Here is a 226533-nt window from a genome sequence, read left to right as displayed (position 1 = left end):
GCACCACCGGATTCTCGATGCCATTGCCGATCGCGACGGCGAACTGGCCGAGTTGTTGATGCGCCGTCACATCGGTGCTTCCAAACGCAACATTGCCCGTCATTACCAGGACGGCGCCCCGCAGACAGCCACTCCACGAGGTGAGTCATGAGTTCCAACAACAAGAGCACTCCAGGCCAGCGCTTTCGCGATGCGGTCGCCAGCGAACGACCGTTGCAGGTGGTCGGCGCCATCAATGCCAACCATGCGCTGCTGGCCAAGCGCGCCGGGTTCAAGGCGATCTACCTGTCCGGCGGCGGGGTGGCGGCCGGCTCCCTCGGCGTACCGGACCTGGGCATCACCGGGCTGGACGACGTGCTGACCGACGTGCGCCGCATCACCGACGTCTGCGACCTGCCGTTGCTGGTGGACGTGGACACCGGTTTCGGTTCGTCGGCGTTCAACGTAGCGCGCACCGTCAAGTCGATGATCAAGTTCGGCGCGGCGGCGATTCATATCGAGGACCAGGTCGGCGCCAAGCGCTGCGGCCACCGGCCGAACAAGGAGATCGTTTCCCAGCAGGAAATGGTCGATCGCATCAAGGCCGCGGTGGATGCCCGCACCGACGACAGCTTCGTGATCATGGCCCGCACCGACGCCCTGGCGGTGGAGGGGCTGGAGTCGGCCCTGGATCGCGCCGCCGCCTGCATTGAAGCCGGCGCCGACATGGTGTTCCCGGAAGCCATCACTGAGCTGGAGATGTACAAGATCTTCGCCAACCGGGTGAAAGCGCCGATCCTGGCCAACATCACCGAGTTCGGCGCCACGCCGCTGTACACCACCGAGCAACTGAAATCCGTGGATGTTTCCCTGGTGCTGTACCCGCTGTCGGCGTTCCGCGCCATGAACAAGGCGGCGGAAAACGTCTATACCGCGATCCGTCGCGATGGCACCCAGCAGAACGTGATCGACACCATGCAGACCCGCATGGAACTGTACGACCGCATCGACTACCACACCTTCGAGCAGAAGCTCGATGCGCTGTTCGCCCAGAAGAAAAGCTGAACCCGAACGCGGTTTGACTACTGATGCAAAACCTGTAGCCGCTGCCGCAGGCTGCGATCGGCCGGCACGGCCGCGGCGCGCCTCTCGACGCAGGAGGACCTTCGGTCCTGTCGCAGCCTGCGGCAGCGGCTACATAAAGCAGTATTGGTTTTGACGATTTGCCGATTCCCTAACAAATTCAAGATTGGAGAGAGCAATGGCCGAAGCAAAAGTATTGAGTGGCGCTGGCCTGCGTGGCCAGGTGGCCGGACAGACTGCCTTGTCGACCGTGGGCCAGGCCGGTGCCGGGCTGACCTACCGGGGTTACGACGTACGCGAACTGGCGGCCGACGCGCAGTTCGAGGAAGTGGCCTACCTGCTGCTGTACGGCGAGCTGCCGACCCAGGCGCAACTGGACGCCTACACCCAGAAGCTGAGCAAGCTGCGCGACCTGCCGCAGGCGCTGAAAGAAGTGCTGGAACGCATCCCGGCCGACGCCCATCCGATGGATGTGATGCGCACCGGTTGTTCGTTCCTCGGCAATATCGAGCCGGAACAGGACTTCTCCCGGCAACGTGACGTCACCGACCGCCTGCTGGCCGCGTTCCCGGCGATCATGTGTTACTGGTACCGCTTCAGCCACGACGGCAAACGCATCGATTGCGTGACCGACGAGCCGTGCATCGGCAGCCACTTCCTGCACCTGCTGCACGGCAAGAAACCGAGCGAGCTGCACACCAAGGTGATGAACGTCTCGCTGATCCTCTACGCCGAGCACGAATTCAACGCCTCGACCTTCACTGCCCGAGTCTGTGCCTCGACCCTGTCGGACTTGTACTCCTGCGTCACCGCGGCCATCGGTTCGCTGCGCGGCCCGCTGCACGGCGGTGCCAACGAGGCGGCGATGGAGATGATCGAGCGCTTTGCTTCGCCGGAAGAGGCGATCAAGGGCACCCTCGGCATGCTCGAGCGCAAGGACAAGATCATGGGCTTCGGCCACGCGATCTACAAAGACAACGACCCGCGCAACGAGGTGATCAAGGGCTGGTCGAAAAAGCTCGCCATTGAGGTGGGCGACAAGGTGTTGTTCCCGGTTTCCGAAGCCATCGACAAGACCATGTGGGAGCAGAAGAAGCTGTTCCCCAACGCCGATTTCTACCATGCCTCGGCGTACCACTTCATGGGCATCCCGACCAAGCTGTTCACCCCGATCTTCGTCTGCTCGCGCCTGACCGGCTGGGCCGCCCATGTGTTCGAACAGCGCGCCAACAACCGCATCATCCGTCCAAGCGCCGAGTACGTCGGCGTTGAACAGCGCAAGTTCGTGCCAATCGAACGTCGCTGACCGGTGGCCCTGTCACTGGCTGAACCCAAAGCCCTGTAGGAGCGAAGCTTGCTCGCGAAGACGGAATGACATTCAACATCTATGTCGACCGTTACACCGCTATCGCGAGCAAGCTTCGCTCCTACAGAGGGCGGTTCAGTGCCGGTGCCAGCCCCACCTTTTGCAATCACCGTGACCGAGTCCTGACGATGAACACTGAATTTCGTAAACCGTTACCCGGTACCCGACTGGACTACTTCGACACCCGCGCGGCTGTCGAGGCGATCCAGCCCGGCGCCTACGACAGCCTGCCGTACACCTCGCGCGTGCTCGCGGAAAACCTGGTGCGGCGTTGCGATCCGGCGACCCTGAGCGCTTCCCTGAAGCAACTGATCGAGCGCAAGCGCGACCTCGACTTCCCGTGGTTTCCGGCCCGCGTGGTGTGCCACGACATTCTTGGCCAGACCGCCCTGGTGGACCTGGCCGGCCTGCGTGACGCCATCGCCGACCAGGGCGGCGACCCGGCCCAGGTCAACCCGGTGGTGCCGACCCAGTTGATCGTCGACCACTCGCTGGCGGTGGAGTGCGGCGGCTTCGACCCGGATGCGTTCGCCAAGAACCGCGCCGTGGAAGACCGGCGCAACGAAGACCGTTTCCACTTCATCAACTGGACCAAGAAGGCCTTCAAGAACGTCGACGTGATCCCGCCGGGCAACGGCATCATGCACCAGATCAACCTGGAGAAAATGTCCCCGGTGATCCAGGCGCGCGATGGCGTGGCCTTCCCCGATACCTGCGTTGGCACCGACAGCCACACCCCGCACGTGGATGCCCTGGGCGTGATCGCCATCGGCGTCGGCGGCCTGGAAGCCGAAAGCGTGATGCTCGGCCGGGCGTCCTGGATGCGCCTGCCGGAAATCGTCGGCGTCGAGCTGACCGGCAAGCTGCAACCGGGCATCACCGCCACCGATATGGTGCTGGCGCTGACCGAATTCCTGCGCAAGCAGAAGGTAGTGGGCGCCTACCTGGAGTTCTTCGGCGAGGGCGCCGCGGCGCTGACCCTGGGCGACCGCGCGACCATCTCCAACATGGCCCCGGAATACGGCGCCACCGCGGCGATGTTCTACATCGACCAGCAGACCATCGACTACCTCAAGCTCACTGGTCGTGAAGACGAGCAAGTACAACTGGTCGAGACCTATGCCAAACAGGCCGGCCTGTGGGCCGACAGCCTGAAGAACGCGCAGTACGAGCGCGGCTTGCAGTTCGACCTGTCCTCGGTGGTGCGCAACATGGCGGGCCCGAGCAACCCCCACGCCCGGGTGGCGACCAGCGACCTGGCGGCCAAGGGCATTGCCGGCCAGTGGGAAGAGGTGCCGGGACAAATGCCCGATGGCGCGGTGATCATCGCGGCCATCACCAGCTGCACCAACACCAGCAACCCGCGCAACGTGATCGCCGCCGGCCTGCTGGCGCGCAACGCCAACAAGCTCGGCCTGACCCGCAAACCCTGGGTCAAGTCGTCGCTGGCACCGGGTTCCAAGACAGTGGCCATGTACCTGGACGAAGCCGGCCTGACCCACGAGCTGGAGCAATTGGGCTTTGGCGTCGTGGCCTTCGCCTGCACCACCTGCAACGGCATGTCCGGCGCGCTGGACCCGGTGATCCAGAAAGAAATCATCGACCGCGACCTGTATGCCACCGCGGTGCTGTCGGGCAACCGCAACTTCGACGGGCGTATCCATCCCTATGCCAAGCAGGCGTTCCTCGCGTCGCCGCCGCTGGTGGTGGCCTATGCGATTGCCGGGACCATTCGCTTTGACATCGAGAAGGACGTGCTGGGCCTGGACGCCAATGGCAAGGAAATCCGCCTCAAGGACATCTGGCCGAGCGACGAAGAGATCGATGCGGTGGTCAAGGCATCGGTGAAACCCGAGCAGTTCCGCAAGGTGTACATCCCGATGTTCGCCATTCACGAAGACACCGGGCCCAAGGTCGAGCCGTTGTACGACTGGCGTGAGATGAGCACCTACATCCGCCGTCCGCCGTACTGGGAAGGCGCCCTGGCCGGGGCGCGCAGCCTGACCGGCATGCGCCCGCTGGCGGTGCTGCCGGACAACATCACCACCGATCACCTGTCGCCGTCCAACGCCATCATGCTCGACAGCGCGGCCGGCGAGTACCTGGCGAAAATGGGCCTGCCGGAAGAGGACTTCAACTCTTACGCGACCCACCGGGGCGACCACCTGACCGCGCAACGCGCGACCTTCGCCAACCCGAAACTGTTCAACGAAATGGTCCAGGAAGGCGGCAAGGTCAAGCAGGGTTCGCTGGCGCGGATCGAGCCGGAAGGCCAGGTCACCCGGATGTGGGAAGCCATCGAGACCTATATGCAGCGCAAGCAGCCGCTGATCATCATCGCCGGCGCCGACTACGGCCAAGGCTCGTCCCGTGACTGGGCGGCCAAGGGCGTGCGCCTGGCCGGGGTGGAAGCCATCGCCGCCGAAGGCTTCGAGCGCATCCACCGTACCAACCTGGTGGGCATGGGCGTGCTGCCGCTGGAGTTCAAGCCGGGCACCGACCGCAAGACCCTGGGCATCGACGGCACCGAAACCTTCGATGTGGTGGGCGAGCGCAAGCCGCGCGCCACGCTGACCCTGGTGATCCAGCGCAAGAACGGCGAACGGGTCGAGGTGCCGGTGACCTGCCGGCTCGACACCGCCGAAGAGGTGTCGATCTACGAAGCGGGCGGCGTGTTGCAGCGCTTTGCCCAGGACTTCCTCGAATCGGCTGTCGCCAGTTAAGTGACGTACCGGGGGCGGGCCGCAAGGCGCCGCCCTCGGTCTTTATCAGGACCGAAATCCATGGCTTTCGTAGCGCAAATCAAGATTCCCGCCACCTATATGCGGGGCGGCACCAGCAAGGGTGTGTTCTTCAGCCTGCAGGACCTGCCCGAGGCGGCGCAGCTGCCGGGCGCGGCCCGCGATGCGTTGCTGTTGCGGGTGATCGGCAGCCCCGACCCGTACGACAAGCAGATCGACGGCATGGGCGGCGCCACGTCCAGCACCAGCAAGACGGTGATCCTGTCAAAAAGCATCAAGCCCGGCCACGACGTGGATTACCTGTTCGGCCAGGTGTCCATCGACAAACCTTTCGTCGACTGGAGCGGCAACTGCGGCAACCTGTCGGCGGCGGTCGGTTCCTTCGCCATCAGCAGCGGCCTGGTGGATGCCGAGCGCATTCCGCAGAACGGCGTGGCCGTGGTGCGCATCTGGCAGGCCAATATCGGCAAGACCATCATCGCCCATGTGCCGATCACCAACGGCGCGGTCCAGGAAACCGGCGATTTCGAGCTGGACGGGGTGACTTTTCCGGCGGCCGAAGTGCAGCTGGAGTTCCTTGACCCGGCGGCCGAGGAAGAGGGCGCCGGCGGTTCGATGTTCCCCACCGGCAACCTGGTGGATGATCTGGAGGTGCCGGGTGTCGGGACTTTCCAGGCCACCATGATCAATGCCGGGATCCCGACGATTTTCATCAACGCCCGCGACATCGGCTACAGCGGTACCGAGCTGCAGGGCGATATCAACGGCGACCCCAAGGCGTTGGCGATGTTCGAGACCATTCGCGCCCACGGCGCGCTGCGCATGGGGCTGATCCAGAATCTGGATGAAGCGGCCAAGCGTCAGCACACGCCCAAGGTCGCCTTTGTCGCGCCGCCCGCGGACTACCAGGCTTCCAGCGGCAAGGCGGTGCAGGCTGCCGATATCGATCTGCTGGTGCGCGCGCTGTCCATGGGCAAGCTGCACCACGCGATGATGGGCACCGCCGCGGTGGCCATTGGCACGGCGGCGGCGATCCCCGGGACCCTGGTCAACCTGGCGGCCGGCGGCGGAGAGCGCAGCGCGGTGCGTTTCGGCCACCCGTCGGGGACCCTGCGCGTCGGCGCCGAAGTTGTGCAGGACAACGGCGAATGGAGCGTGACCAAGGCCATCATGAGTCGTAGCGCGCGGGTCTTGATGGAAGGCTGGGTACGTGTGCCCGGCGACGCGTTCTAAATCATAAACGGCCCCTGTAGGAGCGAGCTTGCTCGCGATAGCGATACCACGGTCGACATCGATGCCGACAGTCCATCCGTCATCGCGAGCAAGCTCGCTCCTACAATGGGGTGAATAAAAAAATAACCCGATCAGCCTGACCTTGAGGATGCAACCCAACCCTTGATGGAGTGAACTGCCCATGAGCGCCAACGTTGATCTGAACGAACGCCCCGATTACGACCAGGTCTTGCAGGACATCGCCGACTACGTTCTGAACTATCGGATCGAGTCCCGCGAGGCTCTGGATACCGCCCGCAACTGCTTGATGGACACCCTCGGCTGTGGCTTGCTGGCCCTGCGCTTTCCGGAGTGCACCAAGCACCTGGGGCCGATAGTGGAGGGCACGCTCGTGCCGTTTGGCGCGCGGGTGCCGGGTACCCGCTTGCGCCTGGACCCGGTCAAGGCGGCCTGGGATATCGGCTGCATTGTCCGTTGGCTGGATTACAACGACACCTGGCTCGCCGCCGAGTGGGGCCATCCTTCCGACAACCTCGGTGGCATCCTCGCCGTGGCCGATCACCTGTCGCAAAAACGCGTGGCCAATGGCGAGGCGCCGCTGACCATGCGCGCGGTGCTCGAGGCCATGATCATGGCCCATGAGATCCAGGGGGTGATTGCCCTGGAAAACTCCTTCAACCGGGTCGGCCTCGACCATGTCTTGCTGGTGAAAGTCGCCTCGACCGCGGTCACCGCCAAGTTGATGGGGGCCAACCGCGAGCAGTTGCTGGCGGCGCTGTCCCATGCCTTTGTCGATGGCCAGGCGCTGCGTACCTATCGCCATGCGCCGAACGCCGGTTCGCGCAAATCCTGGGCGGCGGGCGATGCCACCAGCCGTGGCGTGCGCCTGGCGGATATCGCCCTGCGTGGCGAGATGGGTATCCCGGGAGTGCTGAGTGCGCCGCAGTGGGGCTTCTACGACGTGCTGTTCAGCCACACCAACAAGGACCTGGCGCTCAAGCCCGAAGACCAGCGCCGTTTCAGCCTGTCGCAGCAGTACGGCAGCTATGTGATGGAAAACGTGCTGTTCAAGATCAGCTTCCCGGCCGAGTTCCATGCGCAGACCGCCTGCGAGGCGGCGGTGACCCTGCACCCGCTGGTGCGCAATCGCCTGCACGAGATTGACAGGATCGTCATCACCACCCACGAATCGGCGATCCGCATCATTTCCAAGGTGGGCCCACTGGCCAACGCCGCCGACCGCGACCACTGCATCCAGTACATGACCGCCGTGCCGCTGGCGTTCGGCAACCTGGTGGCCGAGCACTATGAAGACAGCTTCCATGCCGCCCATCCGATCATCGATCAGTTGCGCGAGAAGATGCAGGTCGTCGAGGAGCCGCGCTACACCCGCGAGTACCTGGAGGCCGACAAGCGCTCCATCGCCAATGCGCTACAGGTGTTTTTCAAGGATGGCTCGAGCACCGAGCAGGTGGTGGTGGAATACCCGATTGGCCATCGCCGGCGTCGCGCCGAAGGCATTGCGCTGCTGGAAGACAAGTTCAAGGCCAACCTGGCCACCCGCTTCACGGCCCAGCGTTCAGCGCAGATCTTTGCCCTGTGCAAGGACCAGGCGCAGCTGGAAGCCACGGCGGTGCACCGGTTCGTGGATCTGTTGGTGATTTGAGAGCAGGGCGGACCGTTGGTCCGATCGCGAGCAAGCTCGCTCCTACAAGATCTTGTAAACCATGCAGGAGCAGCCGGTCGACGTTCGATTGCTCGCGATAGCCTTCTATTGGTCAGATAACGCTACTTGAAGCGCCGCTCGACGCCTTTTTCCACGAGGATCTTCGCCGAGATCTCTTCCACCGAGAAATGGGTGGAATTGATGTGCGGAATGTTCTCGCGGCGGAACAGGTTTTCCACCTCGCGCACTTCGAACTCGCACTGGGCGTAGCTCGAGTAGCGGCTGTTGGGCTTGCGCTCGTTGCGGATGGCGGTAAGCCGGTCGGGGTCGATGGTCAGGCCGAACAGCTTGTGCTGGTGGGCGCGCAGGGCCGTCGGCAGCTGCAGGCGTTCCATGTCGTCTTCGGTCAGCGGGTAGTTGGCGGCGCGGATCCCGAACTGCATGGCCATATACAGGCAGGTCGGGGTCTTGCCGCAGCGCGACACGCCGACCAGGATCAGGTCAGCCTTGTCGTAGTAGTGGGTGCGGGCGCCGTCGTCGTTGTCGAGGGCGAAGTTCACCGCCTCGATCCGCTCCATATAGTTGGAGTTGCCGCCAATGGAGTGGGACTTGCCGACCGAGTACGACGAGTGCTCGCTCAACTCCAGCTCCAGGGGGGCGAGGAAGGTCGAGAAGATGTCGATCATGAAACCATTGGACGTCGCGAGGATCTCACGGATGTCCTGATTGACGATGGTGTCGAAGATAATCGGGCGAAACCCGTCCTTTTCGGCGGCGATGTTGATTTGTTGTACCATGGCCCGCGCTTTATCTACGCTGTCGATATACGGCCGCGTGATTTTGCTGAAGGTAATGTTTTCGAACTGCGCCAGGAGGCTCTGGCCGAGGGTTTCAGCGGTGATGCCGGTACCGTCGGAGATAAAGAAAGCAGATCGTTTCATTTGCACCTTGGGCCTTAAGCTAGTGACGAATCTTGGATATGATAGGCGCGATTTGCCGGCCTCCAATGGCCCGCATTCTCACTTATTTTCCAGGTCCAGGCCATACAGCTGGCAAGCGCTCCCCCGAGCAGCCGGCTTCTGAGCTTTTCCAACACAGTTAGTGGAGAGATCACCTTGGTAGAGTACGTAGTTTCCCTCGATAAGCTCGGCGTCCATGATGTAGAGCATGTGGGGGGCAAGAACGCATCCCTGGGCGAGATGATCAGTAACCTTGCAGGCGCCGGTGTATCCGTCCCTGGAGGCTTTGCCACGACGGCCCAGGCCTATCGTGATTTTCTCGAATTGAGCGGTCTTAACGACCAGATCCACGCCGCGCTCGACGCCCTGGACGTCGATGACGTGAATGCTCTGGCCAAGACCGGCGCTCAGATCCGTCAATGGATCATGGAAGCCGAGTTCCCCGAGCAACTGAATAGCGAAATCCGCACCGCGTTCGCCAAGCTGTCCGCGGGCAACCCTGACATGGCCGTGGCCGTGCGCTCCTCGGCCACCGCCGAAGACCTGCCGGACGCTTCCTTCGCCGGCCAGCAGGAAACCTTCCTCAATATCCGTGGCGTCGAGAACGTCATTCGCGCCGCCAAGGAAGTCTTCGCTTCCCTGTTCAACGACCGCGCCATTTCCTACCGCGTGCACCAGGGCTTCGACCATAAGCTGGTCGCCCTGTCTGCCGGCGTGCAGCGCATGGTGCGTTCGGAAACCGGTACCGCCGGCGTGATGTTCACCCTCGACACCGAGTCGGGCTTCCGTGATGTGGTATTCATCACCGGTGCCTACGGCCTGGGTGAAACCGTCGTTCAAGGTGCGGTGAACCCGGACGAGTTCTACGTCCACAAAAGCACCCTGCAAGCCGGTCGCCCGGCCATCCTGCGCCGCAACCTGGGCAGCAAGGCGATCAAGATGATCTACGGCGACGAAGCCAAGGCCGGTCGCTCGGTCAAGACCGTCGACGTCGACAAGGCTGATCGCGCGCGTTTCTGCCTGACCGACGCCGAAGTCAGCGAGCTGGCCAAGCAGGCGATGATCATCGAGAAGCACTACAAGTGCCCGATGGACATCGAATGGGCCAAAGACGGCGACGACGGCAAGCTGTACATCGTCCAGGCCCGTCCGGAAACCGTGAAGAGCCGCACCCAGGCCAACGTCATGGAACGTTACCTGTTGAAGGAGACCGGCACCGTGCTGGTGGAAGGTCGCGCCATCGGCCAGCGCATCGGCGCCGGCAAGGTGCGGATCATCAAGGACGTGTCGGAGATGGACAAGGTCCAGGCCGGCGACGTGCTGGTATCCGACATGACCGACCCGGACTGGGAGCCGGTGATGAAGCGCGCCAGCGCCATCGTCACCAACCGTGGCGGCCGTACCTGCCACGCCGCGATCATTGCGCGCGAGCTGGGGATTCCGGCCGTTGTCGGTTGCGGCAATGCCACCGAACTGTTGAAAGACGGCCAGGGCGTGACCGTGTCCTGTGCTGAAGGCGACACCGGTTTCATCTTCGAAGGCGAGCTGGGCTTCGACGTGAAGAAAAACTCCGTCGACGCCATGCCGGAGCTGCCGTTCAAGATCATGATGAACGTCGGCAACCCGGACCGCGCCTTCGACTTCGCCCAGCTGCCGAACGCCGGTGTTGGCCTGGCTCGCCTGGAGTTCATCATCAACCGTATGATCGGCGTGCACCCCAAGGCGCTGCTGAACTACGCCGGCCTGCCCCATGAAATCAAGGACAGCGTCGACAAGCGCATCGCCGGTTACAACGAGCCGGTCGGTTTCTACGTCGACAAGCTGGTTGAAGGCATCAGCACCCTGGCTGCGGCCTTCTGGCCGAAAAAAGTCATCGTGCGCCTGTCGGACTTCAAGTCCAACGAATACGCCAACCTGATCGGCGGCAAGCTCTACGAGCCGGAAGAAGAAAACCCGATGCTGGGTTTCCGCGGCGCTTCGCGTTACATCAGCGAATCCTTCCGTGACTGCTTCGAGCTCGAATGCCGCGCCCTCAAGCGCGTGCGCAACGACATGGGCCTGACCAACGTCGAGATCATGGTGCCGTTCGTCCGTACCTTGGGTGAAGCCAGCCAAGTGGTGGATCTGCTGGCCGAAAACGGTCTCAAGCGCGGTGAAAACGGCCTGCGCGTGATCATGATGTGCGAGCTGCCTTCCAACGCGATCCTGGCCGAAGAGTTCCTCGAGTTCTTCGATGGTTTCTCCATCGGCTCCAACGACCTGACCCAGCTGACCCTGGGCCTGGACCGCGATTCGGGCATCATCGCGCACCTGTTCGACGAGCGTAATCCGGCGGTCAAGAAACTGCTGGCCAACGCCATCGCCGCTTGCAACAAGGCCGGCAAATACATTGGTATTTGCGGCCAGGGCCCGTCCGACCATCCGGACCTGGCCAAGTGGTTGATGGAACAGGGCATCGAAAGCGTCTCGCTGAACCCGGATTCCGTACTGGAAACCTGGTTCTTCCTGGCCGAGGGGCAGGGTGCGGTCTAAGCGGAATGAAGCCCTGGCCAGCCTTCGGGTTGGCCGGGGCTTTGAGATTCAAGTAGGGCGGGCTCCATCTGGAAGCCGCCCTTTTTTGTGCAAGAGCATTATGCAAAGCAGCAGCAACCTGTTTCCCGTCGCCTTGATCAGTGCCGAACGTCGAGGCGACCTGAGTGAAGACGTCTACCGCCTGAAGCCCGGCAATAGCCCGGACGCCACGGTCGAGCTGGCCGTCACCCGCCTGGGGATGGCGGACGAGCCCGAATCCCGCGGTGTCCCGGTGATCCTGCTGCACGGCAGCTTCTCCAATCGGCGTTTCTGGTATTCGCCCAAGGGCATCGGCCTGGGCGCGTATCTGGCGCGCATGGGCTTCGATGTATGGATCCCCGAGATGCGCGGTCACGGCCTGTCGCGACGCAATGCCGACTATCGCAAGAATCGCGTCGCCGACTATGCGCAGTACGATCTGCCTGCCATCGGCGCCTTCGTGCGGGAACAAAGCGGCCAGGTTCCGCACTGGATCGGTCATTCCCTGGGCGGCATTACCCTGGCGGCGGCCCTGGGCGGCCAGTACCTGGGAGAGCCGGCAGTGGCGTCGGCGGCGCTGTTCGGCTGTCAGGTCAGCCGCACCTATTGGCCATTGAAAATCCCGGCGGTGGAGTGGGGCGGTCGTTTCATTCTCAAGCGTTTTGCCCAGTTGTCCGGCTCGCGACTCAAGCGCGGTCCCGAGGACGAGCCCATTGGCCTGGCCCTGGAAGGCATGCGCTGGTACGGGCTATTCGGGCGTTTCGGCGATGGGCAGAAGGACTGGTGGGCCGGCTTGTCCGATGTTTCGCTGCCGGTATTGGCGGTGAGCGCGGCCGGGGATCATCAGGATCCGACCTGGGCTTGTCGCAAGCTGTTTGACCAGTTGAGTTCCGAGCATAAGCAGTTTGTCTGCCTGGGGCGCGAACAAGGGTTCAGCGGCAATTTCGGCCATGTGGAGATGCTGGTGAGCAAAGCCGCCCAGGCCGAAGTCTGGCCTTTGGTCGCGCGTTGGTTGAAGGATCAGCAGAGCCCGTTGTTGGCGTCGGGCACTGAACTGGCTGCCGCCAGTTGAGTTCAGAAGGCTCTGACAAGAGCATTTCGTTCCGATGCGCTTGCGGCTAAGATATGACGCGTTGAGCGGTTCTGGTCACATTCGGTCTCCGGTCAAGCATCTTGTTCGTGCCGCCGAGCCTGCTGAAATTGGCGTATGGTGAGGGCTAGCTGAAATGTTAAACATTCTCCGTCTGCCCTCGTATCACTCAGCATGAACCCTGCGAATTCCGACACCGCGACGTGTTCTTTCCATTACAGGAGTTTCTCGATGAATCATTACCTCACTCCCGACCTGTGCGACGCCTACCCGGATCTGGTACAGGTGGTTGAACCGATGTTCAGCAATTTCGGTGGCCGCGACTCCTTTGGCGGCGAAATAGTGACCATCAAATGCTTCGAAGACAACTCGCTGGTCAAGGAACAGGTCGAGCTCAAGGGCCACGGCAAGGTGCTGGTGGTCGACGGTGGCGGCTCCCTGCGCCGTGCGCTGCTGGGCGATATGCTGGCCGAGAAGGCGGCGAAGAACGGTTGGGAAGGGCTGGTGATCTACGGTTGCATCCGTGATGTCGATGTCATCGCGCAAACCGACCTGGGCGTTCAGGCGCTGGCCAGTCACCCGATGAAAACCGACAAGCGCGGCATTGGCGATCTCAACGTGGTGGTGACTTTTGCCGGGGTGACGTTCCGTCCGGGCGAATATGTCTATGCCGACAACAATGGCGTGATCGTTTCGCCAAGCCCGCTGAAAATGCCCGAATAAGCAGTCGACCAAGCAAGGGATGAGGATGTTCGAGGAAGACAACGCGCAATGGGGGCTGGTACATGCCCTGGTGCTGGACGGTAAAGGTGGTGCGCGTGCGATTGCCCGAACTGAACTGGACGACTTGCAGCTGCAAGCCCATGAGAGCCTCTGGCTGCATTGGGATCGCAGCCATCCGCAAACCCAGACCTGGCTGCGTAAATCCAGCGGTCTGAGCGAGTTCAGCTGTGACCTCCTACTCGAAGAAAACACCCGGCCGCGTCTGTTGGCGCTGCCGGACTCCGAGTTCTTGCTGTTTTTACGCGGCATCAACCTCAACCCCGGCGCCGAGCCGGAGGACATGGTTTCGGTACGCATCTTCGGTTCGGCCCAGCGAGTGATCTCCCTGCGCCTGCGGCCATTGCGCGCGACGGATGAGCTGCTGGTGCAACTGGGTGAAGGCAAGGGACCGAAAACCGCTTCCGAACTCATCCTTTATATGGCTGAGTACCTGACCCATAAAGTGCAGGATCTGGTCAGCGACCTGTCGGAAGTGGTCGATGCCGAGGAAGAAAAACTGGATGCCGACGAACGGTATACCCCCGAGCACAGCAACATTCTGCAGATTCGTCGACGGGCTGCCGGACTCAAGCGTTTCCTCGCTCCGCAGCGGGATATTTTCGGTCAGCTCAGCCGTATCAGGCTGCCTTGGTTTGCCGATGACGATGGCGATTACTGGAACGAATTGAACAACAGCCTGACCCGCTACCTGGAAGAGCTCGAATTGACCCGAGAGCGCGTGGGGCTTGTGCTGGAGGCCGAAGACCGGCGCCTGAGCGTGCGCATGAACCGCATCATGTTTCGCTTCGGGATCATCACCGGGATCTTTCTGCCGATGAGTTTTCTGGCCGGCTTGCTGGGGATCAACGTGGGAGGCATTCCGCTTTCCAACAGCCCCTACGGGTTTCTGGTGGCCTGCCTGTTGATGGCGCTGGTCGCGCTGGGACAGTGGTGGTTATTCCGACGTTTGCGCTGGGTCTGATCATGAACTATGTGACCCAAGGAATTTTGATCGCGTCTTTCACTGACATATCGAGAGGTGCGTATGCACGATCCGTTTGAACAGTCGTTGCGTGACATGCTCAAGGCCACACCGTCCACCCGGGACGACGATGCGTGCCTGGGCCGCGTACTGAAAACCGCCAACCGGCAGGTGGGAGCGGGCGATCTGTTCAGCCTGCTCGGCCGCTGGTTGCCGGCGCTGATGATTGCTCTGAATAACGGATCGGCCCATATCTCGCCGGTTTCCCGTCGTAAACCTACTGCTCGCACTGCTGATAAGGCTGATTGAATATGGAACTTGATCTCTGGACTCAGAGCCTCGTCACTGCGATGACTGCGTTGTGGACCAAGGTAGCGAACTTCATTCCCAATCTGTTTGGCGCGCTGGTCGTGCTGCTGCTGGGTTTTGTGGTTGCCAAACTGCTTGATACCTTGCTTTCCAAATTGCTCGCCAAACTGGGCCTGGACCGTTTGATGGGCGGTACCGGTTTGACCAAACTGCTGTCCCGCGCGGGCTTGCAGGTACCGATTTCTACCTTGATCGGTAAAATCGTGTATTGGTTCGTATTACTGATTTTTCTGGTTTCTGCTGCAGAATCCCTTGGCTTGGAGCGGGTTTCGGCTACGCTCGACATGCTGGCGTTGTATTTACCGAAGGTGTTCGGGGCCGCGCTGGTGCTGTTGGTGGGGGTATTGCTGGCGCAATTGGCCAATGGGCTGGTGCGCGGAGCGGCCGAAGGGGTCGGTCTGGATTACGCCAGTGGCCTGGGGCGAATCGCCCAGGGCCTGGTGATCATCATCAGTATTTCCGTTGCGATCAGTCAGTTGGAGGTCAAAACCGACCTGCTCAACCATGTGATCGTGATCGTTTTGATTACCGTTGGTCTGGCTGTTGCCTTGGCCATGGGGTTGGGAAGCCGGGATATTGCCGGTCAGATTCTTGCGGGAATCTATGTGCGTGAGTTGTATCAGGTTGGGCAACAAGTGCGAGTTGGCGAGGTCGAAGGGCAGATCGAGGAGATCGGCACGGTTAAGACTACACTGCTGACCGATGAGGGCGAGCTGGTCTCGCTCTCCAATCGGATCCTGCTGGAGCAGCATGTAAGTAGCCGCTAACCCGGCAAACCCTGCTAATGTATGCCGCCGCAAAATGCCCGTGTCTGGGCTGCGGTGGACATTGACCTGACTGTCGGCCCGACTCGTTTTGAATAAAGCCCAATCGCTATCCACGCGCTATGACCCCCGTGAGCTCTCTGACGAGGAGTTGGTTGCGCGCTCGCACACGGAGCTGTTTCACGTAACGCGTGCGTATGAAGAGTTGATGCGACGCTATCAGCGAACCCTCTTCAACGTTTGTGCACGTTATTTAGGGAACGATCGTGATGCTGACGATGTCTGTCAGGAGGTGATGTTGAAGGTGCTGTATGGCCTCAAGAACTTCGAGGGGAAATCGAAGTTCAAGACATGGCTCTATAGCATCACGTACAACGAATGCATCACGCAGTATCGGAAAGAACGGCGGAAACGCCGCTTGATGGATGCGTTAAGTCTTGATCCCCTCGAGGAAGCGTCTGAAGATAAGGCGCCGAAACCTGAGGAAAAGGGCGGACTTGACCGCTGGTTGGTGCATGTGAACCCGATCGATCGGGAGATTCTGGTGCTACGATTCGTCGCAGAACTGGAGTTCCAGGAGATTGCAGACATCATGCACATGGGGTTGAGTGCTACGAAAATGCGGTACAAGCGTGCGCTTGATAAATTGCGTGAGAAATTTGCAGGCATTGCTGAAACTTAGTTCGGCGCAAATATCTCTTACGTCTAGGTAAGTTCTGATAGACTTACCGCCGAGTTGTCCCCCGGTATGTGGGACTGCTTTACAATCACCAGATGGGGATTTAACGGATGAAACTGAAAAACACCTTGGGCATTGCCATTGGTTCTATTGTTGCCGTGACTTCGTTCGGCGTTCTGGCGCAAGGCCAAGGCGCGGTCGAGGGTGAACTGTTTTACAAAAAACAGTACAACGACAGCGTTAAGCACATCGAAGACGGCTTCAACCCAGGCGCTCGTATCGGCTACTTCCTGACCGATGACCTGTCGTTGGACCTGAACTACGACAAAACCAACCACACCCGTTCGAACGACGGCACTGGCAACCAGAAGATCAAAGGTGACACCGGCAGCCTGCTGGCTACCTACCACTTCGGTCAAGCTGGCGTGGACTCCCTGCGTCCATACGTTTCCGGTGGTTTCGGTCACCAGAGCCGTACCAACGTCCTGGCTGACGGCCACAGCGGTCGCGACCAGTCGACCCTGGCTATCATCGGTACCGGTGTTAAGTACTACTTCACCGACAACCTGTTCGCTCGTGCCGGCGTTGAAGCCGACTACGCAATGGACAACGGCAAGTGGGACTACTCCGCTCTGGTTGGTCTGGGTGTGAACTTCGGCGGCAACGCTGGCAAGGTTGCTCCAGCTCCTGCTCCAGTTCCAGAGCCAACTCCAGAACCAGAAGCTCCGGTTGCTGAAGTTGTTCGTGTTGAGCTGGACGTGAAGTTCGACTTCGACAAGTCGGTCGTTAAGCCTAACAGCTACGCTGACATCAAGAACCTCGCTGACTTCATGAAGCAGTACCCACAAACCACCACCGTTGTTGAAGGTCACACTGACTCCGTCGGTCCTGACGCTTACAACCAGAAACTGTCTGAGCGTCGTGCAAACGCCGTTAAGCAAGTTCTGACCAGCCAGTACGGTGTTGAGTCGAGCCGCGTTCAATCCGTTGGTTACGGTGAGTCCCGCCCAGTTGCTGACAACGCAACTGAAGCTGGCCGCGCTGTAAACCGTCGCGTAGAAGCGCAGGTTGAAGCACAAGCTCAACAAGCTCAGTAATCTGTAGCTTGCAGCTTTGAAAAACCCGGCCTAGGCCGGGTTTTTCTTTGTCCGCGATTTGATGAACGCGCCTGGAGTCAGGCCGAGAATGCCGCCGCCAGGGCCGCTTCGGAAAGGGCGGGCAGTTGTGCACCGCAAGCGGCCACTTCGCCGACGACCAGGATGGCCGGGCTTTTCAGCTGGAAGGCATGGGCATCGTCCTGCATGGCGTGCAGATCGCTCCGACACAGCCGTTGCTCGGGCAGGGACGCGTTTTCAATCATGGCCACCGGGGTATGCGGCGCCAGGCCGCCAGCGATCAGCTGTTCACGGATCTCACCCAGTTTGGCCACTCCCATATAGATCACCAACGTCGTACCGCTTTGTGCCAGGGCTTGCCAGTTCAGGCTGCTGTCGTCCTGGGTATGGGCCGTCAGCAGGGTGACGCCACGGGCGACACCGCGCAGGGTCAGCGGGATACCGCACTGGGTAGCTCCCGCCAGGCCGGCCGTGATGCCGTTCACCAGTTCCACCTCGACGCCACGTTCCTGCAGCCACTGCGCTTCTTCACCGCCACGGCCGAAGATGCACGGATCGCCGCCCTTGAGGCGTACCACGCACTTGCCATGCCGGGCGTAGCGCAGCATCAGCCGATGAATGAACGCCTGGGGTGTCGAACGACAGCCTCCGCGTTTACCCACGGCAATAACCCGTGCCCGGGGGCAGTGCTCCAGCACCGTCGGATTCACCAGATCGTCGATCAGCACCACATCCGCCTCGCCCAGGGCACGCACGGCCTTGAGGGTCAGCAGTTCAGGATCGCCAGGGCCCGCACCCACCAGCCAGACTTTTGCGCTCATGTTTGTTTCCTCACAGGGGGATTGCGACGGGCTGTGCCGAGCTGGCCAGCAGGCGTTTGATTTCGGGGACGCAGGAACCGCATTGAGTGCCGCAGCCCAGCTCCTGTTTCAGGCCATCGAGGTCCAGGCCGCGGGAGATCCCGGCACAGACTGCGCTCTGGCTGACGTTCTTGCAGTTGCACAAGGTCTTGCCGTTCGACGCAATCAACCCGGCCGCCCCTGGCGGTGCGCTCATCGGCGCCAGCAGCCAGCGGCGCAGTTGCTCATCGGCCTTGCCTTCCAGCCACAGGTTCTGCAGCCAGTGCCGGGCCAGGGTTTCACCGGCCAGGCGAATGGCGGTGATCCGCCCCTGTTCGATGCGTACCCGCTTGCCGATGGAGCGCCGAGGATCGTCATAGGCCAGCACCGGGCCTTCGTTGAGCCCCAACAACTGATCGATGTCCTTGAGCAGTTGCGGCGCCGGCGCTTCGGCGTTGGCCACCCGCAGCAGCAGGGCCGGGCGTTCGCGACCGGCCAGGCTCAGGCTGACGTAGGCGAAACTTTCACAGAGCGGGCGCAGGGCTTCGAAATGCCGCTGCACGTCGCCTTCGATCAGGGCGAACAATTGCCACGGCAGCTGGACCGGCTCCAGGCGTACACCGCTGTGCTTGAGTTCTGGTTGTTTGGACAGAGGATCGAACGCCGGCTGAGTCACGGCATTGACGCCGCCCTTGAGATACCGATCGCCCCAATGCATCGGCAGGAAAGCCTGGCCCGGGCGCACGCTGTCGTCATCCGCTATTGCGACTATCACGCTGCCGCGACGGCTTTTCAGCGATACCAGGTCACCCGCTTGCAGGTTCTGCCGGCGCAGTTCGTCCGGGTGCAGGCTCAGTACAGCTTCACTGACATGCCCGAACAGCTGGGCGGCGGTGCCGGTGCGGCTCATGCCGTGCCATTGATCCCGCAGGCGGCCGGTGATCAGGGTCAGGGGGAAGCGCGCATCCCGCTGTTCCTTGGCCGCGCGATACGGGTCGCTGACGAAGTGCGCCCGCCCGCTGGCGGTCGGGAAGCGGCCGTCGACGTACAGCCGCGGCGTCCCCTGTTCGGCGCCGGCGGGGAAGGGCCATTGCTGCGGGCCGATACGGTCGATCAGCGCGTGGCTGATGCCGGAAAGGTCCAGGTCGCGGCCGCGGGTCAGCTGTTTGTACTCATCGAACAGCTGGGCAGGCGTATCCAGGGCAAACAGGCTGGGCCGTTGCGGGCGCAGGCGCTGTTCCAGGCGCCGGGCGAAGTCCAGGGTGATGGCCCAATCCGGGCGTGCTTCGCCCGGCGCGGCCACGGCGCGGCGCACATGGGAGATGCGCCGTTCCGAGTTGGTCACGCTGCCTTCCTTCTCGCCCCAGCTGGCGGCGGGCAGTAGCAGGTCGGCAAAGGTCGCGGTCTCGGTGGTGCGAAAGGCTTCCTGCAGGACCACGAACGGGCAGGCCAGCAAGGCTTCTCGCACCGCGTTCTGGTCGGGCAGCGATTGCGCCGGGTTGGTGCAGGCGATCCACAGCGCCTTGATCTTGCCGCCGCGCAGCTGTTCGAACAGCTCGATCGCGCTCAGGCCGGGGTTGGCCGGCAATTGCTCGACGCCCCAGTAGGCCGCGACTTCAGCCCGGTGCTCCGGGTTGGCGGCGTCCCGGTGTCCCGGCAACAGGTTCGACAGGCTGCCGGTTTCCCGGCCGCCCATGGCATTCGGCTGGCCGGTGAGGGAGAAAGGGCCGGCCCCGGGGCGGCCGATTTGCCCGGTGGCCAGGTGCAGGTTGATCAGTGCGCTGTTTTTCGCGCTGCCGGAACTGGACTGGTTCAGCCCCATGCACCACAGCGACAGGAAGCTCGGCGAGGTGCCGACCCATTCGGCGCACTGGCGCAGTTGCTCGACGCTGATGCCGCACAGCTGCGCGACCATATGCGGGGTGTAGTCGTGGACCAGGTTCTTCAGCTCGGCCAGGCCTTCGGTATGCGCCTGGATGAAGTCGCGATCGATCCAGTCCTGCCACAGCAGCAGGTGCAGGATGCCGTGGAACAGTGCGACATCGGTGCCGGGCAGGATCGCCAGGTGCAGGTCGGCCAGGTCGCAGGTGTCGGTGCGCCGCGGGTCGATGACGATCACTTTCATCTGCGGCCGCAGGCGCTTGGCCTGCTCCAGGCGGCGGAACAGCACCGGATGGGCGTAGGCCATGTTGCTGCCGACGATCATCACGCAATCGCTCAGTTCGAGGTCTTCGTAGCTGCAGGGCGGGGCATCGGCGCCCAGGCTGCGTTTGTAGCCGACCACCGCCGAAGACATGCACAGCCGCGAATTGCTGTCGATGTTGTTGGTGCCCACCAGGGCCCGGGCCAGCTTGTTGAAGGCGTAGTAGTCCTCGGTAAGCAATTGCCCGGAGATATAGAAGGCCACGCTGTCCGGGCCGTGTTCGGCGATGGTTTCGGCAAACAGGTTGGCCGCATGTTCCAGTGCGGTGTCCCAGTCGGTGCGGCTGCGCGCCAGGGCCTTGCCCAGGCGCAATTCCGGATACAGGGCGCGGGCCGCGAGGTCGCCGGTCAGGTGCAGGGTGGAGCCTTTGCTGCACAGTTTGCCGTGGTTGGCCGGGTGGCTCGGGTCGCCACTGACGCCGAGGATGCGTTCGCCGTCGTGCTCGATCAGCACGCCACAGCCAACGCCGCAGTAACAGCAGGTCGAGGCGGTTGTCTGGCGGTTCATCAGCCGGCATCCCGCAGGGCCAGCAGCACGCGGCCGTTTTCCACCCGCGCCAGATGGTGATGGGCGCAGCCGATATCCGGCGCCTGTGCTTCGCCGGACTCCAGGTCGATCTGCCAGTTGTGCAACGGGCAGGCGACCGTCTTGCCGTAGATCAGCCCCTGGGACAGCGGCCCACCCTTGTGCGGGCAGCGGTCGTCGAGGGCGAAGACTTCGTCGTCGCTGGTGCGAAAGATCGCGATGTCGCCCCTGGGGCCGTTGACGATGCGCGAGCCCAGGGCGTTGATCTCGTCCAGGGCGCAGATATCCAGCCAGTTCATGGCAGCACCTCCAGTTGCTTGACGCGGATCGGTTCGAACTCTTTTTTCAACTGCGGCTGTTCCTGGCGCTCCTTCCACGGGTCCTGTTCGAAGGACAGGGAGAATTGCAGGCGCTCGTTGAGGGCCTTGCGCCGTTGCGGGTCTTCGATGATGGCCTGCTTGATGTACGCCATGCCGACCCGCTGCAGGTAGTGCACAGTGCGCTCCAGGTAGAAGGCTTCCTCGCGGTACAGCTGCAGGAAAGCGCCGTTGTATTCGCGCACTTCGTCGGCGGTTTTCAGCTTGACGAAGAACTCCGCGACCTCGGTCTTGATCCCGCCGTTACCACCGATATACATCTCCCAGCCCGAGTCGACGCCGATGATGCCGACGTCCTTGATCCCGGCCTCGGCGCAGTTGCGCGGGCAGCCGGAGACCGCCAGCTTGACCTTGTGCGGCGACCACATGTTGAACAGGTCATGCTCCAGTTCGATGCCCAGCTGGGTGGAGTTCTGCGTGCCGAAGCGGCAGAACTCGCTGCCGACGCAGGTTTTCACGGTGCGGATGGACTTGCCGTAGGCGTGGCCGGAGGGCATGTCCAGGTCTTTCCAGACCCCAGGCAAATCCTGTTTCTTGATACCCAAAAGGTCGATGCGCTGGCCGCCGGTGACCTTGACCATCGGCACCTGGTACTTGTCCGCCACGTCAGCGATGCGCCGCAGTTCGGAGGGGGTGGTGACGCCACCCCACATCCGCGGCACCACCGAATAGGTGCCGTCTTTCTGGATATTGGCGTGGGCCCGTTCGTTGATCAGGCGCGATTGCGGGTCGTCCCTGGCCTCGCCCGGCCAGGTGGCAATCAGGTAGTAGTTCAGCGCCGGGCGGCAGGAGGCACAGCCGTTGGGCGTGCGCCAGTTCAGGTAGCTCATGGTGCCGGCGATGGTCAGCAGGTGCTGTTCGCGGATCGCCTGGCGGATCTGCCCGTGGTTGAGGTCGCTGCAGCCGCAGATGGCTTTCTCGCTTTTTGGCTTGACGTCGGCCGCGCCGCCCACGGTGTTGATCAGGATCTGTTCCACCAGGCCGGCGCAGGAGCCGCAGGAGCTGGCGGCCTTGGTGTGTTTCTTGACCTCGTCGACGCTGAACAGGCCGTGCTCCTGGATCGCCTTGACGATGGTGCCCTTGCACACGCCGTTGCAGCCGCAGACTTCGGCGCTGTCGGCCATGCTCATGGCCTTGTCCTGGCCCTGGTGGCCGACATCGCCCAGGGCGTTCTCGCCGAACATCAGGTGGTCGCGGATCTCGCCGATGGCGTGGTTCTCGCGGATCTGCCGGAAGTACCAGCCGCCGTCGGCGGTATCGCCATACAGGCAGGCGCCGACCAGGATGTCGTCCTTGATCACCAGTTTTTTGTACACGCCGCCGATGGGGTCGGAGAGGGTGATGGTCTCGGTGCCTTCGCCGCCCATGAAGTCGCCGGCGGAGAACAGGTCGATGCCGGTGACTTTCAACTTGGTCGAGGTCACCGAGCCCTTGTAAGTGGCGAAGCCCAGTTGAGCGAGGTGGTTGGCGCAGACCTTGGCCTGTTCGAACAGCGGCGCCACCAGGCCGTAGGCGATGCCGCGATGGCTGGCGCATTCGCCGATGGCGTAGATGCGTGGGTCGTAGGTCTGCAGGGTGTCGTTGACCAGGATCCCGCGGCTGCACGGCAGCCCGGCTTTTTCCGCCAGCTCGGTATTGGGCCGGATGCCGGCGGCCATCACCACCAGGTCGGCGGGAATGATGTCGCCGTTCTTGAACTGCACCGAGCCGACCCGGCCATTGCCCGCGTCGTGCAGGGCCTGGGTCTGTTCGCTCAGGCGGAATTTCAGGCCGCGGCTTTCCAGGGCGCTTTGCAGCAGCTGGCCGCTGGTCTTGTCCAGCTGGCGCTCCAGCAGCCATTCGCCGATGTGCACCACGGTCACGTCCATGCCGCGCAGCATCAGGCCGTTGGCGGCTTCGAGGCCGAGCAGGCCGCCGCCGATGACCACTGCGTGCTTGTGGGTCTTGGCGGTGTCGATCATCGCCTGGGTGTCGGCGATATCGCGGTAGCCGATTACGCCCTGCAGGTCGTTGCCGGGAATCGGCAGGATGAACGGGGTCGAACCGGTGGCGATCAGCAGGCGGTCGTACTCGGCTTCGCTGCCGTCTTCGGCGATCACCCGGCGCTTGACCCGGTCGATCTGCACCACCTTGCGGTTGAGCAGCAGCTTGATGTGGTTGTCCAGGTACCAGCTCAGGTCGTTGAGCACGATCTCTTCGAAGGTCTGTTCGCCGGCCAGTACCGGGGAGAGCAGGATGCGGTTGTAGTTGGTGTGGGGCTCCGCGCCGAAGACCGTGATGTCGTACAGCTCATTGCTCAGCTTGAGCAGCTCTTCCAGGGTGCGTACCCCGGCCATGCCGTTGCCGATCATCACCAGCTTGAGTTTCTTCATTTCGCTCTCCGCGTAGACAGGCCGTCGGGCATGCCGGGCCTGGCTCGATAAACGTTGCGCAAACAAAAAAGGCGCCCCGCCAGTTGCCTGGCAGGACGCCTTTGTCCGGTCCCGTTCTCTCGGGAAAACCCATCCTTCGTCGTTGAAGGCCGGGTCGTATGTGCTGTTGGGAGAGTTAATGCAGCGGTTGTGCCAAGTTCCGCCAATGGCGGTTTCAGCGGGGCTGAAAGCCTGCCTCTGGGCAGCAGGGAGGATTTTCTGCACCGATTCAAAGCGTCTTGCCCGTTTCTGGCGCACGCTGCGCGATCCCTGTAGCCGCTGCCGCAGGCTGCGATCGACGGCGTAGCCGGCGTAAGGCGGCATCCCCTACCTGCGGGTAAAACCGCGTCGTCAGGTTCTGCGGCCCCTGCGGTGCCGGTCGCAGCCTGCGGCAGCGGCTACAGGAGAACACTGAGGTCAGTGATGCAGGAACAGGTACAGCAACAGCAGGTTGAGCAACAGCGAGACCAGCGCCAGGGTGCGCCAGACTTTCAAGGGCTCGCGTTCCAGCAGCGGTCTGGGGCGCACGCTGAGGCTGCGGCGCTCGCCCTGTTCCAGCAACAGCAACCACTCTTCGGCGGTTTCATAACGTTGGGCCGGATCGGCCTGTACCGCGCGTTCCAGGCTCTGTTCGAGCCAGTCCGGCAGGTCCGGGCGATAGCGGCTGGCGCTGACCGGGGTGGTGAAGCGCGGGCGCTGGAAGGCTTCGATTTCGCCGTAGGGAAAATGCCCGGTCAGCAAGTGGTAGAGGGTCACGCCTACCGCGTACAGGTCCTGCCGCGGTGTCGGCGCCACGCCGTTGAAAGCCTCTGGGGCGATATAGCTCGGGGTGCCGGGCAGCAGGTGCGCCTGGTCCTCGGACAGGCCGGGGCAATAGGCCAGGCCGAAATCCAGCAGGCGCAGTTCGCCGTCGTCCCCGAGCAGCAGGTTTTCCGGCTTGATGTCGCGGTGCAGGATCTGCCGGCGGTGCAGCAGACCCACGGCCCGTAGCAGGCGCTCGGCCAGGTCCTGCCACTGCGCCAGCGGCAAGGGACCATGTTGTTGCAGATGCTCGGCCAGGGTCTGCCCCGGGTATTCGCGCATCACGTAATACAGATGCTGGCGGCTGGTCGCGGCATGCACTTCGGGAAAGTGCCGGCCGGCCACCCGACGCAGGAACCACTCCTCTGACAGCAGCGATTGCCCGGCCTGATGATCGTCGTGCAGATGACCGGGCAGGGTTTTCAGTAGCCAGGGTTGTTGTTGCGCATCGAGCACGCGGTACAGCAGGGATTGCTGGCTCTGTCCGAGCACCTCGACGACCTGCCAGCCTTCGAAGTGCTGGCCCGGTTTGAGAGGCGGCGGCAGTGGCCATTGCTGCAAGTGAATCAGGGCGTCGCCGATGGAGCTTTCGCCCAGGGCTTCGACCCGCACCAGCAGGGCGCTGGCATTGTCCTGGCTGCCGGCCAGGTGCGCGGCGCTGACCAGGGTCTGCACCGCGCTGTCGAGGTCGGGCTGGTCGCGCAGGATCGCGGCGATGGCGGTGTCGCCCAGGGTCGCCCAGACGCCATCGCTGAGCATCAGGAAACTTTCGTTTTCCCGCAGCTCGCCGTCGAGGAAGTCCACCACCAGGTGCTGGTCCAGGCCCAGGGCACGCTTGAGCACATGCTGCATGCCGGGTTGGTCCCAGACATGATCGTCGCTGATGCGTTGCAACTGATCGGCATGCCAGCGATAGACCCGGCAATCGCCGACATGGGCCAGGGTAAAGCGCCGGCCGCGCAGCACCAGGGCGCTGACGGTGGTCAGCAGCGGCTGGCCGCCGCCGTTGGCCTGCAACCAGCGATTCTGCGCGAGCAGCAGGCGTTCCAGGGCCTGGGCCACGGCCCAGGTTTCCGGGGTGGCGTAGTAGTCCAGCGCCAGCGCCTGCAAGGTCGAGCGCGCGGCCAGGCCGCCATCGGCGCATTGGCTGACACCGTCGGCGATGGCGAACAGCAGCCCCTTGCTGGCGGCCAGGGTCGGCGCCGGGGTGACCAGGCGCAAGGCGTCCTGGTTCTCCGCGCGCGGACCGATGGCGCTGGCCTGGGCGTGGCTCAGTTGCAGGCTCATGGACAGCTCAGACCCGCGCCGCGGTGACAGCGGCGGAGCCCCAGGTGGTCCGCCAGCGGCGTTTCACCCCGTGCAGGCCGAACCAGGCCAGCACGCCCAGGCTGGCGAACAGCCACAGGGCCAGTTGATAGCTGCCGGTGCTTTGCTTGATCGCGCCCATGCCCGCGGCCAGGGCGAAACCGCCGATGCCGCCGGCCATGCCGATCAGCCCGGTCATCACCCCGATCTCGCGACGAAAGCGTTGCGGCACCAACTGGAAGACCGCGCCGTTACCCGCACCCAGGCCGAGCATGGTGCATACGAACAGGGCCAGGGCCGCGTAGGAGCTGGGCAGGTTGAAACCGACCGCGGCGATGCATACCGCCGCGACGCTGTACATCACCAGCAGGGTGCGAATGCCGCCGAAACGATCGGCCAGCGCGCCGCCCAGCGGGCGCATCAGGCTGCCGCCGAACACGCAGGCGGCGGTGTAGTAGCCGGCGGTGACCGGGCTCAGGCCGTACTGGTCGTTGAAGTAGCCGGGCAGGGCGCTGGCCAGGCCGATGAAGCCGCCGAAGGTCACGCTGTAGAAGAACATGAACCACCAGCTGTCGCGGTCGCCCAGGGCCTTGAAGTAGTCGGCCATGGATTTGGCCTTGGGCCGTTCCGGGGCGTTCCTGGCCAGCCAGGCGAACAGCACCAGGGTCAGGATCAGAGGGATCAGGGCGAAGCCGAACACGTTGCTCCAGCCGAAGGCACCGGCCAGCAACGGTGCGAACAGCGCCGCGAATACCGTACCGGAGTTGCCGGCCCCGGCGATGCCCATCGCCTTGCCCTGGTGCTGTGGTGGATACCATTGCGAGGCCAGCGGCAGGGCCACGGCGAACGAAGCGCCGGCCATGCCCAGGAACAGCCCCAGCAGCAGCGCCTGTTCATAGCTGTGGATGCCCAGCTTCCAGGCGCAGAACAGCGCGCCGATGACAATCACCTGGCCGATCAGCCCGGCGGTCTTGGGGGACAGGCGATCGGCCAGCAGGCCCATGGCGAACCGCAGCACGGCGCCGGCCAGGATCGGCGTGGCCACCATCAGCCCGCGCTGCTGGGTGGTCAGTTGCAGGTCGGCGGCGATCTGCACGGCCAGCGGGCCGAGCAGATACCAGACCATGAAGCTCAGGTCGAAGTAGAGGAAGGCCGCGAACAATGTCGGGGTGTGGCCGGATTTCCAGAAGCTTGAATTCATCGCGCACCTCAGCTGTTAAGAGTCTCGAAAGGAGTCATGAGCTTTTGCGTGGGGCGCCATTACGGCCGCTCCACCGGCCCCGGGCTGTGGGGCCAAAACGAAAAAACGCCGCAACCCGCATCGCCTGGGGCGAGAAGGGTGTGCGACGTCTTTGTCGTAGGTGGGGCAACCGCCGTTGGTTACCTGTGTCGATTACATAGCCAGATTTGTGCCAAGAGTTGCAGTCCTGGTGTCCCGGATCGCGGGCAAGCCTCGCTCCTACAGAAACTCACGGTCTTCTTCCGTAGGAGCGAGGCTTGCCCGCGATAGGCGGCCGCACCACAGCTGCGGGATTCAGCCCAGCAACTCGCTCATGGCGATGATCTGCTCGGCCACCTGGATCAGCTTCTGCTGGCGGCTCATGGCCTGGCGGCGCATCAGGGTGTAGGCCTGTTCTTCGTTGCAGTCTTTCATCTTCATCAACAGGCCCTTGGCCAGCTCGATGCGCTTGCGCTCGGCCAGTTGCTGGTCGCGGGCCTGCAGCTGCGCGCGCAAGGCCTGGTCGCTCTCGAAGCGGGCCATGGCCACGTCGAGAATGGGCTGCAGGCGCTGGGCCTGGATGCCTTCGACTATGTAGGCACTGACCCCGGACTTGATAGCGTGGCGCATCACGTCGGGGTCGTGCTCGTCGGTGAACATCACGATCGGCCGTGGCTGGTCGCGGCTGACCAGCACCACTTGCTCCATCACATCGCGGCTCGGTGATTCGGTATCGATCAGGATCACGTCCGGACGCACCGTTTCGACGCGCGTCGGCAGGTCGATGGTCAGGCCCGACTCGTCGATCACCTCGAAACCGGCTTCCATCAGGGCCGCCTTGAGCCGACCGACCTTCTTGGCGGTGTCGTTGATCAGCAGGATACGCAACATGGTCTCGGGCTCCTGTCAGCGGCTGGCGAGAAGAGGGGAGCTGTCGCTCATGGCGTGCAGCTGGAAGCTGCGGGCATAGGCGGCCGGGTCCGAACCGTCCCATAGCTTGCCGTCGATCAACTGGCTGCTGCGCATGTCCTGGCCCCAGGATGCGACGCCGACGGCGGTGGCGGCTTCACGATAGAGCTCGAGTTGCTGCACCTGGCGCGCGATGCCCAGGTAATCCGGATCTTCGCGCAGCAGGCCCCAGCGGCGGAACTGGGTCATGAACCACATGCCGTCGGACAGATACGGCAGGTTGACCGCGCCTTCATTATGAAAGCGTAGCGCGTGCGGGTCCTGCCAGCGGTGGCCGAGGCCGTCGGCATATTCGCCGAGCAGGCGCGGCTCGATGCAGTCCAGCGGCGCATCGAGGTACTCGCGGGCGCTCAGCAGTTGCGCGGTGCTCTGGCGGTTCTCGCGGCTCTGCTCGATGAAGCGGCTGGCCTCGAGGATCGCCGTGACCAGGGCCCGTGCGGTGTTTGGGTACTGCTCGACGAAGGCACGGGTGCAGCCGAGGACTTTTTCCGGGTGGTCGGGCCAGATCGCCTGGCTGGTGGCCAGGGTGAAGCCCAGGTTCTGGTTCACCGCGCTGGCGCTCCAGGGTTCGCCCACACAGAAACCGTCGATGCGCCCGGCCTGCAGGTGCGCGACCATTTGCGGCGGCGGCACCACCACGCTGTCGACGTCCTGCAACGGGTGGATGCCCTGGGCGGCCAGCCAGTAATACAGCCACATGGCGTGGGTGCCGGTGGGGAAGGTCTGGGCGAAGGTCGGCCTTGCCCGGCTTTGGTGCACGTGCCGGTGAAGCGCTTCAGGAGTGGTCACGTTCAGGGCTTGCAGCTCCCGCGAGAGGTTGATGCTCTGGCCGTTCTGGTTCAGGCCCATCAGCACCGCCATGTCGCTGGCGTTGACCCCGCCGATGCCCAGGTGCACGGCGTAGATCAGGCCATACAGGCTGTGGGCGGCATCCAGCTCGCCGCTCACCAGCTTGTCCCGCAGGTTGGCCCAGGACGCCTGGCGCTTGAGGTTCAGGGTCAGGCCGTAAGGTTGGGCGAAGCCCTGGGTGGCGGCGACCACCACCGAGGCGCAGTCGCTCAAGGCCATGAAACCGAGGTTGATCGCGGTCTTTTCCGGGGCATCGCTGCCGTTGACCCAGGCCAGCGGGCTGACGGGGAGTTCATTCATGGGGTGGCGTCCTCCATAAAAAAGCGGCCATAAAAAGCTTCCATAAAAAAACGTCGCACCCGCGCCAGGCAGAGCCGGCGGGGTAACGACGCCTTTGTCTTTCGACCCACGCCGCCATTGGCCTGGGTGCTGATGCAGGTTGTGGTGCAAGGCATATGCCATTCACCGCTGATTTCGCCGCGTGCCTCGCCTGCGGGGCCCATGCCCGGCTATAATCGCCGCCTCATTTCGCCGCCACCGAGTCAAGCCCGCCCATGTATACCCTGGCCCGCCAGCTGTTGTTCAAACTCTCCCCGGAAACCTCCCACGATCTGTCCCTGGACCTGATCGGCGCGGGCGGGCGTTTGGGCCTCAATGGCTTGCTGTGCAAGGCGCCGGCGCAGATGCCGGTGAAGGTCATGGGCCTGGACTTCCCGAACCCGGTCGGCCTCGCGGCCGGCCTGGACAAGAACGGCGCGGCCATCGACGGCTTCGCCCAATTGGGTTTCGGCTTCGTCGAAATTGGCACCATCACTCCGCGTCCGCAGCCGGGCAATCCCAAGCCGCGGATCTTCCGCCTGCCGGAAGCCGAGGCGATCATCAACCGCATGGGCTTCAACAACCTGGGCGTCGATCACCTGCTGGCCCGGGTGGCGGCGGCCAAGTACAAGGGCGTGCTGGGGATCAACATCGGCAAGAACTTCGACACCCCGGTTGAGCGTGCGGTGGATGATTACCTGATCTGCCTGGACAAGGTGTATGCCCACGCCAGCTACGTGACGGTCAACGTCAGTTCGCCCAACACCCCGGGCCTGCGCAGCCTGCAGTTCGGCGAGTCGCTCAAGCAGTTGCTTGGCGCTCTCAGCCAGCGTCAGCAAGAGCTGGCGGTGCAGCATGGCAAGCGGGTACCGCTGGCGATCAAGATCGCCCCGGACATGACCGACGAAGAAACCGCCGAAGTGGCGCAAGCGCTGATCGAGACCGGAATGGACGCGGTCATCGCCACCAACACCACCCTGAGCCGCGTTGGCGTCGAAGGCATGGAGCATGGCGACGAGGCGGGCGGCCTGTCCGGCGCGCCGGTGCGCGACAAGAGCACCCACACCGTGAAGGTGCTGGCGGGCGAGCTGGCCGGGCGTTTGCCGATCATTGCGGTGGGCGGTATCACCGAAGGCAAGCATGCGGCGGAAAAGATCGCTGCCGGCGCCAGCCTGGTGCAGTTGTATTCGGGCTTCATCTACAAGGGCCCGGCGCTGATTCGCGAGTCGGTGGACGCGATCGCGGCGTTGCGCTGAGGACAGCGGCTTTTTGCGCGGCCAATAAAAAGGGCTCCTGAAAGGAGCCCCTGGGCCGCAGCCCGCCGTCCGGATGGGACGTGCGTGGTTAAGTCGTTACGTATTCAGATTTTGGTGTCGGAATGTGTGCCCTGTTTTAGCCGACGGCGTGAAGTTCGTTGAGTCTGTGGATTCCCGCAGTGCCGGTCATACCGTCCCAGTTGTCGCCGCGTCCTTCGCGCCAGCCATTGATCCAGGCTTGGCGTACCGACGGTAGAGTAAATGGGCAAAGCTCACGGGACTTGCCATGAACGCCATACTGATATCCGCGCAAAAATGCTCTTTCCAACGGATCACGCTTAAGTCTTCTCATAGGGTGTTTCCCTCACTTGTTGACTGTCTTATGTCCCGTCGGCCTCGTTTGAGGCCGGGCAGAATGCTTCTGCCGTTGGTGCTCGCTGCCGGCGTCGCGAGCGTGGCGTTGGCGTCATTGCGGCGCCAACCTGAGTTGATTTCTAACCAATGCGTCACAACGAGGGAATGATCGTTTTGTCATAAGGACGTAACGATAATGATGTTGAGGCCATAAGAATGGCCTGCTTTACATCGGGTTGATCAGGCAAACCTCGCTCTGATCAGCCTCTTACTGGATGATGGGCTTAATGCTTTAGTGAGAATTCCATTCCGTTGCACTCAGGTATTATTCGATGAAAGGTCGAGTTATGACCTTTTGTTTCGCTGACTTTATTATCTGCCCCGGCATCTAAGCTCTTTTGACCCCAGTGGTCACCGCTAGCGGCGAGCTGAACAGCAGGGGCGGGACGGCACAGATTCGTGCCACGCGAGCGCTCTTCAAGAAAAGCGCTTGATTGAAAACCGGGCGGACGATGCGTTGTCCGTTCACTTATTGCTAAAGGCCCTGAACTCCCATGTCGGATCGCTACGAACTCTTCCTCACCTGTCCCAAAGGCCTTGAAGGCCTGCTCATCGAGGAAGCCGCCGGGCTTGGCCTTGAAGACGCGCGCGAACATACCTCGGCCGTGCGCGGCATGGCCGACATGGAGACCGCCTACCGCCTGTGCCTCTGGTCGCGCCTGGCCAACCGGGTACTGCTGGTGCTCAAGCGCTTCCCGATGAAGGACGCCGAAGACCTCTATCACGGCGTGCATGACGTCGACTGGCAGGACCACATGCTGGCGGACGGCACCCTGGCGGTGGAGTTCAGCGGCCACGGCTCGGGCATCGACAACACTCACTTCGGCGCCTTGAAGGTCAAGGACGCCATCGTCGACCGGCTGCGCACGCCGACCGGCGAGCGTCCCTCCATCGACAAGCTCAACCCGGACCTGCGCATTCACCTGCGCCTGGATCGCGGCGAAGCCATCCTCTCCCTCGACCTGTCCGGCCACAGCCTGCACCAGCGCGGCTATCGCCTGCAGCAGGGCGCGGCGCCGCTGAAGGAAAACCTCGCGGCGGCGATCCTGATCCGTTCCGGCTGGCCACGTATCGCGGCCAATGGCGGCGCCCTGGCCGACCCGATGTGCGGCGTGGGGACCTTCCTGGTGGAAGCAGCGATGATCGCCGCCGACATCGCCCCCAACCTCAAGCGCGAGCAATGGGGTTTCACCGCCTGGCTCGGTCACGTCCCGGCCCTGTGGCGCAAGCTGCATGAAGAAGCCCAGGCGCGGGCCCAGGCCGGCCTGGCCAAGCCGCCGCTGTGGATTCGCGGTTACGAAGCCGACCCGCGGCTGATCCAGCCAGGGCGCAACAACGTCGAGCGCGCCGGCCTCAGTGAGTGGATCAAGATCTACCAGGGCGAAGTGGCGACTTTCGAGCCGCGCCCGGACCAGAACCAGAAAGGCCTGGTGATCAGCAACCCGCCCTACGGCGAGCGCCTGGGTGACGAAGCCAGCCTGCTGTATCTCTACCAGAACCTCGGCGAGCGTCTGCGTCAGGCCTGCCTGGGCTGGGAAGCGGCGGTATTCACCGGCGCGCCGGACCTGGGCAAGCGCATGGGCATCCGCAGCCACAAGCAGTATTCGTTCTGGAACGGCGCCTTGCCGTGCAAGCTGCTGTTGATCAAGGTGCAGCCAGACCAGTTCGTCACTGGCGAGCGGCGTACCCCGGAGCAACGGCAGATCGAGCGTGAACAGGCCGAGGCCGACAAGGCGCCGCTGGTTCCGCAGGAGCGCCAGTACAACAAGAACGGCAACCCGATCAAACCGGCACCGGCGCCAGCCCCCGTGGTCGAGCAGGCGCGCCTGAGCGAAGGCGGGCAGATGTTCGCCAACCGCCTGCAGAAGAACCTCAAGTTGCTGGGCAAGTGGGCCAAGCGCGAAGGCGTCGAGTGCTATCGCGTCTACGATGCCGACATGCCGGAATATTCCCTGGCCATCGACCTGTACCACGACTGGGTGCACGTGCAGGAATACGCCGCGCCGAAATCCATCGACCCGGAAAAGGCCCAGGCCCGTCTGTTCGATGCCCTGGCGGCCATTCCGCAAGCGTTGAACGTCGACAAGAGCCGGGTGGTGATCAAGCGCCGCGAACGCCAGAGCGGCACCAAGCAGTACGAACGCCAGAGCGCCCAGGGCAAGTTCACCGAGGTCAGCGAAGGTGGCGTGAAGCTGCTGGTCAACCTCACCGACTATCTCGACACCGGGCTGTTCCTCGACCACCGGCCGATGCGCCTGCGGATCCAGAAAGAAGCCGCCGGCAAGCGATTCCTCAACCTGTTCTGCTACACCGCCACCGCCAGTGTGCACGCGGCCAAGGGCGGTGCGCGCAGCACCACCAGCGTCGACCTGTCGAAAACCTACCTGGACTGGGCGCGACGCAACCTGTCGCTCAACGGTTTCTCCGACAAGAACCGTCTGGAGCAGGGCGATGTCATGGCCTGGCTGGAGACCTGCCGCGATGAGTTCGACCTGATCTTCATCGACCCGCCGACCTTCTCCAACTCCAAGCGCATGGAAGGGGTGTTCGACGTGCAGCGTGACCACGTGCAACTGCTCGACCTGGCCATGGCCCGGTTGGCCAGCGGTGGCGTGCTGTATTTCTCCAACAACTTCCGCAAGTTCCAGCTCGAGGAAAACCTGGCGGCGCGTTATGCCGTCGAGGAGATCACCGCCAAGACCATCGACCCGGATTTCGCCCGTAACGGCAAGATCCACCGGGCCTGGAAAATCACCGCCCGCTGAGGTTGATTGGATCCACAGAGCCTTGATTTTCAAGGCTCTTTGCTCTAGCCAAATTAGTGGCGAATAGCTATAACTCAATGCAAGCCCATGTGACGCTCACGTTCGCTGGCGTTATGAGTTTTGCTTATGTCGTTGCACTCGGTACGCCCGAAAATCCTGGGCTTCATCAGCGAAGACGTGTCGGCCTGGCTGGTCGCGTTAGTGGTATTGTTGTTTGGCTGTGTATTGACCGGGCTGCTGGCCTGGTCGACCCTCAATCTGTATCAGCAGCAGTTGCGCCAACGCTTCCAGCTGCTGGCCAGCGAACGTTATAGCCGCATCGAAGAGCGCTTCGAAGATCAGGAGCAGCGCCTGGATGGTCTCAAGCGCTTCTTCATCAATTCCGGCGCGGTCTCGCGCCAGGATTTCGACGGCTACACCCAACCGCTCTTGCATCGCACCCAAGCCTACGCCTGGGCGCCGCGCGTCAGCGGTGCCGAGCGTGCGCTGTTCGAGCGCATGGCGCAGGAACAGGGGGCGCCGGATTATTTCATTGCCGACCTGAATGCCGAAGGCAAGCTGCAGCGAGCCGCCGAGCGCGATGAGTACATACCGGTGCTCTACAGTCAGACCCAAAGCCCGCTGGGCTCGCCCCTGGGGTTCGACCTGCTGGCCCAGCCAATGCGCCGCGACACTCTCGAGCGGGCGCGGCGGCGCGGCGGCGTGGCGGTTTCGCAGCCGGTGCGCTTGGTCGGAGTCGAGCCTTCCTACGCGCGCGGCATCATCCTCGCGACTCCCGTCAGCCTGCGTGCCGATGTGGCCATGTCGACCCCCGAGCCTTACGGTTATGTGATCGCGGTGATCAGCATGCGCCAGCTGGTGGTCGATGGTCTGCCCGAGCAGAGTCAGGACAACCTGTTCGTGCAGATCATCGACCTGTCGACCGCCGAGTCGTACGGCAAACTCTATGAATCGAGCAACGGCCCGGGGGACAGCCCACTGGCGGTGAGCCGGGTGCTGAGCCTGGCCGATCATGATTACCAGGTGAACATCCGCCCCAGCGCGGTGTTCCTCCAGGCCAACCATTCTTCGGTGTCCAGCCAGGTGGTCCTGGGCACGCTGCTGAGCCTGCTGCTCAGTGCCTTGCTGTATGTCCTGGTCAGCCAGCGGCAGCGCGCGCTGCGGTTGGTGGAGCAGCGCACCGGGGAGCTGCGGGCCAGGGAGCAGGAGTTGCGTGGCACCCACGGACAGCTGCGCAGCGTGCTCAATGCGGCGACCCAGGTGGCGATCATCGCCACCGACCTGCGGGGCGTGATCAGCACCTTCAATGCCGGCGCCGAACATATGCTCGGTTACAACAGCGCCGAGGTGGTGGGCCACTTGACCCTGGAAAGCCTGCACCTGCCCGCGGAGCTGAATGCGCGCGCGCAAGCCCTGAGCCAGCGTTACGGCCGGCAGATCCCGATGTGCCAGGCGATGCTGGTGGACGGTTCCGAAGAGCGGGGCGAGGCAACCCGCGAGTGGACCCTGATGCGCCGCGATGGCAGCCATCTGGTGGTGAATATGCTGGCCACCCCGGTCCTGGACGATCACGGTTTATGGGTCGGGCACCTGGCGATTTGTATCGACATCACCGAACGCAAGCGGGTCCACGAGGCGCTGGCGGCCCGCGATCGCCTGCTGAAGAAACTCAGCGCCCATGTACCGGGCGCCATCTATCAGTTCCAGGTAGATACCGAAGGCCATTCCAGCTTCAGCTACGTCAGTGACGGCATCCGCGATATCTACGAGATCGATCCACAGCAGTTGCAGCGCGATGCCAACCCGGTGTTCGAGCGTATTCATCCGGACGATGCGGCCCGGGTGCGCGGCTCGATCTGGACCTCGGCGAAAAAACTCAGCCCCTGGCGCGAGGAATATCGGGTGCAGTTGCCACAGCGCGGCCTGCGCTGGATACGCGGTGAAGCGACCCCGGAAAAGCTGGCAGGGGGCGGGGTGCTGTGGCATGGCTATCTGTCGGACATCTCCGACCTCAAGCGGGTTGAGGAAGAGTTGCGGGCCCTGTCGGTCACCGACTCGCTGACCGGTATCCACAACCGCCGCTATTTCCAGGAGCGCCTGCAGATGGAAATGGCGCGGGTCGAGCGCGGGGTGGGCAGCCTGGCGGTGATCATGCTGGATATCGACCACTTCAAGCGGATCAACGACCAGTACGGGCATGCCATCGGCGACATGGTGCTGCGCGGTGTCTGTGAGCGCATCGGCCTTCGTCTGCGGCGCACGGATGTGTTTTGCCGGCTGGGCGGCGAAGAGTTCATGGTGCTGTGCCCGGACACCGATGGCCAGCAAGCCTATGTCCTGGCCGAGGAGCTGTGGCGCGGGCTGCGCAGCTCGCCGATCGATGGCGTGGGCATTGTCACGGCCAGTTTCGGCATCGCCAGCTGGCGGGAGCACGAAGGGGCCGACGGGCTGTTGCTGCGGGCGGATTCCGGGGTCTATGCGGCCAAGCAGGCTGGGCGCGACCGGGTCGAGGCCGAGATGGGGTAGGCAGGGGCGCAGAAGTGGGGTGACGCGAGGTTGCCCTCGCGCCACCTGAATGACGGCTTACAGGGTCGAAGCGGTGTCTGCCAGTTTCGGCTGGCGGTACAGATCCAGCAGCACTTGATCGAGCACCGAGGACGCGCCCCAGGGCTTCGGATCGTTGAGAATCGCTACCACGGCCCAGGTGTTGCCGTTGCTGTCACGGCTGTAGCCGGCGATGGCGCGGACGGTGTTCAGGGTCCCGGTCTTCACGTGGGCTTCACCGGACATCGCGGTGCGCTTCAGGCGCTTGCGCATGGTGCCGTCCATGCCGGCGATCGGCATCGAACTGATGAACTCCGCCGAGTACGGGCTTCTCCAGGCCGCTTGCAGCATGGAGGCCATTTCGCGGGCGCTGACCCGTTCGGCACGGGACAGGCCCGAACCGTTCTCCATCACCAGGTGCGGCGCGGTGATGCCTTTCTTCGCCAGCCACTGACGCACCACCCGTTGCGCCGCCTTGGCATCGTCGCCATCGGCTTCGGTGCGGTATTGCGCGCCGAGGCTGAGGAACAGTTGCTGGGCCATGGTGTTGTTACTGTATTTGTTGATGTCGCGGATGATTTCCGCCAGGTCCGGCGAGAAGGCCCGGGCCAGCACTTTGGCGCTAGATGGCACGGCGGCCAGGCGGTCCTTGCCCTGGATGCTGCCGCCCAGTTCCTTCCAGATGGCGCGTACGGCGCCGGCGGTGTAGGTCGCGTGGTCGAGCAGCGACAGGTAGGTCTGCGAACTGCAACCGTCGCCCAACTGGCCGTTGACGGTCACGGTGACGCTGCCGTCCGCCTGGGGGACCGGGTTGTAGCGCACGTTGCCGGTGCACTGTTTGCCGCCGATGGCCTTGACCTGGTTGTCGATGCGAATGCTGGCAATCGGCGGCTCGACGGAAATCAGCACCTTGCCCGAATCGTTGCGCGCCACGAAGCGCAGGGCCTTGAGGTTAACCAGCAGGGCATCGGGCTTGACCAGGAACGGCTTGTTCTCGTCGTTACCGTCGTCGTTGAACTGCGGCAGCTGCGGCTGCACGAAGAAGTTGCGGTCCAGCACCAGGTCGCCGGTCACTTGCTGCACGCCGTTGGCCCGCAGGTCGCGCATCAGCAACCAGAGTTTTTCCATGTTCAGCTTGGGATCGCCGCCGCCCTTGAGGTACAGGTTGCCATTGAGGATGCCGCCGCTCAGGGTGCCGTCGGTGTAGAACTCGGTTTTCCACTGGTGGGTCGGGCCGAGCATTTCCAGGGCGGCGTAGGTGGTAACCAGTTTCATGGTCGAGGCCGGGTTGACCGACACATCGGCGTTGTAAACGGTGGCCGTGCCCGGGCCACTGAGCGGGATCATCACCAGCGACAGGGCGTTGTCTTGCAGTTTGCTGGCCTTGAGGGCCTGTTGAACCTTGGGCGAAAGGGTGGTGTTGACGGGGGCGGCGGAAACGGAAATGGCCAGGGGCAGAAGAAGACCGGCAAGAAAAAGTGGACGCAAAGATTTGATCATGTGAAGTAAAACCCTACAGCCGAGGGGAGAAAAGACGAGGGCATGACGATAAATTCCCTCAGTGGTCACGAAAGTGTCGGCATTATGCCCCAAGGTATAGCGGCTTGTGCCGTGCCGCGGCGGGCTAATGCGCTATTTTTTTCCCAATGGCAGGCCAAGGCCCTCATAGAGTCAGGCAATCGGTTGCTTAAACTGGTAAAGTGCCGCCCGTTATTACTTATGAGGATTGTTCCATGGCCACTAACCGTTCCCGCCGTCTGCGCAAAAAACTGTGCGTAGATGAATTTCAGGAGCTGGGTTTTGAGCTGAACCTGGATTTCAAAGAAGATCTGGCCGAAGAGGCTATTGACGCTTTCCTCGACGCGTTCCTGAAAGAAGCGATGGAAGCCAACGGCCTCGGCTATGTTGGTGGCGATGACTTCGGCCTGGTTTGCCTGAGCAAACGCGGTTCGGTCAGCGAAGAGCAACGTGCCAAGGTCGAAGCCTGGCTCAAGGCCCGCACCGAGCTGACCAGCGTTGAAGTCAGCCCGCTGCTGGACGTCTGGTACCCGGAAAACTCGATCAATCCGGTAGCCTGATGGGCTGAGTCGGTGGCCCGTCCGGGCCGCCGACTCACGGCTGTCGCGGTACAGCCTTCTCTATTTATTTCCCCCGCAGAACCTTTATATGCCTCGGGCCTGTTTCCCGGGATTTCGTGTGGGCGGCTACAGGCTTATTCGTTGTTCCAGTTCAGGATCGCGAGGGTCAGCACGCCGGCCACGATTCCCCAGAACGCCGAGCCGACGGAGAACAGGGTCAGGCCCGAGGCGGTCACCATAAAGGTGATTAGCGCCGCCTCGCGTTCCTTCACCTGGCTCATGGCGATGCTCAGGCCGTTGATGATCGAGCCGAACAGCGCCAGCGCGGCGATCGACAGCACCAGCTCCTTGGGCAGGGCCGCGAACAGCGCCGCCAGCGTGGCGCCGAAGACCCCGGCGATGCCGTAGAAAATCCCGCACCAGACCGCCGCGGTGTAGCGCTTGTTGCGGTCCTCGTGGGCATGGGGGCCGGTGCAGATCGCCGCGCTGATGGCCGCCAGGTTGATGCCGTGGGAGCCGAACGGCGCCAGCAGCAGGGAGGCGATGCCGGTGGTGGTGACCAGCGGCGATGCCGGGACGTTGTAGCCGTCGGCGCGTAGCACGGCGACCCCGGGCATGTTCTGCGAGGTCATGGCCACCACGAACAGCGGGATGCCGATGCTGATGGTCGCCGCCAGGGAGAAGTGCGGGGTGGTCCACACCGGCGTGGCGACTTCCAGGTGGAATTGGCTGAAGTCCAGCAGGCCCATCACCCCGGCCAATGCAGTGCCGATCAGCAGCGCGGCGAGCACCGCATAGCGTGGCGACAGGCGCTTGACCAGCAGGTAGCTGAAGAACATGCCCAGCACCAGGCCGGTGCGGTGCTGCACGGCGACGAAGATCTCGCTGCCGATCTTGAACAGGATGCCCGCCAGCAGTGCCGCGGCGAGGGAGGCCGGGATGCGCTTGACCAGGCGTTCGAAGCTGCCGGTCAGGCCGCAGATGGTCACCAGCACCGCGCAGGTGATATAGGCGCCGATGGCTTCGCCGTAGCTCACCCCGGACAGGCTGGTGATCAGCAGCGCGGCGCCGGGGGTCGACCAGGCGACGGTGATCGGAGTGCGGTAGCGCAGGGACAGGCCGATGCTGCAGATGGCCATGCCGATGGAGATGGCCCAGATCCACGAGGAAATCTGCCCGCTGGTCAGCCCGGCGGCCTGTCCGGCCTGGAACATCAGCACCAGGGAGCTGGTGTAGCCGGTCATCATGGCGATGAAGCCGGCGACTACGGCCGAGGGCGAAGTATCGGCCAGGGGGCGTAATGGCGCGAGGGAGGCGTCGGACATGGAGCACTGTTCCTTGTTCTGATGAAGATATCTGTCGCCCGAAAGCCCGGCGCAGGGGCCTTGGGTGACGAAAATAGGGGCCAAGCCTAAACGTAAAAGTAACCATTCATTGCAATACAGCCAGGGCGGCAAATGGCCGTACAGTCGTTGCGACAGCCCGTGGACCATACAGTTATTGCGAATAAACCCTATGGGTTGTGTACAATGTGCCATTGTTTTTACGCGATACTTGTCAGCGACCCACTGTGCCGTATTACAGTCACGGTCAATTCGCCGCAGTTCTCCCGACTCGAGTGCCCATGAACGAACAGTTGCAACCCCTCAAGAAACAACCGCGAGCAGGCAAGGCCGGTCGCAGCGGGACCCAGGACGATATTGTCTACGCGCATATCTTCGAGGCCATCCTCGAACAGCGCCTGGCGCCCGGCACCAAGTTGAGCGAAGAGGCGCTGGGGGAAATTTTCGGGGTCAGCCGTACCATCATTCGTCGTGCGCTGTCGCGCCTGGCCCATGAAGGCGTGGTGCTGCTGCGGCCCAATCGCGGCGCGGTCGTGGCCAGCCCGAGTGTCGAGGAAGCCCGCCAGGTGTTCATGGCGCGCCGGCTGGTGGAGCGGGCGATCACCGAGCTGGCGGTGCAGCACGCCACGGCCGAACAGCTTGCCGAGCTGCGGCAGATGGTCAACGACGAGCGCGACAGTTTTTCCCGCGGCGATCGCGGCGCCGGTATCCGCTTGTCGGGCGAGTTCCACCTCAAACTTGCCGAGGCGGCGAAGAATGCCCCGCTGATCAGCTTCCAGCGCAGCCTGGTGTCGCAGACCTCGCTGATCATCGCCCAGTACGAAAGCGGCAACCGTTCGCACTGTTCCTACGATGAGCACACCCAGTTGATCGACGCCATCGAGGCCCGCGACGCGGAGCTGGCGGTGACCCTGATGATGCATCACATGGATCACATCGACAGCAAGCTCAACCTCGACGAAGAAAGCGCCTCGGACGACCTGCATGCGGTGTTCTCGCACCTGCTGCAAACCAAGAAGCCGGGCCGCTCTCCCGCCAAGCTCTGAGACATTGCCGCGGGCCCTTCGCGGGCAAACCTCGCTCCTACGGATTGCGACGTTCGCGTAGGAGCGAGGCTTGCCCGCGATGACGGCCTGAAAGGCACAAAAAAATCCCCCGGAATCCAACGATCACGGGGGATTTTTTATGCCTGGAACAACTTAGCGCTGGTGCACCAGATTACCCGCGGCATAGGTCTGCGCCACGGTGCGGTCATCGCCCAGGGTCATCAGCACGAACAGCGTCTCGGCGATGCTCTTGGATTGTTTCAGGCGATAGCTCAGCAGTGGCGTGGCGTTGTAGTCGAGCACCAGGAAGTCGGCGTCGGTGCCTGGCTGCAGGGTGCCGATCCGCTCTTCCAGGCGCAGTGCGCGCGCGCCGCCGAGGGTGGCCAGGTACAGCGACTTGAACGGACTCAGGCGCGCGCCCTGCAACTGCATGACCTTGTAGGCTTCGTTCAGGGTCTGCAGCAGTGAGAAGCTGGTGCCGCCGCCGACGTCAGTGCCCAGGCCGACATTCAGCTTGTGCTTCTCGGCCATCGGCAGGTTGAACAGGCCGCTGCCAAGGAACAGGTTCGAGGTCGGGCAGAAGGCCACGGCCGAACCGGTCTGCGCCAGGCGCACGCATTCGTCGTCGCACAGGTGCACGCCGTGGGCGAACACCGAGCGCTCGCCCAGCAACTGGTAGTGGTCGTACACATCCAGGTAGCCCTTGCGCTCGGGGAACAGCTCCTTGACCCATTCGACTTCCTGCAGGTTCTCGCTGATATGGGTCTGCATGTACAGGTCGGGGTATTCACTGAGCAGTTGCCCGGCCAGGGTCAGTTGTTCCGGGGTGCTGGTCGGGGCGAAACGCGGCGTCACCGCGTAGTGCAGGCGGCCCTTGCCGTGCCAGCGCTCGATCAGCGCCTTGCTTTCCAGGTAGCTGGATTCGGCGGTGTCGGTCAGGTAGTCGGGGGCGTTGCGGTCCATCATCACCTTGCCGGCGATCATCCGCAGGTCGAGCTTCTCGGCCGCTTCGAAAAAGGCATTCACCGATTGCGGATGCACGCTGCCGAAGACCAGGGCGGTGGTGGTGCCGTTGCGCAGCAGTTCCTTGATGAAAATTCCCGCCACTTCTTCGGCATGGGCCTGGTCGGCGAACTGGCTTTCGCAAGGGAAGGTGTAGGTGTTGAGCCAGTCCAGCAACTGCTCGCCATAGGCACCGACCATGCCGGTCTGCGGCAGGTGGATATGGGTGTCGATAAAGCCTGGGGTGATCAGCGCATCCTTGTAGTGAGTGATCTCGATATCGGCGGGCAGGCTGGCGAGCAATTCGCTGGCGTGGCCGAGGGCGCTGATCTGGCCGTTGTCGACCACCAGCAGGCCATCCTCGAAATACTCGTAGGAGGCTTCGATGCCGACCTCGGCGGGGTCGGCGATGCTGTGCAGGATGGCGGCACGGTAGGCTTTGCGAGTCAGAGGCATGAGGCAGTCTCGGTTCGTGGCTTTTTAATGAGTGGCATGGCTGCGGCGCGAGGCCGGCAGCAGCTTGGCAATGGGTTCGGCGCGGGCACTGTGCTGGCCGAAATTGGCGTTATAGGTGGCGATGATTTCGCCGGCGATGGAGATGGCGATTTCCACAGGCAACTTGCCTTTGACTTCGCCGAGCCCCATTGGGCAGCGCATGCGTTGCAGCACGCCGCTGTCGAAGCCGCGCTCGCGCAGGCGGTGTTCGAACTTCACCCGTTTGGTCTTCGAGCCGATCAGGCCGAAGTAGGCGAAGTCGTTGCGCTTGAGGATCGCGGCGGTGAGCTCCAGGTCGAGCTGGTGATTGTGGGTCATGACGATGCAATAGCTGCCAGCAGGCAGGTCATCGATTTCATCGACGGGCTCTTCGCTGACGATCTTGCGCACGCCCTGGGGGATCTGCTCAGGGAATTCCTGTTCCCGCGAGTCGATCCAGCGCACCTTGCACGGCAGGCTGGCGAGCAGCGGCACCAGGGCGCGGCCGACATGGCCGGCGCCGAAGACCGCGATCTGCGCCTGGATCTGACCCATGGGTTCGAACAGCAACACCGTTACCCCACCGCAGCACTGGCCGAGGCTGGCGCCCAGGCTGAAGCGCTCCAGGTGGGTATCCTGCTTGCCGCTGGCGAGCATCTCGCGGGCGATTTGCATGGCCTTGTATTCCAGGTGGCCGCCGCCGATGGTGTCGAAGCTCTGGGTGGCGCTGATGACCATTTTCGAGCCGGCATTGCGTGGCGTCGAACCCAGCTCTTCGATGATGGTCACCAGCACGCAGGGTTCACCGCGGGTTTGCAGGTCGGCGAGGGCGCTGATCCAGTTGTACATGTTTCACCTCAACATCGCTGTTGTCTGTTCGGCCCTCATCGCGGGCAAGCCTCGCTCCTACCGATCTGCACGGGTCTGTAGGAGCGAGGCTTGCCCGCGATAGGCGCACCTCGTTCTAGAGCGGAGCCAGTTCAGACTCGGCCTCGACGGCCTTCGTCACCTTCAGCTGGCGCATCTGCTCGCAGCCCCACAACACCCGCTCCGGCGTGGCCGGTGCGTCGATCTTCGGCTGGTGCCGGTAATCGCCGAGGCTGGCCACGGCGTCCTTGATCGCGCACCAGGCGGCGATGCCGAGCATGAACGGCGGTTCGCCCACGGCCTTGGAATGGAACACCGTGTCTTCCGGGTTCTTGCGGTTTTCCACCAGCTTGACCCGCAGGTCCAGCGGCATGTCGGCCACTGCCGGAATCTTGTAGCTGGCCGGGCCGTTGGTCATCAGCTTGCCCTTGGCGTTCCACACCAGCTCTTCCATGGTCAGCCAGCCCATGCCCTGGATGAAGCCACCTTCCACCTGGCCGATGTCGATGGCCGGGTTCAGCGAGGCGCCGACGTCATGCAGGATGTCGGTGCGCAGCATCTTGTACTCGCCGGTCAGGGTGTCGACTATCACCTCGGCGCAGGCGGCGCCGTAGGCGTAGTAGTAGAACGGCCGGCCACGGGCCTGGGCACGGTCGTAGTAGATTTTCGGGGTCTTGTAGAAGCCGGTGCTGGACAGCGAGACCTGGGCGAAATAGGCCTGCTGGATCAGCTCCTCGAAACTCAGGATCTGGTCGCGGACCCGCACATGGCCGTTGTGGAATTCCACATCTTCCTCGCTGACTTTGTACTGCCGGGCGGCAAACTCCACCAGGCGTTTCTTGATGATTTCCGCTGCGTTCTGCGCCGCCTTGCCGTTCAGGTCGGCACCGCTGGAGGCGGCGGTCGGCGAGGTGTTGGGCACCTTGTCGGTGTTGGTCGCGGTGATCTGCACCCGGTCGATCTCCACCTGGAACACCTCGGCCACCACCTGCGCCACCTTGGTGTTCAGGCCTTGGCCCATTTCCGTGCCGCCGTGGTTGAGGTGGATGCTGCCGTCGGTATAGACGTGCACCAGTGCGCCGGCCTGGTTGAGGAAGCTGGCGGTGAAGGAAATACCGAATTTCACCGGGGTCAGCGCCAGACCTTTTTTCAGGATCGGGCTGCCGGCGTTGTAGCGGCGGATCGCTTCGCGGCGCTCGGCGTACTGGCTGCTGGCTTCCAGTTCTGCGGTCATTTCTTCGAGCATGTTGTGCTCGACGGTCTGGTAGTAGTGGGTGACGTTGCGTTCGGTCTTGCCGTAGTAGTTGGCTTTGCGTACTGCCAGCGGGTCGAGGGCGAGATGGCGGGCGATGGCGTCCATCACTTCCTCGATGGCGACCATGCCTTGCGGGCCGCCGAAACCACGGTAGGCGGTGTTCGACGCGGTGTTGGTCTTGCAGCGATGGCCGTTGATGGTGGCGTCGCCCAGGTAGTACGAGTTGTCGGCGTGGAACATCGCCCGGTCGACGATCGAGGCCGACAGGTCCGGCGAGCAACCGCAGTTGCCGGCCAGCTCCAGCTGGATGCCATGCAGGCGCCCGGTGCTGTCGAAGCCGACGTCGTACTCGATATAGAAGGGGTGGCGCTTGCCGGTCATCAGCATGTCTTCGACCCGCGGCAGGCGCATCTTGGTTGGCTGGCCGGTGAGGTGCGCGATCACCGCGCACAGGCATGCCGGGCTGGCGGCCTGGGTTTCCTTGCCGCCGAAACCACCGCCCATGCGGCGCATGTCGACCACGATCTTGTTCATCGACACGTCCAGCACCTCGGCCACCAGCTTCTGCACCTCGGTGGGGTTCTGGGTCGAGCAGTAGACGATCATGCCGCCGTCTTCGGTGGGCATCACCGAGGAAATCTGGGTCTCCAGGTAGAAGTGTTCCTGGCCGCCGATGTGCAGCGTGCCCTGCAGGCGATGCTCGGCGCTGGCCAAGGCTTTGGCCGAGTCGCCGCGCTGGTGGGTGTGGCTGTCGAGGACGAAGTGACGTTTGCGCAGGGCTTCGACCACGTCCAGGACTGGCTCCAGGTCCTCGTATTCGATGACCGCGGCCATGGCCGCCTGGCGCGCGGTCTCCAGGTCGCGGGCGGCCACGGCCAGCACCGGCTGGCCGACGAACTGCACGTCGTCGATGGCCAGCAGCGGGTCGCCGGGCAGCAGCGGGCCGATGTCTTTCAGTCCCGGAATGTCCTTGTGGGTGATGACGATACGCACGCCTTCGAAGGCGTAGCAGGGCGCGGTGTCGATGCTGAGGATCTTGGCGTGGGCACGGTCCGAGAGGCGCGCATACACATGCAGCTGGTTGGGGAATTCCAGCCGGTCATCGATATACACCGCTTCGCCGGATACATGCTTGGCGGCACTGTCGTGCTTGACGCTGCGCCCGACGCCGGTGGCCAGGTCCTGTTGAAACAGGGCGCTCAGTTCGGCTTGAGTCTTCTCGACTTTGTGATGATTAGACATAAGCGGTCACCCGGGTTTCGATGTGCGGTGTTTGCAGTTCGATAAAGTATTTGCGCAGCAGGTTCTGGGCGCTGAGCAGGCGGTATTCCTTGCTGGCGCGGAAGTCCGAAAGCGGGGTGAAGTCTTCGCCCAGGGCGGCGCAGGCACGTTCGACGGTGGTCTCGCTCCACGGTGCGCCGAGCAGCGCGGCCTCACAGTGCTTGGCGCGTTTCGGGGTGGCGGCCATGCCACCGAAGGCCACGCGGGCGTCGGCGATCACGCCGTTCTCGATACGCAGGTTGAAGGCCGCGCAGACCGCGGAAATATCGTCGTCCAGGCGCTTGGACACCTTGTAGGCGCGGAACAGCTGCTGGGCGCTGGCCCGCGGCACGATGATCTTCTCGATGAACTCGCTTTCCTGGCGCGCGGTGACGCGGTAGTCGATGAAATAGTCTTCCAGGGCCAGGGAGCGGCGGGTGTTGCCCTTGCACAGGACGATCTGCGCGCCCAGGGCGATCAGCAAGGGCGGTGAGTCGCCGATGGGCGAAGCGTTGCCGATGTTGCCGCCCAGGGTGCCCTGGTTGCGGATCTGCAACGAGGCGAAGCGTTGCAGCAGTTCGCCGAAGTCCGGGTATTCGGCCTTGAGGGCGTCGTAGCAATCGGAGAGGGCGGTGGCGGCGCCGATTTCCAGGCGGTCGTCGAAGCGCTCGACGCGTTTCATTTCGGCGACGTTGCCGACGTAGATCATCACCGGCAGCGGGCGGTGGAACTGCGTGACCTCCAGCGCAAGGTCGGTGCCGCCGGCCAGCAACCGAGCTTGCGGGTAGGCGTCATACAGGTCGGCCAGGTCGGATACGGTCAGCGGTACCAGGCAGCGTTTGTCGCCACTGTTCAGTTCGCCGGTGTCGCTGGGGGCGATGGCTTTCAGGCGGGCGATGGTCTCGGCTTCGCGGGCGTCGAACTGGTCCGGCTGTTTGCCGCAGCAGGCCTGCTCGGCGGCGGCGAGGATCGGGCGGTAGCCGGTGCAGCGGCACAGGTTGCCGGCCAAGGCTTCGTGGGCCTTGTGCGCGTCGGGTTGTTCGGAGTTCTTCTGCAGGGCGAACAGCGACATGACGAAGCCCGGCGTACAGAAGCCGCACTGCGAGCCGTGGCACTCGACCATGGCTTTCTGCACGCTGTGCAACTGGCCCTGGTGCTTGAGGTCTTCGACGCTGATCAGCTGTTTGCCGTGCAGCGACGAGACGAAGGTCAGGCACGAGTTGAGGCTGCGATAACGGATGTGCTCCGCTCCCGTGTCGTCGGTCTGCAATTCGCCGACCACCACGGTGCAGGCGCCACAGTCGCCACTGGCGCAGCCTTCCTTGGTGCCGGGCTTGCCCAGATGCTCGCGCAGATAATTGAGCACCGTCAGATTCGGGTCCAGGGTGTGCTCGCTACGGAGTTCCTGGTTGAGTAAAAACTGGATCACGGAAGGCCTCGCAGACTCATTATTGTTGTTAACCGACTGGGGCCGAATTTAGTCATGTCTGACTTTTCGGTCAATGATTTTCTGACTTAAGGGTCAGGAAATCATTTTTTGCCGATCAACATGCGCTTTCAAACAGTATTGACCCTCCCGGGCCGCAGTGCTTTTTGCTTATTCCGTGCCAAATTCAGGCCCTTGGGCACTCCGCCATGAGGTAGCAATTGCGCTACACTGCGCCGCTTGTACCGATCTGAGAGTTTGAAGGAAAACCATGACGTTCAAGGCGCCGGACAGCCTCGCCGAGCAAATCGCTCACCACCTCGCCGAACGCATCATTCGCGGCGAGCTCAAGCCTGGGGAGCGCATTCAGGAACAGAAGGTCACGCTGGCCCTCAACGTCAGCCGCGGCTCGGTCCGCGAGGCCCTGCTGATCCTCGAACGCCGTCACCTGATCGCCATCCTGCCGCGTCGTGGCGCCCATGTGACCGAACTCACCCCGCACAAGGTGCGGAGCCTGTGCACTCTGATGAGCGAGCTGTACATCCTGCTGGGCAACTCGGTGGCCAATGGCTGGGAACTGCAGGCCGACATGGCGCCGTTCCTGCAGATCCAGCAGCGATTGATCGCCGCCTACGAGCGCCAGGACATCCGCAGTTTCGTCGAAGACAGCTTCAATGTGATGCGCGCCGCCTACCCGTTCGCCGACAACCCGTACCTGCAGGAAACCGTCGAGAACCTGCAGCCGGCGATGAGCCGTGCCTATTTCCTGGCCCTGGAGCAGCGCAAGGCGGAAATGAGCGAATTCCTCGACCTGTTCGAGCAACTGCTGGCCGCCGTGCTGGCCCGTGACCTGCCGACGATCCGCCTGGTGCTGACGGCCTATGCCCGGCGCAGTTGCGACCTGGTAGTCGCCGCCTTGACGGTTGCCTGAGCGTGCGGCTCAAGTGCATCAAGCTGGCGGGGTTCAAGTCCTTCGTCGACCCGACCACGGTGAACTTCCCCAGTAACATGGCGGCGGTGGTCGGGCCCAATGGTTGCGGCAAGTCGAACATCATCGACGCCGTGCGCTGGGTCATGGGCGAGAGCTCGGCCAAGAACCTGCGCGGCGAGTCGATGACCGACGTCATCTTCAACGGCTCCACCAGCCGCAAGCCGGTGAGCCAGGCCAGCATCGAGCTGGTCTTCGACAACTCCGACGGCACCCTGGTCGGCGAGTACGCGGCCTACGCGGAGATCTCCATCCGCCGCAAGGTCACCCGCGACAGCCAGAACAGCTATTTCCTCAACGGCGCCAAGTGCCGTCGTCGCGACATTACCGACATTTTCCTCGGCACCGGCCTGGGGCCACGCAGCTACTCGATCATCGAGCAGGGCATGATCTCCAAGCTGATCGAAGCCAAGCCGGAAGACCTGCGCAACTTCATCGAAGAAGCCGCCGGGATTTCCAAGTACAAGGAGCGCCGCCGGGAAACCGAAAACCGCATCCGCCGTACCCACGAAAACCTGGCGCGCCTGACCGACCTGCGCGAAGAGCTGGAGCGCCAGCTCGAACGCCTGCACCGGCAGGCCCAGGCGGCCGAGAAGTACCAGGAATACAAAGCCGAGGAGCGTCAGCTCAAGGCTCAGTTGTCGGCACTGCGCTGGCAGGAGCTTAACGAGCAGGTCGGCCAGCGCGAATCGATCATCGGCAACCAGGAAGTCGGCTTTGAAGCCCTGGTGGCGGAGCAACGCAATGCCGACGCCGCCATCGAGCGCCTGCGCGACGGTCACCATGAGTTGTCCGAGCGCTTCAATCTGGTGCAGGGGCGCTTCTATTCGGTCGGCGGCGATATCGCCCGGGTCGAGCAGAGCATCCAGCACGGCCAGCAGCGTTTACGCCAGTTGCAGGACGACTTGCGCGAAGCCGAGCGTGCACGCCAGGAGACCGAATCCCACCTGGGCCACGACCGCACCTTGCTCGCCACCCTCGGTGAAGAGCTGGAAATGCTCGAGCCCGAGCAGGAAGTCACCAGCGCCGCTGCCGAAGAGGCTGCCGCGGCGCTGGAAGAAGCCGAAACCACCATGCACGGCTGGCAGGAGCAGTGGGACGGTTTCAACCTCAAATCCGCCGAGCCACGGCGTCAGGCTGAGGTGCAGCAGTCGCGTATCCAGCAGCTCGAAGGCAGTATGGAACGCCTGGGCGAGCGCCAGCGGCGCCTGGTGGAGGAGCGCGCGTTGCTCGCCGCCGACCCGGAAGACGCGGCGATCCTCGAACTCAATGAACAACTCGCGGCCAGCGAGGCGACCCTGGAAGATTTGCAGGCCAGCGAAGACGCTCAAGTCGAGCGCCTGGAGCAACTGCGCCAGGAGCTGCATCAGGCGACCCAGGCCCAGCAGCAGGCTCAGGGTGAATTGCAACGTCTCAATGGTCGTCTGGCCTCGCTGGAGGCTTTGCAGCAGGCGGCGCTCAATCCGGGGACCGGCGCGGCGCAATGGCTGCAGGAGCAACAGTTGGCCGAGCGTCCGCGGCTGGCCGAAGGCTTGAAGGTCGAGGCCGGTTGGGAGCTGGCGGTGGAAACCGTGCTCGGCGCCGACCTGCAAGCGGTACTGGTCGACGATTTTGCCGGCTTCGACCTGGCCGGCTTCGAGCAGGGCGACCTGCGCCTGCTCCAGCTGGCGGGCGAGGGTGTGCGGATGCCTGGCAGCCTGCTGGACAAGGTCGATGCCCAGGTCGATCTGGCGCCCTGGCTGGGCCGGGTCAAGCCGGTGGAAAGCCTTGAACAGGCCTTGGCCCTGCGTGGCCAACTGTCGGCCGGTGAGAGCCTGATCAGCCGTGACGGGTTCTGGGTCGGCCGGCATTTCCTGCGGGTGCGCCGCGCCAGCGAAGCGGAAAGCGGCATGCTCGCGCGCAACCAGGAAATCGAACAACTGAGCCTGGAGCGCGACGAGCGCGAAGCCAGCGTGGAAGACCTGGAAACCCGGTTGCAGAACCTGCGTGCGCAACAGCGCCAGCAAGAGAACGGTCGCGAACACCTGCGCCGTCTGTTGCAGGACGAAGCCCGTCAGCAGGGTGAATTGAAAGCCAGGCTTTCCGCCGGCAAGGCCAAGGCCGAGCAGTTGGCCCTGCGCCGCACGCGCCTGGATGAGGAAGTGGCGGAGCTGGGCGAGCAGCGCGCGGTGGAACACGAGCAAGTGGGCGAAGCCCGTCTGCAGTTGCAGGAAGCCCTCGACAGCATGGCCCTGGACACCGAGCAGCGCGAATTGCTGCTGGCCCAGCGCGACAGTTTGCGCGAGCGCCTGGACCGGGTGCGCCAGGAGGCGCGCCAGCACAAGGATCATGCTCATCAGTTGGCGGTGCGCCTGGGGTCGCTCAAGGCCCAGCACGATTCCACCCGCCAGGCCCTGGAGCGCCTGGAGCTGCAATCGGAGCGCCTGACGGAGAAGCGCGAACAGCTCAGCCTGAACCTGGAGGAGGGCGCCGCGCCGTTGGAAGAACTGCGCCTGAAGCTCGAGGAGTTGCTGGAAAAACGCATGACTGTCGACGTCGAGCTCAAGAGCGCGCAGATCGCCATGGAAGATGCCGACCGCGAATTGCGCGACGCGGAAAAACGTCGGACCCAGGCCGAGCAGCAATCGCAGTTGATCCGTGGCCAGCTCGAACAGCAGCGCATGGAATGGCAGGCCCTGAGCGTGCGTCGCAAGACCTTGCAGGACCAGTTGCTGGAAGACGGCTACGACTTGCAGGGCGTGCTCGCCACGCTGACCGCGCAGGCCAGCGAGAAAGAGGCCGAGGAAGAACTCGAGCGGATTGCCGCGCGCATCCTGCGCCTGGGGGCGATCAACCTCGCGGCCATCGATGAGTACCAGCAGCAGTCCGAACGCAAACGTTATCTGGACGCCCAGGACGCCGATCTGGTGGAAGCCCTGGAAACCCTGGAAAACGTGATTCGCAAGATCGACAAGGAAACCCGTAATCGTTTCAAGGATACCTTTGATCAGATTAACGGCGGTTTGCAGGCGCTCTTTCCAAAAGTTTTCGGTGGCGGCAGCGCTTATTTGGAACTGACGGGCGAAGATCTACTCGATACAGGGGTAACGATCATGGCGCGTCCGCCAGGGAAGAAGAACAGCACCATTCATTTGTTGTCCGGTGGTGAGAAAGCATTGACGGCCCTGGCGCTGGTATTTGCCATCTTCAAGTTGAACCCGGCGCCGTTCTGCATGCTCGACGAAGTTGACGCCCCGCTGGATGACGCTAACGTTGGACGCTACGCAAGGCTGGTTAAAGAGATGTCGCAGACGGTGCAGTTCATCTATATCACCCACAACAAGATCGCCATGGAAATGGCCGATCAATTGATGGGCGTGACGATGCACGAACCCGGCTGTTCGCGCCTGGTAGCAGTGGATGTCGAGGAGGCGATGGCGATGGTGGACGCCTGATATCCGGGCGACCAAAGCCGGTATGTAAGTGACAAGTAAGAGGTTTTTACCTGTGCCGAGTACTGGCTGATCGACATATTGAATGAAGCCGTTGCGACAGACGGTGTAAAGTTGTCTTTGGTCGTGCTAGTTTAATGTCAATTTTTCCTATACGTGGGCAAAAGGCCAGTCAGAACATAGAGTTGGCGCCACGTTTTAAAGCGGTTTGCAGTTTGCTAAACCTCTTATTTTTCAGCATTTTTCATAGAGGCACGGGATTACATGGAAATCGGTCTGCGCGAGTGGCTGATCGTCATCGGCATCATTGTCATTGCCGGTATTCTTTTTGATGGCTGGCGCCGTATGCGCGGCGGCAAGGGAAAGTTGAAATTCCGTCTGGATCGTAGCCTGTCCAACCTGCCGGACGACGACAGCAGTGCCGAACTGCTGGGCCCGCCTCGCGTGCTGGATACCCATAAGGAACCGCAACTCGACGAGCACGACCTGCCGTCGATGAGCGCGCCGGCGCGCGAACCGCGCGAATCTGGCTCCAAGCGTGGCAAGCGTGCCAGCGAGCCACAGCAGGGCGACCTGAACCTCAACCTGGATCTGGACGGCGGCCCGAGCTTCAGCAGCCGTGACGACGACTTCCCGGATGAAACCAAGGCTTCCGGTTACGCCGACAAGGACCAGCCGCAAGCCGAAGAAGTGCTGGTGATCAGCGTGATCTGCCGTGATGCCGGCGGCTTCAAGGGTCCGGCGCTGTTGCAGAACATCCTGGAAAGCGGCCTGCGTTTTGGCGAGATGGATATTTTCCACCGTCACGAAAGCATGGCCGGCAATGGCGAAGTGCTGTTCTCCATGGCCAACGCGGTCAAGCCGGGCGTATTCGACCTGGACGACATCGACCACTTCAGCACCCCGGCGGTGAGCTTCTTCCTCGGCCTGCCAGGCCCGCGTCATCCGAAGCAGGCTTTCGACGTGATGGTGGCCGCGGCGCGCAAGCTGTCCCAGGAACTCAATGGCGAGCTGAAGGATGACCAGCGCAGCGTGCTGACCGCCCAGACCATCGAGCACTACCGTCAGCGCATCGTCGAATTCGAACGTCGCGCCCTGACCCAGAAGCGCTGAGCGCTTCGCGAGCCAGCCGCTCCGGATAACCCTTGGCCTGCCGGAGCGGGCTCGCGACAGGGTCGCAAGACCCTCCAGACAAATATTGAGCAGCCTAGGCTGCTCTTTTGCTTTTTGAGAGAACATCATGACCGCCGTCGAAACCCGCATTCTTGAGCTGCGCGCTGAGTTGGATCAGCACAACTACCGCTACCACGTACTCGACGAGCCAAGTATTCCCGACGCCGAATACGATCGCCTGTTCCATGAGCTCAAGGCACTGGAAGCCGAACACCCGGAGTTGGTCAGCAGCGATTCGCCCACCCAGCGCGTCGGCAGCGCGGCGCTCTCGGCCTTCACTCAGGTGCGCCACGAAATCCCCATGCTCAGCCTGGGCAACGCCTTCGAAGAAACCGACATGCGCGAGTTCGATCGCCGGGTGACCGAGGGGCTCGACCTGCCGGTGGGCGATCTGTTCGGTGGCGGGGCGGCGGTGGAATACAGCTGCGAGCCGAAGCTCGATGGCCTGGCGGTCAGCCTGCTGTATCTGGACGGCGTGCTGGTGCGCGGCGCGACCCGCGGCGACGGCACCACTGGCGAAGACATCAGCGTCAATGTGCGCACCGTGCGCAACATCCCCCTGAAGCTGCACGGCAGCGGCTGGCCGGCGACCCTGGAGGTGCGCGGCGAGGTGTACATGTCCAAGGCCGGTTTCGAGCGGCTCAATGCCGCGCAGCTGGAAGTTGGCGGCAAGACCTTCGCCAACCCACGGAACGCCGCGGCCGGCAGCTTGCGCCAGCTGGACTCGAAGATCACCGCCAGTCGCCCGCTGGAATTCTGCTGCTACGGGATCGGCCAGGTCACTGCGGATATCGCTGATACCCATATCGGCAATCTGGAGCAGCTCAAGCACTGGGGTATGCCCGTCAGTCGCGAGCTGAAACTGGCCAAGGGGATCGACGAATGCCTGGATTACTACCGCGATATCGGCGAGCGCCGTAATGGCTTGCCTTATGAAATCGACGGCGTGGTGTTCAAGGTCAACAGCATTGCCTCGCAGCGCGAGCTGGGCTTCCGGGCTCGCGAGCCGCGCTGGGCGATCGCTCATAAATTCCCGGCGATGGAAGAGCTGACCGAGCTGCTGGACGTGGAATTCCAGGTTGGCCGCACCGGCGCGGTGACCCCGGTGGCCCGTCTGAAACCGGTCAAGGTGGCGGGTGTCACCGTCTCCAATGCGACCCTGCACAACATGGACGAAGTGGCGCGCCTGGGCCTGATGATCGGCGACACCGTGATCATCCGTCGTGCGGGCGATGTGATTCCGCAAGTGGTGCAGGTGGTCGTCGAGCGTCGTCCGGAAAATGCGCGCAAGGTGCATATCCCGCAGACCTGCCCGGTGTGCGGCTCCCATGTCGAGCGCACGCAGTTGATCAAGCGCAGCAAGGGCAAGGAAACCATCAGCGAAGGTGCGGTGTACCGCTGTGTCGGTCGCCTGGCCTGTGGCGCGCAGCTCAAGCAGGCGATCATCCACTTCGTTTCCCGTCGGGCGATGGATATCGAAGGGTTGGGCGACAAGACCATTGAACAGCTGGTGGACGAAAAGCTCATTGGTTCGCCGGCCGATCTCTACAAGCTCAAGTACGAACAGATCATCGATCTGGAAGGCTTCGCCGAAGTCTCCAGCAACAAGCTGCTCAAGGCCATCGAAGACAGCAAGAAACCGGGCCTGGCGCGTTTCATCTACGCCCTGGGCATTCCCGATGTGGGCGAGGAGACAGCCAAGGTCCTGGCGCGCTCCCTGGCCTCGCTGGAGCGCGTGCAGCAGGCCTTGCCGGAAGTACTGACCTACCTGCCGGATATCGGCCTGGAAGTGGCTCACGAGATTCACAGCTTCTTCGAGGACAGCCATAACCAGCAGGTGATCGGTGCCCTGCTCGATCCGCAGCAGTGCGGGCTGCAGTTGCAGGATCAGGGCGATCTGGGCGCCGAGTTCGCTGCCAGCACCACCCTGGGCGGCATGCTCGACAAGCTGAACATTCCATCGGTGGGGCCGGGTGCGGCGCAGAAACTGGCGGACAAGTTCGCGACCCTCGACGGTGTGGTCAAGGCGGACTGGCTGGACATGCGCCAGACCCTGCCGGAGAAGCAGGCCAAGGCCGTGCGCGAGTTCTTCGACATCGCGGAAAACGCCGAGCGGGCACTGGCCATCGAGGCGCAGCTGCAAGCCTTCGGCATGCACTGGCGGAGCGAGAAGAAAGTGGTGGAAGGGCTGCCGCTGGCTGGCCAGACCTGGGTGCTCACCGGCTCCCTGGAGCTGATGAGCCGCGACGTGGCCAAGGACAAGCTGGAAAGCCTGGGCGCCAAGGTTGCCGGCTCGGTTTCGGCCAAGACCCACTGCGTGGTGGCCGGTCCCGGTGCCGGCTCCAAGCTGGCCAAGGCCAACGAGCTGGGCCTCAAGGTGCTGGACGAAGAAACCTTCGTGAGCTTCCTCGGCCAGCACGGCATCTCGGTATAACCCTGTAGCCGCTGCCGAAGGCTGCGATCGACCGCGCAGCGGGCGTTGCTCTGTCGGGTGCCAGAAGGTTCTGCGGACCTTGTCGTAGCCTGCGGCAGCGGCTACATGGAATGGCGTTCCCCCGGCAGGAACGCCCTGAAGGCGATGGAACGATCATCTCGTCCATATGATCTAGTCTTGGCACGCCCAGGGAGAGATCGCCATGTACCGCTTCTTCGAACAGCTCAGTTCCCGTATCGCCGCACCCTTTGTCCGTGAGGGCAGCCGCAACAGCAAGGTCTGGCGGTGTCGTTGCGGGCAATCGCTGTTCTTTCGCAACAGTCAGTGCCTGGCCTGTTCGGCGGCCTTGGGTTATCAGCCTGAGCAGAGTCGCTTGTCGTCGCTGCAGCCAGGGCCGGAGGCCGATACCTGGCGGCTGGACGTCGATCCGCAAGCCGGGCTGTTCCGGCGTTGCGCCAACCTCGATACCTCGGCGGCCTGCAACTGGCTGCTGCCTGCGCATGGCGCCGCTACCCTGTGTGTGGCGTGCAGGCTGAACCGGACCATTCCCGACCTTGGCGTACCGGAAAACCCCGAGCGCTGGCGAATGGTGGAAATCGCCAAGCGCCGCCTGGTGGCGCAATTGGTGAGCCTGGGCTTGCCGCTGATCGCCAAGGCCGAGGATGAAGAGGCCGGCCTGGCTTTCGATTTTGTCGGTGTCGATCTGCAGGGCAGGGCACCCATGACCGGCCACGCCAACGGCCTGATCACCCTCGACATCAAGGAGGCCGACGATGCGTATCGCGAGCAGGTGCGGGTGCAGATGCGCGAACCCTATCGCACCTTGCTCGGTCACTTCCGGCATGAGGTGGGGCATTACTACTGGGACCGCCTGATCGCAGGCAGCCATTGGCTGGAACCCTGTCGCGCGCTGTTCGGCGACGAACGCGCAAGCTACGCCGAAGCCCTGGACCGGCATTACCAACAGGGCGCGCCGAACGATTGGTCGCAGACCTGCGTCAGCGCCTACGCCACCATGCATCCCTGGGAGGACTGGGCGGAAACCTGGGCCCACTACCTGCACATGATGGACGCGGTCGATACCGCGCTGGGCTTCGGCATGAGCGCCCGGGAAATGGACTTCGACTACCAACCGTTCCCGCTGGATACCCTGTATGACCCGCAGCATCCCGGCGGCCCGGCGTTCCTCTCTTTTGTTAACGCCTGGATCGAACTGGCGGGCATGCTCAACGAACTGTCACGCAGCATGGGCCAGCCGGATTTCTATCCCTTCATCCTGCCGCCGGCGGTGATTGCCAAGCTGCACTTCATCCACCTGGTGATCCAGCAGGCCGGCGGCAAGGCCGACGAAGCACTCGAACAAGCCTGAGCCCACCACTTGCTTCTGTAGGAGCGAAGCTTGCTCGCGATGCAAGCGACTCGGTCCGGCAGAAGACCGCGGCGATGTTTTCGCGAGCAAGCTTCGCTCCTACCAAGGGCGGTTAGCGGCTGGTGCGCACGCCATCGAGCAGGGCATCGACCACCGCGCGAGCCATCTCCACGGAATGCACCATGGACCAGATCAGCCCGCGTTCGATGCCGCTGCCCTGTTCAGTGATTTCATCCGAGACTTCTTCGGCGCATTTGAGCAGCAGCGAGACATGCATCAAGGCTTCTTCGGCATTCACCCCGGCCTGCACCGCGAACAGCGGCCGTTGCTGGGCGTCATGCAGGCCGAAGGGCTGGCTGCGGGTTTCTTGCAGTTGCGCCAGCAGCGGTTGTTTCTGGTCATGGAGCGACAGGAGCAGGGAGGCATTCGCTGCATCCAGTTCAGGGTCGCGTAGTCGGCGCGGGGCAGTGAAGGGTGGGTCGGGGACAAGCTTTTTCATGTGTGCGATTCCTTTAGCATTTAAGGAACTGCCAAATCTCACTTCCACATGAGGGGTGGCAGCCGTGCGTAGGTGTGGAAGACCGGAGCTAAAGGAATCCGGCGCACCCGAAGGTGCCCCACGCACAGCCGCCATAGAACAAGTTCACCAGTGCCATGAGGCGCCCGTGCTTGTTGATAGGGTTGTACGTCCTTAGCTCCAGACTTCCACATCCGGGTCGTTGAAACTGCAACGACCCACGCAGACTGCCCGATCAAATTCAGGGGTACAACCCGCCCAAAGGCGTTCCAGAGTTTCTAGGAAACCCCTTACAAAACAAAGCGAAAAATCGACTGCCGGCTCGCCGCAAAACTGCCATCTCGCTCTTGCGCGGTCCCTGTAGCCGCTGCCGCAGGCTGCGATCGGTCGCGCAGCGGCCGCAATGGCGGACAACAGGGTGTTTCGTTGCTGTTCGACACATGGTTGGCAACTGCTTCGCAGTCGAGCGCAGCCTGCGGCAGCGGCTACAGGAATCGACAAGCGAGCGGGGTAATGATCCAAGTACTTGAAGCGGTTCAGATTTTTTAATCTTTACAGAGCGGTTGTAACTTCGCCGCAGATAGGTACAATGGCGCGGCTCGCCGTCAGGTGAGCATCGTTATGGTGACCCCATTGGTCCCCTCGCAACGATCAGCCGTGAACCCGGTCAGGCCTGGAAGGGAGCAGCCGCAGCGGTGACATTGTGTGCCGGGGTGTGGCTGGTGGGGTTGCCTCCATAACGCCTTCTGTCGGTCCTCGACGAATATTCTGAATTCTCCCCCCTGTTTTATCCTGGTCTGGCCTCTCGCCGGTCGCTCGTTTCATTTCCCCAATCGTTCCTGCAACAACTGCGCAAACGCGTCCCGTGCGGTGTGGCGTTGTATTTCCTTGTTCCAGACAAAACGAATGTCGATCGGCTGCAGATCGGCGAAGCGGTGGCGCGCCAGGCCCGTGGACAGGGTGTAGCGGTCGAGCACGCCTTCCGGGGCCAGGGTCATGCCGGCACCGGCGCTGACGCAGTCGATAATGGTGCCCCAACTGGCGTAGCCGATGATGGTCGCAGTCACGTCATGGGCGTTCAGCCAGTGCTCCAGGGCGCGGCGGTAAGGGCAGCCGCCGGGCCACATGAACAGGGTCTGGCCTTGCAGGTCCCACGGGTTCAGCACGGGCGCGGCGTCGGCGCTGGTAACCAGTACCAGTGGCTCGTTGTAGAGGGCGGTGCGCTCCAGTTTCGGGGGGAGGGTGTCGACCGCGACCAGTGCGCCATCGATCCGGTGATGTTGCAGTTCCTCGAACAGCTGCGACCAAGTGCCGGTTACCAGCTCCAGAGTGACCTGTGGAAAGCGCTGATGGAATTCCGCCAGCAGGGGCGGCAAGCGCCCGCCGGCGCAGGATTCGATGGCGCCGATGCGCAGGATGCCGCTGGGTTCGGCCTGGCGGTCGACCGCGCGTTTGGCTTCATCCACCAAGGCCAGGATGCGCTCGCTGTAGCCGAGAAAGATTTCCCCGTCCGGACTGATTTTCAGCCCGCGGCCGGCGCGGATAAACAGGCGGGTGCCCAACTCGCCTTCCAGTTGCTTGAGGCGGTTGGTGATGTTGGAGGGCACGCAATGCAGTTGTTCGGCCGCTCGGGCAATGCTGCCGGTGCGGGCGACTGCTTTCACCATCTTCAGCTGGCTCAGTTCCATTGCTCATTTCCAGTGAGGTCTGGTCTCAGTATCCGTTAATTGTGGTGAGTTGTGGCGGGCGGGAGACTGAAGGCCTTTCTTGTGCTGCCGAGTGCCTGTGTCTTGAACATCTCTCCTGCGTTGAAGCTGGTCCTGGCGACCGCCGCGGTCATTCTGTGTTGGGCCTACTCCCCGGTGGGTATCCACATTGGGCTGGAAGGTTACGAACCTGGCCATCTGGCGTTGCTGCGCTTTCTGATTGCCTCGCTGTTCATGGGGGCAATCGCCCTGGTGAAAAGAATCTCCCTGCCGCGCTGGCGCGATCTGCCCTGGTTGCTGGTACTGGGCTTTTTCGCCATCGCCCTGCATCACGTCAGCCTCAACTATGGCCAGCAGGGTTTGAGCGCGGGGGCATCCAGTGTGCTGGCGCAGTCGGCACCGATCTTCAGCACCCTGATTGCGTTTTTCTGGTTGAGAGAGCCGGTCAGCGGCTGGCGCTGGGGTTGTGTCGGGCTGGGGTTGCTGGGGGCGGTCGTGGTGGTCTGGGGCGACCAGGGCGTGGCGTCGATCGAGCCCCGCGGATTGCTGGTGCTGCTGGCGGCCTTCTCCTGGGGGCTGTACTTCGTTTTGCAGCGGCGCTATTCGGGGCGTTACGACCTGCTGACCACCGTGTGCTACATGGTCTGGGCCGGCACCTTGCTGTTGAGCCTGTATTGGCCGGGGCTGGCGGTCGCGGTGGTCCAGGCGCCGTGGCGGGTGAACCTGGCGGTATTGCTGCTGGGGCTGTTTCCCAGTGCGTTGGCTTACCTGGCGTGGGCCTATGTGCTGGCGCGGGTCGAAGTCAGCCGGGCATCCATCGCCATGTACCTGATACCGCCGATCGCCATGCTGCTGGCGGCGCTGGTCCTGCATGAACGGGTGCATGGCGCGGTGATCGTGGGGGCGGCGATCGTCCTCGGCAGCGTAATGGCGATGCAGCTGGAGGGGCGCTGGGCGCGGCGCCGCTCCGTACTGCCGGGCACTATCGGCACGGCTCCTGTTCACTCCGGGGTGAGGCAAAACACCCTGAGCCGATGCCCGTCCGGGTCCAGGGCGACGAAGGTGTAGCCGAAGTCCAGGGTGGTCGGGGCCTGGGCGATGTTCACGCCGGATTCGCCCCATTGGCCGTGCAGCAGGTCGACGGTCTGCTTATCGGCCACGGCCAGGGCCAGTTCGCCGCCACCGCCGGTGACTTGGGTGGCTGGCTCGACATCCTGTCTGGACCAGAGGCCGAGCTTAAGCCCCGAATCAAGAATGAACAGGGCAAAGGTCGGCGACAGCTCGACCGGTGGCCTGTCCAGCAGGCGGCTATAAAAGTTGGCGCTGGTGGCGGGGCTGTCGACGTAAAGCAGAAGGTAAGTGCTGGTAGCGATCATCTGGACTCCTGGGAAGGTTGGGCTGCGCACGCCAGCTTAAGGGGCGCCGCTGTCAGTTCCTGTCAGGAGTCGTCTGGCGGAAATGAAGAGGAGGCAGGCTATCGGCTTCGATAGATCTGCCTCCTCTGCGTGTTGCTCGGCTCTAAGGCTTGGACAAGGCCAGGTCTACCGCTGCTATCAGCTTTCCCAGGTCCTTCGGGGTGGCTTTGTGAATGACACCGAACAGATACGCCCGCTGTTCGTCTTCGTCGCCCAGATCTGCGAAAAAGGCTTTCAGCTTCACCCCGAGTACATCGGCCAGCAGGAACAGGGCTTCCACACTGGGGGTGTAGGTGCCGGTTTCGAAGCGGCTGATGGTTTTAGGGTCAAAACCGGTTTTTTCGCCTAGTTCAGCCTGAGTAAGCCCCGCTACCTTGCGGTAACGCCTGATGGCTGGACCCAAACTTGAAATTTGCATCGCTCAATTCCCATTTAGAATCAAGAACTTAACGATAAATCTTTGCATTAGGCAACGCCATGATTCATCACCTTGCCTTGCAAAATGTGATGCAATTCGTAGAATCGACGCTTCGGACAGGCATTTGGTGATCTAGTTTCAGAAGATGAACTGATGAAACAAGAACTCATTGCATTTTCCTTGTTCACCAGAATCGAGGGTATGGCGCAGGCGCGAACGTCTCGCTGATGATTGCCAGTGTCCCACCCGCCAAATTCGGCTGATCCCTGACTGATTTTAGTTGATCTTCGTCGATTCGAAGGTCAATGACGGTGCCGATCGCTGTACGGTTGCAATTGCGTCAGGTGGGGCGAGACGGTGCGCCATTTTCCTCGGTCGGCCTCTTGCCGGCTTGTCTGGGCTGGCATTGTCGAATGCTGTCTATGGAGTTTTAACGTGCGTCTGAATGTGCCGGTCACCTCTGTTCAGCAGATACCTTCGGACCAGCAGCCTAAGCCTGCCTGGGTTTGCGAAGTGAGTGAGGATGAACGCCCAAACATCTCTTCCGGGCCTCGTGCCTTGGTCGAGCGGTTCAACCGCTAGCGACAGTGAGCCAGACTCATGGATGAGAAATACCGCAGGGCCGTGGACGCCGCCGCCATTTTTTCCGAGACCGACCTGACCGGCCGGATCACTTACGTCAACGACCAGTTCTGTTCGATTTCCGGCTACAGCCGTGAAGAGCTGCTGGGCGCCAATCACCGGATCCTCGGCTCCGGCCTGCACCCTCCCGAATTTTTCAGCAGCATGTGGCGCACCATTGCCCTGGGCCAGGTCTGGAAGGGCGAGATCTGCAACCGGGCCAAGGATGGGACCTTGTATTGGGTCGACAGCACTGTCGTGCCCTTGCTCGATGAGGCCACTGGTCGGGTCCAGCGTTATGTGGCGATCCGTTTCGATATCAGCGAAAAACGGCGCTTGTTGCACTCGCTGCAATGGCGGGTCGGGCACGATGTGCTGACCGGTTTGCCCAACCGTTCCTTTCTGTCCGACCTGCTCAACCAGGCGCTGGACTACTCGCGCAAGGAGAACATTGCGCTGGCGGTGTGCATGCTCGATCTCGACGGCTTCAAGGCGGTCAACGATGGCTACGGGCATGCCAGTGGCGACCTGTTATTGGTGGAGGTAGCGGCGCGCCTGCGCTCGATCATTCGCGGCGAAGACGTGGTGGCGCGGCTGGCCGGGGACGAGTTCGTGCTGATCCTGCGTCATGTGCGTGACATTCGCGAGTTGCGGGCGGCGCTGCACCGGGTGCTGGGGGTAATCGCCACGCCTTATCAGATCCAGGACAAGGAGATCAACGTCTGCGCCAGCATCGGCGTCACGCTGTTTCCCGCTGACAATGACGATGCCGACACCTTGCTGCGGCATGCCGACCAGGCGATGTACGTGGCCAAGCAGAGCGGGCGCAATCGCTTCCACTTGTTCGATGTGTCGCGGGACCGCGAGGTCAAGGCCACCCACCAGACAGTGGAGCGGGTCCGGCAGGCGCTGGCGGCCGGCGAGCTGTGCCTGCACTTTCAGCCCAAGGTCAATATGCGCAGCGGTGAGGTGGTGGGTTTCGAGGCGCTGCTGCGTTGGCAGCATCCGCAGCGGGGCATAGTCGCACCTCGGGAGTTCCTGCCGCTGGTGGAGGAGACCGACCTGATCGTCGATATCGGCGAGTGGGTGATGGAGCAGGTCATGGCCCAGTTGCGGCAATGGCAGTTGGCCGGACAGCGTTGGCCGATCAGCGTCAATATCGCCGCGCGGCATTTCCAGCGGGGGGATTTTGTCGACCGGCTCAAGGCGGTGCTTGAGCGCCATCCGCAGATTGCCCCGCAGTTGCTGGACCTGGAAATCGTCGAGGCGGTGGCGGTGGAGAATCTCCAGCACGTCAGCGCTTGCCTCGAGGCCTGCCAGGCGCTGGGCGTGCAATTCTCCCTGGGGGATTTCGGCACCGGGCATTCGTCGCTGAGCTACCTCAAGCGCTTGCGCACCCAGACCATCAAGATCGACCGCATGTTCGTGCGCGACATGCTGCACGACAAGGGCGACCTGGCGCTGACCCAGGCCCTGATCGGCCTGGCCCGGGCGTTTGACCGGCAGGTGGTGGCCGAAGGCCTGGAAACCATGGAGCACGGCGAGTTGCTGATGTCGCTGGGCTGCGATGTGGCGCAAGGCTATTTCATCGCCCCGCCCATGCCGGCCAGCGAGGTGCCGGGCTGGGTGGCGACTTTCCTGCCGCCGCTGGAGTGGTGTCCGCAGGACGAAGCCGGCTGACAGCTACGGCGCCCCATAGCTTTGCGGGACGCTCTCGGTCGGCCTGCGGCCGGTGTACAGGCCGATGATGTCGTCGATCTCTCCTGACATCTTCATGCGCAACAAAGTGCGCAGCACTCGTTGCACCGGTAGCGCCGGATCGTTGCGGATGACGCAGCCGACCGCCTGTTCCTGGAGGATGGCTACGCCGTGCAACTGCTGGTCGGCTGGCAGGGTCTGATTGAACCAGTCCAGCGTCCATTGGTTGCTCACCGCGTACCGGTAGCGGCCGGCCCAGAGTTTTTGCAGCACCTGTTCCTGGTTGCGCGCGTCGTCGCGGATCAACTGGCGGCTGTCGAACAAGGGTTGCAGGGAAGGGTAGGTATAGCTGAGGACGGTGCCGATGGGCTGCGTCGGCAGGTCCCTGGGAATGACCGGGAGCGGGGGCTGCTCGCGGCTGACCAGCAGGTCGCGCTGGACGAACAGCGGGATACTCCAGATGTAATCGCCGGACGGGTTGGACAGCCAGGACTGGGCGGCATAGCAGCGGATATCGATTTCCCCATGATCCATGGCTGCTTGTACGCGGGCCCGGGCCAGGACATGGAATTCGGCTGGGTTGCCAACCTGGGTGGCAAGGCTGGCCATCAGGTCGTGGAGAATGCCCTGGGTGCTCCGGCCGTGTTCGATCTGTACCACGGGCATGGCCCAGCTGTCGGGGATCGAGAAGCGCAGGGCCGGTTCTGCGGCAAAACCATTCATGGCAACCAGCAGAAAGGCGCCCAAGGCTAAACGCATAGAGTCTCCACGCAGGAAAAGGCCACTGACGAGCCCGACAAAGAGCAGCTTAGCCAGATTAGACGAGCGCACCGGATGCAATTTCGCCCTTGCTCCGCTAGCATTACGGGCTTCCGCTTCCCAGTTGCGACGGTTTTCGATGAGTTATCAGGTTCTTGCACGTAAATGGCGTCCGCGCTCGTTCCGCGAAATGGTCGGCCAGACCCATGTGCTCAAGGCTCTGATCAATGCCTTGGACAGCCAGCGGCTGCACCATGCCTATCTGTTTACCGGCACCCGCGGGGTGGGCAAGACCACCATCGCGCGGATCATTGCCAAATGCCTGAACTGTGAAACAGGCATTACTTCCACGCCCTGCGGCACCTGCTCGGTATGCCGCGAGATCGACGAAGGGCGTTTCGTCGACCTGATCGAGATCGACGCCGCGAGCCGGACCAAGGTCGAGGACACGCGCGAGCTGCTGGACAACGTGCAATACGCCCCGAGCCGCGGGCGCTTCAAGGTCTACCTGATCGACGAAGTGCACATGCTGTCCAGTCACTCGTTCAACGCCTTGTTGAAGACCCTGGAAGAGCCGCCGCCCTACGTCAAATTCATTCTGGCGACCACCGACCCGCAGAAACTTCCGGCAACGATTCTTTCGCGCTGCCTGCAGTTCTCCCTGAAGAACATGACCCCGGAGCGAGTGGTCGAGCACCTGACTCACGTGCTGGGCGTCGAGAACGTGCCGTTCGAAGACGACGCGCTGTGGCTGTTGGGCCGCGCCGCCGACGGTTCGATGCGCGATGCCATGAGCCTCACCGACCAGGCCATCGCCTTCGGTGAAGGCAAGGTCATGGCCGCCGATGTCCGGGCGATGCTCGGCACCCTCGATCACGGCCAGGTCTACGACGTCCTGCATGCGCTGATCGACGGCGATGCCAAGGTCTTGCTGGAGGCCGTGCGCCACCTGGCCGAACAGGGGCCGGACTGGAACGGTGTGCTGTCGGAGATTCTCAATGTCCTGCACCGTGTGGCCATTGCCCAGGCCTTGCCGGACGGTGTCGACAACGGGCATGGCGACCGCGACCGGGTGCTGGCTTTGGCCCAGGCGTTGCCGGCCGAAGATGTGCAGTTCTATTACCAGATGGGCCTGATTGGCCGGCGCGACTTGCCGCTGGCGCCGGACCCGCGCGGTGGTTTCGAGATGGTCCTGCTGCGGATGCTGGCCTTCCGGCCAGCGGACTCGGCAGACGCGCCGAGACAGCCGCTAAAGCCAGTGGGGATCAGCCAGGCCACAGTTGATTCCGCCCAATCCGTGGCTGGCGCAGCCGTTGCTGCACCGGTAGTTGCCGCCGCCGCGCCGGTTGCGGCGCCGGTGGTCGAGGCCACTCCCGTGACCGTACCTGCCGCGGCCCCGGTTGCAACGCCCGCACCTGTTTCTGCGGCGCCGGTGGCGCCTGCACCGCAACCTGTGGTCGAGACGCCGCCAGAGGTAGCGCCTATCGTCGCCGAAGAGGTGGTCGACCTGCCGTGGAACGACCCGGTCGAACCGGTCGTCGTGCAGCAACCGGCCGTCGAGCCCGTGCTGGAGACCGCTGCAGAGCAGCCTGAGCTGACTCCGATGCCGACCCCGACCCCGGACAGCGTGGTGCCGGATGCGCCGGAATGGGTCAGCGCCCCGGTGCCGGAGCCCAGCGTTGCCGAGGTCGATGCCGCGACACCGGGTATCGATCTGGACGACGAGCCGCCGCTGGACGAAGACTACATCGAGCCGGACATGGATTCGGCCTACAGCTACCTGGACGAACTGGCCAGCGAGCACGCCGCCGATCCCGAGCCGGAACCCGAGCCGTTGCCAGCCGCCCAGCCGGCCACCGGCCTGGCGCTGGAGTGGCTGGAGCTGTTCCCGAAGCTGCCGATTTCCGGGATGACGGCGAGCATTGCCGCCAACTGCACCTTGATCGCCGCCGAGGGCGACAACTGGTTGCTGCACCTGGACCCGGCCCACAGCGCCCTGTTCAACGCCACCCAGCAGCGGCGCCTGAACGACGCCCTGAACCAGTACCACCAGCGCACGCTGACGGTGAGCATCGAGCTGATCAAGCCCGAGCAGGAGACCCCGGCCCAGGCCGCGTCACGCCGCCGTGCCAATCGCCAGCGCGAGGCCGAGGAGTCGATCCACGGCGATCCGTTCATCCAGCAGATGGTGCGGGAGTTCGGCGCGGTGGTCCGTCACGATACTATTGAACCTGTCGAGGCCCTGGTCAGCCAGGGTTAATAACTGAAGGGCGCCGGGCCTTGAGGCCGGGCGCTGTTTTTATCCAAGTACTTTGAGGTGATTCCCATGATGAAAGGTGGCATGGCCGGCCTGATGAAGCAGGCGCAGCAGATGCAGGAAAAGATGGCCAAGATGCAGGAAGAGCTGGCCAACGCCGAAGTCACCGGCAAGGCAGGTGGCGATATGGTCACCGTGGTCATGACCGGTCGTCACGACATCAAGCGCGTGAGCATCGACCCAAGCCTGCTGGAAGGCGTCAGCGAAGATGACCGCGAAGTGCTGGAAGATCTGTTCGCCGCCGCCGTCAACGACGCCGTGCGCAAGATCGAAGCCAACAGCCAGGACAAGATGTCCGGCGTGACCGCTGGCATGCAACTGCCACCGGGTATGAAGCTGCCGTTCTGATTCGCACCCGCGCATCGGTCGGACTTGAAAATGCCAGGCATCGCGCCTGGCATTTTTGTTTGTGGCGCCTGTAGCCGCTGCCGCAGGTGAGGGTAGGAGAAATATCGAACGCCGATCGCAGTACGATGGTCTGCACTCTGTATGGCCCGATTCAATTCTCGATAAGGAGTTGCTCTGATGTCGCAAGCATTGACCCTCAACCAGCGCATTGTTCTGGCCTCCCGGCCCCAGGGCGCGCCCGTGCCGGAAAACTTCCGTCTGGAGCGGGTGGCGCTGCCGGACCTGGCGGATGGCCAGGTGTTGCTCAAAACCCTTTACCTGTCGCTGGACCCTTATATGCGCGGGCGCATGAGTGATGCGCCGTCCTACGCCGCCCCGGTGCAAATCAACGAAGTGATGACCGGCGGCGCAGTCAGCCGGGTCGAGCGCTCGCTGAATACGAAATTCCAGGAGGGCGACCTGGTGGTGGGCGCTACCGGATGGCAGAGCCACAGCATTTGCGACGGGCGTAACCTGATACCGGTGCCGGCGGGTTTGCCCAGCCCTTCGATGGCCCTGGGCGTGCTGGGTATGCCGGGCATGACCGCCTACATGGGCCTGATGGACATCGGCCAGCCCAAGGCCGGGGAAACCCTGGTGGTGGCCGCGGCGTCGGGCGCCGTGGGCTCGGTGGTGGGGCAAGTGGCCAAGATCAAGGGGCTGCGGGTGATCGGTGTGGCGGGCGGTGCCGACAAGTGCCGCTATGTGGTCGAGGAGCTGGGGTTCGATGCCTGTATCGACCACCACAGCCCGGACTTTGCCGACGAACTGGCGCAGGCCTGCTCCGAGGGCGTGGACATCTACTTTGAAAACGTCGGTGGCAAGGTGTTCGATGCGGTGCTGCCGTTGCTCAACCCCAAGGCGCGGATTCCGCTGTGCGGGCTGATCGCCCAGTACAACGCTCAGGAGTTGCCGCCAGGACCTGACCGCCTGCCACTGTTGCAGCGTCAGCTGTTGACCAAGCGCGTGCGCATCCAGGGGTTTATCGTGTTCGACGACTACGGCGATCGGCAGCCGGAGTTTGTCAGCGCCATGGCGCCCTGGGTGCTGCAGGGCAAGGTCAAGTTCAAGGAGGATGTGGTAGACGGCCTGGAGCACGCGCCGCAAGCCTTCATCGGGCTGCTGGAAGGGCGCAACTTCGGCAAGCTGGTGGTGCGGGTCGCCCCGGACTGAGCATTTGACGCTAATCGGAGGCGCGGGTATAAACCGCGTCTCGTCGTTTTGTCGGACCTTTACCCATGAGCTTCAGCCCCCTGATTCGCCAACTGATCGATGCCCTGCGCACTTTGCCGGGTGTGGGTCAGAAAACCGCCCAGCGCATGGCCTTGCAGCTGCTGGAGCGCGACCGCAGCGGTGGTACGCGATTGGCCCAGGCGCTGAGCCAGGCCATGGAGGGCGTCGGCCACTGCCGCCTGTGCCGCACCCTGACCGAGGACGACCTGTGCCCGCAATGCGCCGATCCACGGCGCGACGACACGCTGTTGTGCGTGGTCGAAGGGCCGATGGATGTCTACGCGGTGGAGCAGACCGGTTATCGCGGTCGCTATTTCGTGCTCAAAGGCCACCTGTCGCCTCTCGACGGCCTGGGCCCGGAAGCCATCGGCATTCCCCAGCTGCTGGCGCGGATCGAAGAGCAAGGCAGTTTCACCGAGGTGATCCTGGCCACCAACCCGACGGTGGAAGGCGAGGCGACTGCCCATTACATTGCCCAGCTATTGACCAACAAAGGCCTGATCACCTCGCGTATCGCCCATGGCGTGCCCCTGGGTGGCGAGCTGGAACTGGTGGACGGCGGCACCCTGGCGCACTCGTTTGCCGGGCGCAAGCCGATCGCGCTGTAAGTGTTTCGGCTGTGAGCAAAAAACTACTGTAGGAGCGAGCTTGCTCGCGATGGCCGCCCGACCTGGCGCGCCGCGTCGCCTGCATCGCCAGCAAGCTGGCTCCTGCAGGGCGTTTCGTGCGGTCCTTCTTGAAAACCAAGCAAGCGCTAGGTAAGTTTCCTCAACCTTCAGAGGAGCTTGCCGATGTCTGCCTGCCAGGAATACTTCGACCCTAGCCATCAGTTGGTCCGCGACAGCGTTCGACGTTTCGTCGAGCGGGAAATCCTCCCGGACATCGATCAGTGGGAGGAGGCGCAAGGCTTCCCCCGCGAGCTGTACCTCAAGGCTGGCGCAGCCGGCATCCTCGGTATCGGCTATCCCGAGGCCCTGGGGGGCAGTCACGAGGGCGACCTGTTCGCCAAGATCGCCGCCAGCGAGGAGCTGATGCGCTGTGGCTCCGGCGGCCTGGTGGCGGGCCTGGGTTCGCTGGACATCGGTTTGCCGCCGATCGTCAAATGGGCGCGCCCCGAGGTCCGCGAGCGGGTGGTGCCGCAGGTACTGGCGGGGGAGAAGATCAGCGCCCTGGCGGTCACCGAGCCCGGCGGCGGTTCGGACGTGGCCAATCTGCAGACCCGGGCGCTGCGTGACGGCGACTTCTACCGCGTCAGCGGCAGCAAGACCTTTATCACCAGTGGCGTGCGCGCCGATTTCTACACCGTGGCGGTGCGTACCGGCGAGCCCGGTTTCGGCGGCATCAGCCTGCTGCTGATCGACAAGGGCACACCGGGATTCACCGTCGGCCGGCAACTGAAGAAGATGGGCTGGTGGGCGTCGGATACCGCCGAGCTGTTTTTCGATGATTGCCGAGTGCCGGCCAGTCATTTGATCGGGGTCGAGAACATGGGCTTCGCCTGCATCATGGGCAACTTCCAGAGCGAGCGCCTGGCGCTGGCGCTAATGGCCAACATGACCGCTCAGCTGGCGCTGGAAGAGAGCCTGAAGTGGGCCCGGGAGCGCGAGGCCTTCGGCAAGCCCATCGGCAAGTTCCAGGTGATCAAGCATCGCCTGGCGGAGATGGCGACCGCGCTGGAGGTGTCCCGCGAGTTCACTTATCGCCAGGCGGCTAAGATGGCGGCGGGCCAGAGCGTGATCAAGGAGATTTCCATGGCCAAGAACTTCGCCACTGATACCGCCGACCGCATCACCCACGATGCCGTGCAGATTCTCGGCGGGCTGGGTTACATGCGCGAAAGCCTGGTGGAGCGGCTGTATCGCGACAACCGCATCCTGTCCATCGGCGGCGGCACCCGGGAAGTGATGAACGAAATCATCAGCAAGCAGATGGGGTTGTAGGCCAGCTGAAGGCGTGGGGCGCCATCTTTGTAGGAGCGAAGCTTGCTCGCGATAGCGCCGGCCCTGACAACCCAAGTGGCGGCGATTTAACGCTCGCTCAACGAGAACTGCGTCAGGCAGAAGGTTGGAATGTCCATGTCTCGCAGGCGTTGCGAGCCGCCCAGCTCAGGCAGGTCGATGATGGCGGCGGCCTCGTAGACTTTTGCCCCCATGCGGCGCACCAGGTTGGCCGCGGCGATCAGGGTACCGCCGGTGGCGATCAGGTCATCGAACATCAGCACCGAATCGCCTTCGCACAGGCTGTCGGCATGCACTTCCAGGAAGGCTTCGCCGTATTCGGTCTGGTAACCCTCGGCAAGCACATCGGCCGGCAGCTTGCCTTGCTTGCGGAACAGGATCAGCGGTTTGTTCAGCTGGTAGGCGATGATCGAGCCGATCAGGAAACCACGGGCATCCATGGCACCGACGTGAGTGAAGTCTTCTTCGACATAACGCTGGGCAAAGGTGTCGGCGACCAGGCGCAAGGCCTTGGGCGACTGGAACAGGGGAGTGATGTCACGGAAGATCACGCCCGGCTTGGGGAAGTCGATGACTGGGCGGATCAGGGATTTGATGTCGAAGGAGTCGAAGGCCATCGTGGCGGTGTCCTGGCGGGCATGAAGTGGAGCGCGCCAGTATAGCCCCGCCCAAGCCACTTGGCTCGGGCGGGGCTCTGCCTCAGCCTTCCAGGGAACCGCCGGCGAGGGCGCACAGCTGGATCGGGTCGAGAATGTGCACCTCTTTGCCTTCGGCGGCGAGCAGCGCGTTCTGCTGGAAGCGGGTGAACACCCGGGACACGGTTTCCACCGCCAGGCCCAGATAGTTGCCGATCTCGTTGCGCGACATGCTCAAGCGGAACTGGTTGGCCGAGAAGCCGCGGGCGCGAAAGCGTGCCGACAGGTTGACCAGGAAGGTGGCGATGCGCTCGTCGGCGGTCTTTTTCGACAGCAACAGCATCATCTGCTGGTCGTCGCGGATCTCGCGGCTCATCACCCGCATCAGCTGGCGGCGCAGTTGGGGCAACTGCAGGGCCAGTTCGTCGAGGCGTTCGAAGGGGATTTCACAGACCGACGTGGTTTCCAGGGCCTGGGCGGAAACCGGGTGGATCTCGGTGTCCATGCCGGACAGGCCGACCAGTTCGCTGGGCAGGTGGAAGCCGGTGATCTGTTCTTCGCCGCCGTCGCTGAGGCTGAAGGTCTTCAGGGCACCGGAGCGCACTGCATAGACGGAGTCGAAGGCGTCGCCCTGGCGAAACAGGAACTCGCCTTTTTTCAGGGGGCGGCCGCGTTTAACGATTTCGTCCAGCGCATCCATGTCTTCCAGATTCAGAGAAAGTGGCAGGCAGAGGGGGGCCAGGCTGCAATCCTTGCAATGGGCCTGGTTATGAGCGCGCAGTTTTACTGGCTCGGACATTCAATAGAATCCTTGTGGGAAAACACACATAAGCCGTAAGGGTAACTCACGGGAGGAGGTTCCGGCCAGTCCGTGCCGTATTGGCGCTTAGTCGTAAAGCTGTCCGTTTGTAGCTTCCAGGCCACTGCGGAAAAATGCGCTCGTGCAGTCCATTCAGGGTATTTCCAGCGCTGACCGTCACTTGCAGCCGCCGATTATCCCAGCGTCAAGTATCAGGCTTGTTTGCGCCTTGTCTGTCCCGACAGTTTTTGCCCGTCACCTGCGACAAGTTGCCGCGCCGAACGGTCAGGTCGCGGCTCATGACGCCTTAGATGACCCGGGAAAAACGCTGTCGATTCTGTTGCTCCAGATACGTGTCGAACACCATGCACACCGAACGCACCAGCAGGCGCCCGGCTGGCAGCACTTCAATGCCTTCGTTGCTCAGCTTGATCAGGCCGTCTTCGGCCATGGTTTGCAGTTGCGGCCAGAGGTCGCCGAAGTAACCGCGAAAATCGATGTTGAACTGCTGCTCGATGGCCTCGAAGTCGAGGCTGAAATTACAAATCAACTGCTGGATCACCGCGCGCCTGACGCGGTCGTCCTGATTGCATACCAGGCCGCGACTGGTGGCCAGTTGCGCGCCGCCCAACAGATTCTGGTACTGGGTCAGGTCGCTGCTGTTCTGGCAGTACAGGTCGCCGATCTGGCTGATGGCCGAGACGCCCAGGCCGATCAGGTCGCAGTGGCCATGGGTGGTGTAGCCCTGGAAATTGCGTTGCAGGGTCGACTCTTCCTGGGCGATCGCCAGTTCGTCGTCGGGCAGGGCGAAGTGGTCCATGCCGATGTAGCGGTAGCCCGCAGCCGTCAGCTGTTCGATGGTGCGCTGCAGCATCTGCAGTTTTTCCGCCGGTTCCGGCAGCTCGTGGCTGTTGATCCGCCGTTGCGGCATGAAGCGCTCCGGCAGATGCGCGTAGTTGAACACCGAGAGCCGGTCCGGTTGCAGGTTGATGACTTCCTCGACGGTGCGGGCGAAGTTGTCCGGCGTCTGTTTTGGCAGGCCGTAGATCAGGTCGATGTTGATCGAGCGAAACTGCAGGGTGCGCGCCGCTTCGATCACCGCCCGGGTTTCTTCCAGGCTCTGCAGGCGATTGACCGCGCGCTGTACCGCCGGGTCGAGGTCCTGCAGACCAATGCTGACGCGGTTGAAGCCCAGCTCGCGCAGCAGGCCCATGGTCGACCAGTCGGCTTCGCGGGGATCGATCTCGATGCCGTAGTCGCCCGAATCGTCGTCCAGCAGGTTGAAGTGCTGGCGCAGGTGGCTCATCAGCTGCCGCAGTTCATCGTGGCTGAGAAAGGTCGGGGTGCCGCCGCCGAAGTGCAGTTGCTCGACCTTCTGCCCGGGGTCGAGATGGCAGGCGATCAGCTGGATTTCCTGTTCCAGGCGCTGCAGGTAGGGCAGGGCGCGCCCGCGGTCCTTGGTGATGACCTTGTTGCAGGCGCAGTAGTAGCAGATGTTCGCGCAGAACGGCACGTGCACGTACAGCGACAGCGGCCGTAGCGCCTTGCGGCTCTCGCGCAGGGCGTGGAGCAGGTCGAAGGTGCCCACCTGGCTGTGGAATTGCACAGCGGTGGGGTAGGAGGTGTAGCGCGGTCCCGCCAGGTCGTAACGGCGGATCAGATCGGTGTCCCAACGAATGGCGTCGAGCATGCGGGAATTCCCCCGGTAGGCTGGCAGTGTTCGCGAGTCTAGGGGGTTGGCGCCCGGACCATCTTGATTTGCATCAAGGCTGGCGGGGGCGCGGAACCTGTCATACGAGTCTTGCGTCGTCGCTGCCGAAGGGCGGAGGCAGCGGGAAGGGTTGCCTCAGTGCCCCATCAACCAATGCTGATGTGGACCGGGCAAGGTCCAGATGCCGAACAGGATCACCAGCAGGCCGCCGGCCATGCGCACGCTGCGCCGACGCAGCAGCGCGGTGACCCGTTCCGCTGCGAGCCCGGTCGCCAGCAGCACCGGCCAGGTGCCCAGGCCGAAGGCCAGCATCAGCAAGGCGCTGTCGAGGGCATTGCCCTGGCTGGCGGACCACAGCAGTGTGCTGTAGACCAGGCCGCACGGCAGCCAGCCCCAGAGCGCGCCCAGCAGCAAGGCGCGTGGCAGGCTCGACACCGGCAGCAGGCGGTTGGCCACTGGCTGTATATGGCGCCACAGGCCGCGTCCGAGGCTTTCGATGCGGGTCAGGCCGCTCCACCAGCCGGCCAGGTACAGGCCCATGGCAATCAGCAGCAGGCCCGCCAGCACGCGCATGGCCATGGCCGCCGGGCTGCTGGCCACGGCCCAGCCTGCCAGGCCGATCAGCAGGCCCGCGGTGGCGTAACTGAGGATGCGCCCCAGGTTGTAGGCCAGCAGCAGGCGAAAACGCCGGCTGCGCTGCTCCGGGGGAATGGCCAGGGTCAGGGCGCCCATCAGGCCGCCGCACATGCCCAGGCAGTGACCGCCGCCGAGCAGGCCGAGAATCACCGCGGAAACCAGCAGCGGTGCCAGCTCAAGCATGGGGCGGCGCCTGGTCTTTGTGTGGTGGCTGCTCGGCCGTCGGTGAGCCCTTGGCCTCGTCGACCGCGGCAGTGTGCTTGGGGTCCTGGTCGTCGAACAGAATGCTGTGGGCGGGGCCGTCGAGGTCATCGTACTGACCGCTGTCGACCGCCCAGAAGAAGATGTAGATGGCGATGGCCACGATCAGCAGCGCCGCCGGGATCATCACGTAGAGAGCTGGCATGGGTAGGCTCCATGCCCGCGCGGCTCAGGCCGGTAGCGGGCGGGTTTGGGTCGTGGCCTCGGCCTGGGGCTGGCCCGGCAGGCGAGTCAGGCGCAGGGCATTGAGCACCACGGTCAACGAACTGATGGACATGCCGATGGCGGCCCATACCGGAGTGATCCAGCCGAGGGCGGCGAACGGCAGCATGAGGCCATTGTACAGCCCGGCCCACAGCAGGTTCTCGATGATTATCCGACGCGTGCGGCGGGCCAGGCCGAAGGCCTGCACCAGCGCATCCAGGCGGTTGGACAGCAGCACCGCATCGGCGCTGGTCTTGGCCAGGTCGGTGGCCGAGCCCATGGCCACGCTGATATCGGCGGCGGCCAGCACCGGCACATCGTTGACCCCGTCGCCGAGCATCAGCACTTTGCGGCCCTGGCGATGCAGTTGTTGCAGCACCTGCAGCTTGTCGTCGGGACGCAGGCCGCCGCGGGCTTCGTCGATGCCCAGTTCGGCGGCGACGCTGGCGACCATCGGCGAGCTGTCGCCCGAGAGCAGCAGGGTGTTCCAGCCGCGCGCCTTGCAGGCGGCCAGCAGCGCCGGAGCGTCGCTGCGCAGGCGATCGTCGAGGACCAGCCAGGCCAGCGGCCCTTGGCTATCGCCCAGCAGCAGCCATTGGCCGGCTTCGTCCGGCATTGCCGGGACCGCACAGGCGCTGAGCTCGCAGACGAAGGCGGGCTGGCCGATGCGCAGACGCTGTTCGCCCACCAGTCCTTCCAGGCCCAGCCCGGGCATGCTCAGCACTTCTTCCGCGGCCAGCGGCGCACGGCCGAAGGCTCGGGCAATCGGGTGTTCGGAGCGGTTTTCCAGGGCGGCGGCCAGGCCCAGGCACTGCTGGCTGTCGAGGTCGCCCACAGGAAGAATCGAGCGCAAGGCCAGGCGCCCCTCGGTGAGGGTGCCGGTCTTGTCGAAAATCACCGTGTCGATCTGGTTCAGGCCTTCGAGTACATGGCCGCGGGTCAGCAGCAGGCCGAGTTTGTGCAGGGTGCCGGTGGCAGCGGTGAGCGCGGTCGGGGTGGCCAGGGACAGCGCACAGGGGCAGGTGGCGACCAGCATGGCCAGGACGATCCAGAAGGCCCGGGAGGCGTCCAGCTGCCACCAGAGCAGGCCGATGGCGGCCGCGGCGATCAGGGAGAACAGCAGGAACCATTGGGCGGCGCGGTCGGCGATCTCCGCCAGGCGCGGTTTTTCCGCCTGGGCCCGGTCCAGCAGGCGGACGATGGCCGACAGGCGCGTGTCCTGACCCAGGGCCAGGACCTCCACGGTCAGCGCGCCCTCGACGTTGAGGGTGCCGGCGGTAACCGCATCGCCGATGTTGCGCGGTTGCGGCAGGTATTCACCGGTGAGCAGGGATTCGTCGATGCTCGACTGGCCATCGAGGATCTTGCCGTCGGCCGGCAGGATGGCGCCGGGATGCACCAGCACCTGGTCGCCCAGGCGCAGTTCGCTGAGCAGGATGCGTTCGCTCTGGCCATCGGCGCCCAGGCGCAGGCACGAGGCCGGCAGCAGGTTCACCAGTTGCGCGGTAGCGGCGGCGGTGCGTTCGCGGGTACGGCGTTCCAGGTAGCGTCCGGCCAGCAGGAACAGGGCGAACATGCCCACGGCATCGAAGTACAGCTCGCCGACGCCAGTGATCGAGGTCCAGATCCCGGCGATGTAGGCGGCGCCAATCGCCAGCGACACGGAAACGTCCATGGTCAGGTGGCGGGTGCGCAGGTCGCGCAGGGCGCCCTTGAAAAACGGCGCGCAGCTGTAGAACACGATCGGCGTCGTGAGAAACAACGCGACCCAGCGCAGGATGGTGTGCAGCTCGGGGCTCAGGTCGATATTGAATTCCGGCCAGGTGGCCATGGTCGCCATCATCGCCTGGAACCACAGCAGTCCGGCCACGCCCAGTTGGCGCAGGGCCAGGCGGTTTTCACTGGCCAGTTGCTCGGAAGCACGGTCGGCCTGATAGGGGTGTGCGGCGTAGCCGATCAGGCGCAGCTCGCTGAGCACCTGGCTCAGTGGCAACTGGCTGTCGGCCCAGCGCACATGCAGGCGATGGTTGGACAGGTTCAGCCGCGCCTCGGCCACCGCCGGCAGGCTGCGCAGGTGTTTCTCGATCAGCCAGCCACAGGCGGCGCAGCTGATGCCTTCCATCAGCAGGGTGGTTTCGGCCAGTTCGCCCTCATGCCGGACGAAGGGTTGCTGCACGTCCGCCCGGTCGTACAGCGCCAGTTCGTCCACCAGTTGCACCGGCAGCGCCTCCGGGTTGGCCGAGGCTTCGCTGCGATGGCTGTAGTAGCTCTCCAGGCCGCCGGCGACTATGGCTTCGGCCACTGCCTGACAGCCCGGGCAGCAGAACTCGCGGGAGGCGCCGAGCACGACGGCGGTGAAGCGGCTGCCGGCGGGAACGGGCAGGGCGCAGTGGTAGCAGGGCAGTGGCGTGGTCATCGCGGGTCTTTGTTCCAGGGGCGGACCTCATCGCCGGCAGGCCGCTGCCTGGGAAGCAGCAGCCTGCCGGCGATGTTCGGAGGGCGCTTACTTGTCCAGGTGTTCCGCGCCTTGCAGCGGTTCGTCACCCAGCAGCAGGTCCTTGTCGTGGCTGACCTGTTCCTCTTCAAACATGCGCCAGGTCTTGTCGCCCTCGACACCCAGCAGTTCGACAAACCGGCGGCCATCGACCTTGTCGCTCAACTGGCCAATGTAGCGGCCTTGTTCGGTTTCGCTGCGGGCGAGGGTGATCTTGCGGTCTTTTTCCGGCTGGGTCGGCGAGATCAGGTTCAGCTCCAGGGTGGCGGGCGCGCTGTTGCCGCTCAGGCGCAGGTCGACTTCGCCGGTGAGGTCATCCAGGTGCACGCTGGCGCGCAGTTGCAGGGTCTGGGCCAGCAGCTCGCGGTCCAGGGAGCGGTTGATGCCTTTGCCGGCTTCGTAGTAGTTGTCGTTGACCAGGTTGTCCGGGTTGTTCACCGCGATGGTCACCATGGACAGGGTCAAGGTCACCGAGCAGGCCAGGATACCGATGATGATCCAGGGCCAGAGGTGCTTGTACCAGGGGCTTGTGGCGGTCGCTGCGGGCATGATGACTTCTCTTAACGAATTTGTGGGCCAATGAACCGGCTCTTGGCTTCAACGTGGACGCTTTCGTCGTCGGCGTCCTTGAGGATGAACTTCACCTCGTTGGTGCTCGACGGCAGTTGTTCCGGCGAACTCGACAGCTCGACCGGCATGCTGACGATATCGCCGGCCGCCACCTTGATCTCGCGCCGGCCTTGCAGCTTGAGGTCCGGCAGGCCGGCGGCGTCCAGTACGTAGGTATGGTCGCGCTGGTCCTTGTTCATGATCTTCAGGCTGTAGACGTTTTCGATCCGGCCTTCGGCGTTCTCGCGATAGAGCACGCGGTCCTTGCTGACATCGAAGCCCACCAGCGAGCGCATGAAGAAGGCCGTGACCAGCAGGCTGATCATCGCCAGCAGCACCAGCGCATAACCGATCAGGCGTGGACGCAGTTTATGGGTTTTCTGCCCGGACAGGTTGTGTTCGGTGGTGTAGCTGATCAGGCCGCGCGGGTAGTCCATCTTGTCCATGATGTTGTCGCAGGCATCGATACAGGCGGCGCAGCCGATGCATTCGATCTGCAGGCCGTCACGGATGTCGATGCCGGTCGGGCAGACCTGGACGCACATGGTGCAGTCGATGCAATCACCCAGGCCCATGGCCTTGTAGTCGGCGCCTTTCTTGCGCGGGCCGCGACCTTCGCCGCGACGCGGGTCGTAGGAGACGATCAGGGTGTCCTTGTCGAACATCACGCTCTGGAAGCGGGCGTACGGGCACATGTAGATGCACACCTGTTCGCGTAGCCAGCCGGCGTTGCCATAGGTGGCGAGGGTGAAGAAGCCGACCCAGAAATACGACCAGCCATCGGCCTGGCCGGTGAAGAAGTCGATGACCAGCTCGCGGATCGGCGAGAAGTAACCGACGAAGGTCATGCCGGTGACGAAGCCGATCAGCAGCCAGAGGCTGTGCTTGCTGAACTTGCGCAGCAATTTGTTGGCGCTCATCGGCGCCTTGTCGAGCTTGATGCGCTGGTTGCGGTCGCCTTCGGTGACCTTCTCGCACCACATGAAGATCCAGGTCCAGACGCTTTGCGGGCAGGTATAGCCGCACCAGACGCGCCCGGCATACACAGTGATGAAGAACAGGCCGAAGGCGGCGATGATCAAAAGCCCCGACAGCAGGATGAAATCCTGGGGCCAGAAGGTGGCGCCGAAAATGAAGAACTTGCGCTCCGGCAGGTTCCACCAGACAGCCTGGTGGCCGCCCCAGCTGAGCCACACCGTACCGAAATACAGCAGGAACAGGGCCGCACCGCCAACCATCCGCAAGTTGCGGAAGAGGCCGGTGAAAGCGCGTGTGTAGATTTTTTCCCGAGAGGCGTAGAGGTCTACGCTGTTGTTCGAATTCTTGGCAGGAGGGGTGACGTCATGTACCGGAATCTGGTTGCTCATCATTGCATCCCACGGCAGTGGAGAAATGCCCCGGTCAGTACGTGCCGACCGCGATCAAGTAGGGGTGTTGCAGTGGCGCAATGATACGCCTGTCGCTCTAGCTCAAGGGTGCGACCTTTGGTCGCGTTGGGGGAAATCAAATGATGGTGTAATGACTTGAATCAATTGACTTGTGAATTATGGACGCTTTTCGCCGCGACCGCGTTCAATCGTTCCACGGGTTGAGCAGTTGCACACCGCTGGACTGGAAGTCGGCGATGTTGCGGGTAACGACTGTCAGCCCATGTTCCAGGGCGGTCGCCGCAATCAGGGCATCGCATTCATTACTGCGATCAGGAACGTGCAATCGGGCGCAGCGCATCGCGACAGCAGGGTCAATGGCCAGTATTCGTCCGTTGAAAGCGGGCATCACGTGCAGTTCCAGCCAGGCACGCAGCAGCGCCCCTTGGGTGCGATCGCGGCGTTCCAACCGCAGGATGCCGGTTTCCAGTTCCAATAACGTAATGACTGACAAAAACAGGCTGGTTGGCGCCACGGTCTGAGCCCAGGCCACTACCTTGCGATCAGCGTTGGGCTTACGTAATTCGGACACGACGTTGGTATCGAGCAAAAACATCAGGACAGATCGATCTCGCGAGGAATGATGGTTGCGCGCTCTGTTTCGAAATCGATTTCAGGCGCTTCAGGCATGACCAGCATGTCGACGATGCTGGTGTTCAGGCCGCTCAGTTTTTCGTAGTCCTCAATGCTTAGCAGCACATGGGCGGGCCTGCCACGGTCGGTGATGATGACCGGGCCGTTTCTCGAGGCTTTTTTGGCACCACTTGTGTCCTGATTGAATTCGCGACTGGAGATGGTGGTGGTAGGCATCGTCATACCCTCGACAAAAATTTCATGTAGCAACGTTACTACTCTTGGCGGGGAGGCGGCAATCTCAAGCGGGGGCAGAGCGACGGACGTGAGGGGAGAGGAAAATAAAAAGGCCCCGCCAATGGACATTGGCGGGGCCTTTTCTGTTACCCGAAGGTGTCTGCCTTACTCGGCGTCCGCCGGCTTGTCACTGTGGGACAGGCTGTAGACGTAAGCGGCCAGCAGGTGGACCTTGTCGTTGCCTTGCAGCTGTTCCTGGGCAGGCATCTGGCCCTGGCGGCCGTAACGGATGGTCTGCTGCAGTTGGGCGAAGCTCGAGCCGTAGATGAACGCACCCGGGTGGGTCAGGTCAGGCGCGCCCATGGCTGGGGTGCCTTTACCGGCCGGACCGTGGCACGCCACGCAGTTGGCGGCGAAGATCTTCTGGCCGTTGGCCGGGTCGGCCTTGGCGCTTTCCGGCAGCTTGCGGCCATCGAGGTTGGTCAGCACGTAGGCGGCCACATCGCTGACGCCTTGTTCGCCGATGACTTCGGCCCAGGCCGGCATCACCGCGTGACGACCGCCCATGATGGTGGTCTTGATGGTCTCCGGCTCGCCGCCCCAGCGCCAGTCGGCGTCGGTCAGGTTCGGGAAGCCATAGGCGCCCTTGGCGTCGGAACCGTGGCAGACCGAGCAGTTGGAGGCGAACAGGCGGCCACCCATCTTCAGGGCTTGCGGGTCCTTGGCGACTTCTTCGATCGGCATGGAGGCGAACTTGGCGAAGATCGGACCGAACTTGGCGTCCGACTTGGCCATTTCCTTTTCCCACTCGTGCACGCCGGTCCAGCCGGTCTGGCCGTTGGCGAAGGGGGTCTGCTTTTCGGTGTCCAGGTAGTTGTAGCCTGGCAGCAGGCCTTTCCAGTTACCCAGGCCCGGGTAGAGCACCAGGTAACCCAGGGCGAAGACGATGGTGCCGACGAACAACATGAACCACCATTTCGGCAGCGGGTTGTCGTACTCCTCGATCCCGTCGAAGGAGTGGCCGACCGTCTCGTCGGTCTGCTCGGCGCGCTGGCCCTTGCGGGTCGACAGCAGCAGCCAGGTCAGGGCGAAAATGGTACCCAGACTGAGGACTGTGACGTACAGACTCCAGAACGTAGTCATTCTTTGTTACTCCTAGAAGCTTGCTCGACGTGCTTGATGGCTTCGGGATCATCCGCGAACGGCAGCAAGGTCGCGTCTTCGAACTCGGACTTGCGCTTGGGGCTGAATACCCACAGCACCAGGCCGATGAAGGCCACCATCACCACTACGGTGCCCAGGCCACGAATCATCCCGATATCCATCTAAATCACCGTTTGCTTTTGATGATGGTGCCAAGGCCTTGCAGATAGGCCACCAGCGCGTCCATTTCGGTTTTGCCCTTCACGGCATCCTTGGCACCGGCGATGTCTTCGTCGGTGTAAGGGACGCCGAGCGTGCGCAAGACTTCCATTTTTTTCGCGGTGTCTTTGCCGTCGAGCTTGTTTTCTACGAGGAACGGGTAAGCCGGCATTTTCGACTCGGGTACAACGTTGCGCGGGTTGTACAAGTGCGCACGCTGCCAGTCATCGGAGTAACGACCACCGACGCGGGCCAGGTCCGGACCGGTACGCTTGGAACCCCACAGGAACGGGTGGTCCCAGACGCTTTCGCCGGCGACCGAGTAGTGGCCGTAGCGTTCGGTTTCGGCACGGAACGGACGGATCATCTGCGAGTGGCAGCCGACACAGCCGTTGGCGATATAGACGTCGCGGCCTTCCAGTTCCAGGGCGGTGCGCGGCTTCATGCCTTCCACCGGCTTGTTGGTGACGTCCTGGAAGAACAGCGGGACGATCTGGGTCAGGCCGCCGATGCTGACGGCGATGACCATGAAGAAGGCCAGCAGGCCGATATTCTTCTCTACTGCTTCATGCTTCATCAGTGAGCTCCAACTACAGAGATCTGAGCGGCGGCTTCAGCTTCAGCCGGGTTCGAGGCGCGAACGGTGCGGAACACGTTGTACGCCATGAACAGCATGCCGGCGGCAAAGAACGCACCGCCCAGGGCGCGCACGATGAAACCAGGGTGGCTGGCCTGCAGGGCTTCGACGAAGGAGTAGGTGAGGGTGCCGTCATCGTTGATTGCACGCCACATCAGGCCCTGGGTGATGCCGTTGACCCACATCGAGGCGATGTAGAGCACGGTACCGATGGTTGCCAGCCAGAAGTGGGTGTTGATCAGGCCGATGCTGTGCATCTGCTGGCGACCGAAGACTTTCGGGATCATGTGGTACAGGGCGCCGATGGAGATCATCGCTACCCAGCCCAGAGCGCCGGCGTGTACGTGGCCGATGGTCCAGTCGGTGTAGTGCGACAGCGAGTTGACGGTCTTGATCGCCATCATCGGCCCTTCGAAGGTCGACATGCCGTAGAACGCCAGGGACACCACCAGGAACCGCAGGATCGGGTCGGTGCGCAGCTTATGCCAGGCGCCCGAGAGGGTCATCATGCCGTTGATCATGCCGCCCCAGCTTGGCGCCAGCAGGATGATCGACATGGCCATGCCCAGGGACTGTGCCCAGTCCGGCAGCGCGGTGTAGTGCAGGTGGTGCGGACCGGCCCAGATGTACAGGGTGATCAGCGCCCAGAAGTGCACGATGGACAGGCGATAGGAGTAGATCGGACGCTCGGCCTGTTTCGGCACGAAGTAGTACATCATCCCCAGGAAGCCGGTGGTCAGGAAGAAGCCCACGGCGTTGTGGCCGTACCACCACTGGATCATGGCGTCGGTCGCGCCCGAGTAGGCGGAGTAGGACTTGAAGAAGCTGACCGGCAGGGAAGCGTGGTTGACGATGTGCAGCATCGCGGTGACTACGATGAAGGCACCGTAGAACCAGTTACCCACATAGATGTGCTTGGTCTTGCGCTTGACGATGGTGCCGAAGAACACCAGACCGTAGGTGACCCAGACGATGGCCAGCAGTATAGCCAGGGGCCATTCCAGTTCCGCGTATTCCTTGGTGGTGGTGTAACCCAGCGGCAAGGTAACGATCGCGCCGACGATCACGGCTTGCCAACCCCAGAAGGTGAAGGCCGCCAGGCTGTCGGAAATCAGTCGCGTTTGGCAGGTTCGCTGCACGACGTAGTAAGAAGTGGCAAACAACGCACATCCACCGAAGGCGAAAATCACCAGGTTGGTGTGCAGCGGGCGCAGGCGTCCAAAGGTCGTCCATGGCAGACCGAAGTTCAACTCCGGCCAGACCAGTTGCGAGGCGATGAAGACACCGAGCCCCATGCCAAGGATCCCCCAGACCACCGTCATGATGGCGAACTGGCGGACTACCTTATAGTTATAAGCAGTCGGACTGATTGCTGTGCTCATTCTAAGGTTCCACGGTTTGGGTGTTTTATTAGGAGTAAAAATCGGCCGCAAGTATGGAGAAAGCAGGGGGTCATTGCAACGCGCCATGACCTGGGTCAATGCTTTCAAAAGCTGATTCTGCGGCCTTTCCATGCGCGGAGTAAGGACAAAATCGGCCCAGGACAAAATGTCGCAGCGGATGAAAAAGGCGAGGGGGTACAGGTCAGTTGTAACCGGGTGTGTGGAAAGCCATTGAGCGAGCGACAGACGGTAAGTGGCACGACAGCCGGTATACACCAGCCTTTGCGGCCTGTCCTCGAACGACGGCTTCGAATGGAGCGGCTACTTCTGGTCTGTGACCGGCCATTGCCAGTCCACTGCGAAGCAGCTTAGACCTGAATCCGGAGAGTGGAAAGGCAGAGGGTAGAGAGGGTGCGACACTTGGTCGCGCAGAGGCAGGGAACTGCCGCATCGAGCGATGCGGCAGTGGGTGGAGCGGTTATTGCTCGCTTGGGGTCTCGGTCTGCGGCTGGCTGGCCGCGTTGTGGGACAGGCTGTAGACGTAGGCCGCGAGCAGCTGCACCTTGTCGTTGCCCAGCAGTTCGCTCTGCGCCGGCATATGGCCCTGGCGACCATGGCGAATGGTCTGTTGCAGCTGGGTCAGGCTGGTGCCGTAGATGAAGCCCGCCGGTTGCGTCAGGTTCGGCGCGCCCATGATTTCCGTGCCTTGGCCGTTGGCGCCGTGACAGGCGACGCAGGTGGTGCTGAACGCCTGTTTGCCGGCGACCAGGTCGGCGCTGCTGTCGGCGGGCAACGGCAGGCCGGCGAGTTCGTGACGCACATAGGCCGCGACGTTCTTCACCCCGTCCTCGCCCAGCACTTCACCCCAGGCCGGCATGGCCGCCATGCGACCGCCCATGATGGTGGCCTTGATGGTGTCGGCGTTGCCGCCCCAGCGCCAGTTGTTGTCGGCCAGGTTAGGGAAGCCGAAGGCGCCCTTGGCATCCGAGCCGTGGCACACCGAGCAGTTGGAAGCGAACAGGCGTCCGCCCATTTTCAGCGCCTGCGGATCCTTGGCCACTTCTTCCACGGGCATGGCGGCGAACTTGGCGAAGATCGGGCCGAACTTGGCGTCTGCCTTGTCCATTTCCTTTTCCCACTCGTGCACGCCGGTCCAGCCATTTTCATAGCCGGGCAGGATGCCTTTCCAGTTGCCCAGGCCCGGGTAGAGGATCAGGTAGCCGACGGAAAACACCAGGGTGCCGGCGAACAGCATGAACCACCACTGCGGCAGCGGGTTGTCGTACTCCTCGATGCCGTCGAAGCTGTGGCCCATGGTCTGGTCGACGCTGCCCTTGGTCTCGCCCTTGCGCGTGCCGATCAACAGCCAGGTCAGGCCGATCAGGCTGCCTATGGTCAGTACGCAGATGTACGTACTCCAGAAGGTGGTCATGGCCGAATGCTCCTTGTCGCGTGCTCTTCGGATTGAGCGTCATCAGATGGATTGCCGTGCACTTGCGGCGAAGGTTCGTCGGCGAAGGGCAGCAGGCGCGCCTGGGCGAACTCCGGGTTGCGCTTGGCGTTGAAGACCCAGATCGACAGGCCGATGAAGGCAATCATCACCACCAGCGTGCCGAGCCCGCGGATCATGCCGCTATCGAGTTCAAGAACCATGGCTCACCTCTTGCTCTTGATCGCAGTGCCAAGCACTTGCAGGTAGGCGACCAGGGCATCCATCTCGGTCTTGCCCTTGAGGGAGGCGACGGCACCGGCGATATCGTCGTCGTTGTACGGCACGCCGAGGGTGCGCATGGCGCGCAGCTTGGTCTCGGTGTGGCTGCTGTCGACCTGTTGGGTGACCAGCCATGGGTAGGCCGGCATCTTCGACTCGGGCACCACGTTGCGCGGGTTGTACAGGTGCGCGCGGTGCCAGTCGTCGGAGTAGCGGGCGCCGACCCGGGCCAGGTCCGGACCGGTACGCTTGGAACCCCACAGGAACGGGTGGTCCCAGACGCTTTCGCCGGCGACCGAGTAGTGGCCGTAGCGTTCGGTCTCGGCGCGGAACGGGCGGATCATCTGCGAGTGGCAACCGACGCAGCCTTCGCGGATGTAGATATCGCGGCCTTCCAGCTGCAGGGCGGTGTAGGGCTTCATGCCTTCCACCGGCTTGTTGGTGACGTCCTGGAAGAACAGCGGGACGATCTGGGTCAGACCGCCGATGCTCACGGCAAATACCATCAGCAGCATCAGCAGGCCGACGTTTTTCTCGATGACTTCGTGTTTCATGGCGGACTCCTCAGGCCATCTGCGCAGCGGCGGTGATTTCGGCAGGCTGGGCCGCGCGCACGGTGCGCCAGGTGTTGTAGGCCATCAGCAACATGCCGAAGAGGAAGATCGCGCCACCGACCAGCCGCACGATGAAGCCTGGGTGGCTGGCCACCAGGGTTTCGACGAAGGAGTAGGTCAGCGTCCCGTCTTCGTTGACGGCGCGCCACATCAGGCCCTGGGCGATGCCGTTGACCCACATCGAGGCGATGTAGAGCACGGTGCCGATAGTGGCGAGCCAGAAGTGCGCGTTGATCAGGCCGATGCTGTGCATCTGCTGGCGACCGAAGACTTTCGGGATCATGTGGTACAGCGCGCCGATGGAAATCATCGCCACCCAGCCCAAGGCGCCGGCGTGGACGTGGCCGATGGTCCAGTCGGTGTAGTGGGAGAGGGCGTTGACGGTCTTGATCGCCATCATCGGACCTTCGAAGGTCGACATGCCGTAGAACGCCAGGGACACCACCAGGAACCGCAGGATCGGGTCGCTGCGCAACTTATGCCAGGCACCCGACAAAGTCATCATGCCGTTGATCATGCCGCCCCAGCTCGGTGCCAGGAGGATCAGCGACATCACCATGCCCAGGGACTGCGCCCAGTCCGGCAGCGCGGTGTAGTGCAGGTGGTGCGGGCCGGCCCAGATGTACAGGGTGATCAGCGCCCAGAAGTGCACGATGGACAGGCGATAGGAATACACCGGACGCTCGGCCTGCTTGGGCACGAAGTAGTACATCATCCCCAGGAAGCCCGCAGTCAGGAAGAAACCCACCGCGTTGTGGCCGTACCACCATTGCACCATGGCGTCGGTCGCACCGGCATACACCGAGTAGGACTTGGTCAGACTGACGGGCAGTTCCAGGTTGTTGACGATGTGCAGGATGGCCACGGTGATGATGAAACCGCCGAAGAACCAGTTGCCGACGTAGATGTGCTTGGTGTTGCGCTTCATCACCGTGCCGAAGAACACGATGGCGTACGCCACCCAGACGATGGTGATGAGGATGTCGATCGGCCATTCCAGCTCGGCGTATTCCTTGGAGCTGGTGTAGCCCAGCGGCAGGCTGATGGCCGCCAGGAGGATTACCAGCTGCCAGCCCCAGAAGCAGAACGCGGCAATTGCGGGAGCAAACAAGCGGGTCTGGCAAGTACGTTGCACTGAATAGAAAGAGCTGGCGAACAAGGCGCAGCCGCCAAAGGCGAAAATCACCGCGTTGGTGTGCAACGGGCGCAGGCGACCGAAACTGGTCCAGGGCAGGTTGAAGTTGAGTTCGGGCCAGACCAACTGGGCAGCGAGAAAAACCCCGAGCCCCATGCCGACGATGCCCCACACCACCGTCATAATGGCGAATTGGCGGACCACCTTGTAGTTGTAGGCGGTACTGATAGAAGTGTTCATGGTTCCCCATCCACGGTTCAGCTGAAGTGAAAGCGACTGCGCACGGCAAGGCGCGCTCACTTCTTCTGGAGTTATAGGCAGACTAAAAGCGAGGTAAGCATGGGCAAACGGCAAGGGGCTGTTATTGACGGGGATCAATGGGCGCAGTGCGTGCGGGAACGGGGCTGGCTCTGGGATGTCGCGCAGCCGTCGCCGACCGGCGAACCGCTGACCCTGATCCTGGCCCATGGCGCTGGCGCGCCGATGGACAGTGCTTTCATGAACGATATGGCCGCACGCCTTGCGGCGCATGGGGTCAACGTCCTGCGCTTCGAGTTTCCCTACATGGCCCAGCGTCGCCTCGATGGTGGCAAACGGCCGCCTAATCCGACGCCGAAGCTGCTGGAGTGCTGGCGCGAGGTCTATGCCCAGGTGCGACCTCATGTCGCTGGGCAGTTGGCCATCGGCGGCAAGTCCATGGGCGGGCGCATGGCCAGTTTGCTCGCCGATGAGCTGGGCGCCGATGCGCTGGTGTGCCTGGGGTATCCGTTTTATGCCGCCGGCAAGCCGGAGAAACCGCGGGTCGCTCACTTGGCCGAATTGCGCACCACGACCCTGATCGTCCAGGGCGAGCGCGACGCCCTCGGTAACCGGGCGGCGGTCGAAGCCTATGCACTGGCGCCGGCTATCGAGCTGTTCTGGCTGGCGGCGGCCGACCATGACCTGAAACCGCTCAAGGCCTCAGGCTTCACCCATGAGCAGCACCTGGAAGCGGCGGCGCAGAAAGTTGCCGAGGTTTTGCGTCAACTGAATGGCTGAACGCTTTTTTGACTGTAGGAGCGAAGCTTGCTCGCGATTGTTTTTCAAGGCGACAACGGTGGCGACTGCCAAGCTCCATCGCGAGCAAGCTTCGCTCCTACAGATACAGAAGACGCGCGTGGTGCTGGAAAACAGGCAATAAAAACCCGGAAGGCGAACCTTCCGGGTTTTTTGTCTGGCTTCGGCTTAGCGGTTGAAGCGTTCGACCAACGAGTACTGCGTGTTGGCGGTGCGGGTCAGCTCTTCGCTGAGTTGCGCCGAATGCTGCGCCTGCTCCGAGGTCTGGTCGGCCAGTTGGGCGATGGTGCTGATGTTGCGGCTGATCTCCTCGGCCACGGCGCTTTGCTCTTCGGTGGCGGCAGCGATCTGGGTGGTCATGTCGGTGATGTTGGCCACCGCTTCGCTGATGCCCACCAGCGCCTGGTCGGCTTCCAGCACCCGGGCCACGCCTTCCTCGGCCTGACGGTGTCCGGCGTCCATGGTTTGCACCGCCGTGCTGGCGGTTTGCTGGAGCTTGGCGATCAGGGTGTGGATCTGCCCGGTGGATTCGCTGGTGCGTTGCGCCAGTTGGCGAACCTCGTCGGCCACCACCGCGAAGCCGCGGCCCATTTCCCCGGCGCGAGCTGCTTCGATGGCCGCGTTCAGCGCCAGCAGGTTGGTCTGGTCGGCGATGCCCTTGATCACATCGACCACGCCACCGATTTCGTCGCTGTCCTTGGCCAGCTGGGTCACGGTCAGGCCGGTTTCGCCCACCACCACCGACAGGCGCTGGATCGCTTCGCGGGTTTCCCCGGCGATGTCGCGTCCGCGCCCGGTGAGGCGGTTGGCTTCCTGGGTGGCATCGGCGGTGCGCTGCACGTGGCTGGCCACTTCCTGGGTGGTGGCGGCCATCTGGTTGACCGCGGTGGCCACCTGTTCGGTTTCCACGCGCTGGCGTTCCAGGCCGCTGGAGCTGTTGTGCGCCAGGGTGTCGGACTGCCGCGCCTGCTCGTTGAGGTGCTCGGCGGTATCCTGCAGGCGGGTCAGGCAGGTTTTCAGGCGGGCTTCCTGGCTGAGGATCGACATCTCCAGGCGCGCCTGGGCGCCACGGCTGTCGGTGTACATCTGGGCGATCAGCGGGTCGGAGGTGGTCTGCTCGGCCAGGCGCAGCAAACGCTTGAGGCCGCGCTGTTGCCAGCTCAGCCCGAGCAGGCCGAGCGGCACGCAAAGGCCGGCGGCGAGGGCAAAGCCCCAGGAAGAGTTGAGCCAGGCGCCAATCAGGAAGCTCAGCTGGCTGATCAGGATGAATGGCAGCCAGTCCTGAAGTATCGGCAGCCATTTGTCGCGTTTCGGAATGGCCGACTTGCCCTGGTTGATGCGTTGGTAAAGCGCTTCGGCGCGGCGGATCTGCTCGGCGGTGGGTTTGACCCGCACCGACTCGTAGCCGACCACTTGCTGGCCTTCGAAGACCGGTGTCACGTAGGCGTTGACCCAGTAGTGGTCACCGGTCTTGCAGCGATTCTTGACAATGCCCATCCATGGCAAGCCTTGTTTCAGGGTGGCCCACATGTGCGCGAACACCGCGGCCGGGACGTCGGGGTGACGGACCAGGTTGTGCGGTGCGCGGACCAGTTCCTCACGAGAAAACCCGCTGATTTCAACGAAGGCATCGTTGCAGTAGGTGATCACGCCTTTGGCATCGGTGGTGGAGATCAACCGTTGCTGAGTCGGAAAGGTACGTTCGCGCTGAGTGACGGGCTGGTTGTTACGCATGGTTTTTCTATCCGCAAGGCTTTGATAGGTTGTCGGCGGCCTTCGCCAATTATTGAGGTTTTTTTCAGTAATTTGAGAAGTGCCTCATTGACAGATGCCTTATTTTGCAAGGGGGGGTGAGGGGAAGCGGCGAAGCCGAGGCCCGTCCAGGGGAGCCCCGGCTTGGCCAGGGTCAACCCGCGAGCATCGGGTAGGTGAACAGCCCGAAGTGCAGCAGGTTCAAGCCGAAATGGGTGGCCACCGCGGCGCCCAGGCCGCCAAAGCGGTAGGCCAGGCCGTAGCCGACCCCGGCGATGCTCGCCAGCAGCCACCATTGCCAGCCGGCGCCCACATGCACCAGGCCGAACAGCAGGGCCGCGCACATCAGTGCCAGGTTTTCACCATAGGGCAGGTGCTTGAGGCGACGGCTCAGGCCGCCCTGGATGTAGCCACGGAACAGCGCTTCTTCCACCAGGGTGACCAGCAGCAGGTTGTTCAGCACCCACAGCCAGGCCTGGTCCGGCCATTTCGGCGCCCAACTGATGATGCCCAGCAACACTGCGCCGCCCAGGGCCGCCAGGGCGGTCAGGGTCAAGGCCAGGGCAGTGGTATAGAGGGACAGGCGCAGCGAGCGGCGCCCGATGATCCAGGGGCAGACCAGCAACAGCCAGAAGCCGATCAGCGGCTTGTCCTGGTTCAGGTACATGGAAAACGGCACGGCATCGGCGGTGAAGCGTTCCGGGCCGATCGCCCGGCCATTGTAGAAACCGGGGAGCCAGTGCATGGCCAGCGCCAGGGCCAGCACCACGAACAGGCCGTGTCCCAGGTAGCGCGCGTAAGGGCTTTTCTGCTGGCGCACGGCAAAGCCCGCGCACAGCAGCAAGGCGACGGAAATCGCCGCCAGCAGGCCCAGTTGGCCGTAGCTCAGGGCCAGGGCGTAACCAATGGAGAGAAGTGCCAGGTACATCCATGGCAGAACAGTCATGTGAAATCCTTGTTGCGAAAAGAATGGAATCAGCCGCTCGCGCAACCTGCGTCGGCGGTTACTGGATAGAACGAGCGGGCGGCCAGTATAACGAGGCGCGGGCGATGAATAAGTGAAACAAAAACACCGCCCGTAGGCGGTGTTGGTGTTGCGGCATGGCGTTACGCGGCGATCAGTTGCCGCAGGACGTAGTGCAGGATCCCGCCGGACTTGAAGTATTCCACCTCGTTCAGGGTGTCGATGCGGCACAGCACCTCGACCTTTTCCTGGCTGCCATCCTCGCGGGTGATCACCAGGGTCAGGTTCATCCGCGGTGTCAGCTCGACACCGGTCAGGCCCTGGATATCCAGGGTTTCCTTGCCAGTGAGGTTCAGACTCTTGCGGTTCTGGTCGAGCTTGAACTGCAGCGGCAGCACGCCCATGCCCACCAGGTTGGAGCGGTGGATGCGCTCGAAGCTCTCGGCGATCACCGCCTTGACCCCCAGCAGGTTGGTGCCCTTGGCGGCCCAGTCGCGGCTGGAGCCGGTACCGTATTCCTGGCCGGCGATCACCACCAGCGGCGTAGCCGATTGCTGGTACAGCATGGCCGCGTCATAGATCGCCAGTTTCTCGCCGGTGGGGATGTAGATCGTGTTGCCGCCTTCTTCGCCGCCGAGCATTTCGTTGCGGATGCGGATGTTGGCGAAGGTACCGCGCATCATCACCTGATGGTTGCCGCGCCGCGAGCCGTAGGAGTTGAAGTCCCGCGGTTCCACGCCCTGCTCGCGCAGGTAGCGGCCGGCCGGGCTGTCGGCCTTGATGTTGCCGGCCGGGGAAATGTGGTCGGTGGTCACCGAGTCGCCCAGCAGCGCCAGGACCCGCGCGCCCTCGATATCCTTGATCACCGGCAGCGGGCCGGCGATGTCGTCGAAGAAGGGTGGATGCTGGATATAGGTGGAATCCGCCTGCCACACGTAGGTCGCGGCCTGCGGTACTTCGATGGCTTGCCATTGGGCGTCGCCGGCGAACACCTCGGCGTATTCCTTGTGGAACATCCGGGTGTTGACCTGGGTGACGGCCTCGGCGATTTCCTGGCTGCTCGGCCAGATGTCGCGCAGGTAGACCGGCTTGCCGTCCTTGCCTTCGCCCAGCGGTTCGCTGCTGATATCGATGCGCACGCTGCCGGCCAGGGCATAGGCCACCACCAGCGGCGGCGAGGCCAGCCAGTTGGTTTTCACCAGCGGGTGCACCCGGCCTTCGAAGTTGCGGTTGCCGGACAGCACCGAGGCGACGGTCAGGTCGGCTTTCTGGATGGCTTTCTCGATCGGCTCCGGCAAGGGGCCGGAGTTGCCGATGCAGGTGGTGCAGCCATAACCCACCAGGTCGAAGCCCAGGGCGTCGAGGTATTGGGTCAACCCGGCGGCCTTGTAGTAGTCGGTGACCACTTTCGAACCCGGCGCCAGCGAACTCTTCACCCAGGGCTTGCGCTTGAGACCTTTTTCCACAGCCTTTTTCGCCACCAGGCCGGCGGCCATCATCACGCTGGGGTTGGAGGTGTTGGTACAGGAGGTAATGGCGGCGATCACCACCGCACCGTTTTTCAGGCGGTAGGTCTGGCCGTTATGGGCGTAATCGACTTCGCCTATCAGGTCGGCGCTGCCCACGGCCACGCCGCCACCGCCTTCGCTTTCCAGGCGGCCTTCTTCCTTGCTAGTGGGCTTGAACTGCAGATCGAGAAAGTCGGTGAAGGCCTGGCCGACGTTGGGCAGGGAGACCCGGTCCTGCGGCCGCTTCGGCCCGGCCAGGCTGGCTTCCACCGTGCCCATGTCCAGCGCCAGGCTGTCGGTGAATACCGGCTCCTTGCCCGGCAGGCGCCACAGGCCCTGGGTCTTGCTGTAGGCCTCCACCAGTTTCACCACGGCGTCCGGGCGGCCGGACAGGCGCAGGTATTCCAGGGTGACGTCATCCACCGGGAAGAAGCCGCAGGTGGCGCCGTATTCCGGGGCCATGTTGGCGATGGTGGCGCGGTCGGCCAGCGGCAAGTCGGCCAGGCCGTCGCCATAGAACTCGACGAATTTGCCGACCACGCCTTTCTTGCGCAGCATCTGGGTGACGGTCAGCACCAGGTCGGTGGCGGTGATGCCTTCCTTGAGCTTGCCGGTCAGTTTGAAACCTATGACTTCCGGGATCAGCATCGACACCGGCTGGCCGAGCATCGCCGCCTCGGCCTCGATGCCGCCCACGCCCCAGCCGAGTACGCCGAGGCCGTTGATCATGGTGGTGTGGGAGTCGGTGCCGACCAGGGTGTCGGGGAAGGCGTAGGTGCGGCCGCCTTCGTCCTTGGTCCAGACCGTGCGGCCCAGGTATTCCAGGTTGACCTGGTGACAGATCCCGGTGCCCGGCGGCACCACGCTGAAGTTGTCGAAGGCGCTCTGGCCCCAGCGCAGGAAGGCATAACGCTCGCCGTTGCGCTGCATTTCAATGTCGACGTTCTGTTCGAAGGCGGTGTTGCTGCCGAACTTGTCGACCATCACCGAGTGGTCGATCACCAGGTCCACCGGCGACAGCGGGTTGATGCGTTGCGGGTCGCCGCCGGCCTTGGCCATGGCCGCGCGCATGGCCGCCAGGTCGACCACCGCCGGCACGCCGGTAAAGTCTTGCATCAGCACCCGCGCCGGGCGGTACTGGATCTCGCGATCCGAGCGGCGCTCCTTGAGCCAGGCGGCGAGGGCCTTGAGGTCGGCGCCGGTGACGGTCTTTTCGTCTTCCCAGCGCAGCAGGTTTTCCAGCAGGACTTTCAACGACATCGGCAATTTGTCGAGATCGCCAAGGCGCTTGGCGGCTTCCGGCAGACTGAAGTAGTGGTAGGTCTTGTCGTCGATTTTTAATGTTTTAAGGGTTTTCAGGCTATCGAGGGACGGCATTGAATCACTCCTTTTGGTCCGCACGGCTACGGACCTGACGGGACGGGCAGAGCTCTTAACCTAGCCCTGTTTTCAGTAGCTGGCTAATAACTGGACTCTATGGACAAGTCCAAGGTTCCGAACTCGGCTATCATGCGCCGGTTTTCGTGACAGGCTTTGCGCGCACTTCGGGCAGGTTTGCGCATGATTCATTGCCCATTGCCCAGGAGATTCGATGAACACCCTCTTTATGCACTGCCGGCCGGGCTTCGAAGGCGAAGTCTGTTCCGAGATCGCCGACCATGCCGCGCGCCTGAACGTGGCCGGGTACGCCAAGGCCAAGCCGAGCACCGCCTGTGCCGAGTTTGTGTGCAGCGAAGAAGACGGCGCCGAGCGCCTGATGCGCGAGCTGCGTTTCGCCGAGCTGATCTTCCCGCGGCAATGGGCGCGGGGCGTCTTCGTCGATCTGCCGGAAACCGACCGCATCAGCGTGATCCTGGCCCACCTGGCGAGCTTCCCGACCTGCGGCAGCCTGTGGCTGGAAGTGCTGGATACCAATGACGGCAAGGAGCTGTCGAACTTCTGCAAGAAATTCGAAGCACCGCTGCGCAAGGCCCTGACGGCGGCCGGCAAGCTGGTGGACGATGCCGGCAAGCCGCGTTTGCTGCTGACCTTCAAAAGCGGCCGCGAGGTGTTTGTCGGCCTGGCGGACGCAGGCAATTCGGCCATGTGGCCGATGGGCATTCCGCGCCTGAAGTTCCCCCGTGAGGCGCCTAGCCGTTCGACCCTGAAGCTGGAGGAGGCCTGGCACCATTTCATTCCTCGCGATCAGTGGGACGAGCGTCTGCACGGCGACATGACTGGCGTCGACCTGGGCGCCGCCCCGGGTGGCTGGACCTGGCAACTGGTCAACCGCGGCATGTTGGTCACCGCTGTCGATAACGGGCCAATGGCTGAAAGCCTGATGGACACCGGCCTGGTGCAGCACCTGATGGCCGACGGTTTCACCTTCAAGCCCAAGCAGCCGGTGGACTGGATGGTCTGCGACATCGTCGAGAAACCGGCGCGCAACGCCGCCTTGCTGGAAACCTGGATCGGCGAAGGCCACTGCCGCGAAGCGGTGGTCAACCTGAAGCTGCCGATGAAGCAGCGTTACGCGGAAGTGAAGCGCTTGCTCGAGCGGATCGAGGACGGCTTCAAGGCCCGCGGCATTCGCGTGGCCATTGGCTGCAAGCAGCTGTACCACGACCGCGAAGAAGTGACCTGCCACCTGCGCCGGCTGGATGAAAAGAAGCCCAAGGCCCGTTGATCGTGGTTGCGGCGCAATGTCACAGATAGCGTCGATGCCGGCATTGCGCGACAATGCCGGCCAGTTTCAGGAGTGAGTTATGAGTCAAATCATCGATACGCCGGTCGACGGCACGCTGGACGCCACCGGGCTCAATTGCCCGGAACCGGTCATGATGCTGCACCAGCATATTCGTGACCTGCAGCCCGGCGGCCTGCTCAAGGTGATCGCCACCGATCCCTCGACCCGCCGCGACATCCCCAAGTTCTGCGTGTTCCTCGACCATGAGCTGGTCGCCCAGCAGGAAGAGGCCGGCACCTATCTGTACTGGATTCGCAAGAAGTCCGGTTAAGCCACCGCACGGCTGATGCGGATCCGCTTGCGCGCGCTGCGCGCCAGGCGGATCGACAGCATCAGCGCCGCGCAACTCAGGCCGGCGATCAGGCCTTCCCACAGCCCGCTCGGGCCGCTGGCAGGGCCGAACCAGTCGGTCAGCCCCAGCACATACCCCACCGGCAAACCGATGCCCCAGTAGGCGAGCAGCGTCAGGACCATGGTCACCCGGGTGTCCTGGTAGCCACGCAGCGCGCCGGCGCAGATCACCTGGATCGCGTCGGAGAACTGGTAGAGCGCGGCATACACGATCAGCATCGCCGCCACCTGGATTACCGCGGTGTCCGGGGTGTAGATCGAGGCAATGGACTCACGCAGCAGCAGGATCAGGCTCGCGGAGAACAGGGCGAAGGCCAGCGCCGCACCCAGGCCGACGCCGGCGGCGAAGCGTGCCTGATGCGGGTTGCCGGCGCCCAGGGCCTGGCCGACCCGCACCGTGACCGCCATGCCCAGGGAATACGGAATCATGAACAGCAGGGAGCTGATGTTGAGGGCGATCTGGTGCCCGGCCACCACCGTGGCGCCGAGGCTGCCGATCAGTAGGGCGATCACCGCGAAGATGCTCGATTCGGCAAACACCGCGATGCCGATCGGCAGGCCGACGCTCAGCAAACGCTTGATCACCGCCCATTGCGGCCAGTCGAAACGCTTGAACAGCTGGCTGCTCTGGTAGGCCGGGGCCCAGCGGGTCCAGCTCGCCATGGCCAGCATCATCGCCCACATCACGATGGCCGTGGCCCAGCCGCAACCGACGCCGCCCATGGCCGGCACGCCGAGGTGGCCATAAATGAACACGTAGTTGATGGGGATGTTCAGGGCCAGGCCGAACAGGCCGATGACCATGCTTGGCCGGGTGCGGCCCAGGGCATCGCTGCAGCAACGCAGCACGTAATACAGCGCCACCGCCGGCAGGCCGCTGGCGATGCCGTGCAGGTATTCCATGCAGGGGCCGATCAGCGTCGGGTCGACCTTCATCAGGTGCAGCACCGGCTCGGCACTGAGCAGAATCAGGCTGGCGCTCAGGCCAACCGCCAGGGCCAGCCACAGCGCCTGGCGCACGATCGGGCCGATCTCGCCATAGGTGCCGGCGCCGACCCGCTGGGCCACCTTGGGCGTGGTGGCCAGCAGGGTGCCAGTCATCAACAGGAACACCGGGATCCAGATCGAGTTGCCCAGCGCCACGGCCGCCAGGTCCCGTGGGCTGACCCGTCCGGCCATCACCGCATCGACGAAGCCCATGGCCGTGGTCGCCAGCTGCGCGATCATGATCGGCAAGGCCAGGGCCAGCAGGCTGCGCAGTTCAAGGCGCACCCGGGCCGGGCGGTTGAGGGAAGTGGCAGGAGTATTGGTCACGGAATTCACAGGCGAAGCGTCCACAGGGTTGATGCGCAGGGCGGCGTATTCTACGCATTGACGGATGAGTCAGGAAAAAACCTCTGTTGTCGATTTGTAAGTGCTGGCGGCGGTTGACGGAGTGGATTGCTCGCTGGCCGAAAATGGCCTTCTACGCCTAAACTGCGGCTCCGCGAAAGGAGCCTGCCATGCTGATTGTTGCCGACGAAAATATTCCCCTGCTCGATGCCTTTTTTGCCGGTTTCGGCGAGATCCGCCGCTTCCCGGGGCGGGCCATCGACCGCGCGGCCATCGAGGGCGCCGATGTGCTGTTGGTGCGTTCGGTGACCCAGGTCAGCCGCGCCCTGCTCGAGGACAGCCAGGTACGGTTTGTCGGGACCTGCACCATTGGCACCGATCACCTGGACCTCGAGTATTTCCACGAGGCGGGCATCCGCTGGTCCAGCGCTCCAGGCTGTAATGCGCGCGGGGTGGTCGACTATGTGCTGGGCAGCCTGCTGACCCTGGCGGAAATCGAAGGCGCCGACCTGACGCAACGCACTTACGGCGTGGTGGGCGCGGGCGAGGTCGGTGGACGGCTGATCGAGGTGCTGCGCGGCCTGGGTTGGAAGGTCCTGGTCTGCGACCCGCCACGGCAGGTGGCGGAAGGTGGCGACTACGTCAGCCTGGAACAGATCCTCGCCCAGTGCGATGTCATCAGCCTGCACACCCCCTTGACCAAAGCCGGCGAGCTGCCGACCTGGCACCTGCTGGACAAGCAGCGCCTGCGGCAACTGCGCCCCGGTGCCTGGCTGATCAACGCCAGCCGTGGCGCGGTGGTGGATAACACCGCTCTGCGCGAGGTGTTGCTCGAGCGTGAAGACCTACAGGCGGTGCTGGATGTCTGGGAGGGCGAGCCCCAGGTCGACGTGGCCCTGGCCGACCTGTGCGTACTGGCCACGCCGCACATCGCCGGTTACAGCCTCGATGGCCGGCAGCGCGGGACGGCGCAGATCTATCAGGCGCTGTGCGATTACCTTGGGCAGCCGCAAGCGATTCATTTGCGCGACCTGCTGCCCCGGCCATGGTTGTCGGAGGTGAGCCTCGATGCCCATAGCGACCCGGCCTGGTCCCTGGCGATGATCTGCCGAGCGGTCTACGACCCGCGGCGCGACGATGCGGATTTTCGCCGCAGCCTGGTGGGCAGCGTGGCCGAGCAGCGCGCGGCCTTCGATGCGTTGCGCAAGGGTTATCCGCCGCGCCGTGAAATCGATGGGTTGGCCGTGCGCATCCAGGGCGAAGCGCCAGGCTTGCAGCAGATCGTCTCGGCCTTGGGCGCGGTGTCGGTTCGCTGAAGGCTCGAACCCAGTCGTTTGTGACGGAGCGACAAGGAATCCGGCAGGCATAAAAAACCCGGCTTCAGGGCCGGGTCAAGAGGACGTGAGGCTATGTGTCAATCTTGCTGCGCAGGCTTGACCAGTCGCTTTTCCAGTTCGCGGCAGGCGTTCTGGATCATGTCTTCGGTGATCGGTACTTCGCGACCCTGAGCGTCGATGATGGCGCATCCCAGAGACTGGTCGGGGTGGGTACGAATCACTTCAATCTTGTCATTGCTGCTGTTTTGCAAGGACATGGCCTGTCTCCTCATCAGGTTGTGCGCTTACTTTAAAACCGCCAGGTGACCAAGCTGTGACAACTCCCTGCAAGGTCCCACTACGGCGTTTTCTATCCGGGGAGTCCTCAGTCCAACAGAAATGTCTGTGGACTTCCACTCGGACCTTAGACCAATAGCATCTAGGCTCTAGTGTTGGCGGACATAATTAACCTGACTCATTTTGATTTACCCAAGTTCCAGGAAAATCGGTTCCGACAAACAGGGCTCAACCTCATCGCCTTGCTGGATCACGCGGTGGTGAATGGGGCGGGGCCGTTCCCAGGTGTGCTCCCGGATGAACTTCATGCTTTCTTCGCGTCAACGCCGGGCGATTCGCCTGGCCAGTCGTTTCATCGCGCCTTATCGCTGGCAGGCCCTGGGGGCGTTGCTGGCGCTGGTGGTGACCGCGGGCATCACCTTGTCCATGGGGCAGGGCATCCGCCTGTTGGTGGACCGGGGCTTCATGACCGGGTCGCCGGATTTGCTCAACCAGTCCATCGGTCTGTTTCTGTTATTGGTGCTGGGGCTGGCGGTGGGGACGTTCGTGCGTTTCTACCTGGTGTCATGGATTGGCGAGCGTTGCGTGGCGGACATCCGTCGGCAAGTGTTCAATCACCTGATCTACCTGCACCCGGGCTTCTATGAGAACAATCGCAGCTCGGAGATCCAGTCGCGGCTGACCGCCGATACCACCTTGCTGCAATCGGTGATCGGCTCGTCGCTCTCGCTGTTTTTGCGTAATGCGCTGATGGTCATCGGCGGCATCGTGTTGCTGTTTGTCACCAACCCCAAGCTCACCAGCATCGTGGTGATCGCCTTGCCCCTGGTGCTGGCGCCGATCCTGATTTTCGGCCGCCGGGTGCGCAGCCTGTCGCGCTTGAGCCAGGACCGTATCGCCGATGTCGGCAGCTACGTGGCGGAAACCCTGGGCCAGATCAAGACCGTCCAGGCCTATAACCACCAGCTCCAGGATGAGCAACGCTTTGCCCAGACGGTGGAAGAGGCGTTCAACACCGCGCGCCGGCGTATCGTCCAGCGCGCCTGGCTGATCACCCTGGTGATCGTGCTGGTGCTGGGGGCGGTCGGGGTGATGCTCTGGGTCGGCGGCATGGACGTGATCGCCGGGCGTATTTCCAGTGGCGAGCTGGCGGCCTTTGTCTTCTACAGCCTGATCGTCGGCAGTGCCTTCGGCACCCTGAGCGAGGTGATCGGCGAGCTGCAACGGGCCGCCGGCGCGGCGGAGCGGATTGCCGAGTTGCTGCGTTCGGAAAACCTGATTCAGCCGCCGAGCGACGGCCCGGCCAGCTTGCCCGAGCGGGTACGGGGCGAGCTGGTGCTGGAGAACTTGCGCTTCTCTTATCCGTCGCGTCCGGACAGTTATGCCGTCGATGGCTTGAGCCTGACTATCCACGAGGGGGAAACCCTGGCGCTGGTCGGGCCGTCGGGGGCGGGCAAGTCGACCCTCTACGATCTGCTGCTGCGCTTCTACGACCCGGAGCAGGGGCGCATCCTGCTCGATGGCGTGACCTTGACTCAGCTCGACCCGCAGGATGTGCGTCGCTGTTTTGCCCTGGTGTCGCAAAGCCCGGCGCTGTTCTTCGGCAGCATCGAGGAGAACATTCGTTATGGCAAACCCTCGGCCACCCCGGAACAGGTCAGGGAGGCGGCAAGGATCGCCTACGCCCATGACTTCATCGAGAACATGCCCGAGGGTTACCGGACCCATCTCGGCGATGCGGGGCTGGGACTGTCCGGCGGCCAGCGCCAGCGCCTGGCGATTGCCCGGGCGCTGCTGGTGGATGCGCCGATCCTGTTGCTGGATGAAGCCACCAGCGCCCTGGATGCCCAGAGCGAGCATTTGATCCAGCAAGCCTTGCCGAGCCTGATGAAGAATCGCACCACCCTGGTGATCGCCCATCGCCTGGCCACGGTGAAAAACGCCGACCGGATCGCGGTGATGGATCAGGGCCGGCTGGTGGCGGTGGGCACTCATCAGGAGCTTATCGCCAGCAATCCGCTGTATGCGCGCCTGGCGGCCTTGCAGTTCAGCGATGGCCAGTCTGTGTCCTGATCTTGCGTTGGAAACGAAAATGCCCGCATCGCTGCGGGCATTTTTATTGGGCGTTATCGCTTACTGATCGTCGAAATACCGCTCATGCCAATCCACCAGTGGCTGTGGCGAATTGAGCTTCTGGCCGTAGATCACCGAATAGGACAGCACGTTCTGCACGTACTGGCGGGTTTCGTCGAACGGAATGCTCTCCACCCAGACGTCGAAGCTCAGGTGGTCGGCGCCACGGAGCCATTGGCGCACGCGTCCGGGGCCGGCGTTGTAGGCGGCGGAGGCGAGCACCCGGTTGCCGTTGAACTGGCTGTGCACCTGGCTCAGGTAGGCGGCGCCGAGCTGGATGTTCTTGTCCGGGTTCAGCACTTGCTGCGGCGAGGCCAGCGGGATGCTGAACTTGCGCGCGGTTTCCTTCGCGGTGCCGGGCATCAGCTGCATCAAGCCGGCCGCGCCGACGCCCGAGCGAGCGTCGTCCATGAACGCGCTTTCCTGGCGGGTGATCGCGAAGACCCAGCTCGAGTGCAGGCCACGGACCTTGGCTTCGCGCACCAGGGTGTCGCGGTGGGCCATCGGGAAGCGGATGTCCAGGTCGTCCCAATACTTCGCCTGGCTGATGGTGCGAATGGCCGGGAAGTACCATTTCAGGTCATAGGCCAGCTTGGCCTGGGCAACCATTTCGTCACGGTTGAAATGACGGCTGACGTGGTACCACTCACGCCGGCCATCGACGATCTGGCCACGGGCATGAAACTCCAGGGCGCGCCGCACGCCGGGCGTATTGCGCACCTTGTTGATCACCTGCTGGCTGAGCACCAGCGGTTTGTTGTTCAGCTGATAAGGCAGCTGGGTACGATCGGCCGCGAGGAAACCATAGAAATCGCGCTCGTTGGCCAAGCCTTTGTAGAGGGTCTGGGCCTGGGGGTTCTGCGGTTGGGCCAGTTCCAGGCTGCGCGCTTGCCAGTAGCGCCAGCGGTTGGTGGTCGCCAGGTCCTGGGGCAGCTTGCGGGTCAGCTGGTAGGCGTCTTCCCAGCGAGCCAGGCGCAACAGCAGGCGCAGGCGCCATTCGGAAACCGTGTTGTCGCGCAGCTCGGGATCGTATTTGGTCATCACTTCAAGGCCGCGGCTGTCGAAGCGCCGCGCCAGGGTCAGGCCGATTTCCCGGGCGATCGCCACTTTTTCGTCACGGGAGAAGTGCATGCTGCTGGCATAACCGTCGAGCAGGGCCATGGCCCTGTCCGGATCCTGGCGGGCCAGGCGGCGCAGACCCAGGCCGACCACGTCGGACATGGCTTCGCTGGCTGGAGTGAAGCGCGACGGCTGGCTGAGCAGTTCGGGCTTCTGGGCAACGCCTACTAGCAGCCGACCCTGAGGGGCGAGGGTGGTCATGCTGTTGACCAGGCTATTGGCCAGCGGATAGTTGCGGGCCTCGGCGGCCAGCTTGGCGCGCTGCCAGCGCTTCTGTTCGGTCAACTGGCCTTCGGCGGCCCACTGGGCGAACAGCGCGTCGCAGGTGGCGGGCAGGGATTTGCCGCTGAGCCAGAGCTTGTCGGTGGCGGCGTAACCTTCGGCCTTGAGGTTGTGGCCCAGCTGGTATTGCGCGTTCAGGCAGTCCAGCTCGGTGAAGTTGAGCTTGGGGTCGTAATACTTGACGAAGGTGGCCCAGTCGCCGCGTTCGGCCAGCCAGCGCAACCAGCGCAGTTTCATCCAGTTGGCCTGGGGCAGGTCGCCGTGTTCACGGAGAAACTTTTCGATCTCGGCGTTGCTGGCGGTCTTTAGTCGGGCGGTCAGTTCGTCATAGGCCAGATAGGGCTCGAGCGGGTAGTCGGCCAGGACCTGGCTGTAGCGGAAATACGGACCGGAGTCGCCCTTGGCCAGGGCGCGCTTGGCTTCATCGTAATATTGACGCTGGAGTGAGAGGTCCGCGGCCTGAGCAGTGTGCACGGCAGAGGCAGAAAGAAGCAGGCAGGATAAAAGGCTGAAAAGGCGACTGCGCATGAGACATCCGGGCAGAGAAATCATGACAAGTGCCGACAATGCCAACACTGATTATTCCCTAGCTTAGCCTTTTGCCAGCAGCGGGTGAAAGCTTTGCCGGCCTCTTGTCGCCAGTTCGCTGCAAATGTTGTTCAGGGTGCTTCAGGAGTGAAAATGCCGGCCTTCTGAGGCCTCAACTCAGGTAGAATGCGCGCCCGGTTTTTGGAGAAGCTCATGACCCTGCTCAAATTCAGCGATGTGTCCCTTGCGTTCGGCGCTATGCCGTTGTTGGACAAGGTGTCCTGGCAGATCGCCCGTGGTGAGCGGGTGTGCATCATCGGCCGCAACGGCACTGGCAAATCCAGCATGCTGAAGCTGGTCAAGGGCGATCAGAAGCCCGACGACGGTTCCGTATGGCGCGCGCCCGGTCTGAAAATCGGCGAATTGCCGCAGGAATTGCCAGTGGCCGACGAGCGGACGGTGTTCGACGTAGTCGCCCAGGGCCTTGATGGCGTTGGCGAATTGCTGGCGCAGTATCACCACCTGAGCCAGAACATCGTCACCGATGCCGATCTGGAAAAGCTCATGCACGTCCAGCATGACCTCGAAGCCCGTGACGGCTGGCGCTTGCAGACCCTGGTGGACAGCACCCTGAGCCGCCTGCAACTGCCGGCCGACAAGACCCTCGCCGAGTTGTCCGGTGGCTGGCGTCGTCGCGTCCTGCTGGCCCAGGCCCTGGTGTCCGAACCGGACCTGCTGCTGCTCGACGAACCGACCAACCACCTGGATATCGGCGCCATCGCTTGGCTGGAAGAAGCCCTGAAGGACTTCCAGGGCGCCGTCCTCTTTATTACCCACGACCGTTCCTTCCTGCAGAACCTGGCGACCCGGATTCTCGAGCTGGACCGTGGTGGGCTGATCGACTGGAACGGCGACTACGCCAGCTTCCTGGTACACAAGGAGGCCGTGCTGGCGGCTGAAGAGACGGCCAACGCGCTGTTCGACAAGCGCCTGGCCCAGGAAGAAGTCTGGATTCGCCAAGGCATCAAGGCCCGCCGTACCCGTAACGAAGGCCGCGTGCGTGCCCTCAAGGCCCTGCGTGTCGAGCGTAGCGAGCGTCGCGAGCGTACCGGCAAGGCCAATATCCAGCTGGAAACCGCCGACAAGTCCGGCAAGCAGGTCATGGTGCTCGAAGACGTGAGCTTCGCTCATCCGGGCGGTCCGTTCCTGGTCAAGAATTTCTCCATGGTCCTGCAGCGCGGCGACCGTATCGGCCTGCTCGGCGCCAACGGTACCGGCAAGACCACGCTGCTCAAACTGATGCTGGGCGGCCTGGTGCCGAGCAGCGGCAAGGTCGAGGAGGGCACGCGTATCGACGTGGCCTACTTCGACCAACTGCGTCACCAGCTGGACCTGGAAAAGACCGTGATCGACAACGTCGCCGAAGGTCGCGACTTTATCGATATCGATGGCCAGAGCCGCCACGTGCTCAGCTACCTGGGGGATTTCCTGTTCAGCCCGCAGCGTGCCCGCACGCCAGTCAAGGCGCTGTCCGGTGGCGAGCGTGCTCGCTTGTTGCTGGCCAAGCTGTTCAGCAAACCGGCCAACCTGCTGGTGCTCGACGAACCGACCAACGACCTGGACGTGGAAACCCTCGAGCTGCTGGAAGAAGTGCTGCTGACCTTCCAGGGCACCGTGCTGATGGTCAGCCACGACCGGGCATTCCTCGATAACGTGGTCACCAGCACCCTGGTGTTCGAAGGTGAAGGCAAGGTTCGCGAATACGTCGGCGGTTATCAGGATTGGTTGCGCCAAGGCGGTTCGCCACGGCTGCTGGGCGTGACCGAGAACAAGTCGGGCAAGGCCGAGCTGAACTCGGCAGTGGTTGCGCCTGTGGCGGCGGCACCTGCCGCGGCACAGGAAGCACCTGCGGCCAAGAAGAAGCTCAGCTACAAGTTGCAGCGCGAGCTCGAGGCGTTGCCTGGCCAGATCGAAGCCATGGAGCAGCAGATCGCCACCGTGGAAGCGGAAATGGCCGACGCTGGCTTCTATCAGCGTCCTGCGGCCGAGACCACGGCGGTCATCGCCCAGCTGGAACAGCTCAATGCTGAACTGGATGTGATGGTCGAGCGTTGGGCCGAGCTGGATGCCTGAGTGACCTGGCGGCAATAAAAAAGCCCGACATTCATGTCGGGCTTTTTGCAGGGCCGGTGCGGGCGGAGAATTCCGCCGGCGGGCTCAGCGTTTGACCAGGTGCACGGCCAGCACGTCGCAAGGGGCGCCGTGCAGCACGTCGTTGGCGGTCGAGCCCAGCAGCAGCGCCAGGCCGTGCCGGCCATGGCTGCCGACCACGATCAGGTCGCATTCCTGTTCCTTGGCCAGATGATGGATTTCCTGGCGTGGCTGGCCATAGGTCAGGTGGCTGTATTCCTTGGACAGCTCAGGATATTTGGTGATGAGGCGATCGAGGCGTTCCTTGGCCTGGTCGAACTGCTGCTGTTGCAATTGGGACAGGTCCATCGGTACGTCGCCGCCGAACGCCATGGCCATCGGCTCGACGATATGCACCAGGGACAATTTGGCGCTGTTGCTGACCGACAGCTCGCGAGCCCGGTGGATAACAGGATCGCACTCTTCGGTTAGATCTACGGCGACCAGAATATGGTGGTAGGGCATGAGGTGCTCCTCCTGAGGATTGCAATAGCTTCAAGTATGGCTGGTTTCAAGCGGATTGGTTCCGACCTGGATCAATCGGCTCATCAAGAATCGGGAGTACAGATATGACGGTCTGGATAGTGGTGTCAATCCTCGCGGTGGTGTTGAGCCCGCTGGCATGGCTGCGCCCGTCGCGCCGCCAGAGCGGGCAGATCGCTCTGCGCATGGAGGCGCGCCGCATGGGCCTGGGCATGCAACTGGCGCCTCAGGAGTGGCCGCACTGGATGGATCCGCAGCCTCCAAGCCCCTGTGCGCAATACCATCGGCCGCGGCGCGGCACACAACCGGCCTGCTGGGCCTACTGGCAAAGTGCGCCGGGCGTGTGGGTCAACCAATGGCGGGAAGTCTGTGTGGATCCTGCCTTGCTCGAGCGCTTTCGCACGCTGCCGGCCAACGTGTTCAAGGTCGAGGCCGACCGGCAGATGATCGTCTTGTATTGGGGCGAACGTGGCGAAGCCAGTGTTTTGCAAGACATTGCCGCAGTGCTCAAGGCGCTGGCGTGAAGCATGACCTGCGCCGCAATGGCACAGGTTATTGAAAGGCAGGCAATAAAAAGCCCGACAAGGTCGGGCTGGGTTGGCCAGGCAGGCCGGTAAATCCTTTCTGATCCCCTGGTTCTGAGCGGCGGGGATGAGAGTTGTCGCTGATCTTACGCCTGGTTTTCGGCCAGGCATCCATATTTTTGCTCCAGGATTGTGCCAGCGTAGCCGCGAATCGGTTATGGGGCGACGTATTAGGGCGACTTTTCTAAAGATTGATTCTATGAATGTCCTGAGATGAGCAGGCTTGTTGATGGTGCGTGCCCGTCTGGAATGACTAAGAAGTCGCGTTTCAAACAACCTTTTGGGCGATTGACAATTGTCGGATTTTGCCTGAATGTGGCGTACCCAAATCAAACGGGCGTATGAATTGAGCGTTTGTATTACCAGACGGCTCTTCCAGAATCCCGACTATCGCGTTGGCGGGTGTGCCTGGCGGATTGGCGTAGCATCGATGGAAACGTCGCTGCCGAGTCAGAAGTTAGCGTCCGACGTGTACTGTTCAGCTTCCATATCGTGGAGATCAGTTGATGATTTACGAAGGTAAAGCCATCACGGTTAAGGCTCTTGAAAGTGGCATCGTCGAATTGAATTTCGACCTCAAGGGTGAGTCCGTCAACAAGTTCAACCGTCTTACCCTGAACGAATTGCGTTCGGCCGTGGACGCCATCAAGGCAGATGCGTCGGTCAAGGGTGTGATCGTCAGCAGTGGCAAGGACGTCTTCATCGTCGGCGCCGACATCACCGAATTTGTCGACAACTTCAAGCTGCCGGATGCAGAGCTTGTCGCAGGCAACCTCGAAGCCAACAAGATTTTCAGCGATTTCGAAGACCTCAACGTTCCGACCGTTGCCGCGATCAATGGCATCGCGCTGGGCGGCGGTCTGGAAATGTGCCTGGCAGCTGACTATCGCGTCATGTCCTCCAGCGCCAAGATCGGCCTGCCGGAAGTCAAGCTGGGCATCTACCCGGGCTTCGGCGGTACCGTTCGCCTGCCACGCATCATCGGTGCCGACAACGCCATCGAATGGATTGCCGCCGGCAAGGAAAACCGTGCTGAAGACGCACTGAAAGTCGGTGCGGTCGACGCTGTCGTCGCTCCGGAAAAACTGCATGAAGCGGCCTTGGCCACCGTCAAGCGCGCCATCTCCGGCGAGTTCGACTACAAGGCCAAGCGTCAGCCGAAGCTGGAAAAGCTCAAGCTCAACGCCATCGAACAGATGATGTCCTTCGAAACCGCCAAGGGTTTTGTCGCCGGCCAGGCTGGCCCGAACTACCCGGCGCCGGTCGAAGCCATCAAGACCATCCAGAAAGCCGCCAACTTCGGTCGTGACAAGGCGCTGGAAGTCGAGGCAACAGGCTTCGTCAAACTGGCCAAGACCTCTGCTGCGCAGAGCCTGATCGGCCTGTTCCTGAATGACCAGGAACTGAAGAAAAAGGCCAAGGCCTACGACGAAATCGCCCACGATGTGAAGCAGGCCGCCGTACTCGGTGCCGGCATCATGGGGGGCGGAATCGCCTACCAGTCGGCGTCCAAAGGCACGCCGATCCTGATGAAAGACATCAACGAACACGGTATCGAGCAAGGCCTGGCGGAAGCCGCCAAGCTGCTGGTCGGCCGTGTCGATAAAGGTCGCATGACCGCGGCGAAGATGGCCGAAGTGCTGAACGGCATTCGCCCAACGCTGTCCTACGGTGACTTCGGCCACGTCGACCTGGTGGTCGAGGCGGTCGTCGAGAACCCTAAGGTCAAGCAAGCGGTTCTGGCCGAAGTCGAAGACCAGGTCAAGGAGGACACCATCCTCGCTTCGAACACCTCGACCATTTCCATCAGCTTGCTGGCCAAGGTCCTCAAGCGTCCGGAGAATTTCGTCGGCATGCACTTCTTCAACCCGGTGCACATGATGCCGCTGGTCGAAGTCATCCGTGGCGAGAAGTCCAGCGAGCTGGCCGTGGCCACCACCGTTGCCTACGCCAAGAAAATGGGCAAGAACCCGATCGTGGTCAACGACTGCCCGGGCTTCCTGGTCAACCGCGTGCTGTTCCCGTACTTCGGCGGTTTCGCCAAGCTGGTCAGCGCCGGCGTGGACTTCGTGCGCATCGACAAGGTCATGGAAAAGTTCGGCTGGCCGATGGGCCCGGCCTACCTGATGGACGTGGTCGGTATCGACACTGGCCACCACGGTCGTGACGTGATGGCCGAAGGTTTTCCGGATCGCATGAAAGACGATCGTCGTTCGGCTATCGATGTGCTTTACGAAGCCAAGCGCCTGGGCCAGAAGAATGGCAAGGGTTTCTACGCCTACGAGGCCGACAAGAAAGGCAAGCAGAAGAAAGTGGCCGACCCGTCGGTGCTGGAAGTGCTCAAGCCTATCGTGTACGAGCAGCGTGAAGTCACTGACGAGGATATCGTCAACTGGATGATGATCCCGCTGTGCCTGGAAACCGTTCGTTGCCTGGAAGACGGCATCGTCGAAACCGCGGCCGAAGCCGACATGGGCCTGGTGTACGGTATTGGTTTCCCTCCATTCCGTGGCGGTGCGCTGCGCTACATCGACTCGATCGGTGTTGCCCAGTTCGTTGCCCTGGCCGACCAGTACGCCGATCTGGGCGCGCTGTACCACCCGACCGCGAAGCTGCGCGAGATGGCCAAGAACGGCCAGAGCTTCTTCGGTTAAGCGCCCCCTACTAGAGCGAGAGTGAATATATGAGCTTGAATCCTAGAGACGTCGTGATTGTCGACTTCGGTCGTACTCCGATGGGCCGCTCCAAGGGCGGCATGCACCGCAATACCCGCGCCGAAGACATGTCGGCGCACCTGATCAGCAAATTGCTGGAACGCAACGCCAAGGTCGATCCGGCGGAAGTCGAAGACGTGATCTGGGGCTGTGTGAACCAGACCCTGGAGCAAGGCTGGAACATCGCGCGCATGGCGTCGCTGATGACCCAGATCCCGCACACCTCGGCCGGCCAGACCGTCAGCCGTCTGTGTGGCTCGTCGATGAGCGCGCTGCACACCGCCGCCCAGGCGATCATGACCGGCAACGGTGACGTCTTCGTGGTGGGTGGCGTCGAGCATATGGGCCACGTGAGCATGATGCACGGCGTCGACCCGAACCCGCACATGTCCCTGTACGCGGCGAAAGCCTCGGGCATGATGGGGCTGACTGCCGAGATGCTCGGCAAGATGCACGGCATTACCCGTGAGCAACAGGATGCCTTCGGCCTGCGCTCCCACCAACTCGCCCACAAGGCGACGGTGGAAGGCAAGTTCAAGGACGAAATCATCCCGATGCAGGGTTACGACGAGAACGGTTTCCTGAAACTGTTCGACTACGACGAGACCATTCGTCCCGAGACCACCCTGGAAAGCCTGGCGGCCCTCAAGCCGGCCTTCAATCCGAAGGGCGGCACTGTGACGGCCGGTACTTCGTCGCAGATCACCGACGGTGCTTCGTGCATGATCGTGATGTCGGCGCAGCGTGCCCAGGACCTGGGCATCCAGCCGCTGGCGGTGATCCGTTCGATGGCGGTGGCGGGTGTGGATCCGGCGATCATGGGCTATGGTCCAGTACCGGCCACGCAGAAAGCACTGAAGCGCGCGGGCCTGGGAATCGCCGATATCGACTTCTTCGAGCTCAACGAAGCTTTCGCGGCGCAGGCTCTGCCGGTGCTGAAAGATTTGAAAGTGCTCGACAAGATGAACGAGAAGGTTAACCTGCACGGCGGCGCGATCGCCCTGGGTCACCCATTCGGCTGTTCCGGTGCGCGTATCTCCGGCACCTTGCTCAATGTCATGAAGCAGAATGGCGGCACCTTTGGCGTGTCCACCATGTGCATTGGCCTTGGCCAGGGCATTGCCACTGTCTTCGAACGCGTTTAAGCGTTGCGTTGATGGAAGCCGGGGCCCAGTGCCCCGGTTTTTGTTTTTCTGAAGATTTATTATTTTTTATTTTGCACGAGGGCCAGAACATGCAATTACAACCCGGGCTCTATCAGCATTACAAGGGACCGCAGTACCGCGTTTTCAGCGTGGCGCGGCATTCCGAGACGGAAGAGGAAGTAGTGTTCTATCAAGCCCTGTATGGCGATTACGGCTTTTGGGTGCGCCCCTTGAGCATGTTCCTGGAGTCGGTCGAGGTTGACGGCGAGCAGGTGCCACGCTTTGCTTTGGTGCAGGCCGAACCCAGTCTTTTTTCGCAGCCTTAAGCTGAGGTCGCGCAGAACCCTGCGCTTGACCTCACCTTGTTGCCACTATATATAGCGGTGCCGCGTCAGGCGCCAACCGCCTCTCACTTCTCGAATTCAGGAATTTTCCGATCCATGGGCAAATCGCTGGTCATTGTGGAATCCCCGGCTAAGGCCAAGACCATCAACAAGTACTTGGGTAACCAATACGTGGTGAAGTCGAGTATCGGCCATATCCGAGACCTGCCCACCAGTGGTTCGGCGAGCGCCGCCAAAGAGCCTGCTGCCAAGCGTGGCAAGGCGGCTGCTGGTGAAGCACCGGCGCTGTCGGCCAAGGAGAAGGCGCGCAAGCAGCTGGTCTCGCGCATGGGAGTCGATCCGGACCACGGCTGGAAAGCCAAGTACGAGATCCTTCCAGGCAAGGAAAAAGTCATCGAAGAGCTGCGCCGGCTCGCCAAGGATGCTGACACCATCTATCTCGCAACGGACTTGGACCGCGAAGGGGAGGCCATTGCCTGGCACCTGCGGGAAGCCATTGGTGGGGATGACAGCCGCTACAAGCGCGTGGTGTTCAACGAAATCACCAAGAAGGCGATCCAGGAAGCCTTCTCCCAGCCGGGCGAGCTGGATATCGATCGGGTCAACGCTCAGCAGGCGCGTCGTTTCCTCGATCGCGTGGTGGGTTACATGGTCTCGCCGCTGCTGTGGGCGAAAATCGCCCGTGGCCTGTCTGCCGGCCGTGTGCAATCGGTGGCGGTGAAGCTGGTGGTGGAGCGTGAGCGCGAAATTCGTGCCTTCATCCCTGAAGAGTACTGGGAAGTTCATGCCGACCTCGGCACCGCCAAGGGCGCCAATGTGCGCTTCGAAGTGGCCCGGGAAAACGGCGAGGCCTTCAAGCCGCTGAACGAAGCCCAGGCCATGGCGGCACTGGAGAAGCTCAAGGCGTCGACCTACACCATCGCCAAGCGCGAAGACAAACCGACCAGCAGCAAGCCGTCGGCCCCCTTCATTACCTCCACCCTGCAGCAGGCCGCGAGCAACCGCCTGGGCTTCGGGGTGAAGAAAACCATGATGATGGCCCAGCGTCTGTATGAAGCCGGCTACATCACCTATATGCGTACCGACTCGACCAACCTCTCGGCTGATGCCCTGACGATGGCGCGGACCTATATCGAAGAAGAGTTCGGCAACAAATACCTGCCGTCCTCGCCGAACTTCTACAGCAGCAAGGAAGGGGCCCAGGAGGCGCACGAAGCGATTCGTCCGTCCGACGTGAACACCCATCCAAGCAAGCTGTCGGGCATGGAGCGTGACGCCGAGCGCCTCTACGAGCTGATCTGGCGCCAGTTCGTGGCCTGCCAGATGCTGCCGGCACAATACCTGTCGACCACCGTCAGCGTCGCCGCTGGCGGCTTCGAGCTGCGTGCCAAGGGCCGCATCCTCAAGTTCGACGGTTACACCCGGGTCATGCCGCAGATGAGCAAGCCGGGCGACGACGATGTCCTGCCGGATATGGCGCAGGGCGATGTGCTGAAACTGATCAAGCTCGACCCGAGCCAGCACTTCACCAAGCCGCCGGCGCGTTACTCCGAAGCCAGCCTGGTCAAGGAAATGGAAAAACGTGGCATCGGTCGTCCTTCGACCTATGCGGCGATCATTTCCACGATTCAGGACCGTGGCTACGTGGCGCTGCACAACCGTCGTTTCTATTCGGAAAAGATGGGCGACATCGTCACCGAGCGTCTGTCCGAGAGCTTCTCCAACCTGATGGACTACGGCTTCACCGCCGGCATGGAAGAGCACCTCGATGATGTGGCCCAGGGCGAGCGCGACTGGAAAAACGTCCTCGACGAGTTCTACGGTGACTTCAAGAAGAAGCTCGAAGTGGCCGAAGGCAGCGACAGCGGCATGCGCGCCAACCAGCCGGTGATGACCGATATCCCGTGCCTCACCTGTGGCCGTCCGATGCAGATTCGCACCGCGTCCACTGGTGTATTCCTCGGTTGTTCGGGTTATAGCCTGCCGCCGAAAGAACGCTGCAAGGCTACCGTCAACCTGGTGCCGGGCGACGAGATCGCTGCGGACGACGAGGGTGAATCCGAGTCGCTGGTACTGCGCGGCAAGCACCGTTGCCCGATCTGCAGCACAGCAATGGACGCCTATCTGCTGGATGAGAAACGCAAGCTGCACATCTGCGGTAACAACCCGGATTGCGCGGGCTACGAGATCGAAGAGGGCAGCTATCGCATCAAGGGCTACGAAGGTCCGAGCCTGGAATGCGACAAGTGCGGCAGCGAGATGCAGCTCAAGACCGGCCGTTTCGGCAAGTTCTTCGGGTGCACCAACCCGACCTGCAAGAACACCCGCAAGCTGCTCAAGAGCGGTGACGCGGCGCCACCGAAGATGGATCCAGTGAAGATGCCCGAGCTGAAATGCGAGAAGGTCAACGACACCTACATCCTGCGCGATGGGGCATCGGGTCTGTTCCTGGCGGCCAGCCAGTTCCCGAAAAACCGTGAAACCCGCGCACCGCTGGTGCTTGAGCTGATCCCGCACAAGGACGAGATCGATCCGAAGTATCACTTCCTCTGCGAAGCGCCGAAGAAGGACCCGGACGGTCGCCCGGCGGTGATCCGTTACAGCCGCAAGACCAAGGAGCAGTACGTGCAGACTGAAGTCGACGGCAAGCCGACTGGTTGGCGCGCGTTCTACGACGGTGGTAGCTGGAAGGTCGAAGACAAGCGTTAAGGTCCGCATCGGACGCTTCTGAAAAGGCCGCGTAAACCTCTCAAGGGTACGCGGCCTTTCTTTTGGGCTTGCGGTGGGCTGGAGTGTTCCATGACACTGTAAGGCCAGCCTGCTGTATCTATTCGTTGTGGAGATTGCCGTCATGGCCCACGAACTCTATACCCGTACCAACCAGAAAATTTATTTCGCCGGCCTGTCGCTGGAAGCCTTGGCGCGAGCCGAAGCGGGCGGGGCAATGAATGCTCAGGCGCTGGTGCAGGCGGGACGAGAGTCGGTGTTGTTTCACCTGTACGGTGCGCTGCTTGGCTTGTGCCATGAAATCGCCGGCTTCTATCGCCTCCCACAGGCCAATGCGCCCCGTGCGGAGCTACTGCTGACCCGTGAGGTGCTGGAAAGCATCGCCATCCCCGAGCTGGCCGAGCTGGTGGAACTGGCCCATAACCCGGAGATCTGGCTGGCGAAGCTGCTGGCCGCCCATTCGGCGATGTTCCAGCCACCGCGGGTGCCGCATAAACCCAAGGGCGATGTCACCCAGCCGTTGATCGTCGCAGTGAACCTCGATGAAGAAGAGCAGGCACCGCAGCTGAGCCGGGAAGAGCTGGAGCAATGGCGTCAGAACCTCAAGGCTTTGGCGATTCGCTTCCGTGACGGCCTGAATGAGTGTTGAGCCGCCGCTAGCGGATATCTTCGAGTACGACCAATCATTCAAGGATGAGTAATGGCTTCAGCTACAGAGACGAATGCGCTGCCTGCGCTGTTCGATCGTGTCGATCGTCTGGCGGCCGCGGCCGCTTCGTCCCGGGATCTGCTCAAGGCGGTGGAGCAGATTCGCGATTTTCCCGAACCTATTGTCCTTAGTCGTTCAGATCCCAATTCAAAAAAACTGGCCTGGTGCCTGTGCATTGCCGGAATACTGGTCTGGCCGTTGCTGATTCCCGGGATCTACCTGATGCGCCGGCGCGGCGCCAACCACTTCATTCATCCGGATGTGGTGAAGGCGCTATCGCAGAAGATCATTCGCAAAGCGGCTCTGCTCAGCGCTGGCGTAGATGATGCGTCGGCTTCGGGGATTTTCACTCTAGCCGTGATGATGAATGAGTTTGCGCACTATCGTCGGGGTAACTATTCCCGTGAGCTCAAGAACACGCTGCTGGGTGTTTATAACGGTGCGGTGCACGATCTGCCTTACGCTTTCCACCATCTGCATTACGTCGATATGGAAACCTACGAAGTATCGGTTTCCGATGGCAAGGGCGGTTCTCGAAGGGAAACCAGAACCCGCTATGTTGGGTATGACCGCTATAGCCTGGTGTTCGACTTTCCCTGGGCGGCCGAGGTTGCCGTTCGTGGTGACAAGCATCGAGCCATGGATCGCGAGCATCTCTACAAGACCACAGCTCGGGAATTCAATTCTGCCTTCACCCTGACTGGCGCGACGGAGATGGCCTGCGCGACTTTCGCCACGCCGGTCACCGTGCTCAAGCTGCTGCAGATCGCCAAGGAGTTGAAAGACGTCAGTTTCGAGTTTTCCTCCCAGAGCCGCCTATGCGTGAGCTTCAACAATGATGATGTGGTCGGCATCGCTACCTCGGCGGTAAGCCTTGCGGAGCCGGTCGCCTTTCATGCCGGCTTGATGCAGGGGGCGACGATGCCGCGCCTGAGGCCGGTGCTGGAGCTGTTGCACCAGTTTGCCGAGTTGCATGACGACAATTTCAATCTACCGAAGAAAAGAACGCAGGACATGGAGCAGTAAATGATCATCCTTCTTACAGCGATACTGGTGGCCTGGCTCCTCTGGTACTACTACAACAAGATTGTCGGCGCAGGGAACCGCGCTCAGCGCGCATGGGCCGATGTGCTCGTGTATGAGCGGCAGAAGATCAAGGTGCTGGATGCCCTGGAGGAACAGGCTTCCAGCTTCAAGATCTATGAAAGCAACGTGCTGGAGAAAGTGGTGGGCCTGCGTTCGGCCCTCGGAAGGTTGCCTGAGGCGGCCAGTGGTGAGGCGCTGAAGTCGACGCAGATGGCCACTCGGGAACTGGTGGGGGGGCTGAACATGGCCTTTGAGGCCTATCCGGAACTCAAGGCGGCGGGAATCGTCAGTGGGTTGATGAAGGAAATCGTCGAACAGCAGGCGAACATTGCAGCCGCCGTTACGGTCTTCAACCGGACCGTCGAGGAGTTCAATAACTGCATCCAGATGTTCCCCAGTTCGATGGTCAACGCGGTCATCAACAAGAAGCAGGCTATTACGCCGTTTTCCGATAAGGAAGCCGCCGCGAGTTTTGATTACAAGCCGAATTTCTGATGGCAAATGCCTGTTTGTAACGCCAGGCCAATAAAGAAAACCGTTTGGGCCCGCGCGAGGTCGGGGTGATGACTGATATAATCCCGGCCTTTCGTGGAGAACAGACCTTTATGCCAACGTCCTTTCTAGAAATTGTCGAATTGCCAGACGGTCGTATCGAGCTGCGCAGGGCCGAGGACGAGGGTTCTCTGGTCACTCTGGACTTTTCAGAGGATGCCAAAGCCTTCTTGCAAGGCCAGCATGTCGAGGTGGCCAAGGCCATGTTGAGCGTGGGTGTGCAGATGGCGGGTCGCCTGGTTGAAGGCGAATTGGAGAAAGAAGAGGGGCCACGGATTCTTCACTGAGTCCGTTTGTCGGTTTTTTTGCTGTCGTTCGTCGCCTCCTTTCGGCTTCTCAATCCTGGAGAAGCCTTGTGTCATTCAAGTGTGTCCATCGACGCTTCTAGCGGTCAGCCCAGACGAATATTCAGGCTTTGTGCGTCGCCCGTGCGGGCTGCGCTGATGAGCTGTTGACGGGCACTGCTGTTCAACGGGTTGAGCCAGCTGACAACGGTGTGGCTGCGTCCCAGGCGCAGCGCCTCGCAAGCCAGTTGTTGCGCGCTTTGGGCGCCGCGCGGGTGCAGCAGCAGAATCCGTTCGCGGTTCAGGCCGGCATCCCGCAACCAGGCCTGGGTCAGGCTGGCCGGCGGGGCAATCAATGTCAGCCAGCGCGCATCCTGGTCCTGGCTCAGTTCCCTGAGGATGGGCGCCAGCAGGCTCAGGCAGTTCCCGGCGGCACCGCGTAACGACAGTTCACTGAAGGCTTCCGGTTCGTTGCTCCAGGGCGATTCGACGACCTCTTTGAGGATAGGCGCCAGGGGTTGGGCCATGAACGCTTCGAACAGTGGCAGTTGTGCATGCTGTGGTGTGTGAGGGAACTGCATACAGCCTCCTTTAGCGGCGAATGACGCCGACACTCAAGCCTTCGATCACCAGGTCCTGATCTTTCAGGTTGACCTCGATAGGGGCGAACTCAGGGTTTTCGGCAATCAGCCAGACTTTGCTGCCTTCGCGCTTGAAGCGTTTCACGGTGACTTCATCGCCAATGCGGGCGACGACGACCTGGCCATTGCGGGCCTCGCGAGTGGTGTGCACGGCCAGCAGGTCGCCATCGAAAATGCCGATGTCCTTCATGCTCATGCCGTGAACCCGCAGCAGGTAGTCGGCACGTGGATGGAAGAAGGCCGGATTGATGTTGCAGGACTCTTCGATGTGCTGCTCGGCGAGAATTGGAGCACCTGCGGCGACCCGGCCGATGATGGGCAGGCTGGAGTCGTCGGGCTTGGCTTCGAACCCCGGGATGCGAATGCCGCGGGAGGCGCCTGGAGTCATTTCGATCGCGCCTTTGCGGGCCAGCGCCTTGAGGTGTTCTTCAGCGGCGTTGGGCGACTTGAAACCCAGTTCCTGGGCGATTTCCGCGCGGGTCGGTGGGTAGCCGTTGTCTTCGAGGCAACGTTTGATAAAAGCCAGAATCTCAGCTTGGCGTGGCGTCAGTTTTAGCATGTCGATCGCTCTGTCTTTTTATACAGTGACTGGAATTATATACAGTGAATGCCGCTTGGCAATCCTCCTTTTTCCAATCGCCGCTGGACGGTCGGGTCGCCGCTGCGCATGCCTGGTGTCGCGTGGCTGGCTACAGGAAGCGGCGGGTATGATTAAATAGCTGACTGACCGGCCGCAAAACGGACAGGCAGGCTTGACAAGGCTGGGGCTGAAACGTATGTTTCAAACAAGTGTTTGTCAGGCGGAGTAGCCATGGCCCAGTCGGAAACCGTTGAACGCATTCTCGATGCTGCCGAGCAGTTGTTCGCGGAAAAAGGTTTTGCCGAAACCTCATTGCGGCTGATCACCAGCAAGGCCGGGGTCAACCTGGCGGCGGTGAATTATCATTTCGGTTCCAAAAAGGCCCTGATCCAGGCGGTGTTCTCTCGCTTCCTCGGGCCGTTCTGCGTCAGCCTCGACCGTGAGCTGGAGCGGCGTTCGGCCAAGCCGGACAGCAAGCCAAGCCTCGAAGAGCTGCTGGAAATCCTCGTCGAGCAGGCCCTGGTGGTCCAGCCTCGCAGCGGCAACGACCTGTCCATTTTCATGCGCCTTCTGGGCCTGGCCTTCAGCCAGAGCCAGGGGCACCTGCGACGTTATCTGGAAGACATGTACGGCAAGGTGTTTCGCCGCTACATGCTGCTGGTCAATGAAGCCGCGCCGCGCATCCCACCGATCGAACTGTTCTGGCGTGTGCACTTCATGCTGGGAGCGGCGGCTTTCAGCATGTCGGGGATCAAGGCCTTGCGTGCGATTGCCGAGACCGACTTCGGGGTCAATACCTCGATCGAGCAGGTAATGCGCCTGATGGTGCCATTCCTTGCGGCCGGCATGCGCGCCGAAACCGGCGTCACCGACGATGCCATGGCCACGGCGCAGCTCAAGCCGCGCAGCAAATCGACTCCGGCGGTCGCCAAGGCCTGACCGTCCGGGTGGGCGCGGCAGCTTACATCCGCTAAGCTAGCCGCCCATGCCAACTCTCGTTTCCTACCTCTCTTCACACCTTTCGCCGATCGTCGTTTGCCGGGCCTTGCCGCCGGCAATGGACTCGTGCGTCCGCGCCACGCCAGCACCCTTTGCGGTGCCGTGCGCGTACTTCGTTACTAAGGAATTGCTATGACCACAGGCCTGCAAGGCTCCTTGATGGTGGATGTCGCCGGTACCTGGCTGACGGCTGAAGATCGCCAACTCCTGCGCCAGCCCGAAGTGGGTGGGCTGATCATCTTTGCCCGCAATATCGAGCATCCGCGGCAGGTGCGTGAGCTGAGCGCGTCCATCCGGGCGATTCGCCCGGACCTGCTGCTTGCGGTGGACCAGGAGGGCGGTCGCGTGCAACGCCTGCGCCAGGGCTTCGTGCGGCTGCCGGCCATGCGCGCCATTGCCGACAACCCGAATGCCGAGTACCTGGCCGAGCAGTGCGGCTGGATCATGGCCACCGAAGTGCTGGCCGTCGGCCTGGACCTTAGCTTCGCGCCGGTGCTGGACCTCGATCATCAGCGCAGCGCCGTGGTGGGCACCCGTTCCTTCGAGGGCGACCCCGAGCGCGCCGCCTTGCTGGCAGGCGCCTTTATCCGTGGCATGAACAGCGCCGGCATGGCGGCCACGGGCAAGCATTTTCCCGGGCACGGCTGGGCCGAGGCGGACTCCCACGTGGCGATCCCCGATGACGAGCGCAGCCTCGACGAGATTCGCGCCAAGGACCTGGTGCCTTTCGCGCGCCTGAGCAAGCAGCTGGCGGCGGTGATGCCGGCCCACGTCATCTACCCTCAGGTCGATGCCCAGCCAGCCGGGTTCTCCCGCCGTTGGTTGCAGGAGATCCTGCGTGGTGAATTGCAGTTCGACGGTGTCATCTTCAGTGACGACCTGTCGATGGCCGGTGCTCATGTGGTGGGCGATGCCGCGAGCCGGATCGAAGCGGCGCTGTCGGCCGGTTGCGACATGGGCCTGGTGTGTAACGACCGGGCGGCGGCCGAGCTGGCCCTGAGCGCGGCCCAGCGTCTGAAAGTGACGCCGTCGGCGCGTATTGCGCGGATGCGTGGCCAGGCGTTTGCCTGCACCGACTATCGTCAGGATCCGCGTTGGCTGACGGCGCTCGGCGCACTCAAAGATGCCCAATTGATCGATTAAGGGCTTTTGCGATGACGGTCTACGCGATTATCGGCGGTACCGGCCTGACCCGGCTCGAAGGCTTGAGCATTCACCAATCCTTGCCCCTGGATACGCCCTATGGCGCTCCGTCGGCGGATATCCAGAAGGGTGAATACGCCGGGCGCGAGGTGCTGTTTCTGGCGCGTCACGGTCATCCCCATCGCTTCCCGCCGCATCAGGTGAACTATCGGGCCAATCTCTGGGCGCTGAAGCAGGCTGGCGCCGAGGCGATTCTGGCGGTCAACGCGGTGGGTGGCATTCATCCGGCGATGGGCTCCGGGCATTTCTGCGTGCCGCATCAGCTGATCGACTACACCAGCGGTCGTGAGCACACCTATTTTGCCGACGACCTGGAGCAGGTCACTCACATCGACTTCAGCTATCCCTACAGCGAGTCGCTGCGCCAGCAATTGATTGCCGCGCTGGCCGCCGAAGGCTGCGAATTCAGCAGTCAGGGCGTGTACGCCTGCACCCAGGGGCCGCGCCTGGAAACCGTGGCGGAGATCGCCCGCCTGGAGCGTGACGGCTGCGACATCGTCGGCATGACCGGCATGCCGGAAGCGGCGCTGGCCCGTGAGCTGGAGCTGGACTACGCCTGCCTGGCGCTGGTGGTGAACCCCGCGGCGGGCAAGTCCGCGACGGTGATTACCATGGCCGAGATCGAGCAAGCGTTGCAGGATGGTATGGGCAAGGTGCAGGCGACGCTGGCGCGGGTCCTCGCGGCAAACCTGTAGCCGCTGCCGCAGGCTGCGACCGAGTGCGTAGCGCTCGCAAAACCTGAATCCGCGGTATTTACGTCTGCTGCACAGCCGATCGCAGGCTGCACCAGCCGCTCCAGATCAGCGTCCGCCTTTCTTGTCGGGCAGCGGGGCGAAGAGGGCTTCGATGTCTTCGCTCTGCAGCTTCCAGTCCCCGGCCTTGCGCCCATCCAGTACGCCCGCGGCCAGGTCGGACTTCTCCTGCTGCAGGTGCTGGATTTTCTCTTCCACCGTGCCGCGGGCAATCAGCTTGTAGACGAACACCGGCTTCTCCTGGCCAATTCGATAGGCGCGGTCGGTGGCCTGGTTTTCCGTGGCCGGGTTCCACCAGGGGTCGTAGTGGATCACGGTGTCGGCTTCGGTCAGGTTGAGGCCGACGCCGCCGGCTTTCAGGCTGATCAGGAAGATCTGCAGCTTTCCGCCCTGGAAGTCCCTGACCGGCGTGCGGCGATCGCGGGTCTGCCCGGTCAGCAGGGCGTAGGCGACATTGCGCCGTTTAAGCTCGGCTTCGATCAGGCTCAGCATCGAGGTGAATTGCGAGAACAGCAGGATGCGCCGACCCTCGTCGAACAGTTCCTCGAGCATCTCCATCAGGCTGTCGAGCTTGCCGGAGGAGCTGCCTCGCGCCGGCACCGCGTCTTCGTTGACCAGGCGCAGGTCGCAGCACACCTGGCGCAGTTTCAGCAACGCTTCAAGAATGATGATCTGGCTGCGGGCCACGCCCTTGCGGGTGATCTCGTCGCGGACTTTCTTGTCCATGGCCAGGCGCATGGTTTCGTACACATCGCGCTGGGCTTCATTGAGCTCCACCCAATGGATGATCTCGGTCTTGGGCGGCAGTTCGGTGGCCACCTGTTCCTTGGTGCGGCGCAACAGGAAGGGCTTGATCCGCCCATTGAGGTGCTGCAGGCGTACTTCGCTGGCATGCCTTTCGATCGGCACGCGGTAGTCGCGATTGAAGCTCTTCACGTCCCCCAGCCAGCCGGGCAGCAGGAAATGGAACAGCGACCACAGCTCGCCCAGGTGATTCTCCAGTGGCGTGCCGCTCAGGCACAGGCGCTGCCGGGCATTGAGCGCGCGCGCGGCCTGGGCCGCCTTGCTCGACGGGTTCTTGATGTATTGCGCCTCATCCAGCACCAGGACATGCAGGGGCAGGGCGGCGAGTTGCTCGACATCCTTGGGCAGTAGCGCGTAGGTGGTCAGGATCAGGTCGTAGTCGCTCAGCCGGGCGAAGTGCTTATGGCGGCCGGCGCCATACAGGGCCAGGACCTTGAGTTGCGGCGTGAAGTGCGCCGCCTCGTCGAGCCAGTTGGGGATCAGGCTGGTGGGCATCACCACCATGCACGGCCGGTCCAGGCGCCCGGCGTTCTTTTCGCTGAGCACATGGGCCAGGGTCTGCAGGGTTTTGCCCAGGCCCATGTCGTCGGCCAGGATGCCGCCGACTTCCAGCTGGCGCAGGGACTGCATCCAGCTCAGGCCTTCGAGCTGATAGGGGCGCAGCGTGGCGTTCAGGCCCTCCGGCGCGGGGGCCGAGTAGTCCTTGATGTCGCGCAGCCGCTGGGCGAAGGAGCGGATGTGTTCGCCGCCTTCCCAGAGCAGGGGCAGGTCTTCCAGCGGATTGAGGCGGGTCGCGTCGGCACTGCTCAGGCGCAGTGTGGTTTCGCCGGGTTCCTGCAGATAGAACTCGCCCAGGGTGGCCAGCACCGGCTTCAGCCGGCCATAGGGCAGCGCCACTTGCAGGGGGCCGTTGGGCGAGTTGGGGCGCCCGGGAATGTTCACCAGGATCAGTTCGTCGTCGCGGCGTCTGGCCAGGCGTTCCGGGTTGAGGATCTCGGTGTGGGAGCGCATCAGGTTGAGCAGGATCGGCAACAGGCTCAGGCGCTCGCCGTTGACGATGATGCCCAGTTCCAGGTCGAACCAGTCGCGCCCCGGCGCTTCGTCCACCGTGGCGTACCAGTCGTCCACGGCGGTCAGGTCGAAGCCGAAGTCGTCGTCGATCTGCAGCTCCCAGCCCTGGGTGCGCAGCTTGGGCAGTTCGTTGAGGGTGAAGGTCAGCCAGGCGCTGTCGTTGACCATTTCATACAGCTCGCCGGCGCTTTCCGGCAGGGCCTTGCTTTGCCGGGTGGCGATCTTGAAACCCAGCGCCCGCAGTTGTTCGCGATAGCGTTGTTCGACTTCCGGCTGGCGTCTGATGCGCAGGGTCTGGTGTTCCTGGCGAATCACCACGTCGGCGTTTTTCTGCCCGCTGACGTATTCCTCCAGGTAGCTGAACGACAGCGCGGCACGGTGCTGGATGTAGCGCTGCATCTTGCCGTTGCGCGGTTCGAAGGCGCTGAACTCGATACTGGCCAGCCACAACCGGGGCACCGGTTGCACGTTGTCGACGATCTGTTGCGGCAGCGGGGCGGGGCTGCGGTTTTCCAGGACGGCCTGGAGTTTTTCCAGCAGCTCGGCGTCTTTCGCTGCCGCCGGGTAGGCCAGGGTCTCCTCGATTTTCAGCAGCACCGCGGCAATGTGTTTGCAATTGCTGCGCACCGGGCAGGTGCAGGAGGCTTCGACCATCAGCAAGGTGTTCTTGGCCGACTCGCGCAGGCTGATGGTCTGTCGATAGACGTTGCCTCCCGAGCCCTCGCAACTGGCGGTGATGACGCTGTCGCCGGCCTGGACGATCCTGACGCGGTTCTCCAGGGCGTAGCGGCGGCCACGCTCCAGGGCTTGTTCCTTGAATCGGCTGACCCAGGAAGGTGCCAGGGGTTTGGTCAGGGTCGGGGGCATAGGGACTTCTGTCAGTCCACGATTTCAGGCGGCGCCTCGCGCGGCGCGGGGGCCGACAGCGAGGTGATCTTGATCAGCAGGGCCAGGTGACCGTTGTCGAGGTAGTTGAGCTGGCCGTTCTTGGTGTGGCTTTCCTGTTTCAGGCGTTCGCTGGCGGTCACCAGGCCGTTGCTGTCGATCCGGTTGACCCAGAACTGCGCATCCACATCGGTGAAGCGCCCGAGCTTGAGGGTCAGGGTGCCCTCGATCGGGAACTGGCCGAACTGTTCCTGGCCCTCGCTGATCGCGACTTTCACCGGGTTTTCGCCCAGCGCCTGTTGCCAGGCCTTGTGCATCAGCACGCTGTAGTCGCCGCTGGCGGTGAGTTTCTCGACCACGCCGCCCAGCGCCGGGGTGCGCTGGCTGTCGGCGCCCAGGCGTTGGGCGCCGGCGGCCCAGTCTTCGGGGGCGGCGCGGCTGACGATGGCGGGAACCGCGTTCTGCCGGACCAGAATCATTTCGACCTGATACATGTCGGCAAACGCCGAGGGAGCGACCAGGGTCAGGAGCAAGGTCAGTGAGCGAAACAGGCGCATGGGGCGTCCTTCAAGCAGTTTTCGGGGTGAGGCGCTCGAACAGCGCCTCCAATGTGTTGAAGCGTTCTTCCGGACGTTCCATCGGCACCATGAATTTGAACAGCGTGGCGCCTTCAAATTTGTAGCGATTGGGTTGGCCCTGGATGAGTTTGATCAGCGCCAGCGGGTCCACCGGGGTATCGGCGGCGAACTCGAGACGACCGCCCTGCGGGCCGCCGTCGACCTTCTTGATCCCCAGTTGCTCGGCCTGCAGTTTCAGCAGGGTCAGGCGTACCAGGTTCTTGGTCGGTTCTGGCAGCAGGCCGAAGCGGTCGATCATCTCCACTTGCAGGTCTTTCAGGCCGTCCTCGTCGGTGGCCGAGGCGATGCGCTTGTAGAGGATCAGCCGCGCATGCACATCCGGAAGGTAGTCTTCGGGAATCAGTGCCGGCAGGCGCAGGTTGATTTCCGGACCGCCACCCAGGGGCTGGTCGAGGTTCGGCTGCTCGCCCTTGCGGATGGCTTTCACCGCGCGCTCGAGCATCTCCATATAAAGGGTGAAGCCCACCGCCTGGATCTGCCCGCTTTGACCATCCCCCAGCAGTTCGCCGGCGCCGCGGATTTCCAGGTCGTTGGTGGCGAGCACGAAGCCGGCGCCGAGGTCCTGGGTGTTGGCGATCGCCTCCAGGCGCTTTTCCGCGTCCGGGGTGATCTGCTGGCGCGGTGGCGTCAGCAGGTAGGCGTAGGCCTGGTGGTGACTGCGACCGACCCGGCCGCGCAACTGGTGCAGCTGGGCCAGGCCGAACTTGTCGGCGCGCTCGATGATGATGGTGTTGGCGCTCGGCACGTCGATGCCGGTCTCGATGATGGTCGAGGCGATCAGCACGTTGAAGCGCTTGTGGTAGAAGTCGCTCATCACCTGTTCGAGTTCGCGTTCGCGCATCTGCCCGTGGCCGATGCCGATGCGCGCTTCCGGCACCAGTTCGGCGAGGTCGGCGGCGCATTTCTCGATGGTCTTCACATCGTTGTGCAGGTAGTAGACCTGGCCGCCACGCAGCAGCTCGCGCAGCAGGGCCTCTTTGACCGTGCTCTTGTTCTGCTCCATGACGAAGGTGCGCACCGACAGGCGTCGGGCCGGTGGCGTGGCGATGATCGACAGGTCGCGCATGCCCGACACCGCCATGTTCAGCGTGCGCGGAATCGGCGTCGCGGTCAGGGTCAGGATGTCGACCTCGCTGCGCAGGGCCTTGAGCTGTTCTTTCTGGCGCACGCCGAAGCGGTGCTCTTCGTCGATGATCACCAGCCCGAGATTCTTGATCTTCACATCGTCCTGCAGCAGCTTGTGGGTGCCGATGACGATGTCGATCTTGCCTTCGGCCAGGTCGGCCACCGCGGCATTCACTTCCTTGGCGGACTTGAAGCGGCTCATCACTTCCACGGTCACCGGCCAGTCGGCGAAGCGGTCGCGGAAGCTGTTGTAGTGCTGCTGGGCGAGCAGGGTGGTGGGCACCAGGATCGCCACTTGCTTGCCGCCGTGCACGGCGATGAAAGCGGCGCGCATCGCCACTTCGGTCTTGCCGAAGCCGACGTCGCCGCAGACCAGGCGGTCCATCGGCTTGGCCGCGAGCATGTCCTCGCGCACCGCTTCGATGGTGGTTTGTTGGTCGGGGGTTTCTTCGAACGGGAAGCCGGCGCTGAAGGTGGCGTAGTCGGCTTTCGGATCGGCGAAGGCATAACCTTCGCGGGCCGCGCGGCGAGCGTAGATGTCCAGCAGTTCGGCGGCGACATCGCGCACCTGCTCGGCGGCCTTGCGCTTGGCTTTCTGCCAGGTTTCCGAACCCAGGCGGTGCAGTGGCGCCAGGGCGTCGTCGCTACCGGTGTAGCGGGCGATCAGGTGCAGGTTGGCCACCGGCACATAGAGCTTGGCGCCCTCGGCGTATTCGAGGGTGAGGAATTCCGCGGCCTGGTTGTCGATCTCCAGGGTGGCCAGGCCCAGGTAGCGGCCCACGCCGTGATCGATATGCACCACCGGCGCGCCTTCGCGCAGCTCGGTGAGGTTCTTGATCACCGCATCGTTGTTGGCGTCGGCGCGTTTCTCCCGGCGCCGGCGCTGCATCACGCGCTGGCCGAACAGCGGGCTTTCGGCCACCAGCGCCAGGGCCGGATCGTCCAGCAGCAAGCCTTCGTCCAGCGGTGCGATGGTGATCGCCAGGCGATCCTTGAGCGCGACGAAGTCCGGCCAGCTGTCGACGGTCTTCGGCCGCAGCTTCAGGCGCTCCAGTAACTCCAGCAGCACCTCGCGGCGCCCGGCGGATTCGGCGGTGAACAGCACGCGTCCGGTGAACTCGTCGAGGAAATTCGCCAGGGCCGCCAGCGGCTGGTTGGCCTTGGCTTCGATGGCGAGGTTGGGCAGGGGCTGTGCCGGGAAGCGCTCGCGGCCGCCACCGGCCTCGATGTCCTGCTGGCTGGCGACTACCCGCGGCCAGCTTTTCAGACGGGCGAAGCAGTCTTCCACCGGCAGGAACAACTCGGCGGGCGGCAATAAAGGACGGGACGGATCGACGCGGCGTTCTTCGTAACGGTTGCGCACGTCGTTCCAGAAGTTTTCGGCCGCCTGCTCGATGCCCGGCAGGGAAAACACCTGGGTGTTCTGGGGCAGGTAGTCGAACAGGGTCGAAGTGTCTTCGAAGAACAGCGGCAGGTAATACTCGATACCGGCCGGAGTGATCCCGCTGCTCAGGTCCTGGAAGATCGGACAGCGGCGGAAATCGACGTCGAAGCGTTCGCGGAAACGGGCCTTGAAGCGGGTGACGGCTTCTTTTTGCAGCGGGAATTCTTTCGCCGGCAGCAGGCGCACCGAATCGACCTTGTCGATGGAGCGCTGGTTTTCCGGATCGAAGGTGCGCAGGGTCTCGATTTCATCGTCGAACAGGTCGATGCGATAAGGCAGTTTGCTGCCCATCGGGAACAGGTCGATCAGGGCGCCGCGCACCGCGAACTCGCCGTGCTCGTAGACCGTGTCGACACAGCGATAGCCGCTGGCTTCCAGGCGAGTGCGCATCTGTTCGACATCCAGCTTCTGACCGATGTCCAGCACCAGGCTGCTGCCCAGCAGGAACTTGGTCGGCGCCAGGCGATGCAGGGCCGTGGTGATCGGCACCACCAGCACGCCATGCTCCAGCTCCGGCAGCCGGTACAGGCTGGCGATTCGCTGGGAGATGATGTCCTGGTGCGGCGAGAACAGGTCGTAGGGCAGGGTTTCCCAGTCCGGGAAATGCAGCACGGGCAAATCCGGGGCGAAGAAACTCAGCTCCTGCTCCAGCCGTTCGGCACTTTGGCTGTCGGCGGTCAGCAGCAGGGTGAAGCGCTTGGCGGCGCTGGCAGCCTCGGCAATGGCGAGGCTGAGGGCGGCACCGGGCAGATTGCCCCAGTGCTGTTTGCCGGCGGCGGCAGGGAGTTGCGGTAGACGCAGAACGGGCACGGAAGGTTGAGCTCCAGCGTTGCGACAAAGTCGGTAATTGTAGCGGTCCGGCGTACCGGCTGTCAGTTGCTGATGTGTCTATTACGCGGTTGCGGAAAATGTAGTGGTTATGACAAAAAAACGCGTTTCTTGGCGGGAAATGTAGTGCCGAATCGGGGCGGTGTTACGGAGGGTTACAGACAACGCTGGGATACCGCGCAAAATGAGGCCTTTCTGGAACCCGCGTATTTACTGGGCTGGAGCGGGGTGTGTTTTTTCCGGATGGATTTTTGTTACGTTCTGCGCGACAGGCGCGCATTGCTACGCAGGGGACTCGGCTGCATAATGTAGCCCCTTTTTTCAGCCCCTACATGTGGAAGGTTCCCGTGACTCAGAAGCCCGACCAGTGTCTTGGTGAATGGATCGACCGTGAAGCGCTCGCAGAAGCGATGATTCCGCTTATCGGTCAGCTCTACCGCAATAACAATGTGGTGAGCTCGATCTATGGCCGCAGCCTGATCAACCAGTCTGTCATCGCGATTCTCAAAGCTCACCGCTTTGCTCGCCATCGCTCTTCCGACGATAGCGAACTCTCCGTCCACGAAACATTCCCACTGCTCAAGGCCATGAGCGAGCTCAAGCTCGGCGCGGCTTCGGTGGACCTGGGCAAGTTGGCGTTCAAATTCCGTAACGAAGGCAATGGCCGCACCGCCGAGCAATTCGTTCGCGAAGAGCTGGCTGACGTGGTTGGTCAGCAAAACGCTTCGCCCCGCAAAGGCACCGACGTGGTCCTGTACGGCTTCGGTCGTATCGGCCGTCTGCTGGCGCGCATCCTGATCGAGAAAACCGGTGGTGGCGACGGCCTGCGCCTGCGCGCCATCGTGGTGCGCAAAGGCGCCGAAAACGACCTGACCAAACGCGCCAGCCTGCTGCGTCGCGATTCGGTGCACGGTTCGTTCAACGGCACCATCACCATCGACGAAGCCAACAACACCATCACCGCCAACGGCAACCTGATCCAGGTTATCTACGCGAAGAATCCGACCGAGGTGGACTACACCCAGTACGGCATCAAAGACGCGCTGCTGGTGGACAACACCGGTGTATGGCGTGACGCCGACGGCCTGGGTCAGCACCTGGCCTGCCCGGGTATCGACCGTGTCGTTCTGACCGCGCCTGGCAAAGGCAAGCTGAAGAACATCGTTCACGGTATCAACCACGCCGAAATCACCGCTGACGACAAGATCGTTTCCGCCGCTTCCTGCACCACCAACGCCATCGTGCCGGTGCTCAAGGCCGTGAACGACAAGTTCGGCATCGTCAACGGTCACGTCGAAACCGTTCACTCGTACACCAACGACCAGAACCTGATCGACAACTTCCACAAGGGCGATCGTCGTGGCCGTAGCGCCGCGCTGAACATGGTAATCACCGAGACCGGTGCTGCCACCGCTGCCGCCAAGGCCCTGCCTGAGCTGGCCGGCAAGCTGACCGGCAACGCGATCCGCGTTCCGACGCCAAACGTGTCGATGGCCATTCTCAACCTGAACCTTGAGAAAGCCGCTACCCGTGAAGAGATGAACGAGTACCTGCGCTACATGGCGCTGCACTCCGATCTGCACAAGCAGATCGACTTCGTCAATTCCCAGGAAGTGGTTTCCACCGACTTCGTGGGCTCGCGCCACGCCGGTGTGGTGGACGCTGAAGCGACCATCACCCAGGATAACCGCGTTGTTCTGTACGTCTGGTACGACAACGAATTCGGTTACAGCTGCCAGGTGGTTCGCGTGATGGAAGACATGGCCGGTGTGAACCCGCCTGCGTTCCCGCGCTAAGCCTTAGCCACAAACAAAAACGCCCCGACTTGTCGGGGCGTTTTTGTTTGTGGCGTTTGATGGCTGGAGGGATGAGTTGATTGGGCGGGCCTTTTCGCGGGCAAGCCTCGCTCCTACGGGGCGTATGCGATTTCAGAACTGACGCATAACCTGCAGGAGCGCGGCTTGCCCGCGAAGACGGTCGATCAGGCGCCACCCACTACTGCTGCCTGCGCAGTGCGCAGTTCATGCTTGTTGCCGCGGAACAGCACCAGGGTCGCGATCAGGCCCAGCACCGCCGCGCCGCTGAGCCAGATCCCCGGCGCCGCCTTGTTGTCCAGCGCATGGATCAGGTAGGTGCAGGCCGCTGGCGTGAAGCCGCCAAAGGTGGCGGTGGCCAGGCTGTAGGCCAGGGAGAAACCGGTGGTGCGCACTTCAACCGGCATGATTTCGGTGAGAGCCACCACCATGGCGCCGTTGTACGAGCCATAGAGGAAGGACAGCCACAGCTCGACGATCAGCAGGTGGCTGAAACTCGGGTTGGCCACCAGCCAGGACAGGGCCGGGTAAGCCGTGAGGATCGCCAGGACGGTCGCCGCCAGCAGCAGCGGCTTGCGCCCGACCTTGTCCGATACGGCGCCCATCACCGGCAGCCAGAAGAAGTTCGACAGGCCGATGCACACGGTGACCAGCAGAGCGTCCAGGTCCGACAGCTGCAATTCGGCCTTGCCGAAGGTCGGGGTGTAGGCGGTGATCAGGTAGAAGGACACAGTGGTCATCACCACCAGTGCCATGCCGGCCAGGACGATGCCGAAGTTCTGGCCGATGGAGCGGATGATTTCCCGCAGGGTAGGGCGGTGCTTGCGTGCCTGGAACTCCGGGGTTTCTTCCAGCGAACGACGGATCATGAAGATCGCCGGCACTATCATGCAGCCCACCAGGAACGGCATGCGCCAGCCCCAGTCGCCCATTTGTTCCGGGCTCAGCCAGTGGTTCAGGCCAACGCCCAGCAAGCCGGCGAAGACCACGGCGGCCTGTTGGCTCGCCGATTGCCAGCTGACGAAGAAGCCCTTGCGGCCCGGGGTGGAGATTTCCGCCAGGTAAACCGAGACGCCACCCAGTTCCACACCGGCAGAGAAGCCCTGCAGCAAGCGGCCGAACAGCACCAGCAACGGCGCGGCGACGCCGAGGGTGGCATAACCCGGGACGCAGGCGATCAGCACGGTGCCCGCGGCCATGAGCAGCAGGGTGATGATCAGGCCCCGGCGCCGGCCATGACGGTCGATATAAGCGCCAAGAAAGATCGCGCCCAGCGGGCGCATCAGGAAGCCGGCGCCGAAGGTCGCCAGCGACAGCATCAATGACGCGAAAGCACTGTCGGCAGGGAAGAAGGTCTTGGCAATGGCCGTGGCGTAAAAGCCGTAGACCATGAAGTCGAACATCTCCAGAAAGTTGCCGCTGACAACGCGAAAGATCGCCTTGCCTTTGCCCGTGGTCGTGGACATTTTATTCACTCACTTTGGCTATTTTGTTAGCGATCCCTGGTCGTTATCCGTCCTGGCTGCACGGTCTGGGGCGGCTAAGCCGCAGGCCAAACAGTTTGTAACAATATGTGTATGAGTCTGTCGAGGCAACAAAAACTCTTAGCTTGCTTGCTAAGTAGATGGACGGCTTGGGATTTATTGCCAGCCAGTTCGCGGAATAAACCCGCAGGAGCGAGCTCGCGATGAGCCGGGTTCGGCCTGCATCAAATCCGCGCTGGCTGCCGCATAATGGCCCGCCCTGGTCGGACGAAGCCGAGAGGGAAATCGATTGTCGGGAGGCGAAGTCTTGCTGGGTGGATCTTGGGTGCGAGGATGGCTTCCTGTCGTTCTGGCAATGGCCCTGGCCGGATGCGGTCGGAGCGACTCGCTGGAAAGCTTCGGCGGCCCGACCATGGGCAGCACCTACTCGATCAAGTACGTGAGGCGGGCAGGGCTGGCCGCGCCGAGTGAGGTGCAGGCCCAGGTCGAGCGGATACTTGCGCAGATCGACCGGCAGATGTCGACCTATCGCAGCGACTCGGACATCGAACGCTTCAACGATCTGCCGGCCAATAGCTGCCAGGCGATGCCGGCGGCGGTCCTGCGCTTGATCGAGATTGGCCAGCAGCTGTCGCGGGACAGCCAGGGCGCCTTCGATCTGACGGTCGAGCCGTTGCTCAACCTCTGGGGCTTCGGTCCGCAGGGGCGCGGAGAGGCGGTGCCGAGCGATACGGCGCTGGCGCAGGTGCGGCAGCGAGTCGGCTATACCCATCTGCGTATCGAGGGCGACCAGCTGTGCAAGGACGCCGCGGTCGAGGTGGATTTCAACAGCATCGCCGCCGGTCATGCGGTGGACCGGATTGCCGCCAGGCTCGCGGAAATGGGCATCGACAGTTACCTGGTCGAAGCCACCGGCGAACTCAAGGCCGTCGGCAGGAAACCCGACGGTTCGGCATGGCGCATTGCCCTGGAGGAGCCGCGGGACGATCGACAGCTGGCCGAGCGGGTCATCGCCGTCGATGGTTATGGGGTTTCGACTTCCGGCGACTACCGCAATTATTTCCAGCGCGACGGACAGCGTTATTCCCACACCTTCGACGCCCGCACCGGCAGGCCTGTCGAGCATGGGCTGGCTGCGGTCACGGTGATTCATCCCGCGGCCGTGATGGCCGATGGTCTGTCGACCCTGCTGCTGATCCTCGGTCCCGAGCGCGGTTGGGATTACGCGGAAAAACACGATATCGCCGCATTTTTTGTGATTCGCGCCGATACAGGCTTCGTCACACGCAGCAACCGCGCGTTTGATCGCCTGTTTGCCGGACAAAAGCAGTAATCTTGCGCGGTGCCGCGGCGCGATGTCGCAGGCAAAAGTAGCCGGCGACGCGACCAAGGGTTAATGTGCGCGGCGTTGACGCTTCTATAGACTGTGCCCGGGTTCGTAACCGAGCCAAATTGATCCTTCATGCCGCTGGCCGCGGCATGATTTAGCCGCAGGTGCCACATCGGGTGCCGCGGCCTGTTCTGAGGAGTACGCATGGCTGTCTACAACTACGACGTAGTGGTGTTGGGTTCAGGCCCCGCTGGAGAAGGTGCGGCAATGAACGCCGCGAAAGCTGGGCGCAAGGTAGCGATGGTCGATAGCCGTCGCCAGGTCGGCGGTAACTGCACCCACCTGGGCACCATCCCGTCCAAGGCCTTGCGTCACTCGGTCCGGCAGATCATGCAGTTCAACACCAACCCGATGTTCCGGGCCATTGGCGAGCCACGCTGGTTCTCGTTCCCCGACGTATTGAAAAGCGCCGAGAAGGTCATCTCCAAGCAGGTCGCCTCGCGCACCGGCTACTACGCGCGTAACCGGGTCGACGTGTTCTTCGGCACCGGCAGCTTCGCCGACGAGCAGACCATCGAAGTGGTCTGCGCCAACGGCGTGGTCGAGAAGCTGGTGGCCAAGCACATCATCATCGCCACCGGCTCGCGTCCATATCGCCCGGCCGATATCGATTTCCACCACCCGCGTATCTATGATAGCGACACCATCCTCAGCCTCGGCCACACCCCGCGCAAACTCATCGTTTACGGCGCTGGGGTGATCGGTTGTGAATACGCCTCGATCTTCAGTGGCCTGGGGGTACTGGTCGAGCTGGTGGACAACCGCGGCCAGTTGCTGAGCTTCCTGGACTCCGAGATCTCCCAGGCGCTGAGCTACCACTTCAGCAACAACAACATCACCGTGCGCCACAACGAGGAGTACGACCGCGTCGAAGGCCTCGACAATGGCGTGATCCTGCACCTCAAGTCGGGCAAGAAGATCAAGGCTGACGCCTTGCTCTGGTGCAATGGCCGGACCGGCAATACCGACCGGCTGGGCATGGAAAACATCGGGGTCAAGGTCAACAGCCGTGGCCAGATCGAAGTGGACGAGAACTACCGCACCTGCGTGCCGAACATCTACGGCGCCGGCGACGTGATCGGCTGGCCGAGCCTGGCCAGTGCCGCCCATGACCAGGGGCGTTCGGCCGCCGGCAGCATCGTCGACAACGGCAGCTGGCGCTTCGTCAACGACGTGCCGACCGGGATCTACACCATTCCGGAGATCAGTTCGATCGGCAAGAACGAGCAGGAACTGACCCAGGCCAAGGTGCCGTACGAAGTGGGCAAGGCCTTCTTCAAGAGCATGGCCCGCGCGCAGATCGCCGGTGAGCCGCAAGGCATGCTGAAGATCCTGTTCCACCGCGAAACCCTGGAAGTCCTGGGCGTGCACTGCTTCGGTTACCAGGCTTCGGAGATCGTGCACATTGGCCAGGCGATCATGAGCCAGCCGGGCGAACTCAATACCCTGAAGTACTTCGTCAACACTACGTTCAACTACCCGACCATGGCCGAAGCCTATCGGGTAGCCGCTTACGACGGCCTCAACCGGCTTTTTTGAGCGACTCCGGCCGGTGGCCTGAGCCGGCCGGGGAGACCGATTTCAGTAACTCTCGAGCGTGGCGCTGGCCAAACCGGGAAAGTCTGTAATCAGGCTGTCTACGCCGAAGTCGGCGAGCCTGCGCATCAGCGCAGGCTCGTTGACTGTCCATACCGACACATGCAAGCCCTGACGCTGCGCCCGTTGCAGCCGCTCCGGGGTGCAGAGTGTCCAGTTCAACGCCAGAATCTCGCAGCCGTAGCTTTGCGCGACCTTCAACGGGTCGAGCCAGGCGTATTCGGCGACCAGCCCGCGCGACAGATCCGGGGTCAGCTCGACAGCCGCCTTGAGCACTTCCCGTGAGCTGGAGGTGACGGTGACCTTGTCCAGCAGGCCGAAACGCTGTGCCATCTCGCGAATCGCCAGCACCGTGGTGGCGGCACGGGTGCGCGAGGCGCTCTTGACCTCCAGCTGCCAGTGCTCGAAGTCGCATTTTTCGAACAGTTCTTCCAGGCGCGGGATCGGGCAGGGCGTGACCCAGCCCGGGCCGCCCTTGCGAGCGTCATAGGACACCAGTTCTTCGGCGCTGTGTTCGACCACCTTGCCGCGGCGGTCGGTGGTGCGCTTGAGGGTCGGGTCGTGGATCACCATCAGCTCGCCGTCCATGGACAGGTGCAGGTCCAGTTCGCAGCGGCGCACGCCATGCTTGAGGCACTGCTGGAAGCTGGTCAGGGTGTTTTCCGGTGCTTCGCCTTTAGCGCCGCGGTGGCCATAAATCAGGGTCACGATTGCTCCTTCACGGAAATTTTTCCATTAGATGATCAGTGCTGCGCGGTGGGGCCGCAGGTCAATCGGCTGCCGGGTCGTTCTGTTCTCGGGCCTGGCGACGTTCCTGGGCTTGCTTCTGCAGGATATAGCGCGCCAGCAACTGGCGTTGGGCGTCGGTCAATGATTCGAACTCGGTACCGATTTCGAACGTGCCGAAACTGCGGGTTTCGCAATGGGTGACCTTGGCCCGCAACAACAGGCCCAAGGCCTGGGGCATCAGCAGCAGCTTGACCGCCAGGTGGGTGCCGGCCGGGTAGGACAGGTGATGTTCGAACTCGATGCCGCCTTCGGAGAGAATCACCCGCTGCGGTTCGCCGAACTTGCCGAGCACGGTCTGCGCCACCACCTGGCTAAGCAGGTCGATGCGCTTGTTCATGGACTTGAGGTAGTTGGCCAGGGTCCGGTCGCGCTCGCTGACCTGGCGCAGCAGGTGCTGCGATTCGAATTCGCTCAGATGCAGCTCGCTGAGCAGGTTGAACAGCGGCGACGCATCCTGCAACACTTCCTTACTCGCCGCTTCGTGGGCGGACAAGGGGCTAATTTCCAGTGCGATCGTGTCCTCGATACGGTAGTATTCGCGGCGATCTTCTTCATCTAATGTCGACATGGCGAACCCATGGTAGCGGCGGTGGTCTGAGTGTAAAGCTGCTTACCAGGACCCGCCACAAGGACGTCTTCTTTTCCTCCGAACAAGCCCCGACATGTTCAGACCTCTCTTCGTATTTATTGGCACGCGTTATACCCGTGCAAAGCGCCGCAATCATTTCGTGTCATTCATTTCCCTGACCTCGATGATCGGACTCGCCCTTGGCGTGGTCGTGATGATCGTCGTGCTGTCGGTGATGAACGGCTTCGACCATGAGATGCGCACCCGCGTGCTGGGCATGGTGCCCCACGCGACCATCGAGTCCGGTGAGCCGATCAGCGACTGGCAAGGCCTGGCCGACAAGGTCAAGCAGAACCCCAAGGTACTGGCGGTTGCGCCGTTCACCCAGATGCAGGGGTTGCTGACCAATAACGGCCAGGTGCAGAAAGTCCTGCTCAACGCCATCGATCCGGCCAAGGAACGCCAGGTTTCGATCATCGATAACTTCATGAAGCAGGGCAAGCTGGACGACCTGGCCCCCGGCAGCTTCGGCATCGTGATCGGTGACAAGGCCGCGACCAAGCTGGGGGTTGGCCTGGGCGACAAGCTGACCTTCGTCGCGCCCGAGGTCACGGTGACCCCGGCCGGGATGTTCCCGCGCATGAAGCGTTTTACCGTGGTCGGCATCTTCCATGTCGGCGCCGGCGAGCTGGACGGCTATCTGGGCCTGACCAACCTCGACGACCTGGGCCGCCTGCACCGCTGGAAACCGGACCAGGTGCAGGGCCTGCGCCTGAAGTTCGACGACCTGTTCCAGGCGCCACGCACCGCCTGGGAAATTGCCGAGCAACTGGGCGAGAACCAGTACTACGCCCGTGACTGGACCCGTACCCACGGCAACCTGTACCAGGCCATCCGTATGGAAAAAGCCATGATCGGCCTGTTGTTGCTGCTGATCGTCGCCGTGGCCGCCTTCAACATCATCTCCACCCTGGTGATGGTGGTGAACGACAAGAAGGGCGATATCGCGATCCTCCGTACCCTGGGGGCGACGCCGGCCAGCATCATGGCGACCTTCATGGTCCAGGGCACGGTGATCGGCGTGATCGGTACCTTGATCGGCGCCGTGGTCGGGATGTTCGCGGCGTTGAACGTGAGCGCGGCGATCTCCGCCCTCGAAGGCCTGATCGGGCACAAATTCCTCAATGCCGACGTGTACTTCATCGACTACCTGCCATCGCAACTGATGGCCGAGGATGTGTTGATGGTCTGCGGCGCGGCACTGGTCCTGAGTTTCCTCGCCACCCTGTATCCAGCCTGGCGTGCCGCGCGCACCCAGCCGGCGGAGGCGCTACGTTATGAGTGAGTTGGGCATGAGTGAAAAAGCAATTCTGAGCTGCCGCGACCTGGGCAAGTCCTACGAGGAAGGTCCGGAATCGGTGGTGGTGTTGTCCGGCCTGCAACTGGAGTTGCACCCGGGCGAGCGGGTGGCGATCGTCGGTACCTCAGGTTCGGGCAAAAGTACCTTGCTCAACCTGCTGGGTGGCCTCGACACGCCGACCAAGGGCAGCGTTTGGCTCGACGGCGAGGAGCTTTCGGCGCTGAGCGAGAAGGGCCGTGGCCTGCTGCGCAACCGCGCCCTCGGCTTTGTCTACCAGTTCCACCACCTGCTGCCGGAATTCACCGCCCTGGAAAACGTCTGCATGCCGCTGCTGATCGGCAAGACCGCGATCCCGGAAGCTCGTCAGCGGGCCACCGCCTTGCTGGAGCGGGTAGGGCTGGCCCATCGCCTGGAGCACAAGCCGGCCGAACTGTCCGGTGGTGAGCGCCAGCGTGTGGCTATCGCCCGTGCCCTGGTCAACAAGCCAGGGCTGGTGATGCTCGACGAGCCGACCGGCAACCTCGACTCCCACACCGCGCAAGGCATCCAGGACTTGATGCTGGAACTCAGCACCTCGATGCGTACCGCGTTCCTGGTGGTGACCCACGACATGAACCTGGCTCGCCAGATGGACCGCGTCCTGCACCTGCAGGAAGGTTTCCTGACGCCCATCTGATTGGTCGCAACCCGGCGCCTGAAACAGGTGCCGGGTCTTTAATTTCCATACGGTGCCCCAGCGAATGTTCAGACCGTTATCGATCTTTATCGGCACGCGCTATACCCGCGCCAAGCGCCGCAATCGCTTTGTTTCCTTCATCTCCATGACCTCGATGATCGGCCTCGCCCTGGGCGTGCTGGCGATGATCGTGGTGCTGTCTGTGATGAACGGTTTCCAGCGCGAAATGAGCTCGCGCATCCTCGGCATGGTGCCCCACGCCACCATCGTCGGCGTCAAACCGATCGACGACTGGCAGCCGGTGGCCGCCGCGGCGATGAAAAATCCCGAGGTGACGGCCGCGGTGCCGTTCACCGAGATGGAAGGCATGCTCTCCTACAAGGGCTCGATGCAGCCGATCCAGATCAGCGGCATCGACCCGGCCCAGGAAGGCAAGGTCTCCATCGTTGCCCAGCACATCGTCCAGGGCCGTCTGGATGCCTTGAAACCGGGCGAGTTCGGGGTGGTGATCGGTGAGATCACGGCGCGGCGCTTTCGCCTGAATGTCGGCGACAAGCTGACCCTGATCGTGCCGGAAATCAGCTCCGCGCCGGGCGGCATCACCCCGCGCATGCAGCGCTTGAACGTAGTCGGCGTGTTCAAGGTCGGGGCCGAGCTCGACGGTTCCATGGGCCTGATCCATGTGGCCGATGCCGCCGAGATGCAGCACTGGCAGCCGAACCAGGTGCAGAGCGTGCGCCTGGCGGTCAAGGACCTGTACGCCGCGCCCAAGGTTTCCGGCGATATCGCGGCCAGCCTGGGCGCTGGCTTCAAGGCCGATGACTGGACCCACACCCAGGGCAGCCTGTTCAGCGCGATGAAGATGGAAAAGACCATGATCGGCCTGTTGCTGCTGATGATCGTGGCCGTGGCCGCGTTCAACATCATCGCCACGCTGATCATGGTGGTGAACGACAAGGGTGCGGACATCGCGATCCTGCGCACTATCGGCGCCACGCCACGGCAGATCATGGCGATCTTCATGGTTCAGGGTACGGTGATCGGTATCGTCGGCACCTTGATCGGCGGCGTGCTGGGGGTAATCGCGGCGTTGAACGTCAGTGCGCTGGTGGGTTGGCTGGAGCGGGTCAGCGGCCAGCACATCTTCAGTTCCGACGTGTACTTCGTCAGCAACCTGCCTTCCGAGCTGCAGGGCGGCGACGTGGCCCTGATCTGCACCGCGGGTTTTGTCCTGAGCTTCCTGGCGACCCTGTATCCAGCCTGGCGCGCGGCGAAGGTCGAGCCGGCGACTGCATTGCGTTATTCGTAATCTCGCTATCGCGAGCAAGCTCGCTCCTATGGGGGGAGCTTGCTCGCCAACCCTGCGCTATTCCTGCCTCGGCAACTCAATCACAAAGCTCGTCCGGCCCTGCGCCGATTCGCAACGAATCTGCCCGCCATGGGCACGGATGATCGATTGGGTGATGGCCAGCCCCAAGCCTGCATGTTCACTGCTGCCTTCATGGCGCGCCGGGTCGGCGCGGTAGAAGCGGTCGAACAGCCGTGGCAAGCGTTCAGGCGCAATGCCTTCGCCGGTGTTTTCCACCCGCAGGTATGAACCCTTGGCGGTCTCGCCAAGTCGCACCCGCACTTCGCCGCCGGCCGGGGTGAAGCGTAGGGCGTTGTCCAGCAGGTTGGAAAGGGCGCGGCGCAACATGCTGCGGTCGCCCTGGATCTTCGCGCTGCCTTCGCGCCCCAGGGCGATACCGGCGTCTTCGGCCAGCGGCGTATAGAACTCCAGCAGCATGTCGGTTTCCTCACCCAGCTCCAGGGCTTCGCGTTTCGGCGTCAGCAGGCCGTGGTCGGCCTTGGCCAGGTAGAGCATGTCGTTGACCAGTTGGGCCATCCATTGCAGTTCTTCGAGGTTGCTGTGCAGGGCTTCGCGATAGTCTTCCAGCGCCCGTGGGCGGGTGAGGGTGACCTGGGTGTGGGTCAGCAGGTTCGACAGCGGGGTGCGCAGCTCATGGGCGATGTCCGCCGAGAACGCGGAGAGGCGCTGGAAGGAGTCGTCCAGGCGTCCGAGCATGGCATTGAAGGCATGGGCCAGTTCGGCCAGTTCGCCGGGCATCTGCTGCTCTGGCAGGCGCTGGGTCAGGGAGCTGGCGGACACGCCGGCGGCGACCTCGCTCATCCGCCGCAGCGGACGCAAGCCGCTGCGCGCGGCCCAGGCCCCGAGCAGCGCGGTGGCCAGGGCCGAGAGGCCGACGGTTAGCCAGATCAGGTGCTGCATACGCTGCAGAAAGTGCTGGTGGTGGGTGATGTCGAGCATCAGGGTCAGCTCTGGCGAGCCGGCCTGGCCAGGCTCCAGGGCCGCACTGTAGACACGGTAGGCGGTGCCGTCATGTTGCAGGCTGTGCAGTCCGCTCGGCTGGGCCGAAGTGGCCGGCAGTGCCTTGGCGCTGTCGAACCAGACGGCGCTGTCCGCTCCTGTGACCCGCAGCGTCAGGTCCGGTTGATGGCTGAGTTCATCCTGCAGCTGCACCTTGCGTTCGGCAAAGCGTTGCGGGGTGTCGGCGCCCTGCAGCGCACTGCGCATGGCGATCAGCTTGCCTTCCAGCAGTTGCTGGTCGAGCTCAATGAAGTGCGCTTCGCTGGCGCGGCTGAACAGCACCCCGGCGAGCAACGAAACCACCGCGGTGCAGCCGGCGAACAACAAGGCCAGGCGGCCGCTCAGGGACAAGCGGCGCATCAGGCCTGGCGCTCTTCGAGCACGTAGCCCATGCCACGCACGGTGTGGATCAGTTTGTTCGGGTAATCGTCATCGATCTTCAGGCGCAAGCGGCGGATCGCCACCTCGATGACGTTGGTGTCGCTGTCGAAGTTCATGTCCCAGACCTGGGAGGCGATCAGCGTCTTGGGCAGCACTTCACCCTGGCGCCGCAGGAGCATTTCCAGCAACGAGAATTCCTTGGCGGTGAGGTCGATGCGCTGGCCGTTGCGTTCGACCCGTCGGCGAATCAGGTCCAGGCGCAGGTCCGCCAGTTGCAGGGTGGTTTCCTGGGGCGTGGAGCTGCCGCGGCGCAGCAGGCTGCGGACCCGGGCCAGCAGTTCGGAGAAGGCGAAAGGCTTGACCAGGTAATCGTCGGCGCCCAACTCCAGGCCGTGGACCCGATCTTCCACCGCATCGCGCGCGGTCAGGAACAGCACCGGTATCTCCAGCCCGGCGCCGCGCACGGCTTGCAGGATCTGCCAGCCATCGCGGCCCGGCAGCATCACGTCGAGAATCAACAGGGAATAGTCGCCGGTCAACGCCAGGTGTTGACCCGTGGTGCCATCGGCCACCAGCTCGGCGTTGAAGCCTGCCTCGCTCAGGCCCTGGCGCAGGTAGTGGCCGGTTTTCGGTTGGTCTTCGACGATCAGCAGTTTCATGGGCGGCTCATGGCAAATGGAACGCGGGCTTTATACCCTGGGTGACGGCCGCAGGGCACAAGCTGACAAAGTTGTAATCTAGCAGTCAGCTGGCTGGCAGCGCTGCGGCCTTAGAGTTTCACACAAGCTGAACCTCATCTTGTTGGAGTGCGATTATGTTTTTACCCAAGGGTGTTTTACCTCGTTCGTTGACGCTGGCCGCCTGTTTGCTGGCATTGGGTGCGCCGGCCTGGGCATCGCCGGCGCAGACCTACGATTTCGGTCAGGCGGCCTCGGCGGCCAAGGCCACGCGTACGGTGGAAGTGGTCATGAACGACATGTCCTACACCCCCAAGAGCCTGGACATCAAGGCAGGCGAAACCGTGCGTTTTGTCTTGATCAACAAGGGCCAGTTGCTGCATGAGCTCAATATCGGTACCGCGACCATGCATGCCGAGCACCAGCAGGAAATGCTGAAGATGCAGCAGAGCGGCATGCTCACGCCCACCGCGATGAAGAACATGCCCGCTGGGGCCATGGATCACGCCGCCATGGGCCATGGCGCGATGCCCGGCATGAAGCACGACGACCCGAACAGCGTGCTGGTGGAGCCGGGCAAGACCGCTGAGCTGACCTGGACCTTCAGCAAGGCCGGCAGCCTGGAGTTCGCCTGCAATATCCCGGGGCACTATCAGGCAGGCATGGTCGGCAAGCTGACGGTCAGCCAGTAAGCGCCTGGGGCTCAAAGGCGGAGGCAAAGACTGATAGAATCGCCTGATTCTTCAGTCAGGTTTCCGCCATGCATCCCGCAGCCGAACATTCGCCGCTGGGCAAGTCCAGTGAATACGTCTCCACCTACACGCCATCCTTGCTGTTCCCAATCCCGCGGGCGGCAAAATGGGCCGAGCTGGGCCTGAGCGCCGACACCCTGCCTTATAAAGGCGTGGACTTCTGGAACTGTTTCGAGCTGTCCTGGCTGTTGCCCTCCGGCAAGCCGGTGGTGGCCATCGCCGAGTTCAGCATTCCGGCGGACTCACCGAACATCATCGAGTCGAAGTCGTTCAAGCTGTACCTCAACTCACTGAACCAGACCCCTTTCGCGGATCGCCAGAGCCTGGAGGAAACCTTGCGTGCCGACCTCTCTGCGGCGGCCGGCAAGCCGGTGGGCGTGCGCATCCGCAGCCTGGGCGAAGTGGAGGCGGAAGGTGTGGTGGCCTTGCCGGGTGCCTGCATCGACGAGCTGGATATCAGCGTCAGCAGCTATGAACACCCGCGTCCGGAGCTGCTGCAGTGCGACAGGTCGCGGATCGTCGAGGAGAGCGTGCACAGCCATCTGCTCAAATCCAATTGCCCGGTCACCAGCCAGCCGGACTGGGGCAGCGTGGTGGTGGAGTACCGTGGCCCGGCGCTGGACCACGCCAGCCTGCTGGCCTACCTGGTGAGCTTCCGCCAGCACTCGGACTTCCATGAGCAATGCGTGGAGCGGATCTTCCTCGACCTGCAGCGTTTGCTGCAGCCGGAGAAGCTGACGGTGTATGCGCGTTATGTGCGTCGTGGTGGCCTGGACATCAACCCGTACCGCAGCACCGAAACCGCGAGTTTCGCCAACTTCCGACTGGTTCGCCAGTAATGAAAAGCCCCGCTCTGGTAGCGGGGCTTTTTTGTCTGTAAGGGGTTAAATCCCCATGTTGCCGAGAGTTTGCACGATGTTGCGCAAGGTGCCGGCAATGGCGGGGTGTTCAAGCTCGAAGCGTTCGACGGCGAGGTTGACCCCGTCGGCCAGGCTGGTGTCCTGGGTGGCGTTTTCCAGTTTGAGCTCGAGCTCGATCTGTTGCATCAATTCCTGCAGATTGGCGCGTTCTGCTTCCGAAAGCGGTGGGTTCTGCTCCAATTGCTCGCGCAGGGTATTGAGCTGTTCTTGCAGTTCGCGGGCAGGCATGGCGTTCTCCCTTCATTGATAGGCACAGCCATGGACCGCGCCGATTCGCTAAAGGTCCATGTCTGAGCCTTAGCGTAATCCACTCGCGGGCAATGTGCATGATCTTGATCAAGTCAGGGTTTTTCACCTTTCTGGCGACGCTGGCCGATATCGGCCAGGCAGGTTGGCAGCTCGCCCAGATGGTCGATCACCGAGTGCACGCCGAGGCTGAATAGATGCAGGGTGGCCTTGCCGCGCTTGAGTTCGCGCTCCTGCTGGCTCAGTGCCTGCCATTGTGTCGGGCTCATGCCGCAGAGCGAACCGCAGGATGCCAGACCGATGGTCCACAGGCCGGCGTTGAGGCCCGATTGCAGCAGGCGCGGTTCGCCGCTGACCAGCACGCAGCCGTCCAGCCGGCTGACATTCAGGGTCATCAGCGCCTGCCAGCAGGCATCGGGAGCCGGCCAGCGGGAGCCGGTGTTAGGGGAGGGGGTGACCCAGTCGGGTAGTGAACTTGCCAGGTGCTGGCTGAGGGGGGCGGGCAACTCGTCGAGCCAGGCGCAGGGCACGCCCTGGTGTTGCAGGCTGTGCAGAATGTCCAGGGCGCCGTGAGTGGCGTGGGCCTGTTCCAGAGGGTGGTCGGCGCTGTGCAGGCGCATCCGCGCGCCGAAATCCACCAGGCAGCCGCTGAGGCCAAAGAGCACGGCGGTCAAAGTGGGGGCGGATACAGGCAAGGCTTCGGCGTGAGGCATCGTGACGTCCCTGAAATACCTTGCAAGAGTATCGACGACAGATGACCGTTGGGTGACATCCCTGTGAACAGGCCATGCAAACGAGGGGGAGAGGGCGAAGCACTGCACCAGTGCTGCATAAATGGATATATCCGACTTATACTAGCGCGCTTACCGCCAGGGCATAGCGCCCGCGACAGTACAATCCAAGGAGTTTCTGCTATGCGCTGGAGCAATCGTCTCGCTCAGCTTATGTGTGCCGGCATGCTGCTGGTACCGGTTTTGGCCCACGCTGCGGAAGACGATCCGTGGGAAAGCATCAACCGCCCGATCTTCACGTTCAACGACACCATCGACACCTATGCGCTGAAACCTCTGGCGCAAGGTTATCAGGCAGTAACGCCGCAATTTCTCGAAGACGGCATTCACAACTTCTTCCGTAATATCGGTGATGTCGGCAACCTGGCCAACGATATCCTGCAAGCCAAGCCCCATGCCGCTGCCGTCGACACCGCGCGGCTGTTGATGAACACCACCATCGGTGTGGCGGGTTTCTTCGATGTGGGCACCAAGATGGGCTTGCAACGTAACGATGAAGACTTCGGCCAGACCCTGGGTTACTGGGGCGTCGGCAGTGGTCCTTACGTGATGCTGCCGTTCTTCGGTCCGAGCACCCTGCGCGATGCGCCGGCCAAGTATGTGGACAGCTTCACCGACGGTTACCGTTATGTGAACGACGTGCCGGTGCGTAACAGCGTGTTTGCCCTGGAGGTCGTCGACACCCGCGCGAGCCTGCTGTCGAGCGAGAAGCTGATCAGTGGCGACAAGTACACCTTCATTCGCAATGCGTACCTGCAGAACCGCGAATTCAAGGTCAAGGACGGCAAGGTCGAAGACGATTTTTAAGCGACCTGTCCATGAAAAAGGCGGCCCTTGGGGCCGCCTTTTTTGTTGATCTTAGAATCAGCTCATCTTCAGGATTGTAAGGCCAAGTTTCTGGCCGTTGCCTTCCAGCTCGGTGACCCAGACCACTTCGGTGTCCGCTTCCAGTCCCCTGAGGGCGGCGTGCTCGGAATCGATACGCACGCTGAGCAGGTCGCCGACCTTGAATGAGCGCGGAGCCTGAACCTGCATGCCACTGCTGGAAAGGTCGATGCAGACGGCCGCAATCACCTGGCCCTGGTGGATTAGCGTGACCTCTGCATCCACCCGCATGCGGATGTAATCGCGCTTTTCACTGTAGTCACGATCGTTTGGGTTCATAGGCTCCAACCTGCGTTTAAGTTGCGGAATTGCCTGTTCTTATAACTCCCGGTGATTTGAGGTGTAAAGACGTCCGGCGACCATCGGCATGAGCTTGAAACGCCCCGCGGATGGGAGTACCGTCTGCGCCTTAGAAGGGCACCTCTGATGGTCGAGCGTGCAGGGCTACGGGCCCTGACTCCATTTCCAGAGTGGCTAGAAAGCGAATCCAGTAGTGTGTGTCCAGGCCTCGTGCCCAGCCACCTACGCCAACCTAATTCTGGCGCCGTTTGCCCACATGCCAAAAACCAGTGCCACGCTGCTGATAATCGATGACGACGAAGTAGTGCGCGCGAGCCTCGCGGCCTATTTGGAAGACAGTGGCTTCAGCGTCCTGCAGGCCAGTAACGGTCAGCAGGGACTTCAGGTGTTCGAGCAGGAAAAGCCCGACTTGGTGATCTGCGATCTGCGCATGCCGCAGATGGGCGGCCTCGAACTTATCCGTCAGGTAACCGACATCGAACCGCAAACCCCGGTCATCGTGGTTTCCGGTGCCGGTGTGATGAATGATGCCGTCGAGGCCTTGCGCCTGGGCGCGGCGGACTACCTGATCAAGCCGCTGGAAGACCTCGCGGTGCTGGAGCACTCGGTGCGCCGGGCCCTGGATCGCGCGCGCCTGTTGCTGGAAAACCAGCGCTACCGGGAGAAGCTGGAAGCCGCCAACCGCGAGCTCGAAGCCAGCCTGAGCCTGCTGCAGGAAGATCAGAACGCCGGGCGCCAGGTGCAGATGAACATGCTGCCGGTGAGCCCATGGACCATTGATGAGTTCAAGTTCGCGCACCAGATCATTCCGTCGTTGTACCTGTCCGGCGATTTCGTCGACTACTTTCGTGTCGACGAGCGCCGCGTAGCCTTTTACCTGGCGGATGTTTCCGGGCATGGCGCGTCTTCGGCCTTTGTCACGGTGCTGCTCAAGTTCATGACCACGCGCTTGCTGTTCGAGTCCAAGCGCAACGGCACTTTGCCGGAATTCAAGCCGTCGGAAGTCCTGGGCCATATCAACCGTGGCCTGATCAGCTGTAAGCTGGGCAAACACGTGACAATGGTCGGTGGCGTCATCGACGAGGAGACGGGCTTGTTGACCTATAGCATTGGCGGACACCTGCCATTGCCTGTGTTGTACACGCCAGACAGTGTGCGTTACCTGGAAGGGCGGGGGCTGCCGGTAGGCTTGTTCAATGAAGCCACCTATGAAGACCACATTCTGGAACTGCCTCCGAGCTTCAGCTTGACGCTGATGTCTGATGGCATTCTGGACCTTTTGCCGGAACCCACACTCAAAGAGAAAGAAGCCGCCTTACCTGAACGGGTGAGAACGGCAGGCGGCAGCCTGGATGGTCTGCGGCAGGTTTTTGGATTGGCCACGCTAGGGGAGATGCCGGATGATATCGCCCTGTTGGTGTTGAGCAGGAATCTTTAATGAGTACCGGTAGAATCCAGTTCGCCGAGCAGGACGGCACCTTTGTCCTGAAGTTTATCGGTGAAGTGCGCCTGACCCTGTGTTCGGCGCTGGATGCGACTATTGAGCGAATCTTCACGGCGCTGAACTTCTCGGCGATCGTGATCGACCTGACCGAAACCCGCAGTATCGACAGCACCACCCTGGGCCTGCTGGCCAAACTGTCGATCCTGTCGCGGCAGAAGGTCGGCCTGTTGCCGACCGTCGTCACCACCCACGAAGACATCACTCGACTGCTGCAGTCCATGGGCTTCGATCAGGTGTTCAACATCGTTGACCGTCCGATCCCATGCCCGGAATGCCTGACCGACCTGCCGTCCCAGGACCAGTCGGAAGAGGTGGTGCGGCTCAAGGTGCTGGAGGCGCACAAGATCCTCATGGGCTTGAACGACTCCAACCGCGAGGCTTTCCACGATCTGGTGAATGCCCTGGAACGCAACTGATCCCATAAAGCGGCAGCACATAAAAAAGGGCGAACCCGTGAGGGGCCGCCCTTTTTGCGTTGACGCTCGCTCGATCAGAGCTTGGCGGCCAGCAGTGCCTCGAGTTTTTCCTGGTCGCGGGCGAACTGACGGATACCTTCGGCCAGTTTTTCGGTGGCCATGGCGTCTTCGTTGGAGGCCCAGCGGAACTGCGCTTCGTTCAGGCTCTGGCGAGCTTCGCCAGCGTGGCCGGGCGCCAGTTTGCGCTCCAGCTTGCCGGTGTCGGCGGCCAGTTTCTCGATCAGGTCCGGGCTGATGGTCAGACGGTCGCAGCCGGCCAGTTGCTCGATCTGGTTCAGGTTGCGGAAGCTGGCACCCATAACCACGGTCTTGTAGTCATTGGCCTTGTAGTAGTTGTAGATGCGGGTCACCGACTGCACGCCCGGATCGTCGGCGCCGGTGTAGTCGTTGCCACTGGCCTTCTTGTACCAGTCGTAGATGCGCCCCACGAACGGCGAGATCAGGAACACCCCGGCCTCGGCGCAGGCGATCGCCTGGGCGAAGGAAAACAGCAGGGTGAGGTTGGTCTGGATGCCTTCGCGTTCCAGCTGCTCGGCGGCGCGGATGCCTTCCCAGGTGGAGGCGATCTTGATCAGTACGCGCTCGCGGCCGATGCCGGCCTTGTCGTACAGCTCGATCAGGCGATGGGCGCGCTTGAGCATGGCATCGGTGTCGAACGACAGGCGGGCATCCACTTCGGTGGAAATGCGGCCGGGGATCACTTTCAGGATTTCTTTGCCCACGGCGACGCCAAAACGGTCGCTGGCCAGGCCGACATCGCCCTTGACGTCACTGACGCAGGCGTTCAGCAGCTCGGCGTAACCCGGAATGGCCGCGGCCTTGAGCAACAGGGAAGGATTGGTGGTGGCGTCTACCGGTTTGACCCGGGCGATAGCGTCGAAGTCGCCGGTGTCGGCAACCACGGTGGTGAACTGCTTGAGTTGTTCCAGCTTGGAAGTCATGAGAGTGCTCTGTCCTGTGGGTCTGTTGACATTACCCGAGCGCTGACAGCCGCTCAAGGGCGCGAATGCGTAACCGGATGCCTAAACGAGCCCCAAGGGCAACAACCTGAAAAACAGGTGTTTGAATGCTGGGGCGCTATCCGTTTACTACGATGCCAAAACACCCATCAGGTTCAACCCGAGTGATCGTTAGCGACCTTCGAGCAACTGCCCGGCCTGATCCAGCAGCGCCAGCGGATCCTTGGCCTTGTGAATGTCCACCGAGAGCAACTGGCGGAACTTGCGCGCCCCCGGAAAACCGGTGCCCAGCCCCAATACATGGCGAGTGATGTGGTGCATGGCGCCGCCCGTGGCCAGGTGCCTGGCGATATAAGGCCGCAACTGCGCCAACGCTTCGGCCCGGGAAATCACCGGTGCGGTGCTGCCGAACAGCTGCTGATCCACCTCGGCCAGCAAGTAGGGGTTGTGATAGGCCTCGCGGCCCAGCATCACCCCGTCGAAAGTCTGTAGATGCTCATGGCAGGCTTCCAGGGTCTTGATGCCGCCGTTGAGGATGATTTCCAGCTCGGGGAAATCCGCTTTCAAGCGTGCTGCCACGTCATAACGCAGGGGAGGAATATCGCGGTTTTCCTTCGGCGACAGCCCCTCAAGAATCGCGATCCGCGCATGCACGGTAAAGCTGGTGCACCCAGCTTCGCGCACCTGGCCGACGAAATCGCACAGTTGTTCATAACTGTCGCGGCCATTGATGCCGATCCGGTGCTTGACCGTCACCGGAATGCTCACCGCATCGCGCATCGCCTTCACGCAATCGGCCACCAGGCCCGGATGCCCCATCAGGCACGCGCCGATCATATTGTTCTGCACCCGATCACTCGGACAGCCGACGTTGAGGTTCACCTCATCGTAACCATGCTCCTGAGCCATCCGCGCGCAAGCCGCCAGATCCGCCGGCGTACTGCCACCCAACTGCAACGCCAGGGGATGCTCGGACTCGTCGTGACGCAGAAAACGCTCATGATCGCCATTGAGCAACGCACCGGTGGTGACCATCTCGGTGTAGAGCAGGGCGTGCTTGGACAGCAGGCGCAGGAAGAAGCGGCAGTGGCGGTCAGTCCAATCCATCATCGGCGCCACGGAGAAGCGGCGGGAGAGGGCTGGCGAGGCAGTTGGAGCAGGAGATAAGAGCATTGGGCAATCTGGATGGGTGAGGCGAAGGAGGGGAAGTTTATCAGGAATGGAGTTCCGGGGTTGCAAGGGCGCGCGTATCAGGAGGATGAATGGTCTTCGGTTCCTATATTCCGGTCGGTTGTATGAACAACGGCAGGCTAATAAAAAGCGGGCGATCTTAAGGTCGCCCGCTTTTTATGTGTGATTCGATAGCCGCATGGCTAGGCGAATGTTCGCTGCATTTAAATCACTTGAAGCTATCCGCCAGCTCCCTGGCCCGATTCCCGGCCTCTTGCCGCGCCACCTGATCCACCTCATGCCCCAGGATGGTCTTTTCCACGATCAGCGCGTGGACCTGGGTGACGCCGACGAACTTCAGCCAGGCCTCGATGTAGGGCTTCTGGAAGTCGAAGCGTTCCGCAGGCGTGTCGGATAGCGGCGAGAAGTCGAGGCCGCGGGCGTAGGCGACGATCGCGGTTTTGTTGTGCAGCAGGCCGCGCAGGCCGTGTTCGGCGGTGAAGCTGAAGAGGATGTCTTTCTGCGTGACCAGGTCAATGAAGTGCTTGAGCTTGTAGGGGATGCTGTAGTTCCACAGGGGTACGGAAAGTACCAGCAGATCGGCGTGGTGCAGGTGGGCGGCGAGGGTTTCGAGGGTGTTCCAGGCGTCTTGCTGGTCGGGGGACAGGGCCATGCCTTGCAGGCCGGCGTACTTGGCGTCCATGGCGTGCTGGTCGAATTCCGGCAGGTCCAGGCTCCACAGGTCCAGGGTGCTGACTTCGGTGTGTGGATGGTGGGTCTGATAGCGGTCGATAAAACCTCGGGCGATTTGTTGCGAGGCGGAGCGCTCTTTGCGGGGAGAGCATTGGATATGCAGCAGGCGGGTCATGACGGCATCTCGGATGAGGAATGCCGACATTGCAACATAGCGATTTGCGGAATATAAATTGTAAATAAATGGCTGATTGATCACGTATTCTTATATGTTTGATGTTCTGTTGCTCAAGACCTTTGTAACGGTGGTGGACGAGGAAGGCTTCAGCCGTGCCGCCGAACGGCTGCACCTGACGCAGTCGGCGGTCAGCGGGCATCTGCGACGCCTGGAAGAGCAGGTCGGCAAGCCGCTGCTGACCCGTACCACGCGTTCCCAGCACTTGACTGCCGATGGCGAGCGCCTGATGGCCTATGCGCGAGCCATCCTCGCCTTGAACCGCGATGCCTGGGCCGAGCTGACGCGTTCGCCATTTCACGGCCGGGTGCGGATCGGCATGTCCGAGGACTTTGTCGAGCCCCGCCTGCTGCGCCTTTTGCAGGAGTTCGCGGCGCAGTATCCGGGCATGGAAATCGATATACAGGTGAATATTCCCGGCACGCTGCTGGAGCGCATGCAGCAGGGCGGCCTTGAGGTGGTCATAGGTTCGCTGTGTGAAACCCGTGAGCCGGGCCTGCTGTTGTGGCAGGAGCCGCTGGTATGGGCCAGTTCCGCGTATCTGGTGGGTCGCTTGCCGACTCCGTTGCCACTGGCGCTGTTTCCCGAGCCATGCCCTTATCGGGCGGTAGCCCTGCAGCGTCTGGCGCAAGCAGGAATCGCCCAGCGCACGGCAATGCTTTGCCCGAGCACCGCGGCGTTGCGCACGGCGGCCCTCTCCGGGTTCGCGGTGGCGCCGATAGCCACCAGCCAGCTGGGGCAAGGGCTTGCGGTATTGGGGGCTGAGCATGGCTTGCCGGTACTGCCTGACGCTGAGTTTCGGCTGTTCACGGCCAAGGATGCCGATCAGGGCATAGTGGCTGCGTTGTCCCAGGTGATAGTGGCGTATTGTGCGGCGCGGCGGCTCTAGCCGTCGGCTTCAGCGACGCGACTGCCCGAGGGGCAGTCGCTTGAGCGGAGTTCAGAGATCCAGGCCTTCCTGGATCACGGACAACAAGGTGTCTTCATTGAGTTCGAACGGGTCCGGCCTGGATTTACCGGAGCTGGGAACCGTCTGGATCAGCCAGTGCCCCTCTCCATGTTCGCTGCCGTTGCGCAGCAGGTAGCGTTCAGGGCCTTTGCCGTGGATTTCGACACGCCCGGCGCCACCGGTGGTGAAGCGGGCGATAGGGTCGAGGAGGATGCTTTTATGGTTGCCCTCGATCAGCAGTTGATCGATGGCATAGTTGAAGGTGGCGCCAGAGGGGTGGCTCTCGAACACGCGAGTGGGGACGCGCCGGATATTCAGGCCGACCTCTGAAAGTGGAGTCAGCCAGGTCTCGACCTGGTGGTACATCTCATAGACCTGTGCAGGCCACAGCTCGATGGCCTTGTCTGCCGAGATGTCTTCCTTGGCCCAGCTGTCCTGTTTTTGTTTCAGCCTTGCGGCGAGTTCATCGACCTTACTCATTCCGACTTCCTATCGTGATGTGAGGGTAAGTGTAGTCTCGGAAGGTACTTTACCTTAGCGGAGGGTGGCCAGCGATTCATGACCCTCTGCTGGATGCCGATGTTTGTATTGTGGCAGGGTGTTTTTTATATATCCCTGATGATCATCAGAAAAATGCTCTACATTTTCAGACGTCGCCACCCTGAACTGTTCGCTATTACCTCTTAGGATTGGCCGGCCCGGCTGCATTGGATGCCTTACCCTGCCAGGATGATGCTTTGCCTATCCCGATTCACGATCCTCACCATGCCTCCGATCGAACCTTGAAACGGCTTCCGCTGCTCAAGGCCGCGGTGGTATTCATTTCGATGGTTTGCCTGTGCCTGTGCGGCCTGCTTTATCTGCAACTGGCGCAGTCCTATCACTACGATATGGCGCGGGCGCAGGTCGCCTCGTCGAACCTGACCCGGGCCATGGCGCAACAGGCCGAGGACACCTTCATCGAGGCCGACCTGGTGCTGGCCAGCCTGGCCGACTGGATTCAGAAGGATGGTTATGGCCCTGAGCAGAAGCCTTTCCTGCAGAAGATCTTTGCGCAGAGGGCGCAAGCGCTCAAACAGCTGCATGGCCTGTTCCTGTTCGACCGGGCGGGGCATTGGGTGGTCACCTCGTTCGAGCGCTTGCCACGTAGCGCAGGCGTGGCCCATCGCGATTACTTCCGCTTTCATCAGCAGAACGCTTCCTTGCTGGCCCACGTCGGACCTGCGATCCGCAGTCGGGAAAACGGCGAGTGGATCATTCCGCTGACGCGGCGCCTGAACGACAAGCAGGGCAATTTCGAAGGCGTGCTGCTGGCCGGTATCCGGCTGGCCTATTTCGACCAGTTCTTCAAAAGCTTCGACATCGATGACAACGGCAGCATGTTCCTCGCCCTGTCCGATGGCACCCTGCTGGCGCGGCGTCCGCTGGAGGAGCGGCAGATCGGCGCATCCCTGGCGCGCGGGGAAATTTTCAGCAAGTACTTGCCTGAGTCTTCTTCGGGCACTGCGATGATTCGTTCGCTGGTCGACAGAAAGATGCGGCTCTACGGCTATCGGCAACTGGACGCCTACCCGCTGGTGGTGAGCGCGGCAAGTTCGAAGGATGCGGTCCTCAAGGACTGGTACGCCAGCGCCTACCAGTCCAGCGCCATTGTCGCCCTGGTGGTATTGGGGATCGGCTTGTTCGGCTGGGTCTTCGTGCACCAGGTACGCAACGGCGAGCGTATCGAGGCCGACCTGCGGACCGCACAGGCAGCGCTGGAGGTGATCGCGACCCATGACAGCCTGACCGGCCTGGCCAATCGTCGGCTGCTCGAGCGGGCGTTGGAAACCGAGTTCGGGCGCGGCGGGCGGCAGGCGAGCCCGCTGAGCCTGATCATGCTCGATATCGATTTCTTCAAGCGCTACAACGACACCTACGGCCATGTCGCCGGGGATCAGTGCCTGGCCGAGGTGGCGCAGGTGCTGAGGGATTGCTGTCAGCGCAAGGCCGACCTGGCGGTGCGGTATGGCGGGGAGGAATTCGTGATCCTGTTGCCCGATACCGAGATGCACGGGGCGCTGGCCATGGCCGAGCAGATTCGCTGCGGCGTCATGGAGAAAAACATCCCGCATACCGGCTCGCCCTTTGCACGAGTCACCCTCAGCCTGGGTTGCTACTGCTTCGTGCCGAAGGGGCACGACAGCATCGAAGCGTTCCTCGAGCACGCCGATGCCGCGCTGTACCAGGCCAAGAAATCCGGACGCAATCGGGTGGCGATCGAGAGCGTCAGCCAACCGTTGGCTCGCTCGGATCGCTGATTGCTCGTTGTCCTAATTCGGGTAATCCAGCGGCTGTTCGAGACGTTGCCTCACTCCGGTCCATGACGCACGATTCCTGCCTGCTTCGCCTCCGGATGCAGGATTGCGTTGCGCGTCTTCTGGTTGATAGGGCAGGTTTTTCCGGCAGCGGAGGCGGTCCATTAACGGGCTGTTTCGAGCAGGGATATTGGCCAAATCAATTGTCGGTTCGGGGCTTCAATGGCTTATACATAGCGCCGATACGCGACACCTCATGCATAAGGACAACTCCATGAGTCAGCCCCACCTGATGAACTTCGCGCTTTACCTGCAACGGCTCGGCTATGACAGCGCACCGCCACCAACCCTGGCGACCTTGCGCGAGCTGCAGTTGCGCCACACCAGCACCTTCGCTTTTGAAAGCCTGTCGACCCTGTTGCGCGTGCCGGTGCCGATCGACCTGGCTTCGGTGGAGCACAAGGTCCTGCATGAGGGCCGTGGTGGCTACTGCTACGAACTCAACCAGATGTACCAGGTGCTGTTGCAGCACCTGGGCTATGAGGCGCGGGGCATTACCGGGCGAGTGGTGATGGGCGGGCCGGAAGATGCCTGGTCCGCGCGCGCTCACCGCCTGGTGCTGCTGACCCTGGACGGCGTGCGTTATGTTTCGGATGTCGGCTTTGGCGGCATGGTGCCCACCGCGCCGCTGCTGCTCGATACCGAGGACGAGCAGGCCACGCCCCACGAGCCCTATCGAATCACCGAGCGTGATGGCAGTTACACCCTGCGCGCCAAGGTCGCCGGCGAGTGGCGGGCGATGTATGTATTCGACCTGCAGCGGCAGGAAGCCGTGGATTACGAAATGGGTAACTGGTTCGTCTCGACCCACAAGAACTCGCCGTTTCTCGGTCAGCTGAAAGTCGCGCTGATGGGCGAAGGCCTGCGCCGGACCCTGAATAACGGCAGCTACGCCGTGCATCGCCTGGGCCAGGACAGCGAGCGCCGGCAGATCACCGACCCCGACGAGTTGATTGCCCTGTTGCGGAACGAGTTCGCCATTCGGGTACCGCAGCATCCGCGGCTGCGAGAGGTCCTTGGCGAATTGCTCGCGCTGCCGCAACCGGCCTGATCGGTCCGGGCTTCAGGGTTCCTCGGTGTCGAGGTCGATAGTCAGATAGAAATAGTCGATATCCCCCCAGGCTTCGCGGCGATCGACGAAGGTTTCCGCCGACCCCATGAACAGGCTGTAGCCCAACTGGCCGCGCGGGTCACGGTAGAAGCCAGGCGGCGCATCCCAGACACAACAGGAGCGCCGCAGGGGCGGCATCCGGAACTGCTCGCCCAGGTAGCGTTCGGCAGCCTGGGCATCACGCCCCGCCAGGCGATAGGTGGCGCGCAGCGGCTTGGTCTGCAACTCGGGTTCGGCGTGACATTCGAGGAACTCGATATAGGTGGGTTTGTTGCCGATCCGTGCCAGGAAATCGCCGCAGACCAGCGCGGCCTGGGCGCTGGACGCCAGTATCAACAATGCAGGGCTGATCAGGATCGAGAGGCATCTGTTCACGTGGCGATTCCTTCCAGGCTGAGCACTCTTTTGCTGAGCAAAGCCCCCAGGCAGCTCAGGGTCAGCGCCATAAAGGCATCTGCTCATAACCATCCTTCAGTTGGCGGCGATACGTCCAGTGAGTCAGCAGCGCAATCAACGCACTGTCCAGCAGCCAGAGCGGCATCAGCAGGCGCAAGGCTGGGTGAAGGCAAAGTACACCGGCGATCGACAGCCCCAGCAGCAGGCTGCTGAACCAATTGGCCAGGCCTTTGGCGCAGAGCAGGGCGTACAGCGGGGTAAACACCAGTGCCATGGGCAGAAAGCCGAATATCGCACCGCCGGCGACGAACAGGGCAAAGGTCCCCAGGCCAGCCCAGAACCCTTGCCACAGGCTGTCGGCGAAGCTGGTGCTGAACACGGCCAGCACAAAGCCTTGCAAGGCCAGCACCGTGCGGAAGCTGCCATAGGCGAGGCGGAAGGTATGCCAGAGATGATTCATTCGATCGCTTCCATGCGCGGACGGAGGGCGTCACCTATGTGGGCGCCGCGGGGGCTGGGATTCTATCAGGGTGGCTGTCTGGGACGGGGTTCGGCGGGAAAAAGGCAGAGGCTGGTGATCAGGTTTCGCTGGTTTTTGAGGTTGGGCGGTGCCGAATAAAGTGTATACAACTCTATAGACATTTGTCCCAACTGTTGAATACAGTGTGCCCATAACAAAAACCAGGGAACCCCCCAACCATGAAAACGCCCTCTGTTTCACCGCAACGGCCTGAAGATGAAAACCTGGGTCTTGGCGCGAATATGGCTTACGGCCTGCAACATGTTCTGACCATGTACGGCGGTATCGTTGCGGTGCCTTTGATCGTTGGCCAGGCCGCCGGCCTGGCGCCGGCGGACATCGGTCTGCTGATCGCGGCGTCGTTGTTCGCCGGCGGTCTGGCGACTCTCCTGCAAACCCTCGGCCTGCCGTTTTTCGGCTGTCAGCTGCCGCTGGTCCAGGGCGTGTCCTTCTCGGGCGTGGCGACCATGGTGGCGATTGTCAGCAGCGGTGGCGAAGGGGGCTTCCAGTCGATTCTCGGGGCGGTGATCGCCGCCTCGTTGATCGGTCTGCTGATCACTCCGGTGTTTTCACGCATCACCAAGTTCTTTCCACCGCTGGTCACGGGCATCGTGATTACCACCATCGGCCTGACCCTGATGCCAGTGGCGGCGCGCTGGGCCATGGGGGGCAACAGCCATGCGGAAAACTTCGGCAGCATGGCCAATATCGGCCTGGCGGCGATCACCCTGGTCCTGGTGTTGCTGCTGAGCAAGATTGGTAGCGCGACCATTTCGCGGCTGTCGATCCTGCTGGCCATGGTGGTGGGCACGATCATCGCGGTGTTCCTGGGCATGGCCGATTTCTCCATGGTCACCCAGGGGCCGATGTTCGGCTTCCCGACACCCTTTCATTTCGGCATGCCGACTTTCCATTTCGCCGCCATCCTGTCGATGTGCATCGTGGTTATGGTGACCCTGGTGGAAACCTCGGCCGACATCCTCGCGGTGGGTGAAATCATCGACACCAAGGTTGACTCCAAGCGCCTGGGCAACGGCCTGCGCGCCGACATGCTGTCGAGCATGATCGCGCCGATCTTCGGCTCCTTCACCCAGAGCGCCTTTGCCCAGAACGTCGGGCTGGTGGCGGTGACCGGGATCAAGAGTCGTTATGTGGTGGCCACCGGCGGGGTGTTCCTGGTGATCCTCGGTCTGCTGCCGTTCATGGGGCGGGTGATTGCCGCCGTACCGACTTCGGTGCTCGGCGGGGCCGGTATCGTGCTGTTCGGCACCGTGGCGGCCAGCGGTATCCGGACCCTGTCCAAGGTCGACTACCGCAACAACGTCAACCTGATCATCGTTGCCACCTCGATCGGCTTCGGCATGATTCCCATCGCCGCGCCGAACTTCTACGACCATTTCCCGAGCTGGTTCGCCACCATCTTCCATTCCGGCATCAGCTCCTCGGCGATCATGGCCATTGTGCTGAACCTCACCTTCAACCACTTCACCCTGGGCAACTCGGACCAGCAATCGGTGTTTGCCGTGGCGTCCGAGCGCACCCTGCGCTACCAGGACCTGGCAGCGTTGCGTGAGGGCGATTATTTCAGCGGCGGCAAGCTGCACGATGCCGAGGGCAACGAGATTCCGGTGGTGGATACGTCCCATGGCGAGCATGCTCCGGCTGCTCATCAGGTGTCGTCCCATGCCTCGGGCGCGGTCGAAACCAGCAAGGTCTAGGGCCGGCCGAATCGCCAGGCTGGATGCAATCAATCCAGGCCTGGCCGGCTAGCTACTCCGCGATCCGCTCCGGCAGCCCTTGCCGGACCAGCGCCAAGGCGAACAGCACCACCACGGCGGCTGCCGCCGATAGCGTCAAGGGCAGGCCGTGGGCGCCACCGCTCATGGCTGCACCGCTGAGCAGCGGCCCCAGCAGGCTGCCGATACCCCACAACAAGCCCGCGCTGGCGTTGGCCGTGACCAGGTCGGGGCCGCTGAACTCCTGGCCGATCAGGATGATCGCCAGGGTGTACACCCCGCCGGCCGCCGCGCCGAGTATCACCAGGCTCGGCCAGAGCAGCGCCGGGTAGTTCATCAACAGTGGCAGCCCCAGGCCGATCACCAACGACACCACGCCGCAGCCCAGGTAGATGGCGGCGCGTCCGGCCTTGTCCGACAGCCAGCCCAGAGGAAACTGGAACGCCGCATCCCCCAGCAGAATGATGCTGACCATCAGCGCCGCGAGCTTGATGGCGTAGCCGTGGGTCGCGGCGTAGACCGGAAACAGCGAGAGAATCACCGTATCGAAGAAGGCGAAGAACAGGATGCCCACGCACAGTGCCGGCGCCACCCGGATAAAGCCCAGCACCGAGAAGCTTTTGTTTGTGGCGTGTCCGGCAACGGGGCGCTGGCGTGGCAGGGTCAGCCAGATCACCGCAATGGCCAGCAGGTAACCGGTGCTGACCGTGGCGATCACCGCCGGCCCCTCGGTGCCGAGCAGGGCCACCAGGCCGGGGCCGATCATCTGGAACACGGTGAAACAGGTGGTGTAGACCGCGATCACTCGCCCGCGCACGGCGTCCGCGGCCATCTCGTTGACCCAGGTTTCTCCCAGAATGATGATCAGCCCGGCGCCGAAGCCCATGACAATCCGCGCCAGCCCCAGGCCGGTCAGGCTGATCCCGGGGAGCTCCAGGGCGCCGATGCTGAGGGCGCACAGGCTGAAACACAGCAGGTAGATCTGCCGGCGGCTGAGTCTCTGGCACAGGCCGTTCACCAGGAACGCCGACAGCATCATGCCGGCGGCGGGAAGGGCCGACATGATGCCGATCTGGGTGTTCGAGGCGCCGGCCTGATACAGGCGCAAGGCAATGACCGGTACGGTGGAGCCGATGCTCAGGCCGACAATCGAGATGCCGAGGATCAGTGCGGCCAACAGGGTTTTATTCATGGAATACACCTGCACCCGATGGGGCGGGTGCTTAAAGACGGTTTGTTGTGGCGCGGCGCTTTTGCTCGGGCAGGGTTGCGGTTCGGTATACGCGGGCGTAGGTCGGGCCGGGGTTCTGCGGTGCAAAGCGGCGGATGGGGCAGTGCGCGGCGAACGAGAGCCGCAGCTGTATCAGGTCCGCGCCGGCTTCAGGCGCAACGGTGGGGGTCAGGCGTGAGGGGAGAAAGTGAAGGCGAACAGCACGCTGCGGCGGCGTCGATTGATCGCGCAGTCGGATTGCGACACCGCGAAGGTCTGCGATGGGCTCATCGAGAGAAAGCTGTGAGGGGGTTGTGCGGGGAAAAACATGAGTCGTGACGGCTGGCGTGAGAAGGGGCACAGCCTACTTCAGGCGCTGGCGCCAGGCAATCGGAGACAGGCTGGAATCGGGCGCAGCGCAAACGTTTATCCGCATGCCGGTCTGGCATGCGCTGAATCGATCTTGGGGAGGGTGACACTGAACTGATTCGCCGCAGGAGCAGGGCGCTCCTTGAAGTGTTGCTGGCCAATCAGTGTAGGAAGATGGCTCCACGACCTGGACTCGAACCAGGGACCCAGTGATTAACAGTCACTTGCTCTACCAACTGAGCTATCGCGGAATGCGGCGTATCTTACTGATTAAGAAGGAGAAGTCAAGCATCCCCAAATAATTTTTCGCTTGAGTGAGCCTGGTCGACCCTGGCCATTGTGCCAATCCGCGGCTATTTGGCCGTTGGCGGTTACCGGAATCGCGGCACAGGTCTACCATGGCGCCCCGGCAGTGGTTTCACGCGCTCCCGGCTTCCAGCCGAAAAGGTAACGCTCATGACCCTGTTCAAGTTTTTACCCGCCACACTGCTTGCCCTGTCGCCTCTGCCTGAGGAGGTTTTATGAGCATCGAGCAGATCAGCCTGCCCAAAGGCGTCGGTCCCCAGGCCATGAAACTGTGGGATGCCATTACCCAGGCCGGATCGGCCGCTGAATTGAACCGCGCGGGCGGCAAGGCCGAAGGTTTTGTCCTCGGGCTGGAAAGCGCCAAGGCCATCAAGAGCCAGGTCGCCGAGTCGCTGTACGTGGCCTTCGATGATGCCGCCAGCCAGCGCAGCGCTGAACTGGCCGGTTGAGCGTTCTCAACCGCCGAAAGTGAAGGTGCCCAGCATGAACTTTGCAGCCAGCGAGGTGGCGGCCAGTTGCACCAGCCACAGCGCCAGGCCACCGAGAAATACCCCCAGGGCAATTTGCAGGACCAGGTTCCTTTCGCGTTTCTGCGGGCGGGGGAAGTGGTCCAGTTCGTCGCGGTCGGCTCGCAGGTCGTCGTGTCTCATGGGGTGTTCTCGATAGGGAAGAAGGCAAGCTGAATTCAGTCTAGTGGGCATCGGGTCGGCGAGGGCGGCCCACAAAAAAGGGGGAAGCCCAAAGGCTTCCCCCTTTCACTCACCGCGCGTGGCTCAGATCACCTGGATGATGGCCTTGGTCACGACGTCGATGTTGTTCTGGTTCAGCGCGGCCACGCAGATACGGCCGGTGTCCAGGGCGTAGATGCCGAACTCGTTGCGCAGGCGTGTCACTTGTTCGACGGTCAGGCCGGAGTAGGAGAACATGCCGCGCTGACGGGCCACGAAGCTGAAGTCGCGCTGTGGCGCGCCCTTGGCCAGCAGGTCGACCATCTGCAGGCGCATGCCGCGGATCCGCAGGCGCATTTCGGCCAGTTCGGCTTCCCACTGGGCGCGCAGTTCCGGGCTGTTGAGCACGGCGGCGACGATGCTTGCACCGTGGGTCGGCGGGTTGGAGTAGTTGGTGCGGATCACGCGCTTGACCTGCGACAGCACGCGTGCGCTTTCTTCTTTCGATTCGCTGACGATCGACAGGGCGCCAACGCGCTCGCCGTACAGCGAGAACGACTTGGAGAACGAGCTGGAGACGAAGAAAGTCAGGCCCGATTCGGCGAACAGGCGCACGGCGGCGGCGTCTTCGGCGATGCCGTCACCGAAGCCCTGGTAGGCCATGTCGAGGAACGGCACCAGGTTTTTCGCCTTGATCACCTGCAGCACGTTTTTCCAGTCTTCCGGGCTCAGGTCGACGCCGGTCGGGTTGTGGCAGCAGGCATGCAGGACCACGATCGACTGGGCTGGCAGGGCATTCAGGTCTTCCAGCAGGCCGACGCGGTTCACGTCGTGGGTGGCGGCGTCGTAGTAGCGGTAGTTCTGCACCGGGAAACCGGCGGTTTCGAACAGCGCGCGGTGGTTCTCCCAGCTTGGGTCGCTGATGGCCACGACCGCGTCAGGCAGCAGCTGCTTGAGGAAGTCGGCGCCGATCTTCAGCGCGCCGGTACCGCCGACGGCCTGGGTGGTGACCACGCGACCGGCGGCCAGCAGCGGCGAGTCGTTGCCGAACAGCAGCTTCTGCACGGCCTGGTCGTAGGCGGCGATACCGTCGATCGGCAGGTAGCCACGGGAGGCATGTTGAGCGGCGCGGATCGTCTCGGCTTCGACAACGGCGCGCAGGAGTGGAATTCGCCCCTCCTCGTTGCAGTAAACACCGACCCCCAGGTTGACCTTGTTGGTACGGGTATCGGCGTTGAATGCTTCGTTGAGGCCCAGGATAGGATCGCGTGGTGCCATTTCGACAGCGGAGAACAGGCTCATTATTACGGCGGCTCTGAATGGAGTGTGGAGGGACGTGTCGCGCTCCAGCCGAATGCACTAGAGCGGTGCACAAACGGGGAGCTAGTATAGAGGCACATCACTGCGCGCGGCGACAGCTGAAAGGGCTTTTCCGGCAAGTTTTTCGGTTTATTTTTCGACCGTTAGTCTTATTGCAACGTCAAAGTCGTACAGGGCCCAGGGACCTTTGCCTTGAAAGCTGTGGAATTTGCCTCCACATCCAGCACAATCCAGTATTTTCCCGGCGACACTCGTCGTTTGTGGTCTTTCTCGTTCCTGTGCGGCGGCGTCGTGCTGGAGTGAACCCAGAGGTACGTTATGTCTGAATTCCAGCTAGTCACCCGCTTCCAGCCCGCCGGCGACCAGCCGGAGGCCATCCGGCTGATGGTCGAGGGCATCGAGGCCGGGCTGGCGCACCAGACGCTGCTCGGTGTGACCGGCTCGGGCAAGACCTTCAGCATCGCCAACGTGATCGCCCAGGTACAGCGCCCGACCCTGGTGCTGGCGCCGAACAAGACCCTGGCCGCGCAGTTGTACGGCGAGTTCAAGGCGTTCTTCCCGAACAACGCGGTGGAGTACTTCGTTTCCTACTACGACTACTACCAGCCGGAAGCCTATGTACCTTCGTCCGACACCTTTATCGAGAAAGATGCCTCGATCAACGACCATATCGAGCAGATGCGCCTGTCGGCGACCAAGGCGCTGCTGGAACGCAAGGATGCGATCATCGTCACCACGGTGTCGTGCATCTACGGCCTGGGCAGCCCGGAAACCTATCTGAAGATGGTGTTGCACGTCGATCGCGGCGACAAGCTCGACCAGCGCGCCTTGCTGCGCCGCCTGGCCGACCTGCAATACACCCGTAACGACATGGATTTTGCCCGCGCCACCTTCCGCGTGCGCGGCGACGTGATCGATATCTACCCGGCGGAATCCGACCTGGAAGCAATCCGCATCGAGCTGTTCGATGACGAGGTGGAAAGCATCTCCGCTTTCGACCCGCTGACCGGCGAAGTGATCCGCAAGCTGCCGCGCTTCACCTTCTATCCCAAGAGCCACTACGTGACGCCGCGGGAAACCCTGCTGGATGCCATCGAGGGGATCAAGGTCGAGTTGCAGGAGCGCCTGGAGTACCTGCGCAGCAACAACAAACTGGTGGAAGCCCAGCGCCTGGAGCAGCGCACCCGTTTCGACCTGGAGATGATCCTCGAGCTGGGTTACTGCAACGGCATCGAAAACTACTCGCGCTACCTGTCCGGGCGGCCTGCCGGGGCCGCGCCGCCGACCCTGTACGATTACCTGCCGGCGGACGCCTTGCTGGTGATCGACGAGTCCCACGTCAGCGTGCCGCAGGTCGGCGCCATGTACAAAGGCGACCGCTCTCGCAAGGAAACCCTGGTGGAGTACGGTTTCCGCCTGCCCTCGGCATTGGACAACCGGCCGATGCGCTTCGACGAGTGGGAAGGGGTCAGCCCGCAGACCATCTTCGTCTCGGCCACACCGGGCAACTATGAAGCCGAGCATGCCGGTCGCGTGGTCGAGCAGGTGGTGCGCCCGACCGGCCTGGTCGACCCGCAGGTGGAAGTACGTCCGGCGCTGACCCAGGTCGATGACCTGTTGTCGGAAATCACCAAGCGCGTGGCCGTGGAAGAGCGGGTCCTGGTGACCACCCTGACCAAGCGCATGGCCGAGGACCTGACCGATTACCTCGCTGATCACGGTGTGCGGGTGCGTTATCTGCACTCGGACATCGACACCGTGGAGCGGGTCGAGATCATCCGCGACCTGCGCCTGGGCACCTTCGATGTGCTGGTGGGGATCAACCTGCTGCGCGAAGGCCTGGACATGCCGGAAGTGTCGCTGGTGGCGATTCTCGATGCGGACAAGGAAGGTTTCCTGCGCTCCGAGCGCTCGCTGATCCAGACCATCGGCCGGGCCGCGCGTAACCTCAACGGCCGGGCGATTCTCTACGCCGACCGCATCACCGGCTCCATGGAGCGGGCGATTGGCGAGACCGAGCGCCGTCGCGACAAGCAGATCGCCTTCAACCTGGCCAATGGCATCACCCCCAAAGGCGTGTTCAAGGACGTCGCCGACATCATGGAAGGCGCCACCGTGCCCGGTTCGCGCAGCAAGAAGCGCAAAGGCATGGCCAAGGCTGCCGAGGAAAACGCCCGCTATGAAAACGAACTGCGCTCGCCCAGCGAGATCACCAAGCGCATTCGCCAGCTCGAAGAGAAGATGTACCAGTTGGCCCGCGATCTGGAGTTCGAAGCCGCGGCGCAGATGCGCGACGAAATCGGCAAGCTGCGCGAGCGTTTGCTGACGGTTTGAGCCTCACCTGTAGCCGCTGCCGCAGGCTGCGATCGGCCGGTACGGCCGTGGCGGTATCACTACCGCTGAAGGTCCTTCGGACCTATCGCAGCCTGCGGCAGCGGCTACAGTGGTTACCCTGGCAAGTCAGTGTGCTTCCCCGGCCTTGATCCCGGCCGGCAACGCCTTGGTCAGCAGAATCGCCAGCATGCTGACGCCCAGGGCGATCCCGACAAAATGGAAGGCGTCGTTGTAGGCCATGATCAGCGCCTGCTGGTGGGTAATTTCGCTGAGTTTGCCGAGGGCGGCGGTATCGCTGCCGAACTTCTCGGCCAGGGTCGCCAGGCGTTCGGCCACTTGCGGGTTGCTCGGCACTATGGATTCGCGCAGGTAGTCGAAGTAAGTCTTGGTCCGCGCATCCAGCAGGGTCGCGAGCAGGGCGATGCCGATTGCACCGCCTAAGTTGCGCAGGATGTTGAACAGGCTGGAGGCCGAGCCGGCGTCCTGCGGCAGGATGTAGGCGGTGGCGATCAAAGAAATGGTGACCATGATCAACGGCTGCCCCAGGGCGCGGATGATCTGGATCTGGTTGAACTGCGGTCCGGCGAAGTCCGGGTTGAGCACCCCCGAAGAAAAACTCGCCAGGCCGAACAGGCCAAAGCCCAGGGTGCACAGCCATTTGGGCGAGATGAACTGCATCAGCTTCGGCACCAGCGGAATCAGGAACAGCTGCGGCACCCCCATCCACATGATCACTTCGCCGATCTGCAAGGCGTTGTAGCTCTGGATCTGCGCCAGGTACAGCGGCAACAGATAGATGGAGCCGTACAGCCCGACGCCCATGCCCAGGCTGGAAATGCTCGACAGGCCGAAGTTGCGGTTGCGCAGGATGCCCAGGTTGATCAGCGGGTTGGGCTTGGACACCTGGACAATGACAAAGGTGATCAGGCTCAGCAGGGCGATGCTGCCCAGGCTGACGATCAGGTTCGATTCCAGCCAGTCCTTGCGGTGACCTTCCTCGAGAAACACCTGCAGGCAACCGAGGCCGACACCCAGGGTGAGAATGCCGGCGTAGTCGGTGCTTTTCAGCAGCTCCCAATGGGCTTCCTTCTTCTCCAGGCCATAGAGCAGGCCGGCGATCATGATCAGGCCGGGCGGGATGTTGATGTAGAAGATGTATTCCCAGCCCCAGTGCTCCGTGAGCCAGCCACCCAGGGTCGGGCCGATGGACGGGGCGAAGGTGGCGGTCATGGCGAACATGGCCATGCCCTTGGCGCGATGGTGCTCGGGGAGCTTGATCAGGGTCAGGGTGAACGCCAGCGGGATCAGCGCGCCGCCGGTAAAGCCCTGCAGGGCGCGGAACACGATCATGCTTTCCAGGCTCCAGGCCATGGAGCAGAGCAGGGAGGCGATCAGGAAACCCGCCGACACCCAGACCGCCAGGCGCCGCGCCGACAGCAGCTGCACCAGCCAGGCGGTGAGGGGGATCATGATGATCTCCGCCACCAGGTAGGAAGTGGAGATCCACGAGCCTTCTTCGAGGGTTGCCGACAGCGCGCCCTGGATGTCCTTGAGCGAGGCGTTGGTGATCTGGATGTCCAGCACCGCCATGAAGGCGCCGAGCATCACGCTCATCACCGCGATCCAGTCGCGCCGGGTCGGTTCGCCGACCGGGCGCAACAGTTGGTCACCGGCCATCGTTCGAGGGTTCTGGGTTCAGGGGCTGGATATTCACTTTGACAGTGACTGACATGCCCGGGCGGATCTTGCCGTGCAGCGGGTTGTCGGCGGCAAAGGTCAGTTTCACCGGAATGCGCTGCACCACCTTGGTGAAGTTGCCGGTGGCATTGTCCGGCGGCAGCAGGCTGAACTGCGCGCCCGAGGCGGCGAACAGGCTGTCGACGCGGGCTTCGATGGGCGTGTCGCCGTAGGCGTCGAACAGCAGCTCGGCCTTTTGTCCCGGTTGCATATGGCCGATCTGGGTTTCCTTGAAGTTGGCCTGAACCCAGATGTCCTGGTCCGGCACGATCGACAGCAGATAGGCCCCAGCCTGCACGTACTGGCCGTTACGCGCCGCGCGCTGGCCGATCAGGCCGCTGATGGGGGCGTGGATGTCGCTGCGGGTCAAGTTCAGCTCGGCCTGGGCCAGGTCGGTGCGGGCATTGGCGATCTGCGCGTCGAGGCGCTTGATCTCGGCACTCAGGGCATTGACCTGCTGGCGCTGGCCTTGCAGGTCGGCCTGGGCCTTGGCCACTTGCGAGCGGGCGATATGGTTGTCGGCGGACAGGGTGGTGACCCGCTCTTCCGAGACATAACCCGGTTTGCGCAGGGTTTGCGCGCGGGACAGGTCGATCTGCGAACGCCCGAGGCTGGCCTGGCTGGAAGCCACCTGGGCTTTGCCGGCGGCGATCAGGCTGGCCTGTTGCGTGAGTCTGCTCTGGGCTTGCAGGCGTTCGGCCTCGCGGGTGGCCAGGGTGGCATTGGCGCGATCCACGGCGAGGTGGAAATCATCGCCTTCGAGCCTGATCAGCAACTGGCCTTTTTCGACGTGCTGGTTGTCCTGCACCAGCACCTCGTCGATACGCGCGCCAAGCTGGCTGGAAACACGGGTGATTTCACCCTGGACATAGGCGTTATCGGTGCTTTCATAAAAGCGTCCATGGAAAAACCACTGCGCCAGAAAGCCCAGGGCAATCAGCAGGACCAGGAACAGGAAAATAAACAGGCGACGCTTGAGTTGAACTGGCATGGGGCGGCAGGCTGCGCTCTGGTAAATGTAAGAAAATTTGTCAGAGGGCGAATCTGGCATACGGCCGACCAGTGGTAAATGCCACGGGCGGACAATCGATGGTTCGGCGGCCCGGGCGACTCGAGTAGCCTCAACCTTGGCTTAAATGCCCTGCTCACTGGAGCGGGGCCGGCATCGCCTGTTACCATTCGCCTCTTGTTTGATCTTCGCTTTTCATATTCTTTCCGAGACATGCCATGACCACCGTCCGCACGCGCATCGCGCCATCGCCTACCGGGGATCCCCACGTAGGTACCGCTTACATCGCCTTGTTCAACTACTGCTTCGCCAAGCAGCATGGCGGTGAGTTCATCCTGCGCATCGAAGACACCGATCAACTGCGTTCGACCCGCGAGTCCGAGCAGCAGATTTTCGACGCCTTGCGCTGGTTGGGCATCAACTGGAGCGAAGGCCCGGACGTGGGCGGCCCGCACGGTCCTTACCGGCAGAGCGAACGTAGCGAGATCTACCAGAAGTACACCCAGCAGTTGGTCGACATGGGCCATGCCTTCCCGTGCTTCTGCACCGCCGAAGAACTGGACCAGATGCGCGCCGAGCAGATGGCCCGTGGCGAGACGCCACGCTACGACGGTCGCGCGCTGCTGCTGTCCAAGGAAGAGGTCGCGCGTCGCCTGGCCGCTGGCGAGCCGCACGTGATCCGCATGAAGGTGCCGAGCGAAGGCGTCTGCGTGGTGCCGGACATGCTGCGTGGCGATGTCGAGATCCCGTGGGATCGCATGGACATGCAGGTGCTGATGAAGACCGATGGCCTGCCGACCTACTTCCTGGCCAACGTGGTCGACGACCACCTGATGGGCATCACCCACGTATTGCGTGGCGAAGAATGGCTGCCTTCGGCGCCGAAACTGATTCTGCTCTACGAGTATTTCGGCTGGGAGCAGCCGCAGCTGTGCTACATGCCGCTGCTGCGCAACCCGGACAAGAGCAAGCTGTCCAAGCGCAAGAACCCGACCTCCGTGACTTTCTACGAGCGCATGGGCTTCATGCCGGAAGCCATGCTCAACTACCTGGGCCGCATGGGCTGGTCGATGCCGGACGAGCGCGAGAAGTTCTCGCTGCAGGAAATGGTCGACAACTTCGACCTGTCGCGGGTCTCCCTGGGTGGACCGATCTTCGATATCGAGAAACTGTCCTGGCTCAATGGCCAGTGGTTGCGCGACCTGCCGGTGGAAGAGTTTGCCAGCCGCGTGCAGACCTGGGCGCTGAACCCCGAATACCTGATGAAGATCGCGCCGCACGTGCAAGGCCGGGTGGAAACCTTCAGCCAGATCGCACCGCTGGCCGGGTTCTTCTTCGCCGGTGGCGTGACCCCGGATGCCAAGCTGTTCGAGTCGAAGAAGCTTTCGGGCGATCAGGTGCGGCAGCTGATGCAACTGATCCTGTGGAAGCTGGAAAGCCTGCGTCAGTGGGAAAAGGACAGCATCACCGCGACCATCCAGGCCGTGGTCGAATCCCTGGAGCTGAAGCTGCGTGATGCCATGCCGCTGATGTTCGCCGCGATCACCGGTCAGGCCAGCTCGGTCTCGGTGCTTGATGCCATGGAAATTCTGGGCCCGGACCTGACCCGTTTCCGCCTGCGCCAGGCCATCGACCTGCTGGGTGGCGTGTCGAAGAAAGAAAACAAAGAGTGGGAAAAGCTGCTGGGCGCGATCGCCTGATTCAGCCTGCTGATTCGCGGGAGCCGGCATGCTGGCTCCCGCGGACCTGCGCAAGAAGTGAGATCGCGACCGTTGCTGGAGGGCGCAACGGTCGGAAAAAGCCCCGGATTTACGGGGGAGGGCGGTAAGTGATTGTTATGCCGGCAAATTTTTTTAAAAAAAGCTGAAAAAAAATTTGACAGCTTTCCGATACGCCCTTAAGATTCGCCCCGTCCTCACCGACGAGGGGCTATAGCTCAGCTGGGAGAGCGCTTGCATGGCATGCAAGAGGTCGACGGTTCGATCCCGTCTAGCTCCACCAATTTACAGTTCAAGGTCTGGCCACACCGGCCTTGAATCGATCAGTTCTCAGCGCTGATCAGTTGTTAGAAGGGTTTGCGTCCCCTTCGTCTAGTGGCCTAGGACACTGCCCTTTCACGGCGGTAACAGGGGTTCGAGTCCCCTAGGGGACGCCAGTTTTACAGAAGCGATGTTGCAAGATGTCGCTCCGCCGCGAGGCGAAAAATCTGGGGCTATAGCTCAGCTGGGAGAGCGCTTGCATGGCATGCAAGAGGTCGACGGTTCGATCCCGTCTAGCTCCACCAATTTTACAGTTCAAGGTCTGGCCACACCGGCCTTGAATCGATCAGCTCTCAGCACTGATCAGTTGTATAGAAGGGTTTGTGTCCCCTTCGTCTAGTGGCCTAGGACACCGCCCTTTCACGGCGGTAACAGGGGTTCGAGTCCCCTAGGGGACGCCACGATTACCCGCTCTGCGGGATTTATAAGGGTCATTCAATTATTGAATGGCCCTTTTGTTTGTCTGGCGTTTGGCCAATTCTCCCTTTCTCCCCACACTGTTCTCCTGACCGACGGTCACACTAACGACTTGCGAAAATTTATTATGAGAATAATATTTTGATCGTGATATTCGGAGGCAACGATGAACGATAAAAAAGCTCAAACCCGCGAGCGCATTCTCCAGGCCGCCAGCACCGCGCTGGTGCAGCGTGGCCCGGCCGAGCCGAGCGTGGGCGAAGTGATGGGTGCCGCGGGCCTGACGGTCGGTGGCTTCTACGCGCATTTCGAAAGCAAGGACGCCCTGATGCTGGAAGCGTTCAGTCAATTGCTGGCCCAGCGCCGGGGCCTGATTGCCGATATGGACGCATCGTTGACCGGCGAGGAGCGGCGAGCGCTGGTGGCAGCGTTCTATCTGTCGCGCAAGCACCGCGATTCCACCGAGCAGGCCTGCCCGATCCCCGCGTCGGTCGGTGAAATGGGGCGCCTGCCGGACGATTTCCGCAAAGTCCTGAATGAACACATCGAGCTGATGCTGGCTCAGTTGGCGACCACCCCCGAAGACACCGACAAGGCCCTGGCCGATCTGGCCCTGATGGTGGGCGGCTTGTCCCTGGCCCGGGCGCTGGGAGCCGGTGAGCTGTCGGACCGTTTACTGCGCGCTGCCAAGTCGGCGGTGCTATGACCTGAGGCGCTGGCCTGAGGAGAGAAGCGATGAGCACGTTAAGTTGGGTTCGTGGCGTTAACGGCACCTTGGGCTGGGTTGCACCGAAGCTGGTCGCCAGCAAGATGCGACTGGCCTTCATGACGCCGCGCGAGCGGCTGCCGCGTGACTGGGAGCTGCCGCTGCTGGCGCGTTCGGAGCGCATTACCCTGCGCTTCGGGCTCTCGGCATTGCGCTGGGGCCAGGGGCCGGCGGTGCTGCTGATGCACGGTTGGGAAGGCCGCCCCACGCAATTTGCCAGCCTGATCGATGCGCTGGTGGGCGCCGGCTACAGCGTCGTGGCGCTGGACGGTCCCGCCCACGGGCGTTCTCCCGGTCGCGAGGCCAATGTGATGCTGTTTGCCCGGGCCATGCTCGAAGCCGCCGCGGAGTTGCCGCCGCTGCGAGCGGTCATCGGCCATTCCATGGGGGGCGCCAGCGCCATGCTGGCGGTGCAACTGGGCTTGCGTACCGAGACCCTGGTCAGCATCGCCGCCCCGGCGCGGATACTCGGCGTCCTGCGCGGCTTCGCCCGTTATGTGCGCCTGCCACCCAAGGCACGCTCGGCCTTTATCCGCCAGGTGGAGCAGGATGTCGGCATGCGCGCCGCGGCCATGGATGTCGCGCATTACCAGTTGGACATGCCCGGGTTGATCGTGCATGCCGAAGATGATTGCTTTGTCCCGGTCAAGGAGTCCGAACTGATCCATGACGCCTGGTTCGACAGCCGCTTGTTGCGCCTGAAGGAAGGCGGGCATCAGCGCGTATTGGCCGATCCACGGCTGATCGAGGGTGTGCTGACGCTGTTGGCCGGCCGCAGCCTGCAAGCGCGCCAATCCGCCTGAGCAATCCGTTACACTGCCCCGGTCGAATAATCTGACCGGGAGTGGGGCATGGGCTGGGATCTGGCAACGCCGTTTATCATCGATCTGCAGGTGGGTGCCGAAGACATCGACGGCTTGGGGCATGCCAACAACGCGGTGTACGTCACTTGGCTCGAGCGTTGCGCCTGGCGTCATTCCCAGCGCCTGGGCCTGGACCTGAGCGAATACCGCCGCCTGGATCGGGCCATGGCGGTGGTACGCCACGAGATCGACTACCTGGCGGCGGCCTATGAAGGCGACGAGCTGCAACTGGCGACCTGGATCGTCGACTGGGATCAGCGCCTGAAGATGTCGCGACGCTTCCAACTGGTGCGTCCGAGCGATGGCGCTACCTTGCTGCGGGCCCAGACCACCTTTGTCTGCATCGAGCTGTCCAGCGGCAAGCCCAAGCGCATGCCGGCGGAGTTTCTCGAGGGTTATGGGCCGGCGTTGCAAGGGGCGAGCTGAACCGGCCCGCGACCATCCACCCGTTGAAATACCTGCTTCCCAGCGAAACCCAGTAAACTGCCGCACGTTTTTTTACCGCGTTTTACGTTGAGTGTGATTCATGCAAATTGCTTTGGCGCCCATGGAAGGGTTGGTCGATGACATCCTGCGGGATGTACTGACCCGGGTCGGTGGTATCGACTGGTGCGTGACCGAGTTCATCCGGGTCAACGATCAGTTGCTCACACCGGCCTATTTCCACAAGTTCGGCCCCGAGTTGTTGAACGGCGCCCGTACCGCGTCCGGCGTGCCGCTGCGGGTGCAACTGCTGGGTTCCGATCCGGTGTGCCTGGCGGAAAACGCCGCCCTGGCCTGTGAGCTCGGTTCCGAAGTCATCGACCTGAACTTCGGCTGCCCGGCCAAGACCGTCAACAAATCCCGTGGCGGTGCGGTGCTGCTCAAGGAGCCGGAGCTGCTCAACCAGATCGTCGAGCAGGTGCGGCGTGCCGTGCCTGCGCACATCCCGGTGACCGCCAAGATGCGCCTCGGCTTCGATAGCCCGGATGGCTCGCTGGTGTGCGCCACGGCGCTGGCCGAAGGCGGCGCGGAACATATCGTGGTGCATGCGCGGACCAAGGTCGACGGCTACAAGCCGCCGGCGCACTGGGAGTGGATTCCGCGGGTGCAGGATGTGGTCAAGGTGCCGGTGTTCGCCAACGGTGATATCTGGAGCGTCGAAGACTGGCGCCGCTGCCGCGAAATCAGCGGCGTGGAAGACATCATGCTCGGCCGTGGCCTGGTGTCGCGTCCGGACCTGGCCCGGCAAATCGCCGCCGCGCGGGCCGGGGAAGAGGTGGTCGAGATGACCTGGGCCGACCTGATGCCGTTGATCCAGGACTTCTGGCTGCAAGCCAAGGCGCAGATGACGGCTCGCCAATCGCCGGGTCGCCTGAAGCAGTGGCTGGCCATGCTGACCCGCAATTATCCCGAGGCGGTGGAGCTGTTCACCGTCCTGCGTCGCGAAACCGAGCCGGATCAAGTCTCGCGTTTGCTGGGCTTGCCGGTGGCCGAGGCGGCCTGAAAAAATCTGCGAAAAGTCTCTTGAAATGCAATCGGCGGTCCCTATCTAAGGGTTACGCGATGCCGAATTCGGGTCGCGGAGACAAAAAAACTTGCTGATTGTTTTCAGGAGATTTGAACCATGAGTACTGCATTTTCCCTCGCACCACTGTTCCGTTCTTCGGTGGGTTTCGACCGTTTCAATGACCTGTTCGAAACCGCTCTGCGCAATGAGCCAGGCAGCACCTATCCGCCCTACAACGTCGAAAAGCACGGTGACGACCAGTACCGCATCGTCGTGGCCGCCGCCGGGTTCCAGGAAGAAGACCTGGAGCTGCAAGTCGAGAAGGGCGTGCTGACCATCAGTGGCGGCAAACGTGACGCGAACGAAGGCGTCACCTTCCTGCACCAGGGCATCGCCCAGCGTGCCTTCAAGCTGTCCTTCCGTCTGGCCGATCACATCGAGATCAAGGCCGCCGGCCTGAGCAACGGTCTGTTGAGCATCGACCTGTTGCGGGTGATCCCGGAAGAGGCGAAAGCCAAACGCATCCCGATCAACGGGACGCAGAAGCCAGCCCTGCAGCATTGATCCATGCGCCGCCACACAGGCGTTTGATCGAGCGCTGAGTCGCTGAAAAAGGCCCCGACAAGTCGGGGCCTTTTTTATGCCTGGGAAAATCATCGTTCGCCTTTGCCGCGTTGCGGCGCTTTCTCTACAATCCGCCGCAGTTTTGCCGACCCCCCTCCTTACCGGTCGGCCTGGAGCCTTTTTCATGGACGAGATACAACAGCGCTGGCTGTGGGGCCTTTCTGCGCCGATGGTTGCGCTCAACCCTCGCGCCGAATACGACAACCCCGCGTTCTACCCCGGCCCGGACTCCATCGACCTGCAAGGCAGTTGGGGCATCGGTGACCGACGGCAGTTGCTGGACATGCTGGAAAAGATGACTGACAACGGTCATGCCGGCCATCTCGACGATGCCTATCGCGCCTGGCAGCGTTGCCTGCCAAGCGAATGGCAAGCCTTGCTCGACACCCTCGAACCTCGCGAGCGCATCCTGCATGAGCTCGCCAGCCGGACCTTTGGCGCTTGCGGCCCGGGCGGGATTCTTTCCTGGGATTACGGGCGCATGGGGTTTCTCTTGCGTTGCGGCGTGCGCAACCGGTGGATCGATCTGACCGAAAGTCTTTGGCTGCACAGCCGATTGGCGGTCAGAGCGCAATACCACTACGGCAGCTGGTTCGCCTATTTCAATGGGTTCCTGGTTGGGCGCTCGTTTTGGGCCTGCCTGGGCAACAGCGATGAAGAACTGGCGTACGAGCTGGATCGGCAAGGAGAAAATCCCCTCAGCCAGAGAATCGCCCGGGGCCTTGCTCAAAACATGCCGGAGTGCCTGGCGGACCTGCCTTGGCATCTGGAGCTGGATATGCCGCAGCGTCCGGCGTCGCTTGAGGAGTTCGCCTGGTCATGAGTTGCTGGATACAGTTGGGGATCGACCCTACCACCGATGAAACGCTGATTCGCAATGCCTATCGTGCCCGTCTGCCGGAGCATCACCCGGAGACCGATCCCGAAGGATTCCAGGCACTGCGCCAGGCCTACGAGAGTGCCCTGCGGCTGGTGCGTGACAAGGAGCAGGAACTTGAAGCGGCGCAGGAGGACGAGCCTGAGCCTGCGCAGGCCATCCTCGATTTTGATGCGCTGCTGAATGATCCGGCGCGGCGCTTCAATCCTGAGGCCTGGCAGGCCTTTATCAAGACACTGGATCAACTGCCGCTCGGCATGCTCGATGACCTGCGCTGGGAGTTGTTCGGGCGGACGGCCAACGCCGGACCGCTTTCCCATCGTTGCGCGGGCCTGTTGGCCCAGCGCATGGGCTGGGAGCGTCAGTTGCTGGAGCTGGGGTTCGATCAGGCCCGTCATGTCGAGGACTATCTGAACCGGATCAAGACCCCGGACCCTTTCGACACGGTGCTGATGGGAAATTGGTCGGAACCGGCGCAGACCGAAAGCCTGTGGTACGCGCGCAGTCTCGACTTCATCTTCGACCGGCGACCGCTCCACGAGTACGAAGGCTTCGCCAGCCAACACACCTGCCTGCCGTTGCCGAACGATGCGCTTTTCATCAAGCGCTTGCTGGTGCAATTCACCCAGGCGGGCATCGGTGGCCAGGGGCTGTTGCAGTTGTGTATCGAGCAGCAGTGCCAAGCGCCGGATGATGTGGACTGGCTTTACCTGCTGGCGTGCCAGAACAGCCTGCTGGGGCTGGACGATCAGGCGTTGCCTTGCTGGGTCCGGCTTTGGCAGGAGCATCGTCATCCCAAGGCCGAGAGCCAATTGCTGGCGTTGTGCGCCAAGCGTCAGCCGGACTTTTTGCCGCTGCTGATCCAGGCATTTGATCGTCTGGAGCATTTCAGCGGCTGGTCCACCGATCTCGCCCATGTCACCCAGGAGTACGGCAGCCCTTCACAACGTCCCGAGACGCTGATCCGCTGGCTCGGCGTTGGCCGGCTCGAGCTGCAGGGGTTGGCGCAGGCCTTTATCGATTGGCGGATGACCGGCGACGAGTTGCCCTTGCTAGCGCAGTTGCTGGGCCAGCACACCGACACCCGGTTGTTGCGCCTGTACCGGCATGCCTGGGCCTTGCACCGTGGCGCAGCAGACCTGTTGCAACAGGTGCTGGACGAGCCGCAGCCGCTGGATGCCCTCGAAGGCCTGGTGCTGAGCGGGTTCAAGGATCAGGCCGGGCAGCACCTGCGCTGGTTGAGCCAGGCGCCGATTCCGTTGGCGATGAATGCCTTCATCGATGAGGGCGCGGCTTCGGCACAACTGGCCGATGCGCTGACAACCGGTGAGCCGCATAAGATCTGCCGTGTGTGGCTGCGCCGATTGCGTCCTTACGGTCACGCTGCCCTGGAGCGTATCGCCGAGTCTTTCGAATTGAGCGATACGGATGCCGCTAGCGATTTGTCGGAACTGAACCTGCTGCTGCAACTGAGCCAGCATGGCGTAGTGTTGCCGCCGCCAGGGACGGGAGAGGCGGTCTGGCACTGGTACGCCCATACGCGGTTCCTGATGGCGTTGCTGGAGCAGCCGGAACGCTGGTGGCAATTGATCGACTCGCGGTGCCTGGAGCGCCTGGCGCTCAATCCGTCCCATCCGCTCAGCCGGCTGCAGCCGCAGCTTGCCCAGTTGCAGCGCGAACAGGGCGACCTGAGCGGTTTGCTCGGCTGGCTGCAATTGGCGGATCCGCTGCATGCCTTGCTCGACCGGCAATTGCTTGGCGTCCAGGAAGCGCTCGACAGTGCGCGGTTGTTGAGCAATGAGCGCTTGTTCGCATGCCTGCGCAGCGACCTGCACGCCTTCGCGGACGATTTGCTCGGGCGCATGCTCTTGAGCGGTGTGCTGTATCACGACCCGGTGATCGATGCGCAGCAGCGTCGATATCTGCTCGACCGGATTACCGAAGTCACCAATCCCCAGGACTGGTTCGACGGCTTCCGCCACGGCTTGATCAAGGGCGAGCCGCCACGGCCGCCGCAGCAGACGCTGGTCGAAGACGAAGGGATCGACAGCGAGGCCTTTTATCTGGCCCTCGATGTGCTCAAGGGGCTGGTGCGTTACGGCAGTGCCGGTGTGCCTCGGCAGAAAGTGCTGCTGCGCATGCAGCGGGCCAAGGACAATCCGGAACACGGGCTCGGCCTGCGGTTTGCCTTCAGTGCGCTGCTGTCCTGGAGCGAGCGTCTGCTGCTGGCCAAGGGTGACAGCCGTCCGACGCCCGCCACGGCGTTCTGGCGCCTGGGCACACGGCTGGGACGCGGGGCGTTTTTCTGGCAGGTGCTGGGCGCTGTGCTGATCACCCCGCTGGCCGCGTTGTTCAGCGGCACGTCGCTGTCCGCGATCGTTGTGTCATTGCTGGGCAGCCTGTTTTTACTCGGGGTGATTCTGCGCCGCCTGCATGACATGGGGCGTGGTATCCCGACCTTGCTGGTGCTGGGCGGTCTGTCGGTGTTCTTTCCATTTCTGTCGCTGATCCTGTTCGCCTTTCCCGGCGACAAGCTGCCCAACCGCTATGGCGTACCGCCGGACAGCGCGGGTGAAGACGCGCTGCCCGGTGGTTTGCAGGCCAGTTTGCGGCGGCTCAACGGCTAGAGACGCAGTTGGTCCAGCGCCTTGTTCAACTGGGTTCGATGGCTGGCGATTTGTGTCGGTTGCTGGCCGCTGAGCACGGCGGTGAAGGTGCCCAGCCAGTCGGCGATCTGTTCGCGCTCGTCGCCCAGGCTTTGCGCCCACGCCCGTTCCAGCCGTGCCAGCAGGGTGCGGTTGGGCAGGGCGTCGCGCGGGTGGATTTTCAGCGCGGTCAGCCGCTCATGGCTGGCTTGCCGGGATTGCGCATCGAGCCCGGTGGGGCTGCGGTCGATGCTGTGGCTATGGCGTTCGCCGCTGGCCAGCAGGGTGACGTCGACTTCAAGCAGGCCATTGATGTCATAGCTGAAGCGCACGTCCAGGGACTGGATCTGCTCGCTGGGTGTCAGAGGCACGTCGAAGGCGTCGATGAAAATATTGTCCCGTACCCAGGGCCGCTCGCCCTGGTACACCTCGATGCGGATAAACGCCTGATGCGGATGTGTGGTGTAGAACTGCTGCACCCGTGAGGTCGGGATTACCGTGTTGCGTTCGATGATCGGCGAAAAAGCCCCACTGACCTGTTCGCCGCGACGGGTGGAAATCCCCAGGGTGTAGGGGCAGACATCAGTCAGGATCAGTTCTTCGATGGCCCCGTCCCGGGCCTTGCAGGCGGCCTGGGTGGCGGCGCCCAGCGCGACGATCGTATCCGGGTCGAGATGGCGGTAAGGCAGGCGGCCGAACAGGGTGGCGACCATCTGCTGCACCGCCGGCATCCGGGTGGCGCCGCCTACCAGCACCAGGCTGTCGAGGTCGCGAGGCTTGAGGCGGGCATCGCGCAGGGCCTGTTCGATGGGCGCGCGCAAGCGGGCCAGCAGCGGTTCCCAGATCTTCAGTGCCAGCGCTTCGTCCAGCGTCCATTCATACGAGGTGTCCCCATGGCGCCAGCTCAGTGACTGAGTGCCTTCGGCGAGTGCGCACTTGAGCTGCTCCAGGGCGTCGCCCAGGCTGGCCATGCCCTGGGCGTCGATCTGCGCCGGGGTGAGTTGCCAGTCCTTGAGGCAGGCCTGCAACAAGGCCTCGGTAAAGTCCTCGCCGCCCAGGAAGTTGTCGCCGGTGGAGGCATGCACCTCAATCAGCGGCAGTGCGTATTCCAGCACCGTGACGTCGAAGGTACCGCCGCCCAGGTCGAAGATCAGCGTGCGTTCGAACTTCTGTTCGTGCAGCCCGTAGGCCATGGCGGCCGCGGTCGGCTCGTTGATCAGCCGCGACACCGTCAGGCCCGCCAGTTCGGCGGCGAACAGCGTGCGCTTGCGTTGTTCGTCGCTGAAGTAGGCGGGCACCGAAATCACCGCTTCCTGCACCGGATGGCCGAGAAAGGCTTCGGCATCCTGTTTGAGCGAGCCGATCACCAGCGCCGAGAGTTCTTCCGGGCTGAACGGCCGGCCGCCCAGTTCGAGGCGCTTGTCGCTGCCCATGAAGCGCTTGAAGGCCGCGGCCGTGCGTTCCGGGTGGGTCGTCAGGCGGGCCCGCGCGGCCTTGCCCACCAGGATGCTGTCGTCTTCATCGAGGCTGACCACCGACGGGGTCAGGACATCGCCGAGGGCGTTGGGGATCAACTGGGCGCGGCCGTCCTGCCAGACGGCGATCAGGCTGTTGGTGGTGCCAAGGTCAATGCCCAGCAGGGCCAGGCGGGGGAGGGTTGCATCCTGCATGATCGATCTCGTGGGCGTCACAAAAAACGCGACCCTACAGGTTGTGCCAAACACTGGCAATTGCTGCCCCGTTGATCTGTCAGGCCGGCGATTGCATGTCGCCCGCTCAGACCAGCAGGGCTTTCAAACCCTCCAGCGGCAGCGGTCGGCTGTGCAGGTAACCCTGATACAAGTGGCAGCCCAGGCCTTGCAGGAACTCGAGCTGCTCCGCGGTTTCCACGCCTTCGGCGATCACCTTCAGGTCCAGGCTGCGGGCCATGGCGACGATGGCGCGCACGATCTCCGCGTCGTTGGGGTCGTGGGTCGCATCGCGGACGAAGGACTGATCGATCTTCAGCGCATCCACCGGCAAGCGCTTGAGGTAGGTCAGCGACGAATAACCGGTGCCGAAGTCGTCCATGGCGAAACTCACGCCGAGTTTTTTCAGGCGACGCATCTTGCCGATGGTGTCTTCCAGGTTCTGGATCACGATGCCTTCGGTGATCTCCAGCTTCAGCAGCGAAGGCGGCAGCTGGTAATGGCTCAGGCTGTGCTCTATACGCTCGACGAAGTCGTTCTGGCGGAACTGTCGCGGGCTGATGTTCACGCACAGGCTGAAGTCGAGCGGGTCCACCAGGCCTTCGGCGATCAGCTGGCTGAAGGCCTGGCAGGCTTCGTCGAGAATCCAGGTGCCGACCTCGAGGATCAGGCCGCTGTCTTCCAGGACCTTGATGAACTCGGTGGGCGATTGCGCCCCCAGTTCGGGGTGGTGCCAGCGCACCAAGGCCTCGGCGCCGACGATGCGGTTGTCGCGGGCATCGACCTGGGGCTGGAAATGCAGGCTGAACTCGCCCCGGGACAGGGCCAGGCGCAGGTCGGTTTCCATGCGCATGCGCTCGCTGGCGGCTTTCTGCATGGTGTTGTGGAACATCTGGGTGGTGTTGCGCCCGGAGTCCTTGGCCCGGTACAGCGCGATGTCGGCGCGCTTGAGCAGGTCGGTGGGGGTCGAGCCATGATCGGGAATCAGCGCCACGCCGATGCTGGGGGTCACCTGCAGGCGCTGGCCATCGAGGAACATCGGTTCGGAGAGCAGCTCGCGCAGGGTATCGGCCAGTTCACGCACCTGCTCGCTGACTTCGCTGCGGCTGCCTTCCAGGCCGCTGAGCAGGACCACGAACTCATCGCCGCCCAGGCGTGCCACGGTATCTTCCATGCGCACGCTGGCTTCGAGCCGCGCGGTGACGATCTTCAGCACGGTGTCGCCCACCGGATGGCCGAGGGAATCGTTGATGTGCTTGAAATGGTCCAGGTCGAGAAACAGCAGGGCGCCGCGCAGGTTGTGGCGCTTGAGCAGGGCGATCTGCTGGCTCAGGCGGTCCATCAACAGCGCGCGGTTGGGCAGGTTGGTCAGCGGGTCGTGGTAGGCCAGGTGGCGAATCTGCGCCTGGGCATTTTTCAGCAGGCTGACGTCCCGCGCGGTGAACAGCAGGCAGGGGGTTTCATTGAGGGTAATGGGTTCGATCGAGGCCTCGACTGTCAGGATATCGCCACGCTTGTTGCGGCCGAGCATTTCCAGGTGATTGACCCGACCTTTGAGCTGCAGCTCGGCGAGCAGGATCGAGCGCTGTTTTTCCTCGGCCCAGATACCGACCTGATACACGGTGCGGCCGATCACTTCTTCGGCGCGGTAGCCGGTCAGCCGGCAGAAGCCGTCGTTGACCTCCAGGTAGCGCCCGGTGTCGCGTTCGGTGATGGTGATGGCGTCGGGGCTGGAGTGGAACGCCTTGGCGAACTTCTCTTCGCTGGCCTTGAGCGCGGCCTCGGAGCGTTGTTGCTGGGTGATGTCGCGCAGCGTGGTGACAATGCACGGCTGTTTGTCGACGGTGATCTGCCGGCTGGAAATGATGCAGGCCAGGGGGTGCCCGTCCTTGTGCCGGACCACCACCGCGACGTTGTTCAGCGCCTGTTCGCGGATTACCTGTTCGACCCGTTGCAGGCGCTGGGCGGAGTCGTCCCAGAGACCGATTTCGTCGGCGCTGCGGTTGAGCACTTCGTCGGCGGTCCAGCCGAAGGTCTGGGTGAAACTGGAGTTGATCTCGATGAACTGCCCGGTTTCCTGGAGCGTGACGCAGATCGGGTCCGGGCTGACCTGGAACAGGCTGGCGAACTTTTCCTCGGACGTCGCCAGGCGCTGCTCGCGCTCGACCTGTTCGGTAATGTCCAGCAAGGTCCCGGCCATGCGCAGCGGATGGCCCTGCTCATCGCGGTAGAGGCGGGCGCGGCTTTCCAGAAAGCGTGACGAGCCATCGGCCAGTTGCACGCGGTAGGTCAGTTGATAATTGCCGGCCGGGCCTTCGCGCAGGCTGCGATAGGCATCGCGCATACTGTTGCGCTCTTCGTCGGGCACGCCCTCGAAAAATGCATCGAAGGACTCATGGAACGGCATCGGCTCCAGGCCGTGCAACTGCGCGGCGCGGGCCGAGCCGTAGAGCATGCCGCTGGGAATGTGCCAGTCCCAGGTGCCGAGCTGGGCCGAGTCCAGCGCCAGGTCGAGGCGCTCCTGGCTGTCCTTGAGGGCCTGTTCGGCGAGCTTGCGTTCGCTGGTGTCGAGAAAGGTGCTGAGCAGGTAGGCCTGGCCTTCCAGCTCGACTTTCTGGGCACTGAGAATACCGTCGTGAATCTGCCCGTTGCTGGCGCGCAGTTGCACCTCGAGGGTGGCGGCCTGGCCGCGCTTTTGTACCGCCTTGACCATTTGCGCGCGTTGTTCCGGGTCGACCCACAGGCCCAGTTCGAGGGTGGTGCGGCCGATGACATGCTGCACCGGCCAGCCGAAGAGGCTTTCGAAGTACTGGTTGGCTTCGCTGATCAGGCCGTCTTCCAGGCGGGTCAGCAGCACCATGTTCGGGCACAGGTGAAACAGCGTGGCAAAGCGTTTTTCCGAACTGCTGAGGGCTTGTTCCCGCTGGCGTTGGTGGGTGATTTCGCGAATCACCCCGATCATTCGGGGCTTGCCATGTTTGTCCGGCAGCACGCTGCCATTGATTTCCAGCCAGTGCAGGCTGCCGTCGGGCCAGCGGATGCGGTGATGCATCGCCTGTTCCAGCGGCGCGCCGGCCAGCACCGAATGGAAGGCGCGAATGGTTTTGGCGCGATCTTCCTCGGGCAGCAGGTCGAGGTATTCCAGGTCTTTGGGCAGCGGCTGGCGCGGATCGAAGCCAAACAGCGCCTGGGTGCCCCGCGACCAGCTGATTTGCCCGCTTTCGATGTCCCAGTACCAGGCGCCCAGCCGTGCGCCATTGAGTGCGGCAAGCAACTGCGGGGCGCTCTCCCAGCTTTGCTCCGACTGTTTCGGGTCGAGCGCGTGAACGCGCGGCATGGGCGGTAGACGGTCAGCGGGTTTTGGCATGAGCAGCGGGCCTTGGGCTGAAAAGAGCGTTAGGCGCAGGTTCAGGCAAGCAAAGAGGTGGCATAAGTCATGCCGGGACGCTTACGCCTTGGTCCCTGGCCAATCGACTTGTGCATCCAGTAAGGCCATGAAAGCCCGCGCAGCATTCGACAGCGTCCGTTCGGTATGCAGGATATAGCCTAGCTGGCGAGTGAGCTGTATGCCCGGTAAAGGAATGCGCGCCACTTGATCGTCGAGCATGGTGCGCGGCAGTACGCTCCAGGCCAGGCCGATGGACACCATCATCTTGATGGTTTCCAGATAGTTAGTGCTCATGGCGATGTTCGGTGTCAGGCCCTGGGCCTCGAACAGGCGCTGGACAATATGGTGAGTGAAGGTGTTGCCGCCGGGAAATACCGCCGGATGCAGGGCGATATCGGCCAGGCTGACCGTGCCGTTGCTCACCAGCGGATGCTCGGGGGCGGCGACGAAGTCCAGCGGGTCGTTCCACACCGGCGTGGCCTTGACCAGCGTATGGGGCTCGGGGGCCAGGGTGATCACCGCCAGCTCGGCGCGACCATGGAGGATCTCTTCATAGGCCACTTCCGAGTCGAGAAACTGGATGTCCAGGGCCACTTCCGGGTATCGGCGGGTAAAGGCGCGCAGCAGGGGCGGCAGGCGGTGCAGACCGATATGGTGGCTGGTCGCCAGGGTCAGGCGGCCGCTGACTTCGCCGGTCAGGTTGGTCAGCGCCCGGCGGGTGTCGTCCAGCACGTTGAGGATCTGATAAGCCCGCGGCAGCAGGGCGCGTCCGGCCTCGGTCAGGCCCACTTCGCGGCCCAGGCGATCGAACAGCCGGACATTGAGCTGTTGCTCAAGGCCGGCGATGCGCTTGCTGATGGCCGGCTGGGTCAGGTGCAGGCGCTCGCCGGCTCCAGAGAAGCTGCCGGTTTCGGCAATCGCGATAAAGGCATTGAGGTTGGCCAGGTCCATGGTCGTATTCCAGTAGGTTATCCAAAGTATAAAAAATATGAATTTGAGTTATTTAATCTAACGCCATAGCATCAGCCTCACAAGCCAAGGGGTTATTGACCGGTGTCAGAGACCTGCGGCATAGAAAATGATGAGGAACCGTCTGATGGCCGGCAAAACGCTCTACGACAAGCTCTGGGATTCGCATTTGGTCAAGCAGCGCGACGATGGCTCGGCGCTGATCTATATCGATCGTCACATCATCCACGAAGTGACCTCGCCGCAAGCCTTCGAAGGCCTGCGTCTGGCCAGGCGCAAGCCTTGGCGCATCGATGCCAACATCGCGACCCCGGACCACAACGTACCGACCACGCCGGAGCGCAAGGGCGGCATCAGCGCCATCGCCGACCAGGTCTCGCGTTTGCAGGTTCAGACCCTCGACGACAACTGTGACGAATACGGCATCGTCGAATTCAAGATGAACGACGTGCGTCAGGGCATCGTTCACGTCATCGGTCCGGAGCAGGGAGCCACCTTGCCCGGCATGACCGTGGTCTGCGGCGACTCCCACACCTCGACCCACGGTGCCTTTGGCGCCCTGGCGCACGGTATCGGCACCTCCGAGGTCGAGCATGTGCTCGCCACCCAGTGCCTGGTCGCCAAGAAAATGAAAAACATGCTGGTACGGGTCGAGGGCAAGTTGCCATTTGGCGTGACCGCCAAGGACATCGTCCTGGCCGTCATCGGCAAGATCGGCACCGCTGGCGGTAACGGCCATGCCATCGAGTTCGCCGGCAGCGCGATTCGCGACCTGTCCGTCGAAGGCCGCATGACCATCTGCAACATGTCCATCGAAGCCGGCGCCCGTGTGGGCCTGGTGGCCGCGGACGAAAAGACCGTGGAATACGTCAAGGGTCGTCCATTCGCCCCCAAGGGCGCGGAATGGGACCTCGCCGTCGAAGCCTGGAAGGACCTGGTGTCCGACGCCGATGCCAAGTTCGACACCGTGGTCGAGCTGGATGCCGCGCAGATCAAGCCGCAAGTCAGCTGGGGCACTTCGCCCGAGATGGTGTTGGCGGTCGATCAGAACGTGCCGGACCCGGCCAAGGAAATGGACCTGGTCAAGCGCGACTCCATCGTCCGTGCCTTGAAATACATGGGTTTGACCGCCAACCAGGCGATCACCGACATCCAGCTGGACCGGGTATTCATCGGTTCCTGCACCAACTCGCGGATCGAAGACCTGCGCGCCGCGGCGGTCATCGCCAAGGGCCGCAAGGTGGCTTCAACCATCAAGCAGGCGATCGTGGTCCCGGGTTCGGGCCTGGTGAAGGCCCAGGCGGAGTCGGAAGGCCTGGATAAGATCTTCCTCGAAGCGGGCTTCGAATGGCGCGAGCCGGGCTGCTCGATGTGCCTGGCGATGAACCCGGACCGTTTGGAGTCCGGCGAGCATTGCGCTTCGACCTCGAACCGCAACTTCGAAGGTCGCCAGGGCGCCGGTGGCCGTACTCACCTGGTCAGCCCGGCCATGGCCGCGGCCGCCGCCGTCAACGGTTGTTTCGTCGACGTCCGTGAATTGATCTAAGGAGCGCAGCATGAAAGCTTTCACCCAGCACACCGGTCTTGTCGCGCCTTTGGATCGTGCCAACGTCGACACCGATCAGATCATTCCCAAGCAGTTCCTCAAGTCGATCAAACGCACCGGCTTCGGCCCGAACCTGTTCGACGAGTGGCGCTACCTGGATGTCGGCCAGCCGTACCAGGACAACTCCAAGCGTCCGTTGAACAAGGATTTCGTGCTCAACGCCGAGCGCTACCAGGGTGCCAGTGTATTGCTGGCCCGGGAAAACTTCGGCTGCGGCTCCAGCCGTGAGCACGCGCCTTGGGCGTTGGAAGAATATGGTTTTCGCAGCATCATTGCCCCGAGCTACGCTGACATCTTCTTCAACAACAGCTTCAAGAACGGCTTGCTGCCGATCATCCTCAGCGATGCTGAAGTCGATGAATTGTTCCAGCAGGTCGAGGCCAATCCGGGCTACCAGTTGCAGATCGATCTGCAGGCCCAGACCGTGACCCGTCCCGATGGCAAGGTGTTGAAATTCGAGATCGATGCGTTCCGCAAGCACTGCCTGCTCAACGGCCTGGACGATATCGGCCTGACCTTGCAGGACGGCGACGCGATTGCCGCCTTCGAGGCCAAGCATCGTGCCAGCCAGCCGTGGTTGTTTCGCGACGCCTGATCGGCGTTAAAGTGATGCATTGATGGCGAGCCAGCTCGCTCCGGCAGGAGAGGACACAAAACCTGTAGGAGCGAGCTTTTTGCTCGCCGCAACCGCCCAAAAAAGCCATGACGGCTTGATATTCGGGCCAGCGCTTCGTTCTCTACGAGTGAGCGGACGCCGCAGGCCAGGCAACAGCATTTTTCCGGGCGTGCCAACCAGCACACCGACAGAGCAAATGAGGAAAGCATGAGCAAGCAGATTCTGATTCTCCCAGGTGACGGTATCGGCCCGGAAATCATGGCCGAGGCGGTCAAGGTGCTGGAACTGGCCAACGACAAGTACAGCCTGGGCTTCGAGCTGAGCCATGACGTGATCGGTGGCGCGGCCATCGACAAGCACGGCGTGCCGCTGGCCGACGAGACCCTGGACCGTGCGCGGGCTGCCGACGCGGTCCTGCTGGGCGCCGTGGGCGGCCCGAAATGGGACAAGATCGAGCGCGATATCCGCCCTGAGCGCGGCCTGCTGAAAATTCGCGCGCAGTTGGGCCTGTTCGGCAACCTGCGTCCGGCGATCCTTTATCCGCAACTGGCCGATGCTTCCAGCCTCAAGCCGGAAATCGTGTCCGGCCTGGACATCCTCATCGTTCGCGAGCTGACCGGCGGCATCTACTTCGGCGCGCCACGTGGCACCCGCGAGCTGGAAAACGGCGAGCGTCAGTCCTACGACACCCTGCCGTACAGCGAGAGTGAAATCCGCCGCATCGCCCGGGTCGGCTTCGACATGGCCCGCGTGCGCGGCAAGAAGCTCTGCTCGGTGGACAAGGCCAACGTCCTGGCGTCCAGCCAGCTGTGGCGCGAAGTGGTCGAGCAGGTGGCCAAGGATTACCCGGATGTCGAACTGAGCCACATGTACGTCGACAACGCCGCCATGCAGTTGGTGCGTGCGCCGAAGCAGTTCGACGTGATGGTCACCGACAACATGTTCGGCGACATCCTTTCCGACGAAGCGTCGATGCTCACCGGTTCCATCGGCATGCTGCCGTCGGCGTCGCTGGATGCCAACAACAAGGGCATGTACGAGCCATGCCACGGTTCGGCGCCGGACATCGCCGGGCAGGGCATCGCCAACCCGCTGGCGACCATTCTGTCGGTGTCGATGATGCTGCGTTACAGCTTCAACCTGAACGACGCGGCGGATGCCATCGAGCAGGCCGTGAGCCTGGTACTGGACCGGGGATTGCGCACCGGCGACATCTGGTCGGCCGGTTGCACCAAGGTGGGTACGCAGGAAATGGGCGATGCAGTAGTCGCCGCGCTGCGGAATCTGTAATCTTTCGGGCCCACCGCTCAGACGGTGGCCCACTTTTGTATAGGTGTAGTTGCGATGAAACGTGTAGGTCTGATCGGTTGGCGCGGTATGGTCGGTTCCGTGCTCATGCAGCGGATGCTGGAAGAGCAAGACTTCGATCTTATCGAGCCGGTGTTTTTCACCACTTCCAATGTCGGTGGCCAAGGCCCGTCCGTGGGCAAGGACATTGCTCCGCTCAAGGACGCTTACAGCATTGAAGAGCTGAAGACCCTCGACGTGATTCTGACCTGCCAGGGTGGCGACTACACCAGCGAAGTCTTCCCCAAGCTGCGCGAAGCCGGCTGGCAGGGCTACTGGATCGATGCCGCTTCCAGCCTGCGCATGCAGGACGATGCGGTGATCATCCTCGACCCGGTGAACCGCAAGGTCATCGACCAGCAGCTAGACTCCGGCACCAAGAACTACATCGGCGGCAACTGCACCGTCAGTCTGATGCTGATGGGCCTGGGTGGCCTGTTCGAAGCCGGTCTGGTGGAGTGGATGAGCGCCATGACCTATCAGGCGGCCTCCGGTGCCGGCGCGCAGAACATGCGCGAACTGATCAAGCAGATGGGGGCGACCCACGCCGCCGTGGCGGATGACCTGGCCAATCCGGCCAGCGCCATTCTCGACATCGACCGCAAGGTCGCCGAGGCCATGCGCAGCGATGCCTACCCGACCGAGAACTTCGGTGTGCCGCTGGCCGGCAGCCTGATCCCGTGGATCGACAAGGAACTGCCGAACGGCCAGAGCCGCGAAGAGTGGAAGGCCCAGGCCGAGACCAACAAGATTCTCGGCCGCTTCAAGAGCCCGATCCCGGTCGACGGCATCTGCGTGCGGATCGGCGCCATGCGCTGCCACAGCCAGGCGCTGACCATCAAGCTGAACAAGGACGTGCCGATCGCCGATATCGAAGGGTTGATCAGCCAGCACAATCCTTGGGTCAAGCTGGTACCGAACCAGCGCGACATCAGCATGCAGGAGCTGAGCCCGACCAAGGTCACCGGCACCCTGAACATCCCGGTGGGCCGTCTGCGCAAGCTGAACATGGGCTCGCAGTTCCTCGGCGCGTTCACCGTCGGCGACCAACTGCTGTGGGGCGCCGCCGAACCGCTGCGCCGCATGCTGCGGATCCTGCTCGAGCGTTGATGCTCTGATGCGTTGAAAGAGCCCGCGCCTTGCAAGAGGCGTGGGCTTTTTTCATATCGGAGCAGCTCTGATTGCTGGCTATGAGCATGTTTGCGAAAAGTCTGATGTGCCAGATCTGATAAATTGCCTCGCCCCCAAGCGCCGGGTAAAGTGCCGCTCCCCCCGTTTCGCCAGAGGTAGCACCATGAACCAGTCCTTCGATATCGCCGTGATCGGTGCCACCGGTACTGTCGGCGAAACCCTCGTCCAGATTCTCGAAGAGCGCGATTTTCCGATCGCCAACCTGCACCTGTTGGCCAGCAGCGAGTCGGCGGGGCACTCGGTGCCGTTTCGTGGAAAAAATGTGCGCGTGCGTGAGGTCGACGAGTTCGATTTCAGCAAGGTGCAGCTGGCGTTTTTCGCTGCCGGCCCTGCGGTGACACTGAGCTTCGCCCCTCGGGCGACGGCGGCCAATTGCGCGGTGATCGACCTGTCGGGCGCATTGCCTTCGGCCCAGGCACCGAATCTGGTGCCGGAAGCCAACGAGCGGGTGCTGAGCGGCCTGGAAAAGCCCGTTCAACTGAGCAGCCCCAGCGCCGCAGCCACGTCGCTGGCGGTGGTCCTGGCGCCGTTGCAGGCCTTGTTCGAGATCCAGCGGGTCAACCTGACCGCCAGCCTCGCGGTGTCCACCCAGGGCCGTGAAGCGGTAACCGAGCTGGCGCGGCAGACCGCCGAACTGCTCAATGCGCGTCCGTTGGAGCCGCGATTCTTCGACCGGCAGATGGCATTCAACCTGTTGGCGCAGGTCGGCACGCCCGACGAGCAAGGTCACACCTTGTTGGAAAAACGCCTGGTCCGGGAGTTGCGCGAGGTGCTGGCGCAGCCTTTATTAAAGATTTCTGTCACTTGTGTTCAAGCCCCGGTATTTTTTGGCGATAGCTATAGCGTGACTCTGCAGTCAGCCACGGCGATCGACCTGGATGCGGTCAATGCCGCGCTCGAAGCGGCGCCCGGCATCGAGTTGGTGGAGGCGGGCGACTACCCGACCGCGGTGGGCGATGCGGTGGGGCAGGATGTGGTCTACGTTGGTCGGGTGCGCGCGGGGATCGACGACCCGGCGGAACTTAATCTCTGGCTGACGTCAGATAACGTACGCAAAGGGGCTGCGCTCAACGCCGTGCAGCTGGCTGAGTTGTTGATAAAAGACCTTCTGTAAAAGATACTTGGCAACAATTTGCAGAATGATTCTAGCTGGGCGCTATGCTTGGCTGGTTGCTGGAGGTGAGCTGCTGTCGCGGGCTTCCAAGGCATGCAGACATATATCGCGCGAAGCGGCCCTTCAGGCCGCACGCAATGCCTTACGGCAGCGCTACAACACCTTCTCGCTGGCCGAGGAATGTTCAAACAAAGGATGAGGCTATGGTTCAAGTTCGCAAACTGGTGTTAGCAATAGCGGCCGCGTCGGCGCTGTCCTCCGGTATGGCGCAGGCGCTTGGGCTCGGGGAGCTGACCCTGAAGTCGACTCTGAACCAGCCACTGGTTGCAGAAATCGAGTTGCTGGACGTCAAGGATCTCACCGCCGCCGAGGTGGTGCCGAGCCTGGCCTCGCCTGAAGATTTCGCCAAGGCGGGCGTCGATCGCCAGGCCTTTCTCAATGACCTGAGCTTTACGCCGGTGCTCAATGCCAGCGGCAAGAGCGTGCTGCGGGTCACGTCGAGCCAGCCGCTCTCCGAGCCGATGGTCAAGTTCCTGGTGCAGGTGATGTGGCCCAATGGCCGTCTGCTGCGCGACTACAGCGTCCTGCTCGACCCTTCCAAGTTTTCCCCGCAAACCGCTGAAGCGGCCGCGCAATCCGCGGCACAAACTCCAGCGGTTGCCGCGCCGGTCACCGGTGCCGGCAAGCCTGCTCAATACACCACCTCGGCCCGCGATACCCTCTGGGAGATTGCGGCCAAGGCCCGCAATGGCGGTTCGGTCCAGCAAACCATGCTGGCCATCCAGGCGCTGAATCCGGATGCCTTTATCGACGGCAACATCAACCGGCTGAAGACCGGGCAGGTATTGCGCCTGCCCGATGCCGTGCAGAGCACCAGCCTGCCGCAGTCGCAAGCGATCGCCGAGGTCGCCGCGCAGAATACGGCGTGGCGTCAGGGGCGCCGCCTGGCGCCGCGTGGCGCTCAGCAGCAACTGGATGGCACCCGGCGTGCGGGTGCGGACAAGGCGCCTGCACAAGGCGCGGCCAAGGATAATCTGAGCCTGGTGTCTGCCGAGTCCGGCAAGGCGCGGGGCAAGGGTGCGGCTGGCGACAGCCAGGCACTGAGCAACAAGCTGGCGGTGACTCAGGAAAGCCTCGATACGGCCCGGCGTGACAACGCCGAGCTGAAAAGCCGTCTGACGGACCTGCAAAGCCAGCTGGACAAGCTGCAACGCCTGATCGAATTGAAGAACGACCAGTTGGCCAAATTGCAGGCGCAAGGGGCGGGTGCCGTGGCGCCAGCACAACCGACCGCGGCCATGCCGGCACAACTGGCCGAGCAGCCTGCGACCCCGGCGGCGCCAGTGACCGATCCTGCGGCAACGTCGGGCGAGGCCCCGGCTGAAGCGGAACCGGCCCAGGCGCAAACACCGGCGTCCAATGAGGACACATTCAACGACCTGCTGACCAATCCAATCCTCCTGGGGCTGGCGGGCGGCGGGGCAGTGCTGGTGCTGTTGTTGCTGCTGTTGCTGGCTCGCCGTCGCAAGGCTCAGCAGGAGGCGGAAAAGCATCTGCGCATGGCTCGCGCCCTGTCCGAAGAATCTGAGCTGTCCAAGGATCTGGATCTGCCGGAAAGCAGCTTCGAAGGCCTTGAAGTTCCACCGCCGAGCGTCAAGCTCGCTCCAGCTCCAGCTCCAGCTCCAGCTCCAGCTCCAGCTCCAGCTCCAGCTCCGGTCGTGGCGCCTGTGGTGGACGCGGCGCCGGTGGCTGCCGCAGTCGAGCACCCGGCCGATGTGCTGGATCAGGCCCAGTCCCATATCGATGGCGGTCGCCTGAACCAGGCGGCGGCGATCCTGGAGGAGGCCGTCAAGCTGGAGCCGCAGCGTAGCGAGGTGCGCTTGAAGCTGATGGAAGTCTATGGTCATCAGGGCGATCGCAGCGCCTTTGTGGTCCAGGAGCGTCAGCTGGTGGCCAATGGCAAGAATCACGCTGAAGTCGAACAGCTGAAAAGTCGCTTCCCGGCAATGGCTGCTGTGGCGGCCGCGGGTCTCGGCGCAGCAGCCGTGGCGGCGGCGCTGGATGCTCAGTACGTCAAGGAACTGTTGCTCGACGAGCCGCAGGAGCCAGCGCCGGCACCGGTTGTCGACGACCTGGATACCGACTTCGATCTGAGCCTGGACGATCTGGAGGCCGCCTCTGCGGCGTCGCCGGTTGCTCCGGCTGTTCCTGCTCAAGTTGAGCCCGAGCTGGACGACTTCCCGCTGGATGACGACCTGAGCTTCGAGTCGGTGCTGCAGCAGCAAACCGAAGCCAAGGAAAGCCTGGACGATCTGTCGGATTTCGACCTGGATCTGGGTGAGGATCTTCCTGCCGCGGCGCAAGCCGATGAGGATTTCCTGCTCAGCCTGGATGACGACCTGAAGGATCTGCCGGCTGCCGAAGTGCCTACGGTGACCGAAGCCGCGCTCGACGATCTTGAGCTGCCAGCGGACTTCGACTTGTCCCTGGCTGACGAGATGGATGCGCAGCCCGCTGCCAAGGATGCTTTCGCTTCCGAGCTGGACGATGTCAATGCCGAGCTGGATCGTTTGTCGCAGAGCCTCGAGCAGCCGGACCTGGCCGAGCCGACCTTTACCGCGGAAGACGCCGCGGGCAGTGCCGACGAAGGGGATTTCGATTTCCTTTCCGGCGCCGATGAAGTGGCGACCAAGCTCGATCTGGCCCAGGCCTACATCGACATGGGCGATAACGATGGCGCGCGGGATATTCTCGGCGAAGTCATCAGCGAAGGTAACGACGGTCAGAAAAGCGAAGCCAGGGAAATGCTCGCGCGTCTAGCCTGAGTCGACGCTAGCAGCAAAAAAAACGGCAGCCATCGAGGCTGCCGTTTTTGTTTCTGGGCCCATGGCAGCGCTTGCGCGGTTAGGCCAGCAGGTCTTCGTAGAAGGCGCCGAACGGCCGGGTAGGGTGGGCGATCTGGATTTCCAGAATCCACAGGCCAATGTTGGGGCATGCCTCGAAGTTGCCCAGGTCACCTGTTCGATAAATGGCATGGGGGAAGTCGCTGACCCGGTGCCCCTTGATCTCCAGGTTCAGCACCCAGCCCATGGCGCTCGCCTGTTCTTCGGCATAGCGATACAGGGCGGGGCCGGCGACCTTGTGCTCGCTCCAGTGATCACGAACCCGTTCGAACAGGGTTTGGGCCGCCGTGGCACAGGCTTGCATCTCGGGATCGTTGCCGGTGACGAAGGTGGCGCCGCAATCGCCTTCGTGGCGGTCCCAGACCACCCCCAGGTCGATAAAGAAGATGTCGTTGTCGCCCAGTATCGGATCGCCTTCGGAGCGTTGCTTGAAGGTCTTCAGGGTGTTTTCGCCAAAGCGCACCAGCGCCGGGTGCCAGATCCGGTCCATGCCCAATTCCGCAAGCACCTCCAGCCCCAAGGCGCGAGCCTGGGATTCGAGCATGCCTGGCTGGATGCGCGCGGCTATCTGCGCGATGGCTTCCCAGGTCTTGCGCTTGGCGTGGAGCATGCCTTGCAGGCTGTAGGCGAGGCCCACGGCCTCCTTGTTGATGGCGGTCATTGGTCTCAGGTCCCGGTCGAGTGGATTTATGGTTTTCGCTATATATTCATCTATATAGCGTTTGTCCTGGTTTTCACGCAATCCTGTTTACGCTCGCTGGCGCTTAGTGGGCAAACATCAACTAAAAGCGGGTCGCGCATGGCGTCTGCTTGCGCGCGCCTTATAATGGCCGCCTTTGCGCATATCAGCAGGCTGTAAGTTCTTGGCAAATATAGATAACGCGGCCGCCGAAATGGCGGCCGCAGGCTTTTTCAGAATCGCGTTGGGTGTCGAATACAAGGGTTCGCGTTATCGCGGCTGGCAGCGTCAGGCTTCCGGTGTCCCGAGTGTCCAGGAAACCCTCGAGAAGGCGTTGTCCCGGGTGGCGGACTCGCCGGTGCTGCTGTCTTGCGCTGGGCGTACCGACGCCGGCGTGCACGCCTGCGGGCAGGTGGTGCACTTCGATACCCAGGCCGAGCGGTCGATGAAGGCGTGGGTGATGGGGGCCAATATCAACCTGCCCCACGACATCAGCGTGAGCTGGGCCAAGGTCATGCCGGCGCATTTTCATGCGCGGTTCAAGGCGATTGCCCGCCGCTATCGCTACGTGATCTACAACGACCAGATCCGTCCGGCGCACTTGAACGAGGAGATCACCTGGAATCATCGCCCGCTGGATGTCGAGCGGATGGCCGAGGCTGCCCAACATCTGGTGGGCACCCATGATTTCAGTGCATTCCGTGCAGGGCAGTGCCAGGCCAAGTCGCCGATCAAGGAAATCCACCATCTGCGGGTCACCCGGCACGGCAAGATGATTGTCCTGGATATCCGTGCCAGCGCGTTCCTGCATCACATGGTGCGCAATATCGCCGGAGTGCTGATGACCATCGGCGCGGGCGAGCGTCCGGTCGAGTGGGCCAGGGAAGTGCTGGAGAGCCGGATTCGCCGCACGGGCGGGGTGACGGCGCATCCTTTCGGACTGTATCTGGTGCAGGTCGAGTATCACGATGAGTTCGAGCTGCCCGAGCGATACATCGGGCCACATTTCCTCACCGGCTTCTCGGAACTTGACGGCTGACGCCCGGAAAAGCATTTGCTACCATCCGGGACTTTCCCCGGATTTGCCCTGAGGTTTAAACGACATGTCAGCCGTTCGCAGCAAAATTTGTGGGATTACCCGCATTGAGGATGCGTTGGCGGCGGTCGAGGCCGGGGCCGATGCCATCGGGCTGGTGTTCTATGCCAAGAGCCCGCGGGCGGTGAACGTCCAGCAGGCGCGGGCGATCGTTGCCGCGCTGCCACCGTTCGTGACCACCGTGGGCCTGTTCGTCAATGCCAGCCGCTGCGAGCTGGGCGAGATCCTCGATGCGGTGCCGCTGGACTTGTTGCAGTTTCACGGCGATGAAACACCGGCGGACTGCGAGGGCTATCACCGGCCCTACATCAAGGCGCTGCGGGTCAAGGCCGGCGACGATATTGCCAGCCGTTGCGCGGCTTATGCGCGGGCCAGCGGCATCCTGCTCGATACCTACGTCGAGGGCGTGCCGGGTGGAACTGGCGAAGCCTTTGATTGGTCACTGGTACCGCAAGGCTTGAGCAAGCCGATTATCCTGGCCGGTGGCTTGACTGCCGAGAATGTCGGCCAGGCGATAGCGCAGGTTCGCCCGTACGCCGTGGATGTCAGTGGCGGGGTGGAGCAGAGCAAGGGCATCAAGGATCACGCAAAGATTCGCGCATTTATGCAGGCCGTTCGCGGCAGCTGTTAGTCGATGTGACGGCTGGCAGTCTGCCGCCGTCCATAACACCACTGTACAAAACAGGCCGGCACCGTCGCTGGGCGGGCCGTAAATCGAAGTGGCAGCCGCTCTATCCGGGGGTTGTCGGGATGGCTGAGGAGCCGTTCGGTACAGGCAGGTCAAGCTCGCGCTGACCGCGGTAGCGAACAGATCATCGCCGCACACATGAATTTAGCTCAAGGGCATACGCGGGGCCGCGAACCAGAGCGTTCGGGCCGCCGGTACTGGAGAAAGAAAGCATGAGCAACTGGTTAGTAGACAAACTGATCCCTTCGATCATGCGTTCCGAGGTGAAGAAAAGCTCGGTGCCTGAAGGTCTGTGGCACAAGTGTCCGTCCTGCGAGGCGGTGCTGTATCGTCCGGAGCTGGAAAAGACCCTGGACGTCTGCCCCAAGTGCAACCACCACATGCGTATCGGTGCTCGCGCCCGTATCGACATTTTCCTCGACGCTGAAGGCCGTGCCGAACTGGGCGCCGACCTGGAGCCGGTAGACCGTCTGAAATTCCGCGACGGCAAGAAGTACAAGGATCGCCTGACCGCGGCCCAGAAGCAGACCGGTGAAAAGGACGCGCTGATTTCCATGAGCGGTACCCTGCTGGGGATGCCGGTGGTGGTATCGGCGTTCGAGTTCTCCTTCATGGGCGGCTCCATGGGCGCCATCGTTGGCGAGCGTTTTGTGCGTGCTGCCAACTACGCGCTGGAAAAGCGTTGCCCGATGGTCTGCTTCTCCGCTTCCGGCGGTGCGCGGATGCAGGAAGCGCTGATCTCCCTGATGCAGATGGCCAAGACCTCCGCGGTGCTGGCGCGTCTGCGTGAAGAAGGCCTGCCATTCATTTCCGTGTTGACCGACCCGGTCTACGGTGGCGTTTCCGCCAGCCTGGCGATGCTGGGTGACGTGATTGTCGCCGAACCCAAGGCCCTGGTCGGTTTCGCCGGTCCTCGCGTGATCGAGCAGACCGTGCGTGAAAAACTGCCGGAAGGTTTCCAGCGTAGCGAGTTCCTGCTGGAGCATGGCGCTATCGACATGATTATCCCGCGCCAGGAGCTGCGTCCGCGCCTGGGTAACCTGCTGGCTCAACTGATGGGCTTGCCGACGCCTGAGTTCGTGGCCGCGCCTGTCGAGGCGATCGTGGTGCCACCGGTGCCTGCAAACATATGACCGAGCGTACCCTTGGCGACTGGCTTGCCTACCTTGAGCAGTTGCATCCGTCAGCCATCGACATGGGGCTGGAGCGCTCGCAAGAAGTAGCGTCCCGCATGGGATTGGGCAGGCTGGCGCCTCGGGTCGTCACGGTGACCGGTACCAACGGCAAGGGTTCTACCTGCGCGTTCGTGGCGTCCTTGCTGCGAGCCCAGGGGCTGAAGGTCGGTGTCTACAATTCCCCCCATCTGTTGCGCTACAACGAGCGCGTGCAGATCGATGGCGTCGAAGCCAGCGATGCCGAGCTGTGCGAGGCCTTTGTCGCGGTCGAAGCCGGGCGCGGTGAAATTTCCCTGACCTATTTCGAGATGGGTACCCTGGCGGCCTTCTGGCTGTTCCAGCGGGCCGGTCTCGATGCCGTGGTGCTGGAAGTCGGCCTGGGTGGGCGCCTGGATGCGGTCAACCTGGTGGATGCGGATCTGGCGCTGGTCACCAGTATCGGCGTCGACCATGCCGATTATCTGGGTGACACCCGTGAGTCTGTGGCCTTCGAGAAGGCCGGGGTTTTCCGCCAGGGCGCGCCTGCACTCTGCGGTGACCTGAATCCCCCTCAGCCCCTGCTGGATAAGGCGCGTGAATTGAACTGCCCGTTCTTCCTGCGCGGTCGTGATTTCGACCTGGGGATCACCGAGGCGAACTGGCAGTGGCGGGGTCTCGATGCGCGGGGCAATGCTGTCGAGCTGCGCGACTTGCCGCTGCTCGATCTGCCCATGGAGAACGCCGCGCTGGCCTTGCAGGCCTATTTGTTGCTGGGGCTGCCTTGGCAGGCCGAACGCATCGCCGAAGCCTTGCAGCAGACGCGAGTGGTCGGGCGCCTGGATCGCCGTCAGTTCGAATGGCAGGGCAAGCGCCTGAACCTGTTGCTGGATGTCGGGCACAACCCCCATGCCGCGGAGTATCTGGCCGAGCGCCTGATGCGCCGACCAGTGGCGGGCAAGCGCTTGGCGGTATTCGGCCTATTGGCGGACAAGGACCTGGAGGGCGTGGTTGCCCGCCTGGATGCCTGTGTCGAGCATTGGGCGGTGGCGCCGCTGGATTCTGCCCGTGCGCGTCCCGTTGCGGACTTGCAGGCGGCACTGCAGAACCTTGGGGCTTCGGTAGCGTCTTATGAAAGTGTCGCCGCAGCCTTGGAAGGGCAGTGTGCGCAGGCTACGGGCGAAGACGAGATTCTGCTGTTCGGATCTTTTTATTGTGTTGCCGAGGCGCTCGAGTGGCTCGCTCGGCGCTCCACGGAGGAAGCTGCACATGGCTATGCTGGATAACGTCTACAAGCAGCGAATGGTTGGGGCCTTGGTTCTGGTGGCGTTGGCGGTGATTTTCCTGCCGATGCTGTTTTCCCGCGAAGATGAGCAGCGGCATATCAATGTCGAGGCGCCAGCAGTGCCTCAGGCGCCTGCTGTAACCCAGGTGCAAGTCGAGCCTGTGGTGGTGCCAGAGCCGCAGGCGCTGCCACAGGAGCCGGTACCCAGCGATGAAGAAGTGGCCCAGCAGGCCGCGCCTTCGATGCCGATTGGGCCAAGCGCTCCGGTTGCTCCGGCTCCAGTCCCGGTGGCACCGCCAGTCGCCGCGAGCAAGCCCGTGGCTCCACCTCCGGCGCCAGCCCCCAAGCCGGCTCCGGCCCAGCCGATTGCCGCAGCGCCAGCCAAGCCCGATGCAACCCCAAGCCGTGTCGATGCAAACGGCCTGTCGGTCAGTTGGTCGGTGCAACTGGCCAGCCTGTCCAGTCGGGAAAGCGCCGAGAACCTGCAGAAAACCCTGCGCAGCCAGGGGTACAACGCTTATATCCGTTCCGCCGATGGCAAGAACCGGGTATTCGTCGGTCCGTTGATCGAGCGGGCCGAGGCAGACCGCCTGCGCGATTTGCTGAGCCGTCAGCAGAACCTCAAGGGTTTTGTCGTGCGCTTCCAGCCTGAGCGCGGTTAAGGCTATCGCCTTGATTTGCAAAGCACAGTGAATCGCAGCTTACCGACGGCCATGCGCTCTGTTAAAATGCGCCGCCTTATCCGTCTGTAGGCTGCACTGTGCCATTTACCTGGGTTGACTGGGCGATCGTTGCAATCATCGCCATCTCCGCTTTGATCAGTTTGAGTCGCGGCTTCGTCAAAGAAGCGCTGTCGCTGCTTACCTGGATCGTCGCAGGAGTCGTTGCCTGGATGTTTGGTGGCTCTCTGTCCGAATACCTCAGCGGATACATCGAGACTCCCTCGGCTCGCGTGATCGCGGGCTGTGCCATCATGTTTGTCGCCACTTTAATCGTGGGCGCAATGATCAATTATCTTATCGGCGAATTGGTTCGCGTCACCGGGCTATCCGGGACCGATCGATTCCTCGGCATGGCCTTCGGCGCGGCGCGTGGCGCGTTGCTGGTGGTCGTGGCGGTCGGGCTGTTGAGCCTGGGGCCGGTACAACAGGATTCCTGGTGGCAGCAGTCGCGACTGGTGCCACAATTTCTATTGGTTGCAGACTGGTCAAAAAACCTCATATTGGGGTGGAGCAGTCAGTGGCTGGCCAGCGGTATCAGCGTACCCGCTGAAATACCGTTCAAGGAACAACTCTTACCGGCCAAAACGCCTCAGTAAGATGTGTTCAGTTCAGTTTCATTAAGTAGGGGTTGCGTCGCATGTGTGGCATCGTCGGTATCGTCGGTAAGTCGAACGTCAATCAGGCGCTGTATGACGCGCTAACCGTCCTCCAGCACCGCGGCCAGGACGCTGCCGGTATCGTGACCAGCCATGATGGCCGGTTATTCCTGCGCAAGGACAACGGCCTGGTCCGTGACGTTTTCCATCAACGGCACATGCAGCGCCTGGTCGGTCACATGGGTATTGGCCATGTGCGGTATCCGACCGCTGGCAGCTCGACTTCGGCCGAAGCTCAACCGTTTTACGTCAACTCGCCTTACGGCATCACCCTGGCGCATAACGGTAACCTGACCAATGTTGAACAGCTGGCCAAGGAGATCTACGAGTCTGACTTGCGCCACGTCAACACCAATTCCGATTCGGAAGTCCTGCTCAACGTCTTCGCTCACGAGCTGGCCCAGCGCGGCAAGCTGCAACCGACCGAAGAAGACGTATTCGCCGCCGTGACCGACGTGCACAACCGTTGCGTTGGCGGTTATGCGGTAGTCGCCATGGTCACCGGTTATGGCATTGTTGGCTTCCGCGACCCTCACGGTATTCGCCCGATCGTTTTCGGTCAGCGTCACACCGACGAAGGCGTCGAATACATGATCGCCTCTGAAAGCGTGTCCCTGGATGTGCTGGGCTTCACCCTGATTCGCGACCTGGCGCCGGGCGAAGCGGTCTACATCACTGAAGACGGCAAGCTGCACACCCGTCAGTGCGCGACCAATCCGAAACTGACTCCGTGCATTTTCGAACATGTCTACCTGGCGCGTCCGGACTCGATCATCGACGGCGTGTCGGTGTACAAGGCGCGCCTGCGCATGGGCGAGAAGCTGGCCGAGAAGATCCTGCGCGAGCGTCCAGATCACGATATCGATGTGGTCATCCCGATTCCGGATACCAGCCGTACCGCGGCGCTGGAGCTGGCGAACCACCTGGGCGTCAAGTTCCGCGAAGGCTTCGTGAAGAACCGCTACATCGGCCGGACCTTCATCATGCCGGGCCAGGCCGCGCGGAAAAAATCCGTGCGCCAGAAACTCAATGCCATCGAGCTGGAGTTCCGCGGCAAGAACGTGATGCTGGTGGATGACTCGATCGTTCGCGGCACCACCTGCAAGCAGATCATCCAGATGGCCCGTGAAGCCGGCGCGAAGAACGTCTACTTCTGCTCCGCGGCGCCTGCCGTGCGTTTCCCGAACGTGTACGGCATCGACATGCCGAGCGCTCACGAACTGATCGCACACAATCGTTCGACTCAGGATGTGGCTGATCTGATCGGCGCCGACTGGCTGATCTACCAGGATCTGCCTGATCTGATCGAGGCGGTCGGTGGCGGCAAGATCAAGATCGAGAACTTCGACTGCGCGGTGTTCGACGGCAAATATGTCACTGGCGACGTCGACGAGGCCTACCTGAACAAGATCGAAAACGCACGTAACGATGCCTCCAAGGCCAAGACCCAGGCGGTCAGTGCGATCATCGATCTGTACAACAACTGATCTAGAGCATTAGAAGACATAAGGAGTAGGCGGCATGAGTCAGGATTGGGATGCCGGTCGGCTGGACAGCGACCTTGATGGCGTAGCTTTCGACACCCTGGCCGTGCGCGCCGGCCAACACCGTACCCCGGAAGGGGAGCACGGTGATCCGATGTTCTTCACCTCCAGCTACGTGTTCCGCACGGCCGCCGATGCGGCCGCGCGGTTCGCCGGCGAGGTGCCGGGCAATGTCTATTCCCGCTACACCAACCCGACCGTGCGGGCGTTCGAAGAGCGTATCGCCGCCCTGGAAGGCGCCGAGCAGGCTGTGGCCACGGCCACCGGCATGGCGGCGATTCTCTCGGTGGTCATGAGTTTGTGCAGCGCGGGCGACCATGTATTGGTTTCGCGCAGTGTGTTTGGCTCGACCATCAGCCTGTTCGAAAAGTATTTCAAGCGCTTCGGTATCGAGGTCGATTACGTACCCCTGGCGGACCTGTCCGGCTGGGATGCGGCGATCAAGGCCAATACCAAGTTGCTGTTCGTTGAATCGCCGTCCAACCCGCTCGCCGAGCTGGTGGATATCGCTGCATTGTCCGAAATCGCTCACGCCAAGGGCGCAATGCTGGTGGTCGACAACTGTTTCTGTACTCCGGCGTTGCAGCAGCCGCTGAAGCTGGGCGCGGACGTGGTGGTGCACTCGGCGACCAAGTTCATCGATGGCCAGGGTCGTTGCATGGGCGGTGTGGTGGCTGGCCGTAGCGAACAGATGAAAGAAGTGGTGGGTTTCCTGCGTACCGCGGGACCGACCCTGAGTCCGTTCAACGCCTGGATCTTCCTCAAGGGCCTCGAAACCCTCAACCTGCGGATGCGCGCCCATTGTGCCAATGCCCAGGCCCTGGCCGAATGGCTGGAGCAGCAGGACGGCATCGAGAAGGTGCATTACGCCGGTCTGCCAAGCCATCCGCAATACGAGCTGGCCAAGCGTCAGCAGCGTGGTTTCGGCGCGGTGGTGAGCTTTGAAGTCAAGGGCGGCAAGGACGGGGCCTGGCGTTTTATCGACGCTACTCGCCTGATTTCCATTACCGCCAACCTGGGCGATAGCAAGACCACCATCACTCATCCGAGCACCACCTCTCACGGCCGTCTGGCACCGCAAGAACGTGAAGCGGCGGGCATTCGTGACAGCCTGATTCGTATCGCTGTCGGTCTTGAGGATGTGGTGGACCTGCAAGCCGACCTGGCGCGCGGCCTGGCAGCCTTGTGATCGAGTTGTCCGAACAGCAGAGCATTGCCAACGGCCGCGTCGCGCTGGTGACCGGCGCGGCACGCGGTATCGGCCTGGGCATCGCTGCCTGGCTGATCAGCGAAGGCTGGCAGGTGGTACTGACCGATCTGGACCGCGCACGCGGCTCCCAGGTGGCCAAGGTCCTGGGGGACAGCGCCTGGTTCATCGGCATGGATGTGGCGGATGAAGCGCAGGTCGCCCTGGGTGTTGCCGAAGTGCTGGGGCAGTTCGGACGCCTCGATGCGCTGGTGTGCAACGCGGCGGTCGCCGATCCGCGCAACATCACCCTGGAAAGCCTCGACTTGGCTTACTGGAATCGGGTGTTGGCGGTGAACCTCAGCGGTCCGATGCTCCTGGCCAAGCACTGTGCGCCGTATCTGCGCGCCCACGGTGGATCCATCGTCAACCTGGCGTCTACCCGTGCCCGGCAATCGGAACCTGATACTGAGGCCTATGCGGCGAGCAAGGGCGGTTTGCTGGCCTTGACCCATGCATTGGCCATGAGTCTGGGGCCGGAGATTCGGGTCAATGCGGTCAGCCCCGGTTGGATCGACGCCCGGGATCCGGCGGCGCGTCGGGCCGAACCTTTGAGCGATGCCGATCATGCCCAGCATCCGGCGGGCAGGGTAGGGACGGTCGAGGATGTGGCGGCGATGGTGGCGTGGCTGTTGTCCAAGAACTCCGGTTTTGTCACTGGCCAGGAGTTCGTGGTCGACGGCGGTATGAGCAAAAAAATGATTTATCGCGACTGATGGCGTGTGGAGGGCGCAACGAGCGCGGCTTGAGGTCGCCAGTGTTGTTGATCCCTTCCGCAGGCTTTGTCGTGATTTTGTCTTTTTCAGAAAAACTTCAAGCAGGGTATTGACTTAGCATCGGTATCTGCGTAAATTTCGCGGCCTCAACGAAGCAAAGGGTGATTAGCTCAGCCGGGAGAGCATCTGCCTTACAAGCAGAGGGTCGGCGGTTCGATCCCGTCATCACCCACCACTTCTTGAGTGCCTTTCGAAAGAAAGGCGGAGGCTTCCACGGAAGCATCCAACCGACGCGCAGCGGTAGTTCAGTCGGTTAGAATACCGGCCTGTCACGCCGGGGGTCGCGGGTTCGAGTCCCGTCCGCTGCGCCATATTTTCCAGGTCAGGGATTCCTGCTCTGAGATTGAAAAGCCTCGAAGCTTTCCAGTCAGATGATTTAAACGGTTCACATGGACGCAAGTCCAAGCGATACGCAGCGGTAGTTCAGTCGGTTAGAATACCGGCCTGTCACGCCGGGGGTCGCGGGTTCGAGTCCCGTCCGCTGCGCCATATCTACTTGAAGGAACACTGAACGCCTTCAAGTGACGAAGAAGCCGCAGGCTTTTCGGATCGATAGCAAAGACCCTGGTCGAAAGACCGGGGTTTTTTGTTTTTGGAATCCGGCTTTTTTCGATGCCGCTCAGGCAGTCGATATTTCCCCTCTGCAAAGCCCCAAAAAAACCGCCTGATGGGCGGTTTTTTATTTGGAGAGGGTAGGGTTATCAGAACCCCAGCTTGTCTCGCAGGCTGTAATACCAGGCGCCCATCGCGGTGAATGGGGTGCGCAACAACTGGCCGCCAGGGAAGGGGTAGTGTGGCAGCTCGGCAAAGGCGTCAAAGCGCTCTGCCTGGCCACGCAGGGCCTCTGCCAGCACCTTGCCTGCCAAGTGGGTGTAGGTGACACCATGGCCGCTGCAGCCCTGGGAGTAATAGATGTTGTCGCCCAGGCGTCCGACTTGTGGCAGGCGCGACAGGGTCAGCAGGAAGTTGCCGGTCCAGGCGTAGTCGATCTTCACATCCTTGAGTTGCGGGAAGGCCTTGAGCATCTTCGGTCGGATGATTGCTTCGATATTTGCCGGGTCGCGGGCGCCGTACACCACGCCGCCGCCGAAGATAAGGCGCTTGTCGGCGGAAAGGCGGTAGTAATCCAGCAGGTAGTTGCAGTCCTCGACGCAGTAGTCCTGGGGGAGAAGACTTTTTGCTAACTCATCGCTCAATGGTTCAGTGGTGATGACCTGGGTGCCGCATGGCATCGATTTGGCGGCCAGTTCCGGCACCAGGTTGCCCAGGTAGGCGTTGCCCGCGACTATGACGAACTTGGCCCTGACCTTGCCTTGTGGGGTATGTATCACCGGATTGGCACCGCGTTCGATGCGTACCGCCGGGGATTGCTCGTAGATAACACCGCCCAGGGATTCCACGGCTGCCGCTTCACCCAGTGCCAGATTGAGTGGGTGGATATGCCCACCGCTCATGTCGAGCATGCCGCCCTGGTACAGGTCACAAGCGACGACTTCGCGAATGCGGCGCTGATCCAGCAATTCCAGCTGGGTGTGGCCGTAGCGCTCCCACAGGCGCTTCTGCGACTCCAGGTGACCCATCTGCTTGCTGGTGATGGCGGCGAACACTCCGCCATCTTTCAGGTCGCACTGGATTTGATACTTGGCGACCCGCTCACGGATGATCCTGCCGCCTTCGAAGGCCATCTGGCCAAGCAGTTGAGCTTGCTTGGGGCCGACACTGCGTTCAATCACATCAATGTCGCGGCTATAGCTATTGACGATCTGTCCACCATTACGCCCGGAAGCGCCGAAGCCAACCTTGGCCGCTTCCAGGGCGGTGACTTTAAAGCCATTCTCAAGCAGGAACAGGGCGCTGGAGAGGCCAGTGTAGCCGGCACCGATCACGCAGACATCGGTTTCCACATCATCTTGCAGTAGCGGGCGGGCTGGAGCAGCGTTGGCTGACGCCGCGTAATACGACTGTGGGTAAGGTGTGTTCGCCATCCTGCAACCTCTGTTTAATATTCTTGACGATTGCGTGGATCCTACCTGAGTTGAAAAACGCCTACCAGCCATCGAAAAATCTTCTTGGCAGGCTCAAAAAATAAAAATTCGCATATTCAGAGGGTTAGCTGCAAAAAAGGTGTTGACACCCCTCCGGAATTCCGTAGAATGCCGCCTCACAGCAGGCACGTAGCTCAGTTGGTTAGAGCACCACCTTGACATGGTGGGGGTCGTTGGTTCGAGTCCAATCGCGCCTACCAAACAAAATCCGCTCTGCTGGGCGGTCTGGAAGGGCCCACCGAAAGGTGGGCCCTTTTTTGTTGTCCGCGGTTTTCAAAACCTTTGTAAAGCCGCCACTCAAAAGGCCAAGTCGGCACCTGCCTCCAGGTACACGATCTCCTTTTTCGGCGTGCCCTTCCTGATAGTGTTCTTTCAAGGTCCACCGATGACTTCAAGCTGGCGATCTTCGCGGCGTTGGAGGCTGGCCTGGTCCAGGTGGATAGCACGCTTTAGTCAGGGGCGTCGTTGTGACTGCACTTTGCAACTGACCACCAAGAGCGGGCGCTTCGATGTAGAGACTGCTGGTCTTAAGAGAAAAATCTAATATTTTAGGAATCGTCCTACATTCTAAAGTTGTTCTAGTTGATAGAACCTTCCTTCTGATATTCACGAAGGAATGGAACGTGTCTAGATTGTTGGGTTGGATGTTGCTGTGTTCGCAGCTATTTACATTCGTGCATGCTAGCAATTACCTCAATATCCCTGACTGGCCGGGTGATCAGGAATCATGTCCTTCGCCGCGAGATATCAAGGGCATGATGGGCATTTTTAGCGCGCCAGCTAAAAGTGAGGGTGCTGAATGGGTAGGTGTGCTGGTTGACGGTGCCATGGAAGCTGTTACCAACTTCGAGAAAAGCTATTTTGTATTGACTCACCAAGGTGTCGATAAAGTTGGTTTTATAAATAGCTGTATCTATGTAACCTCCGGTGGCCGATATTTGAATATGCATCTTGATCTCGGCGGTCATTACAAACAGGTCATGTGGATTGGGAACTCATTGTCATGGAAAGAGTCTCGAGACTTCTCCTCATCAACAATCCTGGAATGCACGGATACCTATAGAGATGCATGCAGTTTTTATTTGAAGTGAATGTGTCCGTCTGTATGGATGGGTTTTGTTCCATGCTATGCCGTTGTCTTTTTGGCATCCTTAATGCTTATGCATTTCATGACATTTTTGTGACACTTTTAAGTCGGTTTTCGGTCTGTATGCACGTTCCCTGCGCAATACGGGCAGGATGTGGTCGGGTAGGGTGCAGGTATGAAGAGTAGAGCAACGGTGATTTGTGCGCATGGAGGGCAAATTCTTTTTGTCCGCAAGGATCGCGCAAAATGGTCTTTACCGGGCGGCAAGGTCGAGCCTGGGGAGTCTCTCGCTGCTGCCGCGATACGTGAGCTGCGTGAGGAGACAGGGCTGGATGCCAGTGAGCCTCTTTACATCCTGGAGTTCGACGCCGGCAATGTGCGGCATCACGTATTCGAGGTTGCCGTGGCCAATGCCGAGGATGCCCGGCCCTTGAATGAAATTGCGGCCATCGCTTGGCATGCCTATGGGGCTGCCCGTGAGCTGGATGCAACGGCCGCCACCAAGAGTATTGTGAGTTCGTTTTTACGCCGCCTTTAACCGAGGTGTTATCGATTCATGAAGAAGCCCGCCTTGCGCGGGTTTTTGTTTTTCCGACCAGTGCGCGAAATGGTCCGCGAGCGGTTTTCTCGCAGCCGAGTGCCAATGGTTTGTCATGTGAGTGATACAGTCGCGTTTTTACGGCGAGGTAGCGTGATGCGGGTGTTGATGACGGTAATGGTCGTGGCGTTGCTGGCGGGGTGTGCCGGCTCGGCGATGAATGAGGCGCGTTCGAAGAGCCCCTACAAGGTGCTCTCGTCGGCCAAGGCAGAGCAAATCGTGGCGCAGTGTGTGCAGTTTGCCTGGCAGGACGAAGCGGTGTTCGGTGTGGATGCGTCGGCCTATCTGGAGTCTGCCAAGGTGGGTGGATACACGGTCTATACCCGTTCGGCGGAGTCCTTTGCCGATATTCGGGGGCAGGCTTCGGGTACCACCGTCAATTATTACGCGGTCCAAGACAACTGGGTCGCCAAGCGTAGACTGGCTGCATTGGCGACTTGCCTGTAATTCCTTTTTGAACGTTATCCAGTAAACAGATCATGAACCCGGCTCTTGCCGGGTTTATGGTTTATTGAAGATCTCCATTGTTTTTCCTGAAAGGTTGATTAACAAGATGCCAGTTGAGTATTCATTTATTGGCTTGTGTAAGTTATTTGCCTTTCTCCCTGTAGGTTTGTGCTGTAATTATTGGTTGATGTTCCGGCTTTGTTGCGGTGCGACAATTTGCTCGGCATTTTGTATGCGGGAATCAGTAGACAAAACACTGATTTGGACTAGTTTAAAAGTTCTCCTCAAGAAGGAGTTTTATCTAATCAAAGGAGTGAACAATAATGAATAAGCCATTGGTTCAATCGAAACACGGGCGTGTCGTATCCCCCTCCAGCCGTGGTGCTGTCGCCGTTGAGCTGGGGCTGCTCGGCACCTGGCAGGTCAATGAGTTGGAAGGTGGTAAAAATTTCCCGGCCCTGGTGGGCGGACCTTTTCAGAAACCATACGAGAGCGACGTCGCCAGCGTTGTGCCACCGGCTGATGGGCATATCCTCAGCGGCGGCAAGACCGACGAGCGTGACTGCCTCAACTTCACCAATGAAGAAATGTCGAGGAAGCTTGGGCATTCGTTCTCCTGGCCGTTGCTCAACGTCGATCCGGGGCAGGTGTTTCAGGTCAAGTGGGAGTACACCGCTCCTCATGTGACCCGCGGTTACAGCTGGTTCATCACCAAAGATGGCTGGGACACGAGACAGCGTATCAGCCGTGCGCAACTGGAGCCGCAGGCGTTCTTCAAGGACTTCTACACACAAGTTCCGTATGACCAGCACGGCGATGAAATGAAGGCCAAGGTCGAACATCAAGTGACACTGCCCAAGAACAAGAAAGGCCATCACGTGATTGTTCTGGCGTGGATTGTCGCCAACACCGGCAATGCGTTCTATCAGGCGTTCGACGTCGACTTCAAATAGTCGACTTTGAATAACAGCAGAAGTTGTCATTCTCTTTAAATGGTTCTGAAGGATTAGAACGTGAACAAGATCAACTTTGCAGCGGTAAAGACTCAGGCGAATGATTCGGCATCGTTGATGCCGTCGATTGCAGGCAAGAAGATCCTCATGGGCTTCTGGCACAACTGGCCGGCAGGCCCCAGTGACGGCTACCAGCAGGGGCAGTTCGCCAACCTCGACCTGGTGGATGTACCCAGGGAATACAACGTGGTGGCGGTAGCCTTCATGAAGGGCAACGGCATTCCCACCTTCAAGCCCTACAACCTGTCGGACGAGGAGTTCCGGCGTCAGGTTGGCGTGCTCAACAGCCAGGGGCGGGCGGTGTTGATTTCCCTTGGCGGTGCGGACGCTCATATCGAGTTGCACAAGGGCAATGAGCAAGCGCTGGCCAACGAAATCATCCGTCTGGTGGAAACCTATGGTTTCGACGGGCTGGACATCGACCTCGAGCAAAGCGCCATCGATTTTGCCGACAACAAGATCGTGCTGCCGGCGGCGCTCAAGCTGGTGAAGGATCACTACGCAGGCGAGGGCAAGCACTTCATCATCAGCATGGCGCCGGAGTTTCCCTACCTCGCCACCGGCGGCAAATACGTCGGTTATATCCAGGCGCTGGATGGCTACTACGATTTCATCGCGCCGCAATACTACAACCAGGGCGGCGACGGTCTGTGGGTCCAGGAAGCCAACGGCGGGCAGGGTGCCTGGATTGCCCAGAACAACGACGCGCTGAAGGAAGACTTTCTGTTTTATCTGACCGAGAGCCTGGTCACCGGTACGCGTGGCTATATCGCCATCCCTGCCGACAAGTTCGTGATCGGTCTGCCGGCCAACGTCGACGCGGCAGCGACCGGGTATGTCATTGACCCAGCGGCGGTGAGCAATGCCTTCAAGCGTCTGGATCGTGCCGGATTGTCGATCAAGGGCCTGATGACCTGGTCGGTCAATTGGGATGACGGCCTCAACAAGTACGGCGTCCGTTACAACTGGGAGTTCCGTGATCGTTATGCGCCGCTGATCCATGGTGGCAGCGGCGAGGAGCGACCTTCGGCGCCGGGCAACCTGTTTTCTCCCGCGCAGACAGAAAACAGCGTGACCTTGAGCTGGAGTGCTGCCCACGGTGTTCGTCCGATCGAGTTCTACACCCTGTTTCGCGATGGCAAGCCGGTGGCCCAGACGGCCTCGCTGACCTTGACGGACGAGGGGCTGAAAACCGATACGCTGTACAGCTACTTTGTCAGCGCCACGGACGCCCAGGGTAATCAGTCGCTGCCCAGTACCAACCTGAACATCAAGACCGCTGGCGGGGTGCCTGACCCGCAATACCCGGAATGGCAGTTGAATCATCACTATCGCAAAGATGATGGTGTGACTTATCAGGGCAATCTGTATCTGTGCTTTCAAGAGCACACCTCGAACGCCGGCTGGACTCCGGATGTCGCCTTCACCCTTTGGGCCAAGGTGGCGGTTCAGCGTCGTGCGTGAGCGCGGCTAGGAGCAGTACAGAGGCGCCCCGATGACGGGCGCCTTTTTTATTGGGTGTCGGGCAAGGCAAAGCTGCGGGTTATGGGCTAATACTCACAGGCCTTTTTTTGTCATCCGTCAATGGAGAGTGGAGCGATGCTCATGCACTGGTTTCTCGCAGCCGTACACCTGTTGGCCTTTGCTGTCGCCTTTGCGGCGGTGCTCAATCGCGGTACAGCGTTGCGCCGCGTGGTCACCGAAGGGGCGGATGTGCGCCGGGCTCTGCTGGCCGACAATGGCTGGGGGCTGGCCGCCGCGGTGTTGTTGATCACCGGCTTGCTGCGCGCCTTTGCTGGCTACGAAAAAGGCACGGACTACTACCTGCACCAGCCGCTGTTTCACATCAAGATGACCTTGTTCGTCATCATCCTGTTGCTCGAAATATGGCCAATGGTTGCGCTGATCAAATGGCGAATCGCCCTGGGGCGCGGGGCGTCGATCGATAGCGGTCGCGCCACGCTGTTTGCGCGCATCAGCCACCTGCAGGCGCTGCTGATTGTGCTGATAGTAGTGGCGGCCAGTGGCATGGCACGTGGGGTCATGCTCGGCCAGTCATGAGGTGAGGAGTCGCGTGTGCTCGGGCTCGCTGCGGGCTGTTGCGCGTCATCGAGCACCGCGCGCTCTAGCAGAGTTGGCTGAAAGCCTTGCTGATGGTGGCCCGGTTGGTTTTGAACTCGGCCTGCTGCACGGGAATGATGCCGAACTCATCGCTGACGATAGCCAGCACGCGGTGCAGGTAGTCGACGTTGGCCTCGGAGCGGAAGGTGAATATTCCGCGTTTGACTTCGTAGAGCCCCTCCGTCGAGCAGGCGGCAATGGTCCGCATCGCATTCAGGTCGTTGGTGATCAGAAGGTAAGCGAACTCTTGCATATGACCGCTCCTTGTTCGTAAAGCATCTGCCGATGGCAAGGGGGGAGCCTCGGCGGGTTCGCGGAGGCGGTAGGTCTTGAAATTACTCCTCCTGCTCATTGCCACGCTACTGAGTATTTATACAAAAACGAGGAAGGGCTTTCTCCCGGCCGAGTCGTATCGACAGATTGCCGGGATGGAGCGCTATCAGTGAAGGGCTTGGGTAGTGCACTTTTGCCAGGGCTGGCGCTGGCGGCCTGAACTGCGCCGCTGCCATATGAAGAGGGGGAGGATGCTGCGGGGAATCAATCAACGATGACGCTGCGCCAGCCATTGTGATGAGACAAAGGGCTGGCCGCTCATGGCGCTCAAGGTGTTTCGCGTTTGTCCGGGGCGGTGAGGCCGGCTTGGATCCGTTGGTAGATTTCTTCGCGATGGACTGCGACGTCTTTCGGGGCATTGATGCCGATCCGGACTTGCTGGCCGCTAACGCCCAGAATGGTGATCGTGATGTCGTCACCGATATTTATGCTTTCACCGACCTTGCGGGTGAGTATCAGCATGATCTTCTCCTTGATTGCTTAGTAGTAGGGCACCTGATTCAGACAGTGCAGATGTCGGTAGTAGTGCGTATAGATTACTGCGAAGTACCACTGTGTGGGTGCCTCTTTCTGACGCGCAGACGCTGTATTAATTCCCGAGGTGCAACTATACAGAGGCGATAAATATCATTCTCCTTGTTTTGCGCTGATTTTGTGGCGTTTGTGCAGGGGATTGGGGTGCTAAAATCGCCGCCTCAGACTTTCAAGGGGTAGGTTGTGCGCACAGTAGCGATGATGATGGCGGTCCTGGCATTGGCGGGATGCGGTGAAGGCAAGCATGCCGAGGTGGACAAGAAGGTGGCGCCGGTTGTCCAGGCACAGCCGCCGCAGACCGCCACGACGCCGCAATGGGATGTACTGGTCGCCGGCACCCTGCCTCAGGCGACGAGCGATCTGGCCGGCTGGCTGATCGAACACGGGATCATTTCCTATGTCGTCGTCGAAGATGGCAAGGATCGGGTGCTGATCGGCCCGTTCGATTCCCAGGCCGAAGCCGAAGCCAAGAAAGCCGAGCTGGTCGAGAAGCTGACCAAGGCCAAGAAGCGCAATATCGAGCCGCAGGTAATCGAGCACCGCGTCGCGCAATAAGCCGTTCTTTTGGGTGCCGGGTCAAGGCCAGTCTTGCCGGCGCTCAATCATCCTTGAGGGGCTGTCCATGCCCCGGACGTTTATCGGCAACCCGGACGGATATCAGCCGCAGGCCTTCAGGTTGACCGGGCCGACGAACTCGTTGCCACGCCCCATCACACAAGCCACGCTCTGATTGCGCTGGCGCTCCCAGGGTTGTACCGGATAGGTTTTGTTCCAGGCTTCGTACAACTGACGATCCTGTTTCGACAGGCGCAGGTTGTACTGCTTGCTCATATAGAAGTAGGTCCGGGCGATCATGCCGCGAATGGATGGGCGCGGCATGACCTTCTTGGCCTTGAAGTCGACCTGAGTCAGACATGAACCGTACTGGCCGGACCGCGCCGGCAGCCAGCCGAAGCTGAAGTTGTTACGGTCGCCATTGACCTCGCCGATGCTCGGCACCAGGTTGTGCAGGTCGGCTTCGGCGCGTTGATAAATCGGGTCGTGGCGCGTGCAGTTCTTGCGCCCGCCTTGCTGCCAGCATTGACGCTGATGGCCGATCTGCCAGGCGGGAACGATGTGCTCCCATTCGATGCGCGCGGCGCGATTGGCGTTCTTGCGGGGGACATAGCCGCAGGCGGCGAGGTTGACCCGATTGCCGCTGTACTTGCAGCCACAGTAGAACTCGGTGGATTGCGGGGCGTACAGCTTCCAGGCGATTTTCTTCGCTTCGTTGAAGGTGCGGGGCGCATCGGCGTGGGCATTCAGGGCAACGCAAAACAGCAGCACAGCAAAACAGCGGGCAATCATCGACTCAGTCTTCCTTCGGCACAACCCAGAAAATCTGCACACCGCCGTCATCGCGATAGGCGAGGGTGACGTTGTCGTTTTCGGCGATTTCTTCGAGCAGGCGCTCCCACTCGTCGACCGCTTCGTCGGGCTGACGGAAGATCAGGGCGGCCTTGGCTTTTTGTGCGTTGGGCGAGTTGATGATTTTCTGAACGCGCAAACCGAGGCGTTCATAAGAGCTTGGTGGTGCTGCGGCGGGCACGGAACATTCCTTATTAAGCTGTATGCGCGTACAGTATTTTACTGTAGGAAATTTCGCAACCGCTTAAAATTCAAGAGGTTCTTCTGACAGCGATATCCGCGGATTGCTGCAAAACGATTGAGTTTTTATCTGCGGGATAAAGAAGAGGGCAGGCCAACCGGGGCGGAGCACTCGCCCAGGGCGGGCGAGTGCGGGGTAGAGCGGTGCCCGACCAGAACAGGTCGGGCGGGCCAATCAGTATTCCCAGAACATCCGCTGCAGTTCCTTGCTGTCCTGGGTCTTGGTCAGGGCGACCATGGCCAGGATGCGGGCTTTCTGCGGGTTCAGGTCGTTGGCCACGACCCAGTCGTATTTGTCGTCAGGCTGTTCCGCGTTGCGCAGTACGAAGCCGCCGGCATTGACGTGGGACGAACGAATGATCTGTACGCCATTCTTGCGCAGCTCCTGCAGGGCCGGCACTACGCGGGAAGACACCGAGCCATTGCCGGTACCGGCGTGGATGATGGCTTTGGCGCCGGACTGGGCCAGGGCCTTGTAGGCGGTGTCGCTGACGTTGCCATAGCCATAGGCGATTTCGACGTCAGGCAGGCTCTTGATGGTCTTGATGTCGAATTCCGAATCCAGGGTGTGACGCTTGGCCGGCAGGCGGAACCAGTAGGATTTGCCTTCCACCACCATGCCCAGTGGGCCCCATGGGCTCTTGAAGGCTTCGGTCTTGATATTGATCATTTTGCTGACGTCACGACCCGACTGGATCTCGTCGTTCATGGTGACCAGCACGCCCTTGCCATGGGCTTCCTTGCTACCGGCGACGGCGACGGCGTTGTACAGGTTGAGCATGCCGTCGGCGGACATGGCGGTGCCCGGACGCATGGATCCGACCACTACGATGGGCTTGTCGGTCTTTTCCACCAGGTTCAGGAAGTAAGCGGTTTCTTCCAGGGTGTCGGTGCCGTGGGTGATGACGATGCCGTCGACGTCCTTGCTGTCGGCCAGTTCGGCGACGCGACGGCCCAGTTGCAGCAGGTTTTCGTTGGTGATGCTTTCAGAGGCGATCTGCATGACCTGTTCGCCGCGCACATTGGCGACCTGGCTCAGCTCGGGGATCCCGGCGATCAACTGCTCGATGCCGACTTTGGCGGCCTGGTAGGTGGCGCTGTTGGCGGCACTGGCGCCAGCGCCGGCAATGGTGCCGCCGGTAGCGAGCACGACCACGTTGGCCAGCTTCTGTTTGGTTTCGACTTCCTTGGCCTGCAATGCAGTCGGAAGGAGCAAGAGGAGGGCCAAAGCGCCCGGAACAAGGGTGTTGAAAGCAGATTTCATTATTTTCTCTCTAGTAGTGAGACGGTGCTGGTGCAGGTTCATCTAGATACACCCGAGACAGATCTGAATGCCGCGGGCGAAAGGGAACAGCAGGATCTGTACCAGCCGGACTGTGGTCGCAAAACTCTTTTAACTTAATGATTTATATCAACTTATTTTTAGTTATCGGATTCGATGGCTGTTTCGTTGTCCGGTTTTCCGAATGCTCGGAAGATTTGCGTTCGGTTGTCCGACAGTTCTGATTTTCATGAGGAAAAAGCTGAATTAAAGAGATGGTCCTTGCAGCCGATGCCCTTCAAGGATCGTTTCTTTATGGAGCTCACATGTCTATTTCTGTCGGTTTTCCCGCTGCCGGGGCCATCACCATCAACGGTAAATCACCGGCCACTATCGAGGCTCTGAGCCAGGGCGCCGCCGATAGCGCTGCGCAAGCCCTGGGGGTCGATGAAGAGGGCAAGCTGCGAGTGGCATCCGCTTCCGAGGCCGAGAAGGCAGAGGCCCAAGGCTCTGAAGGGGACAATCAAAGCCTGGTGGTGAAAATGCTGCTCAAGCGCATGAAAGAACTGCAGGCCCAATTGCAGGAGCAACAGCAGCAGTTGGCCGCTGCCCAGGCGGCGAGTTATCCGACCCCTGAAGCCAAGGCGACCGTGGTGATGGCGATTCAAGGCCAGATCGTCGATACCAACGGCGCGCTGCAGGAAGTGGCGGGGAAGCTGGTCAAGGAACTGAGTAAGGACGCTTCGTCAGGCACACTGGTCAGTACCACCGCATGATTGTGTGATGTCGTACGGGGCGTCTGTCCTGGCGTTCCGGGCGGCTCATGGGCTTGGCTTCCCCGTTGACAAATAGCGGCAGGGTTCGCATAGTTCGTTTTACGCAAACGTTTGCGCAGGCCCTGGGCGATAAAAGTCATACACCTCTCAGGTTCGCTTCAAGCCGCGTTAATCGGGGTCTGAAGGTTGTCGAGCGTACTCCGGCGCAAGCGTTGCTCACAATAATCATAAGATCGGAGTGAATCCATGAAGCTGCCATTCGCTGGACGTCTTCTCGCTGTCGCTGTTCTGGCTGCCGCATCCGCTACGCTTCCCCTCTCTTCGGCATTCGCCGAGGCCCCGGAAAAACCCAAGGTCGCCCTGGTCATGAAATCCCTGGCCAACGAATTTTTTCTCACCATGGAAGACGGCGCCAAGGCTTATCAAAAAGACCATGCCGCCGATTTCGACCTGGTTTCCAACGGCATCAAGGATGAAACCGACACCGCCAACCAGATCCGTATCGTCGAGCAGATGATCGTTTCCAAGGTCAACGCGCTGGTGATCGCCCCGGCGGACTCCAAGGCCATGGTGCCGGTGATCAAGAAGGCGGTGGACGCCGGTATCACCGTGATCAACATCGACAACCAGCTGGATCCGGCCGTACTCAAAAGCAAAAACATCAGCGTGCCTTTTGTCGGCCCCGACAACCGCAAGGGCGCGCGCCTGGTGGGCGAGTACCTGGCCAAGGACCTGAAGGCCGGGGACGAAGTCGGCATCATCGAAGGCGTGTCGACCACCACCAACGCCCAGCAGCGCACTGCAGGCTTCAAGGATGCGATGGAGGCCGCGCAGATCAAGGTGGTCTCGCTGCAATCCGGCGACTGGGAAATCGATGCCGGCAACCGCGTCGCCGCCGCCATGCTCAGCGAATACCCGAACCTCAAGGCGCTGCTGGCCGGCAACGACAGCATGGCCGTCGGTGCCGTCTCGGCGGTGCGCGCGGCGGGCAAGGCCGGCAAGGTCAAGGTGGTCGGCTACGACAACATCAATGCCATCAAACCGATGCTCAAGGACGGTCGCGTGCTGGCGACCGCCGATCAGTTCGCCGCCAAGCAGGCGGTCTTCGGTATCGAGACGGCGCTGAAGATCCTCAAGGGCGAGAAGGTGGACGGTGGCGCCAATGGCGTGATCGAAACTCCGGTTGAGCTGGTCACCCAGTAATCTTTCTGGTGGCGCAACGGCGCCCGCCTGAACAGGCGGGCGCATGGAGAGTTTCTTATGTCAGTTTCCGCTGTGAACGCTGTCCTTTCGGTCAGCGGTATCGGCAAGACCTATGCGCAACCGGTATTGACTGGCATCGACCTGACGCTGATGCGTGGGGAAGTGCTGGCGCTGACCGGGGAAAACGGCGCGGGCAAAAGCACCCTGTCGAAAATCATTGGTGGTCTGGTGACCCCGACCACCGGCGAGATGCGCTTCAACGGCCAGGCTTACCGTCCTGGCAGTCGCACCCAGGCCGAAGAGCTGGGCATCCGCATGGTCATGCAGGAACTCAACCTGTTGCCGACGCTATCGGTGGCCGAGAATCTGTTCCTCGATAACCTGCCCAGCCTCGGCGGCTGGATCAGTCGCAAACAGTTGCGCAAGGCGGCGATCGAAGCCATGGCCCAGGTCGGCCTGGAGGCGATCGACCCCGATACCCTGGTCGGCGAACTGGGGATTGGCCACCAGCAGATGGTGGAGATCGCGCGCAACCTGATCGGCGACTGCCATGTGCTGATCCTCGACGAGCCGACTGCGATGCTCACGGCTCGCGAAGTCGAGTTGCTCTTCGAACAGATCACTCGTCTACAGGTCCGTGGCGTGGCCATCATCTATATCTCCCATCGCCTGGAAGAGCTGGCCCGGGTCGCGCAGCGCATTGCGGTGCTGCGCGACGGTTGCCTGGTTTGTGTCGAGCCGATGGCCAATTACAACAGCGAGCAACTGGTCAACCTGATGGTAGGGCGCGAGCTGGGCGAACACATCGATCTCGGCCCGCGCAAGATTGGCGCGCCGGCCCTGACGGTCAGCGGCCTGAGTCGTTCCGACAAGGTTCTGGACGTGTCTTTCGAGGTGCGCAGCGGCGAGATATTCGGTATTTCCGGGTTGATCGGGGCGGGGCGCACCGAACTGTTGCGGCTGATCTTCGGCGCCGACAAGGCTGACAGCGGCACGGTGGCCCTGGGTTATCCGGCGCAGGTGGCGAATATCCGTTCGCCGGTTGATGCAGTGGCCCACGGCATTGCCCTGATCACCGAGGACCGCAAGGGTGAAGGCCTGCTGCTGACGCAATCCATCAGCGCCAATATCGCCCTGGGCAACATGCCGGAAATCTCCAGTGGCGGCCTGGTCAATGGTCGTGACGAATCGGCATTGGCGCAGCGGCAGATCGATGCCATGCGCATTCGCAGTTCGGGGCCCGCGCAACTGGTGTCCGAACTGTCCGGGGGCAATCAGCAGAAGGTGGTCATCGGCCGCTGGCTGGAGCGCGATTGCGCGGTGCTGCTGTTCGACGAGCCGACCCGGGGCATCGATGTCGGCGCCAAGTTCGATATCTATGGCCTGCTTGGCGAACTGACCCGCCAGGGCAAGGCGCTGGTGGTGGTCTCCAGCGACCTGCGGGAGCTGATGTTGATCTGCGATCGCATTGGCGTGCTGTCCGCCGGGCGCCTGATCGATACCTTCGAGCGCGACAGCTGGACCCAGGATGAACTGCTTGCCGCCGCTTTCGCCGGCTATCAAAAACGTGATGCGTTGCTCAACGAAGCGGCGCCTAGGGACCTCCCATGAAAACTGCATCTTCGGCCGGCAAACGTGGCGGCAACTATTACGGCCTCGGCACCTACCTGGGGCTGGCCGGTGCCTTGCTGGCAATGATTGCGCTGTTCTCGACACTGAGCAGCCACTTTCTTTCCTATGACACCTTCAGCACCCTGGCCAACCAGATCCCGGACCTGATGGTGCTGGCGGTGGGCATGACCTTTGTCCTGATCATCGGCGGCATCGATTTGTCCGTCGGCTCGGTGCTGGCCCTGGCGGCCTCCACCGTCAGCGTGGCGATTCTCGGCTGGGGCTGGAGTGTCATCCCGGCGGCATTACTGGGCATGGGCTGCGCGGCATTGGCCGGGACCATCACCGGTTCGATCACTGTCGCCTGGCGTATTCCTTCGTTCATCGTCTCCCTTGGTGTGCTGGAAATGGCCCGCGGCGTGGCTTACCAGATGACCGGTTCGCGCACCGCCTATATCGGCGATGCCTTCGCCTGGTTGTCGAATCCGATCGCCTTCGGTATCTCGCCATCGTTCATCATTGCCTTGCTGATCATCTTCATCGCCCAGGCGGTGCTGACGCGCACGGTGTTCGGCCGTTACCTGATCGGCATCGGCACCAACGAGGAAGCGGTACGTCTGGCAGGCATCAACCCCAAACCCTACAAGATCCTGGTGTTCAGCCTGATGGGGCTGCTGGCGGGCATCGCCGCACTGTTCCAGATTTCCCGCCTCGAGGCCGCGGACCCGAATGCCGGTTCCGGCCTGGAGCTGCAAGTGATCGCGGCCGTGGTGATCGGCGGCACCAGCCTGATGGGCGGACGCGGGTCGGTGATCAGCACCTTTTTCGGGGTATTGATTATCTCGGTGCTGGCCGCGGGGCTGGCGCAGATCGGCGCGACCGAGCCGACCAAACGCATCATCACCGGCGCGGTCATCGTGATTGCGGTGGTACTGGATACTTATCGCAGCCAGCGCGCAAGCCGGCGGAGCTGAGTCATGGCAACGATCAAAGATGTGGCGGCGCTCGCAGGGATTTCCTACACCACGGTTTCCCATGTGCTGAACAAGACGCGTCCGGTCAGCGAGGAAGTGCGGATCAAGGTCGAGGCGGCGATCCAGCAGCTCGACTACGTGCCCAGCGCCGTGGCGCGCTCGCTGAAGGCCAAGACCACGGCGACCATCGGCCTGTTGGTGCCCAACAGCCTCAACCCGTATTTCGCCGAGCTGGCCCGAGGGATCGAGGATTATTGCGAGCGCAACGGCTACTGCGTGATTCTCTGCAACTCCGACGACGACCCGGAAAAACAGCGCAGCTACCTGCGGGTGCTGCTGGAAAAACGCATTGACGGCCTGATCGTGACCTCGGCCGGTGGCGACGGCGGGCTGGCCAAGGGCCTGGCCGCCGTGCGCACGCCGATGGTGATCGTCGACCGCGGGCTGGAAGGGGTGGATGCGGACCTGGTGCGTATCGACCACGAATACGGTGCGTATCTGGCGACCCGTCATCTGCTCGAGTTGGGCCATCGCGATATCGCCTGCATCGGCGGCCCGGACTACACCAGCGTGGCGCAGCTACGTCTGGCGGGGTTCCAGCGGGCGTTGCGCGAAGCCGGCGTGGAGGTGCCTGCGCAGCGCATCCTGCAGAGCGACTTCACCAGTACCGGCGGTTATCACGCGGCGGCCCAGCTGTTGGAGCGCAACCGGCCCAGCGCGATCTTCGCCGGCAACGACATGATGGGCATCGGTGTGCTGCGTGCGGCGGCGGAGCGCAATATCCGGGTGCCGAGCGAACTGTCGGTGATCGGCTTCGACGATATCCAGATGAGTCGTTATGTGTATCCGGCGCTGACTACAGTTGGCCAGTCGATCCTGCAACTGGGCGAGCAGGCGGCGGAGCTGTTGCTGCGCCGCATTGCCACCCCTGGATTGCCGACCGACCAGCGTATCGTCACCCCAAGCATTGTCCTGCGCGAGTCGACGGCGCCCGTGGCCGGCGCATTCGCCGAGTACCGTTGAATCGAATTGTGAGTATCGATGTATGCCAGCAAAAGTAGTGGTAGTAGGCAGTCTCAATATGGACCTGGTCACTCGGGCCGAGCGGTTGCCGCGTGCCGGTGAAACCCTGATCGGCCAGTCGTTCGCCACGGTTTCCGGTGGCAAGGGGGCGAACCAGGCGGTGGCGGCGGCCCGCCTGGGTGCCCAGGTGTCGATGATCGGCTGCGTCGGTGATGATGCCTACGGCGAGCAATTGCGCTCGGCGTTGCTCGCCGAGCGGATCGATTGCCAGGCCGTCACCGCTGTCTCTGGCTCCAGTGGCGTCGCCTTGATCGTGGTGGACGACAGCAGTCAGAACGCGATCGTGATCGTGGCCGGTGGCAATGGTCGGCTCACGCCAGAAGTGGTCAGCGGCTTCGACAAGGTGCTGCAGGCGGCCGATGTAATCATCTGCCAGCTCGAAGTGCCGGTGCCCACTGTGGGGCATAGCCTCAAGCGCGGCCGTGAACTGGGCAAGACCGTGATCCTCAACCCTGCACCGGCCAGTGGCCCGTTGCCGGCGGACTGGTACGCGTCCATCGACTATCTGATTCCCAACGAAAGCGAGGCCGCGGCCCTCAGCGGCTTGCCGGTGGATTCCCTGGCGAGCGCCGAAGCCGCGGCCGCCCGCTTGATCGCCGCCGGGGCCGGCAAGGTCATCATCACGCTCGGCGCCCAAGGCTCGCTGTTCGCCAATGGCACGAGCTTCGAGCATTTCCCGGCGCCCAAGGTCAAGGCGGTCGACACTACGGCCGCCGGCGATACCTTCGTCGGTGGTTTTGCCGCCGCCCTGGCCGCCGGCAAGAACGAGGCCGAGGCGATTCGTTTCGGTCAGGTCGCGGCAGCGCTGTCGGTGACCCGCCCAGGTGCGCAACCATCCATTCCCACGTTGTCCGACGTACAGGCGTTCTCTCCCGCATGAAAAAAACACCCTTGCTCAATGTCGCCCTGTCGCGACTGATTGCCTCCCTGGGGCACGGCGATATCGTGGTCATCGGCGATGCCGGCCTGCCTGTACCGCCGGGCGTCGAATTGATCGACCTGGCCTTGACCCAGGGTATTCCGGATTTCCTCAGCACCTTGCAGGTGGTGCTTTGCGAGATGCAGGTGGAAGGCCATGTGCTGGCGCAGGAGATCCTGGATCGACAATCCCCGACCCTGCAAGCGCTCGAGGCGTTAAGCGTCGAGGGGGCGCTGGGCGCGCGCAAGCTGTTGAGCCACGATGAGTTCAAGGTGCTCAGCCGCCAGGCGCGGGCAATCGTTCGCACCGGGGAGTGTCAGCCTTATTGCAACATCGCTTTGATTGCCGGGGTGACGTTCTGAGCGTTGCCCCTCTCTGTTCAACCACGCAAAGGAGTGCGCCATGCACCGCTATGCTCAGCTATTGAAACACCTGATCCGGAGTGTTCTGCTCGTGTCTCTGTTCACTGCTACCAGCGCCCATGCGGCAGAAAAAATCGATCTGATCATCGATACCGATCCGGGTGCCGATGATGTGGTTGCGTTGCTGTTCGCCCTGGCGTCGCCGGAAGAACTGCAGATCCGCGCGCTGACCACGGTGGCCGGCAACGTGCGCCTGGACAAGACCTCGCGCAATGCGCGCCTGGCCCGTGAGTGGGCGGGGCGCGAAGAGGTACCGGTGTACGCCGGCGCGCCTAAGCCGCTGCTGCGCACGCCGATCTATGCTGAGAATATTCACGGCAAGGAAGGCATTTCCGGGGTCACGGTGCATGAGCCGAAAAAGGGCCTGGCCGAGGGCAGTGCGATCAATTACCTGATCGACACCCTGCGCGCCGCCAAACCCCACAGCATCACCATCGCCATGCTGGGGCCGCAGACCAACCTGGCGCTGGCGCTGATCCAGGCACCGGATATCACTCAAGGCATCAAGGAAGTGGTGGTCATGGGCGGGGCGCATTTCAACGGCGGCAATATCACCCCGGTGGCGGAGTTCAATCTGTTCGCCGACCCGCAGGCCGCCGAGGTGGTGCTCAAGAGCGGCGTGAAGCTGACTTACCTGCCGCTGGACGTTACCCACAAGGTGCTGACCAGCGATGCGCGCCTGCAGAAAATCGCGGCCTTGAACAACAATGCCAGCAAGGTGGTGGGCGATATCCTCAACGAATACGTCAAGGGTGACATGGAGCACTACGGCATCCCGGGTGGTCCGGTGCATGACGCGACCGTCGTTGCTTACCTGCTCAAGCCCGAACTGTTCAGTGGGCGCCAGGCCAACATGGTGATCGACAGCCGTGAAGGGCCGACCTTCGGCCAGACCATCGTCGATTGGTACGACGGCCTGAAGCAGGAGAAGAACGTGTTCTGGGTGGAGAATGGCGATGCCCAGGGTTTCTTCGATCTGCTGACCGAGCGTCTGGCTCGCCTGAAATAAGTGATATTCCCGGCAGGTGCCAGCCTGTCGGGCGTTACGCCTTCTCTGTACCCGGCGTGCCCGAGTGCTCGCCGGGATACTTCTCGAATATCTGCTCGATGAATGTCTGGGCCGCTTCGGTGCCCAGCTCCCTGATCAGTAAGTCGATGCCGATGATCGCCAGCTCTTCGGGGCTGCCGGGGCTGTAGGAGCAGTGGCCTTCGGGCCATTTGGCTTTGATGTCGGCGTCGATCGTCACGGTGGCCATGGAAGTCTCGCGAGCTCGGAAAGGATAGGGCCGGACAGGCGCTTGTCGAGGGCTTCCGGTTTTGTAGAGTTAAACACCTTGGCGGGCTTTTCGCACTCCGACTTAGGCATGAGGGGAGGGCTGTGCGACACTTGGTCATTGTCTGTTTTCAAAGGGTGCCAGTGTGCAGATCGATTTGAACAACCCTGATGCCTTGACCTTCGAGGCGGTGCGCCAGTTGCTGGCGTCGGCCAGTGACGATGTGCATACCCAGTTGCGAGTGACCAAGGCGGGCATTGCCTATATCTCGTCGGGCGTGGTCGGTGGCGCGGACATCGACGGCCTGCTGTTCAGGCTGGAGACCTGGGCCGCCGGTTCCGGTTATGTCGGGCGGGTAGCGGCCAGCGATGAGGTCTGGGTGACGCAGATTTTTAACGCGTTGAAACAGAACTGGCCGAAGCCACCATTCGATTACATCGATATTTACTGAGGCTGTTCATATCCGGTCACGATTGCTGCATGAAAACGTGGCCGTACCTGATGCAGACTTGCCCGCTGCCTGGCCAAGAGGCCATTGGCCAGTCCGTTTGTGAAACCAATAGTCAGAGCGGTTGTCGCACTATCTCTGCTTATTTTTGAAAAGGAGGCTTCATGCCTTGGAAGCTCGCGTCATTCGGTACCTTGTTGGCTGCAGTCGTTTTGACGGGGTGCAGCACTTCTTCGCCGGATAAGGATCCGGTAGCGACCGAGAGCGGCCATAGCCGCTGTGAGGCTAAGGCGGCCGAATTCGCCATCGGCAAAAAAGCTTCGCCTGAGCTGCTGGAACAGGCGCGTACTCGCGCAGGTGCGCAGAACGCCCGTATTCTCAAGCCGAACGACATGATCACCCTGGAATACCGTTCCGATCGGCTGAACCTAAACACCGATACCAATCTGGTGGTCACCCGGGTCAACTGCGGCTGATCGCGTCAGCGCTTTTGCACCTTGCATAAAAAACCCCGTCACATGGACGGGGTTTTTTTAGCTCGCTGAGAAATTACTCAGGACGAACTTGTGCAGCTTGCATACCCTTTTGGCCTTTCTCAGCCACGAAGGAAACGGTCTGGCCTTCTTTCAGGCTTTTGAAACCGTCGCTTTCAATAGCTTTGAAGTGTACGAACAGGTCGTCACCGCCACCTTGAGGAGTGATGAAGCCGAAGCCTTTTTCATCGTTGAACCATTTTACGGTGCCGGTTTGGCGATTAGACATGGTGTATCTCCAAGAAACATATATTTTCAGTAGTACTGTGCTGCTCAGGCCAACTGGGCACACCGGGCTATCATAGTCGAAATGTTCGACTTGGGAGCCCCCCGGACGTGCCGATTCCCAGGTGGTTGAGTCCGTTTTGTTGCTCCGATCGGCTGAAGGCCCCGGTTTAAGGGGCTTTCACCGAAAATATTCGGTGATAAAAAAAGCCGTAAAAGCTGCGTAAATTGTGAAAAAAGGCCGGTTTTCAGATCGCATCGAGCCTGAAGCAGGACCGTCTCTCGCGCATTAAAGACTTATTTCACCACCCGGCAAGCGGCAATAGCGTCCAGGGCCTTGGCTCTCAGCGCCGGATCCGGTTGAGTCTGCTTGCTCATGAGTTGTTTGATTTCGTCTGTAGTGAATTTCTCATTGAGCTTGTCCGCACCACAGGCGCAGTGCTTTTCCGCACTTTTCACATCAACGCTCTGGCTGGCGGCAGCCGTGCAATCCTTCATGTATTCGGCACGTACCCCGGCTGGCCAGGCGGCCTGCGCGCTCAGAGGCAGCAGCAGGGCGAAAGGGGCGGCAAGGGCGAATAGTTGGGTGAGGCGCATGAGTCGAGCTCTCCTGGGATTGGTACAAGAATGGCGATTCTCGGTGTATTTGAGGCCTTGCGTACACACCAAGTTCACTTTCTCGAAAGAAAGCGCGGATACGCTGGTCCCGGTGGGAAGTACGGCGCGATGACCGTTCATCTGTGCTAGCATGCCCGGCTTGGGTGTTTTCAGGCTCTGGGCGAGTTTCAATCCCACCGCGGTCTATGCCTCTATTTTTTTCTGATTTGAACTCCAGTCACTCTGGTTCGTTTTACCGGTTGGCCGCAAGGCTCCTGCCACTGTGAGGCAGGCGTTCGTCACGAACGGCCTGGATCGAACCGCGTACTGGCTCATCCCAACCCACGTGACCTTTGGTAGGGGTCACCACTAGGAGAGGAGGCGCCATGCCCACTATTACTCTTCCCGACGGCAGTCAACGTTCATTCGATCATCCGGTTTCCGTAGCCGAGGTCGCCGCATCCATTGGTGCAGGTCTGGCCAAGGCCACCGTGGCCGGCAAGGTCAATGGCAAACTGGTCGACGCCTGCGATCTGATCGACAGCGACGCGACCCTGCAAATCATCACGCCAAAGGATGAAGAGGGGCTGGAGATCATTCGCCACTCTTGCGCTCACCTGGTTGGCCACGCGGTCAAGCAGCTGTATCCGACAGCGAAGATGGTTATCGGTCCGGTGATCGATGAAGGCTTCTATTACGATATCGCCTACGAGCGTCCTTTCACCCCGGACGACCTGGCGGCCATCGAGCAGCGCATGCAGCAGCTGATCGAGAAAGATTACGACGTCATCAAGAAGGTCACTCCGCGCGCCGAAGTGATCGAAGTGTTCAAGGCTCGCGGCGAAGACTACAAGCTGCGCCTGGTCGAGGACATGCCGAACGAACAGGCCATGGGCCTGTACTTCCACGAAGAATACGTCGACATGTGCCGTGGTCCGCATGTGCCGAATACTCGTTTCCTCAAGTCCTTCAAACTGACCAAGCTGTCCGGCGCCTACTGGCGCGGCGATGCCAAGAACGAGCAACTGCAGCGCGTCTATGGCACTGCCTGGGCGGACAAGAAGCAACTGGCGGCGTACATCCAGCGTATCGAAGAAGCCGAGAAGCGCGACCATCGCAAGATCGGTAAGCGTTTGGGTCTGTTCCATACCCAGGAAGAAGCGCCGGGCATGGTGTTCTGGCATCCGAACGGCTGGACCCTGTACCAAGTGCTCGAGCAGTACATGCGCAAGGTGCAGCGCGACAATGGCTACCTGGAGATCAAGACTCCGCAGGTGGTCGATCGCAGCCTGTGGGAGAAATCCGGGCACTGGGCCAACTACGCCGAAAACATGTTCACCACCGAGTCGGAAAGCCGCGACTACGCCATCAAGCCGATGAACTGCCCGTGTCACGTGCAGGTATTCAATCAGGGCCTGAAAAGCTACCGCGAGCTGCCGATGCGTTTGGCCGAGTTCGGTGCCTGCCACCGTAACGAGCCGTCCGGTGCATTGCACGGCATCATGCGTGTGCGTGCCTTCACCCAGGACGATGCGCATATCTTCTGCACCGAAGAGCAGATGCAGGCTGAATCCGCCGCGTTTATCAAGCTGACCATGGATGTCTATGCCGACTTCGGCTTCAAGGATATCGAAATGAAGCTTTCCACCCGCCCTGAAAAGCGTGTGGGTTCCGACGAGCTGTGGGATCGCGCTGAAAATGCCTTGGCTGCCGCGCTTGATAGCGCCGGGCTGCCGTATGACCTGCAACCGGGCGAAGGGGCGTTCTACGGTCCGAAAATCGAGTTCTCGCTGAAAGACTGCCTGGGTCGTGTCTGGCAGTGTGGTACCTTGCAGCTCGATTTCAACCTGCCGATCCGTCTGGGTGCCGAATACGTTTCCGAAGATAACAGCCGTAAACATCCGGTGATGTTGCACCGGGCGATCCTCGGCTCCTTCGAGCGTTTCGTCGGGATTCTGATCGAGCATTACGAAGGGGCGTTCCCTGCGTGGCTGGCTCCGACCCAGGCCGTAGTGATGAATATCACTGATAAACAGGCAGATTTTGCCCTCGAAGTGGAAAAAACCCTCAACCAAAGCGGATTTCGTGCCAAGTCTGACTTGAGAAATGAAAAGATCGGCTTTAAAATCCGCGAGCATACTTTGCTCAAGGTTCCCTATCTCTTGGTTATTGGAGATCGGGAAGTCGAGACGCAGACTGTCGCTGTGCGTACCCGTGAAGGTGCTGACCTGGGCTCGATGCCCGTCGCCCAATTCTCGGAGTTCCTTGCACAAGCGGTTTCCCGGCGTGGTCGCCCAGATTCGGAGTAATTATTATTAAGCGTGAAATGAGACAAGATAAACGAGCTGCACCGAAAGCCCCGATCAACGAGAATATCTCGGCACGCGAGGTTCGGTTAATTGGCGCTGACGGCGAGCAGATTGGCATCGTCTCGATTGATGAAGCGCTTCGTATTGCTGAAGAAGCCAAGCTTGATCTGGTGGAAATCTCCGCCGACGCAGTCCCACCGGTTTGCCGTGTGATGGACTACGGCAAGTCGATCTTCGAGAAGAAGAAGCAGATTGCCGCGGCGAAGAAGAACCAGAAGCAGATTCAGGTAAAAGAAATCAAGTTTCGTCCAGGGACGGAGGAAGGGGATTACCAGGTAAAACTGCGCAACCTGGTACGTTTCCTGAGTGACGGGGACAGGGCCAAGGTATCCTTGCGATTCCGCGGCCGTGAGATGGCCCACCAGGAGCTGGGGATGGAACTCCTCAAGCGGGTTGAAGCTGACCTGCAAGAGTACGGTTCGGTCGAACAGCATCCTAAGATGGAAGGACGCCAGCTGATCATGGTCATCGCCCCGAAAAAGAAGAAGTAATCAACAGGGCACGGCAGGCCTTCTGATTATGTTTATCAACTGAATGCGGAGTATCCGAACATGCCAAAGATGAAAACCAAAAGTGGTGCTGCTAAGCGGTTTCTGAAAACTGCTAACGGTATCAAGCACAAGCACGCTTTCAAGAGCCACATCCTGACCAAAATGTCGACCAAGCGTAAGCGTCAACTGCGCGGTAGCAGCTTGCTGCATCCGTCTGACGTGGCAAAAGTCGAGCGCATGCTGCGCCTTCGTTAATTTTTGGATCAAGAATAGAGGAAGTAACTCATGGCTCGTGTAAAGCGTGGCGTCATTGCCCGTAAACGTCACAAAAAAATTCTGAAACTTGCTAAAGGCTACTACGGCGCGCGCTCCCGCGTATTCCGTGTTGCCAAGCAAGCGGTAATCAAGGCAGGCCAATACGCCTACCGCGACCGTCGTCAGAAAAAACGTCAGTTCCGCGCTCTGTGGATCGCTCGTATCAACGCTGGTGCTCGTATCAACGGTCTGTCCTACAGCCGTTTCATCGCCGGCCTGAAAAAAGCGTCCATCGAGATCGACCGTAAGGTTCTGGCTGATCTGGCAGTGAACGAAAAAGCGGCGTTTGCTGCGATTGTCGAGAAAGCTAAAGCCACTCTGGCTTAAGTACCCCCGACAGTCACCCGGGCTCACCTCTGTGGGCTCAGGTGTTAAACGTCATAAATAGGGGAAGAGCCTACAAGCTCTTCCCCTATTTTGTATCTGGAGTCTGTACATGGAAAACCTGGATGCGCTGGTCTCTCAAGCACTAGAGGCTGTGCAAAGCGCTGAAGATATCAATGCCCTGGAGCGAATCCGGGTTCAGTACCTTGGCAAGAAGGGTGAATTGACTCAGGTGATGAAGACCCTGGGGAATTTGCCGGCAGAGGAGCGCCCGCAGGTCGGCGCCCTGATCAACGTTGCCAAGGAGCGTGTTACAGAGGCTCTCAATACGCGTAAGGCTTTGTTTGAAGAAGCCGAGCTGGCTGCCAAACTGTCCGCTGAGTCCATCGATGTGACCCTGCCTGGCCGTGGCCAGGTCTCCGGCGGTCTGCATCCTGTGACCCGGACTCTGGAACGTATTGAACAGTTCTTCACCCATATCGGCTACGGCATCGCCGAAGGCCCTGAGGTCGAAGACGACTATCACAACTTCGAGGCGCTCAACATCCCAGGCCACCACCCGGCCCGTTCGATGCATGACACCTTCTATTTCAATGCGAACATGCTGTTGCGCACCCATACCTCTCCGGTACAGGTCCGCACCATGGAATCGCAGCAGCCGCCTATCCGCATCGTCTGCCCAGGCCGTGTGTACCGTAGCGACTCCGATATCACCCACTCGCCGATGTTCCACCAGGTCGAAGGCCTGCTGATCGATCGCGACATCAATTTCGCCGACCTCAAAGGGACCATCGAAGAGTTCCTGCGGGTGTTCTTCGAAAAAGAACTGGCAGTGCGTTTCCGTCCTTCGTACTTCCCGTTCACCGAGCCGTCCGCCGAAGTCGACATGGAATGTGTGATGTGCAGCGGTAAGGGCTGCCGTGTCTGCAAGCAGACCGGTTGGCTGGAAGTCATGGGCTGCGGCATGGTTCACCCGAATGTGCTGCGCATGTCCGGGATCGATCCGGAAGAGTTCCAGGGCTTTGCCTTCGGTATGGGCGCCGAGCGTCTGGCCATGCTGCGTTACGGCGTGAATGACTTGCGCCTGTTCTTCGACAACGACTTGCGGTTCCTCGCGCAATTTCGCTAGGTCGCACGCCCGTAACGAATCTTTCAGGAGAGCAGGATGAAATTCAGTGAACAATGGCTGCGTGGCTGGGTAAGCCCGCAGGTAAGTCGCGACGAGCTGGTTGCTCGTCTGTCGATGGCCGGTCTTGAGGTCGATAGCGTAACGCCGGCCGCCGGTGTTTTCAGTGGCGTGGTGGTGGGCGAGGTGCTGAGCACCGAGCAACACCCCGATGCCGACAAGCTGCGTGTTTGCCAGGTCAACAATGGCGCGGAAACCTTCCAGGTCGTGTGCGGTGCGCCAAACGTGCGTCCGGGCCTGAAGATCCCTTTCGCCATGATCGGCGCGGAGCTGCCTGGCGACTTCAAGATCAAGAAGGCCAAGCTGCGCGGCGTCGAGTCGAACGGCATGCTGTGCTCCCAGGCAGAACTGCAGGTGGGAGAGGGCAATGACGGTCTGATGGAGCTACCGGTGGATGCGCCGGTAGGCAAGGATTTCCGTGAGTACCTGGAACTGGACGATGCCAGTATTGAAGTCGACCTGACTCCTAACCGCGGTGACTGCCTGTCGCTGGCGGGGCTCGCCCGTGAAGTCGGCGCGCTCTACGCAGTGCCTGTCGCCCGTCCGGTGGTGCTATCCGTGGCACCTGCGCACGACGAAGTGCGTCCGGTTGAAGTGCTGGCACCCGCGGCGTGCCCGCGTTATCTGGGCCGGGTTATCCGTAATGTTGATCTGTCCAAGCCGACCCCACTGTGGATGGTCGAGCGTCTGCGTCGCGCTGATGTACGCAGCATCGATGCGGCTGTAGACATCACCAACTACGTGATGCTGGAGCTGGGGCAACCGCTGCATGCTTTCGACCTCGCCGAAATCAACGGTGGCATCCGTGTGCGGATGGCCGAAGAGGGCGAGAAGCTGGTCTTGCTCGACGGCCAGGAAGTGGCCCTGCGCAGCGATACCCTGGTTATCGCCGACCATACCCGTGCCCTGGCGATTGCCGGTGTCATGGGCGGCGAGCACAGCGGCGTAACGGCAACTACCCGCGACGTTTTCCTGGAAAGTGCCTTCTTCGACCAGATCGCTGTCGCTGGTAAAGCCCGTTCCTATGGCCTGCACACCGACGCCTCGCATCGCTACGAGCGTGGTGTGGACTGGCAATTGGCCCGTGAAGCCATGGAGCGCGCCACCGGCTTGCTGCTGGAGATTACTGGTGGCGAAGCTGGCCCGATCATTGAAACCGTCAGCGAGCAGCACCTGCCTTCGATCGCTCCGGTCACTCTGCGTGCCGAGCGCATCACCCAGATGCTGGGCATGGAAATCGAAGCGGCAGAAGTCGAGCGTCTGCTCGGTGCTCTGGGTCTGAAGATTTCCGCCGATGGAGCAGGGCAGTGGCGCGTTGAGGTGCCAAGTCATCGCTTCGACATCAGCCTGGAAGTCGATCTGATCGAAGAGCTGGCTCGCCTGTACGGCTACAACCGCCTACCGGTTCGCTACCCTCAGGCACGTCTGGCTCCACAAGCCAAGGCCGAAGCTCGTAGCGATCTGCCAGAGCTGCGTCGTTTACTGGTGGCCCGCGGTTATCAGGAAGCCATTACTTACAGCTTCATCGATCCGAAACAGTTCGAGTTGTTTAATCCGGGAGTCGAGCCGCTGTTGCTGGCCAACCCGATTTCCAACGACATGGCTGCCATGCGTTCCTCGCTGTGGCCGGGGCTGGTCAAGGCGCTTCAGCACAACCTGAACCGCCAGCAGGACCGTGTCCGTCTGTTTGAGAGCGGTCTGCGTTTCGTCGGTCAACTGGAAGGCTTGAAGCAAGAGCCGATGCTGGCCGGTGTGGTATGCGGTACCCGTCTGCCGGAAGGCTGGGCACAAGGCCGCGATGTTGTGGACTTCTTCGACGTCAAGGCTGATGTGGAAGCGGTGCTGGGTTTTGCCGGTGCACTCGATGCGTTCACTTTCGCGCCTGGCAAGCACCCTGCGTTGCACCCGGGTCAAACCGCGCGCATCAAGCGTGAAGGTCGTCTGGTTGGTTATATTGGCGCTATCCACCCTGAATTGTCGAAAACCCTCGGTCTCGACCGTCCGGTCTTCGTTTTCGAGCTGGTTCTGGCCGAAGTAGCCTCGGGAAAAATGCCTGAATTCCGTGAGTTGTCGCGCTTTCCTGAAGTGCGTCGTGACTTGGCCTTGCTGGCTGATCGCGATGTCGCTGCCAGTGCGGTACTGGATGTAATCCGTGAGAATGCAGGCGAATGGCTGACAGACCTCAGGTTGTTTGACGTGTACCAGGGTAAAGGCATTGATCCTCATAGAAAAAGCCTTGCAGTTGGCTTGACCTGGCAGCATCCATCGCGCACTCTTAATGACGATGAGGTGAACTCCACGACGCAAAATATCCTCACCTCGCTCGAACAAAGGTTGAACGCCACGTTAAGGAAGTGACGTATGGGGGCTCTGACGAAAGCTGAAATGGCCGAACGTCTCTACGAAGAGCTGGGCCTGAATAAACGTGAGGCCAAGGAATTGGTCGAGCTGTTTTTTGAGGAAATCAGGCACGCTCTCGAAGATAACGAACAGGTCAAACTGTCCGGTTTCGGTAACTTCGATCTTCGGGATAAACGCCAGCGACCTGGCCGCAACCCGAAGACGGGTGAAGAAATCCCGATCACGGCACGCCGTGTGGTCACCTTTCGTCCAGGGCAGAAGTTGAAGGCCCGAGTTGAGGCTTATGCTGGAACCAAGTCATAACGACGAGCTCCCGGTCATTCCGGGCAAGCGCTACTTCACCATCGGTGAAGTCAGCGAGCTCTGTGCGGTCAAGCCGCATGTGCTGCGTTATTGGGAGCAGGAGTTTCCTCAACTCAACCCCGTCAAGCGCCGCGGAAATCGCCGGTATTATCAGCGCCAGGATGTGCTGATGATCCGGCAGATCCGCGCGTTGCTGTATGATCAGGGATTCACCATCGGTGGAGCACGCCTGCGCCTTTCCGGTGATGAAGCCAAAGACGACACCACCCAGTACAAGCAATTGATCCGTCAGATGATCTCCGAACTGGAGGACGTTCTGGTAGTACTCAAGAAATGATTTTCAGCCTTTAAAATACTTCCATATTTCAAAAGCTTGCGATATATTCTTGAACGCTTCGTTAAGAAGCAAACCCAGTAACACGCCTAGTCGGGGCGTAGCGCAGTCCGGTAGCGCACTAGCATGGGGTGCTAGGGGTCGAGTGTTCGAATCACTCCGTCCCGACCATATAATTCAATGACTGAGCCCAATCTTCACAGGTTGGGCTTTTTCATGCGCATGACTTTTACGTTATTTCTCGACTTTTCAGGCCGGCCTCCTTTTTAAGAACGCTGGCGCCTAGTTGCGCTTCTGTCCTTGTGGTTCGGGAGCTGCCTACAGCTGTAGCCCTTCTCCGGGGGGGGGGGGGGGGGGGGGGTCCCGCACGAG

197 protein-coding genes, 10 tRNA genes and 1 other RNA gene (1 of these 208 only partly in view) are annotated in these 226533 nt (G+C 62.1%); 124 read left to right on the top strand and 84 right to left on the bottom strand.

Annotation, left to right across the window (positions count from 1 at the left end):
• The 6 genes from AC07PQ_RS23485 to prpD form a co-directional block, all read left to right on the top strand.
• Positions 1 to 151, top strand: partial view of a GntR family transcriptional regulator gene (locus AC07PQ_RS23485; protein WP_101337259.1) — the 3' end only. It extends 572 nt beyond the left edge of the window; 151 of the gene's 723 nt are visible here — the last part of the coding sequence; the start codon falls outside the window, past its left edge; the stop codon is at positions 149 to 151.
• Complete coding sequence (prpB, locus tag AC07PQ_RS23480; protein ID WP_025804289.1) at positions 148 to 1044, top strand: methylisocitrate lyase; 897 nt, start codon at positions 148 to 150, stop codon at positions 1042 to 1044. The genes AC07PQ_RS23485 and prpB overlap by 4 nt, the downstream gene beginning before the upstream one ends.
• A 196-nt stretch (positions 1045 to 1240) precedes the next feature.
• The gene (prpC, locus tag AC07PQ_RS23475) at positions 1241 to 2368 is read left to right on the top strand and encodes a bifunctional 2-methylcitrate synthase/citrate synthase (protein WP_007927495.1); all 1128 of its coding nucleotides are present in this window, start codon (positions 1241 to 1243) and stop codon (positions 2366 to 2368) included.
• 188 nt (positions 2369 to 2556) lie between these two features.
• Positions 2557 to 5151: a Fe/S-dependent 2-methylisocitrate dehydratase AcnD gene (gene acnD / locus AC07PQ_RS23470; RefSeq protein ID WP_493185277.1), complete on the top strand. Its 2595-nt coding sequence runs from the start codon at positions 2557 to 2559 to the stop codon at positions 5149 to 5151.
• 60 nt (positions 5152 to 5211) lie between these two features.
• On the top strand, positions 5212 to 6402 hold the full coding sequence (prpF, locus tag AC07PQ_RS23465) for a 2-methylaconitate cis-trans isomerase PrpF (protein ID WP_493185276.1): 1191 nt from the start codon (positions 5212 to 5214) through the stop codon (positions 6400 to 6402).
• 181 nt (positions 6403 to 6583) lie between these two features.
• Positions 6584 to 8068 carry a 2-methylcitrate dehydratase gene (gene prpD / locus AC07PQ_RS23460; protein WP_493185275.1) on the top strand — a complete coding sequence of 495 codons (1485 nt, stop codon included), beginning with the start codon at positions 6584 to 6586 and terminating at the stop codon, positions 8066 to 8068.
• A gap of 122 nt (positions 8069 to 8190) precedes the next feature.
• Here prpD and ppsR read toward each other — a convergent pair whose 3' ends face one another.
• Positions 8191 to 9009, bottom strand: a complete 819-nt coding sequence (gene ppsR / locus AC07PQ_RS23455) for a posphoenolpyruvate synthetase regulatory kinase/phosphorylase PpsR (protein WP_007927505.1) — start codon at positions 9007 to 9009, stop codon at positions 8191 to 8193.
• A gap of 174 nt (positions 9010 to 9183) precedes the next feature.
• Here ppsR and ppsA point away from each other — a divergent pair, with 174 nt between their 5' ends.
• The 8 genes from ppsA to AC07PQ_RS23415 all read left to right on the top strand — a co-directional run bounded on the left by ppsA (position 9184) and on the right by AC07PQ_RS23415 (position 17320).
• Complete coding sequence (ppsA, locus tag AC07PQ_RS23450; protein ID WP_493185274.1) at positions 9184 to 11559, top strand: phosphoenolpyruvate synthase; 2376 nt, start codon at positions 9184 to 9186, stop codon at positions 11557 to 11559.
• Positions 11560 to 11659: 100 nt separating this feature from the next.
• Positions 11660 to 12649, top strand: a complete 990-nt coding sequence (locus AC07PQ_RS23445) for an alpha/beta fold hydrolase (RefSeq protein ID WP_007927509.1) — start codon at positions 11660 to 11662, stop codon at positions 12647 to 12649.
• A gap of 249 nt (positions 12650 to 12898) precedes the next feature.
• Positions 12899 to 13390 (top strand): ribonuclease E activity regulator RraA, encoded by a 492-nt coding sequence (gene rraA / locus AC07PQ_RS23440; protein WP_007927511.1) that lies wholly within the window; start codon positions 12899 to 12901, stop codon positions 13388 to 13390.
• A 25-nt stretch (positions 13391 to 13415) separates the two neighbouring features.
• Positions 13416 to 14411, top strand: coding sequence for a zinc transporter ZntB (locus AC07PQ_RS23435; protein WP_009042920.1), 996 nt, complete (start codon positions 13416 to 13418; stop codon positions 14409 to 14411).
• A gap of 63 nt (positions 14412 to 14474) precedes the next feature.
• Positions 14475 to 14720, top strand: a complete 246-nt coding sequence (locus AC07PQ_RS23430) for a hypothetical protein (RefSeq protein ID WP_007927518.1) — start codon at positions 14475 to 14477, stop codon at positions 14718 to 14720.
• Between the two features lie 2 nt (positions 14721 to 14722).
• A complete protein-coding gene (locus AC07PQ_RS23425) occupies positions 14723 to 15547 on the top strand; it encodes a mechanosensitive ion channel family protein (RefSeq protein WP_053260260.1) in 825 nt (274 codons plus the stop codon).
• 88 nt (positions 15548 to 15635) lie between these two features.
• On the top strand, positions 15636 to 16226 hold the full coding sequence (sigX, locus tag AC07PQ_RS23420) for an RNA polymerase sigma factor SigX (protein WP_009042922.1): 591 nt from the start codon (positions 15636 to 15638) through the stop codon (positions 16224 to 16226).
• Positions 16227 to 16333: 107 nt separating this feature from the next.
• Positions 16334 to 17320 carry an OmpA family protein gene (locus AC07PQ_RS23415; RefSeq protein WP_007927525.1) on the top strand — a complete coding sequence of 329 codons (987 nt, stop codon included), beginning with the start codon at positions 16334 to 16336 and terminating at the stop codon, positions 17318 to 17320.
• 77 nt (positions 17321 to 17397) lie between these two features.
• On the opposite strand, the gene cobA is transcribed toward AC07PQ_RS23415, so the two are convergent.
• From cobA to AC07PQ_RS23375, 8 genes are all read right to left on the bottom strand, one after another.
• On the bottom strand, positions 17398 to 18159 hold the full coding sequence (gene cobA / locus AC07PQ_RS23410; RefSeq protein WP_007927527.1) for a uroporphyrinogen-III C-methyltransferase: 762 nt from the start codon (positions 18157 to 18159) through the stop codon (positions 17398 to 17400).
• 10 nt (positions 18160 to 18169) lie between these two features.
• Positions 18170 to 20887, bottom strand: a complete 2718-nt coding sequence (locus AC07PQ_RS23405) for a nitrate reductase (protein ID WP_493185273.1) — start codon at positions 20885 to 20887, stop codon at positions 18170 to 18172.
• Entirely contained in the window at positions 20887 to 21204 is a 318-nt protein-coding gene (gene nirD, locus AC07PQ_RS23400) for a nitrite reductase small subunit NirD (protein ID WP_007927531.1), read from the bottom strand. Before nirD ends, AC07PQ_RS23405 begins: the two co-directional genes overlap by 1 nt.
• On the bottom strand, positions 21201 to 23654 hold the full coding sequence (gene nirB, locus AC07PQ_RS23395; protein ID WP_493185272.1) for a nitrite reductase large subunit NirB: 2454 nt from the start codon (positions 23652 to 23654) through the stop codon (positions 21201 to 21203). The genes nirD and nirB overlap by 4 nt, the downstream gene beginning before the upstream one ends.
• 456 nt (positions 23655 to 24110) lie before the next feature.
• A complete protein-coding gene (locus tag AC07PQ_RS23390; protein ID WP_284172921.1) occupies positions 24111 to 25781 on the bottom strand; it encodes a bifunctional protein-serine/threonine kinase/phosphatase in 1671 nt (556 codons plus the stop codon).
• Between the two features lie 7 nt (positions 25782 to 25788).
• Positions 25789 to 27000, bottom strand: a complete 1212-nt coding sequence (locus AC07PQ_RS23385; protein WP_009042928.1) for a nitrate/nitrite transporter — start codon at positions 26998 to 27000, stop codon at positions 25789 to 25791.
• A 333-nt stretch (positions 27001 to 27333) separates the two neighbouring features.
• Positions 27334 to 27909, bottom strand: coding sequence for an ANTAR domain-containing response regulator (locus AC07PQ_RS23380; protein ID WP_007932173.1), 576 nt, complete (start codon positions 27907 to 27909; stop codon positions 27334 to 27336).
• A gap of 15 nt (positions 27910 to 27924) precedes the next feature.
• Positions 27925 to 29136, bottom strand: coding sequence for a CmpA/NrtA family ABC transporter substrate-binding protein (locus tag AC07PQ_RS23375; protein WP_493185271.1), 1212 nt, complete (start codon positions 29134 to 29136; stop codon positions 27925 to 27927).
• Between the two features lie 254 nt (positions 29137 to 29390).
• On the opposite strand from AC07PQ_RS23375, the gene AC07PQ_RS23370 reads away from it, so the two are divergent.
• On the top strand, positions 29391 to 30410 hold the full coding sequence (locus AC07PQ_RS23370; protein WP_009047911.1) for a quinone-dependent dihydroorotate dehydrogenase: 1020 nt from the start codon (positions 29391 to 29393) through the stop codon (positions 30408 to 30410).
• Positions 30411 to 30546: 136 nt separating this feature from the next.
• Here AC07PQ_RS23370 and rmf read toward each other — a convergent pair whose 3' ends face one another.
• A complete protein-coding gene (gene rmf / locus AC07PQ_RS23365; protein ID WP_002553055.1) occupies positions 30547 to 30762 on the bottom strand; it encodes a ribosome modulation factor in 216 nt (71 codons plus the stop codon).
• A 556-nt stretch (positions 30763 to 31318) separates the two neighbouring features.
• Here rmf and rlmKL point away from each other — a divergent pair.
• Together rlmKL and AC07PQ_RS23355 are read left to right on the top strand one after the other, a co-directional pair.
• The gene (gene rlmKL / locus AC07PQ_RS23360) at positions 31319 to 33589 is read left to right on the top strand and encodes a bifunctional 23S rRNA (guanine(2069)-N(7))-methyltransferase RlmK/23S rRNA (guanine(2445)-N(2))-methyltransferase RlmL (RefSeq protein WP_007932188.1); all 2271 of its coding nucleotides are present in this window, start codon (positions 31319 to 31321) and stop codon (positions 33587 to 33589) included.
• Between the two features lie 126 nt (positions 33590 to 33715).
• Complete coding sequence (locus tag AC07PQ_RS23355; protein WP_007932189.1) at positions 33716 to 36115, top strand: sensor domain-containing diguanylate cyclase; 2400 nt, start codon at positions 33716 to 33718, stop codon at positions 36113 to 36115.
• A 57-nt stretch (positions 36116 to 36172) separates the two neighbouring features.
• Here the strand turns inward: AC07PQ_RS23355 and dacB are convergent, their stop codons facing one another.
• Positions 36173 to 37633: a D-alanyl-D-alanine carboxypeptidase/D-alanyl-D-alanine endopeptidase gene (gene dacB, locus AC07PQ_RS23350; RefSeq protein ID WP_007932190.1), complete on the bottom strand. Its 1461-nt coding sequence runs from the start codon at positions 37631 to 37633 to the stop codon at positions 36173 to 36175.
• A gap of 233 nt (positions 37634 to 37866) precedes the next feature.
• On the opposite strand from dacB, the gene AC07PQ_RS23345 reads away from it, so the two are divergent.
• Positions 37867 to 38211, top strand: a complete 345-nt coding sequence (locus AC07PQ_RS23345) for a YggL family protein (RefSeq protein WP_007932191.1) — start codon at positions 37867 to 37869, stop codon at positions 38209 to 38211.
• 134 nt (positions 38212 to 38345) lie between these two features.
• Here AC07PQ_RS23345 and AC07PQ_RS23340 read toward each other — a convergent pair whose 3' ends face one another.
• Positions 38346 to 39536 (bottom strand): benzoate/H(+) symporter BenE family transporter, encoded by a 1191-nt coding sequence (locus tag AC07PQ_RS23340; protein WP_493185270.1) that lies wholly within the window; start codon positions 39534 to 39536, stop codon positions 38346 to 38348.
• 299 nt (positions 39537 to 39835) lie between these two features.
• On the opposite strand from AC07PQ_RS23340, the gene AC07PQ_RS23335 reads away from it, so the two are divergent.
• Entirely contained in the window at positions 39836 to 40600 is a 765-nt protein-coding gene (locus tag AC07PQ_RS23335; RefSeq protein WP_007932193.1) for a GntR family transcriptional regulator, read from the top strand.
• A gap of 153 nt (positions 40601 to 40753) precedes the next feature.
• Here AC07PQ_RS23335 and guaD read toward each other — a convergent pair whose 3' ends face one another.
• From guaD to xdhA, 4 genes are all read right to left on the bottom strand, one after another.
• Positions 40754 to 42058 (bottom strand): guanine deaminase, encoded by a 1305-nt coding sequence (guaD, locus tag AC07PQ_RS23330; protein ID WP_493185269.1) that lies wholly within the window; start codon positions 42056 to 42058, stop codon positions 40754 to 40756.
• 24 nt (positions 42059 to 42082) lie between these two features.
• Entirely contained in the window at positions 42083 to 42925 is an 843-nt protein-coding gene (xdhC, locus tag AC07PQ_RS23325) for a xanthine dehydrogenase accessory protein XdhC (RefSeq protein ID WP_493185268.1), read from the bottom strand.
• A 115-nt stretch (positions 42926 to 43040) separates the two neighbouring features.
• Positions 43041 to 45440: a xanthine dehydrogenase molybdopterin binding subunit gene (xdhB, locus tag AC07PQ_RS23320; protein WP_101337275.1), complete on the bottom strand. Its 2400-nt coding sequence runs from the start codon at positions 45438 to 45440 to the stop codon at positions 43041 to 43043.
• Complete coding sequence (xdhA, locus tag AC07PQ_RS23315; RefSeq protein WP_101337276.1) at positions 45433 to 46887, bottom strand: xanthine dehydrogenase small subunit; 1455 nt, start codon at positions 46885 to 46887, stop codon at positions 45433 to 45435. The genes xdhB and xdhA overlap by 8 nt, the downstream gene beginning before the upstream one ends.
• 268 nt (positions 46888 to 47155) lie before the next feature.
• Between xdhA and AC07PQ_RS23310 the strand changes: the two genes are divergently transcribed.
• The 5 genes from AC07PQ_RS23310 to AC07PQ_RS23290 all read left to right on the top strand — a co-directional run bounded on the left by AC07PQ_RS23310 (position 47156) and on the right by AC07PQ_RS23290 (position 56279).
• Positions 47156 to 47815, top strand: a complete 660-nt coding sequence (locus AC07PQ_RS23310) for a GntR family transcriptional regulator (protein WP_007922360.1) — start codon at positions 47156 to 47158, stop codon at positions 47813 to 47815.
• 2 nt (positions 47816 to 47817) lie between these two features.
• The gene (gene smc / locus AC07PQ_RS23305) at positions 47818 to 51306 is read left to right on the top strand and encodes a chromosome segregation protein SMC (RefSeq protein ID WP_493185267.1); all 3489 of its coding nucleotides are present in this window, start codon (positions 47818 to 47820) and stop codon (positions 51304 to 51306) included.
• 261 nt (positions 51307 to 51567) lie between these two features.
• Positions 51568 to 52416 carry a cell division protein ZipA gene (gene zipA, locus AC07PQ_RS23300; RefSeq protein WP_007922364.1) on the top strand — a complete coding sequence of 283 codons (849 nt, stop codon included), beginning with the start codon at positions 51568 to 51570 and terminating at the stop codon, positions 52414 to 52416.
• A 127-nt stretch (positions 52417 to 52543) separates the two neighbouring features.
• The gene (gene ligA / locus AC07PQ_RS23295; RefSeq protein ID WP_493185266.1) at positions 52544 to 54910 is read left to right on the top strand and encodes an NAD-dependent DNA ligase LigA; all 2367 of its coding nucleotides are present in this window, start codon (positions 52544 to 52546) and stop codon (positions 54908 to 54910) included.
• Positions 54911 to 55112: 202 nt separating this feature from the next.
• Positions 55113 to 56279, top strand: a complete 1167-nt coding sequence (locus tag AC07PQ_RS23290; protein ID WP_493185265.1) for a zinc-binding metallopeptidase family protein — start codon at positions 55113 to 55115, stop codon at positions 56277 to 56279.
• Positions 56280 to 56391: 112 nt separating this feature from the next.
• On the opposite strand, the gene AC07PQ_RS23285 is transcribed toward AC07PQ_RS23290, so the two are convergent.
• Entirely contained in the window at positions 56392 to 56778 is a 387-nt protein-coding gene (locus AC07PQ_RS23285; RefSeq protein WP_493185264.1) for a DUF6124 family protein, read from the bottom strand.
• 649 nt (positions 56779 to 57427) lie between these two features.
• Here AC07PQ_RS23285 and ffs point away from each other — a divergent pair.
• An RNA gene (gene ffs / locus AC07PQ_RS23280) (signal recognition particle sRNA small type) lies at positions 57428 to 57524 on the top strand.
• A gap of 93 nt (positions 57525 to 57617) precedes the next feature.
• Here the strand turns inward: ffs and AC07PQ_RS23275 are convergent.
• Positions 57618 to 58484, bottom strand: coding sequence for a LysR family transcriptional regulator (locus AC07PQ_RS23275; protein ID WP_493185263.1), 867 nt, complete (start codon positions 58482 to 58484; stop codon positions 57618 to 57620).
• 102 nt (positions 58485 to 58586) lie between these two features.
• Between AC07PQ_RS23275 and AC07PQ_RS23270 the strand changes: the two genes are divergently transcribed.
• Positions 58587 to 59570, top strand: coding sequence for a DMT family transporter (locus AC07PQ_RS23270; protein WP_493185262.1), 984 nt, complete (start codon positions 58587 to 58589; stop codon positions 59568 to 59570).
• On the opposite strand, the gene AC07PQ_RS23265 is transcribed toward AC07PQ_RS23270, so the two are convergent.
• Positions 59504 to 59878 (bottom strand): VOC family protein, encoded by a 375-nt coding sequence (locus AC07PQ_RS23265; protein WP_007922375.1) that lies wholly within the window; start codon positions 59876 to 59878, stop codon positions 59504 to 59506. The genes AC07PQ_RS23270 and AC07PQ_RS23265 overlap by 67 nt on opposite strands.
• A gap of 142 nt (positions 59879 to 60020) precedes the next feature.
• Complete coding sequence (locus AC07PQ_RS23260; protein ID WP_007922376.1) at positions 60021 to 60335, bottom strand: helix-turn-helix domain-containing protein; 315 nt, start codon at positions 60333 to 60335, stop codon at positions 60021 to 60023.
• Positions 60336 to 60935: 600 nt separating this feature from the next.
• On the opposite strand from AC07PQ_RS23260, the gene AC07PQ_RS23255 reads away from it, so the two are divergent.
• Positions 60936 to 62636 (top strand): putative bifunctional diguanylate cyclase/phosphodiesterase, encoded by a 1701-nt coding sequence (locus AC07PQ_RS23255; protein ID WP_007922377.1) that lies wholly within the window; start codon positions 60936 to 60938, stop codon positions 62634 to 62636.
• A gap of 3 nt (positions 62637 to 62639) precedes the next feature.
• Here the strand turns inward: AC07PQ_RS23255 and AC07PQ_RS23250 are convergent, their stop codons facing one another.
• Entirely contained in the window at positions 62640 to 63413 is a 774-nt protein-coding gene (locus AC07PQ_RS23250) for a substrate-binding periplasmic protein (protein WP_493185261.1), read from the bottom strand.
• A 139-nt stretch (positions 63414 to 63552) separates the two neighbouring features.
• On the opposite strand from AC07PQ_RS23250, the gene dnaX reads away from it, so the two are divergent.
• The 5 genes from dnaX to AC07PQ_RS23225 all read left to right on the top strand — a co-directional run bounded on the left by dnaX (position 63553) and on the right by AC07PQ_RS23225 (position 69290).
• On the top strand, positions 63553 to 65673 hold the full coding sequence (gene dnaX / locus AC07PQ_RS23245) for a DNA polymerase III subunit gamma/tau (protein WP_493185260.1): 2121 nt from the start codon (positions 63553 to 63555) through the stop codon (positions 65671 to 65673).
• 66 nt (positions 65674 to 65739) lie between these two features.
• Complete coding sequence (locus AC07PQ_RS23240; protein ID WP_007922383.1) at positions 65740 to 66078, top strand: YbaB/EbfC family nucleoid-associated protein; 339 nt, start codon at positions 65740 to 65742, stop codon at positions 66076 to 66078.
• Between the two features lie 177 nt (positions 66079 to 66255).
• Positions 66256 to 67290 (top strand): NADPH-dependent curcumin/dihydrocurcumin reductase, encoded by a 1035-nt coding sequence (gene curA / locus AC07PQ_RS23235; protein WP_493185259.1) that lies wholly within the window; start codon positions 66256 to 66258, stop codon positions 67288 to 67290.
• Positions 67291 to 67355: 65 nt separating this feature from the next.
• Positions 67356 to 67958 carry a recombination mediator RecR gene (recR, locus tag AC07PQ_RS23230; protein ID WP_007922386.1) on the top strand — a complete coding sequence of 201 codons (603 nt, stop codon included), beginning with the start codon at positions 67356 to 67358 and terminating at the stop codon, positions 67956 to 67958.
• Positions 67959 to 68141: 183 nt separating this feature from the next.
• On the top strand, positions 68142 to 69290 hold the full coding sequence (locus AC07PQ_RS23225; RefSeq protein WP_007922387.1) for an acyl-CoA dehydrogenase family protein: 1149 nt from the start codon (positions 68142 to 68144) through the stop codon (positions 69288 to 69290).
• Between the two features lie 86 nt (positions 69291 to 69376).
• On the opposite strand, the gene AC07PQ_RS23220 is transcribed toward AC07PQ_RS23225, so the two are convergent.
• The 18 genes from AC07PQ_RS23220 to ccoN (AC07PQ_RS23135) all read right to left on the bottom strand — a co-directional run bounded on the left by AC07PQ_RS23220 (position 69377) and on the right by ccoN (AC07PQ_RS23135) (position 85975).
• Complete coding sequence (locus AC07PQ_RS23220) at positions 69377 to 69925, bottom strand: adenine phosphoribosyltransferase (protein WP_007922389.1); 549 nt, start codon at positions 69923 to 69925, stop codon at positions 69377 to 69379.
• 82 nt (positions 69926 to 70007) lie between these two features.
• Positions 70008 to 70742 carry a Crp/Fnr family transcriptional regulator FnrA gene (gene fnrA / locus AC07PQ_RS23215; protein ID WP_007922390.1) on the bottom strand — a complete coding sequence of 245 codons (735 nt, stop codon included), beginning with the start codon at positions 70740 to 70742 and terminating at the stop codon, positions 70008 to 70010.
• Between the two features lie 307 nt (positions 70743 to 71049).
• On the bottom strand, positions 71050 to 72432 hold the full coding sequence (hemN, locus tag AC07PQ_RS23210) for an oxygen-independent coproporphyrinogen III oxidase (RefSeq protein ID WP_007922392.1): 1383 nt from the start codon (positions 72430 to 72432) through the stop codon (positions 71050 to 71052).
• Positions 72433 to 72588: 156 nt separating this feature from the next.
• Entirely contained in the window at positions 72589 to 73272 is a 684-nt protein-coding gene (locus tag AC07PQ_RS23205) for a sulfite exporter TauE/SafE family protein (protein WP_007922394.1), read from the bottom strand.
• A complete protein-coding gene (ccoS, locus tag AC07PQ_RS23200) occupies positions 73265 to 73495 on the bottom strand; it encodes a cbb3-type cytochrome oxidase assembly protein CcoS (protein ID WP_007922395.1) in 231 nt (76 codons plus the stop codon). Before ccoS ends, AC07PQ_RS23205 begins: the two co-directional genes overlap by 8 nt.
• A gap of 24 nt (positions 73496 to 73519) precedes the next feature.
• Positions 73520 to 75970, bottom strand: coding sequence for a heavy metal translocating P-type ATPase (locus AC07PQ_RS23195; RefSeq protein ID WP_493185258.1), 2451 nt, complete (start codon positions 75968 to 75970; stop codon positions 73520 to 73522).
• An 87-nt stretch (positions 75971 to 76057) separates the two neighbouring features.
• On the bottom strand, positions 76058 to 76597 hold the full coding sequence (locus AC07PQ_RS23190; protein ID WP_007922399.1) for a FixH family protein: 540 nt from the start codon (positions 76595 to 76597) through the stop codon (positions 76058 to 76060).
• 11 nt (positions 76598 to 76608) lie between these two features.
• Positions 76609 to 78024 (bottom strand): cytochrome c oxidase accessory protein CcoG, encoded by a 1416-nt coding sequence (gene ccoG / locus AC07PQ_RS23185; protein ID WP_493185257.1) that lies wholly within the window; start codon positions 78022 to 78024, stop codon positions 76609 to 76611.
• Positions 78025 to 78229: 205 nt separating this feature from the next.
• On the bottom strand, positions 78230 to 78640 hold the full coding sequence (locus AC07PQ_RS23180; protein WP_007922403.1) for a type II toxin-antitoxin system VapC family toxin: 411 nt from the start codon (positions 78638 to 78640) through the stop codon (positions 78230 to 78232).
• Positions 78640 to 78894, bottom strand: a complete 255-nt coding sequence (locus AC07PQ_RS23175) for a type II toxin-antitoxin system Phd/YefM family antitoxin (RefSeq protein ID WP_007922405.1) — start codon at positions 78892 to 78894, stop codon at positions 78640 to 78642. The genes AC07PQ_RS23180 and AC07PQ_RS23175 overlap by 1 nt, the downstream gene beginning before the upstream one ends.
• A gap of 165 nt (positions 78895 to 79059) precedes the next feature.
• On the bottom strand, positions 79060 to 80037 hold the full coding sequence (ccoP, locus tag AC07PQ_RS23170; protein ID WP_007922407.1) for a cytochrome-c oxidase, cbb3-type subunit III: 978 nt from the start codon (positions 80035 to 80037) through the stop codon (positions 79060 to 79062).
• Positions 80034 to 80219, bottom strand: a complete 186-nt coding sequence (locus AC07PQ_RS23165) for a cbb3-type cytochrome oxidase subunit 3 (RefSeq protein WP_493185256.1) — start codon at positions 80217 to 80219, stop codon at positions 80034 to 80036. The genes ccoP (AC07PQ_RS23170) and AC07PQ_RS23165 overlap by 4 nt, the downstream gene beginning before the upstream one ends.
• A 5-nt stretch (positions 80220 to 80224) precedes the next feature.
• Entirely contained in the window at positions 80225 to 80833 is a 609-nt protein-coding gene (ccoO, locus tag AC07PQ_RS23160) for a cytochrome-c oxidase, cbb3-type subunit II (protein WP_009042961.1), read from the bottom strand.
• Positions 80833 to 82275: a cytochrome-c oxidase, cbb3-type subunit I gene (ccoN, locus tag AC07PQ_RS23155; protein ID WP_007921354.1), complete on the bottom strand. Its 1443-nt coding sequence runs from the start codon at positions 82273 to 82275 to the stop codon at positions 80833 to 80835. Before ccoN (AC07PQ_RS23155) ends, ccoO (AC07PQ_RS23160) begins: the two co-directional genes overlap by 1 nt.
• Positions 82276 to 82753: 478 nt before the next feature.
• Positions 82754 to 83707 (bottom strand): cytochrome-c oxidase, cbb3-type subunit III, encoded by a 954-nt coding sequence (gene ccoP / locus AC07PQ_RS23150; protein WP_007921353.1) that lies wholly within the window; start codon positions 83705 to 83707, stop codon positions 82754 to 82756.
• Positions 83704 to 83928, bottom strand: a complete 225-nt coding sequence (locus tag AC07PQ_RS23145) for a cbb3-type cytochrome oxidase subunit 3 (protein WP_007921351.1) — start codon at positions 83926 to 83928, stop codon at positions 83704 to 83706. Before AC07PQ_RS23145 ends, ccoP (AC07PQ_RS23150) begins: the two co-directional genes overlap by 4 nt.
• A gap of 3 nt (positions 83929 to 83931) precedes the next feature.
• Positions 83932 to 84540 (bottom strand): cytochrome-c oxidase, cbb3-type subunit II, encoded by a 609-nt coding sequence (gene ccoO, locus AC07PQ_RS23140; protein WP_007921349.1) that lies wholly within the window; start codon positions 84538 to 84540, stop codon positions 83932 to 83934.
• 10 nt (positions 84541 to 84550) lie between these two features.
• The gene (gene ccoN, locus AC07PQ_RS23135) at positions 84551 to 85975 is read right to left on the bottom strand and encodes a cytochrome-c oxidase, cbb3-type subunit I (protein WP_007921346.1); all 1425 of its coding nucleotides are present in this window, start codon (positions 85973 to 85975) and stop codon (positions 84551 to 84553) included.
• A gap of 99 nt (positions 85976 to 86074) precedes the next feature.
• Between ccoN (AC07PQ_RS23135) and AC07PQ_RS23130 the strand changes: the two genes are divergently transcribed.
• Entirely contained in the window at positions 86075 to 86773 is a 699-nt protein-coding gene (locus AC07PQ_RS23130) for an alpha/beta family hydrolase (RefSeq protein ID WP_493185255.1), read from the top strand.
• A 186-nt stretch (positions 86774 to 86959) separates the two neighbouring features.
• Here the strand turns inward: AC07PQ_RS23130 and AC07PQ_RS23125 are convergent, their stop codons facing one another.
• From AC07PQ_RS23125 to acnA, 3 genes are all read right to left on the bottom strand, one after another.
• Positions 86960 to 88525, bottom strand: coding sequence for a methyl-accepting chemotaxis protein (locus AC07PQ_RS23125; RefSeq protein WP_007921342.1), 1566 nt, complete (start codon positions 88523 to 88525; stop codon positions 86960 to 86962).
• 172 nt (positions 88526 to 88697) lie between these two features.
• Positions 88698 to 89489 carry a CPBP family intramembrane glutamic endopeptidase gene (locus AC07PQ_RS23120; RefSeq protein ID WP_007921333.1) on the bottom strand — a complete coding sequence of 264 codons (792 nt, stop codon included), beginning with the start codon at positions 89487 to 89489 and terminating at the stop codon, positions 88698 to 88700.
• A 161-nt stretch (positions 89490 to 89650) separates the two neighbouring features.
• Positions 89651 to 92392 (bottom strand): aconitate hydratase AcnA, encoded by a 2742-nt coding sequence (gene acnA, locus AC07PQ_RS23115; protein ID WP_007921331.1) that lies wholly within the window; start codon positions 92390 to 92392, stop codon positions 89651 to 89653.
• A 214-nt stretch (positions 92393 to 92606) separates the two neighbouring features.
• Here acnA and rlmM point away from each other — a divergent pair, with 214 nt between their 5' ends.
• Together rlmM and tusA are read left to right on the top strand one after the other, a co-directional pair.
• Complete coding sequence (gene rlmM / locus AC07PQ_RS23110; protein ID WP_025804232.1) at positions 92607 to 93680, top strand: 23S rRNA (cytidine(2498)-2'-O)-methyltransferase RlmM; 1074 nt, start codon at positions 92607 to 92609, stop codon at positions 93678 to 93680.
• Between the two features lie 79 nt (positions 93681 to 93759).
• The gene (tusA, locus tag AC07PQ_RS23105) at positions 93760 to 94011 is read left to right on the top strand and encodes a sulfurtransferase TusA (protein WP_007921329.1); all 252 of its coding nucleotides are present in this window, start codon (positions 93760 to 93762) and stop codon (positions 94009 to 94011) included.
• Here tusA and AC07PQ_RS23100 read toward each other — a convergent pair.
• Positions 94008 to 95414 (bottom strand): MATE family efflux transporter, encoded by a 1407-nt coding sequence (locus AC07PQ_RS23100; protein WP_493185254.1) that lies wholly within the window; start codon positions 95412 to 95414, stop codon positions 94008 to 94010. The genes tusA and AC07PQ_RS23100 overlap by 4 nt on opposite strands.
• Before the next feature lie 179 nt (positions 95415 to 95593).
• Between AC07PQ_RS23100 and pdxB the strand changes: the two genes are divergently transcribed.
• The gene (gene pdxB / locus AC07PQ_RS23095) at positions 95594 to 96739 is read left to right on the top strand and encodes a 4-phosphoerythronate dehydrogenase PdxB (RefSeq protein WP_493185253.1); all 1146 of its coding nucleotides are present in this window, start codon (positions 95594 to 95596) and stop codon (positions 96737 to 96739) included.
• 98 nt (positions 96740 to 96837) lie between these two features.
• On the opposite strand, the gene AC07PQ_RS23090 is transcribed toward pdxB, so the two are convergent.
• Complete coding sequence (locus AC07PQ_RS23090) at positions 96838 to 97017, bottom strand: PA1571 family protein (protein WP_007921326.1); 180 nt, start codon at positions 97015 to 97017, stop codon at positions 96838 to 96840.
• Between the two features lie 316 nt (positions 97018 to 97333).
• Between AC07PQ_RS23090 and AC07PQ_RS23085 the strand changes: the two genes are divergently transcribed.
• Positions 97334 to 99109, top strand: coding sequence for an ABC transporter transmembrane domain-containing protein (locus tag AC07PQ_RS23085; RefSeq protein ID WP_493185252.1), 1776 nt, complete (start codon positions 97334 to 97336; stop codon positions 99107 to 99109).
• A 60-nt stretch (positions 99110 to 99169) separates the two neighbouring features.
• Here the strand turns inward: AC07PQ_RS23085 and AC07PQ_RS23080 are convergent, their stop codons facing one another.
• The gene (locus AC07PQ_RS23080) at positions 99170 to 101098 is read right to left on the bottom strand and encodes a transglycosylase SLT domain-containing protein (protein ID WP_493185251.1); all 1929 of its coding nucleotides are present in this window, start codon (positions 101096 to 101098) and stop codon (positions 99170 to 99172) included.
• Between the two features lie 213 nt (positions 101099 to 101311).
• On the opposite strand from AC07PQ_RS23080, the gene AC07PQ_RS23075 reads away from it, so the two are divergent.
• Positions 101312 to 103231 (top strand): ATP-binding cassette domain-containing protein, encoded by a 1920-nt coding sequence (locus AC07PQ_RS23075; RefSeq protein WP_007921321.1) that lies wholly within the window; start codon positions 101312 to 101314, stop codon positions 103229 to 103231.
• 84 nt (positions 103232 to 103315) lie between these two features.
• Here the strand turns inward: AC07PQ_RS23075 and AC07PQ_RS23070 are convergent, their stop codons facing one another.
• The gene (locus AC07PQ_RS23070; protein ID WP_007921319.1) at positions 103316 to 103753 is read right to left on the bottom strand and encodes a universal stress protein; all 438 of its coding nucleotides are present in this window, start codon (positions 103751 to 103753) and stop codon (positions 103316 to 103318) included.
• Between the two features lie 104 nt (positions 103754 to 103857).
• On the opposite strand from AC07PQ_RS23070, the gene AC07PQ_RS23065 reads away from it, so the two are divergent.
• The 9 genes from AC07PQ_RS23065 (at position 103858) to AC07PQ_RS23025 (ending at position 113919) form a co-directional block, all read left to right on the top strand.
• Positions 103858 to 104295, top strand: a complete 438-nt coding sequence (locus tag AC07PQ_RS23065) for a hypothetical protein (RefSeq protein ID WP_007921316.1) — start codon at positions 103858 to 103860, stop codon at positions 104293 to 104295.
• 566 nt (positions 104296 to 104861) lie between these two features.
• On the top strand, positions 104862 to 107009 hold the full coding sequence (fadB, locus tag AC07PQ_RS23060; protein WP_493185250.1) for a fatty acid oxidation complex subunit alpha FadB: 2148 nt from the start codon (positions 104862 to 104864) through the stop codon (positions 107007 to 107009).
• A gap of 29 nt (positions 107010 to 107038) precedes the next feature.
• Positions 107039 to 108214, top strand: coding sequence for an acetyl-CoA C-acyltransferase FadA (fadA, locus tag AC07PQ_RS23055; RefSeq protein WP_007921313.1), 1176 nt, complete (start codon positions 107039 to 107041; stop codon positions 108212 to 108214).
• An 89-nt stretch (positions 108215 to 108303) separates the two neighbouring features.
• Positions 108304 to 108540 carry a DUF1653 domain-containing protein gene (locus tag AC07PQ_RS23050; RefSeq protein WP_007921312.1) on the top strand — a complete coding sequence of 79 codons (237 nt, stop codon included), beginning with the start codon at positions 108304 to 108306 and terminating at the stop codon, positions 108538 to 108540.
• 114 nt (positions 108541 to 108654) lie between these two features.
• Positions 108655 to 111267, top strand: a complete 2613-nt coding sequence (gene topA, locus AC07PQ_RS23045) for a type I DNA topoisomerase (protein ID WP_007921310.1) — start codon at positions 108655 to 108657, stop codon at positions 111265 to 111267.
• A 142-nt stretch (positions 111268 to 111409) separates the two neighbouring features.
• Positions 111410 to 111934: a DUF6586 family protein gene (locus AC07PQ_RS23040; RefSeq protein WP_493185249.1), complete on the top strand. Its 525-nt coding sequence runs from the start codon at positions 111410 to 111412 to the stop codon at positions 111932 to 111934.
• 51 nt (positions 111935 to 111985) lie between these two features.
• A complete protein-coding gene (locus tag AC07PQ_RS23035) occupies positions 111986 to 113020 on the top strand; it encodes a hypothetical protein (RefSeq protein ID WP_493185248.1) in 1035 nt (344 codons plus the stop codon).
• Entirely contained in the window at positions 113021 to 113575 is a 555-nt protein-coding gene (locus tag AC07PQ_RS23030) for a LemA family protein (RefSeq protein WP_007921304.1), read from the top strand.
• Between the two features lie 110 nt (positions 113576 to 113685).
• Positions 113686 to 113919, top strand: coding sequence for a hypothetical protein (locus AC07PQ_RS23025; RefSeq protein WP_009042980.1), 234 nt, complete (start codon positions 113686 to 113688; stop codon positions 113917 to 113919).
• A gap of 104 nt (positions 113920 to 114023) precedes the next feature.
• On the opposite strand, the gene sulA is transcribed toward AC07PQ_RS23025, so the two are convergent.
• A complete protein-coding gene (gene sulA / locus AC07PQ_RS23020; RefSeq protein WP_007921302.1) occupies positions 114024 to 114497 on the bottom strand; it encodes an SOS-induced cell division inhibitor SulA in 474 nt (157 codons plus the stop codon).
• Between the two features lie 10 nt (positions 114498 to 114507).
• On the bottom strand, positions 114508 to 115116 hold the full coding sequence (gene lexA / locus AC07PQ_RS23015; protein WP_007921301.1) for a transcriptional repressor LexA: 609 nt from the start codon (positions 115114 to 115116) through the stop codon (positions 114508 to 114510).
• A gap of 252 nt (positions 115117 to 115368) precedes the next feature.
• Here lexA and AC07PQ_RS23010 point away from each other — a divergent pair, with 252 nt between their 5' ends.
• The 3 genes from AC07PQ_RS23010 (at position 115369) to AC07PQ_RS23000 (ending at position 118034) form a co-directional block, all read left to right on the top strand.
• Positions 115369 to 116076, top strand: a complete 708-nt coding sequence (locus tag AC07PQ_RS23010; RefSeq protein WP_007921300.1) for a TetR/AcrR family transcriptional regulator — start codon at positions 115369 to 115371, stop codon at positions 116074 to 116076.
• Between the two features lie 204 nt (positions 116077 to 116280).
• Positions 116281 to 117279, top strand: a complete 999-nt coding sequence (nagZ, locus tag AC07PQ_RS23005; protein ID WP_177323773.1) for a beta-N-acetylhexosaminidase — start codon at positions 116281 to 116283, stop codon at positions 117277 to 117279.
• 11 nt (positions 117280 to 117290) lie between these two features.
• Positions 117291 to 118034, top strand: a complete 744-nt coding sequence (locus AC07PQ_RS23000) for an S-methyl-5'-thioinosine phosphorylase (protein WP_274306079.1) — start codon at positions 117291 to 117293, stop codon at positions 118032 to 118034.
• 105 nt (positions 118035 to 118139) lie between these two features.
• Here AC07PQ_RS23000 and AC07PQ_RS22995 read toward each other — a convergent pair whose 3' ends face one another.
• From AC07PQ_RS22995 to mfd, 3 genes are read right to left on the bottom strand one after another with little or no spacing between them, the layout of a single operon-like run.
• On the bottom strand, positions 118140 to 120833 hold the full coding sequence (locus AC07PQ_RS22995) for an SNF2-related protein (RefSeq protein ID WP_493185247.1): 2694 nt from the start codon (positions 120831 to 120833) through the stop codon (positions 118140 to 118142).
• A gap of 11 nt (positions 120834 to 120844) precedes the next feature.
• Positions 120845 to 121408 carry a CsiV family protein gene (locus AC07PQ_RS22990; RefSeq protein WP_493185246.1) on the bottom strand — a complete coding sequence of 188 codons (564 nt, stop codon included), beginning with the start codon at positions 121406 to 121408 and terminating at the stop codon, positions 120845 to 120847.
• A gap of 10 nt (positions 121409 to 121418) precedes the next feature.
• Positions 121419 to 124868 carry a transcription-repair coupling factor gene (mfd, locus tag AC07PQ_RS22985; RefSeq protein WP_493185245.1) on the bottom strand — a complete coding sequence of 1150 codons (3450 nt, stop codon included), beginning with the start codon at positions 124866 to 124868 and terminating at the stop codon, positions 121419 to 121421.
• 350 nt (positions 124869 to 125218) lie between these two features.
• Here mfd and AC07PQ_RS22980 point away from each other — a divergent pair, with 350 nt between their 5' ends.
• A complete protein-coding gene (locus tag AC07PQ_RS22980; protein WP_007921292.1) occupies positions 125219 to 126682 on the top strand; it encodes a glyceraldehyde-3-phosphate dehydrogenase in 1464 nt (487 codons plus the stop codon).
• Between the two features lie 185 nt (positions 126683 to 126867).
• Here the strand turns inward: AC07PQ_RS22980 and AC07PQ_RS22975 are convergent, their stop codons facing one another.
• On the bottom strand, positions 126868 to 128166 hold the full coding sequence (locus tag AC07PQ_RS22975; protein ID WP_493185244.1) for an MFS transporter: 1299 nt from the start codon (positions 128164 to 128166) through the stop codon (positions 126868 to 126870).
• A 373-nt stretch (positions 128167 to 128539) separates the two neighbouring features.
• Between AC07PQ_RS22975 and AC07PQ_RS22970 the strand changes: the two genes are divergently transcribed.
• Both AC07PQ_RS22970 and sthA read left to right on the top strand, forming a co-directional pair.
• The gene (locus AC07PQ_RS22970) at positions 128540 to 129517 is read left to right on the top strand and encodes an FAD:protein FMN transferase (protein WP_493185243.1); all 978 of its coding nucleotides are present in this window, start codon (positions 128540 to 128542) and stop codon (positions 129515 to 129517) included.
• Between the two features lie 201 nt (positions 129518 to 129718).
• Entirely contained in the window at positions 129719 to 131113 is a 1395-nt protein-coding gene (gene sthA / locus AC07PQ_RS22965; RefSeq protein ID WP_493185242.1) for a Si-specific NAD(P)(+) transhydrogenase, read from the top strand.
• A gap of 42 nt (positions 131114 to 131155) precedes the next feature.
• On the opposite strand, the gene AC07PQ_RS22960 is transcribed toward sthA, so the two are convergent.
• Both AC07PQ_RS22960 and AC07PQ_RS22955 read right to left on the bottom strand, forming a co-directional pair.
• On the bottom strand, positions 131156 to 131878 hold the full coding sequence (locus AC07PQ_RS22960) for a glycerophosphodiester phosphodiesterase (RefSeq protein ID WP_007926940.1): 723 nt from the start codon (positions 131876 to 131878) through the stop codon (positions 131156 to 131158).
• A gap of 61 nt (positions 131879 to 131939) precedes the next feature.
• Complete coding sequence (locus AC07PQ_RS22955; protein ID WP_007926941.1) at positions 131940 to 132527, bottom strand: PilZ domain-containing protein; 588 nt, start codon at positions 132525 to 132527, stop codon at positions 131940 to 131942.
• A 94-nt stretch (positions 132528 to 132621) separates the two neighbouring features.
• On the opposite strand from AC07PQ_RS22955, the gene AC07PQ_RS22950 reads away from it, so the two are divergent.
• The 3 genes from AC07PQ_RS22950 (at position 132622) to AC07PQ_RS22940 (ending at position 135872) form a co-directional block, all read left to right on the top strand.
• A complete protein-coding gene (locus AC07PQ_RS22950) occupies positions 132622 to 133872 on the top strand; it encodes a lipoprotein-releasing ABC transporter permease subunit (protein WP_007926943.1) in 1251 nt (416 codons plus the stop codon).
• Between the two features lie 7 nt (positions 133873 to 133879).
• The gene (lolD, locus tag AC07PQ_RS22945; protein ID WP_164523762.1) at positions 133880 to 134563 is read left to right on the top strand and encodes a lipoprotein-releasing ABC transporter ATP-binding protein LolD; all 684 of its coding nucleotides are present in this window, start codon (positions 133880 to 133882) and stop codon (positions 134561 to 134563) included.
• Positions 134564 to 134627: 64 nt separating this feature from the next.
• Entirely contained in the window at positions 134628 to 135872 is a 1245-nt protein-coding gene (locus AC07PQ_RS22940; RefSeq protein ID WP_053260313.1) for a lipoprotein-releasing ABC transporter permease subunit, read from the top strand.
• 57 nt (positions 135873 to 135929) lie between these two features.
• On the opposite strand, the gene AC07PQ_RS22935 is transcribed toward AC07PQ_RS22940, so the two are convergent.
• Entirely contained in the window at positions 135930 to 137291 is a 1362-nt protein-coding gene (locus AC07PQ_RS22935) for a heavy metal sensor histidine kinase (protein ID WP_493185241.1), read from the bottom strand.
• A complete protein-coding gene (locus AC07PQ_RS22930) occupies positions 137291 to 137971 on the bottom strand; it encodes a heavy metal response regulator transcription factor (RefSeq protein ID WP_007926961.1) in 681 nt (226 codons plus the stop codon). The genes AC07PQ_RS22935 and AC07PQ_RS22930 overlap by 1 nt, the downstream gene beginning before the upstream one ends.
• Positions 137972 to 138126: 155 nt before the next feature.
• Between AC07PQ_RS22930 and copI the strand changes: the two genes are divergently transcribed.
• Together copI and queF are read left to right on the top strand one after the other, a co-directional pair.
• Entirely contained in the window at positions 138127 to 138681 is a 555-nt protein-coding gene (gene copI, locus AC07PQ_RS22925) for a copper-resistant cuproprotein CopI (protein WP_102678845.1), read from the top strand.
• A 68-nt stretch (positions 138682 to 138749) separates the two neighbouring features.
• Positions 138750 to 139580, top strand: a complete 831-nt coding sequence (gene queF, locus AC07PQ_RS22920; RefSeq protein ID WP_007926963.1) for an NADPH-dependent 7-cyano-7-deazaguanine reductase QueF — start codon at positions 138750 to 138752, stop codon at positions 139578 to 139580.
• Positions 139581 to 139625: 45 nt separating this feature from the next.
• Here the strand turns inward: queF and AC07PQ_RS22915 are convergent, their stop codons facing one another.
• Together AC07PQ_RS22915 and pcrP are read right to left on the bottom strand one after the other, a co-directional pair.
• Positions 139626 to 139889 carry a DUF4404 family protein gene (locus AC07PQ_RS22915; protein ID WP_007926964.1) on the bottom strand — a complete coding sequence of 88 codons (264 nt, stop codon included), beginning with the start codon at positions 139887 to 139889 and terminating at the stop codon, positions 139626 to 139628.
• A gap of 113 nt (positions 139890 to 140002) precedes the next feature.
• Positions 140003 to 140620, bottom strand: coding sequence for an HAD superfamily inactivated hydrolase PcrP (gene pcrP / locus AC07PQ_RS22910; protein WP_493185240.1), 618 nt, complete (start codon positions 140618 to 140620; stop codon positions 140003 to 140005).
• 201 nt (positions 140621 to 140821) lie between these two features.
• On the opposite strand from pcrP, the gene AC07PQ_RS22905 reads away from it, so the two are divergent.
• Positions 140822 to 141505, top strand: a complete 684-nt coding sequence (locus AC07PQ_RS22905; protein ID WP_007926966.1) for an MlaA family lipoprotein — start codon at positions 140822 to 140824, stop codon at positions 141503 to 141505.
• A gap of 57 nt (positions 141506 to 141562) precedes the next feature.
• Here the strand turns inward: AC07PQ_RS22905 and AC07PQ_RS22900 are convergent, their stop codons facing one another.
• The gene (locus AC07PQ_RS22900) at positions 141563 to 141862 is read right to left on the bottom strand and encodes a PilZ domain-containing protein (RefSeq protein ID WP_493185239.1); all 300 of its coding nucleotides are present in this window, start codon (positions 141860 to 141862) and stop codon (positions 141563 to 141565) included.
• A gap of 277 nt (positions 141863 to 142139) precedes the next feature.
• Between AC07PQ_RS22900 and rssB the strand changes: the two genes are divergently transcribed.
• Both rssB and rssC read left to right on the top strand, forming a co-directional pair.
• Positions 142140 to 143321, top strand: coding sequence for a two-component system response regulator RssB (rssB, locus tag AC07PQ_RS22895; protein ID WP_007926968.1), 1182 nt, complete (start codon positions 142140 to 142142; stop codon positions 143319 to 143321).
• Positions 143321 to 143803: an anti-sigma factor antagonist RssC gene (gene rssC / locus AC07PQ_RS22890; protein WP_007926970.1), complete on the top strand. Its 483-nt coding sequence runs from the start codon at positions 143321 to 143323 to the stop codon at positions 143801 to 143803. Before rssB ends, rssC begins: the two co-directional genes overlap by 1 nt.
• Positions 143804 to 143877: 74 nt before the next feature.
• On the opposite strand, the gene tal is transcribed toward rssC, so the two are convergent.
• The 3 genes from tal to AC07PQ_RS22875 form a co-directional block, all read right to left on the bottom strand.
• Entirely contained in the window at positions 143878 to 144804 is a 927-nt protein-coding gene (tal, locus tag AC07PQ_RS22885) for a transaldolase (RefSeq protein ID WP_007926971.1), read from the bottom strand.
• A 189-nt stretch (positions 144805 to 144993) separates the two neighbouring features.
• Entirely contained in the window at positions 144994 to 145995 is a 1002-nt protein-coding gene (dusA, locus tag AC07PQ_RS22880) for a tRNA dihydrouridine(20/20a) synthase DusA (RefSeq protein WP_493185238.1), read from the bottom strand.
• A gap of 226 nt (positions 145996 to 146221) precedes the next feature.
• Positions 146222 to 146860: an FMN-dependent NADH-azoreductase gene (locus tag AC07PQ_RS22875; protein ID WP_493185237.1), complete on the bottom strand. Its 639-nt coding sequence runs from the start codon at positions 146858 to 146860 to the stop codon at positions 146222 to 146224.
• 94 nt (positions 146861 to 146954) lie between these two features.
• Here AC07PQ_RS22875 and AC07PQ_RS22870 point away from each other — a divergent pair, with 94 nt between their 5' ends.
• Entirely contained in the window at positions 146955 to 147809 is an 855-nt protein-coding gene (locus AC07PQ_RS22870; protein WP_101337314.1) for a LysR family transcriptional regulator, read from the top strand.
• A 51-nt stretch (positions 147810 to 147860) separates the two neighbouring features.
• Here AC07PQ_RS22870 and AC07PQ_RS22865 read toward each other — a convergent pair whose 3' ends face one another.
• Positions 147861 to 148349 (bottom strand): hypothetical protein, encoded by a 489-nt coding sequence (locus tag AC07PQ_RS22865; protein WP_493185236.1) that lies wholly within the window; start codon positions 148347 to 148349, stop codon positions 147861 to 147863.
• Positions 148350 to 148606: 257 nt separating this feature from the next.
• On the opposite strand from AC07PQ_RS22865, the gene AC07PQ_RS22860 reads away from it, so the two are divergent.
• Together AC07PQ_RS22860 and AC07PQ_RS22855 are read left to right on the top strand one after the other, a co-directional pair.
• A complete protein-coding gene (locus AC07PQ_RS22860; RefSeq protein ID WP_493185235.1) occupies positions 148607 to 150169 on the top strand; it encodes a sensor domain-containing diguanylate cyclase in 1563 nt (520 codons plus the stop codon).
• 271 nt (positions 150170 to 150440) lie between these two features.
• Positions 150441 to 151277 carry an arylamine N-acetyltransferase family protein gene (locus tag AC07PQ_RS22855; protein ID WP_493185234.1) on the top strand — a complete coding sequence of 279 codons (837 nt, stop codon included), beginning with the start codon at positions 150441 to 150443 and terminating at the stop codon, positions 151275 to 151277.
• 12 nt (positions 151278 to 151289) lie between these two features.
• Here the strand turns inward: AC07PQ_RS22855 and AC07PQ_RS22850 are convergent, their stop codons facing one another.
• Positions 151290 to 151712 (bottom strand): DUF4952 domain-containing protein, encoded by a 423-nt coding sequence (locus AC07PQ_RS22850; protein WP_493185233.1) that lies wholly within the window; start codon positions 151710 to 151712, stop codon positions 151290 to 151292.
• Positions 151713 to 151773: 61 nt separating this feature from the next.
• A complete protein-coding gene (locus AC07PQ_RS22845) occupies positions 151774 to 152193 on the bottom strand; it encodes a hypothetical protein (protein WP_493185232.1) in 420 nt (139 codons plus the stop codon).
• 239 nt (positions 152194 to 152432) lie between these two features.
• Between AC07PQ_RS22845 and AC07PQ_RS22840 the strand changes: the two genes are divergently transcribed.
• Positions 152433 to 153971: a nucleobase:cation symporter-2 family protein gene (locus AC07PQ_RS22840; RefSeq protein ID WP_007928824.1), complete on the top strand. Its 1539-nt coding sequence runs from the start codon at positions 152433 to 152435 to the stop codon at positions 153969 to 153971.
• A 52-nt stretch (positions 153972 to 154023) separates the two neighbouring features.
• On the opposite strand, the gene AC07PQ_RS22835 is transcribed toward AC07PQ_RS22840, so the two are convergent.
• Complete coding sequence (locus tag AC07PQ_RS22835) at positions 154024 to 155181, bottom strand: MFS transporter (RefSeq protein ID WP_284168944.1); 1158 nt, start codon at positions 155179 to 155181, stop codon at positions 154024 to 154026.
• 562 nt (positions 155182 to 155743) lie between these two features.
• Positions 155744 to 155819: transfer RNA gene (locus AC07PQ_RS22830), tRNA-Asn, on the bottom strand.
• A gap of 270 nt (positions 155820 to 156089) precedes the next feature.
• Here AC07PQ_RS22830 and AC07PQ_RS22825 point away from each other — a divergent pair.
• Positions 156090 to 156323 carry a hypothetical protein gene (locus AC07PQ_RS22825; RefSeq protein ID WP_007923734.1) on the top strand — a complete coding sequence of 78 codons (234 nt, stop codon included), beginning with the start codon at positions 156090 to 156092 and terminating at the stop codon, positions 156321 to 156323.
• Between the two features lie 6 nt (positions 156324 to 156329).
• Here the strand turns inward: AC07PQ_RS22825 and AC07PQ_RS22820 are convergent, their stop codons facing one another.
• Both AC07PQ_RS22820 and AC07PQ_RS22815 read right to left on the bottom strand, forming a co-directional pair.
• Positions 156330 to 156524, bottom strand: coding sequence for a hypothetical protein (locus tag AC07PQ_RS22820; RefSeq protein WP_007923732.1), 195 nt, complete (start codon positions 156522 to 156524; stop codon positions 156330 to 156332).
• Between the two features lie 123 nt (positions 156525 to 156647).
• Positions 156648 to 157844, bottom strand: a complete 1197-nt coding sequence (locus AC07PQ_RS22815; RefSeq protein ID WP_007923727.1) for an amino acid aminotransferase — start codon at positions 157842 to 157844, stop codon at positions 156648 to 156650.
• 336 nt (positions 157845 to 158180) lie between these two features.
• On the opposite strand from AC07PQ_RS22815, the gene uvrB reads away from it, so the two are divergent.
• Entirely contained in the window at positions 158181 to 160196 is a 2016-nt protein-coding gene (uvrB, locus tag AC07PQ_RS22810; protein WP_007923725.1) for an excinuclease ABC subunit UvrB, read from the top strand.
• 126 nt (positions 160197 to 160322) lie between these two features.
• On the opposite strand, the gene AC07PQ_RS22805 is transcribed toward uvrB, so the two are convergent.
• The gene (locus tag AC07PQ_RS22805) at positions 160323 to 161873 is read right to left on the bottom strand and encodes an MDR family MFS transporter (RefSeq protein ID WP_492571604.1); all 1551 of its coding nucleotides are present in this window, start codon (positions 161871 to 161873) and stop codon (positions 160323 to 160325) included.
• Positions 161863 to 162924 (bottom strand): HlyD family secretion protein, encoded by a 1062-nt coding sequence (locus tag AC07PQ_RS22800; protein ID WP_493185231.1) that lies wholly within the window; start codon positions 162922 to 162924, stop codon positions 161863 to 161865. The genes AC07PQ_RS22805 and AC07PQ_RS22800 overlap by 11 nt, the downstream gene beginning before the upstream one ends.
• A 236-nt stretch (positions 162925 to 163160) precedes the next feature.
• Between AC07PQ_RS22800 and gltX the strand changes: the two genes are divergently transcribed.
• The 12 genes from gltX (at position 163161) to AC07PQ_RS22740 (ending at position 172644) form a co-directional block, all read left to right on the top strand.
• Positions 163161 to 164642: a glutamate--tRNA ligase gene (gene gltX, locus AC07PQ_RS22795; RefSeq protein ID WP_007922014.1), complete on the top strand. Its 1482-nt coding sequence runs from the start codon at positions 163161 to 163163 to the stop codon at positions 164640 to 164642.
• A gap of 225 nt (positions 164643 to 164867) precedes the next feature.
• Positions 164868 to 164943, top strand: a tRNA-Ala gene (locus AC07PQ_RS22790).
• 78 nt (positions 164944 to 165021) lie between these two features.
• A tRNA-Glu gene (locus tag AC07PQ_RS22785) sits at positions 165022 to 165097 on the top strand.
• 53 nt (positions 165098 to 165150) lie between these two features.
• A tRNA-Ala gene (locus AC07PQ_RS22780) sits at positions 165151 to 165226 on the top strand.
• Between the two features lie 80 nt (positions 165227 to 165306).
• A tRNA-Glu gene (locus tag AC07PQ_RS22775) sits at positions 165307 to 165382 on the top strand.
• Between the two features lie 182 nt (positions 165383 to 165564).
• Positions 165565 to 166104 carry a TetR/AcrR family transcriptional regulator gene (locus AC07PQ_RS22770; RefSeq protein WP_007922012.1) on the top strand — a complete coding sequence of 180 codons (540 nt, stop codon included), beginning with the start codon at positions 165565 to 165567 and terminating at the stop codon, positions 166102 to 166104.
• 29 nt (positions 166105 to 166133) lie between these two features.
• Complete coding sequence (locus tag AC07PQ_RS22765) at positions 166134 to 166967, top strand: alpha/beta fold hydrolase (RefSeq protein WP_493185230.1); 834 nt, start codon at positions 166134 to 166136, stop codon at positions 166965 to 166967.
• Between the two features lie 48 nt (positions 166968 to 167015).
• Entirely contained in the window at positions 167016 to 167453 is a 438-nt protein-coding gene (locus AC07PQ_RS22760) for an acyl-CoA thioesterase (RefSeq protein WP_007922008.1), read from the top strand.
• Positions 167454 to 167553: 100 nt separating this feature from the next.
• Positions 167554 to 168513, top strand: coding sequence for a tRNA dihydrouridine synthase (locus tag AC07PQ_RS22755; RefSeq protein WP_493185229.1), 960 nt, complete (start codon positions 167554 to 167556; stop codon positions 168511 to 168513).
• Positions 168514 to 168633: 120 nt separating this feature from the next.
• Positions 168634 to 169080 (top strand): Hsp20 family protein, encoded by a 447-nt coding sequence (locus AC07PQ_RS22750; RefSeq protein WP_007922004.1) that lies wholly within the window; start codon positions 168634 to 168636, stop codon positions 169078 to 169080.
• 184 nt (positions 169081 to 169264) lie between these two features.
• Positions 169265 to 169963 carry a DUF1266 domain-containing protein gene (locus AC07PQ_RS22745; RefSeq protein ID WP_493185228.1) on the top strand — a complete coding sequence of 233 codons (699 nt, stop codon included), beginning with the start codon at positions 169265 to 169267 and terminating at the stop codon, positions 169961 to 169963.
• Positions 169960 to 172644 (top strand): DUF805 domain-containing protein, encoded by a 2685-nt coding sequence (locus AC07PQ_RS22740; RefSeq protein WP_493185227.1) that lies wholly within the window; start codon positions 169960 to 169962, stop codon positions 172642 to 172644. Before AC07PQ_RS22745 ends, AC07PQ_RS22740 begins: the two co-directional genes overlap by 4 nt.
• Here AC07PQ_RS22740 and AC07PQ_RS22735 read toward each other — a convergent pair.
• From AC07PQ_RS22735 to AC07PQ_RS22725, 3 genes are all read right to left on the bottom strand, one after another.
• Complete coding sequence (locus AC07PQ_RS22735) at positions 172641 to 174332, bottom strand: Hsp70 family protein (RefSeq protein ID WP_493185226.1); 1692 nt, start codon at positions 174330 to 174332, stop codon at positions 172641 to 172643. The two genes, AC07PQ_RS22740 and AC07PQ_RS22735, sit on opposite strands and share 4 nt — an antisense overlap.
• Positions 174333 to 174438: 106 nt before the next feature.
• Positions 174439 to 177717, bottom strand: a complete 3279-nt coding sequence (locus AC07PQ_RS22730; protein ID WP_493185225.1) for a sensor domain-containing protein — start codon at positions 177715 to 177717, stop codon at positions 174439 to 174441.
• Between the two features lie 81 nt (positions 177718 to 177798).
• Positions 177799 to 178689, bottom strand: coding sequence for a LysR family transcriptional regulator (locus tag AC07PQ_RS22725; RefSeq protein ID WP_053260337.1), 891 nt, complete (start codon positions 178687 to 178689; stop codon positions 177799 to 177801).
• Positions 178690 to 178834: 145 nt separating this feature from the next.
• Here AC07PQ_RS22725 and leuC point away from each other — a divergent pair, with 145 nt between their 5' ends.
• From leuC to AC07PQ_RS22695, 6 genes are all read left to right on the top strand, one after another.
• Positions 178835 to 180253 carry a 3-isopropylmalate dehydratase large subunit gene (gene leuC / locus AC07PQ_RS22720; RefSeq protein WP_493185224.1) on the top strand — a complete coding sequence of 473 codons (1419 nt, stop codon included), beginning with the start codon at positions 178835 to 178837 and terminating at the stop codon, positions 180251 to 180253.
• Positions 180254 to 180263: 10 nt separating this feature from the next.
• Complete coding sequence (gene leuD, locus AC07PQ_RS22715; RefSeq protein ID WP_007921993.1) at positions 180264 to 180908, top strand: 3-isopropylmalate dehydratase small subunit; 645 nt, start codon at positions 180264 to 180266, stop codon at positions 180906 to 180908.
• Positions 180909 to 181136: 228 nt separating this feature from the next.
• Positions 181137 to 182219 (top strand): 3-isopropylmalate dehydrogenase, encoded by a 1083-nt coding sequence (gene leuB / locus AC07PQ_RS22710; RefSeq protein ID WP_007921991.1) that lies wholly within the window; start codon positions 181137 to 181139, stop codon positions 182217 to 182219.
• Positions 182220 to 182273: 54 nt separating this feature from the next.
• Positions 182274 to 183386 (top strand): aspartate-semialdehyde dehydrogenase, encoded by a 1113-nt coding sequence (gene asd / locus AC07PQ_RS22705; RefSeq protein ID WP_007921989.1) that lies wholly within the window; start codon positions 182274 to 182276, stop codon positions 183384 to 183386.
• 184 nt (positions 183387 to 183570) lie between these two features.
• The gene (locus AC07PQ_RS22700) at positions 183571 to 184581 is read left to right on the top strand and encodes an aspartate-semialdehyde dehydrogenase (RefSeq protein WP_007921986.1); all 1011 of its coding nucleotides are present in this window, start codon (positions 183571 to 183573) and stop codon (positions 184579 to 184581) included.
• Between the two features lie 203 nt (positions 184582 to 184784).
• Positions 184785 to 187406, top strand: coding sequence for a motility hub landmark protein FimV (locus tag AC07PQ_RS22695; protein WP_493185223.1), 2622 nt, complete (start codon positions 184785 to 184787; stop codon positions 187404 to 187406).
• A gap of 79 nt (positions 187407 to 187485) precedes the next feature.
• Here the strand turns inward: AC07PQ_RS22695 and AC07PQ_RS22690 are convergent, their stop codons facing one another.
• Positions 187486 to 188145: a M24 family metallopeptidase gene (locus AC07PQ_RS22690; protein WP_493185222.1), complete on the bottom strand. Its 660-nt coding sequence runs from the start codon at positions 188143 to 188145 to the stop codon at positions 187486 to 187488.
• Positions 188146 to 188377: 232 nt separating this feature from the next.
• Between AC07PQ_RS22690 and truA the strand changes: the two genes are divergently transcribed.
• The 12 genes from truA to AC07PQ_RS22630 all read left to right on the top strand — a co-directional run bounded on the left by truA (position 188378) and on the right by AC07PQ_RS22630 (position 197816).
• A complete protein-coding gene (truA, locus tag AC07PQ_RS22685) occupies positions 188378 to 189202 on the top strand; it encodes a tRNA pseudouridine(38-40) synthase TruA (protein WP_016704910.1) in 825 nt (274 codons plus the stop codon).
• Positions 189203 to 189266: 64 nt separating this feature from the next.
• On the top strand, positions 189267 to 189890 hold the full coding sequence (locus tag AC07PQ_RS22680; RefSeq protein WP_493185221.1) for a phosphoribosylanthranilate isomerase: 624 nt from the start codon (positions 189267 to 189269) through the stop codon (positions 189888 to 189890).
• A gap of 269 nt (positions 189891 to 190159) precedes the next feature.
• Entirely contained in the window at positions 190160 to 191080 is a 921-nt protein-coding gene (gene accD, locus AC07PQ_RS22675) for an acetyl-CoA carboxylase, carboxyltransferase subunit beta (RefSeq protein WP_007921980.1), read from the top strand.
• On the top strand, positions 191077 to 192384 hold the full coding sequence (gene folC, locus AC07PQ_RS22670; RefSeq protein ID WP_101337338.1) for a bifunctional tetrahydrofolate synthase/dihydrofolate synthase: 1308 nt from the start codon (positions 191077 to 191079) through the stop codon (positions 192382 to 192384). Before accD ends, folC begins: the two co-directional genes overlap by 4 nt.
• Positions 192368 to 193045, top strand: a complete 678-nt coding sequence (locus AC07PQ_RS22665) for an SPOR domain-containing protein (protein WP_493185220.1) — start codon at positions 192368 to 192370, stop codon at positions 193043 to 193045. The genes folC and AC07PQ_RS22665 overlap by 17 nt, the downstream gene beginning before the upstream one ends.
• 98 nt (positions 193046 to 193143) lie before the next feature.
• The gene (locus AC07PQ_RS22660) at positions 193144 to 193701 is read left to right on the top strand and encodes a CvpA family protein (RefSeq protein WP_007921975.1); all 558 of its coding nucleotides are present in this window, start codon (positions 193144 to 193146) and stop codon (positions 193699 to 193701) included.
• A gap of 41 nt (positions 193702 to 193742) precedes the next feature.
• A complete protein-coding gene (gene purF / locus AC07PQ_RS22655; protein ID WP_007921973.1) occupies positions 193743 to 195248 on the top strand; it encodes an amidophosphoribosyltransferase in 1506 nt (501 codons plus the stop codon).
• Positions 195249 to 195282: 34 nt separating this feature from the next.
• Positions 195283 to 196494, top strand: a complete 1212-nt coding sequence (locus AC07PQ_RS22650; RefSeq protein WP_007921971.1) for an O-succinylhomoserine sulfhydrylase — start codon at positions 195283 to 195285, stop codon at positions 196492 to 196494.
• A gap of 5 nt (positions 196495 to 196499) precedes the next feature.
• Positions 196500 to 197267, top strand: coding sequence for an SDR family oxidoreductase (locus tag AC07PQ_RS22645; RefSeq protein WP_493185330.1), 768 nt, complete (start codon positions 196500 to 196502; stop codon positions 197265 to 197267).
• A 159-nt stretch (positions 197268 to 197426) separates the two neighbouring features.
• Positions 197427 to 197502: transfer RNA gene (locus AC07PQ_RS22640), tRNA-Val, on the top strand.
• A 59-nt stretch (positions 197503 to 197561) separates the two neighbouring features.
• Positions 197562 to 197638 (top strand) — tRNA-Asp (locus AC07PQ_RS22635).
• Positions 197639 to 197739: 101 nt separating this feature from the next.
• Positions 197740 to 197816 (top strand) — tRNA-Asp (locus tag AC07PQ_RS22630).
• Between the two features lie 212 nt (positions 197817 to 198028).
• Here AC07PQ_RS22630 and AC07PQ_RS22625 read toward each other — a convergent pair.
• A complete protein-coding gene (locus tag AC07PQ_RS22625) occupies positions 198029 to 199312 on the bottom strand; it encodes an NAD(P)/FAD-dependent oxidoreductase (RefSeq protein ID WP_493185219.1) in 1284 nt (427 codons plus the stop codon).
• 183 nt (positions 199313 to 199495) lie between these two features.
• Here AC07PQ_RS22625 and AC07PQ_RS22620 point away from each other — a divergent pair.
• The 7 genes from AC07PQ_RS22620 (at position 199496) to AC07PQ_RS22590 (ending at position 204578) form a co-directional block, all read left to right on the top strand.
• Positions 199496 to 199572, top strand: a tRNA-Val gene (locus AC07PQ_RS22620).
• Between the two features lie 423 nt (positions 199573 to 199995).
• Positions 199996 to 200463 carry a DUF3757 domain-containing protein gene (locus AC07PQ_RS22615; protein ID WP_177323769.1) on the top strand — a complete coding sequence of 156 codons (468 nt, stop codon included), beginning with the start codon at positions 199996 to 199998 and terminating at the stop codon, positions 200461 to 200463.
• A 171-nt stretch (positions 200464 to 200634) separates the two neighbouring features.
• A complete protein-coding gene (locus AC07PQ_RS22610) occupies positions 200635 to 200997 on the top strand; it encodes an NUDIX hydrolase (RefSeq protein WP_007920559.1) in 363 nt (120 codons plus the stop codon).
• A gap of 156 nt (positions 200998 to 201153) precedes the next feature.
• On the top strand, positions 201154 to 201504 hold the full coding sequence (locus AC07PQ_RS22605; protein ID WP_493185329.1) for a hypothetical protein: 351 nt from the start codon (positions 201154 to 201156) through the stop codon (positions 201502 to 201504).
• A 323-nt stretch (positions 201505 to 201827) separates the two neighbouring features.
• Complete coding sequence (locus AC07PQ_RS22600; RefSeq protein ID WP_493185218.1) at positions 201828 to 202457, top strand: lytic polysaccharide monooxygenase auxiliary activity family 9 protein; 630 nt, start codon at positions 201828 to 201830, stop codon at positions 202455 to 202457.
• 117 nt (positions 202458 to 202574) lie between these two features.
• Positions 202575 to 203981, top strand: coding sequence for a carbohydrate-binding protein (locus AC07PQ_RS22595; RefSeq protein WP_492571593.1), 1407 nt, complete (start codon positions 202575 to 202577; stop codon positions 203979 to 203981).
• A 135-nt stretch (positions 203982 to 204116) separates the two neighbouring features.
• Positions 204117 to 204578 carry a DUF2214 family protein gene (locus AC07PQ_RS22590; RefSeq protein ID WP_007920552.1) on the top strand — a complete coding sequence of 154 codons (462 nt, stop codon included), beginning with the start codon at positions 204117 to 204119 and terminating at the stop codon, positions 204576 to 204578.
• Positions 204579 to 204642: 64 nt separating this feature from the next.
• On the opposite strand, the gene AC07PQ_RS22585 is transcribed toward AC07PQ_RS22590, so the two are convergent.
• Together AC07PQ_RS22585 and csrA are read right to left on the bottom strand one after the other, a co-directional pair.
• Positions 204643 to 204891 (bottom strand): hypothetical protein, encoded by a 249-nt coding sequence (locus AC07PQ_RS22585; protein ID WP_007920551.1) that lies wholly within the window; start codon positions 204889 to 204891, stop codon positions 204643 to 204645.
• A gap of 347 nt (positions 204892 to 205238) precedes the next feature.
• Complete coding sequence (csrA, locus tag AC07PQ_RS22580; RefSeq protein ID WP_007920550.1) at positions 205239 to 205433, bottom strand: carbon storage regulator CsrA; 195 nt, start codon at positions 205431 to 205433, stop codon at positions 205239 to 205241.
• Between the two features lie 270 nt (positions 205434 to 205703).
• Between csrA and AC07PQ_RS22575 the strand changes: the two genes are divergently transcribed.
• On the top strand, positions 205704 to 206060 hold the full coding sequence (locus AC07PQ_RS22575; protein ID WP_101337355.1) for an SPOR domain-containing protein: 357 nt from the start codon (positions 205704 to 205706) through the stop codon (positions 206058 to 206060).
• A 102-nt stretch (positions 206061 to 206162) separates the two neighbouring features.
• Here AC07PQ_RS22575 and AC07PQ_RS22570 read toward each other — a convergent pair whose 3' ends face one another.
• From AC07PQ_RS22570 to AC07PQ_RS22560, 3 genes are all read right to left on the bottom strand, one after another.
• A complete protein-coding gene (locus AC07PQ_RS22570; RefSeq protein WP_007920548.1) occupies positions 206163 to 206852 on the bottom strand; it encodes an endonuclease in 690 nt (229 codons plus the stop codon).
• A 4-nt stretch (positions 206853 to 206856) separates the two neighbouring features.
• Complete coding sequence (locus tag AC07PQ_RS22565) at positions 206857 to 207093, bottom strand: DUF1654 domain-containing protein (protein WP_007920547.1); 237 nt, start codon at positions 207091 to 207093, stop codon at positions 206857 to 206859.
• 234 nt (positions 207094 to 207327) lie between these two features.
• The gene (locus AC07PQ_RS22560) at positions 207328 to 208416 is read right to left on the bottom strand and encodes an asparaginase (RefSeq protein ID WP_007920539.1); all 1089 of its coding nucleotides are present in this window, start codon (positions 208414 to 208416) and stop codon (positions 207328 to 207330) included.
• Between the two features lie 323 nt (positions 208417 to 208739).
• Here AC07PQ_RS22560 and AC07PQ_RS22555 point away from each other — a divergent pair, with 323 nt between their 5' ends.
• The 8 genes from AC07PQ_RS22555 (at position 208740) to AC07PQ_RS22520 (ending at position 216410) form a co-directional block, all read left to right on the top strand.
• Positions 208740 to 209189 (top strand): hypothetical protein, encoded by a 450-nt coding sequence (locus AC07PQ_RS22555; protein ID WP_007920537.1) that lies wholly within the window; start codon positions 208740 to 208742, stop codon positions 209187 to 209189.
• A 246-nt stretch (positions 209190 to 209435) separates the two neighbouring features.
• A complete protein-coding gene (locus tag AC07PQ_RS22550; RefSeq protein WP_087088497.1) occupies positions 209436 to 210392 on the top strand; it encodes a sugar ABC transporter substrate-binding protein in 957 nt (318 codons plus the stop codon).
• Between the two features lie 57 nt (positions 210393 to 210449).
• Positions 210450 to 212003 (top strand): sugar ABC transporter ATP-binding protein, encoded by a 1554-nt coding sequence (locus AC07PQ_RS22545; RefSeq protein ID WP_493185217.1) that lies wholly within the window; start codon positions 210450 to 210452, stop codon positions 212001 to 212003.
• Positions 212000 to 212977: an ABC transporter permease gene (locus AC07PQ_RS22540; protein ID WP_007920531.1), complete on the top strand. Its 978-nt coding sequence runs from the start codon at positions 212000 to 212002 to the stop codon at positions 212975 to 212977. The genes AC07PQ_RS22545 and AC07PQ_RS22540 overlap by 4 nt, the downstream gene beginning before the upstream one ends.
• 3 nt (positions 212978 to 212980) lie before the next feature.
• Positions 212981 to 214000, top strand: a complete 1020-nt coding sequence (locus tag AC07PQ_RS22535) for a LacI family DNA-binding transcriptional regulator (RefSeq protein ID WP_007920529.1) — start codon at positions 212981 to 212983, stop codon at positions 213998 to 214000.
• Positions 214001 to 214022: 22 nt separating this feature from the next.
• On the top strand, positions 214023 to 214940 hold the full coding sequence (gene rbsK, locus AC07PQ_RS22530; protein WP_493185216.1) for a ribokinase: 918 nt from the start codon (positions 214023 to 214025) through the stop codon (positions 214938 to 214940).
• Positions 214937 to 215341, top strand: a complete 405-nt coding sequence (rbsD, locus tag AC07PQ_RS22525) for a D-ribose pyranase (RefSeq protein WP_102680201.1) — start codon at positions 214937 to 214939, stop codon at positions 215339 to 215341. Before rbsK ends, rbsD begins: the two co-directional genes overlap by 4 nt.
• Before the next feature lie 40 nt (positions 215342 to 215381).
• The gene (locus AC07PQ_RS22520; protein ID WP_007920524.1) at positions 215382 to 216410 is read left to right on the top strand and encodes a nucleoside hydrolase; all 1029 of its coding nucleotides are present in this window, start codon (positions 215382 to 215384) and stop codon (positions 216408 to 216410) included.
• A gap of 34 nt (positions 216411 to 216444) precedes the next feature.
• On the opposite strand, the gene AC07PQ_RS22515 is transcribed toward AC07PQ_RS22520, so the two are convergent.
• On the bottom strand, positions 216445 to 216657 hold the full coding sequence (locus tag AC07PQ_RS22515) for a hypothetical protein (RefSeq protein WP_101337363.1): 213 nt from the start codon (positions 216655 to 216657) through the stop codon (positions 216445 to 216447).
• A 163-nt stretch (positions 216658 to 216820) separates the two neighbouring features.
• On the opposite strand from AC07PQ_RS22515, the gene AC07PQ_RS22510 reads away from it, so the two are divergent.
• The gene (locus tag AC07PQ_RS22510; RefSeq protein ID WP_007920522.1) at positions 216821 to 217126 is read left to right on the top strand and encodes a hypothetical protein; all 306 of its coding nucleotides are present in this window, start codon (positions 216821 to 216823) and stop codon (positions 217124 to 217126) included.
• Positions 217127 to 217287: 161 nt separating this feature from the next.
• Positions 217288 to 217599, top strand: coding sequence for an I78 family peptidase inhibitor (locus tag AC07PQ_RS22505; RefSeq protein WP_007920521.1), 312 nt, complete (start codon positions 217288 to 217290; stop codon positions 217597 to 217599).
• 73 nt (positions 217600 to 217672) lie between these two features.
• Here AC07PQ_RS22505 and AC07PQ_RS22500 read toward each other — a convergent pair whose 3' ends face one another.
• Entirely contained in the window at positions 217673 to 217885 is a 213-nt protein-coding gene (locus tag AC07PQ_RS22500) for a cold-shock protein (RefSeq protein ID WP_003179963.1), read from the bottom strand.
• 293 nt (positions 217886 to 218178) lie between these two features.
• A complete protein-coding gene (locus tag AC07PQ_RS22495) occupies positions 218179 to 218478 on the bottom strand; it encodes a hypothetical protein (RefSeq protein ID WP_007920518.1) in 300 nt (99 codons plus the stop codon).
• 386 nt (positions 218479 to 218864) lie between these two features.
• Here AC07PQ_RS22495 and thrS point away from each other — a divergent pair, with 386 nt between their 5' ends.
• The 9 genes from thrS to AC07PQ_RS22450 all read left to right on the top strand — a co-directional run bounded on the left by thrS (position 218865) and on the right by AC07PQ_RS22450 (position 226332).
• Positions 218865 to 220787, top strand: a complete 1923-nt coding sequence (gene thrS / locus AC07PQ_RS22490; RefSeq protein WP_053260360.1) for a threonine--tRNA ligase — start codon at positions 218865 to 218867, stop codon at positions 220785 to 220787.
• Positions 220787 to 221338 carry a translation initiation factor IF-3 gene (infC, locus tag AC07PQ_RS22485; RefSeq protein ID WP_169914426.1) on the top strand — a complete coding sequence of 184 codons (552 nt, stop codon included), beginning with the start codon at positions 220787 to 220789 and terminating at the stop codon, positions 221336 to 221338. Before thrS ends, infC begins: the two co-directional genes overlap by 1 nt.
• A 60-nt stretch (positions 221339 to 221398) precedes the next feature.
• Positions 221399 to 221593: a 50S ribosomal protein L35 gene (gene rpmI, locus AC07PQ_RS22480; protein ID WP_002553160.1), complete on the top strand. Its 195-nt coding sequence runs from the start codon at positions 221399 to 221401 to the stop codon at positions 221591 to 221593.
• Positions 221594 to 221623: 30 nt separating this feature from the next.
• The gene (rplT, locus tag AC07PQ_RS22475) at positions 221624 to 221980 is read left to right on the top strand and encodes a 50S ribosomal protein L20 (protein WP_007905879.1); all 357 of its coding nucleotides are present in this window, start codon (positions 221624 to 221626) and stop codon (positions 221978 to 221980) included.
• A 109-nt stretch (positions 221981 to 222089) separates the two neighbouring features.
• Positions 222090 to 223106 (top strand): phenylalanine--tRNA ligase subunit alpha, encoded by a 1017-nt coding sequence (gene pheS, locus AC07PQ_RS22470; protein WP_493185215.1) that lies wholly within the window; start codon positions 222090 to 222092, stop codon positions 223104 to 223106.
• Between the two features lie 36 nt (positions 223107 to 223142).
• Positions 223143 to 225521, top strand: coding sequence for a phenylalanine--tRNA ligase subunit beta (pheT, locus tag AC07PQ_RS22465; protein WP_493185214.1), 2379 nt, complete (start codon positions 223143 to 223145; stop codon positions 225519 to 225521).
• Between the two features lie 3 nt (positions 225522 to 225524).
• Complete coding sequence (ihfA, locus tag AC07PQ_RS22460) at positions 225525 to 225827, top strand: integration host factor subunit alpha (RefSeq protein ID WP_002553164.1); 303 nt, start codon at positions 225525 to 225527, stop codon at positions 225825 to 225827.
• On the top strand, positions 225808 to 226164 hold the full coding sequence (locus AC07PQ_RS22455; protein WP_007920509.1) for a MerR family transcriptional regulator: 357 nt from the start codon (positions 225808 to 225810) through the stop codon (positions 226162 to 226164). The genes ihfA and AC07PQ_RS22455 overlap by 20 nt, the downstream gene beginning before the upstream one ends.
• Before the next feature lie 91 nt (positions 226165 to 226255).
• Positions 226256 to 226332, top strand: a tRNA-Pro gene (locus AC07PQ_RS22450).
• Positions 226333 to 226533 lie beyond the last annotated feature (201 nt).

The organism is Pseudomonas sp. GW821-FHT09E12 (assembly GCF_059416085.1).
Note: the sequence above shows the minus strand (reverse complement) of the source record. Positions and strands in the feature narration are given on the sequence as shown.

What these genes read in the sequence shown, in the direction of transcription:
- prpB (WP_025804289.1), top strand. Translation starts at nt 148, where the DNA reads ATGAGTTCCAACAACAAGAGCACTCCAGGCCAGCGCTTTCGCGATGCG.
- prpC (WP_007927495.1), top strand. Translation starts at nt 1,241, where the DNA reads ATGGCCGAAGCAAAAGTATTGAGTGGCGCTGGCCTGCGTGGCCAGGTG.
- acnD (WP_493185277.1), top strand. Translation starts at nt 2,557, where the DNA reads ATGAACACTGAATTTCGTAAACCGTTACCCGGTACCCGACTGGACTAC.
- prpF (WP_493185276.1), top strand. Translation starts at nt 5,212, where the DNA reads ATGGCTTTCGTAGCGCAAATCAAGATTCCCGCCACCTATATGCGGGGC.
- prpD (WP_493185275.1), top strand. Translation starts at nt 6,584, where the DNA reads ATGAGCGCCAACGTTGATCTGAACGAACGCCCCGATTACGACCAGGTC.
- ppsR (WP_007927505.1), bottom strand. Translation starts at nt 9,009, where the DNA reads ATGAAACGATCTGCTTTCTTTATCTCCGACGGTACCGGCATCACCGCT.
- AC07PQ_RS23445 (WP_007927509.1), top strand. Translation starts at nt 11,660, where the DNA reads ATGCAAAGCAGCAGCAACCTGTTTCCCGTCGCCTTGATCAGTGCCGAA.
- rraA (WP_007927511.1), top strand. Translation starts at nt 12,899, where the DNA reads ATGAATCATTACCTCACTCCCGACCTGTGCGACGCCTACCCGGATCTG.
- AC07PQ_RS23435 (WP_009042920.1), top strand. Translation starts at nt 13,416, where the DNA reads ATGTTCGAGGAAGACAACGCGCAATGGGGGCTGGTACATGCCCTGGTG.
- AC07PQ_RS23430 (WP_007927518.1), top strand. Translation starts at nt 14,475, where the DNA reads ATGCACGATCCGTTTGAACAGTCGTTGCGTGACATGCTCAAGGCCACA.
- AC07PQ_RS23425 (WP_053260260.1), top strand. Translation starts at nt 14,723, where the DNA reads ATGGAACTTGATCTCTGGACTCAGAGCCTCGTCACTGCGATGACTGCG.
- AC07PQ_RS23415 (WP_007927525.1), top strand. Translation starts at nt 16,334, where the DNA reads ATGAAACTGAAAAACACCTTGGGCATTGCCATTGGTTCTATTGTTGCC.
- cobA (WP_007927527.1), bottom strand. Translation starts at nt 18,159, where the DNA reads ATGAGCGCAAAAGTCTGGCTGGTGGGTGCGGGCCCTGGCGATCCTGAA.
- AC07PQ_RS23405 (WP_493185273.1), bottom strand. Translation starts at nt 20,887, where the DNA reads ATGAACCGCCAGACAACCGCCTCGACCTGCTGTTACTGCGGCGTTGGC.
- nirD (WP_007927531.1), bottom strand. Translation starts at nt 21,204, where the DNA reads ATGAACTGGCTGGATATCTGCGCCCTGGACGAGATCAACGCCCTGGGC.
- nirB (WP_493185272.1), bottom strand. Translation starts at nt 23,654, where the DNA reads ATGAAGAAACTCAAGCTGGTGATGATCGGCAACGGCATGGCCGGGGTA.
- AC07PQ_RS23390 (WP_284172921.1), bottom strand. Translation starts at nt 25,781, where the DNA reads ATGAGCCTGCAACTGAGCCACGCCCAGGCCAGCGCCATCGGTCCGCGC.
- AC07PQ_RS23385 (WP_009042928.1), bottom strand. Translation starts at nt 27,000, where the DNA reads ATGAATTCAAGCTTCTGGAAATCCGGCCACACCCCGACATTGTTCGCG.
- AC07PQ_RS23380 (WP_007932173.1), bottom strand. Translation starts at nt 27,909, where the DNA reads ATGTTGCGTATCCTGCTGATCAACGACACCGCCAAGAAGGTCGGTCGG.
- AC07PQ_RS23375 (WP_493185271.1), bottom strand. Translation starts at nt 29,136, where the DNA reads ATGAATGAACTCCCCGTCAGCCCGCTGGCCTGGGTCAACGGCAGCGAT.
- AC07PQ_RS23370 (WP_009047911.1), top strand. Translation starts at nt 29,391, where the DNA reads ATGTATACCCTGGCCCGCCAGCTGTTGTTCAAACTCTCCCCGGAAACC.
- rmf (WP_002553055.1), bottom strand. Translation starts at nt 30,762, where the DNA reads ATGAGAAGACTTAAGCGTGATCCGTTGGAAAGAGCATTTTTGCGCGGA.
- rlmKL (WP_007932188.1), top strand. Translation starts at nt 31,319, where the DNA reads ATGTCGGATCGCTACGAACTCTTCCTCACCTGTCCCAAAGGCCTTGAA.
- AC07PQ_RS23355 (WP_007932189.1), top strand. Translation starts at nt 33,716, where the DNA reads ATGTCGTTGCACTCGGTACGCCCGAAAATCCTGGGCTTCATCAGCGAA.
- dacB (WP_007932190.1), bottom strand. Translation starts at nt 37,633, where the DNA reads ATGATCAAATCTTTGCGTCCACTTTTTCTTGCCGGTCTTCTTCTGCCC.
- AC07PQ_RS23345 (WP_007932191.1), top strand. Translation starts at nt 37,867, where the DNA reads ATGGCCACTAACCGTTCCCGCCGTCTGCGCAAAAAACTGTGCGTAGAT.
- AC07PQ_RS23340 (WP_493185270.1), bottom strand. Translation starts at nt 39,536, where the DNA reads ATGTCCGACGCCTCCCTCGCGCCATTACGCCCCCTGGCCGATACTTCG.
- AC07PQ_RS23335 (WP_007932193.1), top strand. Translation starts at nt 39,836, where the DNA reads ATGAACGAACAGTTGCAACCCCTCAAGAAACAACCGCGAGCAGGCAAG.
- guaD (WP_493185269.1), bottom strand. Translation starts at nt 42,058, where the DNA reads ATGCCTCTGACTCGCAAAGCCTACCGTGCCGCCATCCTGCACAGCATC.
- xdhC (WP_493185268.1), bottom strand. Translation starts at nt 42,925, where the DNA reads ATGTACAACTGGATCAGCGCCCTCGCCGACCTGCAAACCCGCGGTGAA.
- xdhB (WP_101337275.1), bottom strand. Translation starts at nt 45,440, where the DNA reads ATGTCTAATCATCACAAAGTCGAGAAGACTCAAGCCGAACTGAGCGCC.
- AC07PQ_RS23310 (WP_007922360.1), top strand. Translation starts at nt 47,156, where the DNA reads ATGACGTTCAAGGCGCCGGACAGCCTCGCCGAGCAAATCGCTCACCAC.
- zipA (WP_007922364.1), top strand. Translation starts at nt 51,568, where the DNA reads ATGGAAATCGGTCTGCGCGAGTGGCTGATCGTCATCGGCATCATTGTC.
- ligA (WP_493185266.1), top strand. Translation starts at nt 52,544, where the DNA reads ATGACCGCCGTCGAAACCCGCATTCTTGAGCTGCGCGCTGAGTTGGAT.
- AC07PQ_RS23290 (WP_493185265.1), top strand. Translation starts at nt 55,113, where the DNA reads ATGTACCGCTTCTTCGAACAGCTCAGTTCCCGTATCGCCGCACCCTTT.
- AC07PQ_RS23285 (WP_493185264.1), bottom strand. Translation starts at nt 56,778, where the DNA reads ATGAAAAAGCTTGTCCCCGACCCACCCTTCACTGCCCCGCGCCGACTA.
- AC07PQ_RS23275 (WP_493185263.1), bottom strand. Translation starts at nt 58,484, where the DNA reads ATGGAACTGAGCCAGCTGAAGATGGTGAAAGCAGTCGCCCGCACCGGC.
- AC07PQ_RS23265 (WP_007922375.1), bottom strand. Translation starts at nt 59,878, where the DNA reads ATGATCGCTACCAGCACTTACCTTCTGCTTTACGTCGACAGCCCCGCC.
- AC07PQ_RS23260 (WP_007922376.1), bottom strand. Translation starts at nt 60,335, where the DNA reads ATGCAAATTTCAAGTTTGGGTCCAGCCATCAGGCGTTACCGCAAGGTA.
- AC07PQ_RS23255 (WP_007922377.1), top strand. Translation starts at nt 60,936, where the DNA reads ATGGATGAGAAATACCGCAGGGCCGTGGACGCCGCCGCCATTTTTTCC.
- AC07PQ_RS23250 (WP_493185261.1), bottom strand. Translation starts at nt 63,413, where the DNA reads ATGCGTTTAGCCTTGGGCGCCTTTCTGCTGGTTGCCATGAATGGTTTT.
- dnaX (WP_493185260.1), top strand. Translation starts at nt 63,553, where the DNA reads ATGAGTTATCAGGTTCTTGCACGTAAATGGCGTCCGCGCTCGTTCCGC.
- AC07PQ_RS23240 (WP_007922383.1), top strand. Translation starts at nt 65,740, where the DNA reads ATGATGAAAGGTGGCATGGCCGGCCTGATGAAGCAGGCGCAGCAGATG.
- curA (WP_493185259.1), top strand. Translation starts at nt 66,256, where the DNA reads ATGTCGCAAGCATTGACCCTCAACCAGCGCATTGTTCTGGCCTCCCGG.
- recR (WP_007922386.1), top strand. Translation starts at nt 67,356, where the DNA reads ATGAGCTTCAGCCCCCTGATTCGCCAACTGATCGATGCCCTGCGCACT.
- AC07PQ_RS23225 (WP_007922387.1), top strand. Translation starts at nt 68,142, where the DNA reads ATGTCTGCCTGCCAGGAATACTTCGACCCTAGCCATCAGTTGGTCCGC.
- AC07PQ_RS23220 (WP_007922389.1), bottom strand. Translation starts at nt 69,925, where the DNA reads ATGGCCTTCGACTCCTTCGACATCAAATCCCTGATCCGCCCAGTCATC.
- fnrA (WP_007922390.1), bottom strand. Translation starts at nt 70,742, where the DNA reads ATGTCCGAGCCAGTAAAACTGCGCGCTCATAACCAGGCCCATTGCAAG.
- hemN (WP_007922392.1), bottom strand. Translation starts at nt 72,432, where the DNA reads ATGCTCGACGCCATTCGTTGGGACACCGATCTGATCCGCCGTTACGAC.
- AC07PQ_RS23205 (WP_007922394.1), bottom strand. Translation starts at nt 73,272, where the DNA reads ATGCTTGAGCTGGCACCGCTGCTGGTTTCCGCGGTGATTCTCGGCCTG.
- ccoS (WP_007922395.1), bottom strand. Translation starts at nt 73,495, where the DNA reads ATGCCAGCTCTCTACGTGATGATCCCGGCGGCGCTGCTGATCGTGGCC.
- AC07PQ_RS23195 (WP_493185258.1), bottom strand. Translation starts at nt 75,970, where the DNA reads ATGACCACGCCACTGCCCTGCTACCACTGCGCCCTGCCCGTTCCCGCC.
- AC07PQ_RS23190 (WP_007922399.1), bottom strand. Translation starts at nt 76,597, where the DNA reads ATGCCCGCAGCGACCGCCACAAGCCCCTGGTACAAGCACCTCTGGCCC.
- ccoG (WP_493185257.1), bottom strand. Translation starts at nt 78,024, where the DNA reads ATGAGCAACCAGATTCCGGTACATGACGTCACCCCTCCTGCCAAGAAT.
- AC07PQ_RS23180 (WP_007922403.1), bottom strand. Translation starts at nt 78,640, where the DNA reads ATGTTTTTGCTCGATACCAACGTCGTGTCCGAATTACGTAAGCCCAAC.
- AC07PQ_RS23175 (WP_007922405.1), bottom strand. Translation starts at nt 78,894, where the DNA reads ATGCCTACCACCACCATCTCCAGTCGCGAATTCAATCAGGACACAAGT.
- ccoP (WP_007922407.1), bottom strand. Translation starts at nt 80,037, where the DNA reads ATGACTACGTTCTGGAGTCTGTACGTCACAGTCCTCAGTCTGGGTACC.
- AC07PQ_RS23165 (WP_493185256.1), bottom strand. Translation starts at nt 80,219, where the DNA reads ATGGATATCGGGATGATTCGTGGCCTGGGCACCGTAGTGGTGATGGTG.
- ccoO (WP_009042961.1), bottom strand. Translation starts at nt 80,833, where the DNA reads ATGAAGCATGAAGCAGTAGAGAAGAATATCGGCCTGCTGGCCTTCTTC.
- ccoN (WP_007921354.1), bottom strand. Translation starts at nt 82,275, where the DNA reads ATGAGCACAGCAATCAGTCCGACTGCTTATAACTATAAGGTAGTCCGC.
- ccoP (WP_007921353.1), bottom strand. Translation starts at nt 83,707, where the DNA reads ATGACCACCTTCTGGAGTACGTACATCTGCGTACTGACCATAGGCAGC.
- AC07PQ_RS23145 (WP_007921351.1), bottom strand. Translation starts at nt 83,928, where the DNA reads ATGGTTCTTGAACTCGATAGCGGCATGATCCGCGGGCTCGGCACGCTG.
- ccoO (WP_007921349.1), bottom strand. Translation starts at nt 84,540, where the DNA reads ATGAAACACGAAGTCATCGAGAAAAACGTCGGCCTGCTGATGCTGCTG.
- ccoN (WP_007921346.1), bottom strand. Translation starts at nt 85,975, where the DNA reads ATGAACACTTCTATCAGTACCGCCTACAACTACAAGGTGGTCCGCCAA.
- AC07PQ_RS23130 (WP_493185255.1), top strand. Translation starts at nt 86,075, where the DNA reads ATGGGCAAACGGCAAGGGGCTGTTATTGACGGGGATCAATGGGCGCAG.
- AC07PQ_RS23125 (WP_007921342.1), bottom strand. Translation starts at nt 88,525, where the DNA reads ATGCGTAACAACCAGCCCGTCACTCAGCGCGAACGTACCTTTCCGACT.
- AC07PQ_RS23120 (WP_007921333.1), bottom strand. Translation starts at nt 89,489, where the DNA reads ATGACTGTTCTGCCATGGATGTACCTGGCACTTCTCTCCATTGGTTAC.
- acnA (WP_007921331.1), bottom strand. Translation starts at nt 92,392, where the DNA reads ATGCCGTCCCTCGATAGCCTGAAAACCCTTAAAACATTAAAAATCGAC.
- rlmM (WP_025804232.1), top strand. Translation starts at nt 92,607, where the DNA reads ATGAACACCCTCTTTATGCACTGCCGGCCGGGCTTCGAAGGCGAAGTC.
- tusA (WP_007921329.1), top strand. Translation starts at nt 93,760, where the DNA reads ATGAGTCAAATCATCGATACGCCGGTCGACGGCACGCTGGACGCCACC.
- pdxB (WP_493185253.1), top strand. Translation starts at nt 95,594, where the DNA reads ATGCTGATTGTTGCCGACGAAAATATTCCCCTGCTCGATGCCTTTTTT.
- AC07PQ_RS23090 (WP_007921326.1), bottom strand. Translation starts at nt 97,017, where the DNA reads ATGTCCTTGCAAAACAGCAGCAATGACAAGATTGAAGTGATTCGTACC.
- AC07PQ_RS23085 (WP_493185252.1), top strand. Translation starts at nt 97,334, where the DNA reads ATGAACTTCATGCTTTCTTCGCGTCAACGCCGGGCGATTCGCCTGGCC.
- AC07PQ_RS23080 (WP_493185251.1), bottom strand. Translation starts at nt 101,098, where the DNA reads ATGCGCAGTCGCCTTTTCAGCCTTTTATCCTGCCTGCTTCTTTCTGCC.
- AC07PQ_RS23075 (WP_007921321.1), top strand. Translation starts at nt 101,312, where the DNA reads ATGACCCTGCTCAAATTCAGCGATGTGTCCCTTGCGTTCGGCGCTATG.
- AC07PQ_RS23070 (WP_007921319.1), bottom strand. Translation starts at nt 103,753, where the DNA reads ATGCCCTACCACCATATTCTGGTCGCCGTAGATCTAACCGAAGAGTGC.
- AC07PQ_RS23065 (WP_007921316.1), top strand. Translation starts at nt 103,858, where the DNA reads ATGACGGTCTGGATAGTGGTGTCAATCCTCGCGGTGGTGTTGAGCCCG.
- fadB (WP_493185250.1), top strand. Translation starts at nt 104,862, where the DNA reads ATGATTTACGAAGGTAAAGCCATCACGGTTAAGGCTCTTGAAAGTGGC.
- fadA (WP_007921313.1), top strand. Translation starts at nt 107,039, where the DNA reads ATGAGCTTGAATCCTAGAGACGTCGTGATTGTCGACTTCGGTCGTACT.
- AC07PQ_RS23050 (WP_007921312.1), top strand. Translation starts at nt 108,304, where the DNA reads ATGCAATTACAACCCGGGCTCTATCAGCATTACAAGGGACCGCAGTAC.
- topA (WP_007921310.1), top strand. Translation starts at nt 108,655, where the DNA reads ATGGGCAAATCGCTGGTCATTGTGGAATCCCCGGCTAAGGCCAAGACC.
- AC07PQ_RS23040 (WP_493185249.1), top strand. Translation starts at nt 111,410, where the DNA reads ATGGCCCACGAACTCTATACCCGTACCAACCAGAAAATTTATTTCGCC.
- AC07PQ_RS23035 (WP_493185248.1), top strand. Translation starts at nt 111,986, where the DNA reads ATGGCTTCAGCTACAGAGACGAATGCGCTGCCTGCGCTGTTCGATCGT.
- AC07PQ_RS23030 (WP_007921304.1), top strand. Translation starts at nt 113,021, where the DNA reads ATGATCATCCTTCTTACAGCGATACTGGTGGCCTGGCTCCTCTGGTAC.
- AC07PQ_RS23025 (WP_009042980.1), top strand. Translation starts at nt 113,686, where the DNA reads ATGCCAACGTCCTTTCTAGAAATTGTCGAATTGCCAGACGGTCGTATC.
- sulA (WP_007921302.1), bottom strand. Translation starts at nt 114,497, where the DNA reads ATGCAGTTCCCTCACACACCACAGCATGCACAACTGCCACTGTTCGAA.
- lexA (WP_007921301.1), bottom strand. Translation starts at nt 115,116, where the DNA reads ATGCTAAAACTGACGCCACGCCAAGCTGAGATTCTGGCTTTTATCAAA.
- AC07PQ_RS23010 (WP_007921300.1), top strand. Translation starts at nt 115,369, where the DNA reads ATGGCCCAGTCGGAAACCGTTGAACGCATTCTCGATGCTGCCGAGCAG.
- AC07PQ_RS23000 (WP_274306079.1), top strand. Translation starts at nt 117,291, where the DNA reads ATGACGGTCTACGCGATTATCGGCGGTACCGGCCTGACCCGGCTCGAA.
- AC07PQ_RS22995 (WP_493185247.1), bottom strand. Translation starts at nt 120,833, where the DNA reads ATGCCCCCGACCCTGACCAAACCCCTGGCACCTTCCTGGGTCAGCCGA.
- AC07PQ_RS22990 (WP_493185246.1), bottom strand. Translation starts at nt 121,408, where the DNA reads ATGCGCCTGTTTCGCTCACTGACCTTGCTCCTGACCCTGGTCGCTCCC.
- AC07PQ_RS22980 (WP_007921292.1), top strand. Translation starts at nt 125,219, where the DNA reads ATGTGGAAGGTTCCCGTGACTCAGAAGCCCGACCAGTGTCTTGGTGAA.
- AC07PQ_RS22975 (WP_493185244.1), bottom strand. Translation starts at nt 128,166, where the DNA reads ATGTCCACGACCACGGGCAAAGGCAAGGCGATCTTTCGCGTTGTCAGC.
- AC07PQ_RS22970 (WP_493185243.1), top strand. Translation starts at nt 128,540, where the DNA reads ATGGCCCTGGCCGGATGCGGTCGGAGCGACTCGCTGGAAAGCTTCGGC.
- sthA (WP_493185242.1), top strand. Translation starts at nt 129,719, where the DNA reads ATGGCTGTCTACAACTACGACGTAGTGGTGTTGGGTTCAGGCCCCGCT.
- AC07PQ_RS22955 (WP_007926941.1), bottom strand. Translation starts at nt 132,527, where the DNA reads ATGTCGACATTAGATGAAGAAGATCGCCGCGAATACTACCGTATCGAG.
- AC07PQ_RS22950 (WP_007926943.1), top strand. Translation starts at nt 132,622, where the DNA reads ATGTTCAGACCTCTCTTCGTATTTATTGGCACGCGTTATACCCGTGCA.
- lolD (WP_164523762.1), top strand. Translation starts at nt 133,880, where the DNA reads ATGAGTGAAAAAGCAATTCTGAGCTGCCGCGACCTGGGCAAGTCCTAC.
- AC07PQ_RS22940 (WP_053260313.1), top strand. Translation starts at nt 134,628, where the DNA reads ATGTTCAGACCGTTATCGATCTTTATCGGCACGCGCTATACCCGCGCC.
- AC07PQ_RS22935 (WP_493185241.1), bottom strand. Translation starts at nt 137,291, where the DNA reads ATGCGCCGCTTGTCCCTGAGCGGCCGCCTGGCCTTGTTGTTCGCCGGC.
- AC07PQ_RS22930 (WP_007926961.1), bottom strand. Translation starts at nt 137,971, where the DNA reads ATGAAACTGCTGATCGTCGAAGACCAACCGAAAACCGGCCACTACCTG.
- copI (WP_102678845.1), top strand. Translation starts at nt 138,127, where the DNA reads ATGTTTTTACCCAAGGGTGTTTTACCTCGTTCGTTGACGCTGGCCGCC.
- queF (WP_007926963.1), top strand. Translation starts at nt 138,750, where the DNA reads ATGCATCCCGCAGCCGAACATTCGCCGCTGGGCAAGTCCAGTGAATAC.
- AC07PQ_RS22915 (WP_007926964.1), bottom strand. Translation starts at nt 139,889, where the DNA reads ATGCCTGCCCGCGAACTGCAAGAACAGCTCAATACCCTGCGCGAGCAA.
- pcrP (WP_493185240.1), bottom strand. Translation starts at nt 140,620, where the DNA reads ATGCCTCACGCCGAAGCCTTGCCTGTATCCGCCCCCACTTTGACCGCC.
- AC07PQ_RS22905 (WP_007926966.1), top strand. Translation starts at nt 140,822, where the DNA reads ATGCGCTGGAGCAATCGTCTCGCTCAGCTTATGTGTGCCGGCATGCTG.
- AC07PQ_RS22900 (WP_493185239.1), bottom strand. Translation starts at nt 141,862, where the DNA reads ATGAACCCAAACGATCGTGACTACAGTGAAAAGCGCGATTACATCCGC.
- rssB (WP_007926968.1), top strand. Translation starts at nt 142,140, where the DNA reads ATGCCAAAAACCAGTGCCACGCTGCTGATAATCGATGACGACGAAGTA.
- rssC (WP_007926970.1), top strand. Translation starts at nt 143,321, where the DNA reads ATGAGTACCGGTAGAATCCAGTTCGCCGAGCAGGACGGCACCTTTGTC.
- tal (WP_007926971.1), bottom strand. Translation starts at nt 144,804, where the DNA reads ATGACTTCCAAGCTGGAACAACTCAAGCAGTTCACCACCGTGGTTGCC.
- dusA (WP_493185238.1), bottom strand. Translation starts at nt 145,995, where the DNA reads ATGCTCTTATCTCCTGCTCCAACTGCCTCGCCAGCCCTCTCCCGCCGC.
- AC07PQ_RS22875 (WP_493185237.1), bottom strand. Translation starts at nt 146,860, where the DNA reads ATGACCCGCCTGCTGCATATCCAATGCTCTCCCCGCAAAGAGCGCTCC.
- AC07PQ_RS22870 (WP_101337314.1), top strand. Translation starts at nt 146,955, where the DNA reads ATGTTTGATGTTCTGTTGCTCAAGACCTTTGTAACGGTGGTGGACGAG.
- AC07PQ_RS22865 (WP_493185236.1), bottom strand. Translation starts at nt 148,349, where the DNA reads ATGAGTAAGGTCGATGAACTCGCCGCAAGGCTGAAACAAAAACAGGAC.
- AC07PQ_RS22855 (WP_493185234.1), top strand. Translation starts at nt 150,441, where the DNA reads ATGAGTCAGCCCCACCTGATGAACTTCGCGCTTTACCTGCAACGGCTC.
- AC07PQ_RS22845 (WP_493185232.1), bottom strand. Translation starts at nt 152,193, where the DNA reads ATGAATCATCTCTGGCATACCTTCCGCCTCGCCTATGGCAGCTTCCGC.
- AC07PQ_RS22840 (WP_007928824.1), top strand. Translation starts at nt 152,433, where the DNA reads ATGAAAACGCCCTCTGTTTCACCGCAACGGCCTGAAGATGAAAACCTG.
- AC07PQ_RS22835 (WP_284168944.1), bottom strand. Translation starts at nt 155,181, where the DNA reads ATGAATAAAACCCTGTTGGCCGCACTGATCCTCGGCATCTCGATTGTC.
- AC07PQ_RS22825 (WP_007923734.1), top strand. Translation starts at nt 156,090, where the DNA reads ATGAGCATCGAGCAGATCAGCCTGCCCAAAGGCGTCGGTCCCCAGGCC.
- AC07PQ_RS22820 (WP_007923732.1), bottom strand. Translation starts at nt 156,524, where the DNA reads ATGAGACACGACGACCTGCGAGCCGACCGCGACGAACTGGACCACTTC.
- AC07PQ_RS22815 (WP_007923727.1), bottom strand. Translation starts at nt 157,844, where the DNA reads ATGAGCCTGTTCTCCGCTGTCGAAATGGCACCACGCGATCCTATCCTG.
- uvrB (WP_007923725.1), top strand. Translation starts at nt 158,181, where the DNA reads ATGTCTGAATTCCAGCTAGTCACCCGCTTCCAGCCCGCCGGCGACCAG.
- AC07PQ_RS22805 (WP_492571604.1), bottom strand. Translation starts at nt 161,873, where the DNA reads ATGGCCGGTGACCAACTGTTGCGCCCGGTCGGCGAACCGACCCGGCGC.
- AC07PQ_RS22800 (WP_493185231.1), bottom strand. Translation starts at nt 162,924, where the DNA reads ATGCCAGTTCAACTCAAGCGTCGCCTGTTTATTTTCCTGTTCCTGGTC.
- gltX (WP_007922014.1), top strand. Translation starts at nt 163,161, where the DNA reads ATGACCACCGTCCGCACGCGCATCGCGCCATCGCCTACCGGGGATCCC.
- AC07PQ_RS22770 (WP_007922012.1), top strand. Translation starts at nt 165,565, where the DNA reads ATGAACGATAAAAAAGCTCAAACCCGCGAGCGCATTCTCCAGGCCGCC.
- AC07PQ_RS22765 (WP_493185230.1), top strand. Translation starts at nt 166,134, where the DNA reads ATGAGCACGTTAAGTTGGGTTCGTGGCGTTAACGGCACCTTGGGCTGG.
- AC07PQ_RS22760 (WP_007922008.1), top strand. Translation starts at nt 167,016, where the DNA reads ATGGGCTGGGATCTGGCAACGCCGTTTATCATCGATCTGCAGGTGGGT.
- AC07PQ_RS22755 (WP_493185229.1), top strand. Translation starts at nt 167,554, where the DNA reads ATGCAAATTGCTTTGGCGCCCATGGAAGGGTTGGTCGATGACATCCTG.
- AC07PQ_RS22750 (WP_007922004.1), top strand. Translation starts at nt 168,634, where the DNA reads ATGAGTACTGCATTTTCCCTCGCACCACTGTTCCGTTCTTCGGTGGGT.
- AC07PQ_RS22745 (WP_493185228.1), top strand. Translation starts at nt 169,265, where the DNA reads ATGGACGAGATACAACAGCGCTGGCTGTGGGGCCTTTCTGCGCCGATG.
- AC07PQ_RS22740 (WP_493185227.1), top strand. Translation starts at nt 169,960, where the DNA reads ATGAGTTGCTGGATACAGTTGGGGATCGACCCTACCACCGATGAAACG.
- AC07PQ_RS22735 (WP_493185226.1), bottom strand. Translation starts at nt 174,332, where the DNA reads ATGCAGGATGCAACCCTCCCCCGCCTGGCCCTGCTGGGCATTGACCTT.
- AC07PQ_RS22730 (WP_493185225.1), bottom strand. Translation starts at nt 177,717, where the DNA reads ATGCCAAAACCCGCTGACCGTCTACCGCCCATGCCGCGCGTTCACGCG.
- AC07PQ_RS22725 (WP_053260337.1), bottom strand. Translation starts at nt 178,689, where the DNA reads ATGGACCTGGCCAACCTCAATGCCTTTATCGCGATTGCCGAAACCGGC.
- leuC (WP_493185224.1), top strand. Translation starts at nt 178,835, where the DNA reads ATGGCCGGCAAAACGCTCTACGACAAGCTCTGGGATTCGCATTTGGTC.
- leuD (WP_007921993.1), top strand. Translation starts at nt 180,264, where the DNA reads ATGAAAGCTTTCACCCAGCACACCGGTCTTGTCGCGCCTTTGGATCGT.
- leuB (WP_007921991.1), top strand. Translation starts at nt 181,137, where the DNA reads ATGAGCAAGCAGATTCTGATTCTCCCAGGTGACGGTATCGGCCCGGAA.
- asd (WP_007921989.1), top strand. Translation starts at nt 182,274, where the DNA reads ATGAAACGTGTAGGTCTGATCGGTTGGCGCGGTATGGTCGGTTCCGTG.
- AC07PQ_RS22700 (WP_007921986.1), top strand. Translation starts at nt 183,571, where the DNA reads ATGAACCAGTCCTTCGATATCGCCGTGATCGGTGCCACCGGTACTGTC.
- AC07PQ_RS22695 (WP_493185223.1), top strand. Translation starts at nt 184,785, where the DNA reads ATGGTTCAAGTTCGCAAACTGGTGTTAGCAATAGCGGCCGCGTCGGCG.
- AC07PQ_RS22690 (WP_493185222.1), bottom strand. Translation starts at nt 188,145, where the DNA reads ATGACCGCCATCAACAAGGAGGCCGTGGGCCTCGCCTACAGCCTGCAA.
- truA (WP_016704910.1), top strand. Translation starts at nt 188,378, where the DNA reads ATGGCGGCCGCAGGCTTTTTCAGAATCGCGTTGGGTGTCGAATACAAG.
- AC07PQ_RS22680 (WP_493185221.1), top strand. Translation starts at nt 189,267, where the DNA reads ATGTCAGCCGTTCGCAGCAAAATTTGTGGGATTACCCGCATTGAGGAT.
- accD (WP_007921980.1), top strand. Translation starts at nt 190,160, where the DNA reads ATGAGCAACTGGTTAGTAGACAAACTGATCCCTTCGATCATGCGTTCC.
- folC (WP_101337338.1), top strand. Translation starts at nt 191,077, where the DNA reads ATGACCGAGCGTACCCTTGGCGACTGGCTTGCCTACCTTGAGCAGTTG.
- AC07PQ_RS22665 (WP_493185220.1), top strand. Translation starts at nt 192,368, where the DNA reads ATGGCTATGCTGGATAACGTCTACAAGCAGCGAATGGTTGGGGCCTTG.
- purF (WP_007921973.1), top strand. Translation starts at nt 193,743, where the DNA reads ATGTGTGGCATCGTCGGTATCGTCGGTAAGTCGAACGTCAATCAGGCG.
- AC07PQ_RS22650 (WP_007921971.1), top strand. Translation starts at nt 195,283, where the DNA reads ATGAGTCAGGATTGGGATGCCGGTCGGCTGGACAGCGACCTTGATGGC.
- AC07PQ_RS22625 (WP_493185219.1), bottom strand. Translation starts at nt 199,312, where the DNA reads ATGGCGAACACACCTTACCCACAGTCGTATTACGCGGCGTCAGCCAAC.
- AC07PQ_RS22610 (WP_007920559.1), top strand. Translation starts at nt 200,635, where the DNA reads ATGAAGAGTAGAGCAACGGTGATTTGTGCGCATGGAGGGCAAATTCTT.
- AC07PQ_RS22605 (WP_493185329.1), top strand. Translation starts at nt 201,154, where the DNA reads ATGCGGGTGTTGATGACGGTAATGGTCGTGGCGTTGCTGGCGGGGTGT.
- AC07PQ_RS22600 (WP_493185218.1), top strand. Translation starts at nt 201,828, where the DNA reads ATGAATAAGCCATTGGTTCAATCGAAACACGGGCGTGTCGTATCCCCC.
- AC07PQ_RS22595 (WP_492571593.1), top strand. Translation starts at nt 202,575, where the DNA reads ATGCCGTCGATTGCAGGCAAGAAGATCCTCATGGGCTTCTGGCACAAC.
- AC07PQ_RS22590 (WP_007920552.1), top strand. Translation starts at nt 204,117, where the DNA reads ATGCTCATGCACTGGTTTCTCGCAGCCGTACACCTGTTGGCCTTTGCT.
- AC07PQ_RS22585 (WP_007920551.1), bottom strand. Translation starts at nt 204,891, where the DNA reads ATGCAAGAGTTCGCTTACCTTCTGATCACCAACGACCTGAATGCGATG.
- csrA (WP_007920550.1), bottom strand. Translation starts at nt 205,433, where the DNA reads ATGCTGATACTCACCCGCAAGGTCGGTGAAAGCATAAATATCGGTGAC.
- AC07PQ_RS22575 (WP_101337355.1), top strand. Translation starts at nt 205,704, where the DNA reads ATGATGATGGCGGTCCTGGCATTGGCGGGATGCGGTGAAGGCAAGCAT.
- AC07PQ_RS22570 (WP_007920548.1), bottom strand. Translation starts at nt 206,852, where the DNA reads ATGATTGCCCGCTGTTTTGCTGTGCTGCTGTTTTGCGTTGCCCTGAAT.
- AC07PQ_RS22560 (WP_007920539.1), bottom strand. Translation starts at nt 208,416, where the DNA reads ATGAAATCTGCTTTCAACACCCTTGTTCCGGGCGCTTTGGCCCTCCTC.
- AC07PQ_RS22555 (WP_007920537.1), top strand. Translation starts at nt 208,740, where the DNA reads ATGTCTATTTCTGTCGGTTTTCCCGCTGCCGGGGCCATCACCATCAAC.
- AC07PQ_RS22550 (WP_087088497.1), top strand. Translation starts at nt 209,436, where the DNA reads ATGAAGCTGCCATTCGCTGGACGTCTTCTCGCTGTCGCTGTTCTGGCT.
- AC07PQ_RS22545 (WP_493185217.1), top strand. Translation starts at nt 210,450, where the DNA reads ATGTCAGTTTCCGCTGTGAACGCTGTCCTTTCGGTCAGCGGTATCGGC.
- AC07PQ_RS22540 (WP_007920531.1), top strand. Translation starts at nt 212,000, where the DNA reads ATGAAAACTGCATCTTCGGCCGGCAAACGTGGCGGCAACTATTACGGC.
- AC07PQ_RS22535 (WP_007920529.1), top strand. Translation starts at nt 212,981, where the DNA reads ATGGCAACGATCAAAGATGTGGCGGCGCTCGCAGGGATTTCCTACACC.
- rbsK (WP_493185216.1), top strand. Translation starts at nt 214,023, where the DNA reads ATGCCAGCAAAAGTAGTGGTAGTAGGCAGTCTCAATATGGACCTGGTC.
- rbsD (WP_102680201.1), top strand. Translation starts at nt 214,937, where the DNA reads ATGAAAAAAACACCCTTGCTCAATGTCGCCCTGTCGCGACTGATTGCC.
- AC07PQ_RS22520 (WP_007920524.1), top strand. Translation starts at nt 215,382, where the DNA reads ATGCACCGCTATGCTCAGCTATTGAAACACCTGATCCGGAGTGTTCTG.
- AC07PQ_RS22515 (WP_101337363.1), bottom strand. Translation starts at nt 216,657, where the DNA reads ATGGCCACCGTGACGATCGACGCCGACATCAAAGCCAAATGGCCCGAA.
- AC07PQ_RS22505 (WP_007920521.1), top strand. Translation starts at nt 217,288, where the DNA reads ATGCCTTGGAAGCTCGCGTCATTCGGTACCTTGTTGGCTGCAGTCGTT.
- AC07PQ_RS22500 (WP_003179963.1), bottom strand. Translation starts at nt 217,885, where the DNA reads ATGTCTAATCGCCAAACCGGCACCGTAAAATGGTTCAACGATGAAAAA.
- AC07PQ_RS22495 (WP_007920518.1), bottom strand. Translation starts at nt 218,478, where the DNA reads ATGCGCCTCACCCAACTATTCGCCCTTGCCGCCCCTTTCGCCCTGCTG.
- thrS (WP_053260360.1), top strand. Translation starts at nt 218,865, where the DNA reads ATGCCCACTATTACTCTTCCCGACGGCAGTCAACGTTCATTCGATCAT.
- rpmI (WP_002553160.1), top strand. Translation starts at nt 221,399, where the DNA reads ATGCCAAAGATGAAAACCAAAAGTGGTGCTGCTAAGCGGTTTCTGAAA.
- rplT (WP_007905879.1), top strand. Translation starts at nt 221,624, where the DNA reads ATGGCTCGTGTAAAGCGTGGCGTCATTGCCCGTAAACGTCACAAAAAA.
- pheS (WP_493185215.1), top strand. Translation starts at nt 222,090, where the DNA reads ATGGAAAACCTGGATGCGCTGGTCTCTCAAGCACTAGAGGCTGTGCAA.
- pheT (WP_493185214.1), top strand. Translation starts at nt 223,143, where the DNA reads ATGAAATTCAGTGAACAATGGCTGCGTGGCTGGGTAAGCCCGCAGGTA.
- ihfA (WP_002553164.1), top strand. Translation starts at nt 225,525, where the DNA reads ATGGGGGCTCTGACGAAAGCTGAAATGGCCGAACGTCTCTACGAAGAG.
- AC07PQ_RS22455 (WP_007920509.1), top strand. Translation starts at nt 225,808, where the DNA reads ATGCTGGAACCAAGTCATAACGACGAGCTCCCGGTCATTCCGGGCAAG.